Origin of the sequence: Aequorivita antarctica (genome assembly GCF_007997155.1) — a bacterium.
Taxonomy (GTDB): domain Bacteria; phylum Bacteroidota; class Bacteroidia; order Flavobacteriales; family Flavobacteriaceae; genus Aequorivita; species Aequorivita antarctica.
Genome location: NZ_VORT01000006.1, coordinates 57,672 through 233,299, shown reverse-complemented (window position 1 = coordinate 233,299; position 175,628 = coordinate 57,672). Strand labels below are relative to the sequence as shown.

At 38.2% G+C, this 175,628-nt stretch carries 158 protein-coding genes, 1 tRNA gene, 1 pseudogene, 1 CRISPR repeat array and 2 riboswitches (1 of these 163 only partly in view); of the genes and pseudogenes, 36 read left to right on the top strand and 124 right to left on the bottom strand.

The features are described from left to right. Positions 1–2,339 (bottom strand): HYR domain-containing protein (locus ESU54_RS10470; protein ID WP_146848117.1); only part of this gene is annotated, 2,339 nt, incomplete at its 3' end. 182 nt (positions 2,340–2,521) lie between these two features. Between ESU54_RS10470 and ESU54_RS10465 the strand changes: the two genes are divergently transcribed. Next, the gene (locus ESU54_RS10465; RefSeq protein ID WP_111845774.1) at positions 2,522–5,812 is read left to right on the top strand and encodes a VCBS repeat-containing protein; all 3,291 of its coding nucleotides are present in this window, start codon (positions 2,522–2,524) and stop codon (positions 5,810–5,812) included. Positions 5,813–5,814: 2 nt separating this feature from the next. Here ESU54_RS10465 and ESU54_RS10460 read toward each other — a convergent pair whose 3' ends face one another. The 3 genes from ESU54_RS10460 to ESU54_RS10450 form a co-directional block, all read right to left on the bottom strand. Next, positions 5,815–6,474: a uracil-DNA glycosylase family protein gene (locus ESU54_RS10460; protein ID WP_111845773.1), complete on the bottom strand. Its 660-nt coding sequence runs from the start codon at positions 6,472–6,474 to the stop codon at positions 5,815–5,817. Between the two features lie 72 nt (positions 6,475–6,546). After that, complete coding sequence (gene yaaA / locus ESU54_RS10455; protein ID WP_111845772.1) at positions 6,547–7,308, bottom strand: peroxide stress protein YaaA; 762 nt, start codon at positions 7,306–7,308, stop codon at positions 6,547–6,549. 247 nt (positions 7,309–7,555) lie between these two features. Further along, a complete protein-coding gene (locus ESU54_RS10450; RefSeq protein ID WP_170253272.1) occupies positions 7,556–8,137 on the bottom strand; it encodes a DUF3124 domain-containing protein in 582 nt (193 codons plus the stop codon). Between the two features lie 189 nt (positions 8,138–8,326). Here ESU54_RS10450 and ESU54_RS10445 point away from each other — a divergent pair, with 189 nt between their 5' ends. Beyond that, a complete protein-coding gene (locus ESU54_RS10445; RefSeq protein WP_111845771.1) occupies positions 8,327–9,181 on the top strand; it encodes a hypothetical protein in 855 nt (284 codons plus the stop codon). Here the strand turns inward: ESU54_RS10445 and ESU54_RS10440 are convergent. After that, complete coding sequence (locus ESU54_RS10440; protein WP_111845788.1) at positions 9,170–10,648, bottom strand: potassium/proton antiporter; 1,479 nt, start codon at positions 10,646–10,648, stop codon at positions 9,170–9,172. The genes ESU54_RS10445 and ESU54_RS10440 overlap by 12 nt on opposite strands. Before the next feature lie 143 nt (positions 10,649–10,791). Here ESU54_RS10440 and ESU54_RS10435 point away from each other — a divergent pair, with 143 nt between their 5' ends. Beyond that, positions 10,792–11,589: a HipA family kinase gene (locus tag ESU54_RS10435; RefSeq protein WP_111845770.1), complete on the top strand. Its 798-nt coding sequence runs from the start codon at positions 10,792–10,794 to the stop codon at positions 11,587–11,589. Continuing rightward, entirely contained in the window at positions 11,567–11,950 is a 384-nt protein-coding gene (locus ESU54_RS10430; protein ID WP_111845769.1) for a DUF3037 domain-containing protein, read from the top strand. Before ESU54_RS10435 ends, ESU54_RS10430 begins: the two co-directional genes overlap by 23 nt. A 191-nt stretch (positions 11,951–12,141) precedes the next feature. On the opposite strand, the gene ESU54_RS10425 is transcribed toward ESU54_RS10430, so the two are convergent. From ESU54_RS10425 to ESU54_RS10395, 7 genes are all read right to left on the bottom strand, one after another. Continuing rightward, a complete protein-coding gene (locus ESU54_RS10425; RefSeq protein WP_111845768.1) occupies positions 12,142–14,865 on the bottom strand; it encodes a galactose-binding domain-containing protein in 2,724 nt (907 codons plus the stop codon). 421 nt (positions 14,866–15,286) lie between these two features. Next, complete coding sequence (locus ESU54_RS10420) at positions 15,287–15,778, bottom strand: DUF4251 domain-containing protein (RefSeq protein WP_111845767.1); 492 nt, start codon at positions 15,776–15,778, stop codon at positions 15,287–15,289. 54 nt (positions 15,779–15,832) lie between these two features. Next, positions 15,833–16,585, bottom strand: a complete 753-nt coding sequence (locus ESU54_RS10415; RefSeq protein WP_111845766.1) for a DJ-1/PfpI family protein — start codon at positions 16,583–16,585, stop codon at positions 15,833–15,835. A 19-nt stretch (positions 16,586–16,604) separates the two neighbouring features. After that, positions 16,605–17,315 (bottom strand): flavodoxin family protein, encoded by a 711-nt coding sequence (locus tag ESU54_RS10410; protein WP_111845765.1) that lies wholly within the window; start codon positions 17,313–17,315, stop codon positions 16,605–16,607. Positions 17,316–17,410: 95 nt separating this feature from the next. Next, positions 17,411–17,815 (bottom strand): DUF6789 family protein, encoded by a 405-nt coding sequence (locus ESU54_RS10405; protein WP_111845764.1) that lies wholly within the window; start codon positions 17,813–17,815, stop codon positions 17,411–17,413. 6 nt (positions 17,816–17,821) lie between these two features. Beyond that, positions 17,822–18,424 (bottom strand): YceI family protein, encoded by a 603-nt coding sequence (locus tag ESU54_RS10400; protein WP_111845763.1) that lies wholly within the window; start codon positions 18,422–18,424, stop codon positions 17,822–17,824. A gap of 61 nt (positions 18,425–18,485) precedes the next feature. Continuing rightward, the gene (locus ESU54_RS10395) at positions 18,486–19,040 is read right to left on the bottom strand and encodes an RNA polymerase sigma factor (RefSeq protein ID WP_111845762.1); all 555 of its coding nucleotides are present in this window, start codon (positions 19,038–19,040) and stop codon (positions 18,486–18,488) included. A 566-nt stretch (positions 19,041–19,606) separates the two neighbouring features. On the opposite strand from ESU54_RS10395, the gene cas9 reads away from it, so the two are divergent. Genes cas9 through cas2 form a run of 3 tightly spaced genes read left to right on the top strand, consistent with a single transcriptional unit; the run spans position 19,607 to position 25,027 of the window. Further along, positions 19,607–23,731 (top strand): type II CRISPR RNA-guided endonuclease Cas9, encoded by a 4,125-nt coding sequence (gene cas9, locus ESU54_RS10390; RefSeq protein ID WP_111845761.1) that lies wholly within the window; start codon positions 19,607–19,609, stop codon positions 23,729–23,731. 10 nt (positions 23,732–23,741) lie between these two features. Continuing rightward, entirely contained in the window at positions 23,742–24,641 is a 900-nt protein-coding gene (gene cas1 / locus ESU54_RS10385) for a type II CRISPR-associated endonuclease Cas1 (protein WP_111845760.1), read from the top strand. Positions 24,642–24,679: 38 nt separating this feature from the next. Continuing rightward, a complete protein-coding gene (cas2, locus tag ESU54_RS10380) occupies positions 24,680–25,027 on the top strand; it encodes a CRISPR-associated endonuclease Cas2 (protein WP_111845759.1) in 348 nt (115 codons plus the stop codon). Positions 25,028–25,135: 108 nt separating this feature from the next. Then, positions 25,136–27,225: a CRISPR direct-repeat array (repeat unit 46 nt; unit sequence CCTGTGATTAATCATTAAAAATACAATTCTGAAAGCAAATCACAAC). Positions 27,226–27,368: 143 nt separating this feature from the next. On the opposite strand, the gene ESU54_RS10370 is transcribed toward cas2, so the two are convergent. Then, positions 27,369–29,006, bottom strand: coding sequence for an ABC-F family ATP-binding cassette domain-containing protein (locus tag ESU54_RS10370; protein WP_111844171.1), 1,638 nt, complete (start codon positions 29,004–29,006; stop codon positions 27,369–27,371). A 247-nt stretch (positions 29,007–29,253) separates the two neighbouring features. On the opposite strand from ESU54_RS10370, the gene ESU54_RS10365 reads away from it, so the two are divergent. Next, on the top strand, positions 29,254–29,562 hold the full coding sequence (locus tag ESU54_RS10365) for an STAS domain-containing protein (RefSeq protein WP_111844172.1): 309 nt from the start codon (positions 29,254–29,256) through the stop codon (positions 29,560–29,562). A gap of 698 nt (positions 29,563–30,260) precedes the next feature. On the opposite strand, the gene ESU54_RS10360 is transcribed toward ESU54_RS10365, so the two are convergent. The 6 genes from ESU54_RS10360 to ESU54_RS10335 form a co-directional block, all read right to left on the bottom strand. Then, a complete protein-coding gene (locus ESU54_RS10360) occupies positions 30,261–32,666 on the bottom strand; it encodes a TonB-dependent receptor (RefSeq protein ID WP_111844174.1) in 2,406 nt (801 codons plus the stop codon). A 235-nt stretch (positions 32,667–32,901) separates the two neighbouring features. Beyond that, positions 32,902–33,441, bottom strand: coding sequence for a hypothetical protein (locus ESU54_RS10355; RefSeq protein WP_146743984.1), 540 nt, complete (start codon positions 33,439–33,441; stop codon positions 32,902–32,904). 147 nt (positions 33,442–33,588) lie between these two features. After that, complete coding sequence (locus ESU54_RS10350) at positions 33,589–34,524, bottom strand: hypothetical protein (RefSeq protein WP_111844176.1); 936 nt, start codon at positions 34,522–34,524, stop codon at positions 33,589–33,591. A gap of 12 nt (positions 34,525–34,536) precedes the next feature. Further along, positions 34,537–35,493 carry a DUF6175 family protein gene (locus ESU54_RS10345; RefSeq protein ID WP_111844177.1) on the bottom strand — a complete coding sequence of 319 codons (957 nt, stop codon included), beginning with the start codon at positions 35,491–35,493 and terminating at the stop codon, positions 34,537–34,539. 12 nt (positions 35,494–35,505) lie between these two features. Then, entirely contained in the window at positions 35,506–36,030 is a 525-nt protein-coding gene (locus tag ESU54_RS10340; protein WP_111844178.1) for a hypothetical protein, read from the bottom strand. A gap of 14 nt (positions 36,031–36,044) precedes the next feature. After that, entirely contained in the window at positions 36,045–37,265 is a 1,221-nt protein-coding gene (locus tag ESU54_RS10335) for a hypothetical protein (protein ID WP_146743985.1), read from the bottom strand. A gap of 384 nt (positions 37,266–37,649) precedes the next feature. Here ESU54_RS10335 and ESU54_RS10330 point away from each other — a divergent pair, with 384 nt between their 5' ends. The 5 genes from ESU54_RS10330 (at position 37,650) to ESU54_RS10310 (ending at position 44,370) form a co-directional block, all read left to right on the top strand. Then, positions 37,650–39,209 carry a T9SS type A sorting domain-containing protein gene (locus tag ESU54_RS10330; RefSeq protein ID WP_111844180.1) on the top strand — a complete coding sequence of 520 codons (1,560 nt, stop codon included), beginning with the start codon at positions 37,650–37,652 and terminating at the stop codon, positions 39,207–39,209. Between the two features lie 191 nt (positions 39,210–39,400). Continuing rightward, on the top strand, positions 39,401–40,966 hold the full coding sequence (locus ESU54_RS10325; protein ID WP_111844181.1) for a T9SS type A sorting domain-containing protein: 1,566 nt from the start codon (positions 39,401–39,403) through the stop codon (positions 40,964–40,966). A gap of 109 nt (positions 40,967–41,075) precedes the next feature. Then, positions 41,076–41,765, top strand: coding sequence for a histidine kinase (locus ESU54_RS10320; protein ID WP_111844182.1), 690 nt, complete (start codon positions 41,076–41,078; stop codon positions 41,763–41,765). Continuing rightward, complete coding sequence (locus ESU54_RS10315) at positions 41,762–43,606, top strand: sensor histidine kinase (protein ID WP_111844183.1); 1,845 nt, start codon at positions 41,762–41,764, stop codon at positions 43,604–43,606. The genes ESU54_RS10320 and ESU54_RS10315 overlap by 4 nt, the downstream gene beginning before the upstream one ends. An 11-nt stretch (positions 43,607–43,617) precedes the next feature. Continuing rightward, a complete protein-coding gene (locus ESU54_RS10310; RefSeq protein WP_111844184.1) occupies positions 43,618–44,370 on the top strand; it encodes a LytR/AlgR family response regulator transcription factor in 753 nt (250 codons plus the stop codon). Between the two features lie 21 nt (positions 44,371–44,391). On the opposite strand, the gene ESU54_RS10305 is transcribed toward ESU54_RS10310, so the two are convergent. The 4 genes from ESU54_RS10305 to ESU54_RS10290 all read right to left on the bottom strand — a co-directional run bounded on the left by ESU54_RS10305 (position 44,392) and on the right by ESU54_RS10290 (position 50,566). Further along, complete coding sequence (locus ESU54_RS10305; RefSeq protein ID WP_111844185.1) at positions 44,392–45,270, bottom strand: DUF808 domain-containing protein; 879 nt, start codon at positions 45,268–45,270, stop codon at positions 44,392–44,394. A gap of 147 nt (positions 45,271–45,417) precedes the next feature. Further along, complete coding sequence (locus ESU54_RS10300; protein WP_111844186.1) at positions 45,418–46,389, bottom strand: alpha/beta fold hydrolase; 972 nt, start codon at positions 46,387–46,389, stop codon at positions 45,418–45,420. Positions 46,390–46,593: 204 nt separating this feature from the next. Then, positions 46,594–48,204 carry a hypothetical protein gene (locus ESU54_RS10295; RefSeq protein ID WP_111844187.1) on the bottom strand — a complete coding sequence of 537 codons (1,611 nt, stop codon included), beginning with the start codon at positions 48,202–48,204 and terminating at the stop codon, positions 46,594–46,596. Between the two features lie 220 nt (positions 48,205–48,424). After that, positions 48,425–50,566 (bottom strand): S46 family peptidase, encoded by a 2,142-nt coding sequence (locus ESU54_RS10290; protein ID WP_111844188.1) that lies wholly within the window; start codon positions 50,564–50,566, stop codon positions 48,425–48,427. 332 nt (positions 50,567–50,898) lie between these two features. Between ESU54_RS10290 and ESU54_RS10285 the strand changes: the two genes are divergently transcribed. Beyond that, positions 50,899–52,656 carry a T9SS type A sorting domain-containing protein gene (locus ESU54_RS10285; protein WP_111844189.1) on the top strand — a complete coding sequence of 586 codons (1,758 nt, stop codon included), beginning with the start codon at positions 50,899–50,901 and terminating at the stop codon, positions 52,654–52,656. 52 nt (positions 52,657–52,708) lie between these two features. Here ESU54_RS10285 and ESU54_RS10280 read toward each other — a convergent pair whose 3' ends face one another. Beyond that, entirely contained in the window at positions 52,709–53,755 is a 1,047-nt protein-coding gene (locus ESU54_RS10280) for an RluA family pseudouridine synthase (RefSeq protein WP_111844314.1), read from the bottom strand. Then, positions 53,742–54,374 (bottom strand): PASTA domain-containing protein, encoded by a 633-nt coding sequence (locus ESU54_RS10275; RefSeq protein WP_111844190.1) that lies wholly within the window; start codon positions 54,372–54,374, stop codon positions 53,742–53,744. Before ESU54_RS10275 ends, ESU54_RS10280 begins: the two co-directional genes overlap by 14 nt. 200 nt (positions 54,375–54,574) lie before the next feature. Between ESU54_RS10275 and ESU54_RS10270 the strand changes: the two genes are divergently transcribed. The 4 genes from ESU54_RS10270 to ESU54_RS10255 all read left to right on the top strand — a co-directional run bounded on the left by ESU54_RS10270 (position 54,575) and on the right by ESU54_RS10255 (position 59,602). After that, positions 54,575–55,552, top strand: a complete 978-nt coding sequence (locus ESU54_RS10270) for a D-alanine--D-alanine ligase (protein ID WP_111844191.1) — start codon at positions 54,575–54,577, stop codon at positions 55,550–55,552. Positions 55,553–55,634: 82 nt separating this feature from the next. Next, complete coding sequence (gene lpxB / locus ESU54_RS10265; RefSeq protein ID WP_111844192.1) at positions 55,635–56,750, top strand: lipid-A-disaccharide synthase; 1,116 nt, start codon at positions 55,635–55,637, stop codon at positions 56,748–56,750. A 45-nt stretch (positions 56,751–56,795) separates the two neighbouring features. After that, positions 56,796–57,383, top strand: coding sequence for a C40 family peptidase (locus tag ESU54_RS10260; protein WP_111844193.1), 588 nt, complete (start codon positions 56,796–56,798; stop codon positions 57,381–57,383). A gap of 194 nt (positions 57,384–57,577) precedes the next feature. After that, complete coding sequence (locus tag ESU54_RS10255; RefSeq protein WP_111844194.1) at positions 57,578–59,602, top strand: ComEC/Rec2 family competence protein; 2,025 nt, start codon at positions 57,578–57,580, stop codon at positions 59,600–59,602. Positions 59,603–59,629: 27 nt separating this feature from the next. Here ESU54_RS10255 and ESU54_RS10250 read toward each other — a convergent pair whose 3' ends face one another. The 42 genes from ESU54_RS10250 to rpsL all read right to left on the bottom strand — a co-directional run bounded on the left by ESU54_RS10250 (position 59,630) and on the right by rpsL (position 90,258). After that, positions 59,630–60,163: a thioredoxin family protein gene (locus tag ESU54_RS10250; RefSeq protein ID WP_111844195.1), complete on the bottom strand. Its 534-nt coding sequence runs from the start codon at positions 60,161–60,163 to the stop codon at positions 59,630–59,632. 84 nt (positions 60,164–60,247) lie between these two features. Next, the gene (locus ESU54_RS10245; RefSeq protein ID WP_111844196.1) at positions 60,248–62,035 is read right to left on the bottom strand and encodes a peptide MFS transporter; all 1,788 of its coding nucleotides are present in this window, start codon (positions 62,033–62,035) and stop codon (positions 60,248–60,250) included. A gap of 33 nt (positions 62,036–62,068) precedes the next feature. Continuing rightward, a complete protein-coding gene (locus tag ESU54_RS10240; protein WP_111844197.1) occupies positions 62,069–63,475 on the bottom strand; it encodes a peptide MFS transporter in 1,407 nt (468 codons plus the stop codon). Between the two features lie 32 nt (positions 63,476–63,507). After that, the gene (locus tag ESU54_RS10235; protein WP_111844198.1) at positions 63,508–65,688 is read right to left on the bottom strand and encodes a S9 family peptidase; all 2,181 of its coding nucleotides are present in this window, start codon (positions 65,686–65,688) and stop codon (positions 63,508–63,510) included. Positions 65,689–65,805: 117 nt separating this feature from the next. Beyond that, positions 65,806–66,606, bottom strand: coding sequence for a transporter (locus tag ESU54_RS10230; protein WP_111844199.1), 801 nt, complete (start codon positions 66,604–66,606; stop codon positions 65,806–65,808). A gap of 80 nt (positions 66,607–66,686) precedes the next feature. Next, positions 66,687–67,601: a dimethylarginine dimethylaminohydrolase family protein gene (locus ESU54_RS10225; RefSeq protein WP_111844200.1), complete on the bottom strand. Its 915-nt coding sequence runs from the start codon at positions 67,599–67,601 to the stop codon at positions 66,687–66,689. A gap of 62 nt (positions 67,602–67,663) precedes the next feature. Further along, the gene (locus tag ESU54_RS10220; RefSeq protein WP_111844201.1) at positions 67,664–68,950 is read right to left on the bottom strand and encodes a citrate synthase; all 1,287 of its coding nucleotides are present in this window, start codon (positions 68,948–68,950) and stop codon (positions 67,664–67,666) included. A gap of 179 nt (positions 68,951–69,129) precedes the next feature. Beyond that, positions 69,130–70,416 carry a phosphopyruvate hydratase gene (eno, locus tag ESU54_RS10215; protein WP_111844202.1) on the bottom strand — a complete coding sequence of 429 codons (1,287 nt, stop codon included), beginning with the start codon at positions 70,414–70,416 and terminating at the stop codon, positions 69,130–69,132. Between the two features lie 89 nt (positions 70,417–70,505). Continuing rightward, positions 70,506–71,627, bottom strand: coding sequence for a glutamine-hydrolyzing carbamoyl-phosphate synthase small subunit (gene carA, locus ESU54_RS10210; RefSeq protein ID WP_111844203.1), 1,122 nt, complete (start codon positions 71,625–71,627; stop codon positions 70,506–70,508). 160 nt (positions 71,628–71,787) lie between these two features. Beyond that, complete coding sequence (locus ESU54_RS10205) at positions 71,788–72,762, bottom strand: T9SS type A sorting domain-containing protein (protein ID WP_111844204.1); 975 nt, start codon at positions 72,760–72,762, stop codon at positions 71,788–71,790. Positions 72,763–72,933: 171 nt separating this feature from the next. Next, positions 72,934–73,440: a 50S ribosomal protein L17 gene (rplQ, locus tag ESU54_RS10200; RefSeq protein WP_111844205.1), complete on the bottom strand. Its 507-nt coding sequence runs from the start codon at positions 73,438–73,440 to the stop codon at positions 72,934–72,936. A gap of 147 nt (positions 73,441–73,587) precedes the next feature. After that, entirely contained in the window at positions 73,588–74,580 is a 993-nt protein-coding gene (locus ESU54_RS10195) for a DNA-directed RNA polymerase subunit alpha (RefSeq protein WP_111844206.1), read from the bottom strand. Between the two features lie 21 nt (positions 74,581–74,601). Continuing rightward, on the bottom strand, positions 74,602–75,207 hold the full coding sequence (gene rpsD, locus ESU54_RS10190) for a 30S ribosomal protein S4 (protein WP_111844207.1): 606 nt from the start codon (positions 75,205–75,207) through the stop codon (positions 74,602–74,604). 89 nt (positions 75,208–75,296) lie between these two features. Then, on the bottom strand, positions 75,297–75,698 hold the full coding sequence (gene rpsK, locus ESU54_RS10185) for a 30S ribosomal protein S11 (protein WP_111844208.1): 402 nt from the start codon (positions 75,696–75,698) through the stop codon (positions 75,297–75,299). Between the two features lie 11 nt (positions 75,699–75,709). After that, on the bottom strand, positions 75,710–76,084 hold the full coding sequence (rpsM, locus tag ESU54_RS10180; RefSeq protein WP_111844209.1) for a 30S ribosomal protein S13: 375 nt from the start codon (positions 76,082–76,084) through the stop codon (positions 75,710–75,712). Positions 76,085–76,087: 3 nt separating this feature from the next. Then, on the bottom strand, positions 76,088–76,204 hold the full coding sequence (gene ykgO, locus ESU54_RS10175) for a type B 50S ribosomal protein L36 (RefSeq protein ID WP_009779203.1): 117 nt from the start codon (positions 76,202–76,204) through the stop codon (positions 76,088–76,090). A 47-nt stretch (positions 76,205–76,251) separates the two neighbouring features. Then, positions 76,252–76,467 (bottom strand): translation initiation factor IF-1, encoded by a 216-nt coding sequence (infA, locus tag ESU54_RS10170; protein WP_111844210.1) that lies wholly within the window; start codon positions 76,465–76,467, stop codon positions 76,252–76,254. Between the two features lie 2 nt (positions 76,468–76,469). Continuing rightward, complete coding sequence (gene secY / locus ESU54_RS10165; RefSeq protein WP_111844211.1) at positions 76,470–77,813, bottom strand: preprotein translocase subunit SecY; 1,344 nt, start codon at positions 77,811–77,813, stop codon at positions 76,470–76,472. 12 nt (positions 77,814–77,825) lie between these two features. Further along, positions 77,826–78,278 carry a 50S ribosomal protein L15 gene (gene rplO / locus ESU54_RS10160; RefSeq protein ID WP_111844212.1) on the bottom strand — a complete coding sequence of 151 codons (453 nt, stop codon included), beginning with the start codon at positions 78,276–78,278 and terminating at the stop codon, positions 77,826–77,828. 14 nt (positions 78,279–78,292) lie between these two features. Continuing rightward, positions 78,293–78,472, bottom strand: coding sequence for a 50S ribosomal protein L30 (gene rpmD / locus ESU54_RS10155; protein WP_111844213.1), 180 nt, complete (start codon positions 78,470–78,472; stop codon positions 78,293–78,295). An 11-nt stretch (positions 78,473–78,483) separates the two neighbouring features. Continuing rightward, positions 78,484–79,008 (bottom strand): 30S ribosomal protein S5, encoded by a 525-nt coding sequence (gene rpsE, locus ESU54_RS10150; protein WP_111844214.1) that lies wholly within the window; start codon positions 79,006–79,008, stop codon positions 78,484–78,486. Positions 79,009–79,016: 8 nt separating this feature from the next. After that, positions 79,017–79,373 (bottom strand): 50S ribosomal protein L18, encoded by a 357-nt coding sequence (gene rplR, locus ESU54_RS10145; protein WP_111844215.1) that lies wholly within the window; start codon positions 79,371–79,373, stop codon positions 79,017–79,019. A gap of 11 nt (positions 79,374–79,384) precedes the next feature. Continuing rightward, positions 79,385–79,927 (bottom strand): 50S ribosomal protein L6, encoded by a 543-nt coding sequence (gene rplF / locus ESU54_RS10140; RefSeq protein WP_111844216.1) that lies wholly within the window; start codon positions 79,925–79,927, stop codon positions 79,385–79,387. 15 nt (positions 79,928–79,942) lie between these two features. Beyond that, positions 79,943–80,344 (bottom strand): 30S ribosomal protein S8, encoded by a 402-nt coding sequence (rpsH, locus tag ESU54_RS10135; RefSeq protein ID WP_111844217.1) that lies wholly within the window; start codon positions 80,342–80,344, stop codon positions 79,943–79,945. An 87-nt stretch (positions 80,345–80,431) separates the two neighbouring features. Beyond that, a complete protein-coding gene (rpsN, locus tag ESU54_RS10130) occupies positions 80,432–80,701 on the bottom strand; it encodes a 30S ribosomal protein S14 (RefSeq protein WP_111844218.1) in 270 nt (89 codons plus the stop codon). Between the two features lie 3 nt (positions 80,702–80,704). Beyond that, entirely contained in the window at positions 80,705–81,256 is a 552-nt protein-coding gene (rplE, locus tag ESU54_RS10125) for a 50S ribosomal protein L5 (protein ID WP_111844219.1), read from the bottom strand. Between the two features lie 2 nt (positions 81,257–81,258). After that, the gene (rplX, locus tag ESU54_RS10120) at positions 81,259–81,573 is read right to left on the bottom strand and encodes a 50S ribosomal protein L24 (protein ID WP_111844315.1); all 315 of its coding nucleotides are present in this window, start codon (positions 81,571–81,573) and stop codon (positions 81,259–81,261) included. Positions 81,574–81,586: 13 nt separating this feature from the next. Then, positions 81,587–81,955 carry a 50S ribosomal protein L14 gene (gene rplN / locus ESU54_RS10115; RefSeq protein ID WP_045079247.1) on the bottom strand — a complete coding sequence of 123 codons (369 nt, stop codon included), beginning with the start codon at positions 81,953–81,955 and terminating at the stop codon, positions 81,587–81,589. Positions 81,956–81,957: 2 nt separating this feature from the next. Further along, the gene (gene rpsQ / locus ESU54_RS10110; RefSeq protein WP_111844220.1) at positions 81,958–82,221 is read right to left on the bottom strand and encodes a 30S ribosomal protein S17; all 264 of its coding nucleotides are present in this window, start codon (positions 82,219–82,221) and stop codon (positions 81,958–81,960) included. A gap of 15 nt (positions 82,222–82,236) precedes the next feature. Then, complete coding sequence (gene rpmC / locus ESU54_RS10105; protein WP_111844221.1) at positions 82,237–82,428, bottom strand: 50S ribosomal protein L29; 192 nt, start codon at positions 82,426–82,428, stop codon at positions 82,237–82,239. A gap of 12 nt (positions 82,429–82,440) precedes the next feature. Next, positions 82,441–82,860: a 50S ribosomal protein L16 gene (gene rplP / locus ESU54_RS10100; protein ID WP_014782642.1), complete on the bottom strand. Its 420-nt coding sequence runs from the start codon at positions 82,858–82,860 to the stop codon at positions 82,441–82,443. An 18-nt stretch (positions 82,861–82,878) separates the two neighbouring features. After that, complete coding sequence (gene rpsC / locus ESU54_RS10095) at positions 82,879–83,607, bottom strand: 30S ribosomal protein S3 (protein WP_111844222.1); 729 nt, start codon at positions 83,605–83,607, stop codon at positions 82,879–82,881. A 4-nt stretch (positions 83,608–83,611) separates the two neighbouring features. Further along, the gene (rplV, locus tag ESU54_RS10090; protein ID WP_146848116.1) at positions 83,612–84,022 is read right to left on the bottom strand and encodes a 50S ribosomal protein L22; all 411 of its coding nucleotides are present in this window, start codon (positions 84,020–84,022) and stop codon (positions 83,612–83,614) included. Between the two features lie 6 nt (positions 84,023–84,028). After that, complete coding sequence (rpsS, locus tag ESU54_RS10085; protein ID WP_062622473.1) at positions 84,029–84,307, bottom strand: 30S ribosomal protein S19; 279 nt, start codon at positions 84,305–84,307, stop codon at positions 84,029–84,031. Positions 84,308–84,310: 3 nt separating this feature from the next. Beyond that, positions 84,311–85,135: a 50S ribosomal protein L2 gene (gene rplB / locus ESU54_RS10080; protein WP_111844224.1), complete on the bottom strand. Its 825-nt coding sequence runs from the start codon at positions 85,133–85,135 to the stop codon at positions 84,311–84,313. A gap of 26 nt (positions 85,136–85,161) precedes the next feature. Beyond that, on the bottom strand, positions 85,162–85,452 hold the full coding sequence (gene rplW / locus ESU54_RS10075; protein WP_111844225.1) for a 50S ribosomal protein L23: 291 nt from the start codon (positions 85,450–85,452) through the stop codon (positions 85,162–85,164). A 7-nt stretch (positions 85,453–85,459) separates the two neighbouring features. Continuing rightward, on the bottom strand, positions 85,460–86,089 hold the full coding sequence (gene rplD / locus ESU54_RS10070) for a 50S ribosomal protein L4 (RefSeq protein ID WP_111844226.1): 630 nt from the start codon (positions 86,087–86,089) through the stop codon (positions 85,460–85,462). Continuing rightward, the gene (gene rplC, locus ESU54_RS10065) at positions 86,089–86,700 is read right to left on the bottom strand and encodes a 50S ribosomal protein L3 (protein ID WP_111844227.1); all 612 of its coding nucleotides are present in this window, start codon (positions 86,698–86,700) and stop codon (positions 86,089–86,091) included. Before rplC ends, rplD begins: the two co-directional genes overlap by 1 nt. Before the next feature lie 177 nt (positions 86,701–86,877). Then, on the bottom strand, positions 86,878–87,183 hold the full coding sequence (gene rpsJ, locus ESU54_RS10060) for a 30S ribosomal protein S10 (protein WP_010181931.1): 306 nt from the start codon (positions 87,181–87,183) through the stop codon (positions 86,878–86,880). 8 nt (positions 87,184–87,191) lie between these two features. Further along, positions 87,192–89,327, bottom strand: a complete 2,136-nt coding sequence (gene fusA, locus ESU54_RS10055) for an elongation factor G (RefSeq protein WP_111844228.1) — start codon at positions 89,325–89,327, stop codon at positions 87,192–87,194. Positions 89,328–89,330: 3 nt separating this feature from the next. Beyond that, positions 89,331–89,807 carry a 30S ribosomal protein S7 gene (rpsG, locus tag ESU54_RS10050; protein ID WP_111844229.1) on the bottom strand — a complete coding sequence of 159 codons (477 nt, stop codon included), beginning with the start codon at positions 89,805–89,807 and terminating at the stop codon, positions 89,331–89,333. A 76-nt stretch (positions 89,808–89,883) separates the two neighbouring features. After that, positions 89,884–90,258, bottom strand: coding sequence for a 30S ribosomal protein S12 (rpsL, locus tag ESU54_RS10045; protein WP_014782632.1), 375 nt, complete (start codon positions 90,256–90,258; stop codon positions 89,884–89,886). Positions 90,259–90,444: 186 nt separating this feature from the next. Between rpsL and ESU54_RS10040 the strand changes: the two genes are divergently transcribed. The 5 genes from ESU54_RS10040 (at position 90,445) to rlmB (ending at position 98,166) form a co-directional block, all read left to right on the top strand. Continuing rightward, the gene (locus tag ESU54_RS10040; RefSeq protein WP_160113268.1) at positions 90,445–92,142 is read left to right on the top strand and encodes a POTRA domain-containing protein; all 1,698 of its coding nucleotides are present in this window, start codon (positions 90,445–90,447) and stop codon (positions 92,140–92,142) included. A gap of 120 nt (positions 92,143–92,262) precedes the next feature. Continuing rightward, entirely contained in the window at positions 92,263–95,334 is a 3,072-nt protein-coding gene (locus ESU54_RS10035; protein ID WP_111844231.1) for a SusC/RagA family TonB-linked outer membrane protein, read from the top strand. 20 nt (positions 95,335–95,354) lie between these two features. Then, a complete protein-coding gene (locus ESU54_RS10030; protein ID WP_111844232.1) occupies positions 95,355–96,788 on the top strand; it encodes a RagB/SusD family nutrient uptake outer membrane protein in 1,434 nt (477 codons plus the stop codon). Between the two features lie 20 nt (positions 96,789–96,808). Next, positions 96,809–97,270 (top strand): hypothetical protein, encoded by a 462-nt coding sequence (locus ESU54_RS10025; RefSeq protein WP_111844233.1) that lies wholly within the window; start codon positions 96,809–96,811, stop codon positions 97,268–97,270. Positions 97,271–97,428: 158 nt separating this feature from the next. Next, a complete protein-coding gene (gene rlmB, locus ESU54_RS10020) occupies positions 97,429–98,166 on the top strand; it encodes a 23S rRNA (guanosine(2251)-2'-O)-methyltransferase RlmB (protein WP_111844234.1) in 738 nt (245 codons plus the stop codon). Between the two features lie 3 nt (positions 98,167–98,169). Here rlmB and ESU54_RS10015 read toward each other — a convergent pair whose 3' ends face one another. Beyond that, positions 98,170–98,937: a rhomboid family intramembrane serine protease gene (locus ESU54_RS10015; protein WP_111844235.1), complete on the bottom strand. Its 768-nt coding sequence runs from the start codon at positions 98,935–98,937 to the stop codon at positions 98,170–98,172. A 90-nt stretch (positions 98,938–99,027) separates the two neighbouring features. Here ESU54_RS10015 and ESU54_RS10010 point away from each other — a divergent pair, with 90 nt between their 5' ends. Next, positions 99,028–100,305: a replication-associated recombination protein A gene (locus ESU54_RS10010; RefSeq protein ID WP_111844236.1), complete on the top strand. Its 1,278-nt coding sequence runs from the start codon at positions 99,028–99,030 to the stop codon at positions 100,303–100,305. On the opposite strand, the gene ESU54_RS10005 is transcribed toward ESU54_RS10010, so the two are convergent. From ESU54_RS10005 to radC, 6 genes are read right to left on the bottom strand one after another with little or no spacing between them, the layout of a single operon-like run. Then, positions 100,302–101,099, bottom strand: coding sequence for a hypothetical protein (locus ESU54_RS10005; protein ID WP_111844237.1), 798 nt, complete (start codon positions 101,097–101,099; stop codon positions 100,302–100,304). The two genes, ESU54_RS10010 and ESU54_RS10005, sit on opposite strands and share 4 nt — an antisense overlap. Further along, positions 101,096–102,511 carry a DUF5723 family protein gene (locus ESU54_RS10000; RefSeq protein ID WP_111844238.1) on the bottom strand — a complete coding sequence of 472 codons (1,416 nt, stop codon included), beginning with the start codon at positions 102,509–102,511 and terminating at the stop codon, positions 101,096–101,098. The genes ESU54_RS10005 and ESU54_RS10000 overlap by 4 nt, the downstream gene beginning before the upstream one ends. Positions 102,512–102,515: 4 nt before the next feature. Next, positions 102,516–103,061 (bottom strand): hypothetical protein, encoded by a 546-nt coding sequence (locus tag ESU54_RS09995; protein WP_146743986.1) that lies wholly within the window; start codon positions 103,059–103,061, stop codon positions 102,516–102,518. Positions 103,062–103,110: 49 nt separating this feature from the next. Continuing rightward, positions 103,111–103,800 (bottom strand): YjjG family noncanonical pyrimidine nucleotidase, encoded by a 690-nt coding sequence (locus ESU54_RS09990; RefSeq protein WP_111844240.1) that lies wholly within the window; start codon positions 103,798–103,800, stop codon positions 103,111–103,113. Further along, a complete protein-coding gene (locus ESU54_RS09985; protein WP_111844241.1) occupies positions 103,790–105,085 on the bottom strand; it encodes a DUF7033 domain-containing protein in 1,296 nt (431 codons plus the stop codon). The genes ESU54_RS09990 and ESU54_RS09985 overlap by 11 nt, the downstream gene beginning before the upstream one ends. A 6-nt stretch (positions 105,086–105,091) precedes the next feature. Next, complete coding sequence (radC, locus tag ESU54_RS09980; RefSeq protein WP_111844242.1) at positions 105,092–105,787, bottom strand: RadC family protein; 696 nt, start codon at positions 105,785–105,787, stop codon at positions 105,092–105,094. A gap of 131 nt (positions 105,788–105,918) precedes the next feature. Between radC and ESU54_RS09975 the strand changes: the two genes are divergently transcribed. Continuing rightward, the gene (locus ESU54_RS09975; protein ID WP_111844243.1) at positions 105,919–106,359 is read left to right on the top strand and encodes a DUF1569 domain-containing protein; all 441 of its coding nucleotides are present in this window, start codon (positions 105,919–105,921) and stop codon (positions 106,357–106,359) included. A 276-nt stretch (positions 106,360–106,635) separates the two neighbouring features. Here the strand turns inward: ESU54_RS09975 and ESU54_RS09970 are convergent. The 15 genes from ESU54_RS09970 to mraZ all read right to left on the bottom strand — a co-directional run bounded on the left by ESU54_RS09970 (position 106,636) and on the right by mraZ (position 122,846). Further along, a tRNA-Arg gene (locus tag ESU54_RS09970) sits at positions 106,636–106,709 on the bottom strand. A gap of 12 nt (positions 106,710–106,721) precedes the next feature. Further along, a complete protein-coding gene (locus tag ESU54_RS09965) occupies positions 106,722–107,171 on the bottom strand; it encodes a GatB/YqeY domain-containing protein (RefSeq protein WP_111844244.1) in 450 nt (149 codons plus the stop codon). Between the two features lie 149 nt (positions 107,172–107,320). Next, positions 107,321–109,291, bottom strand: coding sequence for a cell division protein FtsZ (gene ftsZ, locus ESU54_RS09960; protein ID WP_111844245.1), 1,971 nt, complete (start codon positions 109,289–109,291; stop codon positions 107,321–107,323). A 41-nt stretch (positions 109,292–109,332) separates the two neighbouring features. Further along, on the bottom strand, positions 109,333–110,697 hold the full coding sequence (gene ftsA, locus ESU54_RS09955; RefSeq protein WP_111844246.1) for a cell division protein FtsA: 1,365 nt from the start codon (positions 110,695–110,697) through the stop codon (positions 109,333–109,335). Positions 110,698–110,701: 4 nt separating this feature from the next. Further along, complete coding sequence (locus ESU54_RS09950) at positions 110,702–111,418, bottom strand: cell division protein FtsQ/DivIB (protein WP_111844247.1); 717 nt, start codon at positions 111,416–111,418, stop codon at positions 110,702–110,704. Beyond that, a complete protein-coding gene (gene murC / locus ESU54_RS09945; RefSeq protein WP_111844248.1) occupies positions 111,408–112,763 on the bottom strand; it encodes a UDP-N-acetylmuramate--L-alanine ligase in 1,356 nt (451 codons plus the stop codon). Before murC ends, ESU54_RS09950 begins: the two co-directional genes overlap by 11 nt. Next, positions 112,760–113,854: an undecaprenyldiphospho-muramoylpentapeptide beta-N-acetylglucosaminyltransferase gene (gene murG / locus ESU54_RS09940; RefSeq protein WP_111844249.1), complete on the bottom strand. Its 1,095-nt coding sequence runs from the start codon at positions 113,852–113,854 to the stop codon at positions 112,760–112,762. Before murG ends, murC begins: the two co-directional genes overlap by 4 nt. After that, positions 113,851–115,041, bottom strand: a complete 1,191-nt coding sequence (locus tag ESU54_RS09935) for an FtsW/RodA/SpoVE family cell cycle protein (RefSeq protein ID WP_111844250.1) — start codon at positions 115,039–115,041, stop codon at positions 113,851–113,853. Before ESU54_RS09935 ends, murG begins: the two co-directional genes overlap by 4 nt. Before the next feature lie 47 nt (positions 115,042–115,088). Then, complete coding sequence (gene murD, locus ESU54_RS09930; RefSeq protein ID WP_111844251.1) at positions 115,089–116,426, bottom strand: UDP-N-acetylmuramoyl-L-alanine--D-glutamate ligase; 1,338 nt, start codon at positions 116,424–116,426, stop codon at positions 115,089–115,091. Position 116,427: 1 nt separating this feature from the next. Continuing rightward, on the bottom strand, positions 116,428–117,660 hold the full coding sequence (gene mraY / locus ESU54_RS09925) for a phospho-N-acetylmuramoyl-pentapeptide-transferase (protein ID WP_111844252.1): 1,233 nt from the start codon (positions 117,658–117,660) through the stop codon (positions 116,428–116,430). A gap of 4 nt (positions 117,661–117,664) precedes the next feature. Then, a complete protein-coding gene (locus ESU54_RS09920) occupies positions 117,665–119,128 on the bottom strand; it encodes a UDP-N-acetylmuramoyl-L-alanyl-D-glutamate--2,6-diaminopimelate ligase (protein WP_111844253.1) in 1,464 nt (487 codons plus the stop codon). After that, a complete protein-coding gene (locus ESU54_RS09915; RefSeq protein WP_111844254.1) occupies positions 119,125–121,125 on the bottom strand; it encodes a penicillin-binding protein in 2,001 nt (666 codons plus the stop codon). Before ESU54_RS09915 ends, ESU54_RS09920 begins: the two co-directional genes overlap by 4 nt. A 42-nt stretch (positions 121,126–121,167) precedes the next feature. Further along, positions 121,168–121,488, bottom strand: coding sequence for an FtsL-like putative cell division protein (locus ESU54_RS09910; RefSeq protein WP_111844255.1), 321 nt, complete (start codon positions 121,486–121,488; stop codon positions 121,168–121,170). Position 121,489: 1 nt separating this feature from the next. After that, positions 121,490–122,386 carry a 16S rRNA (cytosine(1402)-N(4))-methyltransferase RsmH gene (gene rsmH, locus ESU54_RS09905; RefSeq protein ID WP_111844316.1) on the bottom strand — a complete coding sequence of 299 codons (897 nt, stop codon included), beginning with the start codon at positions 122,384–122,386 and terminating at the stop codon, positions 121,490–121,492. Beyond that, positions 122,373–122,846, bottom strand: coding sequence for a division/cell wall cluster transcriptional repressor MraZ (mraZ, locus tag ESU54_RS09900; protein WP_111844256.1), 474 nt, complete (start codon positions 122,844–122,846; stop codon positions 122,373–122,375). The genes rsmH and mraZ overlap by 14 nt, the downstream gene beginning before the upstream one ends. A 204-nt stretch (positions 122,847–123,050) precedes the next feature. On the opposite strand from mraZ, the gene ESU54_RS09895 reads away from it, so the two are divergent. Together ESU54_RS09895 and yihA are read left to right on the top strand one after the other, a co-directional pair. Beyond that, positions 123,051–123,815: an alpha/beta fold hydrolase gene (locus ESU54_RS09895; RefSeq protein WP_111844257.1), complete on the top strand. Its 765-nt coding sequence runs from the start codon at positions 123,051–123,053 to the stop codon at positions 123,813–123,815. 61 nt (positions 123,816–123,876) lie between these two features. Continuing rightward, complete coding sequence (gene yihA, locus ESU54_RS09890; protein WP_111844258.1) at positions 123,877–124,488, top strand: ribosome biogenesis GTP-binding protein YihA/YsxC; 612 nt, start codon at positions 123,877–123,879, stop codon at positions 124,486–124,488. Positions 124,489–124,494: 6 nt separating this feature from the next. Here yihA and gldC read toward each other — a convergent pair whose 3' ends face one another. Together gldC and gldB are read right to left on the bottom strand one after the other, a co-directional pair. Further along, positions 124,495–124,833 (bottom strand): gliding motility protein GldC, encoded by a 339-nt coding sequence (gene gldC / locus ESU54_RS09885; RefSeq protein ID WP_111844259.1) that lies wholly within the window; start codon positions 124,831–124,833, stop codon positions 124,495–124,497. Beyond that, positions 124,833–125,789 carry a gliding motility lipoprotein GldB gene (gene gldB / locus ESU54_RS09880; protein WP_235004567.1) on the bottom strand — a complete coding sequence of 319 codons (957 nt, stop codon included), beginning with the start codon at positions 125,787–125,789 and terminating at the stop codon, positions 124,833–124,835. The genes gldC and gldB overlap by 1 nt, the downstream gene beginning before the upstream one ends. Before the next feature lie 108 nt (positions 125,790–125,897). Between gldB and nadE the strand changes: the two genes are divergently transcribed. Together nadE and ESU54_RS09870 are read left to right on the top strand one after the other, a co-directional pair. Further along, complete coding sequence (gene nadE / locus ESU54_RS09875) at positions 125,898–126,686, top strand: NAD(+) synthase (RefSeq protein WP_111844317.1); 789 nt, start codon at positions 125,898–125,900, stop codon at positions 126,684–126,686. Between the two features lie 164 nt (positions 126,687–126,850). Then, on the top strand, positions 126,851–127,483 hold the full coding sequence (locus tag ESU54_RS09870; RefSeq protein WP_111844261.1) for a response regulator: 633 nt from the start codon (positions 126,851–126,853) through the stop codon (positions 127,481–127,483). Between the two features lies 1 nt (position 127,484). Here the strand turns inward: ESU54_RS09870 and dnaG are convergent, their stop codons facing one another. From dnaG to ESU54_RS09845, 5 genes are all read right to left on the bottom strand, one after another. Further along, on the bottom strand, positions 127,485–129,443 hold the full coding sequence (dnaG, locus tag ESU54_RS09865; RefSeq protein WP_111844262.1) for a DNA primase: 1,959 nt from the start codon (positions 129,441–129,443) through the stop codon (positions 127,485–127,487). Between the two features lie 131 nt (positions 129,444–129,574). Beyond that, on the bottom strand, positions 129,575–130,645 hold the full coding sequence (locus tag ESU54_RS09860) for a porin family protein (RefSeq protein ID WP_111844263.1): 1,071 nt from the start codon (positions 130,643–130,645) through the stop codon (positions 129,575–129,577). A gap of 57 nt (positions 130,646–130,702) precedes the next feature. After that, a complete protein-coding gene (locus ESU54_RS09855; protein WP_111844264.1) occupies positions 130,703–131,494 on the bottom strand; it encodes a hypothetical protein in 792 nt (263 codons plus the stop codon). Next, positions 131,481–132,047 (bottom strand): RNA polymerase sigma factor, encoded by a 567-nt coding sequence (locus ESU54_RS09850; RefSeq protein ID WP_111844265.1) that lies wholly within the window; start codon positions 132,045–132,047, stop codon positions 131,481–131,483. The genes ESU54_RS09855 and ESU54_RS09850 overlap by 14 nt, the downstream gene beginning before the upstream one ends. 138 nt (positions 132,048–132,185) lie before the next feature. Further along, the gene (locus ESU54_RS09845; RefSeq protein ID WP_111844266.1) at positions 132,186–133,163 is read right to left on the bottom strand and encodes a polyprenyl synthetase family protein; all 978 of its coding nucleotides are present in this window, start codon (positions 133,161–133,163) and stop codon (positions 132,186–132,188) included. Positions 133,164–133,486: 323 nt separating this feature from the next. Between ESU54_RS09845 and ESU54_RS09840 the strand changes: the two genes are divergently transcribed. Further along, positions 133,487–134,371, top strand: coding sequence for a T9SS-dependent choice-of-anchor J family protein (locus ESU54_RS09840; protein WP_111844267.1), 885 nt, complete (start codon positions 133,487–133,489; stop codon positions 134,369–134,371). 50 nt (positions 134,372–134,421) lie between these two features. Here ESU54_RS09840 and rlmN read toward each other — a convergent pair whose 3' ends face one another. The 12 genes from rlmN to ESU54_RS09780 form a co-directional block, all read right to left on the bottom strand. Beyond that, complete coding sequence (gene rlmN, locus ESU54_RS09835; protein ID WP_111844268.1) at positions 134,422–135,462, bottom strand: 23S rRNA (adenine(2503)-C(2))-methyltransferase RlmN; 1,041 nt, start codon at positions 135,460–135,462, stop codon at positions 134,422–134,424. 82 nt (positions 135,463–135,544) lie between these two features. Then, positions 135,545–137,203, bottom strand: coding sequence for a T9SS type A sorting domain-containing protein (locus ESU54_RS09830; RefSeq protein ID WP_111844269.1), 1,659 nt, complete (start codon positions 137,201–137,203; stop codon positions 135,545–135,547). Positions 137,204–137,333: 130 nt separating this feature from the next. Beyond that, positions 137,334–138,383 carry a tRNA preQ1(34) S-adenosylmethionine ribosyltransferase-isomerase QueA gene (gene queA / locus ESU54_RS09825; RefSeq protein ID WP_111844318.1) on the bottom strand — a complete coding sequence of 350 codons (1,050 nt, stop codon included), beginning with the start codon at positions 138,381–138,383 and terminating at the stop codon, positions 137,334–137,336. A 151-nt stretch (positions 138,384–138,534) separates the two neighbouring features. Then, complete coding sequence (locus ESU54_RS09820; protein ID WP_111844270.1) at positions 138,535–139,779, bottom strand: 3-phosphoshikimate 1-carboxyvinyltransferase; 1,245 nt, start codon at positions 139,777–139,779, stop codon at positions 138,535–138,537. Next, positions 139,776–140,018, bottom strand: a complete 243-nt coding sequence (locus ESU54_RS09815; RefSeq protein ID WP_111844271.1) for a hypothetical protein — start codon at positions 140,016–140,018, stop codon at positions 139,776–139,778. Before ESU54_RS09815 ends, ESU54_RS09820 begins: the two co-directional genes overlap by 4 nt. Further along, positions 140,019–140,345, bottom strand: a complete 327-nt coding sequence (locus ESU54_RS09810) for a nucleotide pyrophosphohydrolase (protein WP_111844272.1) — start codon at positions 140,343–140,345, stop codon at positions 140,019–140,021. Further along, positions 140,345–142,363: a transglutaminase domain-containing protein gene (locus ESU54_RS09805; RefSeq protein WP_111844273.1), complete on the bottom strand. Its 2,019-nt coding sequence runs from the start codon at positions 142,361–142,363 to the stop codon at positions 140,345–140,347. Before ESU54_RS09805 ends, ESU54_RS09810 begins: the two co-directional genes overlap by 1 nt. A 13-nt stretch (positions 142,364–142,376) precedes the next feature. Further along, positions 142,377–144,278, bottom strand: a complete 1,902-nt coding sequence (locus ESU54_RS09800; RefSeq protein ID WP_111844274.1) for a DUF3857 domain-containing protein — start codon at positions 144,276–144,278, stop codon at positions 142,377–142,379. Positions 144,279–144,341: 63 nt separating this feature from the next. Further along, positions 144,342–144,794: a D-aminoacyl-tRNA deacylase gene (gene dtd, locus ESU54_RS09795; RefSeq protein WP_111844275.1), complete on the bottom strand. Its 453-nt coding sequence runs from the start codon at positions 144,792–144,794 to the stop codon at positions 144,342–144,344. A 5-nt stretch (positions 144,795–144,799) separates the two neighbouring features. After that, complete coding sequence (gene rsgA / locus ESU54_RS09790) at positions 144,800–145,750, bottom strand: ribosome small subunit-dependent GTPase A (RefSeq protein ID WP_111844276.1); 951 nt, start codon at positions 145,748–145,750, stop codon at positions 144,800–144,802. A gap of 21 nt (positions 145,751–145,771) precedes the next feature. Further along, on the bottom strand, positions 145,772–146,854 hold the full coding sequence (locus ESU54_RS09785; RefSeq protein WP_111844277.1) for a bifunctional 3-deoxy-7-phosphoheptulonate synthase/chorismate mutase type II: 1,083 nt from the start codon (positions 146,852–146,854) through the stop codon (positions 145,772–145,774). Then, the gene (locus tag ESU54_RS09780; RefSeq protein WP_146848115.1) at positions 146,844–147,716 is read right to left on the bottom strand and encodes a prephenate dehydratase; all 873 of its coding nucleotides are present in this window, start codon (positions 147,714–147,716) and stop codon (positions 146,844–146,846) included. The genes ESU54_RS09785 and ESU54_RS09780 overlap by 11 nt, the downstream gene beginning before the upstream one ends. Positions 147,717–147,958: 242 nt before the next feature. Here ESU54_RS09780 and gldA point away from each other — a divergent pair, with 242 nt between their 5' ends. Continuing rightward, complete coding sequence (gene gldA, locus ESU54_RS09775; RefSeq protein ID WP_111844279.1) at positions 147,959–148,858, top strand: gliding motility-associated ABC transporter ATP-binding subunit GldA; 900 nt, start codon at positions 147,959–147,961, stop codon at positions 148,856–148,858. On the opposite strand, the gene ESU54_RS09770 is transcribed toward gldA, so the two are convergent. The 9 genes and pseudogenes from ESU54_RS09770 to ESU54_RS09730 all read right to left on the bottom strand — a co-directional run bounded on the left by ESU54_RS09770 (position 148,845) and on the right by ESU54_RS09730 (position 159,656). Beyond that, complete coding sequence (locus ESU54_RS09770; RefSeq protein WP_111844280.1) at positions 148,845–149,657, bottom strand: head GIN domain-containing protein; 813 nt, start codon at positions 149,655–149,657, stop codon at positions 148,845–148,847. The genes gldA and ESU54_RS09770 overlap by 14 nt on opposite strands. An 18-nt stretch (positions 149,658–149,675) precedes the next feature. Beyond that, positions 149,676–150,785, bottom strand: a complete 1,110-nt coding sequence (locus tag ESU54_RS09765; RefSeq protein ID WP_111844281.1) for an acyloxyacyl hydrolase — start codon at positions 150,783–150,785, stop codon at positions 149,676–149,678. A gap of 70 nt (positions 150,786–150,855) precedes the next feature. Then, positions 150,856–151,812, bottom strand: a complete 957-nt coding sequence (metF, locus tag ESU54_RS09760) for a methylenetetrahydrofolate reductase [NAD(P)H] (protein WP_111844282.1) — start codon at positions 151,810–151,812, stop codon at positions 150,856–150,858. Continuing rightward, positions 151,813–154,515 carry a methionine synthase gene (gene metH / locus ESU54_RS09755; RefSeq protein ID WP_111844283.1) on the bottom strand — a complete coding sequence of 901 codons (2,703 nt, stop codon included), beginning with the start codon at positions 154,513–154,515 and terminating at the stop codon, positions 151,813–151,815. After that, complete coding sequence (locus ESU54_RS09750; RefSeq protein ID WP_111844284.1) at positions 154,516–155,457, bottom strand: threonine ammonia-lyase; 942 nt, start codon at positions 155,455–155,457, stop codon at positions 154,516–154,518. Then, on the bottom strand, positions 155,454–156,467 hold the full coding sequence (locus ESU54_RS09745) for a homocysteine S-methyltransferase family protein (protein WP_111844285.1): 1,014 nt from the start codon (positions 156,465–156,467) through the stop codon (positions 155,454–155,456). The genes ESU54_RS09750 and ESU54_RS09745 overlap by 4 nt, the downstream gene beginning before the upstream one ends. A 193-nt stretch (positions 156,468–156,660) precedes the next feature. Next, a riboswitch (SAM riboswitch) is annotated at positions 156,661–156,772 on the bottom strand. 56 nt (positions 156,773–156,828) lie between these two features. After that, entirely contained in the window at positions 156,829–157,248 is a 420-nt protein-coding gene (locus tag ESU54_RS09740) for an OsmC family protein (protein WP_111844286.1), read from the bottom strand. A 79-nt stretch (positions 157,249–157,327) separates the two neighbouring features. Then, a pseudogene (locus tag ESU54_RS09735) lies at positions 157,328–158,413 on the bottom strand (aspartate kinase); the annotation flags it as partial. Positions 158,414–158,486: 73 nt separating this feature from the next. Continuing rightward, on the bottom strand, positions 158,487–159,656 hold the full coding sequence (locus ESU54_RS09730; protein WP_111844288.1) for a trans-sulfuration enzyme family protein: 1,170 nt from the start codon (positions 159,654–159,656) through the stop codon (positions 158,487–158,489). Between the two features lie 121 nt (positions 159,657–159,777). Further along, a riboswitch (SAM riboswitch) is annotated at positions 159,778–159,896 on the bottom strand. A 283-nt stretch (positions 159,897–160,179) separates the two neighbouring features. Between ESU54_RS09730 and ESU54_RS09725 the strand changes: the two genes are divergently transcribed. The 5 genes from ESU54_RS09725 to ESU54_RS09705 all read left to right on the top strand — a co-directional run bounded on the left by ESU54_RS09725 (position 160,180) and on the right by ESU54_RS09705 (position 168,624). Beyond that, entirely contained in the window at positions 160,180–164,634 is a 4,455-nt protein-coding gene (locus ESU54_RS09725; protein ID WP_111844289.1) for a CheR family methyltransferase, read from the top strand. Further along, on the top strand, positions 164,631–164,996 hold the full coding sequence (locus ESU54_RS09720; protein ID WP_111844290.1) for a response regulator transcription factor: 366 nt from the start codon (positions 164,631–164,633) through the stop codon (positions 164,994–164,996). The genes ESU54_RS09725 and ESU54_RS09720 overlap by 4 nt, the downstream gene beginning before the upstream one ends. 35 nt (positions 164,997–165,031) lie before the next feature. Next, positions 165,032–165,406, top strand: a complete 375-nt coding sequence (locus tag ESU54_RS09715; protein ID WP_111844291.1) for a response regulator — start codon at positions 165,032–165,034, stop codon at positions 165,404–165,406. Between the two features lie 242 nt (positions 165,407–165,648). Beyond that, positions 165,649–166,902 carry a methionine adenosyltransferase gene (metK, locus tag ESU54_RS09710; protein ID WP_111844292.1) on the top strand — a complete coding sequence of 418 codons (1,254 nt, stop codon included), beginning with the start codon at positions 165,649–165,651 and terminating at the stop codon, positions 166,900–166,902. A gap of 81 nt (positions 166,903–166,983) precedes the next feature. Further along, positions 166,984–168,624: an amidase family protein gene (locus ESU54_RS09705; protein WP_111844319.1), complete on the top strand. Its 1,641-nt coding sequence runs from the start codon at positions 166,984–166,986 to the stop codon at positions 168,622–168,624. Here ESU54_RS09705 and ESU54_RS09700 read toward each other — a convergent pair whose 3' ends face one another. From ESU54_RS09700 to alaS, 7 genes are all read right to left on the bottom strand, one after another. Continuing rightward, complete coding sequence (locus ESU54_RS09700; RefSeq protein WP_111844293.1) at positions 168,625–170,175, bottom strand: M20/M25/M40 family metallo-hydrolase; 1,551 nt, start codon at positions 170,173–170,175, stop codon at positions 168,625–168,627. It abuts the gene before it with no gap. A gap of 76 nt (positions 170,176–170,251) precedes the next feature. Next, positions 170,252–170,899, bottom strand: coding sequence for a response regulator (locus tag ESU54_RS09695; RefSeq protein WP_111844294.1), 648 nt, complete (start codon positions 170,897–170,899; stop codon positions 170,252–170,254). 77 nt (positions 170,900–170,976) lie between these two features. After that, complete coding sequence (locus tag ESU54_RS09690) at positions 170,977–172,770, bottom strand: tetratricopeptide repeat-containing sensor histidine kinase (RefSeq protein ID WP_235004568.1); 1,794 nt, start codon at positions 172,768–172,770, stop codon at positions 170,977–170,979. Between the two features lie 713 nt (positions 172,771–173,483). Next, positions 173,484–174,008 carry a DUF6252 family protein gene (locus ESU54_RS09685; RefSeq protein WP_111844297.1) on the bottom strand — a complete coding sequence of 175 codons (525 nt, stop codon included), beginning with the start codon at positions 174,006–174,008 and terminating at the stop codon, positions 173,484–173,486. 135 nt (positions 174,009–174,143) lie between these two features. Beyond that, positions 174,144–175,106: a GSCFA domain-containing protein gene (locus ESU54_RS09680; RefSeq protein ID WP_111844298.1), complete on the bottom strand. Its 963-nt coding sequence runs from the start codon at positions 175,104–175,106 to the stop codon at positions 174,144–174,146. A gap of 37 nt (positions 175,107–175,143) precedes the next feature. Then, positions 175,144–175,539, bottom strand: a complete 396-nt coding sequence (locus ESU54_RS09675) for a GxxExxY protein (protein WP_111844299.1) — start codon at positions 175,537–175,539, stop codon at positions 175,144–175,146. A 23-nt stretch (positions 175,540–175,562) separates the two neighbouring features. Then, positions 175,563–175,628, bottom strand: partial view of an alanine--tRNA ligase gene (gene alaS / locus ESU54_RS09670; protein ID WP_111844300.1) — the final stretch only. The gene runs 2,583 nt beyond the window's last position; 66 of the gene's 2,649 nt are visible here — the last part of the coding sequence; the start codon falls outside the window, past its right edge; the stop codon is at positions 175,563–175,565.

Sequence of the window (175,628 nt, the reverse complement as noted above, 5' to 3'; positions counted from 1 at the left end):
GGAGCATCAAGAACAACATTACTAGGTAAATCTGTACCAGCACCGGTTCCAGAACCAGTAGCGGCAACAGCACCCCAAGCAGCTGCGTTGGTTTCGTTACCTACATAAGTTCCTGTAAGAACATATAGGTCTAAATCAAACGCCGTTGTACTCGTGCTATTAATGTCTAGTTCAGTTACTTCAATATCAGCTGGGCCTACAGTTACGTCGTACATTACTGTCCAACCTGAGGCACCACCATTTGTTCCTATAAACATAGTGCTTAAAGAACCTGTGGTTCCTCCACCAACACCGCCAGCGGTAACAGTGTATCCACAAGCTTCGTTAACACTTACTAAAAGATCGTTAGGATCTACACTAGCCATTCCGTTTGCATCAAGGAAAACATCAAGACCTCCGCCAGAAGCAGCTTCATAGCTTAACAAGAAGTTGTCAACACCTGGTCCCCAGCCCCATCCGCCAAGGTCATCATAAGTGTAACGTACTTGGAATGCTGCGTTCACATAAGCAGAAACATCGATTGATTCAGTCTGAATAGTGGCCAAGTTTGCATCATAAAGAGCAATCTGTTGCCAAGCTGCACCGTCAAATACCTCAACGGTAAAGATTTGGTCACCAAATTCCTGGAAGGCCACATCATAGTCAACGGTTACGTTGGAAGCTCCGGTAAGGTCATATACTGGAGATAGCAATCTTACGAGGTTGGTCTGTCCATTACCCGCAGCATCATCATTGAAAATTGCGGCGTTTGTTGGAAAATCAGGACCTATAGGCATATCTCCTGAACCAAATTCCCAATCAGCAGCACCAGCTTCTACAATTGTTGACCAACCTGCAGGCACAGAAGCGCCTTCAAAGTCCTCAGACTCGGTAAAGATTCCAAATCCTCCTACACAGAATATCTCTGGTGCAGTAACGTCCTGAACGGTAACGGTAGAGGTACAAGTTGAAGAGTTGCCTGAGTTGTCGGTAACTGTAAGTATTACAGTGTTCGCACCTGTCATAGAGCAATCGAACGAAGAAACGTCCAAGCTCATAGAGGCGATGCCACAGTTGTCATTCGAGCCATTGTCAACATCGGCAGCAGTAATAGTAGCCATTCCTGTTACAGGATCAAGGTCCACTGTTATATCTTGGCAAACAGCAACTGGAAGTTCGTTGTCCAATACAGTAACATTAAAGTTACAGGTAGAGGTATTTCCATCACTATCGGTAACTGAAAGTATTACGTTAGTAACACCAACAGCGAAAGTGCTTCCGCTTGCAGGAGTGGCCACGATAGAAGAGGAGATGTTCCCGTCTTCAACATCAAAGGCAACACCGGCAAAGTTTGCTACCGCACCACAGGTACCTACGGCATTGTTTATTGTAATGTCTGCTGGACAAGCGATAGTTGGTGGATTGCCAACTACGGTTATCAAAGACATATTAATACAGAAAGAGTTTAAAGATCCGCCATCACCGAAAGGACCATTGTCCACGATGCTTAAAGTCCAAGTTCCATTAACTGGTTCCCCAGCAAAAAAAGTATTTAATAAACCACCTTCTGCTTGATAATCAGGTAATGTGGGTGCACTCGTCCAAGCAGTAATATCATTTGTTGAGCTATCTTTAAAAGTTAGGGTCTGGGCAGGGGTCAAACCTCCTATACCTCCGTTACCCGAACTAAGCACCAATGATGCACTTGATGGAGCTATCAAGACAATTTCTAGGTCACTAGCCCATCCACTTGCAGCGTTCAGGATTACATCATCAAAATGATAATCGCCATTAGCGACACCAATTACACCTGTTTCAGTAACGGTCAAAGTAGAAGTTACAGATGCTGGTGGGTCTATAGGCAAAGGAAGGCCTACAGCACATTCGCTGATATCGCCAACTGGAGGTGGAGCCACTGGAAATCCTGTAGTAGTAAGGGTAAATGCTCCTGTGCCGGAACCAAAACCATAGACAAGAACATGATACGTTGAAGAACCATCACTTGTAAAAGTAGCTTGGCTCTGAAGGCCACAAAAATCGTCGTTGTAGGCAATGCATCCAAATGCGCCACAGGTTCCTGAGAACACAGCAATTTTTGTATCATATGCACTACCACACAAACTTAATGTAACTGAAGATCCTGGTACACCAGAAGCATCGGTAAGAGTGTACCAAACCCCAGGAGCCACACTTCCAGTAATACAGGCAGGAACGGCATCAACGGTAGCGCCAACGGTAGTGGCATTAATAACGCCATCGCCCGTAATGGCTATGGCGTTCGCACATAAATCATTTGCGGGTTGGGCGAGCCCAACTGCACAAATGAAAAACGTTAAGATTAAAAAGGTAATTTTTTTCATAAAATTGATAATTTAAAATTAATAGTTAAAATGTCGTTAAAAATACCTTAATTTATCCTAAATGACAAATAATTCCCTGAACTAAAATTTTATACATTTAAGGATTATTTACAACTAACCAAGGAAAAAAATAAATTTGTATTTTTAAATATCTGTATAAAAGGCAGTTAACCCCATTTACTATGAAAAAACAATTCCTAACCTTTGTTTTATCGCTGTTTTTATTTTCTTGCTCACAAACTTCAAAAAAGGAAAGTGATGCAGAATTTACCGACAATGCGACTACATTGTATTCAAAAATCACTTCTGAAACTTCGCAATTAAATTTCACGAACAAGATAAAAGAAGATGTAGATTTCAACTTTTTAAATTATACATATATCTATGTTGGCGGTGGCGTGGCCGTGGGCGATATTGACAATGATGGACTGCAGGATCTTTATTTTATTTCCACCATGGGACCCAATAAATTATATAAAAACAAAGGTAATTTCGTTTTTGAAGATATTACAACACCTTCAAAAGCAGAAGACTACAAAGGTTTTTCAACCGGGGCTAGTATGCTGGACATCAATAACGATGGCTGGCTGGATATTTATGTTTGCAAAGCAGGCTCAGTAAAGGACGATAACGGCAGAAGAAATCTGCTATTCGTTAACCAAAAGGACGGTACTTTTAAAGAAGAAGCTAAAAAATGGGGTCTGGACGATCCTGGCTACTCTACACAAGCGTACCAGTTAGACTATGACAAAGATGGCGATCTGGATATTTACATAGTTAATTACCGCTACGATTTCAAAAACAACACTACCATAAGTGCCGAAATACAAAACCAAATTGAAGAGATTACCAGTGACCAATTGTACAGAAATGACGGCACTACTTTCACAAAAGTAACTGGCGAAGCTAGGCTATACAACAAAGCTTGGGGCTTGGCTGCGGCCGTGGGTGATTTTAATGACGATGGCTGGGACGATATTTATGTTTCCAACGATTTTCTAGAGCCAGACCAATTGTACATAAACCAAAAAAACGGCACCTTCAAAAACGAAATAAACAGTCGCATAGACCATATATCGTTCTATAGTATGGGATCTGATTATGCAGACCTAAACAACGATCTTCTTCCAGACCTTATAACTGTTGATATGACTGCTGAAAGCTATCAGCGCAGCAAGCAGAATATGGCATCCATGAATACAGAAAATTTCTACAAAATGGTTGCTATTGGTTACAACCATCCTTATATGACCAACATGCTACATTATAACAAAGGCAATGGAAAATTCAACGAAACTGCACTCCTAAGCGGCGTAGCAAAAAGCGACTGGAGCTGGGCACCACTTATCGCCGATTTTGACAATGATGGAATGAAGGATATCTTTATTACAAACGGAGTTATCAAGGATTACACCAACCAAGATTTCAGAACGGAGATGAAGAAAAAAATAGCCAACAATGAACAGATGACGTTGGAAGAAGTGCAAAAAATGCTGCCCTCTCAGAAACTGAACAATTATATCTACAAAAACAATGGCGACCTTACTTTTTCTAAAAGGATGAAGGAATGGGGAATGGAAGACCCAACTTTTTCAAACGGAGCAGCTTATGCCGACCTTGACAATGACGGTGATTTGGATCTTATAATAAACAACATAGACGACGAGGTAGGGCTTTACCGAAACAATGCCAACAACAATTATCTTCAAGTAAAACTGAAAGGTCCAAGCAATAATTCCTTGGGAATTGGAGCGAAAGTCTATGTGAAAAAGGCAGATACTATTCAATTTCAGCAGTTGTATCTTGCCCGTGGTTTTGAATCTTCTGTGACAGATATACTTCATTTTGGACTAGGCAAGAACGATAAAGTGGACGAAGTGGTCGTGCAATGGCCCGATGGAAAAATTTCAAAACTGAACAACCCTAAAAGCAACAAAATGTATAATGTGGATTATAACACCGCAGTTGTGGGAGCAGTTACTTATCAAAATCCCGTTTCCAAAAAATCAAGTATAGATCCTGCAAGTATAGGAATTGACTATATGCAGAAAGAGAACGATTTTGACGATTTTTCACTTCAACTTCTCATTCCCCAAAAACAATCCACTAAAGGCAGTGGTCTTGCCGTGGCCGACGTTAATGGGGATGGACTAGACGACTTTTTTGCAGGTAATGCCGCAGGAGCCGAAGCCGCTTTATACATTCAAAAAGCAGATGGAAATTTCACAAAAACAAACGAAGCGCTTTGGAAAAACAATGCAAAATATGAAGATGCAAATGCACTCTTTTTTGATGCTGATGGCGATGGCGACCAAGACCTTTATGTGGCAAGCGCTGGCTATGAACTGGATGAAAATAGCCCGCTTTTACAGGACAGACTGTTTATGAATGATGGCAAAGGCAATTTTACCTACAAAAAACAAGCTTTACCAACCATGTTGGTTTCTGGAAAAAGTGTTGTGGCTGCAGATTATGACGCTGATGGCGACCTAGATTTATTTGTTGGCGGAAATGTAGTTCCAAAAAAATACCCGCTTTCCCCACGCTCCTATCTTCTTAAAAACGAAAACGGAATATTTAAAGATGCAACTGGAGAAAACCCTTCACTTAAAGAAATAGGAATGGTTTCCGAAGCTGTCTTTACAGATTATGACAACGATAAAGACCTTGACCTTTTGGTAACCGGAGAGTGGATGGCTCCAACCATTTTCACCAACAATAAAGGAAGTTTCACCAAAAACGAAAATACAACAGGACTTGAAAACACCGAAGGTTGGTGGTTTACAGTCAGTGCCGCAGATTTTGATGGTGACGGCGATGAAGATTATGTTTTTGGAAACATTGGTGGGAACAATAAATTTCATCCTTCCGAAGAAAAACCGCTGTTTATTTATGCCAAAGATTTTGACAATAACGGCAGCTTTGATGTAGCGATGAGCAAAATCAACGACGGAAGACTTGTCCCAGTGCGTGGAAAAGAATGTAGCAGCCAACAAAACCCATTCTTGCTCGATAAGATAAAAAGCTATAAGGAATTTTCAACATTGGATATGAACGGTATTTACGGCGAAGAAGAGCTTAAAGACGCTTTTAAACTAACTTGCCATGATTTTGAAAGTATGTACGCAGAAAACTTGGGTGGCGGAAAGTTTAAAGTGAAAAGATTACCAAACGAAGCACAGTTGGGTCCTACCCTTTCTTTTATTTCCCGCGATTTCAACAACGATGGAAATATGGATATTATGGGTGTTGGCGCCATTTATGATGCCGAAGTGGAAACCATTCGTTATGACAGCAATTACGGTTATGTATTGTTGGGTGATGGCAAAGGCAGTTTTAACTATTCCAGAGAATATGTTCCATTTATAGCCAGCGATTCAAAGAACATGAAATCTATCAAGATTAACGGTAACGAAATGTTTATAGTTGTTAGCAATAATGGGCCACTACAGATTTTTAACTTTAAATCGTAAGTTTAGAAAAAAGGACGGTATTGGGCTACCCGAAAATCGATAGTTGTTTTTTCGGGAAATTTGTCCTTCATTTTTTTGTAATCCAAAAGGGTGCCTACAGCTCTATTTGCTGCTCCCGAAGGGGCAATCAAGGAAACGGTTTTAACAATTCGACCGTTATCTGGCAGTTGAAGTGTATGAATTCGGGGCACTTTGTTTGAAACCAATTTCAACGAAATATTGTATTCTTTCAGTTTTCTTCGGAAGAAATATTCTGGACCATTTTTACTGTTTCCACCTGTAAAAAGCAGCGTATCTATTTTATGATTTTGCTGAAGCACGGCAACCAAATCTCGCAGCTCTACTTCAAGCATCCCAATATCTGAAGCATCCACTTTTTCACGTCTTGCAGATGCAACCATATCGCAAATGCCAATACCTCTTTTTATAAGGAAGTGCTCGCGTTGTTCAATTGCCTCAGCAGTGGTTTCAAATTTTAAATCTAAGCCGAATATCATGTCTAAAATGGGCCACAACTGTCCGTCGCGACTTCCATAACAGAAATCTACATCACCTTCCTTCAACTCGCCAGTTGTGAAACGCGGCGGCGGCAAGGTACCAACAATCAGTTTAGTGGCAGATTCTGGAATGAAAGGTGGGTATGGGTGAATGTGGTGGAACAAATTGATTAACGATTTTAGATTTATGATTGTCGATTAAACCCAACTTGAAACTTGAAACTTTCAGCTTTGAGCTTACCGTATAAAAACAGGCTCATTCTCCTTCTCTGTATATTCTTCACTATAGCCATAACCATCATAATCAAACCCCTTTAATTCATCCAAGGTCGTTACATTTTTATCGATAACAAAACGCACCATACTACCGCGCGCTTTTTTTGCGAAGAAAGAGATTATCTTCAATTCCCCGTTTTTGAAATCTTTAAAAACAGGAGAAATTACAGGCACCTTAAGTTTCTTTTCGTCTATAGCGTTAAAATATTCTACACTTGCAAGATTTAAGAAAAGTTCATCATCTTCCAACTCTTCGTTTAAGGTTTCTGTAAGTGTATTTTTCCAAAAGGAATACAAATCTTTTTTATGGTTTACGGGAAGTTTCGTTCCCATTTCCAAACGATAAGGCTGCATTAAATCCAAAGGGCGCAACAAACCGTACATTCCAGAAAGTATGCGGAGTGAATTTTGTAACAGATCAAGCTTTTCTGAAGGGATGGTGTATGCATCCAAACCCGTATAAACGTCACCTGCAAAAGCGTAAACCGCAGGGCGGGCATTTTCTTTTGTGAAAGGAGTATTAAATTCTTTATATCGTTGGTAATTGAGCTCCGCCAGTTTATCGCTGATATACATCAGCTTGCCAATTGCTTTTTTGCTTTTGCGCTCCAACTTGCTATTTATCATTTCAGCAGCTTCCAAAAATTTGGGTTGCGTAGCGCGGGTGGTGGGGAGTTTGGATTCAAGATCTAGCGTTTTGGCTGGGGAAATTACTATTTTCATCTACTTAGCTTTTTCTTCAAAAATAACGAAAACAATTGGAATTTCTGATTCGTTAATTCGGGATGAATTCATTCGGAATTTGGAATTTCAAAACCTAGCACTTCGTCCCTCGCTTTTATTTCGTAGCTCGTCGCTAGCATTTCGTATTTTAAATTTACCTCTTCGCTCTTCGCTCGTATTTCGTATTTCGTATTTCAAATTTCGCTCGTCGCTCGTCGTTCGTCGCTCGGACTTCGTATTTCAAGTTTCAATCAATTCTTCTTCCAATGGTAGTAAAACTCAATCCCTGCGAACCACGAAGCGAAGTCATAATTGCCTCAAAAAGCGGTTCGGGAGTTGTGTATTTTGTAGTCCATTCAAAAATAAAATTGGCGCCACTGCCGCCGTGGTTGTCTATTTCGTCAATCACTATCTCCACAGTTTCCAAAGGTTTTAAATAGATAGGTTTTTTGAAATAATGGCGTATTAATAGTCCTTCAGTATCGTAATAATCTGCTTTTGAAATGTAGATAGTGTCCGTATCGCTCACATTCCGAAGACTAACCATAGCGGTTAAGCTCTGCGATTTTTCCAACGAAAAACTGTAAATGTGCGAGTAGATGCTCAAATAGGTCTTCCCTTTTTGGAGCGAATCCCCTTTCTGCCCCGAAATTTCAGGATCAACATAATGGTCTTCCCAATGATTAGATTGATAGGAGCTAATACCCTTGGGTTCTTCACAGGCCACAAATATTCCAATAAGCAATAATAAGGTTGTGATTTGTGATATTTTATAAAAGTTTTTTATAATGTGATATTCACCTGTATATAATATTTTGAGAAAAGACATTTTATAAAACTAATGAATAGAAAACATCTTAATATTTGCTTACCCATAACCACAATAGTTCAATTAGTTGTGTAAATGGTATTCATTATTTTCAAAGTTAAAGGAAAAATAGTAATTCTCCTTTTAATATTTTGCTCCTTTTAAATCACATTTTGTAGCTTCATACCCTATTATTTTAAATATTTCAATTTGAAAAAACTTTATTTCCCCATTTATACGCAAGTAAGTGAAAAGCCCATTGTTATCACCGAAAAATTACCGTCGAAAGTTTTTGATTATCCTTTTTTTAATGATGCTGTTCCTTTGGTTCGCTCAATGAATTCTAACCGAAAAAAAATTGACTTAAGCGCTGAATCAAATTCAGTTAATGTAGGATCATTAAAACTAAAAGGCTTTATTTTCCATACTTCCCACTGCGGTTCCACCCTGCTGGCAAACATGCTTGGTGCTTCAAAAAAGACACGCATAGTTTCCGAAACAGAAGCCATCAACGGGCTCTTAATTTCTAAAGTGTTCTATAATCTCGAGGAAACAATGCTGTTAAAAAGCCTCAAAACCATAATTGACGCTTATTTACAGTCATTGGGCGAGGCAGAGCAGCTAATTTTCAAACTTAGTTCGTGGAATGTGTTTTTTATCAATCTTTTTCAAAAAGCATATCCAGAAGTACCGTGGATATTCATAGACAGAAAAACTGAGGAAGTTGTTCAAAGTCTTTCAAAATCTGGTCTTGGTTTTGTGGAATGGTTTTACCATCCAACACCTATACTTCAGAAATACTTTTTGGGCGAAAATGTACAGACCGAATCTTTTGAAGATTATCTTTCAGCCATGGTTGAAGCACATAAAAATGGTGCTGAAAAAGCTCGCTCCGGAAAAAAACTTGTTGTGAGTTATCCGTCTTTTTTAAATGAATTTGAAAACAAAATTCTCCCTCATTTCAGTTTGAAATATTCTAAAATAGAATTACTTGCTGCCCAAGAAATAAAAAAATACGACGCCAAAAGTATTTCTAAAACCCGTTATTCAAATTTAAGCAGCTGAAAATTCTTGAATGTTTAAAGCTTTGAAAACCTTTTTGATACCCTTTTTATTTTCAGAAAGAACAATGAGCACATCATCTTCCATAATTACAGTACCACCGTTGGGGGTAATGTATTTTTCATCCCTTTTTATCATTGCGATAATTGCGGTTTTGGGGAATTCAATATCCACAATTTTTTTACCCACCACCTTGTTTCCATTTGCAATACCTATCTCCCGCATTTCTGTTTTGGGATGTTCCTCAAGGAATTTTTCTGAGGGAGTTATTTTTTTCTCCTCGCTGGGAATACTCACCTTTAACCATTTTGCAACTACTGAAAGGGTCGTTCCTTGAATCAAAATAGAGGTGAGTGAAATGAAAAACACAATATTAAACATCATATTGGCCTTGTCAATGCCAGCTAATAAAGGGTAGGTTGCGAATACAATTGGCACGGCTCCGCGTAATCCAACCCAAGAAATATAAAACCGTCTTCGCAATTTCATTTTAAAGGGAATCAAACTTATAAAAACCGCCGCAGGACGCGCCACAAAAATTAAAAACAAAGATATTATAAGTCCGATGCCAATTACGGGAACAATCTGTGATGGAAACACTAAAAGACCCAAGGTTAAGAAAAGCACAATCTGCATCAACCACGCCAAGCCATCATACATTTTAAGAATGGTTTTCTTATGGATTAAGTATTGGTTCCCCAAGAAGACAGCACAAATATAAATAGCTAAAAAGCCGTTACCTCCCACAAAATCGGTTACGGAAAAAGTAATAAACATCAATGCAATTACAAGCACTGGATATAAGCCTTCAAAATCTAGGTTGATTTTATTGATTATAATCTTGCTTAACTTTCCAAAACCAAATCCAGCTATGGTTCCAATAATCATTTGTTGAAAAAACAACGGAATCATGGAGGCCAATCCTTTATCCTGATTGATTACCAAACCCAGAAAAGCAATGGTCAACACATAGGCCATAGGGTCGTTACTCCCACTTTCCATCTCGAGGGTGGGACGCAAGTTAGCACGGAGCGCTAGGTTTTTAGATCGTAAAATGGAAAATACGGCAGCCGCATCTGTTGAGGAAACTATACTTCCCAAGAGCAAACTTTCATAAATGGTGAAATCTGTTACGTAATAAACAAAAGTTCCCAGGCCAACAGCTGTCAATAAAACCCCAAGAGTTGAAAGCACAAAACCTTCTTTCACTATAGGCTTTACAGCTTTCCAGTCGGTATCAAGACCCCCTGAAAAAAGAATGAAATTTAATGAAATTATGCCTATCAATTGTGCGAGTTGCGGATCATCAAAGCTGATGCCACCAATGCCATCCTCACCCGCTAGCATCCCAATTCCCAAGAAAAGAACTAAGGTGGGAACACCAAATTTATAAGAAGTTTTACCCGCTATAATACTTATAAAAAGCAATAACGAACCAACAAGTAAAATGTTTTCAATGGTTAAATCCAATAACTTTCGGTTTAATGTTTCACATTTTAGCAAAATACGAATTTAAACTTTCAAAAATAACTGGAATCTATTTTTAGCACGAACAAAAACATCTCCACAGAATTCTAGTTCCATATTCACAAATAACCCTAATTTTGCAAGCAATGGCAACTAACAAAATAGAACTCCGCACCGTAAACGTTACGCGTTATATAACTCCGCTAAGAGAAGGAGGTTCTTTACCTGCTTTGGCCGAAGCGGACGACGATTTTAAATACGTGCTAAAATTTCGCGGCGCAGGCCATGGTGTAAAAGCCTTGATTGCAGAATTGTTGGGCGGTGAAATTGCTCGAACATTAGGCCTGAGAGTACCCGAGCTAGTTTTCGCTAAGCTCGATGAAGCCTTTGGACGCAGCGAAGGCGACGAGGAAATTCAAGATTTATTAAAGGGCAGCCAAGGACTCAACTTGGCTTTGCACTTTCTCTCGGGCGCCTTAACCTTTGATCCCGTCGTAATAACTGTGGATGAAAATTTGGCTTCTAAAATTGTGTGGCTAGATGCCTTTATAACCAATATAGACCGAACGGTAAAAAACACCAATATGCTCATTTGGCATAAGGAACTTTGGCTGATTGATCACGGTGCTACTTTTTATTTTCAACATGCTTGGGGCGACTGGGAAAAAGCAGCTGTAAGTCCGTTTCCTTATATAAAAGATCACGTTCTTTTGTCTCAGGCTACCACGGTCGAAGAAATACATAGTGAAATGATAGCACTGCTTCCCGATGAAAAACTACAGGAAATAACAAACCTCATCCCTTTAGATTGGTTAAATTGGGAAGGCGCAGAAATGAATGCCGCAGAAATTAGAGAAGTGTACTATCAGTTTTTAGTACTTAGAAGAAACAATGCTAACAACTTTGTAAAACAAATTCAGGATGCCCGGGAAACACTTGTATGAATATGCGGTAATACGTTTGGTGCCCCGTGTAGAACGCGAGGAATTCCTGAATGTGGGTATCATTCTTTTCAGTAAAGGTGCCAAATACCTAAATTGTAAATATCGCATTGACACCGAAAAACTAAAACTTTTTTCCTGTGAACTGGAAGTAGAGGATTTTGAGAAGAACCTCAACGCTTTCGAAAAAATCTGCTCAGGATCAAAGGAAGGAGGCCCTGTGGCACAATGGGAATTCCCTGATAGGTTTCGATGGCTTACAGCACAACGCAGTTCTTCGCTTCAAACCTCACGCCCGCACAATGGGTTTAGCAATGATTTGGATGCTACTCTGGAAAGGCTTTTTGGGGAATTGGTGCTTTAAAAAGTTGAGGCATCGAGCAGTTTAGAATTGCTCGATAATCCTTTATTCTGCCTTACTTCCGGTTAATTATTCAGTACTGCGAAAACCTTCCCCGTATAAAAAATATTCCCGTGATTATTACTTCTTATTACAAGCATTACATAACCTGAATTGCCAGCGGGTATTGAAATAGAAAAAGCACCAACTTCAACTTATTCGAGGAAAATCTTTTTGGTTATTATCTCGCCTTGAATATCCACTTTAACAATGAGCATTCCCACTGAAAAATAGTTAGTAGGTATTTCAACTTCGTTAAACCCTTTTTTAAGGTCGAAGTCTTTGTTTGCGATTTTTTTTCCATTGACATCAAAGATTTCTACTGAAGCGCGCTGATCTTTTGGTAGCTGAAGGCCTACTTTTATGGGATTTCCATACTTGCTTGGATTGGGATAAACCGATAAAGAATACTTTTCCGAGTTTTCATTTGATATTTTTTCTGATGAACTTGTTTGATCGGGAAAGTTTCTTCCAAAACTTCCGGTCAGCGCACCATAGGCTTCAAATTCAATGATATGCACTCCAACGTTGAATGAATTATAATTCATATTTATCCGTATATAGCGTGCTGTAGGGTTGCTAAGATTAAAGGTATTCCCTTGGCTAGTTGCCGGAGTTGTGTTTGCATTGTAATCGGCCAAAGTTGTCCAATTTGTCCCATTCACTGAACCTTGAATATCGTATTGATAATATCTTACACCATCATAATACGTAAAAACCACTAATTTGCTAAGATCGTATTCAGCTCCCAAATCTACACTCCACCACTGAGAGAAAGGACTGGCTCCCCACCAATTATCTATTGTATAGATACCATCAACCGCTTTTGAACTCGGTCTTTCGGTACCACTGGATGAGGTTGTTGTTTTGTTTAAAGCAATATTTCCAACAGGCGGTGGATTGTCGTTACTTATAATATTTACTGTGGCATTCGAAGGTGAACCCACCGTATAACCAGTACCCGAGGAAAGTGTAAGCACTACCGTTTCTAACGGTTCTATCTCTGTATCATCAATAGGGATTATTGTTAAGCTCCCACTCTGCTGCCCATTGGGGATAGTTATCGACCCCGAAAGTGCGGTATAATCGGAACCTGGAGTAGCTGTGCCTCCAACGGTGTAATTAACCGTAAGTGGACCGTTGTTATTTATTGCACCGAGGCTTACCGTAAAGGTTCCGCTATCCAACGGATTCTCGGCAGCAGATGCATCTGTTGCATTTATTATTACTTGAGGATTATTACCCGACATGGTTCCATAAGCTTCAAATTCCATGATATGAACCCCTTGGTTCGCTGAATTATAATTCATATTTACCCTTAAATAACGGGCTTTCGGATTACTGAGGTTGAAAGTATTTCCTTGACTCGTCGCAGGGGTCGTATTTGCGTTAAAATCAACTACAGTTGTCCAATTGCTTCCATCTGTAGAGGCCTGGATGTCATATTGATAATAGCGATTATTGCCATAATATGTTGTCAATACTATTTTGCTAATGTCAAAATTGTTTCCAAGATCCACTTGCCACCATTGTGGATATGGAATCCCCTGCCAATAGTTGTTTCTGTTATAGATGCCATCAACAGCCCTATCCTTTGTAGAAGCTCCGTTAGATACTGTTGTTGGTTTTAAAAGCGCAAGGTTTGTTCCAGGAGGAATAACATCGTCACTGGAAATGTTAACCGTTGCAGTTACAGGGGCAATTATATTATAACCAGTACCCTCCGACAATGTGATGATGACGGTTTCAGATGGTTCCACCTCCGTGTCGTCAGTTGGAGTAACCGTAATAGTTTCGCTTTGCTGCCCATTGGGTATAGTCACCGTTCCCGAAAGTGAAGTATAATCAGATCCAGGTGTTGCAGACCCACTTATTGTATAATTTATTGTAATCGGACTGCCAGTATTTACCGAATTTAAATTTACAGAAAAGGTACCCAAATCCAATGGATTCTCTCCTGCACTAGCATCAAGAGCAACCACCGTAGCGACAGGGTTGTTATTTGCGGGAACTGTTCTGAAATATTGTTTCCCTAACCAAACATTGTGAGTATTATCCCAAGAACTATAATAGGAGCTGTCAGAAAGACCAGAAGCTGTTGCTGCCCAAGTACCAGCACTCACCAAATAATCATCGTTAAATACATTTTGAGCTTTGGAAGCAGTGAAATACTCTGTATATAAATTTAAAGCAACTCCTCCAATATTGTTGGCAACATCTTGCATAATTAGCGAAGCATAAATATGGTCAGAATGGTCGTCTGGGTTTATACCCAAATCATCATCCGCCACGTTGAATGTAACATTGGAGGAGGGAATCATTTCAGAAGTAACTATTGCTTGAAGTGTGGCCTCCAAATTGGCTAAAGAACTATATGTAGCGGTTCCATCAATTGCCGAAATGCTTGCTATGGAACCATTATATAATTTTTGCAAGCTTTTATTGTTATTCAAAGGATAACCATTTCCACTGTAATCTCCATCAGGTAATCTTAAAAAATAGGCTACTGCATTTCGGTATGAAAATTTTAAAAGCTGGTGCCCGTTTACCGTTACAGTGGTTTGGTTCATGTTATTGCCAAGAGCACCTACATTGGTAAAGGTATTGGACATAAACCGTATGGCTCTTAAACTTCCCTCTTCCCTTGCCAGATAATAACTACTGCTTGAACCTCCACCACCATCTCCAGCAGTTACATGCAGGAAAATAACTTTTTCGTTGGCACCTTTAACACTGTGGTATGCATTTGGGTTCATGAATAGTTGCCAATCATCGGGATGGGCAATCACATATACACTAGTAGTTTGTGCTGTTAAATTTGAGAAACCGAAAAAGACAATCAGTCCAATTATAAATACAAATTTGCTTTTAGTTTTCATGATCAATTAATTTTATTTCCAGTTTAAAATTTTTCATATTGAAAAAATTAAAAATTTATTTGATTAGCGTTCTTAGGGTCTAATAAAAATCCCCATTACACCCTTTTTTAAAAAAGGGTGTAATGGGGATAGGCCGTAAAGATAATAAAAATTATCTTATCCTATTGAGGGTTATCTTTTATAATTATTTTGTTTTTAACGTATTTAAAAGATTGACAATAAGCGATATAAGTTCCATTTATTTTCAACAAGAGTTACCTAATCTTCCTTAAAGGTAAAATTTTCTTTGGTATGATATATTACTTCGGTTGTTTCTTGAAATTGTATGCAAAGTATTGAACCTTCAACCCAATCGGGTTGAGTATTACTCTGGATTAATGTTGGGGGTCAAATCAAAACTAAAACCACCTATTGCGATTAACTACTTAACTTCTCCTTGATAACTGATAGTACCACGGTCATTACTGCTTATAGTAAGTGAAGCATACCCTGAATCATTTACTGACAATGCTATTAAATACGTATTCCCTTCATCATTTACAGTAGTGTTTACTTTGTATTCCTTATTTTTTTCAATAGTAAAGTTTTTAGGTTTTCCTTGAAAACGCATCCCTTTGTCACGACCCAAAGCCATTCCACCATAAGCTCTTCCGTAAAAAGGGAGGTTACTGACAATTTTCTCTGGGGAAAAGGTTACGGAATAACCACTTCCCACTAAATTTTTTGGGGTTCCACTTATGGGAAATGCTGTGTTGGCAACAAACTCAAAGGTTTTGGAATTCAACAAGTTTTCAATGTTGCTAGTATTTTCTGTTTCTTGGGATGTGCTTGCTTTTATATCCTTTTCTTGCGCTAATGCACTTACAAGAATAAAATAAAATAGCACTGCAAACAATAGGTTAGATGTTTTCATAATCCTTCTTTTTGTGTTTAAGTAATAGTAACTAAGACAGGCTACTGCAACTTTTTATTGCTTCCAATCTTGCAATTGTTTCAAATAGATATACGACTCCACAAAATCAACCTGCTCCTGCCCTGCCATCTTTTTCAATACGTTCAATGCGGAAACATAGCTGATTAAATTTCCGTTGGAAGAAATAAACTTGCCGTCTTCCATATATCTCACAACACTATCATTTTGCACTTTCAGATTGGGATATAACTTTTGAAGCTCTGCTCCCCCGCCAATCCAAGTCACAATTTTTTTGCCATCTGCAATTCCAGATTCGCCAATTAAATGAGCGCCGGCACAATTGCTCACGGTATATTTTGTGTTTTTGTTCTGCTCTTTTATAAAGCTTACAATTTTTGGATTGTGAACTTGGGTGTACATATCATAAGCGCTGGGAACAAAAAGCACGTCCAGTTTTGGACAGTTTTCAAAAGTGTAATCCGGAACTATTTTTAAACCTTCCTCACTTACAATTGGATCCGAAGTTTCAGCGATTGTGATTACATTAAACAGTTGCTTCCCAGCCTCAGTATGTTTTGTAAAAACATCGGCCGTGGCGGTAACTTCTGTAGTCAAAACGCCGTTGTACATCAACAGGCCAATTATTGGCAAACTGTCGTTTATTGGCTTTAATAATTGTTGTTCAGCTGCGGCCACAACTTCGGGATCTGTTGGGCCGCTTTCTGGATTGGTGGACTTATCTGTGCCGAAATTACAGCCAATCAACGATAGGGATAAAACAATAAATAGAATGTTTAGTTTTTTCATTGTAATAAAGGTTTGTGTTTTAGCGATATTCTGGATTTTCAAAACTCCAATGCGTACCGTCATCCCAATCTCTTCGGGAGTTTCCGTATTTGGGATAACCACCTTGCGCTTTCATCATATTTGCTAAATGGAGCAAATTATAAGTCATAAAGGTAGTATTCCTATTGGTGAAATCATTGTGCTTTGCACCACTTTCTTTGTCCATATAACTTGGTCCGGGACCAGCTTCCCCAATCCAACCACAATCTGCTTGGGGCGGAATACTGTAGCCCACATGCTGCAAAGCATAGAGAATACCCATTGCACAGTGTTTTATACCATCTTCATTACCCGTAATAATACAACCACCCACTTTTCCGTAAAAATAATATTGCCCCTTTTCATTTTGCAAACTACTCATTGCGTAAAGCCGTTCAATTAATTTTGTAGCAACAGATGATTTTTCTCCCAACCAAATTGGAGTGCCTACAATTAGAATATCTGCTGCGTCCACTTTTTTCCATATCTCTGGCCATGCATCTTCTTTCGCGCCATGCTCTGTCATATCTGGATATACGCCGTAGGCAACGGGATGATCCACAAGGCGAATGTTTTCAAAAGAAACCCCTTCGGCTTCCAGAATATTTTGCGAAACGTCCATCAATCCTTGTGTATGGCTCATTTGCGGAGATTGCTTTAAGGTACAGTTAATATAAAGTGCTTTTAGTTTTGAAAAATCTGGTTTTTGCATAATATGTTGTTTTTGAAAACAAAACTGTCAAAAGCATTCAAAGTTATTATGAATCAACTGAACTTTTGACAATTTTGTTTCGTAGTTATAATTAATTATTTTCGAGCTGTAAACGCCACTCCCAGTCCAAATACAAGGTGACCAATTAATGTTGCCATTAATAACATTACCATAGACCCTTCGCCTGGCGCCATGCCCATAATTGTCATCATAATTTTAGCAAAGACAAATGCCAAAAAGCCAAAAAGTAACCCAGACAATAATGTATTTGCAATTTTTACTTTAGGATCAAAAAGATACACATAAACAAAGGCATATGCAATTCCTATCATAAAGTGCATAATCCAGCCCACTATCAAAGGCATTCCCAACATTCCAGCTACCATTGCGGGAGGCGACATTTTTGGCATCCCCATATAGGGAGCCATTAAAATTACCAACGACATTACTATTGTACCCACAATACCTGCTGCAATTGATTTACTTACATTAGCTTTCATAGTATTCTATTTTTTTTGATTTAATTCCATTGGGATATTAATTTGTACCTCATCGCCTACAACCATTGTTGTAGACCAACTACCTGTGCCTACATTATAATGTGTTCTATTTAAGCTAGTGTTAAGGAGCAATCCTAAAATCATAGTATCTTTCATCATAGGGTGTTCCATTTCTCCTGTGATTTTAAAAGGCAAAGACACTTTTTTGGTCACACCCCGCATTGTTAGATTTCCATGCGCAAGGAATTCATTTTTTGAAGTCGGCTCCAGCTTTGTTGAAACAAAAGTTATTTCTGGATAGGTTTTAGCATCAAAAAAATCTGGAGATTGTAAATGAGAATCTCTTTTTGCATTTTCAGTATTAATACTTTTTACCTTAACGGTAAAACTGATTTTTCCACTAGCCGGGTTTTGGGGATCTAGCTGAAAACTGCCATCAAAATCGGTAAAATTACCTTTAACCTCAGAAAAGAAGTGATTGATTGAAAAATTGACAGAAGTGTGGTCTTTATCCAGCATCCACGTGCCGGAATCTTGTGCTTGTGCGGTAAAAGAAAAAAGGAATGCCACAAAAAAAGCGAATAAAAGGGTTTTCATTTTTGAAATCATCTGTTTTGTTTTTATTGGTTTATACTTATTAATACCAATAACTTCAAAATATCACCCGTTGCTATAAATTATTTTTTTGCTTTTCTTCTTGCTCCTTGATTTTTCGTATTTGGCTAATGCACTTATGCTTCTGATTAACAGCATTATGCCTAGTGGTATAACCGTATTGGGTTTGTATTTCGGCAAGCTCCTTGCCTTTGTAAAAAAGATCGTTGATTAACCTACTGCAATGGTCAGTAATCTTCAACATATAACCTTTCATTTTATCCGCATAAGTTTTTTCACGTTCGATATCTATATTGATTTCTTCGTAAAAATTGCTTTCGTGCATATTTTCGAACGCTATTTCGCGGCCGGCATTTCTCAATTTCTTGAACCAGATGTTCTTACTTATTGCTACAATGTAGGTTTTTATGGAAGCCGTTAATACAAAATTATCCATCCGCATTTTTTCAACCAAAACAAGCATGGTATCCTGAAAAACATCATCTGCATCATCTGTACTGCCATTGTTTTTTAAAACGAAATATTTGACCGTATCAAAGTGGTTTTGATAGAGTGTTCCAAAAGCAAAATTGTTTTCGCCCTTCAAGTCATCTAATAACGAATCTTTCATTGTTGAAATGTAGCATGCATTCCTATAAAATTACATCAAATCCAGTAATTTTTTCAAAATGCTTATAAGAAAGGCTTCAGGTTTTAATTAACCTTTAAATCTATCTCCTTTAAATTCTCAATTCTATTGCGCTGAAGGAAATCGTAGTAGCAATTTTATACTTGTTGTAATTTAATTAAAAATCTTACTGCTAAAAGATTGAATAGCGTTTGTCCTATTTCGCTGAAAAAATATCTGTTTTCTGAGTTTTTAAATCTTCCGAAAGTAATCGGTCTGCGTGTTCCATTAATGCTTTGGCAATAGCTACAGTAAATGCGGTCTATATGTTTTAGCTCAGAGCCTAAAAAAATTTGAACAATAATGTTCGAGCAACATTCAACAAAAAAAAGGTGATACTTTTTAGAGTACCACCTTGAATGTTTTCACAACGGAATAATCCTTATTGTGATTTGCTTCAGAATTGTGAAGTAAATATAAACAAATATTTTTAAGTGCACTTACGGTTTTCCGCAATTTTGTTTCAATAAAATTATATAATTTGTAGGTCTATTAAAAAAATCATATTTATGAAACGAATTTTAGGATTGGATTTGGGGACTACCTCTATTGGGTGGGCTTATGTTAATGAAGCTGAAAGAGAGGATGAATTATCCTCAATTATTAATGCAGGTGTAAGAGTTGTGCCATTATCTACTGATGAACAAAATGACTTTAAACGTGGCAGAAGTATTACTATAAATGCCGACCGTACGTTAAAACGTGGAGCACGTAGAAATCTACAACGTTATAAATTGAGACGTAAAGTCTTAATTAAAATTTTAAATGAAATTGGATTTATCAATGATTCCACAAAACTTGCTGAAGACTCAAAAGATTCTACCCATAGCACATATGATTTTAGAGCAAAAGCCACTTCACAAAAACTTACTAAAGAAGAATTTGCACGTGTCCTTTTAATGATTAATAAAAAACGCGGGTATAAAAGTAGCCGCAAGGCTAATAATGAAGAGGAAGGGCAATTAATTGATGGAATGGCGATTGCAAAAAGGTTGGAAAATGAAAATCTGACTCCAGGACAACTTTCATTTCAGCTATTAAAAGAAGGTAAAAGAATGCTGCCTGATTATTATCGTTCAGATTTACAGGCAGAGTTTGATCTAATTTGGAATTTTCAAAAACAATTTTATCCTGCTTCATTGATGCCACATCACAAAGAGGCGTTAGAAGGTTTAGGTCAACAAGCTTCAGGTAAATATTTTGAAAAAACAATAGGCACAGAAAGAGCTGAAAATAAAGGTGCCGAAAAAAAACTACGTTTATATGAATGGCGTGCAAAAGCTATTTCAGAAAAAATGGACTTGAAAGAAGTTGCCTATGTGCTGACCGAAGTGAATAATAAAATAAACCAGTCTAGTGGTTATTTAGGAGCCATTAGCGATAGAAGCAAAGAATTATATTTTGACAATTTAACAGTTGGTCAATTTTTATACAATCAACTTAAAGAAAACCCGAATACCTCTTTAAAAAACCAAGTTTTCTACCGTCAAGACTATATGAATGAATTTGATGCCATTTGGACTGAGCAAAGCAAACACTATCCAGAGCTTACTGAAAAAATAAAAGATGATATTAGAAATATAACCATATTTTACCAACGACCTCTAAAGTCACAAAAAGGGCTTATAAATATCTGCGAGCTTGAAGGTACTGAAAGAGAAGTTTTGATTGATGGAGTTAAAAAAACCAAAGAAATTGGTCCAAAAGTAATTCCAAAATCTTCACCTCTATTTCAGCACTTCAAGATTTGGCAAAATATAAATTCAATTCAGGTTTCGGCAAAAGATAAAACTTTAGAAGTGTACCACATTGAAGAAGACACCAAAAAAGATCTTTTTGAAAAATTGAATTGTGTTGAAAGTGTTTCAGATAAAGATTTCTTGGAGTGGTTATTTGAAAATTCAGAGGAAAAGGCCGAAAATTTTAAGGTCAATTTCAAAAAACTAGAAGGCAACAGAACGCAAAGTGCTTTGCTTAAAATATATGAGAAAATTGTTGATTTAGAAGGGCATCCTATTGAATTTAAAGAGATGAACGGCCTAGAGTTGGTCGACGCTTTAAAATCAATTTTTCATACCGTTGGGATAACTTATGAAATACTAGAATTTAATCCTACTTTACAAGGTAACGGTTTTGCTAAACAGCCTAGCTACGAACTTTGGCATTTGCTATATTCCTATACAGATGATACTTCAGAAACTGGGATAAAATCACTTATTGAGAAATTACAGAACAAATTTGGCTTTAAGGAGCAACACGCACGATTGTTGGTTAACGTTACTTTTCAGCAAGATTATGGCAGTTTGAGTGCTCGTGCTATAAAGAAAATATATCCTTATCTCGAAGACGGAAAACGTTATGACGAAGCTTGTGCGCTTGCTGGCTATAATCATTCCAACTCCATAACCAAGGAAGACAAAAAAAACTGGAAATCCCAAGAACTTAAAATATTACAAAAAAATAGTTTACGAAATCCTGTTGTTGAGAAAATTCTAAACCAAATGATACACGTTGTCAACGGCATTATTGAAAGTCCAGAAATGGGAAGGCCCGAGGAAATAAGAGTAGAATTGGCAAGAGAGCTAAAAAAGACAGCCGAGCAACGTGGCGAAATGACCAAAGCCATAGAACGGGCTACAAAAGACCATGATAATTTACGTGAAAAAATAAAAAAGGAATTTGGAATTCCTTACGTGAGCAGAAAGGACTTGATTAAATATAAATTATACAGAGAATTAAAAGTAACCGGGTACAAAACGCTGTATTCTGGCACTTACATAAAACCCGAAGATTTATTCACTAATAAATTTGATGTAGAGCATATTATACCACAATCTGTATTATTTGATGATTCATTTTCTAACAAAACATTGGAATTAAGGGACAATAATCTTGAAAAAGGAAACGAAACAGCACTTGATTATTGTGAAAGAAAAGGATGGCTTTCAGATTTTAAAGACCGTGTGGAAGAAGTCTTTAAAGACAACGATGGCATTGGGTATATGAAACGGAAGAAACTGTTGATGACCAAAGAAGAGATTCCTGAAGGTTTTTTGAATCGCGATTTGGGCAATTCAGCTTACATCGCAAAAAAAGCCATTCAATTATTACAGGTGGTTTCGAAAGATATTGTTTCAACCTCTGGAACGATTACAGCAAAATTGAGAAGTGATTGGGAGTTAATCAACGTACTCCAAGAATTGAATTGGGAAAAGTATGAAGCGTTGGGGTTAACGTATTACCAAACTAACAAAAACGGTAAAAAACTACCACGCATACAAGATTGGACCAAACGCAATGATCACAGACATCACGCAATGGATGCGATTGCGGTAGCTTTTACAAAAAGGGCTTTTATTCAGTACTTAAATAATGACAGCGGAAAAAGCAGTAAAGGCTTTACAATTGAAAAGATTAAAGAAAAATATACTTTTAGAGATAAAGAAGGTGGTAGAAAATTTATAAAGCCATTCCCAACTATTCGTGAAGAGAGTAAAAAACATTTGGAACGTATCCTAATTTCACATAAAGCAAAAAATAAGGTTGTAACCAATAATAAAAACAAGATTAAAGTTGAAGGTGGTCACCTATTAAAAAAAGAACTAACTCCTCGTGGACAATTGCACAAAGAAACTATTTATGGAAAATCTATTGAATATAAAACCAAACTTGAGAAAATAGGTGGTGCTTTTGACGAGGAAAAAATTGCAACAGTTGCAAAGAAAAAATATCGAGAGTTACTTTTAAAACGCTTACAAGAATTTGATGGAGATGCGAAAAAAGCATTTACAGGGAAAAACAGTCTCTCTAAAAATCCAATTCTTTTAAATGAAAATGGAGCTGTGTTAACAGATAAAGTTAAAACCGTAGTTTTTGAAGATAGGTTTACGATAAGAAAAGAAATAACTCCAGACTTAAAGATTGACAAAGTAGTTGATGTTGGATTACGCAAAATTCTCCAAAAACGCTTGGATGATTTTAACGGGAAACCTAAAGAAGCATTTGTAAATTTAGACGAAAATCCTATTTGGTTAAACGAAGAAAAAGGCATTAAGTTTAAACGAATTACGATTACAGGTGTAAGCAATGCTGAGCCATTACACTTATCGAAAGACCATCTTGGCAATGAACTAAAAGACAGCTATGGCAATGAAATACCTGTTGATTATATCAGTACTGGCAACAATCATCATGTTTCAATTTATAGAGATGAAAATGGAAATTTAAATGAGGAGGTTGTTTCGTTTTACGAGGCAGTTATCAGAAAAAATTTGGGACAACCAATCATAAATAAAAATCACGAAAATGGTTGGGAATTTCTTTTCACAATGAAGCAAAACGAGATGTTTTTATTTCCAAACGATGATTTTAATCCTTCGGAAATAGATTTGAAAGATTTAAATAACAGAAAAATTATTAGTAGCAACCTGTTTAGGGTCCAAAAATTATCAACAAAAAATTATGTTTTCAATCATCATTTAGAAACAGAAGCAGTTGGAGCAGACACATTCAAAAATAAGAAAGAGCTTTCGGAAATAACATATAAATTTTACCAAAGTGAAAAGTATTTAGAAGGCATTATTAAAGTGAGGCTAAACCATCTAGGAACTATTGTGCAAATTGGAGAATATTAAATATTAAACAATGATAAAACGCACCCTCTTTTTCGGCAATCCAGCATACCTAAGCACAAAGAACGAGCAATTGGTAGTAAACTTTCCTGAGGAAGGAAAAGCAGAAGTAAACATCCCGATTGAAGATTTGGGCTATGTAGTACTTGAAAATCTGCAAATTACCATTACCAATGGGTTGTTAATGAAATTGGTGCAAAACAAAACCGCCGTAATAACGTGTGATAAGCAACACCTGCCCTGCTCTCTGTTACAACCATTGGTAGGGCACACAGAGCAAACAGAACGTATGCGGCATCAACTAAACGCCAGCCTACCCTTAAAGAAAAACCTGTGGCAACAAACTATTGAAGCTAAGATTGAAAACCAAGCCAACCATTTATTAAAAAGGGAAAAAAATGCCCTAAAATTAAAACGCTGGGCAAAAGAAGTAAAAAGTGGCGATACCGGCAATCACGAAGCAATTGCGGCAGCGCATTACTTTCAGTCACTTTTTGAGAACGTAGAAAATTTTAGCCGAAACCAAAAAGGAATTCCGCCCAATAACCTACTCAATTATGGGTACGCCATTTTAAGAGCCGTTACCGCAAGGGCTTTAATTAGTAGTGGTATGTTACCATCGGTAGGTATTTTTCATAAAAATAAATACAATGCCTTTTGCTTGGCAGATGATATTATGGAGCCTTACCGTATATATGTTGATTCCTTGGTTTATGATTTGGTAGAAACCGGAGGAAATATTAGCGATTTAACAACAAACCTAAAAACTGAATTACTTAGCGTACCTGCAATGGACGTGCTGCTAGATGGTAAATGGAGCCCGTTAATGACAGCAATGAGCCGAACAACAAACAGTCTTTATGAATGTTTTTCGGGCGAAAGCAGAAAGATTTTATATCCTGAATTTAATTAATAACATCCTCCTAGCCTCTTTCCAAAGTGGAGTAATTTATGAACGAAAATAATTTTACAAGGCTAAACCAATACAGAACTATGTGGGTACTCGTATTTTTTGATCTACCAACAGAAACACGGCTTGAACGAAAAGCCGCAGCTCGCTTTAGGAAAAACTTGTTAGATGATGGTTTTGCCATGTTCCAATTTAGTATTTACATGCGGTTTTGTGCAAGCCGTGAGAACGCTACCGTCCATATAAAAAGAACGCAAAACGCATTACCAAAAAAAGGAAAAGTAGGAATAATGCAGATTACCGACAAACAATTTGGGATGATCGAGCTTTTCAACGGGCAAATGGAAGTACGAGCCGAAGCACCCTCGCAACAACTCGAACTTTTTTAAAACCTAAAAAGTACGGTCAATCTCAGTTGACATATCAACTTTTATGCTGAATTTTATTTTTCACAAACACCCTTAAAAATCAGGATACCAGCTTTTTAGGGCTGGTATCCTGTGATTAATCATTAAAAATACAATTCTGAAAGCAAATCACAACTTACAATTCGCAATTATGGATTGTATAATTCCTGTGATTAATCATTAAAAATACAATTCTGAAAGCAAATCACAACGATTAGATGCTATAATTGTGAATGTGCTTTCCTGTGATTAATCATTAAAAATACAATTCTGAAAGCAAATCACAACTACTATTAATTGAATAGCAATAAACTTATACCTGTGATTAATCATTAAAAATACAATTCTGAAAGCAAATCACAACTTAATGCTATTAATATTATTAATACTAATACCTGTGATTAATCATTAAAAATACAATTCTGAAAGCAAATCACAACTCACGAATTGAAGTAAAATTTTTTAGTGTCCTGTGATTAATCATTAAAAATACAATTCTGAAAGCAAATCACAACTCAAGGCCATAATTGCCAAAATTGTTATCACCTGTGATTAATCATTAAAAATACAATTCTGAAAGCAAATCACAACCGGAGATTTCTTTGAAAATGACAGCTTCAACCTGTGATTAATCATTAAAAATACAATTCTGAAAGCAAATCACAACTTTCATAACTAAACCGCTTTAACCATTTCACCTGTGATTAATCATTAAAAATACAATTCTGAAAGCAAATCACAACCATTTTAATTTCAGCAATTCGGTTACATCGCCTGTGATTAATCATTAAAAATACAATTCTGAAAGCAAATCACAACTCTAAATGGTTTTTTAAAATCCTGTAAGAACCTGTGATTAATCATTAAAAATACAATTCTGAAAGCAAATCACAACCCTACGCAAAACACTACGCGACAAAGATTTCCTGTGATTAATCATTAAAAATACAATTCTGAAAGCAAATCACAACCTACGATACAGAATTTCAAATTGTAACTGCCTGTGATTAATCATTAAAAATACAATTCTGAAAGCAAATCACAACTAACAAATCCTTTTGTACTTACCGACTGACCTGTGATTAATCATTAAAAATACAATTCTGAAAGCAAATCACAACGCGCCCTGCTGTCTTAAATGTTCAAATTGCCTGTGATTAATCATTAAAAATACAATTCTGAAAGCAAATCACAACAGAACCGGAACGCTAAGTTATAATGGTCCGCCTGTGATTAATCATTAAAAATACAATTCTGAAAGCAAATCACAACCTGTTCTATACTGGCCGCTTGTTGTAAATGCCTGTGATTAATCATTAAAAATACAATTCTGAAAGCAAATCACAACACACCTCATTGGAAGTGCTGATGCTACGGCCTGTGATTAATCATTAAAAATACAATTCTGAAAGCAAATCACAACCAGGCTCAGATAATAGAGTTCGTTTTTTTACCTGTGATTAATCATTAAAAATACAATTCTGAAAGCAAATCACAACCAGGCTCAGATAATAGAGTTCGTTTTTTTACCTGTGATTAATCATTAAAAATACAATTCTGAAAGCAAATCACAACACAGATGGCTCAGTCTACCCCATAAGCGGCCCTGTGATTAATCATTAAAAATACAATTCTGAAAGCAAATCACAACACAGATGGCTCAGTCTACCCCATAAGCGGCCCTGTGATTAATCATTAAAAATACAATTCTGAAAGCAAATCACAACTGGTACTTCCCACTTGGTCTATTTCAACTGCCTGTGATTAATCATTAAAAATACAATTCTGAAAGCAAATCACAACGAGTAGGTAACGGGATTCTATTGTATAGACCTGTGATTAATCATTAAAAATACAATTCTGAAAGCAAATCACAACGGCTTTTTCAATAAGCCGATTGAGCAGGGGCCTGTGATTAATCATTAAAAATACAATTCTGAAAGCAAATCACAACAAGTACGGGAGCCGTTATAAAGGCAATGACCTGTGATTAATCATTAAAAATACAATTCTGAAAGCAAATCACAACTTAGAATACTATTTCAATACTATTCCACTCCTGTGATTAATCATTAAAAATACAATTCTGAAAGCAAATCACAACAGCGCCATTAATGGAAGATAATTCAAACCACCTGTGATTAATCATTAAAAATACAATTCTGAAAGCAAATCACAACTATAAAATAAAAACGTATGCAGACGTTGACACACTTAATTGAGCACTCCCAACTTATAAACCAATAAACCCATAAACTCATAAACTCCTAAACCCATAAACTCATAAACCCATAAACTTTTAAACTTTTAAACATTTAAACTTTTAAACCTTCAAATCAATCTCCTTTAAATTCTCAATTCTATTGCGCTGCAAGAAATCGTCTATGCTTTCAAAATGTTCAATTACACGTTTGTCCTTAAATTCAAATACTTTTTCAGAAAGACCTTGCAAGAAATCGCGGTCGTGGGAAACCAAAATCAATGTGCCATCAAACTGAAGCAAGGCTTCTTTTAGCACATCTTTCGATTTTAAATCCAAATGGTTTGTAGGTTCATCGAGAATCAAAACGTTTACTGGCTCCAACAATAGTTTTACCATCGCCAATCGCGTTTTTTCACCTCCGGAAAGCAATCCCACTTTTTTATCAATATCATCACCGCTAAACATAAAGCGGCCAAGAATATTTTTTATCTGCGTGCGGATGTCGCCTTTGGCAACTTCATCCACGGTTTGGAAAACTGTGAGTTCCTTATCTAAAAGTGCGGCTTGGTTTTGGGCAAAATAGCCCACTTTGGTGTTGTGGCCCAACGCACAGCTTCCCTCAAAATCTATTTCGCCCATAATGGCTTTGATCATGGTGGATTTTCCTTCGCCGTTTCTACCTACAAAACTCACTTTTTGGCCACGGGAAATACTCATATTGGCGTCTTTAAAAACCACAAGATCACCGTATTTTTTTGTGAGACCTTCCACTACAACCGGATAATCGCCACTACGTTGTGCAGGTGGAAAACGAAGCGCCAAAGCGGAAGTGTCAATTTCATCAATTTCAATTACCTGCAACTTTTCAAGCATCTTTTCTCGAGAGTTTACTTGATTGGTTTTGGAGTAAGTACCTTTAAATCGATCAATAAACTGTTGGGTCTCTGCAATAAATTTTTGCTGCTCTTCGTAAGCTTTTATTTGATGCGATCTTCTATCGGCACGCAATTGCAAATAATGGCTATAGTTGGCTTTGTAGTCGTAAATCCTTCCCATTGTAACTTCAATGGTGCGGTTTGTGATGTTGTCAATAAACTTTCTATCGTGCGAAATAACTATTACCGCTTTAGCTTTGTTAAGCAAAAAATCTTCCAGCCAAATCACAGATTCAATATCAACGTGATTGGTAGGCTCATCTAGTAGAATCAAATCCGGCTTTTGAAGTAACAGTTTTGCAAGTTCAATCCGCATACGCCATCCACCGCTGAATTCACTTGTTTGACGGTGCAAATCGCTTCTTTTAAAACCAAGACCTCGCAAGGCTTTTTCTACTTCAGCCTCATAGTTTATTTCTTCCAAAGCATAATATTTCTCACCAACTTCCGCTACCTTGGTAATGATGTTCATATATTCATCACTTTCGTAATCGGTTCGGATTTCCAGTTCTTTGTTGAGGCGGTCCATTTCGTCCCGCATTTCAAAAATTTGCTTGAAAGCTTTGGAAGCTTCCTCAAACACTGTTGCGGTATCATCAGTCAACAAATGTTGGGGTAAGTAAGCAATAACGGCATCTTTTGGCGCACGTACATTTCCTCGGGTAGCTTTTTGTACGCCAGCTATTATTTTCATCATAGTGCTTTTCCCCGCGCCGTTTTTCCCCATTAGAGCTATTTTGTCGTTCTCATTAACCACAAAGGAAACATCGCTGAAAAGTGTATCGCCACTAAACTCAACCGCTAAACCATCTATTGAAATCATATCAAATTTTTAAGGCTGCAAAACTATTAAAAAGAAGTGGATTAGTAGTTACTGTCGCACAACTTGTTCTCTGTAACACTTCAACTTGGAAAACGTAATGAGGTAGCTATCTTCTCACAGGTTTTACTGTTTTAAATTCACATTAATATTGTAATTTCACACCTCAATAAATTTCCTCTCCCCATTCCAATTGCCCTTAAATTCCTACAAAAAACCTATGTGATCTTAAATTTTCAATCACATCAGTATGCCATTACATCATTTTTTAAACGATCGCTTTTTGCGCTTAGAGGGAAGGCTTTACAGTGGAAACTTATCTGAAGTTCAATTCAAAATAGAAGCTGCATTAGACAAGACCCAAACCTTAATTGTCGATTTGGACCCCTTGGAAAAATTCGATGCCGCAGGGGCTTATATGCTTTATATTGCTTCAGAAAAAGCACGGGAAAACAACAAACAAATCATCCTGTTTTGTAGGGAAAATGAAATTGTGAAACTTGTTTTTTCATTTGTGGGCATCCATTATTCCAGCAAACTCCCAACACCTAGTTTTTAAAGCTTTTTATTTACTTTTCAATTAATAATTGGATATGTTTACCAAGCAATCAAAACTTCCGCTATGCTTGGTTTTAATTCATTTAGTAAGAGCAATTGTAACCAAATCGAGTTACGGAAATTTTTGGTTGCATTCTTTAAACTGAAAATCATCTTCCCGAATTAAGGCGCACCTACGAGTGTGCCGTAACTGTTTCCTTTTTTAAACATACATCCAACTCTAAACACCGAAACTTTTGGTGTTGCCAACTCGTTTTATAATTTATTCTGAAAAGGAAACTGGGATGTTAATTTTCTATATTTTAAAGAATGGTATCATGGCAAAAGGAAGAAACCTAAGAACCTCCTCAAAAGATGCAAAAGCATTGAAACAGGAAAAAATAATGAAAAAACTGGAAGAAAAAAAGATGAAAAAACGCAAATCGCGTGTATAAATTTTGTTTTTGAATTGTTGGTTTGATGATGATAAAGGGCCAGTGTCAATGACAAATTTTTGGCCGGCCCTTTTTCTATTTAATTCAAAAAAGAATAAAACTCCTCTGAAACATCATTTAAAAAAAATCAAAAACCCGCACTCATAAAGTACGGGTTTTATCAAATTAAGTGGGGAGAAATAAGCCTGTGGCTTAGTTCAAATATAATAAAAAAATGAATTAATAACCACTTGCTCAAAACTCAGTGCATTGTACATATTAACTCCTAAAAATGTGCCGTCAGCGCAAGAATAAAATTCCTGCCAGCGCCCGAAATTCCCGAACTGTATGGACGGTAACGCTGGTCTGTCAGATTCTCAATGCCGCCGCTCACATCAAAGGTATCTGTCATTTTGTATAACGCCTTAAAATTAAGTGTGTACCAAGCTGGCGAATAGGGATTGCCGTTTTCGTCTAATGCATAGATTTCCGTTTTCCCCTTTTCCTCATCGGGAAGATCGTCAAAATCCTTTTTTCCTTGGTAATTAACGTTCAACTCCATACTCAGTTTATTCGCTTTGTAGTTTAAGCGCGATACACCAAAAAATGGGGAAGCATGGCGCGATGGGCTAGTATCGCCATTGTCAAGTTCCTCTTCGCCTTTTTGGAAATTCACATCTGTGGAAAAGCCAAAGCCTTTTGGCAATTTCACCTCAACACCGGCTTGCAATCCATAAACGTGGGCAACGGCTGCATTTTGAATGGCTTGTACCTGACTTAATTCGCCTTGATACATAATGCTGTCCTGCCCATTCAGTTTATAATCCCTACGCACCAAGGCATCTTTTAAGGAGGTGTAATACCCCGTGATATCAACTTTTAAAACATCTCCAAAAACCTTGGCAATTCCCAAATCTGCATTATAGGCATATTCAGGTTTCAGGTCTGGGTTTGGCACCACAACACTTCCTGGTTCAGAGTCGAACACTTTTCCCACATCGTCTACATTGGGAGCTCTAAAAGCACTGCCCAAGTTTGTACTTATCACCCAAGAATCAGCGGGGCGATAAACACCACCCAAACTTCCAGTAAGCGCTCCATTGCTCAAACTTGCTTCGGTAAAAGGAAAAGGATAAAAAGCAGTATCAAATTCGGCATCCAACAAAACATGGTTATAACGCGCACCGGCACTTAATGTGAAATTGTCGACTACCTTAAATTCATCGGTAACATAAACTGCCAAAGATTGCCATTTGGATTGTGGATAGCGAGCAGGACCTACTTCAGAAATACCTGTTGAAATATCGGTCAATTCCCCTTTAGAATTTATGTCGTTCAACACGTATTCCAAACCGTAGAAAAAAGTGTTTTTCTCAGCTGTTGCCTTTATAAAATCAAGGTTTACCGAATAGGCACCCACTTCTTCACTCTGTGTATTGCGTTCAGTTTTGTTGAAAGCCCTGTCTATTCTGCTCTCCTCAAACCACTGATGCGCCAAGCGAAGGCTCATTTGATCAAAAACTGAATTGTTTGCAGTATAGTTAATGTTCAAATTATTCATCATCCAAATCTGCGGGCCATAGTCCCATTCAGCATAACGAGGCAATCCATTGCGAACTCTTTGGTTCCTATCATATCTGCCGTAGGGCGAGGTTTCAGAAAAGTGAAATCCGTATTGAAAGTCCCAACGTTCATTAGGTTGAAAGCGAATTTTCTGCATTGTATTTATTTGCGAAAATGCCGAAGGAATCTGCAACAATTTGTCTTCCTGAGTTATCACAACGTCGGTGCTGTCCTGTCTTTGCACGTAATAATCCTTAATGTAATCATCGGGCCCGTGGCTTCCTTGGCGTAGATTATCATAATCCCACGAACTAATACTCGTAACGAATGCCCACTTTTTAAAACCCAAATTCACATTAAAATGCCCCGTTTTTTCCTTATTGGCGGAAGAATAGCGAGCAAGGGCTTTTCCCGTAATCAAAGGTTTTTCTGTTAAGGAAAGCTGTGGTGTTAATGTTTGAAAACTCATCACTCCTCCAATGGCATCACTTCCGTAGATTACTGAACCGGGACCAAAAAGCACCTCGGTATTTTCTATGGCGAAAGGATCTAAATTGATAACATTTTGAAGGTTCCCGGAACGAAATATAGCAGTGTTCATACGCACTCCGTCCACAGAATACAACAACCTGTTTGTCGCAAAGCCACGAATCATTGGGCTACCTCCACCCTGCTGGCTTTTTTGAACAAACACTTTCCCTGAAGCACTTAAAAGATCCGCAGCAGTCTGTGGGTTTTGCAATGCCACCTCTTTTGCCGAAATAGAAATAATTTTTGAAGGCACGTCATCACTGCTTTGCCTCCAACGCGAGCCAGAGATTACTACTTCGTCTAAACTGAAATTGGAGGTTTCAAGTAAAATTTTAAAACCCTCCGATGCCAATTTTAAATAACTTTTTATAACTGTTTTATAGCCCAAACTCCGTATTTCAATCTTTTCCAAATCTTTAAAAGCCGAAATATCAGCCTGTCCTTTAGAATTAGTCGTAGCGTAGTGATTAGTCTTTGCATTTGAAAGCGTTACCAACTCTATAGCTTCATTGGTTTGCTGATCTTTAATGGTTATTGTTTGTCCATAGGAGCTTCCCACATACCCCAACAATAACCACATTATGAATATTTTTTTCATTTTATGGTTTGATTTAAGTTAACTAAAGTCCAAAAAGTAGCTTTCAATGTCCGTTCGAGCGCAGTCGAGAACTACACTGGATGAATGAACAATTTATGTCTCCACTGTGGCTTACGCTGAGCGAAGTCGAAGTGCTCGACCAGACAGTCTTTAAGTAATCTACTTTTCAAACATTCTAAAAAATTGCTAATTCCAAAATGGAAGAGCAACTACATAAGTTTGATCTATTTATATGTTAACTATACTTCGGAGGAGGCGTAGGTGGCGTTAAGCGAATGGAATTAAAAATATTGGGATGCATACTGTCTTGAAATACAAGCTGTGCATTTTGTGAAGCTGTGGCTTGCCAATTAAAAGGGGCTGTACAGAAAAAGGACCACAGGTAGGTATAAAACCCTTCTTGGGCTTCGCGGTGGTCCTCGTCTTGGTCAAAGGCGATTGCCACCATTTTCTTTAGTTTTTTATTTAGATCGGTTTCTTCGTAATCCAACCAACATCGGTAGAAAATTGAATCGCCTTTTATTTCTGAGGAAACAATATCATACATCTTGTCATTGTATTCAAACTCTTTTGAATGTTCCCAACGCAATTTTGTTTCTGCTTCTTTTTTTGAAAACTTTAGAAGTATCAATTCCTCCTGATCCATTCCGGCAATCAGCTTCCATTTTATTTCACGCTGAATAGCCGATTTTTCAAACTGCAGATATAGATACACCGTTACAACGGGTGCAAACAATATAAACAATAGCGATATGGAGATTATTTTTTCTTTCAATGGAAAAATCAACGATTGCCCAAATGTCGGAAAACTGAAAGTATTTGCGCGTCCATTTTTATTTTTTATTCTTCTGGTAAAAAATTAATAAAAAAACCACCCTTATTACAGAATGGTCCTTTGTTATAAATTTTAAACCTTCAAAAATCAGTACCAGCCGTGTATATTGTACATAACTGTACTGGGTTGGTTTTTGGCATAGGCCATCAGCACCTGCTGCGCACCTTTGGCAATGGCAATATTGGCATCCAATACTTTCAGTTTATATTCCCAAGGACGGTCGCTGAGCGTCTTCACCCTACTTTCAATTTTTGAAAAAAGTGATTTTACATTTGGATAACAGGATGAGGAAGGTTCAATGCTAGCCAAAATAGCCCCTGCCTCGTTGGCAGCGTCCAAGTCTTGGTTCGCGTTCCAAATGGCCGTTGCCTCTGCCAATTTTAACTGGCAATCACGGTCAATGGTTTTTTGGTACATTGTCTTCAAACTTTTTCCAACCTTATCATAACACGTACTATTAACAGGTACGTTTACCAATAGACCCAAAGCTTCCTCAAATCGATTTTGGTTAGCCAATGTATTTGCTTCCTTTTGAATCAATTCGCAATTGTTGTTAAAGAAATCAATTATTTTTTGTTTTCCTTCCGTAACAAACATTTGAACATCTTCGCCATTGGTTCTCATGTTTTTAATTGCAGCGATATAGGCCTTGGTCTCGTTAGACCCTACACCTTTTACATTAAAACTTTTACTGGTGTAAAGTGTACCGTTTACACCATCGCCAATATAAAGCGTAATATCAAGGTTAAGTACAATTTTTGGGGGTGCCGATCCTATTACGTCCTTGCTCATTACCGATACGTTTGGCGTGATGATAAAACGTGAATTATAGGAAATATCACTGATACCGTTTTTGGTAACCATTTGCCCCAATTTAGTTTCCAGAATTTGTCTGGCCGCTGCTGGCACCTCAGCCATTTCATAGGGAATATATGTTCCCAATGCAATATTGGAATCGCTGTTCTGCGCCGTTCCTATAACGACTGCAAACAATAAACAGATTGTAAGAAATAATTTTTTCATAATTTGATATTTTTATTTTCCTCCTAAAATAATTGTTGCTCTTCCTAGCCCCTTCATAACCAGTTTGTTCGGTATATTGTACGGGGCGCTGCTTAAGAACTTACTCAAATCCCTTACATATCTTCGCGCATCGATGGCGTTGCCGCTTTCGTTGTAAAGTGGAATACGTACCTGTTCAAAAAGCGCCATATTCTCCGTCATATCAGTAGTGTTGAAACGACCTTTCACTGTGTTTTTTTGAAGCCAATCCTCAATCACGAAACCAAGCTCATCTCCACCACCATATTCGGTTTCGAGGTCCCCGTCCCAATCATCCCATTTTTGGATGCGAACTATAATCTCACGTCCATTTTCGAACATATCATCAAAATGCGACTGTAAAGAGGACGTAAAATTGTCCATATGCGAAAGAACCGCTTCTGAAAGTAGTACAGGGGTTTCTGCAGAAAACGAAGGAGCTCCCGTGCCCGTGGCAGTGGCTATCTGTTTATCTGTATACGAATCCAACCCCTGAAGGTTAAAATTGATGGATTTTTTTGGCCCGGTTTTGTTTACTGTCCAAGTAAGTTGAATGATTATATCAGCTTTTGCAGCTTTTTTAAATTCATCAATCGGACTTTCCGAAATATCAGATCCAGATTCCTTAGACTGTCTCAAATTGTCCTCGGCACTATTCGATGATATGGTTTTTATAACAGATTCCATATTTTTAAGAGGAAAACCGCGATCTGCCATCATCCCATTTATTTGGCTTATAACCTGCAAAACTTCAGGATTTTCCTGAAAAGCGCGTTTATAATCAGCAATCTTTTCAGTAGAACCTTGGTTCTCAAAAGTCATTGAATAACCATTTTGTATGCACCAAGCATCACTTGGCACTACCATTAAAGTCGGTTTTTTGGCCTGTCCGAAGGCAATAGTAATGCTAAAAATTGCTAACAGGCAAAGTATTAATTTTGGTTGTTTCATTTCTATAGATTTTTAAAACCCACTGCTTAGGGATTTGATAATATTTTCTTTTTCGAGTCTTTTTCGAAGCTGATCGCTCATCACAGTAACTACGGCTGCTATTTTATATTCGCGCTTACTAACCTTCAACCGGTCTCCTGGGGCAATACTGCCATCGGTTGCGGCGGAAACATATTTTAAGTACTCGCCCCCTTCTGCAAAAAAAGCATCAAAAAACTCTTTGTGTTCCTCTTCAACGGAAGGGTCTTTTACCAATGGCTGAAAAGATGTACATCCCTGACCACCCCCAGCATAGCCTTTAAAAATAATTCCATGAACTGCATTGCGCATTGCACTTGAAATGGCATGTTTTGGGTTTTTTGAATAAGACCATACTTTTACCAGTTTGGCGCCTTGTTTTGCAATGCCCTCGCACTCTATGTCGTAACGCCAGATTTTAGTATCCTCCTTGGTCTTTTCTTTTTTCCATTGGGCCTGTGCGCTAAAGTTGGCAACTAGTACAAAGAAGATAGTTGTAAATAAATAAGATAGTTTCATAAATGTTGGTTGTTTTAGTTTATTTGTCTAATCAGCATTCCTGCATAATATTTACTATTTGAACCACTGAAAGTGGTATACTCAATTTCAGATGGATTTTCTTCGTCTGCCATATAACGGTTGTCCCAAATCATATTTTTCTCAACTTTGATGACTCCTACTTTTTTATATTCTGTTTTGCCCTCTTTGTTTATTACCTGTTCTAAAACTTCATATTTATCGCCTTTTTCCAAACCTTCTTTCAGTCCTATTTTCGCAGAAAGTGGATCTCCGCTCAACAAAGGGGTCTTGGTCCGGAAAACCTCATAGGCTCTTTGCAGCTTGGCAATAACAGCATCCCCAGCATTTTTAGTGGCAATGGTTATCAATTCGTCATCCGTTTTTTTAGTAAACGCAGTACTCTGCATATCGGCCCAAGCAGTCTCAGTTCCAATATATTCAAGTTTAAAGATACTAGAATTTTCAAATGCGGCAACTTTTTCCGGATTTAGGTCTGCATCTTCGGTCCAATAATCATTGTAGAAAATAGCAGCAGTTTCTTCATCCCAAACAAGCCTGTATAAATGGGCGTCTGTCTTAATAACATATCCCTTCCCTGCAACACCAACTCCAATACTTGTGGCATCAGCGGCCAAACTGATACCGCTCGCACCAGCTGCAGAAGCTGCAGACGAAACAGCCGACAAAAAGCCACTTGCTTTTTTGGCAACTTCCTCCTTGTTGGTGTATTTAAAATTGTTGACAACTACAAACGTATTTTTTAGTAGTTCTTCGCCAGCATCGGCTACCATGGCCAAACCACGTTCGCTCTGTCTGGCAATTTTTATATCGATATCGGAAGCGTTATAAGAGCCCCTCGCTGCAATCAAATCCATATTAAAGCCTCCACTCTCGCTTCGGTTAAACCATTTGGCCACCATAAGCTTTGCTATGGCATTGTTAGAAAGGAATTGGGTAATGGAATCTTTTTGAAGTTCATCAATCTCCTTTTTTGACAAACTTTCATCCACCAATTTGGGTAGTGTCCGCAACTCGCTGTTGTGATCATTAAATTTATCTGGAATTGGGTAATTTACAAAGGCATCCTGTATTGTTTGGCTGTGATCTTGCTGTAGGTCTGAAACCATAAAGGTGTACAGGGAACTTCGTTTATAGTTGTTTAAATTGGGCTCCTCTTGACTGAAAGCACTAAAATTAAAACATAAAAGTAAGCTCATGGAAAGTAATTTCCTCATAATAAATAATTTGGTTAGTATTAATTTTCAATAATACGGAAATTTTCAATTTTAACTTTACGGAAAACCGTAAAGAAGATGAATAAATCGCAATTAATTTAAAACCTTCTTGATCTTTAGAGGGTTAAAAAACCATTCCTTGGAGAATTTCCCTGAAAGTATACTACCAAAAAAAAAACCCCTTCGAGAGGTTTACAATGTCTCATAAAAAACATCCAAAACTTAGAAAATCATACCGCTTATATTAATTAAATCTTCAAAATAAAGTTTGTTTTAATCTTATTAGTTTCCATCCATCAATCGAAACATACCATCTGTCAATCCACTCCAAATCAAGGGAGTGAACTAAACTAGTTTTGACCCATAAATCATAAAAAATTAATCATGAAAACACAATTTACAATGCCTTATTTATTAGTAATGTTGTTCTTAACTGTAACTTCAGTTTTTGCAACAAACCCAATTATCGCTCCACCGAGCAACGACTTAATTGCAAACGCCATTGATATTGACCAGGGACCATTCCCCTATTCAGAATTGGGTGTAAACTTTCCAGAAGCAACCAACACCAATGATACCCCTGGAGGAGCTTGCAGTGTTACAGCTGCCGCGGTTTGGTATAAATTTACTGCTAACAGCAGTGCTTCTGTAAGTGCCGTAATGGTAAATCCACAAAGCTCCATAGTTATATTCTTTTCGGCACCAAATGAAAATGTAACTCTTGCCACCCAGTTAACGTATATTGACCAAGGCAGTAATCCATGCGGAAATGGAAACTCTTCCACTATTAATACCACTGCCGGCACAACCTATTATGTATTTATGAAGAATAACATCATTTCAGATGTTCTTATAAATATTAATGATGCAATGGTTCCTGGCAATGACCTTATTGCAAACGCTTTTAACCTAAATTGGGGACCTGACTCTCCTTATAACGAAACAGAAGTTAACTTTCCAGAAGCCACAAACACAAATGACCATACACCACCGAATGAATGCGAATTATCTGCTCCTGGAATTTGGTATAAATTTACACCTACAAAAAATGGAAATGTGGCAGCTGGAATCCTGAATCCAAACGGAGCCGTAGTTATTTTTTATGAGGGTCCATCCAATGCCAATAATGGCATGCAATTGACCTATGTTGACCAAAATAACAATCCATGCGATTCAAACCCTTTGGCTAACATAAATGTTACAGAAGGCCTTACCTATTATATCTATATGCGTAACCTCATAGTTTCAGATGTTGCTATTAATACTACTGGCGCCTTTAAGGCACCTGCAAATGACTTAATTGTGAATGCAACTGATATAGCCCTGGTTTCACAGCCTTTATTTGATGAAACAATACATTTTTTAATGGCCACAGCTACAGATGATGGAGGACAATCAGGCTGCCCAACTGGTGGTTTTGATGGGGTTTGGTATAAAATAACCCCAGAAATAACGGGAACAATTGATGCTTTTATGGAAGGGAGCTTACCAGATGAAAGCGCTATGGTTTTTTATTCCGCTCCAAATGCAAACGCTTCTTCGGGCTCCGAACTTACTTGGGTGGACCAGCCAACTAACCTTTGTGGTTTATTCACAACTGCCAGTATAGAAGCAGAAGCGGGTGAAACCTACTATCTTTATGCATTTTCTGTTCGAGCCGCTGCTAATGTAACCATTAATGCTAGTGCTGTTTTGGGTGTTTCGCAAAATGTGTTGGAAGGTTTTAAATTCTATCCTAATCCTGTAAGCAACGAACTAAACCTAAGTGCAAAAACCAATATAGAACAAGTATCAATTTACAATCTATTAGGACAACAAGTATTCTCAGAAAAAATGAATACTCCCAACAAAACGATAAACATTTCAAACCTAAGCAAAGGTTTGTATGTTATGACTGTTACTTCAGAAGGAAATACCGCAAGCTTTAAAATTCTAAAGGAATAGGTTTTTAGGTAATCATTTAATCTATTTCACAAGGCCGTTTCTCTGTAAAGAGAAACGGTTTTTTTATTGTAATCATTTAATAATCAACAACTGTGCAATCTATCAATCCAAAACTACCATTCGTCAATTGGTCAAAATAATATGTTAAAACCAACCGTATTTTTGAACTGTAAAATCCTAAAAACTTAATAATGAAAACAACAATCACAAAAATCCTTTTATCGCTTACGCTACTGTTTATTATAAATACTGTAGCCAATGCAAGCACTAATCATTCTATGCTAGTACCTCCAAGCAATGACTTGATAGAAAATGCTATAGATATTGATCTAGGCCCATTCCCTTATTCGGAATTAGCAGTAAACTTTCCCGACGCTACCAGTACCAATGACACTCCTGGTGGTGCCTGTGGTGTAGCTGCTGCCGCAGTGTGGTATAAATTTACCGCAGTAAGCAGTGCTTCCGTAGCTGCTGTAATGGTGAGCCCACAAAGCTCCATAGTCATCTTTTTTTCGGCACCAAATGAAAATGTAACTCTCGCCACACAGCTAACTTATGTTGAGCAAGGCAGTAATCCTTGCGGAAATGGAAACTCCTCAACTATTGAAACCACTGCAGGTACCACCTATTATGTATTGATGAAGAATAACATCATTTCAGATGTTCTTATAAATATTAATGCTGCATTGGTTCCTGGCAATGACCTGATTGAAAATGCCATAAACGTTGCTGACGGTCCATATCCATACACTGAGTCAAGTGTACAGTTTAACCACGCCACTTTTACTAATGATGCCACAGACGGCGATTGTAGCGTAGCTAACGCAGGGATTTGGTACAAATTTACCGCTAGAGCCGCTGGTAACGTTGAAGCAACTATTTTAAATAATACAGCAGTGCCTTATGTCGTATTTTTTTCTGCCCCTAACGAGAACGTCACAAACGGCTTAGAACTCACTTTTGAAAACCAATCAGGCAATGATTGCTCCTTAGGCCCTGTATCTTCTATTGATGTTACAGCGGGAACTACCTACTATATCTATATGAAAAACGGGTTGGCTGCTAATGTCTTAATCAACATAAATCCAGCTTTGGTTCCAAACAACGATCTTATTGAAAACGCAACTAATCTTAACGGGATTGAAGAGTACCAAGATTTAGATGTAATATTTGCTGCCGCCACAACTACAAATGATGGAGGGCAAACAGGCTGTAATACCGATCCTGCCAGAGCGGTTTGGTATAAATTTACTGCTGCGGTAGATGGACAAGTGCAGGCAGAAATTGGATTTATCCCAGGTGCTGGTGGCGTTATTTTTTATACTGCTGCAGATGAAAATGTAACCACTGCAAGTGAACTTACCTGGGTTGACCAACCAGAGAATATTTGTGGCCCCAACACTTTTTCCAGCATTAATGCAACTGCTGGAACTACTTACTATCTTTTTGCCGCACTGGTTGATGGTTTTGAAAGAGCAAATGTTTCAGTGGATCTTTCTGGAATATTAAGTATCGATGAAAATACCTTCCAAGATTTCACCTATTACCCAAACCCTGTTACAAATGAATTAAACCTAAGCGCCAAGACCAATATTGATGAAGTTTCAATCTTCAATTTGATGGGACAAAAAGTATTCAGCCAAAAAATAAATGCAACAAAAAAAAGCATAAACCTTTCACATTTACAAACCGGAATCTATGTTATGAAAGTGAATGCGGAAGGAAGCTCTGCAACCTATAAAATTGTAAAACAATAAATTTCCCAGTTTAGTAGTGTGGTGAAAAAGGCTGTTCTTAAAAATTAAGGCAGCCTTTTTAAACATAACCTTATTCTTTAAAAGTATCATAGCTAACTCCCTTTTTAATATGCTTCCCAAAAATAAAGATGCCGAAAATACCTCCGATGAAATAGCCGCTAACCTTTCCGAGGAAATTGCCCAACTGCAACTGAAAGCTTTTAGCACACAAATGAACCCACACTTTGTGTTCAATGCCCTCGCTGCTGTTCAATATTTTATTACCTCAGGCGACAAAAAAGCATCTTTGTTCTATTTGTCAGTTTTCAGTAAACTCATCCGTTACTATCTAAAACAAATTGATAAAAATTCTGTGCTGTTGATAGAGGAAATTGGAATGATCAATGCCTATCTTACCCTTCAAAAATTGCGCTACAAAAACCAATTTGATTACCACATTCACCCTAACTTAGAAATAGCAAAAAACGCTTCTATACCACCTTTTATTCTTCAAAACCTGTTTGAAAATATCATTGAGCACGCCATTCACAACCAATACAAAAACTACAGAATGGAGGTAACATTTGAAACCTCCCCGAAAAAAGTAATAGCCCTGATAAATTTTAGCTACGAAGAAGGCTCGGGAAAAACCATAAACTATATTCCCGATTACCGAAAACAATTGATAAAATGGCAGGAACAAATTCGGCAACACAACAGTTGTAAAAACTATAGCATAAAAAAAAAGATTACATTTAATAAAAATTACGACGGGAAAGGAGGGAAAATATCATTGAGTCTGCCAAACCTATCAAAATGAAACGCTGCTTCAAAATTTTTCTTTTTTGCTTTTTACTTTTTCAGTGCACTGCGCTGCTTCACGCACAGCAGAATATTGACTCTCTAAACATTACGGTCCCTTATACAGTCTTCAGGTCCATAGGCGATTCGCTTTCCATTGAAGCCTTGATTTCTAAAAACGAACTTTTTCAAACCCCAAACATCACTTCCGCAAAAAATAACCGCAAAGATGCTTATTGGGTCCGTGCCGATTTTTCTTCCCTAGCGCCCCTTTTAAGCAAAGACAGCCTGTGGTACCTTCAAACAGGTGGTTTTTACAATATAACTTGCTATTTTCAAAATCGAGAAAGCATTGACATTAGACAATACGGGCCACTAAACTCTGATGAAAAATACAGCTTTTATAAACCGCGGGACGGTGTTTATTTTGGACAAAAAAATTTAATAAATGGTAGATTCCTGTTTTTTAAAATAAAACTTTACTCCTCAAAAGAAGATTTCAGCAACCTGCATCTAAAATTGCGTTCTGCCCAACAAAAAAATATAGAAAGTCACTATTATCGATGGGAAGATGTGGTGGAGAGTTCCAGAGATTATCTTTTTGCAGGTGCTTTTATTGTGATTTTCTTCTTCACTTTTGTCACCTACTTTATGTCCAGAAAATTGGACTTTCTTTTTTATTCGCTTTACACCCTTTGTCTTCTTCTCTATTTGGGCAGAAGTGCATATAATATTGTCGTCTTTGTAGCTGTCGATTACCCCATAATAGCCAATTGGAGCCATACCTCCCTTCAAATATTGATCAACCTATTTTATATAGCATTTGCAAAAAAATATATGGAAACCGCTATATATTATCCCAAACTCGACAAAGCTATACGCTGGACCCTAGTGTTTTTGATAGTCTTGATTCTGGTAAACACCTATTTCTCCCTAACATTTCAATTGGACGAACAACAGATATTGATGAACCTTCACAGGCTTATCATGTCGCTTTTTGCCCTTGCTGCAATAATCTATTTATTGCGCTATGGAAAAAGAGGCTTGTATTATTTTATAGTGGTCGGTTCACTCATTTTCACAGCAGGATCATTAATAATGCTCTTTACCGGAGATAGACATTATATGATGTTAGGCAGCGTGCTAGAGGTTCTGATTTTTGGAATGGGACTTAATTTTAAGATGCGCAAAATGAGTAAGGACAGAATCCAATTACGGCAGGCGGCCCACGAACATCAAATAAGCGCATTACGAGCACAGATGAACCCCCACTTTATATTTAACTCCTTAAGCTCTATTCAGCATCTAATAACCTCGGGTAATAAAGAATCCGCTATTAAATATCTTAACAAATTCAGCCTTTTGATGCGAAACCTTTTGGAAAGTTCCATTGAATCGAAAATTGTGTTGAGTGAAGAAATTTCCCTGTTAAAAAAATACCTAGAACTTGAAGCCTTGCGCTTTAACAATTCTTTTAAATTCAGTATTTCAGTAGCTGAAAATTTGGATGCCGAAGCCATTGAGGTCCCTGCCCTATTAGTACAACCTTTTGTGGAAAATGCAATCCTACACGGACTTCTCAATAAACCAGGCAATGATAAATTGCTTAAAGTTCGCTTCAGAAAAGAAGATACATTCGTTATCTGTGAAATTGAAGACAACGGTATTGGTAGAAAAGCCTCCGCAGAAAAAAAATCGCCCCTAAAAGCCTCAAAAAAATCAAGAGGTATAGAACTGACTGAAAAAAGACTCGAACTCCTAAATCAGTCCCAAAAAAACAGTATCGATATTATCGACAAAACCAACGAAGAAGGAGAGGCTGAAGGCACTTTGGTTATCCTTAAAATCACAATCGAATAAATCCCATAAACATGAACCTTAGAGCCATAATTGTCGACGACGAAAAACACAGCCGCGAAACACTAAATAACCTAGTAATCGAATTTTGTGAAGATGTAGAGGTCTTGACAACTGTTAGTAATATTGAAGATGCCGTTTTAGCGATAAAAACCCTAAAACCTGATCTCCTATTCCTAGACATTGAACTGCAAACTGGCACAGGCTTCGACATTTTAGAACAATTGAATGAGGTAAATTTTGAGGTTATTTTCACAACCGCTTTTGAACAATATGCCCTAAAAGCAGTAAAGTTCAGCTCCTTGGACTATTTACTAAAACCTATTGATTTGGACGAACTGCAGAAGGCAGTAGAAAAAGCAAAAAAAATAAAGGATAGGAACATCTACAGCAAACAACTGGAAACCCTTATCCACAACCTAAAGCAACAACAGCCCATTAACAATAAAATATGCCTGGCTACTGCAGATGGCTATGAATTTATAAACGTTGAAGAAATTATGTACTGCAAAGCAGAAGGTAGCTATACTTCTTTCAAACTTATAAGCGGAATAAACCTTTTGGTCAGCAAGCATTTAAAAGAATACGAAAACCTGCTTACCGACCAGTATTTTATGCGCGTACACAACAGTTATTTGATTAACCTAAACGAAGTGAAAAAATACGTAAAAGCAGACGGAGGATACATTCTAATGAATAACGGCGAGCCAGTTAGTATTTCCCGAAGCAAAAAGGAAGATTTTTTTAAAATTATGAATCTTTCGTAATAAAGGAATATTATTATTTAACTACGTCCCTTTTACAATGCTCCACAACTTCTTAACCATTACCACAATTACCAAACAAACAAACCCAACCAACAAGCCCACAATAAATTCAAGAATAAAGGAAGGCAGTTGCGGTAAAAAATGATGAAAGAAATCAACGTTGTGAACAAAAATTCCCCCAGAAACCAAAATCAAGGCAATGGTACCAATAACACTCAGACTCTTTATTACTTTTGGAAGGGCCTGTACCAATAGTTTGCCCAAAGTTTTTGAAAAACTTTTCTCTTTCTTGCTATATTTTATCAATTTATACCCCGCTTCATCCATCCGTACTATGAGTGCAACAATGCCGTAAACCCCTATCGTAGCCAAAATAGCTATAACGCTTACCACCATAATTTGTGTGCCAATAGGCTCCTTAACCACACTCCCTAAAGCAATTATCACAATTTCCAGTGAAAGGATAAAATCGGTTACAATGGCAGATTTTACACGTTCTTTTTCAATTGCCAATATTTCACTTTCAGTAAGCCCTTCCGCTACAAATGATTCGTTTGAGTGTGCGTGTGGGAAAAAGAATTCATATATTTTCTCGGCACCCTCATAGGCCAAATACAAACCTCCCAACACTAAAATTATAGTTACTGCCCAAGGTAAAAAAGCACTCAGTAAAAACGCAATTGGCAGAATAATCAACTTATTTAAAAATGAACCTTTGGTGATTGCCCACAGTACTGGAATTTCACGAGAAGAAGCAAACCCGGAAGCTTTTTCAGCATTCACTGCCAAGTCATCCCCCAAAATACCCGCCGTTTTTTTGGCGGCCACCTTGCTCATCATCGCCACATCGTCAAGTAGTGCAGCTATATCATCCAATATTGCAAAAATCCCCGATGCCATATATTTTATTCTATTTTATATTTTAGTAAAAAAGCCCTTTTGTCAGTTCGAGCGCAGTCGAGAACTACACCCTATAAATTTCTAATATAGACCTTGTTACCAAATACACAAAAAGTAACTTTGGCAAGAAGACTATCTTATATTTCCTCAATCACCTGTTTCTGCACTTTTCATAAAATCAATCATCTTTTTATCTACAATTTCAGCCTGATCTACAGACAGGAAATGGCCAGAGTTGGAAATAACCTCACCCCTGCCTTTCGGTAAGTATTTTTCGGTTAGTTTAATAGTGTGTTTTGTATTAAACATATCGTCATCTCCAATTAAAACAAGGACAGGCATTTTTAAGGTGCTCAATTCGTTATTCGGGAATGGCTTCATCTGCGGCAGGAATTTTTCGACTGTATCATTTTTAAGGCCAAGGCGATACTGGGCCAAATAAGTTTCATCAATTTTACTTGGGTTTTTTGACAGGGTTTCCATAGTGCGCCACACCCCATCTTCCTTTGAATAAAATACATTGAATATATTTTTCAGCAAGTCCGTACTCGGTGGAATCCACATAAAAGTCTGTACTGGACTCAACAGAATCAAACTTTTTATATTCCTTTTACTATGAAGCGCTATATCCGTAGCAATCCAGCCGCCACGAGATGTTCCTATCAAATGAAATGATTCTAATTTCAATGCCCAGAATACCTCTTCATACCAAGCAGTAATTTCTTCAATATTTTTAAAATTAGCAGTTTTATATGACTTTCCGGGTTCAATAATTAGATCGATTGCAAAAATACGGTGTTGCTCAGCCAAAGCTTTGGCATTCGGATACCACATTGTGGAACTCGCACTCATTCCGTGCAGCAAAATTACTGGTGTGCCATCTTTTGGTCCACTCACCAACACATGGGCAATTCCTTTTGAAGTTGTTATATAAAGATCTTCATAAGCTACGCCCCATTTTTGAAGGGTTTTATCATAAGCTTCATAATATGCTTTATGTGTTCGATCCGGATGTGCAATATATTCCGGCACTTTTTTAAACTCTTTATATTCGTCCTTTTTGCACCCAACAAAAAGGATAAACACAAGTAAAAATAGTAGTGCTTTAAAATACTTCATTTATAAAATTTAATGGCCAAATTTACATGATTAATATTCATTAAAAACCATTATCATAATATTGGTTTTAATAGATAACACAATTTTGTTTTCTGAAAAAGAAAGAATAAAAGATCCGGCCTTCTTTGAAATAAGAACACCCTACATTTTTCAATGCGGGGTGTTTTTATTTTACAAAGTGTATTTGGTGTTAACTATTAAATCTTATTTAGTTCCGCCATTTCCACCATCATCATTCTGTGAACCCGGACGTCCAAACAATATATAATGCACATCTTGAAATTGCCCACCGGGTGGAGGGTTGTTTTGGGTGGTATAGCCCGCGGCATCAAACATTCTTCCATTGGGGCTATATCTCCTTATACTGGTGTAATCGCCATATCTGCCAACTGAACTTGTACTCAATCTTGGATAATAAACCACAAAGTCTCCCATAAAACCTGCTGCGTGATGGGCTTCCGTAGTATCGCCGCCCCAACCCAGTGAGATGCCAACTTCCCCATCGCTGTTGGTCGAAAAACAAGGATATGCAAAGGCATAGTCATCATTCCAAATCTGCATTTGTTCAATAACAGACCAATCAGATCTACGAACTTTCACTACCTGTATCTGGGCATTTGAAAATCCTCCCCCTGCGCCCGCATTCCATGCATACCAAACTTCACCACTCCTTCGTGTGAGGCCAATAACTGCATTTCCAGGGAAACCAAATGACAGCCAGTTTATTCCCGAAGGAGTATTGGAGCTGTAAGCCTGTGTCCAGGAATTGACATTCCTATCTCTCCAGTAATAAGTATTTTCCGATTCCTTCCAAGAGAACAACCGCATTTTACTATTACTAACATGGCCCGCCCAAAAAATTTCGTTTCCTGTATTTTGGCTAACGTGGCCTCCGTAAGCATTGCCGCCATCAGTAGCTTGGGTAAACCAAAAGGTAAATCCAGAACCCACACTGATTTCACGTAACGGCAGACGCATCACAATCAACCCAGTACCAACCGCATCACTGCTAATATAAATTGAATTATCGCCGACAGATACATCAGGATAATCTAATGCCCCTGTGGTTGCACCCACTTGTGTGCTGGTAATGTCCCAATAGGTCCAAGCAGTGGCATTGGAGTTGATCACGTCTGCGGTGCTAGCCGCAGCAACCCTTATTATATTGGTACCCCCCAAACAGTTGGCTCCGTTGCCACAAAACTGCATAAACCAAATAAACCGGTCAATAGACGGGACGTATTGTATAATCTGGTCGCAACAAAACCCATTACTTATGTTTGTCCCTGAAGCATCGTTCACGGGGCCGCTGGGGAAAATGGTGGTTGGGTCAATGGTCGTAAAGGTGTTACCGCTGTCCAAGGAAAGCCGCACTTTTGAATTATAAGAATACAATACCACATTGGAATTTGCCGCCGCATTTACATCAGGGGTCATATTTACGCCATTTCCGGTGCCTTCGTTGTCAAATTGATAAAAATCAACAGCAGCCCCAGGTGGGTTTGTTGGGTTACCAAGGCTATCCAAAGCAATTTCTTTTAGATCGATTTTCTGAAAATGAGGTTTTAAATCCCCGCGAATAGGTCCATTGGGTACTTCATAAGCCTTATCGTCATTTTTGTCTTCCTCCATAGGCGTAAAAGGAGGATATTGTGCCCCACTTACTTTATGGGCCTCCACCGTACTGCTTTTAGCACGTCGGGTTTCCAGAGTGGGATCATTAGGATCAGTTTGGTTATTACACTTCCATAACCATAAAATTAAGAGGATTATCAATATTAAAAAGATAATCCAGAAGAAGGTATTTCTTTTCATGATAAATGAGTTTAATTTATTAGTTTAAGCAAATACTAAGGTAAGCAATTTTAAAGCACAACTAATTAAATGATAGCGATAATTAACTTAAAACCAGTGCGATAGAAAACTTAATCCAAAAAACAACTTTACGTAAGGAATAAAGAAACCCCCACATATCCTTAGTTATTGGATTTGTGGGGGTTTTAAAGAAATGCAACTTCTAGGTTGCCTTAAAAAATTATTTCGCCAATGTCAGCTCATCAATAATATGACTTGCCCCTGCGTATTTATCAATCAAAAATAATACATAACGAATATCAACATTGATGGTGCGCTGCAGTTGATCATCAAAAATAACATCTCCAGCCATGGCTTCAATGTTTCCGTCAAAAGCCAAACCTATCAACTCCCCTTTTCCGTTCAATACCGGAGAACCAGAGTTTCCACCGGTAATATCATTATCGGTCAAAAAGTTTACGGGTAAATAGCAATCTTTGTCAGCATACTGCCCGAAATCCTTTTTCTCATAAAGATCGATCAACTTCTTGGGCATATCAAATTCATCATCCCCTGGTTGATATTTTGCAACCGTGCCTTTTAAGGTGGTATAGTAATTTTTATTGGCATCGTTCCGTTTATCCTCAGGCAAGGAAATTACCTTTCCATAAGTAAGGCGTAATGTACTGTTGGCATCGGGATAATATTTCCCATCAGGATTTTGTAATCGTATTCCCTCCACCATCAATCTGTAAGCGTGTTCAAAATCATTGTCCAACTGTTTTTCTTCTTCAGATTTATAGCGGTAGCGCGTCATCAAATCAGTTGAAAGCTGAAAGAGTGGATCGTCCTTTAAAATGGCAGCATTTGGCGCTGCCATAAAAGCTTGTACCTTTTCCTTTGTTTCAAAAATGCTGTTTTTAAAAGCAGTGTCTATATAGTTTTTCCAACCTGCCTCAGTTTTGTTGTTTGCCGAAGCAGCTTGAGCCACCATCGGTGCAATATCCTTAGCTTTTGTGGAATAAAGTTTAAGCTGTGCCGCCAATACGTCTTTCTCTAAAGGAAGATAAAGCCCTTCATAAAAATCATCGATCTCTGCATCCAATTTAGGTTTCATTTCCGCCTGCTTTGCTTCGTTCTGTTGCAAATAATAGTTTATATCATTGCCCAAACGGTATGGAATGCTCGCCATTCTGGTTCTTAACAACAGACCTATATAATTGTTATGCCTGCTGTTCTCGTTGGTTTTACTGTAATAATTATTGATAACAGACATTACATCTGCATACTTTTTGTTTTCTTTTTTGGAAGCCCATTTCTGAAAAGCCTGTTCGTCCTTGCGTTTGCTTTCTGCAGTTTTATGCTGCGTAAGTGCATCAATCATTCCTTGGCGGTTTTTCCAATAATTGGCAGTGGAGGCATAACTTGAGGCATAGTCAAGTTTTACCTGCTGATCCTTGTCCATATACTTCTTCATCACATCCATAGACGTTTTTGAAGCCTCTACCCAAGCGGGATATGCGTATTTTACGTTTTGCTCAATTCCTCCCGAAGGCATCCAGCGGTTGGTTCTTCCCGGATAACCCATAATCATGGCGAAATCATTTTCCTCAAAACCTTTAATGCTTGTGGTCAAGTGATATTTAGGCTTAAGCGGTACGTTGTCTTTTGAATATTCCGCAGGATTACCGTCCTTATCGGCATATACTCTAAAAAGTGAAAAATCGCCAGTATGTCTCGGCCATTCCCAGTTGTCGGTATCGCCACCAAATTTTCCTATGCTCGCAGGTGGAGTTCCAACCAAACGCACATCGTTATAATCTTGATATACGAAATAGTAAAACTCATTCCCTTGATAAAAAGATTTCACTGAAACAGTAAATTTTCCACCTTCGTTATTTTCTTGCTCAATCTTGGCAATCTCACGATTTATGGTTGCTTCGCGTTCGGCTTCGGTCATAGTATCATTCACCAAGTTCAAAATGCGCTTTGAAACATCGTCCATTCTCACAAAAAAGCGAACGGAAAGCTTTTTCGGCTTTAATTCCTCCCCCTGATTCCCTGCCCAAAAACCATTGGTCAAGTAATCATTTTCAGCGGTAGAAAGCTCGGCAATAGAGCTATAACCACAGTGATGGTTGGTCAGCACCAATCCGCTGTCCGAAATAATCTCGGCAGTACAGCCACGGTTAAACTGTACTATGGCATCCTTAAGACTGGCATGGTTGATACTGTAAATTTCTTCGGGCGTAAGTTGAAGGCCCATTTTTTGCATATCGCGATAGTTCAACCGCTCAATGTGCATTAAAAACCACATGCCTTCATTGGCCTGCATAGGCAAAACAAAAGCAGCAAGGAGAAAGGAAATAATTAATTTTTTCATTAGAAAGAGGGATTTTTATATTAACAAATACGATAAATAACCACCAAAAAGCACTGAAATTTATCGGTCGGTAAATATAAACGGATTCCCCATTTTTCCTTCTTTTGCCTTTCTAAAAAGAGCAAGAATTAAGGAACTTTAACATTTTGTTAAGAGAAGTTTTTCCAAGCAAATTCATTCCCATTTTCAAATAAACTTCAATTTGAATCTAATTTTCTGTACTGAAGTATAGAATTATATGCAGAGCATTTTTCGATAATCAATACTCGAAGGTTTTTAAAACCCTACATTTATCATTAACTTTATAGATAAGAATTTCAAAAACCAATCTCATGAAAAAAACAATTACCTTCTTGTCTTTACTTTTTCTCGGAATAGTAACTATTGCCACCGCTCAACAACAAGGCAAAATGGCCAGCTTAAACGAAGATGGCACCATTTCGGTTGAAACCGTTACCCTACCTGAAAACTATTACAACCAAGAACAAACCCAAGTATTTGACCAGCTATGGCGTTTTGGCGAACCAGCACACCCCAACATCAAAAACAGCCGCGGTACAACTTTAGCAGATATAGACAATGACGGTGTAGACGAAATACTCTACGGAATATGGAATACCCTCTACGCTTTAGAAGGCGACGGCTCTATTCTCTGGGAAAAACCCGTAAGCGGTACTATCCTGCTCCCACCTACTGTTGTGGATTTAGATGGTGACGGTACCTTAGAAATTATCCTAAACACAGGTGGAGTCCCCAATGCAGGCCGAGTCTATCTCTTAGACCCTTTGGGCAACGACCTGCCTGGTTGGCCTTTAAATTTTGATGACCACTGGATGATAAACGCCCCAACCGCCGCAGATGTAGATGGCGATGGCATTTTAGACATCGTAACCGGGGAACGCGTAACTGGTGTTCAAGGTTTTGTGCACGTCATCAAAATGGACGGCACACCTCTCAACGCCAATTGGCCCGTAGAAGTAGGTGCTACGCCCGCTTTCACTCCCTCCATAGGCGATGTTGACAACGACGGAAACAATGACGTAGTAATAGCCGCTTCATCTGCAGGCATGTACATTTTTGATAACCAAGGGCAAGTATTTCCTGGTTTCCCAGTGTTTGACCCAACGGTAAACTATTCATACCAGTCCCCTATCCTTGCAGACCTAGACGGCGACGGCGATTTGGAAATAATAGGAAGCAACCACGGCGATGCTGCCGGTTTCTATGTTATGGAACACGACGGTAGCTACAAAGCAGGCTGGCCTATTGCGCTTGGCGGTTGGACCTATTCCCCCGCAACGGTATTGGATGTGGACAATGACGGTATTTTTGAAATCTTTATGTCAGACAGAAACACAAGTAGCACAGTAGGCGACCCATTACCCACAATCTATGGCCTAGACCCAGGGGGTAACAACTTACCTAACTTCCCCATAGAAAAATACGGCGGCACCGAAGGGGTACTCTCTATTGCAGATGTTAATGGCGATGACATTTTAGATATTGTATTCCCAAGCGTTATCACAGATGCCGCAGGTGAAGGTTTTATCCATGCCTACTCCCTAGATGGTAGCGGTGAAGTTGCTGGTTTTCCATTAAGACCACACGGTTATACTTTTTTAAATGGAGCCGTTTTAGGCGATGTGGACAATGATGGCATGTTAGATCTTACTGCAAACAGTTACACCCTAACCTTTGGCGCTGGTGTTGATTCCACCTTCGTGAATGTTTACAACCTGAACGTACCCTACAATCCAAACACCATTAAGCGAAACGGCTATAAAGGCGACAATACCCGCGACGGTCTTGTGGAACTTGAAATCCCTATTGGAATTGCAGAGTTTAGCACTGCTCCAGTGATAAGTATATTCCCTAACCCTTCGGAAGGCATCCTGACATTTACAATTCCTTCAGCAATGCAAAACGCAAAAGTGAAGATTTACAGCATAGATGGAAAGCTAGTTTTTTCTGAAGAAAGAAATCTGGAAACAACCTCCACTTTTAATCTGAAACATTTAAACAGCGGTCTGTATTTCGTAACTATTTCTGATGGAAAGCATACTTCTACCGCGAAGTGGGTGAAGAATTAAAATAATTAATTGTCCGGTCGAGCGCAGTCGAGACCTCTGCTCGACTTGGCAATTACTCTTTAAAGTTCTGCGAATAATTCCGCCACTTCTCTAAACATGCTTCTATATCTTCGGGAATGGGACATTCAAAACGCATAAATTCATTAGTAACGGGATGAACAAATCCAAGTGTTCTGGCGTGTAAAGCTTGCCGTGGCAATACCTTAAAACAATTATCCACAAACTGCTTGTATTTAGTGAAAGTTGTTCCTTTCAATATCTTTTCGCCCCCGTAACGTTCGTCATTGAAAAGCGTATGGCCTATGTATTTCATATGCACACGGATTTGGTGGGTGCGGCCAGTCTCCAAACGGCAAGAAACAAAGGTTACATAGCCCAAACGTTCCAAAACTTTATAGTGCGTAACAGCTGGCTTTCCTTTTTCTTCGTCATCGTTCTCGTAAACTGTGTTCTGCAAACGGTTTTTCGGGTGACGGCCAATGTTGCCTTCAATAGTCCCTTCATCTTCCTCAACATTTCCCCAAACCAGCGCCACGTATTCACGCTCCGTGCTTTTATCAAAAAACTGTTTGGCAAGATGCGTCATCGCTTCCTCCGTTTTTGCAACTACTAATAATCCGCTAGTGTCTTTGTCTATTCTGTGGACAAGTCCGGGGCGATTACTGGAATTATTTGGAAGGTTTTCGAAATGATAAGTCAACGCATTTATCAGCGTTCCGCTATAATTGCCATGCCCTGGATGCACAACCATTCCTGGTTGTTTATTCACTACAAGTACGGTATCGTCTTCGTAAACTATATCTATCGGAAGGTTTTCGGGCACTAAAAGAAATTCATACGGCGGATGCTCAAAAAGCACCGTCACCACATCATTGCCTTTTACTTTGTAGTTTGATTTTACGGGAAGGCCGTTAACGTGAATATTTCCAGCCGTTGCAGCCTTTTGTATTTTGTTTCGGGTGGCTTTCTCAATCAAGTTCATCAGATATTTATCAACCCTGAGTGCGCCCTGCCCTTTATCTGCTTTAAAACGGAAATGCTCATAAAGATCATCGCTACCGTCAGTTTCTTCTATTTCTTCTTCCTTAAAATTCGCCATTGTTCTTTTCTTCATTTTCAACGGGAGCCTCTTCATCGCCACTCGTTGATTCTTCATTAGATTGAATTCTGTTAAGCGATTCATCACCCACGATCAAATCTATTATCGATGTCTTTTGAAGCGGGGTGCCCGGGACGAGCTTTTCGCCTTTATAGCGCATTTCCAAAACATTGTCGCTAATATGTGGGCTAAAACTTATTTTTCCTATTTTAAAGCCCATAGCTAACAAGGTTGGCTCGGCTTGGCGACGGGTGCGGCCCAAAACATCGGGCACCTCAATCTTTCTAAATCCTGATGGGTTTAGCGTTAAATAAAGTTTACGGTTTTCCTTTACAAATTTTCCAGATTTTGGAATCTGCTCTATCACAGAATACTTTGGATATTCTGGATTATAATTTGCCGAATCCAAAATTTCATACCGAAGATCCATTTCATCCAACACTTCCTCTACTTTGTCCAATGACATTTTGGCGAGGTTAGGCACTTCTATCGTTTCATTGTGGTTTGTACTAAAACGTAACCACCATAAAATCAAAAATGCCAAAACTAGAAGTGCAACAATAGCCAAGAGCAACTGCTTCAAAAATGTCTTGGAAAACACGAACTGGAAAAAAGTCATACGTTTGTTTGTTAATGCGCAAAAATTTAAAGCCCAAAGGTAGTATCTTTTGTTGAAATTGAAATCGAAATCGAGATTGAATCCATTGTCAACAGATAACTGATAACTGATAACGGACAACTCCAACTTTTTAATACTTTTGTAAACGCAGGTTTTCCTAATTTATTAAAAAGTTTTCGGAAAACACGTAATCAATTGTTATGGGTAAAAAACATATTGCCGTTGCCATGGGCGGCTATTCCAGCGAGTTTGAAATCTCGATAAACAGTGGCGGAGTGGTTTGCAACGCCCTCGATAAAAGCAAATATGAAGTGTATCCGATCCATATTTTGGAAGAAGGCTGGTACTTCGTTGCCAAAAACGGCACAAAACATCCGGTAAACAAAGCTGATTTCAGTTTTAATAATGGCACCGAAACTATTCACCCCGATGCTGTTTTCAACACCATTCACGGCACTCCAGGCGAAGATGGTTATTTACAGGCCTATTGGGAATTGCTGGGAATTCCGCACACCAGTACGGATTATTATCAAGCTGCACTAAGTTTCAACAAACGTGATTGTCTTTCTGTTTTAAAAAACTTCGGCGTTCGCGCTGCAAATTCATATTATGTGAACGAAGGCACCGAAATCAATCTGGATGAAGTTATACTAAAAACGGGCCTACCTTGTTTCGTAAAACCAAATCGTTCCGGTTCTAGTTTTGGCATTAGTAAAGTGAACAATATGAATGAAATAATGCCTGCAATTGAAAAGGCATTTACAGAAGATACTGAAATAATCATTGAAACGGCTATAGTGGGAATTGAGGTTTCCGTAGGCGTTTATAATAATGGGAAAGAAATAATTGCGCTACCAGTGACCGAAATTGTTTCAGAAAACGAATTCTTCGATTACGAAGCCAAATACCTTGGGAAGTCACAGGAAATAACCCCTGCCAGAATTTCAGAAGAAGAAACAGAAATGGTCAAGAAAGAAGCTATTCGTATCTATAAATTACTGAATATGAAAGGCATCACCCGCAGTGAATTCATCATAGAGAAAGGAAAGCCCTATTTCTTGGAAATAAACACCAACCCAGGGCTTTCAACAGAAAGTATTATTCCAAAACAAGCCCGCGAAGCAGGAATGACGTTGACAGAATTTTTTGATATATTGATTCAGAATGTACTAAAGTAGTTTCAGCTTACAAGTTGGTAGTTGCAAGTTTTATTGCAGCACAACCTTTAACTTGCAACCTGCAACCCTCTAACCAAAACCAATGAAATACTACCTCATAGCAGGCGAAGCATCCGGGGATTTACACGGAGCCAATTTAATGAAAGCCCTAAAAAAGGAAGACACTGAAGCTGACTTCCGTTTTTGGGGTGGCGATTTGATGAAGGCTGCTGGCGGGATTGAGGTAAAACATTACCGTGATTTAGCATTTATGGGCTTCGCCGAAGTGGTGATAAATCTTGGCACCATTCTGAAGAATATTAAATTCTGCAAAAAAGACATCGAAGCCTTCAACCCTGATGTAATTATTTTTATAGACTATCCAGGCTTTAACCTTCGCATCGCTAAATGGGCGCGACAGAAAGGCTATAAAACACATTATTACATTTCCCCACAAATCTGGGCTTGGAAAGAAGGCCGCATCAAAGAAATAAAACGCGATGTGGACGAAATGTATGTAATCCTCCCTTTTGAAAAGGATTTTTATGAAGAAAAACACAACTTCCCCGTACATTTTGTGGGTCATCCGTTGATTGACGCTATCTACAACCAAAAGCAAGTTGACCCAGAAACTTTCAAAAAAGAAAACGCACTAGACGAACGTCCCATTATAGCATTGCTTCCCGGAAGCCGAAAGCAGGAAATAAAAAAAATGTTGGAAATAATGATTTCTGTTGCTAAAGATTTCAAGGAATATCAATTTGTTATTGCAGGTGCGCCAAGCCAAGAGAAATCGTTTTATGAAACATTTCTAAGCACCAAAAACGTACATTTTGTTACCAATAAAACTTATGACCTTTTGAGTATTTCTCATGCAGCGCTGGTTACTTCAGGAACCGCCACCTTGGAAACCGCACTGTTTAAAGTGCCACAAGTAGTTTGTTATAAAGGCAGTCGGGTTTCGTATGAAATTGCAAAACGCGTTATTAAATTGGACTATATTTCATTGGTGAATTTAATTCTCAATAAAATGGTTGTAACTGAACTTATTCAAACCGACTTCAACAAAAAAAGGCTGAAAGGGGAATTGACCAATATTCTGGATCCCTACAAACGCGCCACAATGTTTTTGGATTACTACGATCTCGAAAATGCACTCGGTGGGCGTGGTGCAAGTGAAAACACAGCCAAACTAATCCATTCAACAATCAAGAAGTAAATAAAATTTCATATTTTTAAACATTAATTTACTATTCTTCCATTGATGAAAAAACTACTGCTCCTTTCTTTTTTCGCATTATTCCTTATTTCCTGCGGAAGCACGAAGAACACGGGCAAAGTTCCTGAAGCGATTATTGGCAAAAATGAAACGAAAACAGTGCGGAAAGTGAATCCGCATAAAAACGATAAGGTTTCCGTACGAAAAAATGAAGAAGAAAGCGAAGGCACAAACAATGAGGAAAGCCCGAAGACAATAAAGAAAGGAATAATTGATTACGCCAAAACCTTTCAAGGCACAAAATATAAATTTGGCGGCACCACAGATGCAGGAATGGATTGCTCCGGATTAGTATATACAGCTTTCCAGAAAGAAAATATTACATTGCCCCGAATATCGCGGGACATGGCCACCAAAGGGATTCTTATTTCCTTTAAAGATATTGAGGAGGGCGATTTAGTCTTTTTCAAAACGAGTCGCAAAAACACCATAACCCACGTGGGTTTGGTAGTAGAAGCAAAACGTGGCGAAGTAAAATTTATCCACTCCACAACGCAAGCCGGTGTTATTATTTCATCACTCGATGAAGATTACTGGAAAAAAGCTTTTGTAGAGGTTAGACGGGTTATTTAGCATAGCAATCTTCCTTTTAGCAATTTTTGCTTTTCTGAGAAATATTTTCTACTTTTAAGTTTATTCTCTCCAATTGATTTAAGGTTTTACTTAAGTCTTGGGGTATTAAATGAGCAATTCCCAAATATGTTTTCTATAACATAATTAATATTGGCGAATTCCATCTGACCTCTATAAACTAAAAAAGGTTTCAGATGAAATTCATAAACTTCGCAGTCGTAAAGTTTTCAGTTTTTCTGGTTTTGGGAATTCTCACTTCGCATTTTTTCCCTACTTCAACTTTTCTATTGAAATATCTTTTGGCACTTCTTTTTGGAGTAGCAGTGCTATGGCTATGGGCCCGAAGGCAATTGATTCAAAACGTTTACTTCGGAATTGTTACCTATTTATGCTTTTTTGCCAGTGGTTATTTCAGTTATCAAATAAGATTACCACAGTTTCAACAATATCATTATTCGCATTATGCAGCTGAAAATAAAGCGGAATTGTTACAGTTGAAAATCACTCAAAACCTAAAACCTGATAAATTCAATTTGAAATATTTTGCGGAGGTAAACGCAATAAATGGCATAGCTACACAAGGAAAATTACTGCTGAATGTTTCCAAAGATTCTTTAAAAAAATCATTTTCAGCCGATGAAATTTTATTGGTCTACACCACCATTTCCGAAATCTCAAAACCGCTGAATCCACATCAATTTGATTATTCAAAATATATGAAATCGCTTGGGGTTTACGGTCAATTACGCATTGCTGAAAAAGAAATTTTAAAAACAGCGCAAGGAACCCCAACCTTAATGGGAGCGGCTCAAAACCTTCGTGCTGGGATTGTAGAAAAACTTCAAAAAACAAACCTGAAAACCGATGAACGCGCTATAATTCAAGCACTGGTTTTGGGTGAAAAGAAAGACATTGACAAAAATTTGTATAACGAATATGCAGCTGCTGGAGCTGTGCATATTTTGGCCGTTTCTGGGCTGCATGTGGGGATACTGTATGTAATACTCGCATTTGTTTTCAAACCATTGTCCAAAGGAAAATATGGTGTGTTTTTTAAATCTGTTTTGATTGTTCTACTTCTTTGGGGTTTTGCCTTGCTTTCTGGCCTCTCACCTTCAGTTACACGAGCGGTAACTATGTTTAGCTTTTTTGCATTTGCCAAACTTTTCGATCGTGAAACAAATTCGATAAATACATTGTTCCTTTCGTTTTTGGCTCTTTTAATCATTAACCCACTTTGGTTGTTTCAGCTTGGGTTTCAGTTGAGTTATTTGGCTGTATTTTTTATTGTTTGGCTGCTTCCTCTTTTCTATAAAGCTGGTTATTCAAAATACTGGATTGTCCGTAAAATATGGACAATATTGGCCGTTACCGTATGTGCGCAAATTGGCGTCCTGCCATTAAGCCTGTATTATTTTCATCAATTTCCCGGTTTGTTTTTAGTGACCAATATTGTAGTATTGCCCTTTTTGACAATTTTGATGTGCGGTGGAATTCTTATAGTACTAATGGCTACGTTAGAAATCCTACCAGACTGGCTAGCTTCAAGCTATAACTTTTTGATTGAGGGACTCAACGGCTTTATACATTGGGTTGCGTTGCAAGATGAATTTCTATTCAAAAATATTCACTTTTCATCCCTAAAAGTTGTTGGAGCGTATGTATTGATTATTCTTTTGTCAATGTTTTTAATGAAAATGAAGTACCGCAGATTGGTGGCTTCTTTATTGGCAATTTCAGCATTTATAACAATTTATATTTATGATGAATTAATAACTTCATCGAACCAATTAGTCATTTTTCAGAAAAGCAAGCAGACGCTTCTAGGCTATAAAAACGGGAAGGATCTTTTACTTTTTCGAAATGATTCAACTAAAAACAATGCTGAAAACTATCCTATAAAATCATTTAAAACCGCAATTAATATTGAAACATATTCTGAAGAAAAACTTCCCCAATTATTTCAATTTAATAACAAAAACATACTGGTATTGGATAGTCTGGGCGTCTTTCCAAAGCAAAAAAAAATCCACACACTTTTGCTCACCCATAGTCCAAAAGTAAACCTCAACAGACTGATAGATAGCTTAAAACCAAAACAGATTATTGCTGATGGGAGCAACTATTATACGTATGTAAAACGCTGGGAAAAAACCTGCAAATTAAAAAAGCTCCCATTCAGCCATACTGCCAAACAAGGAGCTTTCCCAATAGAATAGCCCGAATATGAAACCGAAAATGCTATCCTAAAATGTGTATTTAAAATCTTTTTGATAATCCTCCCAAGCCTCCGTTGTGGTAATTTTCAAATAATCATCGCTGTGGATCATTTTTAGAAAAATCTCCAGTTGCTGAGGTGTTCTATACCCAGGTACTGCCTGAATAAGATCACCGTTTTCCTTAAAGAAAACAACAGTTGGGTATGCATTTACTTTTAATGCGTGCGCAAACAAATGTTGTGAATTCCTTCCTTTTCTTTCTGCCTGATAGTTTGGGTTTGTATAGACAAAATCCTGATAATCCACTTTCTCAGTACCTTCGGCATTAAACTTTACTGCGTAATAGTTTTTGTTAACGTACTCAATAACTTCTTTATCGCTAAAAGTATTTTTATCGAGCATTTTGCACGGACCGCACCATGTGGTGTAAACATCCATAAAAATCTTTTTGGGTTCCTTTTTTTGCGCCGCAATGGCCTCATTCATTGTCAGCCAGTTAATTTCCTGAGAATTAACCGAACCAATGGTCAATAAAAAAACAAACAGTAAAATATTTTTCATCTAAATCTTTTTAAAAATTCCAAAATAATAAAACAAAAAGCGTTCCACAAAAAGGAACGCTTTTATTGTATAAAGTATTGTGTTTTAACGAATGCCGTGCATTAATTTTTTCAACACAGGGTTTAAAAGCATGGAAATTATTCCTACTGCAATTGGAATTAAGGTAAATATCAAAAAGAATGTTCCCATGGAATATTCTGCCGAAATTTTATCAATCATTCCCCCCATAGTATTTGCAGCTTTTTGGCCAACTGCTATAGCAAGATACCAAACGCCAAACATAAACCCAATCATACGCGCTGGCACCAATTTACTTAAATAGGACAGTCCTAATGGAGAAAGACAGAGCTCGCCCATAGTGTGCATCAAATAAGCTAAAATAAGGAAAATCATACTCACTTTGGCGGTCATTGCTCCCGGAGGAATGTCTGAAGCACCGTAAGAAAGAATTGCAAAGCCCAATCCCAATAGAATTAAACCAATTCCATATTTTACAGCAGCACTTGGGTTGTATTTGCTTTCCCACCATTTTGAAAATATAGGCGCCAATGTAATGATGAAGAATGAGTTTAAAATCCCAAACCAAGTGGCATCTACTTCCAACTCAGTTTGACTGAACTTATCGTACAATCTAAATATTACTAGCCCCCAAATACCTATAAATGCTAGCACAAGTGCAACGTTAGATATAAGTATTCTATTATGGGTCTTTTTAACAAGCAAGTAGATTACCCAAGAAATAATAATTAAGGGGACAGTAGTTAAAAGAGCATCCACAATTTTGAAAATAATGGCAGAATTCCCTGAAAGTTCCCTATTGGTATAATCCTGTGCAAAAAGGGTCATGGAACCCAAAGATTGTTCAAAAAATGCAAAAAAGAATACGGTGAATAGACCAAAGATAGAAACGGCAATTAATCTATCTCTTACTATTGGTAAATAACGCGCTATTCGGGTAACCAATAATATTAAGAACATTGCCAAAGCTGCAAGCACCACAATATTGGTCCCATTCATTCCACCTATTTCAAAAGGCACTAATGATGTGTCATAAATTTTTTCCAATGGATCGTTGAAAAGATATAACAAACCACCAACCGAAGACAGCACAATCAGCACATAATCAAACATTGTGAAAGGGTTCAACTTGATTGCAATTTCTTCTTCCTCTTTGCGCAGTTCAGGTCTTTCTTCATTTATATTTTGAGGTATTTCCACCTCGTGTACCTTGGAAGGTTTCGCACCAATATCACCAAATATTTTATGCGCCATTAAAAATTGAAGCATTCCAAAGAACATAAAGATACCTGCAAGACCAAAGCCCCAAGCCCAACCGTAATTTTCGGCCAAATAACCACAAAGCATCATTCCGAAGAATGCCCCTGCATTTACGCCCATATAGAAAATGGTATAAGCACCGTCTTTTTTGGACTCTTTGCCTTTGTACATTTCAGAGATGATGGAAGTAATATTCGGTTTAAAGAAACCTGTACCAATAACCAAAAGCGCAAGACCTAAATAAAATGAAGCCGTTGTCTCCATAGCCATAGAAGCGTGGCCCAAAGTCATTATTACACAACCAATAACCACTGCCATTCTGTAACCAGTTATTTTATCTGCAATCCAACCACCAATGATTGGGGTTAAATACAGTAGCGAAGCATAAGTGCCAATAAGTGCCAATGCGTGTTCCCGTGGCCAATCCCATCCAGGATTATCGGTAAGTAGCGGTGCCGTCAAAAACAGCACTAAAAGGATTCTCATTCCGTAGAAGGAAAAACGCTCCCACATTTCGGTAAAGAAAAGTATAAAAAGTCCCGCGGGATGTCCTAAAACTTTGTCTTTAAACAGATTTTCTATATCGGTATTCATCAGCTTATGCTTTGGTTAATTTACTTCAAAAAATTAATTGCCTTTGTTGAAATCTGGATCTGCCAATTCATATGGCTCGTTATCGTCATTAATTTCACGTTCGTTGTCTTCTGCTCCATGGGTCAGTTTTTCCAATTTCTTTCTAACTAACATTACCAAAAACCCGAAGACTACGCAGAAAATTGCAATTCCAGTAAATACTGTATATTCTCCCAAATCTGAGGCTGATTCACCCAAAAGTCCGGCAACTTTATTTCCAAAACCTGTCATTGCAAAATAAACCCCCATCATAAGTGAGGCATATTTCAACGGAGCTAATTTGGTAATATATGAAAGTGCAACCGGAGATAAACATAGCTCTCCAACTGTATGGAATAAATATGCCGCAACTAACCAATACATAGCTGATGATCCATCGGCGTTATATTGAGCCGCTGCTCCTGTCATAAAAAAGAAACCGGTACCCATTATTATTAATCCGAGACACATTTTAAAAAGGGAAGTTGAAATTTTTCCTTTCAACTTTCTATGAGCCCAATAGGCAGCAACACTTGTACCTAAAATAATAATGAAAAGTGCATTTAAAGATTGGAACCAAGAAGCAGGTACCTCCCAACCCATCAACATTCGGTTGGTTTTTTCGGAAGCATAAATATTCATTAAACCTCCAGCTTGTTCAAAGGCACCCCAGAATACAATCACCAAAATGAAAGAAATGAACAATACAATCATTCTATCTTTTTCAATTTTGTTTAGCGGTCTCTTCATTGCTGCTTTCTCCTCTTCATTTTGAGAGTTATTAGTGTTGTTTCCAACATATTTAAGATGCTTTTGTCCAGCCATATATTGAATCAACCCCAAGAGCATTCCTATTGCGGCAAGCCCAAAACCGTAATGCCATCCATAAACTTCACCTACATAACCAACAATTAGACTTGAAAGAAAAGCACCTACGTTTATACCGATATAAAATATGGTGAAACCTTTGTCTCTTCTAATATCGCCAGCCTTATAAAGACCACCAACCATTGTTGAAATATTTGGTTTTAACATCCCTACCCCAGCGATAATAAGTCCTAAACCAGTATAAAATGCCCACATTTCTTCTACAGAAAGAATACCGTGGCCCAAAACCAGTAAAATTCCACCAATCAGCACAGACTGTTTTTGTCCTAAAAATTTATCGGCAATCCAACCTCCAGGAATGGAAGCTACATAAACCAACATCGTGTATGTTCCGTAAAGTGAAAGTGCATCTCCATTGGTCCAGCCTAAACCAGGGTTGCCACTACTTGCTTCTGCAACCAAGTAAAGAACCAAAATGGCACGCATTCCGTAATAGGAAAAACGTTCCCACATTTCGGTAAAAAACAGGATATAAAGACCTACTGGATGTCCAAATAATTCCTTTTGCTTTTGATATTGAAGTGCTTCTGACATAAAATTATGTATTAGTTAGAGTTAGTTGATTTTTATAAATTTTTCTTGATGAACTCGGTCATTAAAGTGTAAAGATGCAAACGAGTATTGCCACCGTAAATACTGTGATTTTTATCTGGGTAAATACGCCAGTCGAATGGCTTGTTGGCTTGCACTAATGCTTCTATTAAGCGCATACTGTTCTGAACATGCACGTTATCATCAGCGCTTCCGTGAACCAATAGGAATTTTCCTTTCAATTTATCCACATGTGAAAGTGGTGAATTGTTATCGTAACCCGAAGGATTTTCCTGAGGAGTCTGCATATATCTTTCAGTATAAATACTGTCATAAAACCTCCAACTTGTTACTGGAGCAACAGCAATGGCCATTTCAAAAGTATCTGCACCTTGAAAAAGACAGTTCGAAGACATAAAACCACCGTAGCTCCAGCCCCAAATTCCAGTTCGGGATGCATCAATATAGGGTAGTTCACTTAGTTTTTTTGCAACAGCTATTTGGTCTTCCACTTCATATTTACCCAATTCCTTTTGGGTCATCTTTTTAAAATCTCTTCCTTTAAAACCTGTTCCACGTCCGTCTACACAAGCAATGATTATGTCTTGTTCGTTAGCAAGCATTTGGTGCCAATAGTCATTGGTGCCATTCCAACTGTTTGAAACGTTCTGCGAGCCTGGTCCAGAATACTGATACAGAAACAACGGATATTGTTTTGTTTCATCAAAATCCAAAGGCTTTATCATATACATATTTAAATCTTCGCCGTTGATGTTTATGGTTGAAAACTCTTTGGGTGAGATTTTATAAGAAGCCAAGCCGTTCTTTAAATCGTTGTTGTTTTTTATTTCGCGAAGCACTTTTCCTGTTTTGGCTTCATTAAGTGTGAAAACATAAGGGGTATTTGCATCTGAAAAAGAACCAATAAAATAGGTGTAGTCTGAACTGAAATCTGCTGCATTGGTTCCTGTTTGCTGTGTTAATCGCACTTTGTTTTTTCCGGAAGGCAATATGGAATATACATCGCGGTTGATGTTTCCGTTTTCGGTACTTTGGTAGTAAACACGACCCGTATTTTGGTCAAAACCGTAATAAGAAGTCACTTCCCATGGGCCTTTGGTTACTTGATTGAGCAACTTTCCATTTTTATCGTACTGATAAATGTGGTTCCAGCCATCTTTTTCACTGGTCCAGAAAAAGCTGTTGTTGTTCAAAAAAGTTAGATTGTCTGTAACATCTACATAGGCAGCGTCCTTTTCCTCTAAAATTAATTTCGACGAATTGTTTGAAGCATCTACAAAAACCAAGTCGAGGATGTTTTGATGACGATTGGTAAGCTGAACGCTCAAAAAATTATTGTCTTCCGTCCAAAGCAACCGTGGAATGTAATAACTGTTGTATTTTGAAAGATCCACCGTAGAAGTTTTTCCATTGCCTAGGTTATAAAGTTGCAAAGAAACTTTAGAATTGTTCTCGCCCGCTTTTGGATATTTAAAGGTGTCTGCAGATGGGTAAAGATTGTTGCCATAAATATCCATGGTGTATTCGGGAGCATTGGTCTCATCAAATTTTATATAGGCAAGTTTGTCGCCATCAGTGCTCCATTCAAAAGCACGGACAAAGGCGAATTCCTCTTCATAAACCCAATCTGTAATACCGTTGATAATACTATTCTTTTTGCCGTCAGTGGTTATTTGCGAAGTTTCACCTGAATTCAAATCTTTTATGTAAAGATTGTTTTCAAAACCATAAGCAATTTTACTGCCGTCATTGCTGAAAGTAGGTTCCTGAATTTTATTGGTTGAAACGAGACTGAAGTCTTTTGTTTTTATATTGTAAACGTAATAAGTACCCAAAGAAGAGCGACGGTAAATCTGTTGCAGTTCAGTCGTGAAAAGAATTTTTGATTCGTCTTTATTGAATTCATAGGAAATAACGAAATCAATTCCTTTTAAATCTTTACTGTTTAAAAGAGTGCGTGCCTTTTCACCGCTTTTATAATCGTAAACATCTACCGTTGAAATCTTGTTTTGCCTGTCATAATTTAAAACGGCATATTCCTTTCCATTATTCATGGAATGTAGCACATCAAGTCCTTGGGTGCGGAAAGCGCCACTCCAAATTTCTTCAAGAGTTATGTCTTTTTGTTGTGCAGTAAGGGTGGAAAAGGCTGTTAAAAACAGCAATAATGAAATTAGGGAGAATCGATTTTTCAAAGTGTTAAAATTTTGCTACGCCAAGTTTACTAATTTTTTGTGAAAGTGCGGGCGGTTTTTTTGTTAAATAACCCCTTGGAGTTGTATTAAATGTGAATTACAATTAGTTACAACGCCTTACAAATTGTACACTATTGACAAACCGTAAGCTGGACCTTGAAAGGTGTTTCGCCCACTCAAAATATACGAAAGATTTAATGCGGCCCCAAAGTTTTCAGAAAGAGTTCTATACAGCGTTCCCCCTACTTTATGATAATCAACGCCAAGCTCTTTGAAGTTTTGCGGACGGGGTGTTCCTCGATAATCAATCCCGCCAAAGGAATGTTGGTAATCGAAAAAAGCATCGTAATACCAATTGCCGGCTGCCTTTCCAGTTTTGAAGGTTACCGGAAGGCTGTTAGGGGTTTCTTCAAATTTAAAAGAAAAACCTGTTTGCAGCGTTGCAAACCAACCAGAAGTCCATTTGTAATGGGCCATGGCGCGGGTTTCAATAATTGTGGCTTGTTGGCCAATATCATTCAATCCGCCAACATTATAATCTGAAACAGGTGTTGAGAAACCTGTGCCTAAGCTAAATTCAAGATTTCCGATTTCAGTAGCAGATTGAAAAAAACGATATTTCAGCATCATTAAAATATCCTGAAAATCACTTTCATCATTACTGCTTAAGTACGGCAATGAAAGGTTTACATCAAGATTATCGATTATTCCGTAAGCAGCATATAGGTTTATGTAATAAAGATTTCGACTTAAATTAATTTTCTCAGTACCTGCGAAGTAGCTTTTTGGGTCCTCAAAACCAAAACCCAAAACCAGGGAACCCCTGTTTTTTCCTTTATAAAATCCATCAATTTTTCCCTGTGAAAAACTACTCGAAAAAATAAATAGCGAAAAAATAAGTGTGGTAATGATTTTCATCGGAAGCTTTTAAAAGAATTAATTACAATTATATACGTAAATAATAGCTTTTTGGTCGTCCGTGGAGAAAAGAAACTACATTAATCCCTAATAAGAGGCATCGTTGTACAACGAAGCAACCCTTCCTGTTTGGAAATTTCGGAATAAGGCACTTCTTCCACAGTAAAACCTTGTTCACGGAGCCAGGTATTCAATCTGGTGAAGTTTTTTTCTGAAATGACAACCTCTGGTGAAATAGAGAATACATTGCTGTTCATATTGTACATCTCGTTTTTAGTAATATGAAAACAGTTCTCTTTTCCGAAGAAATTAATGAGCCATTCATATTCTTCTTCAACCAAGAAACCTTCTTTGTGAATGATTGCCTTTCCTTTGCCAAGTGGTTGAAAACAGCAGTCTAAATGCAGCGCATTGTCTTCAGCGACCGTGTTGCTTTTGCGAAGGTTGAAAGATTTCACCTTTTTATGAGGAAACAGCTTTTGAAGGTGTTTCACAGCATTCATATTTGTGCGGGCGGTAATAAAACTGGGATAGTCTTCCCCATAATAAGTTCCCACAAAAATATAGTCGCCCCAGGGCATAACATCTCCACCTTCAATATGGGCATTTTCGGGAAATTCTATAATTTTTGAGGGATCAATTTGGGTTATTACATGCTCAATGGCCTCTATTTCCATAGAACGGTCGTCAAGAATATTTGCGATTATGAATTTGTCTTCAATAACAAAAGCGATGTCGCGAGAGAATATCTGGTTGTAATCTTTTATGGAATGCGGCCTGTAAACTTTTACATCATATTTTTTAAAAACAGCTGCAACCGCCTCCATTTCTTCAACCATATCTTCATCAGTTGGATAAGTCCCTGCTTTTATGTGCTCAGCAGATTTTGGATCGTAGGCATTTTCCAGTTTTGGAACCGGACCATTGCTATCTGCACGACCTAATATTACCGCTCGCAATCTTGAAATTTCGTCGTTGATGTTTAAATTGATCATATAGCAAATATAAAAAAAGCACCTCGATACCGAAGTGCTTTTAAAAATATTAAAATTTAGTCTTATCTTTTTTCTACAGGTACAAAGCCCCTAAGATTCTCACCTGTGTAAATTTGTCGTGGTCGACCTATTGGTTCTTTGTTTAAACGCATCTCTCTCCATTGTGCAATCCAACCTGGTAAACGGCCCAAAGCAAACATTGGGGTAAACATTTCAACAGGAATTCCTAATGCGCGGTAAATAATACCTGAGTAAAAATCAACGTTAGGGTATAATTTTCTTTCTACGAAGTAAGGATCTTCCAATGCTTCTTTTTCCAAAGCTTTAGCAATATCCAGAATATCATCCTCAATTCCTAAATTATCCAAAAGATCATCCGCTGCTTTTTTTATGATTTTTGCACGTGGATCAAAGTTTTTGTATACTCTATGACCAAAGCCCATCAAACGGAAAGGATCATCCTTATCCTTTGCCTTTGCCATAAATTTCTTGGTATCGCCACCATCTTCCTTAATTGCTTCAAGCATTTCTATTACTGCCTGGTTAGCTCCTCCGTGAAGCGGGCCCCAAAGCGCTGCAATTCCCGCAGAAATTGAAACAAATAGACCAGCATGTGATGAACCAACAATACGCACGGTTGAAGTAGAACAGTTCTGTTCGTGGTCTGCGTGAAGGATTAATAATTTATCCAAAGCCTCCAAGACGGTTTCATTAGTAGTATATTCTCCACTTGGCTTTTTGAACATCATTTTCAAGAAATTGTCCACATAACCCAACGAATCTCCGCCATAATCCAACGGAAGTCCCATTCGTTTTCTATAGGTCCAAGCCGTCAACACTGGAAATTTACCCAGAATTTTCACAATGGCTTTATACATATCTTCTTCACTGTCCACATTTACCGAAGAAGGGTTAAACGCCACCAAAGCAGAGGTCAAAGAAGATAGAACTCCCATAGGGTGAGCGGCTTTTGGAAAACCGTCCAAAATTCGTTTTACATCTTCATCAACATGTGATTGTGCTTTTATATCTGTGTGGAATTTACTGAGCTGTTGCTCGGTTGGCAGTTCACCAAAAATAAGAAGGTAGCATACTTCTAAGAAATGTGCTTTTTCGGCAAGCTCTTCAATGGCATATCCGCGGTATCTCAAGATTCCTTTTTCCCCATCCAAAAAAGTAATTGCACTTTCGCAAGCACCCGTATTTTTATATCCTGGATCTAAAGTAACAACACCGCCAGTCGCAGCACGAAGACTCTTTATGTCTATTCCTAATTCATTTTCAGTTCCTTCCACAATGGGAAACTCATATTTTTTACCATCTATCTCGAGGGTTGCCATCTTTGTCATAAAATATAGTGTATTTTTTTAATTTATTCGGAAATGCTAAATTACAAAATCTCAAGCGATTTTTTTAACATTCACGGCTATTCTTAGGTTAAATAATCCTTAAATCGTCAGTTTTACCGTGATTTATGGAATAAAAAAACCTCGTCTTTTAACGAGGTTTTCAATTCATTCATATAAAGCTATATTTTGAAAGCATTTCTTTGCGGAAAATAGGCAACTTCACCCAATTGTTCCTCTATTCTGAGCAATTGATTATACTTCGCCATTCTATCACTTCTTGAAGCAGAGCCAGTTTTAATCTGTCCGCAATTAAGCGCCACCGCCAAATCTGCAATAGTATTATCTTCAGTTTCACCACTTCTGTGACTCATTACAGAAGTATAACCAGCATTGTGAGCCATGTTTACAGCAGCGATAGTTTCTGTTAGGGTTCCAATCTGGTTTACTTTTATAAGAATTGAATTGGCTATTTTTTCAGAAATACCTCTTGAAAGTCTTTCAACATTTGTAACAAACAAATCGTCACCAACCAATTGTACTTTATTGCCTAACTTTTCAGTCAGATATTTCCAACCTTCCCAATCGTTTTCGTCCATACCATCTTCTATTGAAATGATTGGATATTTTTCACACAATTCAGCTAAATAATCAGCCTGTTCTTTTGAAGTGCGCACTTTTCCCTTTTCACCTTCAAACTTGGTATAATCGTATTTTTTCTTCACATAAAATTCCGCAGCGGCGCAATCCAATGCAATCATAACATCATCGCCTAATTTGTAGCCGGCTTTTTTTGTTGCTTTTGCAATGGTATCCAAAGCATCTTCGGTTCCATCCAAGGTTGGTGCAAAACCTCCTTCATCTCCAACAGCCGTGCTTAAGCCACGGTCGTGCAATACCTTTTTAAGGTTGTGAAAAATTTCGGAACCCATTTGCATGGCATGCGTAAAGTTCTTTGCTTTTATAGGCATGACCATAAATTCCTGAAACGCAATGGGAGCGTCACTGTGCGAGCCGCCATTGATAATGTTCATCATTGGCACAGGAAGTGTTTTGGCGCTCACACCACCCACGTAGCGATACAACGGCATTCCCAATTCGTTGGCAGCAGCTTTTGCACATGCCAAGGAAACACCCAAAATAGCATTGGCGCCGAGTTTCGATTTGTTTTTGGTGCCGTCCAAATCGATCATTATTTTATCAATAAGTTCCTGCTCGAAAACCGAAACGCCCAAAAGTGTGCCTGCAATTTTGCCATTTACATTTTCAACAGCCTTCAACACACCTTTACCCATATATGCTTTTCCGCCATCGCGAAGTTCAACAGCTTCGTGCTCTCCAGTAGAGGCGCCAGAAGGAACTGCAGCGCGGCCCATAAAACCGTTTTCGGTAATTACGTCAACCTCAATTGTTGGGTTTCCTCTAGAGTCAAAGATTTGTCGGGCATTGATGTCTATAATGATGCTCATTTGTATAAAAATTTATTGATTATTCTTTTTTGCTTACAGTTTAATTAAAAAAACCTGACAGGTTTTGGAGACCTGTCAGGTTTGATATTTTATGTAGTTTGAAATTTATGTTTTTCAATACTTTCTATGAATTGATCAAAAAGATAGGAAGCATCGTGTGGTCCTGGACTGGCTTCGGGATGGTACTGCACTGAAAAAGCAGGTTTGTTTTTCAGACGTATTCCCGCTGCAGTATGATCGTTAAGATGCTCGTGGGTTATTTCTATATTCGGATTTGCTTCGGCTTCTTCCCTATTGATAGCGAAACCGTGGTTTTGTGAAGTGATTTCGCCTTTGCCGCTTATCAGATTCATCACGGGATGATTAATTCCACGATGACCATTGTGCATTTTATAAGTTGAAATGCCATTTGATAAGGCTAGTACTTGATGCCCCAAACAGATACCGAACATTGGAAGTTCTTTTTCCAAAATAGTTTTTACAACTTCTATAGCGCTATGAAGCGGTTCTGGATCGCCTGGACCATTGGAAATAAAATAACCATCCGGATTAAAAGCTTCCATTTCTGTAAAACGAGCGTTGTAGGGAAATACTTTTATGTAACAGTCCCTTTCCGCCAAATTTCGAAGAATATTCTTCTTTATTCCTAAATCCAAAGCTGAAACTTTATACTTCGCGTTTTCGTTGCCGAAGAAATAAGGTTCTTTTGTAGAAACCTTTGAAGCGAGCTCCAAACCATTCATATCTGGCACGGCCGCCAACTGCTTCTTCAAACCTTCAATATTGTCAACTTCAGTAGAAATAACGGCATTCATTGCGCCATTGTCGCGAATGTAGCTTACCAAAGCGCGCGTATCAACATCACTAATTGCAAGTAAATTATTTCTGTTTAAAAATTCTTCTAAGGAATCATCAGCCGCGGGACGGGAATAGTGGTAGCTAAAATTGCGCACCACCAAACCTGCGATTTTTATGCCTTCAGATTCTACCTCTTCTTTATTTGTTCCATAATTCCCAATGTGGGCATTTGTGGCAACCATAATTTGACCGAAATAAGATGGATCTGTGAAAATTTCTTGGTAGCCGGTCATTCCAGTGTTAAAACAAACTTCGCCGAAGGCTGAACCTTCTTTGTTCCCAACTGCTTTTCCGTAGAAAATGGTTCCGTCTGCTAGTAAAATAAGTGCTTTTTTTCGTGTTTGGTATTTCATTCTTTGAAGGGTTTCAGCCCTTCGACAAGCTCAGGGTGACAATTATTCATTTTTTCAAAATCTTTTGCAAAAATAGTATAAAAAAAAAGGATAAACGAAAATGCTTATCCCTTTGTGCGGTTGTTTTTAATTTTAAAATTTCTAATCAATACCTTGGCGGTTATTGTTTTATAAATTTCTGAATTGCTATTCGCTCAGAAGTTTCAAGCTGCAGAAAATAAACTCCGTTTTGTAATTCTGAAACATCTAAAGAACCGGCAACATTAGTAACTTGCTTAATCAATTGCCCAACGCTATTGAATATTGAAACCTGATTTTGTTCTTCTGTAGTTTTAAAATTCAAAGTATGGGTCGCTGGATTAGGATATGCTAAAAATTGAACATCATCAAAATTGGGAACTGACAATGGCTGTTGTAAAAACCGATATACAGAACCACTAGGCATCATTCCATCTAGAGCTGATAACATAACTTGATTTCCTGCCGGCAAGATAATTATGGTAGGATCTATAGGATCTTCAGAAAGAAAATAACCGTTATCTTCTAATATGTCCGTAGAACTGTTATAAGAAGTACCCATACTTATAAGCGGTCCGGTTTCGTCTTCAAAAGACTCTAGTGGATTGTTTATCGAACTGGCACCATAGTGGTACTCTATCGTATTACTTCCCTCATACAACCAAAGTTGTAAATTCATAAAATCATCACTTGTTGAATCGCCAAAAAAACCGACATTGTTCCATTCCAACTTTAAAATTCTACTTCCCGCTGCTCCTTCAGTTTTATATGAAATATTCGATTCAGAAATTCCTGAGTCAAATCCCAAATCTATTATATCTTGTGCTATCGGGTTAAAAATAGGGATAATATCTCCGTCAACAGGATTACTGGAGACTAAGCCACCTGTACTCCATCCAAGTATATATATAGTATCAAAAGTATAAGTAGCTATATTAAAACTAAAACCGAGTGGAATAGTATATTCCGGATCATCCCAAACAACCCCATTGTTTAGAGAGGTACTGCCCGTTAAATTTTGATATGGAATATTCTCAGCTTCAAAATTGTAAACACTTTGTGCATTGATAAAAAGTGTATAAAATACAAATGCTATAAGGAGTTTAATTTTTTTCATATTTGCTAATTTAAATGGTTAACTAATAGTCACTTAAATGTAATATAAAAATCAATCAAAAAATAAAGTAATAAATCTTTTTTTCAAATTAAACTTCTCGCACATTCTAAATAAAAAAGGGATAAACAACTATGTTTATCCCTTTTTGAGTATTTCTGAAATAAAATATATTTATTCCTCTTCTTTCTTCGCTTCTTTTTCAGCTTTTGCTGGAGCGGCTTTTGCAGCAGGTGCAGCAGCAGCTTCAGTTCCGGCAGAACTTCCACGACGACTTCTACGTGTAGTTTTCTTCTTGGTAGCTTTACCAGCGTTGTAAATTTCGTTGAAATCTACAAGCTCAATCATTGCCATATCGGCATTATCACCTAGACGGTTACCCAACTTAATGATACGGGTGTAACCTCCTGGACGGTCACCAACTTTTGGCGCAACAGTTCTGAAAAGCTCAGCAACAGCATCTTTTTGACGCAATTTTGCCATAACCAAACGACGGTTGTGTGTGGTGTCTTCCTTAGACTTAGTTACCAATGGCTCTACAAACTGCTTCAATGCTTTCGCTTTTGCAACAGTAGTATTGATTCTTTTGTGTTCAATTAAAGAACTCGCCATGTTTGCCAACATTGAGTGTCTGTGGGCGGTTTTTCTTCCTAAGTGATTTATTTTTTTTCCGTGTCTCATGACATTTTTGTTTTCATCATCTTGCTACAAAATCCGTTCATCGGAGAGCAAATTATGATGGGTTAATTTTATTAAAGTTTGTTGATAGTTGATTTCAGATTTACAACTTCAACAATATGAAATCATAAATCTGAAATCGTTAATCTACTAGTCTTTATCTAATTTATATTTTGCAAGATCCATCCCGAAGTTTAGTCCTTTCACGTTTACAAGCTCTTCGAGCTCTGTAAGCGATTTTTTACCAAAGTTACGGAACTTCATCAAGTCGTTTTTGTTGAAGGACACAAGGTCTCCCAAGGTATCAACTTCTGCAGCTTTCAAACAGTTTAGTGCACGAACCGAAAGATCCATATCTACCAATTTTGTTTTAAGCAACTGACGCATATGAAGGGATTCTTCATCATAAGTTTCAGTTTGTGCAATCTCATCAGCCTCCAAGGTAATGCGCTCATCGCTGAACAACATAAAGTGGTGAATCAATGTTTTTGCAGCTTCAGTTAAAGCATCTTTTGGGTGAATAGATCCGTCTGTAACGATTTCGAAAACCAATTTTTCATAATCGGTTTTTTGCTCTACACGGAAGTTTTCAATGCTGTACTTCACATTTTTTATCGGAGTATAGATAGAATCTGTAAAGATGGTTCCCAAAGGAGCGTTCGCCTTTTTGTTCTCTTCAGCAGGAACATAACCGCGACCTTTTTCGATAGTTAATTCGAAATTAAGGTTCACTTTCTTCTCCATATTGCATATAACCAATTCTGGATTCAATACTTGGAAACCTGAAATGAATTTTTGGAAATCACCAGCTTTCAACTGCTCGTTTCCAGAAACAGAAATAGTAACGGTTTCGTTGTCTATTTCGTCAATCTGTCTTTTGAAACGAACTTGTTTAAGGTTCAAAATAATTTCGGTAACATCTTCCACTACTCCAGCAATGGTAGAAAATTCGTGGTCCACACCTTCAATACGAATTGAAGTGATGGCGAATCCTTCCAAAGAGGAAAGTAGTACGCGTCTTAATGCGTTACCAACGGTAAGTCCGTAACCTGGTTCCAAAGGACGAAATTCAAATTTTCCTTCGAAATCGGTGGAGTTCACCATTATAACTTTATCAGGCTTCTGAAAACTAAATACTGCCATAATTGACTTTCTGTGTTTTTATTATTTAGAATATAATTCGACGATAAACTGCTCGTTGATGTTTTCTGGGATTTGGATACGCTCAGGAACAGAAACAAAAGTTCCTTGTTTTGTTTCGCCATTCCAAGTAATCCACTCATAAACATGACTTGCATTTGCCAACGAATCGTTGATTGCGCTAAGAGATTTTGATTTCTCTCTAACGGCCACTACATCTCCAGGTTTCAATTGGTAAGATGGAATGTTTACTTTTTCACCATTAACGGTGATATGACGGTGAGAAACCAATTGTCTAGCACCAGAGCGACTTGGGGAAATCCCCATACGAAATACTACATTGTCAAGACGTGACTCACACAATTGAAGCAAAACCTGACCTGTAATTCCAGGAGCAGCAGTTGCTTTTTTGAACATGTTTCTGAATTGACGCTCCAAGATACCATAGGTATATTTTGCTTTTTGCTTCTCCATCAACTGGATTGCATATTCAGATTTTTTACCACGGCGACGTGTGTTACCGTGTTGCCCTGGAGGGTAGTTTCTCTTTTCGAAAGATTTGTCGTCTCCGAAGATTGCTTCCCCGAACTTACGGGCGATTTTAGTTTTTGGACCAGTATATCTTGCCATTTCTAATTTTAGGTTATGAAGGAAAACTAAATTAAGGTCTTACGTTAATCCTTTAGTTTTTTATCCTTCAGATTGATATTTATTATTAATTAAACTCTTCTTCTTTTAGGAGGACGACATCCGTTGTGCGGCATTGGGGTAACGTCGATAATCTCGGTTACTTCAATTCCTGCATTGTGGATAGAACGTATTGCAGATTCTCTACCGTTTCCTGGCCCTTTTACATAAACTTTTACTTTACGTAAACCAGCATCGTGTGCAACTTTTGCACAATCTTCTGATGCCAACTGAGCTGCATAAGGAGTGTTTTTCTTAGATCCACGGAAACCCATTTTACCGGCTGAGGACCAAGAGATAACATCTCCGTTCTTATTTGTTAACGACACGATAATGTTGTTGAAGGAAGCAGTAATATGCGCTTCACCAACAGATTCAACATTAACCTTGCGTTTTTTAACTGTTTTTGTAGTCTTAGACGATGTCTTTGCCATAACTCTAGGTTTTATTTAGTTGCTTTTTTCTTGTTAGCAACAGTTTTACGTTTTCCTTTTCTTGTACGAGAGTTATTCTTAGTACGTTGTCCTCTTAATGGAAGACCCGATCTGTGACGAATACCTCTGTAACAACCAATATCCATTAAGCGTTTAATACTTAATTGAACTTCACTACGTAATTCACCTTCGATTTTGAAAGACGATACAGCGTCACGAATAGCACCGATTTCATCATCGTTCCATTCATTTACTTTTTTGTCTTCGTTAACCTCGGCTTTTTTCAGTATGTCTTCAGCTCGGCTCTTACCGATTCCGAAGATATACGTTAACGCGATTACACCCCTTTTGTGCTTCGGGATATCTACACCTGCGATTCTTGCCATAACTTATCCTTGTCTTTGTTTGAACTTTGGGTTCTTTTTGTTAATTACATATAATCTGCCTTTTCTGCGAACAATCTTGCAGTCGGCACTTCTTTTCTTTACGGATGCTCTAACTTTCATCTGTCTCTTGTTTATTTAGTGTTCAATGAACCGTGAGGTTCGTTGTATTAATATCTGTATGTTATTCTTGCCTTACTTAAATCGTAAGGGCTCATTTCCAATTTCACTTTATCTCCGGGTAACAATTTAATATAGTGCATTCGCATTTTACCAGAAATGTGTGCGGTTACTACGTGGCCATTTTCCAATTCTACACGGAACATTGCGTTTGATAGTGCTTCCACTATACTTCCATCCTGTTCTATTGCGCTTTGTTTTGCCATAATTATGCTACTGCCTTTCTATTTTTGCCGCTTTTCATCAAACCATCATAATGACGGTTCAATAAATACGAGTTTACTTGTTGCATTGTATCGATAGCCACACCAACCATAATCAATAGTGATGTACCTCCGTAAAACAATGCCCAACCTTGCTGGATTCCCAACAACTTCACCGCAAATGCTGGAGCAATAGCAATTAGTGCTAAGAACACAGATCCCGGAAGTGTAATTTGAGACATTATTCGATCCAAATATTCGCCGGTTTGCGATCCTGGCTTAATACCTGGAATGAAACCACCGCTACGTTTAAGATCATCAGCCATTTTATTGGTTGGAACCGTAATAGCAGTATAGAAATATGTGAATATTATAATCAATATTGCAAATACTACATTATACCACAGTCCAAAAATATCGCTAAAAGTAGCCCGAATTCCTTGTGCGAAATCGCTTTCAGAAAGACTTGCAACGGCTGATGGTACAAACATAATTGCCTGCGCAAAAATGATTGGCATTACCCCAGAAGCGTTCAGCTTTAATGGAATGAACTGGCGTGCCCCAAAAATATTCTTTTCATAACCACCGCTTGCTGTTCTTCTTGCATATTGCACAGGTATCTTTCGCACCGCCATTACCAACATAATTGACAATAGGATAATTACAAACCAGATAACCAATTCAATAAGAATCATAATCAAACCACCGTTTGATTCCATTACTCTTGAAACAAATTCTTGTGCAAATGATTGTGGCATACGTGCAATGATACCAACCATAATAAGTATGGAAATACCGTTACCAATACCTTTATCGGTGATTTTTTCACCCAACCACATTGCGAATATTGTTCCTGTTACAAGTATAATTACTGAAGAAACATAGAACATAACACTCTGTCCCATTACAAAAGCTTCTGCTGGAACTCCCATTGCGGGAAGACCTGCAAGGTAGCTTGGTGCTTGTACCAAACAGATACCAATGGTTAACCAACGGGTAATCTGATTGATTTTCTTACGGCCACTTTCGCCTTCTTTCTGTAATTTTTGAAGGTAAGGCACAGCAATTTGCATTAACTGTACAACGATGGAAGCAGAAATATATGGCATAATACCCAATGCAAAGACAGAAGCGTTGGCGAAAGCCCCTCCTGTAAATGCGTTCAGCAATCCACCAATACCACCGGCATCAAATTTACCTGCAAATTGGGCTAGCATATCTGCATCAATCCCCGGAAGTACTACTTGTGCTCCAAAACGGTACACCAATAGCATTCCTAAGGTTAGAATAATGCGGTTACGCAGCTCTTCTATTTTCCAAACATTTTTTAAGGTTTCGATAAATTTCATCCTTATCTCTTGTTACAATGTTACTACTTCACCTCCGGCAGCTTCAATAGCTTCTTTTGCCGAGGCAGTAAACTTGTGCGCAGATACTTTTAGTTTTGCCTTTATTTCTCCTCTTCCTAATATCTTAACCATTTCGTTCTTTCCAGCAAGACCCAAACCAAATAAGGTTTCAAAGTCAACGGTATCTTTTACTTTTTTGTCGTCAACCAGTTGCTGTAGGGTATCTATGTTGATACCTTTATACTCCTTACGGTTGATGTTTGTAAATCCAAACTTAGGAACACGACGTTGTATGGGCATTTGTCCACCTTCAAATCCAACTTTCTTGGAATATCCTGAACGTGATTTTGCTCCTTTGTGTCCGCGGGTGGCTGTACCACCTTTACCGGAACCTTGTCCGCGACCTACTCGCTTGCCTTGATTTTTCACCGATCCTGCGGCGGGTTGTAAGTTACTTAAATCCATTATTTTGTGTGTCCTTATTTAGTTTCAACAGAAACTAAGTGATTAACTTTATTGATCATACCAAGAATGTTTGGCGTATCTTCATGTTCAACAGTTTGGTTCATCTTGCGAAGACCCAATGATTCCATGATTCTCTTTTGGTTTTTTGGGCGTTTTATAACGCTTCTTACCTTTGTTACTTTAATTTTTGCCATCGCTCTGATATTTATCCTTTAAATACTTTTTCAAGTGAAATTCCACGTTGGTTAGCCACCGTTTGTGCACTTCGCATTTGCAAAAGAGCATCAAAGGTTGCTTTCACCACGTTGTGTGGGTTGGAAGATCCTTGAGATTTTGACAATACATCGTGTACTCCTACTGCTTCCAAAACGGCACGTACAGCACCACCTGCAATAACTCCTGTACCAGGTGCAGCTGGAAGAAGGTTTACACGGGCTCCACCATATTTTCCTTTTTGTTCGTGCGGAAGAGTTACTTTGTTAAGCGGGATACGAACCAAGTTTTTCTTGGCATCCTCAATAGCTTTTGCTATTGCACTGGCAACATCCTTGGATTTACCAAGTCCTTGTCCAACCACTCCTTTTTCGTCTCCAACAACTACTATAGCTGAAAATCCGAAGGCACGACCACCTTTGGTCACCTTGGTTACACGTTGTACACCTACCAAACGGTCTTTCAATTCAAGACCTCCTGGTTTTACTAATTCTACGTTTTTATAATCTCGATACATAATATGACTTAGAATTTAAGGCCACCTTCGCGTGCACCTTCAGCTAATGATTTTACTCTTCCGTGGTATAAGTAACCGCCTCTGTCAAAAGCAATGGTGTCTACACCAGCTTTAACAGCTTTTTCTGCGATTGCTTTTCCCACCAATTTTGCAGCTTCAACTTTGTTTACTTTTGAAGCGTCAATGTCTTTATCTCTTGAAGATGCAGCGGTAATGGTTTTTCCATTTACATCGTCAATAATCTGAGCGTATATTTCTTTGTTGCTGCGGAAAACAGCTAAACGTGGGCGACTTTCAGTCCCCTCAACCGTTTTTCTGATTCGCATGCGCAAGCGCTCTCTTCTTTCGTACTTTGATAATGCCATAACTCTATTTGTTATGCAGATTTACCTGCTTTTCTTCTTAATTGTTCACCTACAAACTTAATACCTTTTCCTTTGTATGGTTCTGGTCTACGGAAGGCGCGGATTTTTGCCGCAACTTGCCCAACCAATTGTTTGTCGTGAGAAGTTAATTTTATGATTGGGTTTTTACCTTTGTCAGATACTGTCTCCAATTTCACTTCTGGAGCGATGTCCAAAACGATATTGTGCGAAAATCCTAAAGCTAAATCCAAACGCTGTCCTTGGTTGCTGGCGCGGTAACCCACACCTACCAATTCTAATTGCTTAGACCATCCGTTGCTTACGCCTTCAACCATATTGTTGATTAAAGATCTGTAAAGACCGTGCTTTGCAGTATGGTCTTTAGAGTCTGAAGGGCGTTCAACCAATACTTGTCCATCTTCTACTTTCACGGTTACATCAGAAAATTCCTGAGTTAACTCGCCTAATTTTCCTTTTACGGTAATTACGTTGTCTTTTACTTCAACCGTAACTCCTTGTGGGATTGCTACCGGGTTTTTACCTATTCTTGACATTTCTTTGTCTATTTTTTAGTAAACGTAACACAATACTTCACCACCTACATTTTGAGCTTTGGCCTGTTTGCCAGTCATTACTCCTGAAGAAGTAGATATAATGGCAATACCCAAACCGTTCAAAATACGAGGAAGCTCTGTTGAACTTGCGTATTTACGTAAACCTGGTTTACTAATTCTTTGTATTTTCTTGATCACTGATTCTTTAGAAATCTTGTCATATTTTAAAGCAATTTTGATGATACCTTGTGGGGTACTTTCATCATCAAATTTGTAGCTTAAAATGTAACCTTGATCAAAAAGGATTTTTGTAATCTCCTTTTTAAGATTTGAAGCTGGAATCTCTACTACGCGATGTCCGGCTTTTGCAGCATTTCTAACTCGCGTTAGATAATCTGAAATTGGATCTGTATTCATTTATTTGAATTTGCGGAAGTGGTTTTTGGATTATTCCAAACCTACAACCAATTTATACTTTTTTCTTTTGAACAGAAAAATCTGTTCTTACCAAGACGCTTTACGCACTCCTGGAATTAACCCTGAATTTGCCATTTCACGAAACATTACACGTGAAACTCCAAAAGTTCTCATATACCCTCTTGGTCTTCCGGTTAATTTGCAACGGTTGTGCAAACGTACAGGCGAGGCATTTTTTGGTAATTTTTGCAAACCTTCCCAATCGCCGGCTTCTTTCAAAGCTTTGCGTTTGGCAGCATACTTCAATACCGTTTTTTGTCTCTTAACCTCGCGGGCCTTCATTGATTCTTTAGCCATCTCTTAGTTCTTTTTAAAGGGTAATCCCAATTCCTGTAATAATGATTTCGCTTCTTTATCGGTTTTTGCCGAAGTGATGAAAGTAATGTTCATTCCTTCAATTTTCTTCACTTTATCGATATCGATTTCGGGGAAGATAATTTGCTCAGTAATTCCCAAAGAGTAATTTCCTCTTCCGTCAAAACCGGTAGCTTTAATTCCGTTAAAGTCACGTACCCTTGGCAAAGCCGAAGTAACCAACCTGTCTAAAAATTCGTACATACGCTCTCCACGCAACGTAACTTTCACACCAATTGGCATGCCTTTACGAAGTTTGAAGTTTGCAACGTCTTTTTTAGAATTTGTCGGAACTGCTTTTTGCCCAGTTATCTTTGAAAACTCATCAACTGAATAGTCTATAAGTTTCTTGTCAGCTACTGCTGCACCCACACCGCGGGAAACAACAATACGCTCCAATTTTGGTACTTGCATGACGTTTTTGTAACCAAATTCGTCAGTGAGTGTATTAACCACTCTGCTTTTGTACTCTTCTTTAAGTCTTGGTGAATATGCCATAACTATATTGCTTGATTCGATTGTTTTGAAAACCGTACTTTTTTACCATTTTCAGTTTTATAACCTACACGTGTTGCTTTTCCAGATTTTGGATCAACCAATGAAAGGTTTGAAATATGGATAGGAGCTTCTTTTTTTACGATTCCACCTTGTGGGTTCTTCGCGCTTGGCTTCTCATGTTTCGAAACCATGTTAACTCCCTCTACGATTGCTTTGTTTTTGTCAAGGAGTATTTTCATCACTTTACCTTCAGAACCTTTGTGGTCTCCGGCAGTAACTACTACTGTATCGCCTGATTTTATTTTAAGCTTTGTCATCTTAGTTTTCATATTAAAGCACCTCTGGTGCCAATGATACTATTTTCATAAATTGCTTGTCGCGAAGCTCTCTTGCTACCGGGCCGAAAACACGTGTTCCTCTCATTTCCCCTTGTGGGTTTAAAAGCACACAGGCGTTGTCGTCAAAACGGATGTAAGAACCATCAGGTCTTCTTATTTCCTTCACAGTACGTACTACCACTGCTGTAGAAACGGCACCTTTCTTAATGTTCCCGTTTGGTGTAGCTTCTTTTACAGAAACTACAATTTTATCACCAATAGAAGCATACCTTCTTTTTGTACCGCCCAATACACGGATGCAAAGAACTTCTTTAGCACCGGTATTATCTGCGACTTTGAGTCTTGATTCTTGTTGTAACATAATTACTTCGCTCTTTCAATTATTTCTACTAATCTCCAACATTTGGTTTTACTTAAAGGACGTGTTTCCATGATCCTTACCGTATCGCCTTCATTGCAGTTGTTTGTTTCGTCGTGCGCAACGTACTTTTTAGTTTTCGTTACGTACTTTCCGTACATAGGGTGTTTTACTTTTTTCACCTCTGCAACTACGATGGATTTGTCCATTTTGTTACTGGTTACTATCCCTATACGTTCTTTTCTTAAGTTTCTTTTAATTTCTTCCATCTTTCAGCTGTACAATTATTGCACTTCTCTATTAGTTAGTTCGGTCGCTATTCTTGCTATGACCCTTCTTTGAGATCTTAGTTGAACTGGATTTTCCAACGGTGAAATGGTATGTGCCATTTTAAGGTCTGAATAAGCCTTTCTTGATTCAGCGAATGCTTCATTAAGTTCAGCCGTTGTTGCTTTTTTAATTTCTGATTGTTTCATCGTTCAAAAAAATTATGCTTGGAAATCCCGAGACATTACAAATTTAGTTTTAACCGGAAGCTTCTGTGCTGCAAGGCGCAGTGCTTCTTTTGCTGTTTCAAGTGTAACACCAGATACTTCGAAAAGCATTCTTCCTGGCTTCACTACAGCAGCGTAATACTCTACAGCACCTTTACCTTTACCCATACGTACTTCAAGAGGTTTTTTGGTGATTGGCTTATCTGGAAAAATCATAATCCAGATAGAACCCTCTCTCTTCATAAAACGGGTAGCAGCGATACGTGCAGCTTCAATTTGTCTTGCTGTAAGAAATTCTGATTCCAACGATTTTATACCGAAGGTTCCGTATGCTAGCTGGTTACCACGACCGGCATCGCCTTTCATACGGCCTTTCATTTGCTTACGGTACTTTGTTCTTTTAGGTTGTAACATTTTCTTTTATTTAAAAAATTACTTTCTGCGACGTGCTTTGTTGCCACCGCGTCCTGCTGGAGCTCCTTTACCACCACTCTTTTTGCCTGTTGACAGGCCAACTAGTGGAGAAAGCTCTCTCTTTCCATATACTTCGCCTTTCATAATCCATACTTTAACACCCAATCTACCATAGGTAGTGTGTGCCTCAACTAAAGCGTAGTCAATATCGGCTCTAAAAGTTGATAAAGGAATACGACCTTCTTTGTAAGATTCTGAACGTGCCATTTCAGCACCATTCAAACGTCCTGAGATTTGAACCTTAATACCTTCAGCATTCATACGTATTGTTGCTGCAATCGCCATTTTTATTGCACGACGGTACGAAATACGGCTTTCAATTTGGCGTGCGATGCTCGCAGCTACCAAAAATGCATCAAGCTCAGGTCTTTTAATCTCGTGGATGTTGATCTGTACATCTTTATCTGTAATTTTCTTAAGCTCTTCTTTTAGCTTGTCTACTTCCTGGCCACCTTTACCGATAATGATACCGGGACGGGCAGTGGTTATAGTAACGGTTACAAGCTTAAGCGTACGCTCAATAATTACTCTACTCACACTAGCTTTACTTAAACGAGCATGGATATATTTCCTGATCTTATCGTCTTCGGCTAGTTTGTCGCCGTAGTCGTTGCCTCCGTACCAGTTGGATTCCCAACCTCTAATGATACCTAAGCGATTTCCGATTGGATTTGTCTTCTGTCCCATTTAATTACTTGCTTTGTGTGTTATCGTTAGCTGCCAATACCAGTGTTACGTGGTTGGAGCGCTTTCTAATTCTGTGTGCGCGGCCTTGCGGTGCTGGGCGAAGTCTTTTCAACATTGTTCCACCATCCACACGGATTTCCTTAACAAAAAGATCTGCATCTTCTACTGAAGCGTCTTCGTTCTTTTGTTGCCAGTTATTGATGGCAGACAAAAGTAGTTTCTCCAATTTGCGTGAAGATTCTTTTGAACTAAACTTCAAAATATTAAGTGCTTTGTCTATTTTCTCACCACGTACCAAGTCTGCCATTAAACGCATTTTTCTTGGTGAAGTGGGGCAATTATTCAATTTGGCAAAGTACATTATCTTCTTTGCTTCCTTGATTCCTTCTGCTCTTTCTCTTTTACGAACTCCCATGGCCTATTATTTTTTACCTTTGTTTTTAGCACCTGCGTGACCACGGAATGATCTGGTAGGTGAAAATTCTCCTAGTTTATGCCCAACCATGTTTTCTGTTACATACACAGGAACAAATTGGCGTCCGTTGTGTACTGCGATGGTTTGGCCAACAAAATCTGGAGTAATCATAGAAGCTCGCGACCAAGTTTTGATTACGGTCTTCTTGTTATCCTCAACGTTTTGTTGAACTTTCTTGTCTAGTTTGTAATGAACGAACGGTCCTTTTTTTAACGATCTTGCCATAACTTATTTCTTTCTTCGTTCTAAGATATATTTATTACTCGCTTTCGTTTTAGAACGGGTTCTGTAACCTTTTGCAGGAATACCTTTTCTAGAACGTGGGTGACCTCCCGAAGATTTACCTTCACCACCACCCATTGGGTGATCCACAGGGTTCATCACTACCGGTCTTGTACGTGGTCTTCTACCCAACCATCTGCTTCTACCAGCTTTACCAGATACTAATAATTGGTGGTCACTGTTTGATACAGCACCAATGGTAGCCATACAGTTTACCAAAATAAATCGGGTTTCACCTGAAGGAAGTTTAACGGTAGCATATTTTCCATCACGGGCCATCAATTGTGCAAAAGCACCAGCGCTACGCGCCATAATGGCTCCTTGACCGGGACGAAGCTCGATGCAGGAAATAATAGTACCTAATGGAATAGCTGAAAGGGGCATTGAGTTTCCAATTTCGGGAGCTACCGCTTCACCGGAAAGGATGTTTTGCCCAACTTGTAGTCCGTTCTGTGCAATTACATATCGCTTTTCACCATCTTGATAGTTCAAAAGTGCGATAAACGCAGTACGGTTTGGATCGTATTGAATACTAGCAACGGTTGCAGGAATTCCCGCTTTGTCGCGTTTAAAATCAATAATTCGATATTTCTTCTTGTGACCACCACCTATGTAGCGCATGGTCATTTTTCCTTGACTGTTTCTACCACCAGATCTCTTGTTCGGAGCAAGTAAAGACTTCTCCGGCTTATCGGTTGTAATGGCGTCAAAACCATTTACAACCCTAAAACGCTGACCCGGGGTGATTGGTTTTAATTTTCTTACTGACATTTGTGTCTAATTAGATCTAAGTTACCTTAGATGTTACTGTAAAAATCTATTGTATCACCTTCCGCCACCTGTACGATTGCTTTTTTATAAGCGTTCGTTTTACCAGTTTGGACACCTGTTTTTGTAAAACGGGTCTTCCTATCAGGGCGGACATTCATTGTGCGAACTTTTTCAACAGAAACTCCGTAAGCAGCTTCCACCGCTTTCTTGATTTCTACCTTATTCGCCTTTGGGTTTACTACAAAGCCAAAAACATTTTTGTCTTCAGCAGCCTTGGTAGCTTTTTCCGTAATTATAGGTTTAATTAAGATGTTCATCTTGTTTCTATTTACTTAAGTTTGTTTCAATTCCTTCCAAAGAACCTTCAAACAGCACTAAACTGTTTGCATTCATAATTTTATAAGTACTTAATTGTGAGTTAGTTATAACTTCAGTACCTTTCAAATTGCGAGAGGACAAATATACATTATTATTTAAGTCTCCCAACACAAATAAAGATTTTTTGTCATTAAGTCCTAAACTGTTCAAAACCGCAGTAAAACTCTTGGTTTTTGGAGCGTCAAAATTAAGGTCTTCTAATACAAAAATAGCTTTATCGTTCGCCTTCATCGATAGGGCAGATTTACGTGCCAAACGTTTAAGGTTTTTGTTCAATTTAAAAGAGTAGCTACGCGGACGTGGTCCAAACATTCTACCACCACCTTTAAATACACCAGACTTGATGCTACCCGCACGGGCAGTACCAGTTCCTTTTTGTTTCTTTATCTTTCTGGTAGATCCTGAGATCTCAGCACGTTCTTTTGCTTTGTGAGTTCCTTGTCTTTGATTGGCAAGATATTGTTTCACATCAAGGTAAACAGCGTGATTGTTAGGTTCTATTCCGAACACATCTGCAGAAAGTTCAACTTTCCGACCTGTGTCTTTTCCGTTTATGTCTAATACAGCTACCTTCATTATTTCTCGATCATTACATAAGCATTTTTATGGCCAGGAACAGCTCCCTTTACCACAAGTAGATTCTTTTCAGGAACTACTTTCAAAATCCTTAAATTTTCAACTTTTACTCTCTCATTCCCCATTTGGCCTGCCATTCTCATTCCTTTGAATACTCTCGCAGGATATGATGCAGCTCCAATGGAACCTGGTGCACGCAAACGGTTGTGCTGACCGTGTGTGGCTTGACCAACACCAGCAAAACCATGACGTTTTACAACCCCTTGAAAACCTTTACCTTTTGATGTACCCGCGATATCCACGAACTCACCTTCGATAAAATGCTCCACAGTAATTGTGTCACCTAATTTGTAATTTTCTTCAAATCCCTTGAATTCAACAACTTTGCGTTTTGCAACGGTTCCTGCTTTTTTAGCGTGCCCTTCGGCAGCTTTAGTTACAGTCTTCTTGTCATCGAAACCAAGTTGAAGAGCATTGTACCCGTCAACCTCTATGGTTCTGACTTGGGTGACAACACAGGGTCCTGCTTCAATAACGGTACACGGAATGTTCTTTCCGTTCTCGTCAAAGATGCTGGTCATCCCTATCTTTCTTCCAATTAACCCAGACATATTTAATTATTTATTGATTATTACTACTATTTATTTGATATGCGAAAAATCGCAATATTCATTTCAAAACAAACGGGATCAAAATAAATTCGATCCCGAATGTTACTTTGTTTTCCGTTTTTCCTCCGCACGCAGCTCGGGACATGTAACCTGAAACTATTTATTTCAGTTAGAGCACTATACCTTTATCTCTACTTCTACTCCACTTGGCAACTCTAATTTCATTAGAGCGTCAATCGTTTTTGAAGAAGAACTGTAGATATCCAAAAGTCTTTTATAAGAACTTAGTTGGAATTGCTCTCTACTTTTCTTGTTCACGTGAGGAGAACGTAATACTGTAAATATCTTTTTGTGTGTTGGTAAAGGAATTGGTCCCGTTACAACAGCACCTGTACTCTTCACGGTCTTTACGATTTTTTCAGCAGATTTGTCCACCAAATTGTGATCGTAAGATTTTAGTTTAATTCTTATTTTTTGACTCATTGCTGAAATTAATTTACGTTAGCGGTTCCTCTTGCTGCTGCGATTACACTTTCTGAAATGTTAGAAGGTGTTTCTGCATAATGTGAAAATTCCATAGTTGAAGTTGCACGACCTGATGACAATGTTCTTAATGTAGTTACATAACCAAACATTTCAGAAAGCGGCACTTCAGCCTTGATAACTTTTGCTCCGGCGCGGTCACTCATATTAGTGATTGTACCACGGCGACGGTTAAGGTCACCAACAATATCACCCATATACTCTTCTGGCGTAAGCGCCTCAAGTTTCATAATAGGCTCAAGGATTACAGCCCCTGCTTTTTTGGCAACTTCTTTGAAACCAATTTTTGCAGCAAGCTCAAAAGATAGCGCATCAGAATCCACAGGGTGGAACGATCCGTCTTTTAAAGTAACCTTCATACTGTCAACTTCAAAACCTGCAAGCGGCCCATTGGCCATTGCTTGTTTGAAACCTTTTTCAACAGAAGGGATAAATTCTTTTGGTACGTTTCCACCTTTTACAGCATTTACGAATTCCAAACCAATTTTTCCTTCTTCAGATGGTTCAAGTGTAAATACGATATCAGCAAATTTACCACGACCACCAGATTGTTTCTTATAAACCTCTCTGTGATCTGCAACTTTTGTGATAGCTTCTTTATACTCAACTTGTGGTTGTCCTTGGTTTACTTCAACTTTGAATTCGCGACGCAAACGGTCCACGATAATATCTAAGTGAAGTTCGCCCATTCCAGAAATAATTGTTTGTCCAGAAGCTTCGTCTGTACGTACTTGGAATGTTGGATCTTCTTCGGCAAGTTTTGACAAAGCCATACCCAATTTATCAACATCCACCTTTGTTTTAGGCTCTACCGCGATACCAATTACTGGATCAGGGAAGTTCATACTTTCTAAAACAATTGGGTGTTTTTCATCAGACATGGTGTCACCAGTCTTAATGTCTTTAAATCCAACTGCCGCTCCAATATCTCCAGCTTCGATAAAATCGATAGCATTTTGCTTATTGGAATGCATTTGGTAGATACGAGAAATACGTTCTTTTTTACCCGAACGATTGTTCAAAATATAAGAACCTGCATCCAAACGACCAGAATACACACGAAAGAATGCCAAACGACCAACAAAAGGATCTGTAGCAATCTTAAATGCCAAAGCCGCAAAAGGAGCAGTAACATCCGGCTTGCGGATTTCTTCTTTTTCAGTATCTGGATTAATACCTATAATACCTTCTTTATCCATTGGAGAAGGCAAGTAACGACACACAGCATCTAAAAGAAACTGAACGCCTTTATTTTTAAATGAAGAACCACATACCATAGGGATGATACTCATATCCATAACAGCAGCACGAAGCGCAGCGTGGATTTCATCCTCGGTAATGGAATTTTCATCTTCCATATATTTTTCAAGCAAATTTTCATCGTAAGCGGCAACTTCTTCAATAAGTTTACCTCTTAGCATTTTCGCTTCCGCTTTTAATTCTTCAGGAATTTCAATAACGTCAAAAGTAGCACCAAATGAATCATCGTGAAAAATAACGGCACGGTTTTTTATCAAATCAACGATTCCCTTGAAATTCTCCTCATCACCGATATTCAAAACAATTGGCACCGCATTGGAACCCAACATATCTTTTACTTGTTGGCAAACTTCCATAAAATTAGCTCCTGAACGGTCCATTTTGTTAACGAAACCAATACGAGGCACTTTATAGTTGTCAGCAAGTCTCCAGTTAGTTTCAGATTGTGGCTCAACACCATCTACTGCGCTAAAAAGGAACACCAAGCCATCAAGAACACGCAACGAGCGGTTTACCTCTACGGTAAAATCCACGTGGCCGGGAGTATCTATAATGTTAAAGTTGTATTCTTTTGTTTCAGGAAGTATCTCGGCGTTCTCCATTGGGAACTTCCATTTACAAGTGGTAGCAGCCGAAGTAATGGTAATACCACGCTCCTGTTCTTGCTCCATCCAGTCCATGGTTGCAGCACCATCGTGAACCTCACCAATTTTATGACTTACCCCTGTGTAAAAAAGGATACGCTCCGTTGTTGTGGTTTTACCGGCATCAATGTGCGCGGCAATCCCAATATTTCTTGTGTATTTTAAATCTCTTTGTGCCATTTTTTAGAATCTGAAATGTGAGAATGCTTTGTTAGCTTCTGCCATTTTGTGGGTATCCATACGCTTCTTAACAGCAGCACCTTCTTCTTTGGCAGCTGCAAGAATCTCACCTGCAAGTTTTGCAGCCATGGATTTCTCGTTTCTTTTTCTTGAATAGGTAATCAACCATTTCATTGCGGTTGCAATTTTACGGTCTGGACGTATTTGATTTGGAATTTGGAAGGTTGCCCCACCAACTCTACGACTACGCACCTCTACGTGAGGCATAATATTGGAAAGTGCATCTTTCCAAAGCTCCAACGCGGTTTTTTCTTCGTCTTGTTTTTTTTCATCTACAATGTCAATAGCATCATAGAAAACTTTGAAAGCCACACTCTTTTTTCCGTCCCACATCATGTTGTTCACGAAACGCGTAACCAACTGGTCATTAAACCGTGGATCTGGTAAAAGGGGTCTTTTTTTGGCCTGTCTTTTTCTCATTTGTTGTTTTGTTAATGGTTAAACGCTAATTGTTAGTTGTTCTACAAACATATTAACTATTAACCCGTTTTCATTTTTACTTCTTTGGGCGTTTTGCCCCGTACTTAGATCTACGTTGTGTGCGGCCTGCAACACCTGCGGTGTCTAAAGCTCCACGTACAATGTGATACCTAACTCCTGGCAAATCCTTTACCCTTCCACCTCTAACCAATACTATCGAGTGCTCTTGGAGATTGTGACCTTCGCCTGGGATGTATGCGTTTACTTCCTTACCGTTTGTAAGCCTTACCCTTGCTACTTTACGCATAGCAGAGTTTGGTTTCTTAGGTGTAGTAGTATATACACGCGTACAAACACCACGACGTTGTGGGCACGAATCCAAAGCAACCGATTTACTCTTCTTGGTTATTTTGGTCCTTCCTTTACGTACTAATTGTGAAATTGTTGGCATATAAAATATGTATTATTAATGTTTAAAAATAAAACACCCCTATTTTTAGGGGATGCAAATGTAGAATTTTTTTTTCATTAATCAAACCATACCGAATTAATTTTCAGCATCCTTTCGTTATTTTTTTAGTTTACATATGAAATGGAAAGTAGAAGCGTTAGTTTTACAAAGCAAATTTCGCCCTTTTTGAAAAAACTCCTATACATTTCTATATACCTTTATATATATACCTGTTTTTTCTTCGGAATGAACGCGCAGGAACTCACGCTATCCATAAAGGCAGAAAAACCTATTTCGCAAGGGATGAAAGACTCCCTGCGAATGAATACTTCTTTTGAAGATTTTACTGCATTGAAAAAAGAAACCGACACCGTCTATTTAAAGCTGCAGCGGATGGGATATATAGAAAGCGAAATGCTTCAACTCCAAAAAGAAAACGATAGTAGTTATACCGCAAATTTCTACTTCGGAAAAAAATATAACGAACTAAAGGTTTTTTATTCCGAAGAAAATTTCAACAAAAAAGAAATTCAACGAGTTTCTACTGAAATTACCGATACTTATTTCATCCTTCCTTTTGAAACAATTCCAAATTCCTTAAGAAAACTAACCGCACTCCGAAACCAAAAGGGAAATGCCTTTGCGCGTTTACGACTGACCGAATTTGAAAAAGATGATAATAACAAATTATCCGCCGCGCTATTTGTGGACAACGGAAACATTAGGACCGTAGATTCCATTGCCATAAAAGGATACGAAAAATTTCCTCGTTCTTTTTTGAAATATTACGCAGGGGTGAAAAAAGGAAAGCTATTCAACCAAAAGAAACTAGTGGAACAAAGCGAGAATCTAAACAGCTTGGGTTTTGTCTCGGCCATTAAACCACCAGAAGCACTTTTCAGAAAAGATTCCACCACGGTTTATTTTTATCTCGAAAAACAAAACAACAATCTTTTTGACGGAATACTCGGTTTTGCAACAGACGAAGAAACACAAAAACTCACCTTTAACGGCTATCTCAATCTTGAATTGAACAACAACCTCAATTATGGAGAACAATTATTGCTAAACTATAAAGCAGACGGCAAAGAACAAGTGAACTTTAGGGTAAAAGCAACTTTGCCATATTTGCTCAAAACTCCATTTGGGCTAAGCGGCGAACTTAAAATCTTTAAACGAGACAGTACATTTATCACAACGGAACAACAAGTGCGTGCAACCTATCAAATAAATCCAAAATCAACTACATATATTGGCTATAAAGGCTACGACTCAAGCAATCTTCTGGACATTGCTGTGGCAGGAACACCTGTTGAAGATTTTAAGTCTAAGTTTTTTATAGCCGGGGCCTCATATATTAAACCCCAAAACAAAAAGCTCTTCCCCATAAAAACAATCATTAGTCTCGATGGAGGCCTTGGAGCTCGTGATAAAGAAGGCAACAGTGATGACCAAATACGTATTGAAACATTGCTCAATAATATTTTCAACCTTAACTATCAAAACTCCATTTTCGTGCAAAATTTAACGAGCGTACTTTTCAGCGACAGTTATTTAGTTAATGAATTGTTCCGTTTTGGCGGCATTAACAGTATGCGAGGCTTCAATGAGAACAGTATTGATGCGTCGCTTTATTCAGTAATAAATACGGAGTACAGATACCAATTTAATGATGGGGTGTATGTTCATAGCATAATAGATGTTGGGTATTTCGAAAACGAAACCCTATTACTTAAACAAAACCTATACAGCTTTGGGTTGGGGCTTGGACTCAATACCAAAGCAGGACTATTTAAGTTCAATGTTGCTAATGGGAACACAAAAAACCAAGATTTCAGTTTTTCAAATACCAAGATACACATCAGCATTTCTTCAAAATTTTAGGATATTCCAATTAATCCCTCCATCATTACCGAATAAAACTTAAAAATTGGGAGCAAATACTTGTGTAATTAACTTTTTATTATGATTTTTGCCGTTGGCTAATTCAAATAATTTATAAAAATGAGAACAAAGTTTAGTGGAATTTTAACGCTTATATTAGCGTTAGTTGTGCAGCTTACCTTCGCACAGCAAAAAACTATTACAGGTACGGTGACGGACGACACAGGTCTGCCATTGCCTGGTGCAAACGTTATTGTTAAAGGCACAAGTTCTGGCACACAATCGGATTTTGATGGTAATTATACCGTCTCAGCCAATGTGGGACAGACCCTTGTCTTTAGTTATGTAGGTTTTGTTGCCAAGGAAGTAAAAGTAGGAGCTCAGAATAAGATCGACGTTTCTTTATTACCAGATGCTGCGGCTCTGGAAGAAGTTGTTGTAACAGGCTATTCTACACGAAACCAAACGGTACAAACATCAGCTGTTGTATCAATTTCCGCTTCGGAATTATCGCAAATGGCACCAACCACCAGTATAGACAATATGCTACAAGGTAAGGCGGCCGGTGTGCAGGTAACTTCTGCAAACGGTAAACCGGGACAAGGAGCTTTCGTTCGTATTCGTGGAACAGGGTCTCTTGTTGCAGGTGCGTCTTCACCACTATATATTGTGGATGGAGCCCCTATTAGGGAGGAAGACCTTGCAAATGTTCCTAACGAAGATATTGAGAACATTACCATCTTGAAAGATGCTGCAACTACAGCGCGTTACGGTTCCCGTGGAGCAAACGGTGTAGTGGTAATCACAACAAAAAATGGTAATAGAAATAAAGATGCGGTAATCCGCTACAGTTCGCGTTATGGAACAACCTCGAGAATTGAACCAAACTTCACCATGATGAATGCTGAACAAAAACTTCAATATGAAGCAGAGATATACGCGTTAGGTGGGCCTGCTGGATCATTACCTGGAGTTCAAACAACACCTGGGTCGCCAGAGCGCGCAGAGTTGTTGTCTAGAGAAACAAATTGGGCAGACCTTATGTTAAAAGATGGTGTTATACAAAACAACAACATATCTATTTCAGGAGGTAGTGAAAAAGTTGATTATTACTTCTCTGTAAGCCATGATAAAAACACTGGTATTATTGACAAAATTGATGGTTTCGAAAGACTAGGAACCCGTTTGAACGTTAATTTTGACGCTAAAAAATGGTTGACAATGGGTGTTAATGTTGGTTATTCACGTTCAACAAGTGATGAGCCAAGAGATAGAAACAATACTCAAAACCCTTTTCAATCAGTATATGTCATGAATCAATATGAAACTGAGTTTCTATACGATGATGAAGGCAACATAAAATTGGATGATAATGGCAACCCACAATATAACCCAACTCATCGAAATTTTGCAACAAGAGGGGCTTTGGAGACAGAACCATCTACAGATGTTGACCAAGTTACACTTGCCAGTGTTGATGCATTGGTAAAGTTGTCCAAGAATTGGACTTATGGTTTCACTACTTCTATCAACCATGGCTTAATAAGAAGAGAAAGTTATTCTAAACCAGGAGGTATTTTGGATATCATTCTGAATAATGCAGCTGTTGGTAATAAATTTGATGATCAACAAGACAGGTTGGATTTAACCATCAGTAACCGCTTGAACTATACTTTGAATTCAAACAACCACCATTTAAATGTGTTGGGACTTTATGAATATAACCTTAATGAGTTCTACCGTACATTTGTACGTAGTACAGGTTTCCCATCTCCATTGTTGAGCACACAAACCAGTGCTGCAGACTTGAACAATGGATTTACCAATAGATCTCGATTGACTTTGGTATCTTACGGTGTATTTGCTGACTACGATTACAAAGAGAAATATCTTGCTTCAGCATCTGTACGTCGCGATGGTTCTTCTAACTTTGGTAAAGATTATCAATTCGGTACTTTCTGGAGTGGTAGTTTAGGTTGGAACATTGCCAAGGAAGACTTCTTCGGTGTTGATGCAATCAATGACCTTAAATTAAGAGCTGCTTACGGTTCTGTGGGTAATAGAAACGGTATTAAGCGTTATGATTCTCAAGCTACTAACGCTTTTGGATCTTATCCAGGAGGTTCAAGTTCATATCCTGCTACTGTTGCTAACCCAGATCTTAAGTGGGAGACAACTACTACCGCAAACGTTGGTTTAGAATTTAACCTCTTCAACAAACGTGTTCGAGGTGTTACTGATTACTTTGTAAGAAATACCACCGACCTTCTATTCAATATCCCTACTGCATGGGAAGCAGGAATTATTGATCCTGATGGCAGAAGAGGTGTTCCTGGAAACCTAGGAGAAATCCAAAACAAAGGTCTTGAAATATCCTTGCAAGGTGATATTGTTCGTACGAGCAATTTTACTTGGACTCTTGGAGGAAACATTATCTTCTTAGATACTGAGATAATTGAGCTTCCTGATGGAGAAGATGTGACTCCTGCTGACGCCTATAATATTCGCTTTAGTGAAGGTAGAAAAATTAATGAGCACTATTTGGTACGTTATGCTGGAGTTGATGCTGGCACAGGAAAATCTTTATTCTTAGGAGCAGATGGCAATACTTACTTTGCTGAGGATCTTCCTGAAGGTGAAAATCGCGTGTTCCAAGGGAAATCTGCTCTTGCAGATAAAGAAGGAGGTTTCTTTACCAATCTAAGCTACAAAGGTTTTGGTCTTCGTGCTGATTTCGTATTTAAAGCAGGAAACTGGATAAACAACTTTGTAAGATCTAACGCAGAATCTGATGGGCAGGCAATTGACGACAACCAAGCTGTTACTGCATTCAATTACTGGCAGCAACCTGGCGATACTAACGTAATGCCAAGTCCAATTTACGCAGCTGTTGATCAGACTGTGAATTCAGATAGATTCTTGGAAAAAGGAGATTACATCCGTATGCGTAATGTTACATTATCATACAATTTCCCAAGCGAGTATTTGGAAAAAACACCATTACAAAGTTTAAGAATATATGCACAAGGACAAAACCTAATGACCTTTACCAAGTTCTGGGGAGATCCAGAAGTAGGACTTTCTTCCGGCGAGACCGTCGCATTTGGTGATGCAGTTGCTCCCGGTGAAGCTACACTTTACAGCTATCCAAACGTTAAGTCATTCCAATTTGGTTTGGACGTTAGTTTCTAATTTTAAAAAAAATTGATAAAATGAAAAAAATAATTTATAAAATCGCAGTTTTAACTCTTGTCATAGGAGGTTTTACTTCCTGTGATAGTGAACTAGATCAAATACCGTTTGATGCGCTTGCAACTTCACAATCTTACATTACTGTTGCCGATTATGAAAATGCCGCCAGAGGTATCTATTCAAGTTTAACTAATGGCTCCCTTTATGGTGGGAGTGATGCAGGTGGAATGCTTGATGCTCCAGACGTATTGTCAGACAACGTAACTTTTGCCACAAAAGGTAGAGGAAGTAGAAGAAATTTGCACAACTGGCAATATTCCGCCTCTAGCGAACCTATGAGCGGATTATATGAACGTACGTATCAAATGATCTTTCGAGCAAACACGTTATTAGAACAAAGTGCTACTTTTGAAGGTTCAAACAAAGAAAAAGTAGTTGCTGAAGCAAAGGCATTAAGAGCTTTAGGACATATGAACATCGCTTCATTCTTTGCTAAAATACCAACACAATCAGCAGATGCCAATGGTAGTCTGGGAGTTGCTTACGTAACCTCAGCAGATTTTTCTATAGAACCTGCAAGATTAACAGTTGGTGCAACTTATGACTTGATAGTACAAGATCTTAAAGATGCATTGGAAGGTATTCCAGCCACTAATGAAGCAGGTCGTTTGAATAAAGATGGTGTAAACCTCTTATTATCACGCGCATACCTATATATGGGTCAATGGCAAAATTCCATTGATGCAGCCAATGCAGTTACCACGGCTGTTGCACCTCGTAATGCAATTGTAGGAGTATGGGAAGACGTATCTAAAAGCGGTGTTATTTTCTGGATTGATGTAGATCCTCCTGGATTAGATATCTCTCCTGGTGTAACCTGGAGCCAATTTGGCGTAAATACTTTAGTTCCTGAATACGTGGTTTCTTATCCATTTTTTCAACTTTTTGCAGATGATGATATAAGAAAAGATGCCTATACTTTCCAAGGAAAAAATGGTGCCTTAAAGTTTAATGCAATTAAAAAATTGTTCGCAAGAGAGGATGGCCAATTTGCTGGTCGCGTTGATCTAAAAATTCTTCGTGCGGCAGAAGCAAAACTAAACATTGCAGAAGCTGAATATAACTTAGGAAATGAAGGGGCAGCTCGCATTGCTTTGGATGCCGTAAGAACAAAAAGATATACAAACCCTCCAAGTGGCGAAACCGGTACTGCACTTCGTGATGCAATACGTCTTGAAAGAAGATTGGAATTCGCATTTGAATCTCAACGTTTCTTTGACTTAAAAAGATGGTCTCTTCCTATTGTGCGCGGTAGTTTTGGTGACTTGAATGACGGAAGCGGAGTTCCATCTGCTGCACAGAATTTGCAATTAGGGAATGAAAAATTCCAATTGCCAATTCCACAAACTGCAACAGATCTAAATCCTAATTTGCAACAAAACCCTGGGTATTAATAATCTTAAAAATTATCATAATGAAAAAAATCAATATAATAATTACATTCATCATTTTAGGCCTCTTCGTGGTTTCTTGTGAAACTTACGATGACTTTAATGCAGACCGTAAAACAGTGGTTGGATTCACAAAGCCAATTGACAATAATATTAATAATATTCCTGAAGGTGGCGAAAGAACCAGAACCTTTGATAATGTATTATTTGCTTCCGACCTGGCTGATGTAGATAGACAATTTAAAGTTATAGTCATTCCTACTATCTTGGAAATAGCAGATCCACCACTAGTAGCAACCAATCCAGAAAATTATACTTTTGAAGCAATGGTAACCATTCCTGCAAACTCGCAGCGCGGTGGAATTACTATTACAGGAATAGACAACTCCATTGAAGATGAAAGAGGGGAATATTTCACAGTTGCCATTGAAGGTGGTGGAAATGTTGTATCTGGAGGTAGATTTACAGTTAGACTTAGACAATAATAAATTTTCTAAACTTAATTTTTAATTCATCTTAAACACCCCTTAAAAAAATTAAGGGGTGTTTTTTTATATCTAAAATTTTATAACACAACCCAAGCTAAATCTATTTACCTTTGAACAAAATTAAAAGCTTTATAAAGCTTTACGATTAAAAACCTATGAGCGATATAACAAACACCATTTTCGGAATTTACCCTATCAAAGAAGCATTGGCTTCACAAATTTTTTTTGACAAAGTGTTTGTGCAAAAAGGAATAGATAGTGACAAGATTGAAAATCTTATAAAAGATCTTGAAAAGGCAAACGTTGCTGTAAGCATAGTCCCCTTTGAAAAACTCAATAGACTTACAAGGGGAAACCACCAAGGTATTGTAGCAGTAACCTCTCCAGTGGCGTTCCATACTTTGGAAGATGTTGTTGAAAAAGCACTCGAAAGCGATAAAGCCCCACTTTTCCTTATTCTAGATCAAATTACAGATGTCCGAAATTTTGGAGCCATTCTTCGTACTGCCGAATGTACTGGTGTTAATGCGGTAATTATCCAAAAAACTGGTGGTGCTCCTGTTTCCGGTGATACTGTAAAAACTTCGGCTGGCGCCATTTTTAAAATCCCAATCTGTAAAGTGGAACATATTAAAGACGCCATCTTTTATTTACAAGGCTCTGGAATTACAACAATTGCAGCAACCGAAAAAACAAATTCCGAGATTTATTCCTTGGATTTAAAAACTCCGCTTGCTATCATTATGGGCTCGGAAGGAAAAGGTGTTTCAAAGTCGGTTCTAAGTTTAGTAGATCAACGCGCTTCCTTACCCCTGCTAGGTGAAATCAATTCATTAAATGTCTCTGTGGCTTGCGGGGCATTTCTTTATGAAGTAGTGCGTCAGCGTAGATAAGATTTATTCAGTTTCTTCTGAATTTTTCTTATAACTGTATATTACTCTTATCTGGGTAGGTTTTGGTTCAATAGTTTCTATCGTGGGTCCTTCTTCAGGTAATTCTTTTGGAAGTTCCACAAAATTTCCATTTTCATCAAACTGTTTTAAAAAAGGATCTTTGTCAGGATTATAATCATCACGCTCCCAATCATATTTTTTATTCTGAACTGGATTGCTTTTAAAATAGAAAGCAAATAACAAGCCCATAACAAACCCGGAAAGATGTCCTTCCCAAGAAATTTCTGGGTTTACTGGAAACACATACCAAAGCATTCCTCCATAAAGAAATACAACAGCCAAAGCCAAGGCAGTAAGCTGAAACTGTTTTGAAAAAACCCCCTTAAAAAATAAAAATGCAGCAAGCATATAAACCACGCCACTTGCTCCAATATGTAGCGAAGATCTACCAATTAACCACGTTGCAATACCAGTCAATAAAAGCCCAAATATTAAAACTTTCCACCGAATATTTCGGTAGAAATAGAACAATGCAGAGGATAGTACAAATAATGGAATTGAATTATTAAAAAGATGTTTCAAGCTTCCGTGAATGAAGGGACTAAAAAGAATTCCGCGCAAACCTTTTAATTCTCTTGGGTAAATTCCGTAAGAATTGAAATTCAACCCAAAACGAGATTCAACCCAAAATACAATCCAAAGCATCATCACAAATAGTAATGGATAGCCAAACACTTCGGGTGTAAATTTTAATTGGTTTGAATTCGACATATTTTATTAATTACAAAAAGCAATCCTCAAATCAAATTTATGATAAATTGTCAGTGAAACCGATTTATTAAAATTGTAATTTTACAAACTATGAACGCACCTCTCGCCGAACGGATCCGGCCGAACACTCTCGAAGGTTATTTAAGCCAGCAGCATTTGGTTGGCCCCAAAGGTTCACTCACTTCCCAATTAAGCACAGGAATGATTCCCTCAATGATTTTTTGGGGACCACCAGGAACAGGAAAAACTACACTTGCAAATATTATTTCGAATAAAAGCGGTAGACCGTTCTATGCCTTAAGCGCTGTAGATAGTGGTGTTGCCGCTGTTCGGGAAGTAATTGAAAAAGCAAAGAAAAGCGACACTTTATTTTCAACTAAAAACCCTATTCTGTTTATTGATGAAATTCACCGTTTCAGCAAATCGCAGCAAGATTCGCTTTTGGGCGCTGTCGAAAAAGGCTGGATTACCTTGATAGGAGCTACAACAGAAAATCCAAGTTTTGAGGTAATTCCCGCATTATTGTCCCGCTGTCAGGTCTATGTATTGGAATCTTTCAGTCGTGAGGATATGGAAGCTTTGCTGAAAAGAGCTTTAAAAGAAGATGAAATCTTATCAAAGAAAAAAGTAGTCTTAAAAGAAACCGAAGCAATTATCAGGCTTTCCGGCGGTGATGCACGTAAGCTTCTAAACATTTTGGAATTGGTGGTCCTTTCGGAAAAAAGCGAAAAAATCACAATTACCAATGAACTGGTGATGCAAAAAGCGCAAAAAAACACAGTGCTTTATGACAAGACTGGCGAGCAACATTACGACATCATTTCAGCATTCATAAAATCCATTCGCGGAAGCGATCCAAACGCCGCCGTATATTGGTTAGCCAGAATGATCGAAGGTGGTGAGGATATAAAATTCATCGCGAGAAGAATGGTCATCCTCTCCTCCGAAGATATTGGTAATGCAAACCCAAATGCGCTGTTACTTGCCAATAGTACATTTCAGGCAGTAAATACAATAGGTTATCCAGAAGCAAGAATTATTTTAAGCCAATGTGCAATTTATTTGGCAACTTCACCTAAAAGCAATGCCTCATACAAAGCCATTGGCGAAGCGCAACAGCTTGTTCGTCAAACGGGAGACCTATCAGTGCCGTTATCTATCAGAAACGCGCCAACGAAGCTTATGAAGCAATTGGGTTACGGAAAGGAATATGAATATGCCCACAATTATGAAGGAAACTTCGTGCAGCACGAATTTTTGCCCGAGGAAATAAAAGGGACTACATTTTATAGACCGGGAAACAACCCAAAGGAAAATGCGCTAAAAAGCTACCTAAAACAACTTTGGAAAGACAAATACGATTTTTAGTCTTCAGACATGTAAACCGTTGAAGCACCATTTTCCTTAATTATAAGATTTCCTGAAGCATCAAAAATAGCATCAGCAACGTTTCCAGCGGTGTCCATATATTTTATCACTTTATCCATTACTATTATTTTCCCCTTCAAAAGAAGCCCATCTGCCGCGTTGGCAGATTCTTCATATAAGGAATAACCTTCTGCTGTTTTCCGAAGCAGGTAAGTTTTTCCCGAATTTGAATAATTTGAAAATTTGGCATCCGGTAGTAAATTCCCTGAAACTCTTGAAACTTTTGGCTTTGTAAGCTCAACCATTTCAGTATTTGGTTTTGTTTCTTTAGAAACTATTGAATTGTTGGTGTTATTGGTTAAAAGAACCACATCTTTTTGTTTTATGTGTAAATTTTTTAAACTGACGAATGACTTCCTAAGTGCGTCCTGATAAGATTTGTCAAATTCCTTATACTTGCTTTTCCCTTCTTGTCCCCTATAAACCTCATTTTCGTTACAGTCTTTCAAAACTACTTGAAGCTTGGTTCCGAAAATGGTGCTCAATTGCTCCACGCTGGCGTAAAGGCCATCGCAACGGTTGGCATTGGGTGCAGAGTCTGCCAAATAAGCATTGAAACCATTTTTTTCCAAATAAAATTGGGTCATGGAATTAATCTGAAATTGATCACGACCTTTTAGAAAATCAAATTGTTCGGGTACGACAACATAGCTGTAATCGCTCAAATTTGTATTCTGTGAAATGGCATTCGAAGCCAGCAATAAAGTAATGGAAAGCAGTAAATAACGTGTCATTCTTCGTCAATTATAATGTTAAAACCTAATTGTAAAGATACACTTTTTGCCTTTGCCAAATTGCTATATTTAATGAGGTTGTCCGCAAGAATGTAAAAATTTATTTTACCAATATCTGCTGAAACACCCAACCCGACATTTGAAAAAGAATAGGAATCAACTGTGTAGGTTGCTTTCGCAGAAAGATATTCCGTAAGCCTTCTATGGTAAAAAAACGTTCCTGCCATTTGCGGCCCTTTGGGTCTAAAAATAGAATAGAACTGAAGCCCAATATTTTGCTTGTGAAGGTTTTCTCCGCCCACGTTCAAACAATCACATGCTCCGGTTGCATTAAACCTTCCAAAACCATAACTCAGCCCTGCATTGAATTTTATAGGGCGAAACTGGGTATAGCCGTTATGAAGAGTATCTATCGGTATTTCCCGCTCTACTTCATCCTCAAGATTGCCATAGTATGGAAAGGTTGATTCTCCATCGCTCAAAGGTGGAAAAATTAGGTTTATCCCATCTAAAGTGTAGGTTCCGTGTGCGCGATAATTTTCAACATCTTTTGAATGAAAAATGGCACCAACATCTAACGCACTAGCGGAGAGGGTCCAAGCTTTATTAATTTCATAAGTAAAACCAAGGTCCACTCCTACTCCAATGTTACCTCCAAAAAAGGCCCGGCCCAAGATTTCACTTGTAACCTGCCCTGCTCCATCCAATTCTCGCAAAGAGGCATAGCCTGAGGTTTCCACAGTGACATCGGCATTTTGGACGGTGTGCTCATATATATTTTCCGAATTTTCATCGCCCAAGCGGGTCACGAAGGTTCCGGAATTGTTCACGCTTCGGTAACTGAACATACTTGAATACAGTTTCAACCGCGCACCTACTGTCAATTTTTCACTTATCTGCTTGTTCAAACCAAAATGATAGACCGTCAAAAGATCGCCAGTGGTGCTTATTTCACCCAAATCAAATTCATAATTCAAATAGTCCCGGTTTCCTTCCCAAGCCAAAATGGCCAGATCTCTTGGGAAGTAGGCTATAAAATCAAACTCTTGATAAATACCTCCCGAAAAATAAATTTCATTTTTTGCGCGCCAACCAAAGTTAATGAGCTCCAACTGTTGTGTAGCAGTGAAGAAATCAGTATTCTTCATTTCAAAAATCTTTTTGGTGATGCGATCATTGATGTTATCGTTCCCATCCTTAAAAATATCGTACACTGACACGCCAGAGGAACCGACATTAAAGTGAATTTGTGACAAAAAAGGAATTCCATAGTGTTTTTTCTGAAGTACTTTGCTTCCGGGATTCAGCATCAAGGATTGGGGAATATCATCAAACCCATAGAGTATCTGCTTATTTTGGGAAATGGCAAATACTCCCACAAGGGATAATATAATAGTTAATAAATTTCGCATTGTATTAGTATTCCAAAAAGTAGGTGGTTTTGGATTTTAAGTTCAATGTGCCCTCCAAGTTTTCATTGGAAGAAGGAATGGTTACCGATACCACAACTTTATTCGCTTGTGTTAGGAGCAAAATATCATCACCCTCAACATTTTCTGTAAATTCGGTAATTACTGGAGTTACAAGTGTTCCTTGTAATACAGAGGTTTCAGCCACATAAGTTGTATCATTCAATTCACTTAAAAACTGAAAATCTACTTGAAAGCTACGCGGAATACTGTTGGTAAACTTGAAATAGAACTCCGCACGTTTCAGGCTTTCCTGAATGGTGCTATCATCCAAAAATCTAATTTCAGTAGTATCACGAACAGTAAGGATTGGAGTGGAATTTATGGTATCAAAAAAACGATTTGCCTCTAGATTGAAGTATATCAAATCCAATTCAACAACAGGGGTAAGCGCAATATCCTCGGCTTGATCAAAATCGGTGTCCTGTATACAAGCCGAAAAAAATAGGCATGCACATACCATAAAAATGGACAGGGATAAGGTTTTATTCATAAGTGGGGATAGTTTACCAGTAGTTAACGCCGTTTATTTCGGATTATTACTAAAGGTAATTTTTAATCTCCAAAAGCTCAGTGATTGCGAAATATTTAGGGGCCACTTCCTCGTTTTTATAATTAAAAAACAAAGTGTGCATTCCTGCATTTTCCGCCCCAACAATGTCCGCTTCAAAACTATCACCAACCATTATACTTTTATGGGGTAATGCTGAAGCTTTGGTTAAAGCTGTTTGGAAAACCGATGGATGTGGCTTTTTTAAACCAACTTCTTCGGAAGTGGTAACAGTGCTAAAATATTTTTTGATGCCGCTGTTGTTTAATTTTAAATACTGCACTTCCTCAAAACCATTGGTTATTATGTGAAGATTATATTTTTCCGAAAGATATTCCAAGATTTCAAAAGCACCCATGAAAAGATGGTTGTCCACAGGAAGTTCCTCAATGTAACAAACCGCAAGAGCATCAATGGTTTCAATGGGAAATTTTAGTTTGAAAATATCAAAAGTTTCAGTCAATCTGCCTCTGCGGAGTTCTTCTTTAGAAACGCGCTCTTCGCGGTATTTCTTCCAATATATCAAATTAATGGGTTCGTATTCTCTTAAAAAATCGGTCAGAGGTAAGGCTATTTTATGTCTCTGGAACACTCTTTCAAAAGCCAAACCCGAATTTCGGTCAAAATCCCAAAGCGTGTGATCCAAGTCAAAAAAAACATCCGTTATTTCTCTATTGTGCATATTCCTGTAGTTTTTCTGAAAAAATATTTCGCCATACTTTATTGCTTTCTGTAGAAGAAAAATCTTTATTGGAAAAGATCATTGTAAAAGTTCCATTTACTTTTTCTACAGCAGCAATAGTATTATTAACGGTTTTTTCAATATCTGAAGCGTATTTTTTTTGAAACGCCAAAGTTGTCATCGCCGAAGGGTGGATAATCAAAGGGGTTTTTATTTCATAATCCAAATCATAAAAAAGAAATGGCGTACAGGTGCCGGCACGGAACCCAACTGTGTCGCGAAATACCATCGTAAAATCACGCTTCACTTCAAGTTCTACCAAATGGCGGTATATGTCGGGAAGGTTTACCAAAAACTCAGAATTCATAGAGCTGTCAAGGGAGCGATTGGTTATTTCCTGCATCCGGCGCTTTTCGCTTTTCAGCAATTCATAATCGCTCAATGAATTGAATGAAAAGATTAGCCCTACGTCTTTGTAGTCCGAAACAAATTTTATCAGCATTTTGAATTTCTGCCGATGGGTGTTCATGCTTTCGTTAAACGACAGCGCATTACCCAAAAGAAAGAAAACCGTAAGTTTGAAATTGCTCCGTGTAGCCTTGTTCACAATCCATTTGAAAGTATCCAACGGATCGCGCTTTATACCCAAAACTACTTGGATGCGCTCAATAATATTTCGAAATTTTCCTTGAAATAGACTATTTACAAACCCCACAAAGGATCTAAATATTCCTTTCTGCTTATACGCATATGGCTGAGCTGCTTCAATTACAGGATGGACTATAAGTTTTTTATGAGGAAAAATTAATTCAGGAAACGCCTCCAAAAGTTTATCCTTAAATAGATACGCCCAAATGTCCACAATAGGTTGATGAAGAAACCCTTCTTTATACGCCAAACTTTCCGAAGCCATAAAGCGTCCCACTTCATCTTTTACGTGTGGAAGATATTCTTCATAACGCGTAAGCATATAAAAACTGGCAGAAAATATATCAAAAGGCAGTCCGCTGCTATTTGAAACCGAAAAAAAACCGAAGGTATCACCCCATTTTTTTACTGTAAAGTCAGTCGCCTCCAAGCCCTGCTGTTCTAAAAGGCCATAACTTTGAAAGAAAAGTTCATTGCCCAATGGTTTTTTTCCATAGGAAATTTTTGGACCAACGTGAGCTATAAATTCTTCAATTCCCGAAGTAAATGCAACTTCAATCCCCAAAATTCGCAGGCAAATATGCTTAAAAATATAGGAAATACGGGGGGTTAGTTTTTGGGTATAAATTAACAGCATAGCGGGTTACAGCATATTTTCATCGGCAAAGCTAAAGTACGCTTTTTCAGTAATTATAAGGTGATCTAGGACTTTTATGTCCAAGCTATCACCTGCGACTTTCAGTTTTTTGGTAAGCTGTATGTCTGCTTGACTGGGCTTCAGTGTCCCCGAGGGATGGTTATGTGCCAAAATAATACCCACGGCTCCAAGTTGTAGTGCTTCTTTAAACGCTAACCTTACATCCACAACCGTTCCAGTTATACCACCTTTGCTGAGCTGCGAACTTTTAATAATTTTGTTTGAATTGTTTAAATAGAGTATCCAAAATTCTTCGTGTGGCAATTCACCAATAATAGGTTGCACATATTCAAAAACAGAGTTGCTGGAGTTGATTTTTTTTCGTTCCAACGCTTCACCCGTTCTTCTTCTTCGGCCGAGTTCCATTGCGGCGGCTATGCTTATTGCTTTTGCTTCGCCTATTCCTTTAAACTCCATCAATTCGGGAATGGAAAGTCTTCCCAATTCACTCAGGTTGTTATCAGCCGAAGCCAAAATACGTTGACTCAAAGAAACGGCGCTTTCGTTTCGACTGCCAGAACCTATTAATATGGCAATTAGTTCTGCATCGCTTAGAGCCGTTCGACCTTTCAATAGCAATTTTTCACGCGGGCGATCGTCTTCATTCCAGTTTTTTATGGAAAAAGAAGTATTTTCTTCCATATTTAAAGCTTTTCATTAAAGATAGCAATGAATGTTTAAACAACATAGCTTTTTTTATGAAAACAAACTTTTGATAAGATGATTTCTAAATTTTATTGAATAAATTTATTCACTCTATTAAATATTAAAATATGAAATCACTTTTTGATGACCAAGCATATTCTGAAATTAAGAAAAGACTCAACGCGCTAAATGTAGAAAGCAAACGAAAATGGGGAAGGATGGATGTTGGGCAGATGCTCTACCATTGCCAGCAACCATTGAATATTTCTCTGGGCAAAAGCAATATTAAAAAGCAGTTTTTCCCGTTAGCGTTTCTTTTCAAAAAATCACTTTACAATGACAAACCTTGGCGACAGAATCTGCCTACCGCAAAGACATTTAAAATTACGGAAACGAAAGATTTTGACCCAGAAAAGATCGCGCTTGAAAAATTAATAGATGAATTTCAAAGAAAGAAAAACGAAACCCAGTGGGAGCCACATCCTCTTTTTGGGAAATTCACACCACAGCAATGGGGGCAGATGCAGTATAAACATTTAGACCATCACTTAAAACAATTTGGCGCTTAGAGAAAAGGGAGTTGAAAATGAAAAGGGAGAAAAAAGTTCCTTGAGCTTGCTCAAAACTGGGGTAATTCACAAATGGGATTACCTACGGTGATCCCTCAAAGCTCCGCTTTGAAAATGAAAAGGGAGAAAAAAGTTCCTTGAGCTTGCTCAAAACTGGGGTAATTCACAAATGGGATTACCTACGGTGATCCCTCAAAGCTCCGCTTTGAAAATGAAAAGGGAGAAAAAAGTTCCTTGAGCTTGCTCAAAACTTTTTTCTCCCTTTTCATTTATTCGTGACCGCGAAGGGATTCAAACCCCCAACCCTCAGAGCCGAAATCTGATGCGCTATTCAGTTGCGCCACGCGGCCGTTAAATTTATTTTAAGCCAATCTAGATTTTACTACCGTTGAAATGGTTTTACCATCAGCTTTTCCTGCAAGTTTTGCACTTGCCAACCCCATTATCTTCCCCATATCAGCCATTGAGGATGCTCCAGTTTCGGTTATTATATCATCTACAATTTTAGTTACTTCTTCTTCACTTAGCTGTTGTGGCAAAAACTGTTCTATTACCAGTGCTTGCGCCAATTCTGGTTCAGCAAGGTCTAAACGGTTTTGCTCCTTGTAAATGGCTGCACTGTCCTTGCGCTGTTTTACTTGCTTTTGTAACAATTTTATTTCTTCTTCTTCAGTCAAATCTGTCTTTGAACCTGTTTCGGTCTGTGCCAAAAGCAGTGCAGATTTAATGGAGCGCAATGCCTCCAAAGACTGTGTATCCTTGGCTTTCATAGCTGTTTTCATTGCGTCCATCACCTTATCTTGTAAGCTCATTTTTTATTTTTTATAGAATGCGAAGATACTTAATAAACCGGAAACGCGAAACAGTAAAATTTAGATTTATCCCATCCGAAATATATCGATAAAAAAGCCCGAACTCATTTCTGAAATTCGGGCCCCTGCTTTAAGTGAATAAATATCACTTAGTCAACATTATCGTGTAAAAAAGAATTGTTTTTGCGTAATTCAATCTCGTCATTATCTGTATTTACAGAAGTTCTTGAAATGTTAAACTCGTCCTTTGTATCGTTAAGATCAATACCCATACGCTTGTAAGCAGGCTGTTTTTCAATTTCATCGATACGTGAAGGACTGTTTTTGAATTTATAATTAAACTCCTTCATCTTGCGTTTACGCTCTTCGGTACGATCGCTTAATATTTTTGATATTGGTGCATTTAGTGGATCTTGGTCTTCTTGAGTTTCTGTTTCCTTAATACTTGGCTCAGAAAGGGTTCTTTTTTCAAAAACAATTTCTTCATCTTCTATTTCTTCTGCAACTACTTTTGAAGGCTTTGCGCTGTTTAGGCGATCTTCCACTTCTTGGTAATCGTCTAAGCTATATCGCTTTATTCCATCACCTGAAACTTCGGTTATGGGAACTATTTCAATATGATCCCTAACCTCTATTTCGTCTAAATCAAAGAAAATCGTTTCTTCCTTTTTATTTTTTTCAGTGATTTTTTTTATAGAAGAATTTATGGGAAGATCGAACATTAATATTTGCTCATCGCCATCTTCAGAAGTAGTTTCGGGTCTGATTAATTCTTCTTCTTTTTTGGGTGCTTCAAGAATTACAAATTCATTTACGTTTATTTTGTTTACCGCTACTTGATTGAATTCCTCCATGTCTTCAACAACAACTTCGTCATACGAGACTTTTAGATTTTTCAATAAATCCGAAGTTTTGATGTAACCATCAAACGGAAGTTTTTCTTCAACTTCAGCATCATCAAAAAGAGTATGCTTTACCACTTTTGCTTCAGCTTTTGGCTGTGAGGGCAATGGTTCTTCAGGCAGTCTTACGGGAGTAGCAGTCGCTTTTGGAGTAAGGTGATGTTCCGCTTTTTGCTCGTCTTCCAAAGTGTGGATTATCTTTTTTGTTTCAGTGTTTACTATTTCGTTTTGTTGTTCAACATTAAAACCCGTTGCAATAACAGTAATAGAAATTGACCCTTCCAGACTTTCCTCATCGCCCACCCCCATAATGATATTTGCACTGTGCCCAGCCTCATCTTGAATATGGTCACTGATTTCGCCAATTTCATCAATGGTGATTTCATCAGAGCCGGAAACGATAAGCAGCAATACGTTTTTGGCTCCTTTTATTTTATTGTCGTTTAGCAATGGTGAATCCAACGCTCTACCGATAGCTTCTTTTGCTCTATTTGCCCCAGAAGCGGTTGCGCTTCCCATAATGGCAGTGCCACTGTTGGCAAGCACGGTTTTAGCATCGCGAAGGTCAATGTTTTGGGTGTAATGATGTGTGATTACTTCGGCAATGCCACGAGCAGCGGTAGCCAACACTTCATCAGCTTTTGAAAATCCAGCTTTAAAACCAAGGTTTCCATAAACTTCACGTAATTTATTATTGTTGATAACCACCAACGAATCCACATTTTGACGTAGTTTTTCTACCCCAATATGAGCTTGGTCGTTTCTGGTTTTTCCTTCAAATTGAAATGGAATAGTGACGATACCAACAGTCAGAATATCCATATCCTTTGCCATTTTTGCAATAATTGGCGCTGCACCAGTTCCGGTACCACCACCCATTCCGGCAGTGATGAAAATCATTTTAGTATTGGTGGTAAGCATATTCCGAATCTCTTCCATGCTCTCCACGGCAGATTGTTCACCAACTTTAGGGTTTGCACCAGCGCCCAAACCTTCGGTCAGGGAAACACCTAACTGGATTTTGACTGGTACTGGACTGTTTTCCAAAGCTTGTGCGTCTGTGTTGCATATTACAAAGTCAACTCCCTTTATGCCCTGGCTGAACATATGGTTAATGGCGTTACTCCCTCCACCGCCTACTCCAATCACCTTAATCACATTGGATTGGTTCTTTGGCAGGTCGAATGAAATGTTGTCAAATTCTGTTTTGCTGCTCATATCTTTTCTATTTGTTGTCCTTTTCTTTTTTCAATTTTTTATTATTCGGCGTTGTCCAAAAACTCCTTAAACTTCTCGGCCCATTTGTCAAAAAACCGTTTTGAGGTTTTTGTATCTTTTTCTTTAATTTTTCTTTCCTTTTTTCCAGTTTCCGTTTCAGTTTCAGTTTCTGTCGAGTCTGATTCCCCTTCTATCACTTGCTCTGTTTCCGGATGAGGGAAACGTTTCATCAATGAAGATTTTTCTTTGCTTTCCAAACTATTTAACACCAAGCCAACTGCGGTTGCATACATTGGGCTAGTGGTTTCGGAATCGCTATCACCCGCCAAATGCTCATTGGGATAACCAATGCGAGTGTCCATTCCCGTGATGTATTCAACTAGCTGTTTTATATGTTGAAGCTGCGCTCCACCTCCAGTAAGTACAATTCCTGCAATAAGCTTCTTTTTTGGATCTTCGTGTCCGTAATTTTTTATTTCCATATACGCCTGCTCGATGATTTCAATAACACGTGCATGGATAATTTTTGAAAGGTTTTTTAAACTAATTTCCTTCGGCTCTCTTCCTCTTAAGCCTGGAATGGAGACAATTTCATTGTCTTTGTTCTCACCGGGCCAAGCGGAGCCAAATTTTATTTTTAGAAGTTCTGCTTGCTTTTCAATGATGGAACAGCCTTCTTTTATGTCTTCAGTAATCACATTTCCACCGAAAGGAATTACAGCGGTATGACGAATGATGCCATCTTTAAAAATTGCCAAATCTGTAGTACCACCTCCTATGTCAATCAAGGCTACACCTGCTTCTTTTTCCTCTTGGCTCAAAACCGCTTTTGCTGATGCTAAAGGTTCTAAAGTGATTGCAGAAAGTTCAAGTCCTGCACTTTTTATACACCTACCCACATTTCTGATAGAAGAAACCTGCCCAACAACAACGTGAAAATTAGCTTCCAAACGAGCGCCATACATTCCGATAGGCTCTTTTATTTCGGCCTGACCATCAACTTTAAAATCCTGTGGTAAAACGTGCAATATTTCTTCCCCGGGAAGCATTACCAATTTGTGAACTTGGTTGCAAAGCCTATCAATATCTTCTTCCTTTATAACATCTTCTCCATTGGGACGGGTAATATAATCACTGTGCTGGAGGCTTCGAATGTGCTGGCCAGCAATACCAACAACAACCTCTTTTATCTTCATTCCCGAAGAAGTTTCAGCATCCTGCACCGCTTGCTGAATAGACTGAATGGTTTGGGTAATGTTGTTAACAACACCTCGGTGTACACCAAGGCTCTTCGCTTTTCCTATACCCAATATTTCCATTTTGCCATAATCATTTTTCCTACCAATCATAGCAACTATCTTGGTAGTTCCTATATCCAATCCTACAGCAATATTATCGTTTTCCATGGTCTTACTTTTTTGTGGCAATTACCTGACTTTCAAATTTCAGATTTACCATGTTGTACCCATACAGTGTACTGTCCTGTTTTGTTTTTTTATAAAATGCTTTAAAGTTTTGAAACTTTTTTTCAATATCCTCTGGCATCCCAAAAAGCACTTTAAAATCCATTTTTCGAAGCTCCAATTCTATGTCGCCATCTGCTTTTCGATTTAAACCTACCACGCTGCTTTTCATAAATTCATCTTCATTTATTTTAATCAACAAAGAGGTAACTTCAGTAAAATTATTTTTCGAAGTTCCCGTAATTATGGGCACTCTTGCCGAGTACACATCAGACAACGGCATCTTTTTACCATCTGCATCCAAGTAATAATCTGGCGAAGCAGACACCCTGCCCACTGGTTTGCGTTGTTCAATTTTTGCCCCTAACGTACCGTCAACCGATACATAGACCTGAGCATCACGAACCATAGGGTTTTCAAGCAGTCTTTGCTCCATCTCCTTCAAAACTAAAGTTTCTTTACCTATGCTCGTAACCTTGTCATGATTTTGTATCAACAATTTATTAACTGTATTATAGGTAATAAAAGGGCTGTTTTCATCTACAAACACAACATCTAGTTTCGTGATTTTTCTAGCATCATTTCGCTTTTTTGTAAAGCTGAAAAGGAACGCCATCAAACTAAGCAGAAATATAAATTTTATGATTTCGAGACTACGCTTCATTTTTTAATTTTTGGGTTATTTTATTTACTTCGGCACCAATGTCTCCAGCACCTACCAGTAGTTTTATTCGGCATTTCGATTTCAACAATACTTCTGTTAAAGCAGATTTGAACACCACTCTCTTTTGCCGCGCATCTATCTGATTTAAAAGCCATTCTGATGTAATTCCCTCAATAGGTTCTTCTCTAGCAGGGTAAATATCCAGCAACACCACTTCGTCAAACTGCGAAAGACTTTTAGCAAAGCCTTCTCCAAAATCGCGTGTCCTGCTAAAAAGATGTGGCTGAAAAACAATCTGTTTGTGATCATTCGGGTACATTTCATCTACTGCCTGAAACAGCGCATCAATCTCTGTGGGGTGATGTGCGTAATCGTCTATCAAAACCAATTCCTCAGATTTAATTTTATATGAAAAACGACGTTTCACACCTTTAAAAGATGCCAACGCTTTGGGCAGACAATCGGTTGGGGATCCTGCTAAAATTGCCATGCCCAAAGCCATAATGGCATTTGAAAGATTATGTCGTCCAGGAAGATGGAAAATTAAATTCTCCAAAATTCCATTCGGGGTTTTTAAGTCGAAAAGGTATGCGCCGTCTTTAATTTTCACGTTCTGCGCTTCATAATCGGCTGATTCTTCAATGGCAACGGTCATCCCATCCAAAGGAAGATCCCTTTTTATGAAAACATTTTCCTCTTTTTGAACCAATTGCGCAAACGTTCTAAACGCATTTTCTATTTCCGCTGCATCGCCATAAATGTCTAAATGGTCCGCATCCATAGACGTTATACAGGCAATGTCTGGACGAAGCTGAAGGAACGAACGGTCAAACTCATCTGCTTCCACCACAGTTATTTCACTGCCTTTGTAAATAAAATTTGAATTGTAATTTTCTGCAATTCCACCCAAGAATGCTGTGACGGGCATATTACATTCCGCCAACAAATGACCCAAAATGGCCGAAGTTGTTGTTTTGCCGTGCGTTCCAGCAACCGCAAGACAAAGTGTGTTTTTTGAAACTTCACCTAAAAGTTCAGCGCGTTTCACGATGTGAAAATCTTTCGTAACAAAATAATTTAGAATCTTGTTACCCTTAGGAATAGCAGGCGTGTAAACCACCAAAATATTTTCTTTTGAAATGACTTCTTTTTGAATCTCAGAAATTTCATCAATAAAAGACACCGGAATTCCTTCGGCAATCAATTCATCTGTCAAATCAGTTGGGGTTTTGTCGTAACCAAAAACTGCTTTACCCTGCATTTTGAAATAACGCGCAAGCGCACTCATCCCAATGCCGCCAATGCCGACGAAGTAAAAGGTTTGTATTTGGTTTAAATCTTTCAATTTTTGGTGTTTAATAATTTTTCAATTTCTTCAACTATATCCTTAGTGGCGTTTGGTTTTGCTAGTTTCTTTATGTTTTCTGAAAGTGACTTTTGTTTTTCTTCGGAAGAAATCATTTCTGAAAATTCATTTTCAAAATTTATATCCAAATCACTTTCCTTAATCAGCAATGCGGCATTTTTCTCAGAAATTGCCAACGCGTTTTTGGTTTGGTGGTCTTCAGCCACATTGGGCGATGGAATGAAAACAACAGGTTTTCCAACCAAGCAAAGTTCCGAAACCGAAAGTGCGCCAGCTCTTGATATAATAAAATCAGCTGCTGCATATGCCAAATCCATTCTATTTAAAAAAGTGTGGATTTGAACTGTTTCGCTTCCTTTGTTTTTATAGGTTTCTTCGTAATATTTTCCGCACTGCCAAATAACTTGTAGATTTTGCTTTTCGAAAAACGAAAGTGATTTTTCCATCAATTGATTGATGCGTCTAGCACCTAAACTTCCCCCCAAAACCAACAATGTTTTCTTTTCTTTTTTTAATTTGAAAAAAGAAATGGCTTCTTCCTTTTTTGAGGAGATATCCAGTAAATCTTGCCTAACCGGATTGCCCGTAATTTTTAATTTTTCCTTAGGGAAGAATTTTTCCATCCCTTCATAAGCCACACAAATTTTTTGGACTTTACTGCTCAGCCATTTGTTTGTTATCCCTGCATGACTATTCTGCTCTTGAATTAAACACGGAATATTCCGCAAAGCAGCCATCCGCAACAAGGGTGCGCTGGCATAACCACCCGTACCTATTGCAACATCTGGTTTAAAATCTTTCAGAATTTTTTGAGATTTCCGCAAACTGGAAACAAGTTTTAAGGGAAAGGCCAAATTCTGAAGTGATAAACTTCTTTGCAAACCCGAAATCCAAAGACCTTTAATTTTATAACCTGCTTGTGGCACCTTCTCCATTTCCATTCTATCTTCTGCGCCAACAAATAAAAATTCAGCATCTGGGAAACGGGCTTTTAACTCGTTCGCAATGGCAACCGCAGGGTAAATATGACCCCCAGTTCCGCCGCCTGATATGATGAATTTATATTTCAAATTGCTTCGCTTAAAATATCCAATGGGTTTTCCTCCTTCTCTTCTTTTACAGACACTTCTCGTTTTGCACTCACACTTAAAACCATTCCCAACGCTAAACACGTCATCCAGATTGAAGTTCCTCCACTACTTATCAATGGGAGGTTTTGTCCAGTTACAGGAAACAGCTCCACAGCAACTGCCATATTTATCAACGCCCGAAAAACTATGGGCATACCTACGCCAATGACCAATAATTTTCCAAAAACTGAAGTTGACTTATGTGCCACAATCACTATTCGGAAAAGTAAAAACAGATATAGTACCATTAAAAACAGTCCGCCAATAAGGCCAAATTCCTCTACAATTATGGCATAAATAAAATCTGAGGAAGACTGTGGCAAAAAGTTTTTCTGAACGCTTTTGCCCGGGCCTAAACCAGTTACGCCACCAGAGGCGATGGCTATTTTCGCTTTTTCTATTTGATAGTCAGCCTCCGTGTCTTTATTATCACTGAAATTTTCAACCCTACTAATCCAAGTATCCACACGATTGGGAAATACGCCTGGAAATGCCTTTGCAGCTAACACAAATAGCGTAAGAAATATTAAACCTGCGCCTAGAATTATACCTAAATACCGCAACGGATAGCCACCAACAAAAACCAACATTACAATCATTGAAAAGAAAATAGCAGTCGTAGAAAAGTTGGCTGGCAGAATTAAGGCAAGTACAATAAACACAGGAACCCAAAGTGGCAAAATTGTTTCTTTGAAGGTAACGGTCTTGTCCTTAATTCGTGAAAGGTAACGAGCCACATACGTCATTAAAACCACTCCCGCCAATGTTGAAGTTTGAAAAGTTACTCCCACAAATGGGACACGAATCCAACGACTAGCGTTTGCGCCTTCAATGGTGGTTCCTTCGGCCATTGTTATAATTAAAAGTAGAATTACAACAGGAATCGCAATAATAGAAAGCCCTCTAAAATAATTGTAAGGAATTTTATGTACGCCATACAAAATCGCAAAACCCAATACCAAATGTGCAAAATGCCTAAATAAATATGGAAGTGTGCTTCCATCTCCATACAGATAAGCCAGATTACTGCTTGAGCTGTAAACCGGCAAAAAGGAAAATAGCGCCAAAAGACCTACTATTCCCCAAATTGCTCTATCGCCTTGTATGTAATGGAAGATGTTTCGCACGGTTTATTGTTTGTTGTTTCTAAAATTTAATATTTTCGATTTCGTAATTATAAATTTCTCACCGCTTCTTTAAACTGTCTGCCGCGGTCTTCGTAGTTTTCAAATAAATCGAAACTTGCGCAGGCGGGAGAAAGCAGAACGGTATTATTGCGCTCAGCCAATTTGTATGCAATTTGCACAGCCATTACCATTGAATCTGTTTCAATAATGGTATCTACAATATTTCCGAAGGCATTTATAATTTTTTGGTTGTCAACACCTAGACAGATTATTGCTTTCACTTTTTCATTTACCAAAGGTAAAAGCTCGCTGTAATCATTTCCTTTGTCCACCCCACCAACAATCCAAACAGCTGGGTTTTCCATACTGTCTAAAGCGTAGAAAGTAGCATTCACATTCGTGGCCTTGGAATCATTGATGTACATCACGTTATTGATTTTCAAAACTTTTTCCAATCTGTGTTCCACACCTTGAAACCCTTCTAAACTTTCACGTATGGTCTGTTTCCTAATTCTCAATAATGTGGCTACCATGCTGGCTGCCATTGCGTTCTTTACATTGTGTTCTCCTTGGATTCCTATTGTTGCGATTGGCATATTGAATTCTTTATTATTTATTTTTATTATTATTTGATTGTCTTTTTTGTATGCTCCTTGGTTCAGTTCTTTTTTAACCGAAAAAGGCAGTGGCTGCGATTTTATAGGGTTATGCGATAGCCACTTTATTATTTCTCCATCATCAGCATCGTAAATGAAATAGTCTTGCGAAGTTTGGTTCATTGTTATCCGGAATTTTGAAGCGATATAATTTTCATATTTGTAATCATATCTATCCAAATGGTCCGGACTCAAATTTGTCAAAACTGCAATGTGTGGGGCAAAATTTTCAATTCCATCAAGCTGAAAACTGCTGAGTTCCAATACGAAATTTTCATACTTTTCCTCAGAAACCTGCTCCGCAAAACTCTTTCCTATATTCCCTCCTAAAGCGACGTTCAATCCGCCGTTTTTTAGCAATTCGTGTATCAAGCTCGCGGTGGTAGTCTTTCCGTTACTTCCTGTGATTCCTACGATTGTCGCTTTTGTATATTTTGACGCAAACTCAATTTCAGAAATCACCTTCACTCCTTTCTCGTGCAATTTTTTAACGATTGGCGCCTTATCAGGTATTCCCGGGCTTTTCATTACTATACTTGCAGCAAGAATTTTGTCTTCGGAATGACCATCCTCTTCCCACTCAATTTCATTATTTATAAGAACTTGTTTGTACTTCTCCTTTATTTTTCCGAAGTCTGATACAAAAACTTCAAACCCCTTCTTTTTTCCTAAAATGGCTGCTCCCACTCCGCTTTCGCCTCCTCCTAAAATCACCAGCCGCTGTTTCACTTTATCTAATTTTTAGCGTTACAATCGTGATGATTGCCAAGAATATCCCTACAATCCAAAATCGTGTTACAATCTTGCTTTCGTGAAAACCCTTTATTTGATAATGGTGATGAAGTGGCGCCATTCTGAAAATGCGCCTTCCTTCACCAAATTTCTTTTTTGTGTACTTGAACCAACTTACCTGTAAAACCACAGAAAGATTTTCCATCAAAAAGATTCCACAGAGAATTGGAATCAACAATTCTTTCCGAACGGCAATTGCAATGACAGCTATAATTCCACCAATGGTCAAACTACCCGTATCGCCCATAAATACTTGCGCTGGATAGGTGTTATACCATAAAAACCCAATGAGAGATCCCACAAATGCAGTAATGAAAATGGTCATCTCCCCTGTATTTGGGATGTACATTATGTTCAAATAATCAGCAAAAATAACGTTGCCCGAAACCCATGCAAAGAGCGCCAGCGTAAGTCCAATAATTGCTGAAGTTCCCGCGGCGAGTCCATCAATTCCGTCGGTAAGATTGGCGCCATTTGAAACCGCAGTGATTATAAAAATTACAATTGGAATAAAAATAAGCCACACATAACTTTTATAGTTTTCGCCCGCCCAACTTATGAGTTCTGAATAATTGAATTCGTTTTCTTTTACAAAAGGAATGGTAGTAAGCATCGCTTTATCCTTCACATAAAACTCATTGGTTGGCCCCTTGGCAATTATTTCAGTTTCCGTTCCAGGGTTTTCGATATTACGTTGAACCACAATGTCTGGATGTAAGTACATTGTAACCCCAACGAAAAGTCCCAAACCTATTTGCCCAATTATTTTAAACTTTCCCGGCAAGCCCTGTTTGTCGTTTTTGAATTTCTTGATATAATCATCAATAAAACCGATAGTCCCCATCCATAATGTAGTAACTATCAAAAGAATCACATAAATATTTTCCAGTTTGGCGAAGAGCAGTACGGGAATCAATGTTGCTAAAATTATGATAATACCACCCATTGTTGGCGTTCCTGCTTTTTCGTTTTGACCATCCAAACCGAGGTCGCGGATGGACTCACCTACTTGTTTCTTCTGTAGATATTTGATTATTTTTTTACCATAAACAGTGGCGATAAATAGCGAAAGGATAACTGCCAAAATCGCTCGGAAAGTAATAAAATTGAACAGCCCCGCGCCTGGTACATCGTACGTTTTATCCAAATATTCAAAAAGGTAATAGAGCATTGAGCTATTTGTTTAGGGTTGTTAAAAGTTGGTTCACCGTTTTAAAATCATCAAAATCGAAACGTTCGCCTTTGATTTCTTGATAGGTTTCGTGACCTTTTCCGGCAATTAAAATGATGTCGTTTTCCTTCGCCATTTGGCAAGCGGCTTTAATTGCTTCCTTTCTATTTGTTATCGATATCGTTTTTTTATAATGTTCTGCAGGTACGCCGGCTTCTATTTGTTCAATGATTTTTTCAGGGTTTTCACTTCGCGGATTGTCGCTAGTAAAAACCACCTTCGTGCTCAATGAAGCGGCGATGTTTCCCATCACCGGACGTTTCTGTGCGTCACGGTCGCCACCGCAGCCAACAACTGTTATCACTTCTTCATTACCGGTGCGAATACTATTTATAGTTTCCAATACATTTTTTAAAGCGTCGGGTGTATGTGCATAATCAACAATTGCGGTAATTTTCTTTTCTGATATTAAATACTGAAACCTACCGTCCACACTTTCCAAAGTGCTCATTATTTGAAGGATTTCGAGTTCCTCTAAACCTAGAAGTTGAGCTGTTCCGTAGATTGCCAATAAATTGTAGGCGTTGAAACCTCCAATTAATTTTACCCATAATTCCTGATTATTAATTTTAAGGAGCTGTCCTGTAAATTGACTCTCCAAAACTTGTGCTTTATAATCAGCGTAGGTTTTTAGTGCATATGTATTCTTCTCGGCTTTAGTGTTTTGAAGCATTACCACACCATTCTTGTCATCTACATTTACCAATGCGAAAGCTGTTTTCGGTAATTCATCAAAAAATGATTTTTTTACATCTCTGTATTCTGCAAAATCTTTGTGATAGTCCAAATGGTCATGGGAAAGATTGGTAAAAACACCACCCACAAAACGCAAAGCTTCTGTGCGTTTTTGATGGATTCCATGAGAACTCACTTCCATAAAACAGAATTCCACACCAGTATCTACCATTTCACGTAGATATTTATTGATGGTCAATGAATCCGGTGTTGTGTGCGAAGCCTTATATTCGGCATCACCCACCATTATTTTTACTGTAGAAAGCAAACCTGCTTCCATTCCGGCTTTTTTGAAAAGTTGATACAACAATGAAGAAACTGTTGTTTTTCCGTTGGTTCCGGTTATTCCTACCAGTTTCAATTCTTCAGAAGGATTGCCGTAATAATTGGCCGCCATTATCGCCAATGCCTTATGTGAATCTGAAACTTGAACGTAGGTTATTCCGTTTACGATGTTTTCTGGCAAGGTTTCACATATAATGACCAGAGCACCTTGGTCTGCAGCTTTTTTAATAAATTGGTGTCCATCGGAAACGTTTCCTTTTATGGCCACAAAAACATCGTTCAATGATACATTTCGCGAATCAAACTCAAGATTATTTATAGCCACAGAAGTACTGCCAACAACACTTTCGATGGTAACCTTATACAATATGTCCTTTAAAAGTATCACGATAAATTCAAGATTATTTGTTGACCTTTCTTCAAAATTTCCCCAGATTTTAGGGATTGTTTGGAAACTGTTCCATTCCCAACAACTTGAACTTTAAGCCCAAGATTTTCTAGCAGAGAAACTGCGTCCATACCCGCCATTCCGGTTACATTGGGAATGATTTTGGCAGTTTGCTGCAACTTAGCATAATACTGTTCATAATCCTTTTCAATCACTGGATCGGTTTTTTCAACATCTTCCACAGAATCGATTATTTGAGAATCGGTAAAGATTTTTTGAGCAATTCTTTTAAAAACCGGACCAGAAACATCGGCGCCGTAAAACCCTTTTTTTGTACTTGGTTTATGAATAATCACAATACAGGAATACTTTGGGTTTTCAGCTGGAAAAAACCCCGCAAACGAAGAAATATAACGTCGGTTGCTTTTCCAGTCTGGCATCCAGTATTCAGTCTGTGCTGTTCCAGTTTTTCCCGCCATTGAGAAATCAGGGGAATAGAGTGATTTTCCAGTACCTCGTTTTACAATGTTTTTCATTATTTCCTTGATTTCACTCAAGGTTTTATCTGAACAAATTTTAGGATTTATAACCTTCGTATCATAAGTAGTTACCTTTTCATTCCAAGCCCTTACTTCCTTTATAAAACGAGGTTTTACCATTACTCCATTGTTCGCAATAGCATTATAGAATGTGAGCGTTTGCAAAGGTGTTAACCGTAAATTGTAGCCATAGGCCATGGACGGCAAGGCATTCTTGCTCCATTTTTTGTCACCTGGCTGTGGAATCATAGGTTTTCCTTCTCCTTTAATTTTAACCCCAGTCTTTTCGGTGAGATTCCAGCTTTTTAAGCGGTCGATGAATTTATTTGGGTTTTTAGAATAATTGTCATTGATAATTGTAGCCAAACCGATGTTTGAAGAAACTTCAAGCGCTTTTGCCGCCGAAATTTTTCCGTAACCACCACGATGGGAATCGTAGATTTTTCTTCCGTAAAAAACTTTTACACCATTGCCTGTGTCAATTACTGTACTAGTATCAATCACTTTATCTTCCAAAGCGGCCATCATTGCCATTACTTTAAAAGTAGAGCCCGGCTCATGGGATTCGCCGATAGCGTAATTTAGTTTTTCATAATAAGTCCCGCTTGAAGTTCTACCAAGGTTTGAAACAGCTTTTATCTCTCCAGTGGCAACTTCCATCACTATTACGCTTCCGTGTTCAGCTTCGTAGTACTCCAACTGCTTCAACAACGCGTGATGCGCAATATCTTGGATATTTACATTTATGGTTGAAACAATGTCGTAACCATCTTGGGGTTCAATTTCGTTGTCATCAGAAATTGGTTTCCATTGGCCTTGAGCAATTTTTTGTTTAAGTCGATGCCCCTCTTTCCCAGTCAATAAATCATTAAAGGCACCCTCAAGACCTACGGCGTAATAGCCGGGACGGTCAAAAGCCTCATCGCCTACGGTACGCTGTGCAATTAGCCCAATGGGATGTTCGCGAACTGTGCGTTGTTCCACGATAAGGCCTCCTTTATAAGGTCCTTTTCGGAAAAGGGGCAAATTCTTCACTTTAATATAATTGGAATAGCCCAAATTTTTAACAACCAACTGATAACGGTTTTTATCAGCTCGAGCCTTTCTGAACATTTCCTGATAATAGGATACAGGCTTTCCAAACATCTTGCTTAAGCCTTCGGAAAGTGGCTTTAGGTTTTCATTGAAATCTTCGGAAGTAACCGTAACTGCATCAAAACGGATGTCATATTTTGGAACCGAAGTAGCCAAAAGGCTGCCGTCATCCGCATAAACATTGCCTCGATTTGCTGGAATTATAAAATTTTTGGTAGTATTTTCTTTGGCAAGTTCTCTGTATTGTTCGCCATGCACAAACTGGATATTCATCAACTTGACACTTATGGCAAGGGCGAAGAAAAACATACATCCAGCAACGATGTACAAACGGTTTAATATGTGTTTTTCTTCGAAAGCCATGCGTGGTTATCTATTGTCTGGTGTGTGTCTTTTCTTTTTTCTCTATTCTTTTTTCTCGATAATTCGAATTCTTTTTGGCGGTGTTCCGGAAGGCAGCAAATCGCGGCTTTCCATTGCGGCTATAATTTTGCTTTCCATTCTGGCCTGCATCAAGAGCATCCGAACATCAACGTATTCGCTTTTCAGCTCCTTTACTTGTGCGTTCAGTTTTGATATTTTGTGCACTTTTTTGTCTGCACTGTGTGAACTGCCGATCATTACCAAAGCCAAAAATGAAAGAAAAATGATGAAACGCCAGTTCTTCAACGCGTCATCGCTTACCAAGAATTTTCCTTTTATTATATTGTAAAAACCTTCTTTCATGCTATAATTTCTCTGCTATCCGAAGCTTGGCACTTCGGGCTCGGTTGTTCAATTTTATTTCTTCTTCTGAAGGAATAATAAATTTTCCAATTGCCTTAAAAGGCACTTCAACTCTTCCAAAGACATCCTTTTCCGGTTCGCCCTCAAACATTCCACTGCGGATATATCTTTTCACCAATCTATCCTCCAAAGAGTGGTAACTTATCAAACTGATGCGTCCGCCCGGCTCCAAAACTTCGTTAGTTTGAAGTAAAAATTCCTTCAACGCTTCTAGTTCTTGATTCACTTCAATCCTGATAGCTTGATAAATCTGGGCAAGAATTTTATTTTCTTTGTGCGGCGGAAGAAACCTTCTTAGCACTTTTTTAAGTTGTTCGCTAGTTTTTATTTTTCCACTTTCACGGGCCTCAACAATAATTCGCGCCATTCCGGCCGCGCTGCGTAATTCGCCATAATTCGAAAGAACATTTCGCAATTGGGCTTCTTCATATTTATTGACAACCGTATATGCCGAAAAATTACTGTCACGATTCATTCGCATGTCCAAATCGGCTTCAAAACGGGTTGAAAAACCTCTTTCGGCAACGTCAAACTGATGTGACGAAACTCCGAAATCACCCAAAATACCGTCAACCGTTTTATAACCGTGAAAGCGTAAAAACTTCTTGAGAAGTCGAAAGTTTTGATTGATAAGCAGAAATCGCTCATCGTCAATAGCGTTTTCCAAAGCATCTTTATCTTGGTCAAAAGCTATCAATTTTCCATTTGGCCCCAAACGTTTAAGAATTTCCTGGGAGTGCCCACCGCCGCCGAAAGTAACATCAACATATACACCGTCTGGTTTTATGTTGAGCCCCTCGACAGTTTCATTTAGTAAAACTGGATTATGATACTCCATCACCATCATTGCTTTTGTTTCCCATTACTTCTTCGGCCAAATCAGCAAAGTCGTTTGCGGCGTCATCAATGGCCTGTTCGTATTTGTCTTTATCCCAAATCTCTACAATGTTTATAGCTGAAGAAATCACCAATTCCTTATTGATTCCAGCGAAAGAAAGAAGATCTTTGGGGATTAGTAAACGACCTGTGGCGTCTAGCTCTACGGTTTTTACACCAGCTGTAAACCTTCTAATAAAATCGTTGTTCTTTCTACTGAATCGGTTGAGTTCGCCCATTTTCTGCATTAAGGCGTCCCATTCTTTCATTGGATACATTTCCAAACAGGGCTGAAATACGGCACGCTTAATCACAAACCCCTCTGGCGCTACCGAAGCTAACTGCTTTTTTAAAGGCGCAGGCACCATGACCCGTCCCTTTACGTCTGCTTTACATTCGTATGTGCCTATTAGATTGAGCATTGTGGAAATTCTCTGTTTGCAATTTGTTGTTTCAAATATATATAACTTTTACCACATTTTACCACATTCTACCACTTTGTTGATAAGTTTTACCACTTTGTAGATAAAGTAAAATCAAAACAGTAATCAACAAAGCCGGATTTTAAATAGACCTTATGAAATAATTTTGTTTACTTTTGTCAATCTAAATTGCACGAACCAAGCATGTCGGAAAACTTAAAGAAAGAAGGAAAATTTTCATATTTTGAAATAGGTGAAGGCACTCCAATAATCATCCTTCACGGGCTTATGGGTGGGTTGAGTAATTTTGATGGGGTTGCAGATTTCTTTCCACCGAAAGGCTACAAAATCCTAATTCCTGAGCTACCCATTTATAAAATGACTTTATTACGTACAAACGTGAAAAATTTCGCGAAATACGCAGCACAGTTCATTGATCATTTGGGCTATGAGGAAGTTATTCTTTTGGGAAACTCCCTGGGCGGGCACATTGGCTTGCTCTGTACAAAAATGTATCCTGAGAAAGTTAAAGCTTTGATAATCACAGGAAGTTCAGGTCTTTATGAAAGTGCCATGGGTGAAAGTTATCCAAAACGAGGCGATTACGAATACATAAAACAAAAAGCCGAAAACGTTTTTTACGACCCAGCAATTGCCACCAAAGAAATTGTGGACGATGTTTACGAAACCGTAAACGACCGAAACAAATTGATACGCACACTTGCCATTGCCAAAAGCGCTATTAGGCATAATATGGCGAAAGATTTGCCAATAATGCACACGCCAACTTGTATTATATGGGGGAAAAACGACAATGTTACACCTCCAGAAGTTGCTATAGAGTTTGATGAACTTTTGCCAGATTCTGAGCTTTATTGGATTGATAAATGTGGCCACGCCGCAATGATGGAACATCCCGATGAATTCAACCAATTACTTTACGCTTGGCTAGAGAAGCGTGGGTATTGAAAGGCAGTAGGTTATTCGTTACGCGTCTAACTAAATAAATTTTCTCTTAAAATTTAAAACCATGCATATCAAATCGGCGGAATTTATGATGAGCAACAGCGAAGTTGCCAAATGCCCAAAAGACCGTTTGCCAGAATATGCTTTTATTGGGCGCAGCAACGTGGGGAAATCTTCCCTTATCAATATGCTTATGCTGCGTAAAAGTTTAGCAAAAACTTCGGGTAGACCTGGAAAGACACAGCTTATCAATCATTTTCTTATCAATAAAAATTGGTATTTGGTCGATTTGCCAGGTTACGGCTACGCTCGTGTTTCTAAAAGCAGCAAAAAGGTTTTCCAAAAATTCATTACCAATTATTTTGAAAAACGAGAACAGATGGTGCTCGCCTTTGTTTTGGTAGATTGTCGCCACGAACCGCAACCAATAGATTTGGAATTTATGCAATGGATGGGCGAAAGCGGAATTCCTTTCAATATAATTTTCACCAAAGCGGATAAATTGAAACCAAAAGCTTTGGAACGAAACATTGCTGCTTACACCGAAAAAATGCTAGAAACTTGGGAAGAAATGCCTCCTTATTTCATTACCTCAGCCAGCGATTCAATGGGAAGGGATGAAGTTTTGAAATATATAGATGAGCTTAATGCTTCAATTCCTACTTCTGAATTCTGAATTTAATTATTCCCGCTTTAGCTCTAACTTCTCAGCAAAATAATCACAAAAATCGCGCATAGTATCGCTCATTTTATCATCATTGGTAGCGCGCTGAAATGTATCTGCCATCGCACTTAAGGTTTGGTGAAAGAAAATTTTCATTTCGTCCACGGGCATATCCTTTGTCCATAAATCAATTCGAAGTGACTCCTTACTTTTAGGGTCCCAAACCGAGAGCATAGCCGCTTTGGTTACTTCGTTTGTAATACCGCCGTCTTCGGCAGTCCAATGTATGGTTTCAGGAATTTTGTTTTCGTCAAGACCTACGTTTAGTTTTATTTCAGAAGTATGTTTTACTGCCATTATTTCTTTGGTTTGTATTTTGAATTTTTAAATATTTCATCAGCATCAGCAACCATCAATTGCTGAACGTCTGTGTCGTTGTTTTCCATATAGGCACGTACAATTTTCCAACCTAAATAGCGACCCAACATTCCTGGAGATTCGTTATCTATTTCGAGATAAAATTTTGAAAATGGTGCAGGGCTTATAAACCGCGCGCCAAGCTTTGGGTCTGTGCTATAAAGCAATTCTTTTTCAATAAAATAGCGCCACATATATTCTTCATTCTCCTCGGCCCATTGAAATTCTGCTTCTGTATATCCCATTTTTTCTGCATCAGAAATATTTGGAAGCCATAAATCCTTTAAGTAAAGTTCTTTTCCGTAATATATAATCTGACCTAAAAATAAAGCTTTAGCTGGAGGTCTTATATATTGTCTAGCATAGATTTCGGCCACATCTGGACTAATTTGTGAAGGCTTCATTTCTTTGGTAATATACTTATCAATGCCTTCGTAAAACCGATGGTCGCTTCCCAAGTAATTGTCCAAACCTATCACAAGCATACTATTCGCAAGAATTACTTTATTGCGGTAATCTACATCCGAAGTCGCAGTTACCACCATTGGTGTTATAAATTCTGGGAAATAATATTTTATGTGCTGAAAAAGAGGAACTAATAAATCTTCCAATCCTTCCTCCTTTGGATACGTTTTGAGCACTTCACTTTCCAGTTGGTCCTGAAGCGTATCGGTCAACTTTTCAACCCAAACACTGTCGTTGTATTGCTTCGGAAAAAAGGCTGGGAATTCTGCTTTCAGTTTAGGAAGGTCTGCTGGAGTTGCCGCCGCAAATTCTTTGTCGAAACGAATTATTTCAACATTCATAGGAATTTTTTCAATTTCCTTTTCAACTTTGCTTTCATTGTTGCACGAAAGAAGGAAAACCCCGAAAAGAACCAATACGCAATACTTCATAGCAGAAAAAATGTTATTGTTGGTTAACGCCATTCCTTTTTATTAATTTTATCTTTAACAACTTTTGCAGTGCAAAGGTATTATTATAAAAGATTAAAAACACAGAAAATGCAAACCGAAAAAGTAATAAATCATATTGTAAATTGGTTAAAAACCTATGCAGTAAACGCAAAAATGGACGGCTTTGTAATTGGCATCAGCGGGGGTATTGATTCTGCCGTAACCTCAGCTTTATGCGCAAAAACAGGGCTCGACCTTTTATGTTTAGAAATGCCCATACACCAAGCTCCTTCTCAGGTTAGTCGGGCCTATAACCACATATCTTGGCTAAAAGAAAATTTTCAGAGCGTTAAAAAAATTGACGTAAACCTTACGCCTGTTTTTGACTCCATGATTGATGCTTTGCCAAAAGTTGAAAAAGAAGAAGATCGTTTTATGTCCCTAGCAAACGCCCGCGCTCGTTTGCGTATGACAACACTTTATTATTTTGCTGCCCTCAACAAATATTTGGTGGCAGGGACCGGTAATAAAGTGGAGGATTTTGGAGTGGGCTTTTATACAAAATATGGTGACGGCGGGGTGGATTTAAGCCCGATAGCCGATTTGATGAAAAGTGAAGTTTACCAAATTGCTCGGCATTTAGGAATAAATAAAGAAATAATTGAAGCAGCACCAACCGATGGGTTATGGGGCGATGACCGAACCGATGAAGACCAACTTGGTGCAAGTTATGACGAATTGGAGTGGGCTATGAAAATGACTGAAAAAGGCAAAAGCAGCTCCGATTTTTCTGGAAGACAACAAGTGGTCTTTAATATTTATAACCGACTCAATAAAGCCAACCAACACAAAATGATGCCAATTCCTGTTTGTGAAATTCCTACCGAACTGAAATAGGCTTGTTATTTACCGAATATTTTAACCATTAAACGAAAGGTTTATTATTCTTACTCTTAAGATTATATATATTCAAAATGTAATATTAATATTACGTTGTTAAAACAGAGTTTCTCCCCAGATCTGAAGTTTTTATACATTCAAAAATCTATAAATTCAATAAGATGAAAAAAGTTGTAATTGCAGACCATCACCCCATAACGAGAAAAGGTGCAGAAGTTTTACTCGATAGCACACATGAATATTTAATAGTCGGAAAAGTTTCACGCGGATCAGAATTACTGAAATGTTTAGAAAAGGAGCGCCCCGACATCTTATTATTGGAACTAGACATACCTGAAATCAATGGTTTTCATGCCCTTCGTAGTATTCGGGAAGAATTTCCAAGAACACGGATTGCTATTTTTTCTTCACATCCAGAAGAAATTTATGCATTGCGCTCTATAAAATCAGGTGCTGCCGGGTATATTCCAAAAACATCTTCAGAAATAGTTTTTCTTCAAGCCATTAGACGCATCGCAACAGGCGGCGTGTTTTTGAACGACGAACTTACGGCCGCCTTCAACAACAAGTCTATAAATGACAATACAATTATGGGACGCTATAAAAAGCTTTCTGCAAGGGAGATTGAAGTTTTGAACTTACTTTCCAATGGAAAACGCAACAAAGACATAGCTACGCTCTTAGAAATAAACGAAAAAACCGTGAGCACCTATAAAACGCGTTTGCTAAAAAAATTGAAAGTAACAAGCTTGGCCGAATTAATAAACCAAGCCAGAATGTTTCAATTCAATTAATTTAAAGCACTCTGTTTAATTTATTGGAAAGCACTTTTTTAAGGCTTATATAGTCCACAATTTCTTGTAAACCAGACTCTTTTTCTAGGTTGTCCTCCTGCTTCATTGCTTCAGAAAGCTCATTGATTTTCTGCGAAACCAAATGACGGCGCAGATTGAGGATGGTCTCACTTACTATTTGGGCAATGGTTTGCTCTTTTACCTTCACATATATTTCCATTCGTTCCCAATTACTGAGCGAATATCTTTCTTCTTCCATCAATATGTGGGTAACAGAAGATGCCATTTCTGGATCCAATTCATTAATAAAAGTTTCGGCCTTGGCTTCTGGATTTTGATTGAAACGATTAATTACTTCAAAATATAATCCCTTGAATTCTGGATTCATAAATTCAATTTCGTCTTCCTGTAAATCGAGATATATTTTTTCAAACACACGCGACTTGTGGATTTCGGGTTTCAAAATAATTTCTCCTTTTTCGTCAGCTTCCAATATTAATTCCTCAAAATCTTCCTCAACGTTGCCATACAAAAGCAGCAGTTCAATTATTTTATGTTCCAACTGGAATTGGACATCTACCTTTTCAATCTTTTTTTCTGAAGGGATAACCTGAAATGCTTCTTGCGGAACAACAGCTTTTTTGGAAGCATCTTTCCGTTCCTTTTGAAAAATCTGCGCAAGCGTATTAAAAAGTACTTGTTCTGAAATGTCCATAATCCGCGAACATTCCTTAATATACACTTCACGCTTTATAACATCTGGGATCTTAGCGATGCTGTTGACCATATCGTGAATGGTTTCTGATTTTTTTACAGGATCATTTTTTGCTTCATTGGCAAGTAATGAGGCCTTAAAGGTTATGAAATCTTTGGCGTTTTCCTCTAAATAGAGCGTGAGTTCTTCCAAAGAATTTTTACGCGAAAAACTGTCAGGATCTTCGCCTTCGGGGAAGGTGCAGATTTTTACGTTCATCCCCTGTTCCAAAATCAAGTCGATACCGCGAAGAGAAGCACGAAGTCCCGCTGCATCACCATCAAAAAGAACGGTAATGTTTTTGGTAAGCCGGTTTATTAGGCGAATCTGCTCTGAAGTCAAGGCAGTTCCCGAAGAGGAAACCACGTTGTGAATACCCGTTTGATAAAACTGGATAACATCTGTATATCCTTCCACCAAATAGCAATTATCCTCTTTGGCGATGCTTTGTTTGGCGTTAAAAATACCGTAAAGCACTTTACTTTTGTGGTAAATATCGCTTTCGGGAGAGTTTAAGTATTTCGCTGCTTTTTTATCCGAAGTTAAAATCCGACCACCAAAACCAAGCGTGCGACCACTCATACTCAAGATTGGGAACATTACCCTCCCCTTAAAACGGTCGAATTGTTTTTCTTCTTTTACAATTGACAATCCAGTTTTTTCGAGGAACTCTAATTTGTAGGCTTTTTTGATGGCGTGGCTGGTAAAGGCGTCCCAGGAATCTGGCGAATAACCGAGTTCAAACTTTTTGATGGTTTCATCAGTAAAACCTCTTTCTTTAAAATAGGAAAGCCCGATGGCCTTTCCCTCTTCGGTTTTTAGGAGGGTGCTGTGAAAATAGTCTTTGGCGAACTCGCTTACTAAATAAAGGCTTTCGCGCTCGTTGGCTTGTACTTTGTCTTCAGGGGTTTGTTCGGTTTCTTCTACTTCTATTGCGTATTTCTTCGCCAAATATTTTATGGCTTCGGGGTAGGTGAAGTGTTCGTGCTCCATCAAAAAGGCGACTACGTTGCCTCCTTTACCACTACTGAAATCTTTCCAAATTTGTTTTACGGGACTAACCATAAAACTCGGAGAACGCTCATCGGTAAACGGACTTAGTCCTTTGTAGTTACTTCCCGATTTCTTTAGTTGTACAAAATCGCCAATCACCTCCTCTACTCTGGCGGTTTCAAAAACGTTGTCTATGGTAGTTCTGGAGATCAAGACTTTTAAGTTATCTGTTGTGGGTTGTCAGTTATTTTGTGATGTAAAAATAGGGATATTAAAAAAGAAACCTGCACGGATTTAAAAAATCTATGCAGGTTTAAAACAACGAATAATGAAAGAGTTTATGGCTAATCTATATCAAAACGGAGACCGAGGGAAACGTTACGTTGCTCAATGGGGTTATTCTTGAATATGGTGTTGAGGTCATATTTGGCATAGACAGCGACACCTTGCCAACCTATGTAACCACTAAGCCCATAGATGAAATTGTTTGTATTGTAATCTGACTTTAACTTTAGTTTTTGGTCTTCACCTTCTTCTTCAAATTTTAGTTTTTGGCGTGCGCCGAGGTTGATACCTGCATAACCACCGAGGCCCACTTTTATTTGGTTTTCTGTATTATAACGAAAGTAGCCGTCGTGTTCTTCTTTTTTGGAAGGGCCAAATTCAAAGTGGATTGGCACTACTAGGTTGTCCATTCTGAATTTTGATTTATCTAGGTTTAGTGGATAAGTTTGCAGTTCGGTCTGTTCTCCAGTGTCTACATAAAAGCGGTTGTCTGTTGGTTTTAAACTATTGAACTGAAAGGACACTCCGTACTTAACACGCAACCAGTTTGTGTTTTGGAACACGCGGGTTTTCCAAGCCCAGCCTATTTCTGCAAAGCGGCTTCCGGCTACTTTGAAGTCTGAATCTTGCATTGATTCGCCTTCTGTGATTACGTTGTTGAGGCCGAAGGCTAAAACGAGGTCAGATGTGGTGCGGCGATCGTATTTGCGTTGTTTGTTTTTGGGACCAATGTAGAGTACATTATCGTTTTCATTATCCTTTCCAGAAGAGCCAATGCGAATAACCATTCCATTGTCTTCATCGTCTTCAACGTTTCCATTTCGTTTAAGCAATGCTACTTTATTATCTATTATAGCAAGGCGGTTTTCAATGTTAAGCGCATGTTTTTCTGCGGCGGCTTGTTTTAGGGTTTCGGCTTCGGTTTCGGTAATTGCTTCATTCTCTAAACGGGCATTGATGTTTTCAACACCTCTTTTTAGGGCTTCTTTTTCTTCTTGTATTATTTTTTCTTTTAGCTCAGTGAGCTGCTCTATGGATGTCTGGGTGTCGTGATCAACTTCTTGTGCCTGTGCGTACATTACCGCAAAGAGCCATAAAGAAAGGGCAATTGTGATTGTAATTAATTTCATAACTGTTCGATTTTTGATTAATGAATGATGATTTATTGATGAATTTTTTTTTAATTTTTAGTCATTGCGCTCGGAAACAGCAGTGCGCACTTTTTGAAAACCATCGCCAAGAGCGTCGAAAACTTTGTCTCGGAAACTTTTTTCTACCTCCCACTCTACGTCCTCGAGCAGTGCGGTGGCATCAACTTTTGGACTATTAAGGATTTGCTGGGTCTGGATATCGCTTCGGGCATTGTTCAGTAATGCATCTATGTCTGTTGCATTAACTTCGGTGTTCTTTTCTTGAAGTTTTTTTACGGATGCTACTACTTCGTCTATTTTTTGATTGAAAAGCTTGTTCTCTCCTTTGGGTTTTTGTGTTGTTGCATTTAAAGGCTGTTTCTCTTCTTTATAAGTGACCTTGGCAATAACATCTGTATTATCAACTTTTTTGTCTATTTCAGATTTTTTCTGAGATAGGGGTTTAAGTATTTTTGAATTTTGCTTTTGCTTGCCTTCGCTATTCGATTTTATAGCTTCAACTTTTTCTGAACTGTTTTCTTCAGAAGCAATCTCTTCAACCTCTATATTGTTTGGAATTATCTCAGGTCGACTTTCAGTACTGTTCGGCACTATAGTTTCATCTACTATTTTATGGTTCACTTCAGTATTATTATTGCTAAAAAAAACCGAAGCAAGAATTAAGAAACCAACAAAACTCGCGGCAACATAATACCAAAGAACAGTTTTCTTTTTGGGCTGTTGGGAATCCAATTTTGCTTCGAGTTTTTCCCAAGCCTCTGCAGAAGGATTAAGCTCCCTCATTTCCAGCTTTTCGCGAATATTATCTTCTAGTTTATAGGGTGCCATAGCTAATGTTATTTTGTTGTTTGACCATATTTTGAAGCATTTTGCGTGCTTTAAAAAGTTGTGTTTTTGAAGTGTTTTCACTTATCTGCAATAGTTCTGCAATTTCACCGTGTTTATAACCTTCCACCGCATAGAGCACAAAAACCGTTTTATAACCGTCGGGTAGGCTGTCTATCATTTTTTGAATTTCATTTACTTCTAGCTCCGTTTCAATAAAGGTGGAATGTTCTGCGGTGTTATCTATTTCAGCTTCGGTGATGAAATGCAGTTTCTTGTCTTTACGAAGTTGCGAAATACTTTCGTTCACCATTATTCTGCGTATCCACCCTTCAAAACTGCCTTCATTTTTGAAATCGTTTAAATGCGTAAACATTTTCAGAAAACCTGAAAGCATCACTTCTTCAGCTAAGTCGTTATTTTTTAAATACTGTCTGCACACGCCGAGCATTTTTGGCGAAAACATTTCAAACAATTGATGCTGTGAGCGGCGGTCGGATTTAGACGCTTTTTCAATTAATTTGGAATAGTTTTTATGTAATGGTATAATTTTCAAAATACGCTTCGCTGTTAGATGCTTCTATTTTAATAGACGCAGGTTTCTGAAGAATGGTTGCCTAAGGGTGAAAAAGTTTCAGGTTGCAGAGTTTCATCGGTGTATGTGGCCTTTACTTCAAACTGTTAATGCCTACCGCTACTTCTTCCGGTCAATAACGTAATTCACCATCAACTCCAGCGATTCTTTGAAGGGAGAAGCGGGATAGGTTTCCAAAAGCAGAAGTGCTTCCTGTTGAAACTCCTTCATTTTTGTTACGGCATAATCTAGACCGCCGTTGTCTTTCACAAAAGTGATGACTTCCTTTACGCGCTGTTTGTCTCTGTTGTGGTTTTTAACCGAATTGATCAGCCATTTTTTTTCTGTGGAAGAAGAGTTGTTCAAAGCATATATTAAAGGGAGTGTCATTTTTTGCTCCTTAATATCGATGCCTGTGGGTTTGCCGATGTGTTCATTACCGTAATCAAAAAGGTCGTCCTTTATTTGAAAGGCAGTCCCAATGAGCTCACCGAATTTGCGCATTTTTTCAACTTCTTCATCGGGAGCCATTACGGAGCGAGCTCCCATTGCGCAACAAGCAGCTATGAGGGTGGCAGTTTTTTGGCGGATTATTTCGAAATATATTTCTTCAGTAATATCGAGCTTGCGGGCTTTTTCAATTTGAAGCAGTTCGCCTTCGCTCATTTCGCGCACGGCGACGGAAATTATTTTCAATAAGTCAAAATCATCATTGTCAATAGAAAGCAACAATCCTTTTGAGAGTAGATAATCGCCAACCAGAACGGCAATTTTGTTTTTCCAAAGCGCATTTATGGAGAAAAAACCACGGCGACGGTTGCTGTCGTCTACCACATCGTCATGTACCAAAGTTGCAGTGTGTATAAGCTCTATGACGGAAGCGCCTCGATAGGTTCTTTCATTTACTTCACCATCACCAGTCATTTTTGCGATGAGGAAAACGAACATGGGGCGCATTTGTTTGCCTTTTCTGTTTACTACATAATGTGTAATTCTGTTAAGAAGGGAAACTTTGGAAGACATGGAAGCTGAGAACTTTTTTTCAAAAAGCTCCATTTCCTTTTCAATGGGGAGTTTGATGCGCGAAACTATCTTCATAAAGGCTCAAAGATAGTTAAAATTGAATGACGGTTTTAACCCATTTGACAAGTAGAATAGATTGTTCTTTGAATTACAAAAACTGATTTAACAAAGTTTTATTAAAACCAGTCTTACTCCCTAATACGAGAAAGACAAACAATGAGCTTCTAATAATAGAATTGCTCAAAAAGCCTGTTAATAATAATAGAGATAATCTGCTATTTCGATTATATTATTAGAATCTTCAATAAGGCGTTAAAATCTTCTGTAACGACTGATAATAAAAGGCTAAAACATATTTTTGAGGAAATCATATTTTAATCCCTTAATTAATAATTACAATGAAAAAAATTACATTATTGGCCGCATTATTTGCTGGCTTTGCTATGAATGCACAAACTACTATTTTTGAAGATGACTTTGAAGCTTATGATGATTTCCTTATTGACAATGTAGGAGATTGGACTTTGACTGATCTTGATCTTTTACCAACTTACGGTTTTACTGGTATTACTTTCCTTAATTCAGGTTACACAGGTTCTTTTATCGTTTTTAATTCTACCACAACTGACCCACCATTAGATCCTACTGCTGATTCTAATTGGGCTGCACGTGGTGGTGAAAAAGCAATGACTTCTTTCGCAGCTGTGCCAGATGGAACAACAAATGCTAATAATGATTGGCTTATTTCTCCACAAATAACTTTGGGTATTTCTGGAAACCTTCTTTCTTTTTGGGCTAAAGCAGCAGATGCAACCTATTCTGAAGAAACCTTTAATATCGGTGTTTCAACAACTGATACCGATACAGGTAGTTTTATTCTTTTAGAAACTGGTTTAGTTCCTCAAGCAATTGACTGGGAAGAATTCACAGTTGACCTTGATGCTTATGCTGGACAGGATGTTTACATCGCTATCAATCACGTAGGTGCAGACCAATTTGGGTTCCAAGTAGATGACTATAAAGTTACTGCTGATGTTTTAGGTGTTAATGATTTAGCTTTCAAAGGTTTTAAATACTTTGTTGCTAACAACCAATTGATCCTTTCCGCAAACACTTCAATGGACAAAATTGCGCTTTACAATATGTTAGGCCAGCAAGTAGTTTCACAAAAACTAACTAGCACTAACGAAACTGTTAGCATTTCTGGATTACAATCTGGAATTTACATTGCTACTGTTTCTATTGACGGAGCAAACAAATCCTTCAAAATCGTAAAGAACTAATTTACGATTTATATTGAATTGAAAAGAGCGGCCTTTAGCCGCTCTTTTTTTTATTGCTTATTTGCTAACTGTCCACAAGCAGCATCAATATCTTTCCCTCTGCTGCGGCGAACGGTTACAGGAATTCGGTCGTGTTCCAAGGCTTCAATATAATCATCAACAACCGTTGAAGAAGCTTGCTGAAAGTGGCCATCGTCAATAGGATTGTATTCAATAATATTTACTTTGCATGGCACGTATTTACAGAAAGTAACGAGTGCTTCAATATCTACCCACTTGTCGTTGATGCCTTTCCAAACGATGTATTCGTATGTTATTTTGCGTTTTGTTTTGCTGTACCAATACTCTAACGATTCGCGGAGGTCTTCCAAAGTAAAATTTTTGGCAAAAGGCATAATCTGCTCTCGTGTTTCTTGGATGGCAGAATGTAATGAAACCGCAAGATGGAATTTCACTTCATCATCTGCTAATTTCTTAATCATTTTCGGGACTCCGGAAGTTGAAACCGTAATTCGTTTTGGAGACATTCCTAAACCTTCATCAGAAGTGATTTTCTCTATGGATTCCAATACGTTTTTATAATTCATCAGCGGTTCGCCCATTCCCATAAAAACGATGTTGGAAAGGGGTTTGTCGTGATATAAGCGGCTTTCTCTATCAATGGCAACCACTTGGTCGTAAATTTCATCGGGGTTTAGGTTACGCATTCTTTTCAATCTGGCTGTTGCGCAGAAAGTACAATCCAAGCTGCAACCCACTTGCGAGGAAACGCAAGCTGTGGTTCTTTTCTTGGTAGGAATCAAAACCGATTCCACAATCAAGTCATCGTGAAGTTTTACAGCGTTTTTAATGGTGCCATCATTACTTTTTTGAAGATGGTCAACTTTTATATGGTTTATTACGAAGTTCTCGTTCAGATGTGCCCTGGTTTCTTTGGAAAGATTGGTCATATCGTCAAAACTGTGAATTCCCTTCCCCCAAAGCCATTCATAAACCTGCGTTCCGCGGAAGGCTTTGTCACCAATATTAACAAAAAAACTTCTAAGTTCTTCTTTTGAAAGTGCTCGTATGTCCTTTTTTTCTGAAACCATCGTGCAAAACTACTGTATTTTAAAGTAAAAAAACCCCTTTCCTTTTAAGAATAGAGGCTTAATAAATATATAGAATTATTCGTTATTTTTTAATAATTATCTTTTTGGTGATGGAGTCTTTACTGTCTTCATCCACTAAACGAAGGAAATAAACGCCTTCTGAAAGGTTATCGACAGCAATGGTGTTCATTGTATTGGACAAAGAACCTGAATGAATTCGTTGACCCATCGCATTAGAAAATATGTAAGACAAATGTGGATACCTATTGTTCATCACGGTGATGAGCGTACTTGCTGGGTTTGGATAAATTTTAAGATCACCTATTAGTTGAAAATCGGGTGTGTTCAATAAATTCTGAAGCGTTTCAATTGTCGTGTGCCCTGTATTTGTTGGGTCCAACCAATCTTTCAAACGTGTTTCGGGTGAATTTCCGTTGTTCCAGGAAATGCCCAACCTTCCATAAATATCATAATCTTGATTGTTTTCCAAGCCAGTGCAAGCGGATTGTCCAGCATATAATTGTCCGATGAGCCTTCCGTTTTGGTCAAAAAGAGGAGAGCCAGAAGAACCACTTTCGGTAGTACCTATTTCCCAACCATTTCCAGGGCCGTGCGTACCACCTCCAATCAACCATGCTTGAGTACCATTGGCATCAACTTTCTGCGCTCCGGAATCATCGCGGCATATTTTCATAATATCACCGTTTGGATGATGTATTCCTACTTCAAACTGCGGATTGGTGTCAGAATTATCCCAACCTGCAAAGGCAACATCCCAGGATTCAGGTATGGGGTTTAAAAGTTCAACCAATGCGAAATCGCTCAAACTGTTTTTTGCTCTTAATTCGGCACCACTTACTGTAAAATTTGTCTGTAAATCGCCACTATCCCCGCCCGTAGCACAAACTGGTGTTGGACTTACCCAATTAAAACGCACAGACCAAAGCGCCGGATTGCTATTATCCAAACAATGGTTTGCAGTCAATAAATAGGGTGTTTTATCGTTTAATGTATTATTAATAAGTGAAGCAGAGCACAAATGGCCATTACCCAAATTGAGTAATGCAACCGCTTTCTTTACCAAATCTTTCTTTTGGTCAAAATCATTTCCTATGGGGCAATTAACGTCGTAATTACATTCTCCAGAATCATTCAATCCGCGATTACCATCAATAAGCACATTCACCCTTCCCATTCTGTAACCGTGAATAACGGTTTCAATATTTAACTTCGGTGAACCTTGGACTATTGGCGGCTGGTAATATTCTATCCAAATAATATCGCCTTCTACAAACCAAGTACCCAGTTGGCCTTCATTACTGTTTTGATTGTTTGTAATCGTTGAAATAATATCGGTGTGGTCATCATTATAAAGTTGAAGTCGCGAACCCTTTGGCAAAAAGAAATCATCAAAATTGATACTTAAATTTAATGCGCCAGCTGATTGAATGGTTGCTTGCCAAATTTTTCCGCCATCGGGCAAAACAGTCCAAAGACCGCCGTGCTGCATATTCACACTTACCGGCATTTCAATTCCATAGCGCCAAGGAAGACTCTTATCCAAATCATTGATACTATCTTGAAGTGTTATATTCTCAAAGTCCAAAGTTGGAAGCCGAATAATATTGGGAACTGTTGCTAAATTCAAATCCCAACTTTCGGGCAACTCACCTCCTCCACCTTGTGGAAAGGCAGTAAAAAAGGTGAAGAAGAAAATGAAGAAAATCGTAGTTTTTTTCATTCCAATTGATAGTTAGCTTTTAAAAAGGAAGACTAAGGTAAATTTTTATTTTGACATTTGAAAACCAAACCCTTATAAATTAAAAAATCCCGATTTTCATCAGGATTTTTTAGGGTTTATATGAAATTTATTAGATTATCAACATTGCGTCTCCGTATGTATAAAATCTATATTTTTCTTTAATAGCTTCGGCATAGGCTTCCTTTATAAAATCGTGACCCGCAAAGGCTGAAACCATCATCAACAACGTAGATTTTGGTGTGTGGAAGTTTGTTATCATCGCATTAGCAATACTGAAATCATAAGGAGGAAAAATAAATTTATTTGTCCATCCTGTATAGGCATTCAGTGTATGGTTTGAAGAAACCGAGCTTTCCACAGCGCGCATTGCGGTTGTTCCCACAGCGCAAACGCGTTTTTTACGTTTAATTCCTGTATTTATTATATCTACAGAATCTTGGAGAATACTCATTTCTTCCGAATCCATTTTGTGTTTTGAAAGGTCTTCAACCTCAACAGAGCTAAAGGTCCCCAAACCTACGTGTAGTGTGACCTCAGCAATGTTTATACCTTTAATTTCCAAGCGTTTTAAAAGATGTTTTGAAAAGTGCAAACCAGCAGTTGGCGCAGCAACAGCTCCTTCATTTTTAGCGAAAATAGTCTGGTAACGTTCTGCATCTTCGGGCTCAACTTCTCTTTTTATGTATTTTGGAAGTGGGGTTTCGCCTAATTCTGTCAATTTGTTTCTGAACTCTTCATAAGAACCGTCAAAAAGAAAACGAAGCGTTCTTCCACGGGAGGTTGTGTTGTCTATAACTTCAGCTACAAGTGTTTCGTCATCGCCGAAATACAACTTGTTGCCAATCCTGATTTTTCGAGCAGGATCTACCAAAACATCCCAAAGACGGGTTTCTGGGTTCAATTCTCTTAATAGGAAAACTTCAATACGAGCTCCAGTTTTTTCTTTATTACCGAATAAACGTGCAGGAAAAACCTTGGTATTGTTTGTTATTAGCACATCGTCTTCCTCAAAATAATCAATAATATCCTTGAACATTTTGTGCTCGATGGTTTTATCTTTTCGGTTAAGTACCATTAAGCGGGATTCATCGCGGTTTGGAGCTGGATATTCGGCTAATAATTCCTCTGGAAGATTAAAGCTAAAATTTGAAAGTTTCATTCCCATAATTCGTTGTGTCTTTATATTTTACAAGGGCGCAAATATACAACCTCAAAACAGGCGTTGTCAAGTAAATGGGGGTTTATTATTTGGAAATATTTTATGCTGGATACTGGGTGCGGGATGAAGGATGATTAATGAAGGAAAGTTGCTATTTTGATGAATTGTCCAAAACGCATGTAATTCCAACTTTTTGTATGTCTTTCCAAAAATTGGGATATGATTTTGAAACCACTTCGGCATCGCTTATTGTAAGGTTTGTTTTTAACGAGAGTGGTGCAAAAGCCATAGCCATTCGGTGGTCTTGGTAGGTTTTGATGGTTTTGTTGAAATTGATTTTTGGGGTTTTTTCAAGGTTCAATGAATTGGTATCAACTTGAATTGTAGCGCCCAGTTTTTCCAATTCATTTTTTAAAGCCAAAAGCCTGTCGGTTTCCTTAATTTTTAATGTGTGAAGACCGCTAAGTTTGCAACTTATGCCCAATCCGAAACAAGTTACTGCAATTGTCTGCGCTAAATCTGGAGTGTTCGATAAATCGAGAAGCAAAGAATCTGGCAATTCCATGTTCTTTTTTGAAAGTGAAATAGTGCCTTCGGAAGTATTAAAAACAGTAATCACACCCAAAGAATCATAAATCTGTACTAAGGCGGAATCGCCCTGCAGACTTTCTTCATAAAAACTTCCAAGGGTTATTTCAGAATTTTCAGAAAGTGCTACCAAACTGTAAAAATAAGACGCCGAACTCCAGTCTGATTCAACAACCAACATCTTTTTTTCAATATTCTTCATTGAAGGAACAGTAATTTCATTTTTATTGAAACCTCCCCTTATCCCTATGTTTTTCAGCAATGAAAGCGTCATTTCAATATAAGGGATCGATGTAGTTTTTCCTTCCAAATAAATACTCAAACCCTTTGGAAACATTGGCGCAACTAGCATTAACGCAGAAATGTACTGACTGCTCACATTGGCTTTAATCTTTACTTTATTCTTATGAAGTGCCTTCCCTTTTATTTTTAATGGCGGAAAACCTTCGTTTTTAAGATATTCAATATCTGCACCTAAACTTTTTAGTGCATTCACCAAAATACCAATAGGTCGCTCTTGCATGCGCTGGCTTCCTGTAAGGATTATTTCAGCACCTTTTTTTGCAGCAAAATAAGCCGTTAGAAAACGCATTGCTGTTCCCGCATGATGTACATCGACCGTTCCACTCGAAATTTTTAAGCCATCCTGCAAAACTTTTGTATCATCGCTTTCGGAAAGATTTTCTATTGAAATATTGGGAAACTGTGCTTGAAGAATCAATATTCGGTTCGATTCACTTTTGGAACCGCTGATATAGATTTCTACATTTTTGTTAGGAAAACTTCCGCGTTCGAGAATGGCTTTCATCTTCCAGACTCTTTTTCTTTAAGCTTCGCACGGAACTTTCCGAAGGTTACAAAAAAACCATACACAAAGCCTGCAATCAACAATGTGAGTATAAACATCAAAGGATCTCTTTCAGTAAAATAAGCAATCTCAAAGCCTTCTATCGCCCATTTTATAAACGCGAACAACACTGCAAAAGCCACCGCCAAAGAGATCACTGATTTCCAAAAGCCTTTTGTATTTATTACTTTTTTGAACATTTATTTAAGTTTTTCGTTGCTGTGATGCCTGTCGTGATCGCGTTTGGTTTTAAGCTCCAATTTCTTTTCAAAAGCTTTTTCAAGATCAACACCCGTTTGATTAGCGAGGCACAGCACTACAAAAATAACATCGGCAAGCTCTTCACCCAAATCTTTATTTTTATCGCTTTCCTTTTCGCTCTGCTCGCCATAACGACGTGCGATTATTCGCGCAACTTCGCCCACTTCCTCAGTGAGCTGCGCCATATTTGTTAGCTCATTAAAATAGCGAACACCGTGTTCCTGTATCCAAGCATCAACTGCTTTTTGTGCGTTTTTGATATCCATTATGCCTTTGAAAGTACAACTTTTTCGTTTTCCTTCGCAATTAAAAGTTCATAGAATTTTTTCAAATTGGCATATTCTTCAGCCGCGATGAAAGATTGGTTAATTGCAAACTCCACTGAAAGTTGCAGTTTGTTACCTACTTGCGAAATAAGATAACGATAATTTCCAATTTTTTCACCTAAATTAAAAACTGCATTCTCGGGTAATGATTCCACTTTATAGCCTTCTGGCAGTGCAATGTTCAAGATATACCGATTTTTAAGTGGATATCCATAATCAATAGGATATTGACGGGTTTCAGACTTGAATGGGTTTTCTTGGGTTCCAAAAATAACCATTGGCGAAAAATACAGCTTGCCAGCCACCTCTTCCACTGCATCAAGAGCTTCAAAATCATACTCCAAAGAAACTGGCTGTCCAAGGGTCGTTAAATTTTCAAAGTGCAAATTGGACAGTTCGGCTTGGTTGGTATTTTTCTCTATTTGCTTGCGCTGGGCGTCTTCGTTTAAGTTTTTATATTCAGTTCTGTATTGAAAAGCATAGTTGCCAGTGAAGCGGTTTTGAGCTTTTCCAGTAACTGACATATCCGGTTTGATTTCAACGTTAACCATCGTACTTTTCACAGCAGGCACCATTGAGCTCAAAGAAACCCAACCCGAGGTTCCATCCCTCTTTATTACTCGACCTTGCCAATTTAAAATGTTAGACTTTAAAACACCTATCTCAGCATCTTTATTTGTTGCATCAAGCAATAATGTTCCCTGCGGAAAGTCTACTGCCGCAATCACATAATTGAAGCCGTTACGAGTAGGAAACAGCGGAACTCCATGTTCTTTTGTACTTACCAAAACCGGATTAGCGTCCAGCTTTGCGTGGCGAAGCATTGCTACTAACATCAGGTTTATATCTGCCACATTTCCAGAACCTTTTTTATAAGCTGTTTTAACACCTTCATTAGTATAAAAACCGTTGTAGCCGTTCCAGTTCATTTTATTCAAAACATACGAAAAGATAAGCCCCACTTTTTCTTCAGGTTTGGTTGCACCGTTCAAAAGAGCGTCTATATCATTTTCAAAATAGTTGTTTCGTTCTAGTTCCGTACCAAAATCATCTATGCGGTAAATGCTTTTTGAAACATCTTCCCAAGTAGTTGCATAAGTTTTAATTGGCACTCCTGGAATATCTATGTAGCTCATCTCAAATTGCAGCGCAGTGGTGTAGTTATTCAAATTGCCCACAAAGGCTTCTTCTTGAAGTGCCGGAACATTATCAAGTTCCACAGTGTAGGTGTCTTCCTTAAATTTTATTTCCCTAGTTTCTGTTTGTTGAATCCCTTTTCCAAAAGTTCTTGTGTCCATCTGCTCTGTTTGTCTAAAAGTCATTGTCCGCTCTCTTGATTCCGAATCAACTTTATAGGGAATCCAACCTCTTTGGTGTGTTTTGTAAACAAAATATTCTGGCGTTGTGAAAAGCACTTTCACTTTGTCAACCGGAATAGTTTCTTGAAACCTGAACTCATCTATGTTAAAGATGAAAGGAGAATTAATGGTGTATTTGTATTCTATAACACAACCTTCCCGAGCGTCTGGCATTGTAATTTTTGTTTGCGTAACATACTTGGAGGTCTCTTCCTCAAAAATACCATCGTTTTTAAGTTTCACTTCTTCCACTTTGCCATCTCCCCCTAAATAATAAGTGTATCCTTTCAGTCCAAGAAGTTTGTCTTCACCATCGCCTTTATATAAATTAATGGTTGCATTTGCCTTTTCGAAACCTTCTTTTGTGTAAATTTTTATACGTTCAAAATAATCAGTAACCATATACCATCCTGCATCTTGCGTGTATTGAAATTCGGTTTTGGTTTCACGGTAAAGCACTGCGGCATCTGCTGTAGGGTTAGTTGGATGCTCTTTTTGAAGCAACTCTTCTTGTGAAACTTTTCCGAATTTATAATTTTGAGCAACTGAAATATTCAGAAAACACAAAACTGCAATTGCCGTGATTATAGTTGTTTTCATTGATTGGTGTTATTTATTGTACGTTTTGTTTTAAAAGTATTTTTGTTTTGTCCAGCCTCGCGATGGATCTTAAAAAATCACGATAGTTTTCATATTCCGATGGAGGATATTCGCCTTTGTTGATGAGCAATTTTCGGCTGTAAACCAATTTGTTTTCAGGAGTTTTGCTGAAACCTATTTGGTATTTTCCAAATTTGGTTTCCAAAACGGTTGATTCTGGCAAGACGTCAATCGAGAAGTTTTCAGGAATTTCAACTTCAAGGGTGTCTATATCCACATATCCATGACCTAAATAGAGATTTTGTTTTCTGTTATCAATACGGGGTGGAATGTGCTGACTTTGATTAAAAATATTGGCACAGAAGAGAAAATCATTACCAACGGGATTTGCATAACTGGGAATAGTTACAGATACCTTTTCGGTAAAAACTATATTTTCACGATCATTGTTAAATTCAAAATTGTTCAATGAAAATCCATTAATATAGCTCCATCTGTTTTTGTAATATTCATCCACATCGTCCTGCTTTTTCTTCGGAAGTAAATATTTATTGTCATACTGAAGCCCTTTGGAAATACTTTCAAAAGCTGCCGTAACATCACCTTTAGCATCCACTTTTACTTTTGCAGTAGTGAATTGTGTACTTTCTTCGGTTTCATAAATTTTGGTATGCGCTATTTTTCCACCTTCAGGTGTAATTATTAATACATCACGATCATCCGTAAAATCTCCCATATAGCCATACGGTTTGTCTTGATCTGTACATTCAAGCCATGTAATCTCTTCGTTATTTGGGATTCCCAAAATAATATGATTTCCCTGTAAAGATGTAAAATCTGAAGTAATATCTCTTTCTGAAGTATCTCCGTATATAACTGTGTAATAAGAAGGAACCCCCACGGCATCCAACAATGCTTTTGTATAATTTGTCAAGGCTTTGCAATCGCCATAGCTGAGTTTGTCAACATCTGAAGCGGGCATTGGTTTCCAGCCGCCAATCCCAACACTTATACTTACATAGCGAACTTTGTCTTGCACATATTGATATATTTTTCGCGCCTTTCCTTCATTTGTGATTTCGTTGGCCACGAGACTTTTTACACGCGCCAACGTTCCTTCTGGTAATTCTCTTACATCTGAAAGCAGACTTTTATCCATCCAACTTCCAAATTGTTGCCAGTCCTTGCCAGAGCCTGTAGTACCCTTCAATTTAAAATTGTTAAGAGCTATGGTTACGTTTGGCAATACTTTGTTATAGGAAGGGCTGTGCTCCTCATATCTAATTGCTTTAATATTTAAAGCAGAAAAAATAATTTCCTCTGGTGTTTCAGATATTGAAATATCAAAATCTTTCAGGTTTTGGGGGTTGTATTTTGGTTTGTTGGCGGGATTGAATTTTATTTTAAACACACTTTTTTGAGTGCTTTCGGCATATCCACCCAAAGGGTACCAGGGTTTTATAAATGCAGAATCCCCGCTTTCGGTCTCGCTTTCATAAACAACTATATAAGGGTAAGTGGTAGGCGTATAATTTATACCAAGCATTCGGTCATCGCTATAAATACTTATCCCCGTTCGGCTTACATCTAAAAAATCTTTCTTTTTAAAGTGCTCTATTTCCTTACCGAAGGCGTCATAAATCCAAACTTCAATGTTTTTTACACGGGAATTGTCGTCATAATATTCGCAAAGATGGGTATCGCCGTCACCTATTTTATTTAGCACCGCCAAAGCACGATGTGTTTTGGTTTTCATTTTGTTATTATCGGTGACGTCTATTTCAACCAATTCATCAATCAAAATACTGTTGGAATATTCGGTAAGTTCTTTGTTTACAGAAGCTATGGAATAATCTTTTTGGGAATATATATGAACCGAACAAAGCAGAAGTGTGAGGTAAAAAATATTTTTCATCAATCTGTATTATAAAACGGCAATATATAAAATTCCTGAAAGGTTAAGGAAAGGTTAAAGAGATTATTCTCTTCTTTTTGAATCAATCCAAATTGTAACAGGACCATCATTGACCAAAGCCACATCCATCATGGCTCCGAAACTTCCGGTTTGTACTTTTTTATTTGTTTCTTTTTCAAGCTGAAGTACGAATTTTTCATAAAGCGGAATAGCAATTTCGGGCTTTGCGGCATTTATGAATGAAGGACGGTTTCCTTTTTTAGTATTTGCGTGAAGCGTGAACTGGCTTACAACCAAACAGTCGCCGTTTATATCTTGGACAGAAAGATTCATTGCATCATTTTCATCTGAAAAAATCCTTAAACGAGTAATTTTTCCTGCTAACCAGTCAATGTCTTCTTGAGTATCTTCGGTTTCAATTCCCAATAAAATGAGTAGACCCTGATTTATTTCTGAAAACAATTTTCCATCAATGGTCACGGATGCTTTTTTTACTCTTTGGATTAAAACGCGCACTGAAATTATTTTTCGTTATAAATATCTTTCCTAAAGTGATCTTCCTCGCCTTCTAAAATCTGCAAATAACTTTTGTAGCGGGGCCACGCTATTTCTTCGTTTTCCAATGCTTCTTTAACTGCGCAATGCGGTTCTTCCAAATGAAGACAATTGTTGAACTTGCAGTTTTCCTTCAGCTCAAAAAACTCGGGAAAATAATCACCCAGTTCTTCTTTGTCAATTTCAACCACTCCGAAACCTTTTATTCCGGGTGTGTCTATTATTTGTCCGCCAAAAGAAAGATCAAACATTTCAGCAAAAGTCGTGGTGTGTTGGCCCTGTAAATGCTGATCTGAGATTTTTGAGGTTTTTAAACTCAGACCAGGTTCAATTGCGTTTATCAAAGTAGATTTTCCTACACCGCTATGACCGGAAAACATGGTTACTTTATCCTGCATCAAAGCTTTCACTTTATCGATGTTTTTCCCCGAGATTGCTGAAATCCCAATACACTCGTACCCTATCTTTCTATAAAGAGCAGCGAGAAATTTTATCTCGAGCAGCTCGTCCTCATTGTAGGTGTCAATTTTGTTGAAAAGAAGTACTGCTTTTATGTGATATGCTTCCGCAGTAACCAAAAACCGATCTATAAAAGTTGTGAAAGTGGGTGGATTGTTCAACGTTATCAATAAAAAAGCGATATCAACATTCGCTGCAATAATGTGGGTTTGTTTAGAAAGGTTTACGGATTTCCGGATAATGTAGTTTTCACGTTCATCAATATGTTTAATAACTCCAACTGTTTCATCCCCCTTTTTTTCAACATCAAAATCTACGTGATCACCCACCGCAACAGGATTCGTGCTTTTTATTCCCTCCATACGAAACTTGCCTTTTATACGGCAATCGTAAAAAGTGCCGTTTTCGGCTTTCACGGTGTACCAGCTACCTGTAGATTTATAGACAATGCCTTTCATATCGCAAAGTTGCAAAACTTTTTAATTATTCATAACCTTTTTCTGATGATTGATAGACTCTTGGTGAATAGCTTTAAAAATTCGTAAAATAAATTCCTCGCTCAGCTTGTTTTCCTCCCCTTCCAAAATCATTTTTCCTAAAATTTCGTTCCACCGTTTTGTTTGAAGGATTGCAACGTTGTTCTTGTTTTTCAACATACCAATATCATCGGCAATTTTCATACGTTTCCCCAAAGATTCTATCAATTGGTGGTCCAACACATCAATCTTTGTACGCAACGTATTCAGCTTATTTTTGAACTCTACTTCATCTCCTTCCTGTTTCCTAATCTTTAAATCTACTGTTATTTGATCCAAGGTTTTGGGTGTTATCTGCTGTTCAGCATCGCTCCAAGCGTTGTCAGGATCGAAATGAGTTTCAACCATTAAACCGTCATAATTGAGGTCCAATGCGGTTTGGCAAAGGTCAAAAATAATGTCCCTGCGGCCTGCAATGTGTGAAGGATCCAAAATAAGTGGCAAATCTGGAAATTTGTTTTGAAGATCAATCGGTATTTGCCATTCGGGATTGTTGCGATAGCGCGTTTTTTCATAAGTTGAAAATCCACGGTGGATTACGCCCAGGTTTTTCACATCACTTTCATAAAAACGTTCCACAGCGCCCAACCAAAGTGCCAAATCTGGATTTACTGGATTTTTTATTAAAACAATTTTATCCGTTCCTTTTAAGGCATCGGCGATTTCCTGAACAATAAATGGTGAAACCGTCGTGCGAGCCCCAACCCAAAGAATATCCACATCATGTTTCAATGCCAAATCTACGTGATTGGCATTTGCTACTTCGGTTGCGGTCATCAATCCAGTTTCTTGTTTCGCTTTTTGCAGCCATTTCAATCCCAAAGCGCCCACGCCCTCAAAATTACCAGGACGGGTTCTAGGTTTCCAAATTCCTGCACGTAAGACGGTGGCGTCTGTTTCTTTCAATTGATGGGCAATTTTCAGAACTTGCTCCTCGGTCTCTGCGCTGCAAGGACCGGCAATTACAATCGGGTGGGCTAGTTCCATTTTATTTAGCCAATTGCGAAGATTTTTATTATTTTCCATTTAAAATTGCATTTGAAAATTCAACTTCGGCGTGTGATACATCTTGTTTATATACGCCCAATATATTTAATTCTTTAACCGTTTTTTTTAGCATTTCCATTACTTCAAAAAAGAAATTTTCATCCTCAAAAACCACATCTACAAAAAAAGCATACTGCCAAGGTTTTCCAACAATGGGAAAAGATTGTATTTTGGTCAGGTTTATATTAAATGTTGTCAAAAGATTCAGCACATTCCCCAAACTTCCCACATTGTGTTCGAGTACAAATTTAAGGGAAGCTTTATCGGTCTGTTGAATTGTTTGCTTTTCTTTTTTGCCCAAAAGTACGAAGCGCGTATGGTTTTCCTTTATATCTTGAATATTACTATCCAAAATTTTAAGTCCGAACCTTTCGGCAACCTGCTTTCCAGCAATGGCTGCGACACCCCTTAGATTTTGGTCTTTAATTTTTTTTGCTTCGGAAGCAGTGTCTTTTCCTTCAATAACTTTGAATTGGGGTGGAAATTTTTGTAAATAATCTCTGCATTGAAGCAAGGCCACAGGATGTGAATGTATTTCCTTTATGTCGTGAATGGATTCACTTTCCAACGCCATCACGTACATTTGAATGTCTAAAATTGTTTCGGCCAAGATTTCAAAATTGCCAGTATCTATCAATCCGTAATTGGGCAAAATAGAACCCACAATCGTGTTTTCAATGGCTATTACGCCGTAGTCTGCTATTGCTTTGCTAACAGCATTGGTTACTTTTTCAAACGAATCACACATTAAAAGTGTTATTTCTTCATTCGGAAAAATTTTTTCGACGGCTTGGTGGTGAAACGAACTTTCAATTCCCTGCATTACTACTTTTAAGCTCATATTTTTTAAAATTAGGTTAAAAAAAAAGTCCTGGAAAAATTTCCAGGACTTTAAATGTTTTATGGTTCGATTAACTATACAACAATCCTGGTTCTATTTTTAAAATAGAAAAACCAAAAATTGTTGAAAGTAAAAACTGTGTTCATTGTTCTTTAATAGATTGCTAAAGTAATGAATTCTTAAAAACGGAAAAGACTTTTTTCAGTTTTTTATTTGCTTAACTTTGTTCAACTTTTTAATATATGTCCATACAAGTAGAAAATATCAGTAAAACCTACGGCGAACAAAAAGCGCTTAACAAGGTTTCATTCTCCATTGAAAAAGGTGAAATAGTTGGTTTTTTAGGCCCGAATGGTGCCGGAAAATCTACGATGATGAAGATTTTGACCACTTTTATTCCCGCTTCGCAAGGAGTTGCCATTGTGAATGGTTTTGAAGTGAACAAAGACGATATTGCAGTGAAAAAAAGTGTGGGCTATCTGCCGGAGCACAATCCACTTTATTTAGATATGTATGTTCGGGAGTATTTGCTTTTCAATGCTGGAATATACAATATTCCAAAAAGTGAAGTTGAAAATGTTATTGAAAAAACAGGTTTAATGCCTGAAGCCAACAAGAAAATTGGTCAGCTTTCCAAAGGGTATCGCCAGCGTGTTGGGCTTGCAAATGCTTTGCTTCACAATCCCGAAGTTTTGATTCTCGATGAGCCAACAACTGGTTTAGATCCAAACCAGTTGATTGAAATCCGGCAACTCATTAAAAATGTTGGGAAGGAAAAAACAGTGCTGCTTTCCACTCATATTATGCAAGAAGTTGAAGCCATTTGTGATCGCGTAATTATTATAAATAAAGGCGAAATTGTTCTTGATAAAAAGCTTTCAGAACTAAAAAATAGCAAGCAACAAATTATTGAAGTAGAGTTTGATTATCGTGTTGAAGAAGTGGCGTTGCAAAAACTTCCGAAGATTGAAAAGATTGAAAACTCGGTGGGTTTTGTTTATCAGCTATATTTTGAAACTGAGCAAGATATGCGCGGAAAGGTTTTCGATTTTGCTCACGACAATGGTTTAAAAATACTTCAGTTGCACCAAAAAAATACAACATTAGAAAAGTTGTTTTCTGAATTAACTATTCAAAAATAAGTTTGCCGCGATATAATTCTTCAACCTCAACAACTGGAGGTCTTGTTTTTGAAATTACATTACCTAAGCTCACTATTTTCCCTCGGATTTTTTGTTGTGGATTAACAACAATATCTCCAGTGCTTCTATGGAAAACATATAAATTCTGAACAATTAAATCTTCAGAGTAAATTCTGCAATCACTAGCATACAGACCGAAACTTGCACTATTGACAGTTCCACTTAAATAGAATTTTGAAAGGCCGTTAGCAACAATATTCAAACTTTGAGCTTCCAGTTCCATTTTAAAATCGCCGTCAGTATGGTATTCGTCTTCGTTTAGTTGATCTTCAGACAGAAGCGTTAAGGATGGATACCGAAGCACCCCAATACTTTCAACAGCAAGCCCTGTACTACTCCTAATCTCGGTAATATTCGGAGAAGTTATATACACTTTTGTCAACCCGTAATCCCGAACCAAATTGCATCCATTATTATTGTGAATTTCAAGTTTTCCATCAGTAACAGAAACTTCAATATCGCTCATTAAATTTTCACCAGTTTCCACAACAACTTTTTGTTCTTCACCTTGTTTAACAAAAAGTTTGATACGCTCCCAAACCAGGATTTTTGTAAAAGGCTGCACAGTGAATTCTGTTTCAACAATATTACCAGCCTTTTGTGTACAGTCCCAACCTGAGTCTGAATCGCATCCTGCAAAAAGAAACAAGACCGCTGCGCTGAAAGAACCTAGAACAAAGGTTGTTCGGAACAACTTCAAAGTCCTTTTGCAAAATTCGATATTTATATTGTTACTCATTTTTTCCTTTATTTTGAATCACAATCGATACCCTACACCAAATTCTACGGCTTCTGCCTTGGCCCAATGCGCATGAACGGTTACCGAAGCGAATATTTTATCATCAAAGAAATAACGCTTCAACCCCAAACGATTATAAACGCGGTTTTCAAAATCATAAGGCCAATAAACATAATAGCCAACCTGTGAAACAAACGCTATTCTATTAAAACGCCACTCATGACCTATAAACAGACCAACGCGCTTGTAATCTTCATCGCCAGAAAGACCATCTTCAGGATAGGCAATGGAGCGATAGGTGATTAATTCCTTCAAAAAAGCGGAAAAGAAAACATCTACCCCGGCCGTAAATGTGCTTTTGTAATTAATGCGTTTATCTACAAAAAAAGACAATTCGTAAAATGGCTCTTGACCGAGGCCAACAACATCACTTTCGTTTAAGCCAGTTCTAAAAGCAATGTTGTATTTAAACCTTTCGGCGTGAGTTTTGCTCAGCGAATCTTCTTTATGGATATATTCTGGAAATTCTTTGTAATCCAATTGATAGCTTACGCCAGCATTCAGTAAAAAGGAATTTGTACTGTTGTTTGGTGCTTTAAAATTGGCGTTACTATAATGAATCACTGTAAACCCCGCGTGAACACCAAGTCCCTTCCATATATTTTCACGCACATAATTTCCTTTTAAAAGAGTAGTACTTAAAAGTTGGGTGCCATATGCGTTATTATTATAGTTAGACTCTGTATCAAAAGGGTTTCCTGAATAGGCAATTCCCTGCGCTATCCTAACCATAAGATTTCTGTTTAAAAAATACCAGTTAAAGTGTCCGTAAGCACCTACCACATTTCCTAAATACTCGTTGTGCAAGTTCTGATAAGCAACTGTAAAACCCCAATCGGGATAATTATAACGGCGCTCCCATTCATTAAAACCGTAGGTTTTTCTATTAAATGAAAAAATAAAGCCAGTAGGGTGACCCGATATTAAATGTTCAATATCTGGATTGTGCTCCAAAACACTTCCGTAGAAAAAATCTGCTTCTAGCGAAACGGGCTTCAATTCTTTTTCCTGCGAAAAAAGCGGAAAGCTTAAAAGTATAGCTGTGAATACGGAAAGAAAGTACTTCATATTTTTTTCAACGCCGGCAAAGATAAACTAATCTTTAAATAATGAAGAAATGCAGATATATTCTTTTATGCTAAAATACCTGCGAAGCAATTTCCCTTATATTACTGCTTTTTCCCATAGAATAATAATGAAGAAAAGGCACGCCAGCTTTTACAAGTTCCTGACTTTGCTTAACGCACCAGTCAATCCCAATCTGCCTAACGGCTTTGTTATCCTTCGCTTTCACAATTTCCATTACTAATGCGTCGGGCAAATCCACTTTAAATCTATGCGGAATTAAATTGAGATGAGACTTTACCGCTATTGGTTTCAAACCTGGTATAATGGGAACAGTTATTCCTTCCGCCCTACACTTTTTTTCAAATTGAAAGAATTTATCATTGTCAAAAAACATCTGCGTAACAATGTATTGCGCCCCATTTTTTATTTTCTTTTTCAGAAAATGGATATCGCTTTCGCTGCTCGGAGCTTCCATATGTTTTTCTGAATAGCCAGCAACACCCACACAAAAATCTGTTGGAAATGTATTTTGAAGTTCATCGTCCAAATAAGTTCCTTTGTTCAAAGCATTTATTTGAGAAACGAGGTCGCAAGCGTATTTATGGCCGTTCTTTTCTGGTGTAAAATAGGTTTCGCTTTTCACAGCATCTCCGCGAAGCGCCATCACATTGTCAATTCCTAAAAACTGAAGGTCTATCAAAAAATTCTCGGTTTCTTCCTTTGTAAATCCACCGCAAAGTATATGGGGAACTGCATCCACTTGATAACGGTTTTGAATTGCCGCACAAATACCAACTGTTCCTGGGCGTTTGCGAACGATTTTTTTTTCAATTAAACCATCCTTTAATTCCTTAAAAACATATTCTTCCCTATGATAGGTAACGTTTATGTAAGGTGGCTCAAACTCCATCAAGGGATCAATATTATTGAAAATGGAATGTATGTTTTCCCCCTTCAAAGGCGGTAAAATCTCGAATGAAAACTGGGTCTTTCCGTTTCCGTTTTTTATGTGTTCTGTTACTTTCATCTAATCTGCAAGGTTTGTTTTTAGCCAATTTGTGGCTTCTTCTATATCCATATTTTTCCGCTTTGCGAAATCTTCAATTTGGTCTTCCTTAATTTTTCCGAGCCCAAAATAGCGCGCTTGTGGATTTGCAAAATAATATCCCGAAACAGATGAAGCCGGCCACATTGCTAAACTTTCGGTGAGTTCAACGCCTATGTTTTCTTTCACTTTTAAAATTTCCCAAATTGTAAGTTTTTCCAAGTGATCCGGACAGGCGGGATAGCCAGGCGCTGGACGAATTCCTTTGTATTTTTCTGAAATTAGATCTTCATTGGAAAGTTTTTCTTCGGAAGCATAGCCCCAATATTCTGTCCGCACTTTTTTGTGTAGATATTCCGCAAATGCTTCTGCCAATCGGTCTGAAAGGGCTTTTACCATTATGGAATTATAATCGTCGTGCTCCTTTTCATATTTTGAAGCTAATTGTTGCGTACCAAAACCCGTACTCACGCAGAAACAACCAATATAATCTTGGATTTCGCTTTCTTTTGGTGCTATGAAATCTGCCAATGCTATATTTGGTTTTCCTTCTGCTTTTTTGGATTGTTGGCGGAGGGTTCTAAAAATGGGATTTGGAATTTGGGATTTGGAATTTGGAACCTTCGATAAAATATCGTCATCATTAATTGTATTTGCCTCAAAAATTCCGAAAACAGCTCTCGCATTCAATAGTTTTTCGGAAATTATTTTTTGAAGCATTTTTTTTGCGTCCTCAAATAATTCAGAAGCTTGTTCACCAATAATTTCATCTTTCAAAATATCGGGATATCTTCCGTGAAGTTCCCAACTTCTGAAAAACGGCGTCCAATCTATATAATACACTAATAGATTTAAATCGAAATCCTTTATAACCTGAACTCCAAGTTGTTTCGGTTTAACTATTTCTGAAGTATTCCAATCAATTTGAAACCTGTTCCTCCGTGCTTCAGAAAGAGATAAATAGGTTTTTACACGTTGGCGTTTCAGGAAATCTTTTCTGAAAGTATCGTAATCTCTTTTCAAATTCTCTTTATATGAACCTCCAGTTTCCCTTTTCAGTAAATCGCCAACTACTGTTACCGCGCGGGATGCATCATTTATGTGTACAACAGCACATTCATATTCGGGATCTATTTTTACAGCTGTGTGTGCTTTGCTTGTCGTTGCACCACCAATCAATAATGGAACTTTAAAATTTTGTCGCTGCATTTCTTTCGCCAAAAAGACCATTTCGTCCAAGGACGGTGTTATCAAACCGCTCAAACCAATGGCATCAACATTCTCTTCTTTCGCTACGGCGATTATTTTTTCTGGCGGGACCATCACTCCCAAGTCGATTATTTCATAATTATTGCACGCCAAGACAACACCAACAATATTTTTTCCAATGTCGTGAACATCGCCTTTTACGGTAGCCATTAAAACTTTTCCAGCGTTTTTTGAATCCCCAGCTTGAGGGTTTTTCAATTTTTCTTCCTCAATATACGGAAGTAGATACGCGACCGCTTTTTTCATAACCCGAGCGCTTTTCACAACTTGCGGTAAGAACATTTTTCCACTCCCGAAAAGGTCGCCAACCACGTTCATTCCAATCATTAAATTGCCTTCAATTACTTCAATTGGCTTATCGGCTTTTTGTCGTGCTTCTTCAATATCTTCTAAAATAAATTCATCAATTCCTTTTACTAATGCTCTGGTAATGCGGCTTTGTAAAGGTTCTTCACGCCAAGACAAATCAATTTTACTTTCTTTTGATTTTCCGATGACGGTTTCTGCAAAATCCAGTAATCGCTCCGTAGCATCTTCGCGACGATCGAACATTACATCTTCCACTCGATCCAATAGATCCTTTGGAATATCATCGTACACCTCGAGCATAGCTGGATTTACGATACCCATATTCATTCCTGCCTGAATGGCGTGGTACAAAAACACCGAATGCATTGCTTCGCGAACAGGATCATTCCCTCTAAAACTGAAAGAAACATTGCTAACACCGCCGCTCACACTCACGTGCGGTAAATTTTCACGAACCCATCGCGTAGCTTCTATAAAATCGATTGCATTTTTTCGATGCTCATCCATTCCAGTTGCTACTGGGAAAATATTTAAATCGAAAATGATATCCTCTGGAGCGAATTTTACTTGATTCACCAAAATATCATAAGATCGACTGGCGATTTCTATTCTTCGATCATAATTATCGGCTTGTCCAGTTTCATCAAAAGCCATCACAATTACCGCGGCGCCGTAACGCTTTATTAATTTTGCGTGGTGGATAAATTCTGCTTCGCCTTCTTTTAAACTTATAGAATTCACAACGCATTTCCCTTGAACAACCTGCAATCCAGCTTCAATGATTTCCCATTTACTACTGTCAATCATAATTGGAACGCGGGAAATATCGGGTTCGGCAATCACGAGATTTAAAAATTTCACCATCGCTTCTTTGCCATCAATCAAACCATCGTCCATATTAATATCGATGATCTGTGCGCCGTTTTCAACTTGTTCTCTTGCTACGGTAAGGGCTTCTTCAAATTTCCTATCCTTTATCAACCGTAGAAATTTCTTTGAACCCGCCACATTGGTGCGTTCGCCCACGTTTATGAAATTGCTTTCGGGGGTAATAATAAGGGGTTCGAGACCACTTAGTTTTAGGTATTTTGGTTGGGTCTTTTCCATTTAAAAAGGAAGATTTGAAAGATCCACATTTCCGCCGGAAATAATTATTCCAACTTTTTTATTTTTAAATCGCTCTTTCTCCCGAAGCAAGGCTACAAATGCAACCGCACTGCTCGGTTCCACAATAATTTTCATTCGTTCCCAAATAATTTTCATTGCTGAAATAATTTTGGTTTCTTCAACCCTTATAATTTCTGAAACCAATTCTTTTATGATTGGAAAATTGACATCTCCAAGAAACGTTTTTAATCCGTCAGCAATAGTGTTTGTGGTTTCGTTGAATTCAATTTTTCCAGATTGAAGACTTCTATAAGCATCATCAACTTCAAAAGGTTCTCCGCCGATTGTTTTGCAATCAGTGCCGAAATATTTTACCGAAAGCGATGTGCCAGCAATCAAGCCGCCACCGCCCACGGGAGCAAAAACATACTCCAAATCGGAGTGCGATTGAAGCAATTCTGCAGCGGAAGTTGCATTCCCGAGGATAACATTTCTATCATTTGAAGGATGAATAAAAGTCGCGCCTGTTTCTTTTTGAATTCTTTCTGCTTCAGTTTCACGGGCTATTGGTGTTGATTCCGATTCTGTAATAATTCCGCCGTAACCTTTTACCGCTTCTTTTTTCACTTGCGGTGCATTTTCTGGCATTACGATGTATGCTTTTACACCCAAATTTTTCGCTGCCAAAGAAAGTGCCTGTGCAAAATTTCCAGAGGAATGCGTTACGACACCTGCTTTTCTTTGCTCTTCGGAAAGTTGAAGAATTGCATTGGTTGCGCCCCGCATTTTGAAAGCACCCATCTTTTGGAAATTCTCACATTTAAAGAAAATTTCAGCGCCGGAAAGTTCATTTAAATAGGTAGATTTCAATACTGGCGTATTGTGAACGTATGGTTTTATGCGCTTACACGCTTCTTCAACTTCTTGTTTTGTGGGAATCATACTGTACTATTTTCAGATTGAAAAACAGGTCGTGGTTTGTATTGGGAAGCGATTTCAGCAATTGCTTTGATGTGTTCGGGCGTGGTGCCGCAACAACCGCCGATTATATTTACCAATTGCTTGTCTAAATATTCTTTTACTTGCTCAGCCATTTGTGCGGGGCTTTCGTCATATTCCCCAAAAGCGTTTGGCAATCCGGCATTTGGATAGGCACTCACCGCAAGATTGGTGCGGCTTGCAATCACTTCAAGGTGAGGAGTGAGTTGTTTGGCGCCCAAAGCACAATTGAAACCTACACTTAACAGTGGAATATGCGAAATTGAAATTAAAAAAGCTTCAGCAGTTTGGCCAGAAAGCGTTCTGCCGGAAGCATCGGTTATTGTTCCGCTTATCATTATTGGAATTTCGAGATTTCGTTCTTCCTTTATTTCATCTATTGCAAAAAGTGCAGCTTTTGCGTTCAAAGTGTCAAAAATAGTTTCAACCAAAAGAAGATCTACGCCACCGTCTATCAATGCTTCTGCTTGTTGCTTGTATGCAACTCGCAATTGTTCAAAAGAAATGGCTCGAAATCCAGGATCATTCACATCGGGGCTCATACTTGCCGTTTTGTTTGTCGGGCCTATGGCTCCCGCTACAAAACGTGGCTTATGCGGTTCTTTTGCCGTGAATTCATCAGCAACTTTTTTAGCGATTTTGGCGGATTCGTAATTCAATTCGTAAACCAAATCCTGCATATCGTAATCTGCCATTGCGATTGTGGTGCTGGAAAATGTGTTGGTTTCAACAATATCAGCGCCTGCTGCAAAATATTTTGAATGGATTTCCGCAATTGCTTGTGGCTGGGTGATTGAAAGCAAATCGTTGTTTCCTTTTACCGATTTATGAAAATCCTTAAACCGTTCGGCACGAAAATCTTCTTCCGAAAATTTATAGCGCTGAAGCATCGTGCCCATTGCGCCATCGAGGATCAATATTCGGTTTTGAAGTGCTTGTTGTATTTTATTCATTTCTTGATTTTTGATTAAAGTTCAAATTTGCGTGAGGGATTACAGCGGAAATCCTTTTTAATTTGTCAGCGACCTTTCGACTGCGCTCAAGGTGACAAATTAAAAAGATTGCAGCGGAAAGCCCGACCCGTTTTTCGCGGGGCACGCCATAAAAAAAATTATATCAAGAAAAGGTGAAGGAAAAACCTGTTTTTTGTTATCTATTCCTGAATTTATTTCGGGATAGAATGTAGCACCTTCCCCGAAAGTTCGGGAGGTTGCTAAGGCGTCAAAGGGTCTAGTCCCTCGGCCTTTCTTGATAACTTTTAACTATGAATATGAACTTACACAAAGTAACACTATAAAAGTGTGACTGCAAAATTTACAGCGTTTTTCCGTTGAGAATTATACTGTAAGTAATTTTCACCGAAGCTTCCATGGTAATGGAAACCGAACAATATTTTTCAAAACTAAGTTGCGCCGCACGGATGGCTTTTGCCTCATCAATTTTGCCTTCCAAATACAGTTTTACGTGAATTGCCTCGAAAGGTTTCGCATCACGTACTTCCTTGCGCTGGCCTTCCACTTCCATTTTATAGGAAATGATTTCCTGCCGCTGTTTTTTCAAAATTGAAACCACATCAATTGCGCTGCAACCGCCAACGCCCATCAACAAAAGTTCCATCGGACTTGATCCTTTTGGTTGTTCATCAGTTTTATTATCGATTAAAACGGGCACACCGGAAGCACCTATTGCTTCAAAAAGATAGTTGTCGTTTATTCTGTTGATTTGTACTTTCATAAATTCAATTTTTGGTGAAGCTTAACCCCTCCGCCTTCGGCACCTCCCCTTGAAAAAAGGGGAGGAACTTTATTTATAATTAATTATAGTCTTTGTCGCTTATTCGCAAAATATCTCCAAAAACACCACGGGCAGTAACGGCTGCTCCGGCTCCTGCACCTTGGATAACGATTGGATTATCGCCATAATTTTCAGTATAAATTTCAAAAAGTGAGTCGCTCCCTTTTAAAATTCCTAACATACTATTTTTGGGAACTGACACCAAATTTACATTTAAAATTGCACCCGTTTCTTTTGAAAGATCTCCGTGCAAATCTGCTACGTAGCGTAGCACACAATCGTGCGGCTGATTTTTCTTTTTGATTTGAAACGGAACATCCAATTCCTGCAATCTTTCTAAAAATTCTTCTTTTGATACATTGCGCAAATCCTTTGGAATCAGGTTTTGAATGGAAATATCTGCAAACTCGTTGTGCAAATCCAATTCACGGGCCAAGATAAGTAATTTCCTTCCAACGTCGTTTCCGCAAAGATCTTCACGCGGGTCGGGTTCTGTAAATCCTTTGTCAATTGCCGATCTTAATACAGAACTGAAAGTTCTATCTTCTTCCGAAAAAGTATTGAATATATAACTTAATGATCCTGAAAACACACCACGGATTCTCGTGATATTTTCTCCCGAAAGATGCAAAAGTTTTATGGTATCAATCAATGGTAATCCAGCACCTACATTTGTTTCATATAAATATTGACGCTTTTTTGAGGTTAGTTTTTCGCGAAGTTCTTTATAAAAATTCAAATCCAACGTATTGGCGATTTTGTTCGAAGAAACCAAATGAAATCCATTTTCAACAAAATGTGAATAATTTTGAACAAAGTCGGAATCGGCCGTATTGTCAACCAAAATCAGATTTTGAAGATTATTGTTTTTCGCGAAGGAAATAACTTCTTCGGGTTTATATGATTTTCCAGTTTCTATCTTTTCTTCTAACCAATTTTCACCCAATCCTTTTTGCTGGAGCAAAACGGTTTTTGAATTGGCTATTGCGAAAATATTTAACTCCAAATCACGTCGTCGGGAGATTTCTTCTTTTGATGAAATTATTTGATTCACCAAATGGCGTCCCACATTTCCGTGGCCGAAAATGGCGATGTTTATCTTTTTCTTTTTAATCTTTTCCAGATTTATCAATTGTTCCAAAGGAATTTCTACCGTTGCTGCACTCATCGTTTTCGTTTTAATAGGTTAGGATTTCTTTTGAATTTTCAATGGTTTTGAAAGCTTCGGAAAGATCGTTGATCAAATCTTCGGCGTCTTCAATTCCGCAGGAAAGACGGATTAACGAATCATTGATTCCAGCATTCAGACGGATTTCACGCGGAATGGAAGCGTGCGTCATTTGTGCGGGATGGCACAGTAAACTTTTAACACCCCCAAGACTTTCAGCCAACTTAAAAAATTTAGTATTGGTTACAAATTTTACCGCAGCTTCCTGGGTGTCGTTTTTCAAACTAAAAGAAACAATACCTCCAAACAGCCCGTTTTGTTGCCTTTTGGCGATTTCGTGGTTTTTATGGGTTTTTAGACCGGGATAATGCACTGTTGAAACCGCATCTTGACTTTCCAAGAACAACGCAACTTTTAAAGCATTTTCACATTGCCTTTTATACCGAATGTCAAGAGTTTCAATCCCACGAATAGTCAAGAAACAATCCCACGGACCTAAAATTCCGCCAGAAGCATTTTGGATGAATTTTATTTTTTCTGAAAGTTCCGGCGTTTTTGTAACCACCAAACCAGCAACCAAATCGGAATGGCCGCCGATGTATTTTGTGCCGCTGTGAATAACAATATCAGCGCCCAGTTCGATTGGCTTTTGTGCGATTGGAGAAGCGAAAGTATTATCGACAACCAATAATGCATTTACACTTTTAGCTACTTTCGAAACTGCTTCGATGTCGGAAATTTTTAAGGTTGGATTGGTTGGCGATTCAATCCAAATAAGCTTTGTTTTTTTGGAGACAGCATTTGCCACGTTTTCAACTTCGGTGGCATCAACGTAGTTAACCTTGATTCCCAGTTTTTCGTAAACGTGAGTGAAAAGTCGGTACGCGCCGCCATAAATATCGTCCACTGCGACGATTTCGTCACCAACTGAAAGCAATTTTAAAATTGAATCAATGGCAGCTAAACCGGTTGCAAAGGCAAAGCCTGAATGGCCATTTTCAAGTTGGGCAACTACGTCTTCCAACACTTTGCGGGTGGGATTGTTACTTCGGGCGTAATCAAAACCTTTGTTGACGCCCGGCGCTTCTTGGATAAAGGTTGATGTTTGGTAAACAGGAACGGCAATAGCGCCTGTTAACGGATCACTTGGAATGGAATGGATAATTTTTGTTGCACTCATTTTTCTAATTTTTTTGAGTTAATAAATAGATTAAACCAAAAGATCAATCCGCCGCGGCGGACAATAGAAAAACGTTAAAAAGAATGAAAGCAATTTTTTCGGGAATGAAAAAATTGTCTTGTCGTTATCTATCGTCAATTCTGATTTTTCAGAACTGTTGTAGAATGTAGCACCTTCTTTCCTGAGAAAGGGTTGCTAAGGCGTCATAGGGTCTAATCCCTCGGCCTTTCTTGATAACATTTCAATAAAGTTTTGAACTTTGTGAGCGCAAATATAGCGTTAGAAATATTTAAAAACCAACTATTTTTAAAAAAATTAGGATTGGCATTCAAATATAAAATGGATCTCCTTCAAATTCTACAGTTATTAAAACATTAGTAATTCAATCGCTTCAATGAATTAATTAACATATAATTATTAATAAACCTATATTTATTCACTTATATTTCAAAGTTAATTTGTCCCCCTCCTACCCTAAAAGCCCTAAAAGAGAATTAACAAAAAAACAATCTAAACCAACATTTTGGGCAAACCAATAGAAAAACTCATAAAATCTGCCAACAATTTCCCAGTAGTGGGCATCGGCGCCTCAGCAGGTGGCTTGGCAGCATTTAAAAAATTAGTGGGAGCCATCCCTGAATATTCGGGCATGGCCTACGTACTTGTGCAACACTTGGACCCCAACCACGAAAGTGTATTGTCCGATCTGCTGCAAAAGGTCACAAAAGTCCCGGTGCTGGAAATCGCAGATGATATTAAAGTAGAACCCGATCACATATACATCATCCCCAGCAACAAAATGCTGCTGGCCAATGATGGGGTCTTGAAGCTTAGCCCCCGCCCTGGCCCTGAAAAAAACAAGCTAAACCTGCCCATAGACCTTTTTTTCAGTTCGCTGGCAGCAGTGCACCAAAGCCATTCCCTGGGCGTGGTACTTTCCGGTACGGGTGCTGACGGGACTGCGGGGCTAAAGGCAATTAAAGAAGTGGGCGGCATTACCTTTGCGCAAGACCAACAATCGGCCGAGTGGGACGATATGCCACGGAACGCAGTAGATTCTGGCGCGGTCGATTTTATACTCAAGCCCGAGGAAATACCAGCCAAAATTTTGGAACTGGTAAGCGCCTTGGATAGAAATGGGTTTGAGAAAGAGGATATTTCGCATCAGGAAGAAGAGGTCTTCAGGAAAATCCTTTCGTTGTTGCGCATACGCAAGAGTACAGACTTTACCTATTACAAACAGACCACCATCCGCCGAAGGATACTCCGCAGGATGGCTCTCAATAAAATTAAAAAGACAGCAACCTATCTTACCTATTTAAGGGAAAACAAGGATGAACAGGATTTGTTATACCAAGATTTGCTGATTCCCGTAACAACATTTTTCAGGGATGCTGATGTTTTTGATACGCTATGTGAACGCATAATACCAATGCTACAGCAAAAAAAAAGCAATGAATCCTTACGCCTTTGGTCGGTAGGATGCAGTACCGGCCAAGAAGCATACTCCCTTCTTATTTGCTTGAAGGAATACTTAAATGGAAACCAGGTGCTAACTGGCGACTCCGCAACTAAGACAGGTATTAAAATACAATTATTTGCTACGGATATCAGCGAACCCGCCATAGCAAAGGCGCGAAAAGGGATCTACACAACCAGTGAATTGGAAAATGTAAGCCCAAAGCGGCTGAAGGAATTCTTTACCAAAACCAAAACAGGCTACCAGATTAATAAGGAAATCAGGGAAATGTGCGTATTTGCGTTACATAATTTCCTGAGCGATCCCCCTTTTGGCAATATGGACATAATAAGCTGCAGAAACGTACTCATCTATATGCAGCCATACTTGCAGAAAAAGGCCCTTGCCACGTTTCATTACTCCTTAAATGAAAGTGGGTATCTGTTGCTTGGGAAATCGGAGGCCAATAATAGTTTGCCTGAGCAATATAGCCCAGTAAACAAGAAAGACAAGCTATTTATGCGGAAAAACTCGGCGACTTCCGTTATAAAGTCCTCCACGAGATATAGCGAAAAAAGGTTGCATACCAATGAAGAATCTGAGCCAGAAACCGAAAAAAAGCGCACCGATTTTAAAAAAATAGCGGACGAACTATTGTTAAGCCGTTTTACCCCCGCCAGTGTTGTGGTGAATGAGGCCATGGACATTATCCTTTTTAATGGTAATACCAACAGCTATTTAGGGCAGCAAAGTGGCAAGCCCAGCCATAACCTGTTCAAAATGGCTAAAGGGAGTTTGGCGATTGAACTGCGAAACATCATCCATAAAGTAAAGACAGAGGGCACTTCGGTTACAAAGGAAAATGTCCCTTTTGTTGAAAATGACATCCGGCAGCTAATCTGTTTGGAAGCCGTGCCGCTTCCAAATGTGGTTGAACCGCATTATTTGGTACTATTTCACCGGCAGTTAGCAGCCCAGGAAGATCTTACCCTAAATAAAAAAGATTCCGAAAAAGATGAAAAGGACCTGCGCATCAGGCAATTGGAAAATGAGCTTGAGCAGACCCTTGAAGATATGCGCAGCATCACCGAGGATCAAGAGGCCGCCAATGAAGAATTGCAAAGTGCAAATGAAGAACTGCTGAGCGGAGGCGAGGAACTGCAAAGCCTGAACGAGGAACTGGAAACCAGTAAGGAGGAACTGCAAAGCACTAATGAAGAAATAACAGTAATAAACCACGAGCTCATCAACTTAAACGAGCTGGTAACCGAAGAGCGCAATTATGCCGAAAGCATTGTGGAAACCATCCATGAACCCTTGTTGGTTTTAGACAAGAACCTCAAAGTAAGCGCCGCTAACAATTCTTATTATAAAACCTTCCATACTAAAGAGAAGGAAACTGAAGGCAAGTTGATTTATGAATTGGGCAACAAGCAATGGGACATCCCCGAATTACGGAGGCAGCTTGAAACCATTCTGCCCAAAAAAAATAGCTTTGAAGATTTTGAGGTAGTCCATACTTTTGAACACATTGGGGAACGCAGCATGTGTTTAAATGCCACGGAGATTAAACGCGAGGACCGATCTAAGAATTTGATCCTCTTGGCAATTAAGGATATTACGGTACAAAAGCTTCATTGGAAAAGAAAACAAGAACTTTTAGAGAAATTTAAAAACTTGGTAATGCAGGCCCCCGTGGCCATCATGTTTTTAAAAGGTAAAAATTATAAAGTAGAACTGGCCAACGATCTTTTCTTGCAGTTGGTTGAAAAAGGGAAAAACTTTGTGGGTAAGCCCATTTTTGAAGCCTTGCCCGAACTTAAAGAACACGGTCTCAAAAAACTTCTTTACAACTCACTAAAAAGCGGGGAACCTTACTACGGTAACGAAATGGAAGTGAAGATGGGCAGGGAAAAGAAAGCCGAACCGGGATTTTATAATTTTGTGTGCCAACCCATGCGCGATCAAGACAATATTATTACCGGGATCATGGTAATAGTAAATGAAGTAACCGAGCAAGTACTTGCCCGAAAAATGGTAGAGGAAAGTGCGCACAGGTATAATGAAATGATACATTCTTCGCCTTCCCTTATCGCTATTTTTGTAGGAGAAGATTTAGTGATATCCACGGCCAACGATGCCATTTTGGAAGCGTGGGGCAAAGATAAAAGTGCCATCGGCAAGCCCTTAATGGATGCTATACCGGAACTGGAAGGGCAGGGTTTTGATAAGCATTTGCTGGACGTTCTAAAAACTGGCAAAGCCTATCATGCCCACGAAATGCCCATGAACCTTATTCGCAACGGTAAGATGGAAATGCCTTATTTCGATTTTGTTTACCAAGCCCAACGGGATTTGGATGGAAAAATTGAGGGTGTTGCCGTTATCTCGACCGAAGTTACTATCCAAGCCGAACTGCATAAAAAACTAAAACTAAGCGAAGCTCGGTTCCATCAAATGACCGACTTGGTGCCAGATATGATAATCAATGCAACCGTGGATGGGGAACTATTTTATTTCAACAACGTCTGGACCGATTTTTCGGGATTGACCATGAAAAAAATAAAAAAAGAGGGTTGGGGGAGATTGATGCACCCAGAGGAGTTACCCACAGTCGAACACAACTGGATGAATGCAGTGAAAACCGGGAATGATTTTGAGATGGAATTTAGACTTCTTGACAGAAATGGGGATTTTAAATGGCATATTAGCCGCGCCAATCCCGTTAAAGATGAAACCGGAAAAATCATTATGTGGGTAGGTGCCAGTACCGAAATACAGAAATTAAAGGATGAGGAAAAACGTAAGGAAGATTTCCTTAAAATGGTAAGCCACGAGCTCAAGACACCCATTACCTCAATTAAAGGATATACCCAATTGTTGTTGAGCATGCTGAAAAGTATGGCGCAGGATAACATAGGCACCGTTCCATTGATCCCGAGCTTGGAGCGGATAGACAGCCAAGTATCTCGGCTTACCCGTCTCATTTCAGAAATGCTGGATCTTTCACGTATGGAGGAGAGCAAACTGGAATTGCAACAGGAAACTTTCAGCATAAACGAATTCGTGGAAAACTGTGTTAATGACATCAAATATACCAACGACGAATACAAAATTAAGATAACCCATGAGGATACATTTAGTGTGAATGGCGACAAGGACAGGATTAATCAAGTCTTGATCAACTTCATTACCAATGCCATCAAATATTCTCCAATTGATAAAAACATTCTCGTTCGTATTTACAAAGTAGATGAAGAAAATGGTGCGGTAAGCATAAAGGATAAAGGAATCGGGATCGACAAAAAGGACCATGAGCACCTATTTAAAAAGTTCTATCGTGTCAGCGGAAAAGACGAAACAAATTTTTCCGGTTTTGGAATCGGCCTCTTTTTGGCCAAAGAAATTATAGAGCGTCACAATGGATACGTTGACGTAAAGAGCAAAAAAGGAAAAGGATCCGAATTTATTTTTACCCTTCCCATTATTGCCGAAAATAATCATAAAAAAAAGAAATGAAAAAGATATTGATAGTTGATGATGACCGCATGATAGGCGAAATGTTAAAATATATGTTTAACTTTAGTGGCTATGAGGTATTTGTAACCATACAAGCTGGCGATGCATACCATACCATCCTCAAACACAAGATAGATTTGATAATTTTGGACAAGTTCCTGGCCGGGCTGGACGGCATGGCACTTTGCAACACATTCACAACAAATAAGCATACGGCGCACGTTCCGATAATTATGATGTCTGCATTACCTGAGATAAGAACGGAATGTTTGCGAGCAGGGGCATCTGCATTTATAGCAAAGCCATTTGAAATGAATACGTTGCTTGAAAAGATTGAAATGCTTTTGTGCAAAAAAAATTAAAATATCAAAAAAAGAATTAAACAATCTTAACCAAGATGAACAAAATACTGATAGTAGAGGACGACCACAACCTGGGCATCATGATCCAGGACATGCTGGGTTTTAGTGGCTATGATGTCATGCTCTCAAGAAAACCTAACGATACCAATGAAAATATCATTGAACACAACATAAAATTGGTATTGTTGGACAAATTGATTTTCGGGGTGGACGGTACCGATGTGTGCGCTAAGATCAGGAGGCAAGGATCCATTTCCAGAACCCCCGTGCTGATGATGTCTGCACTTAATAACGCCCGGGAAATCTGCATGAAGGCGGGCGCATCAGATTTTATCTCTAAACCTTTTGATATGAGCGATCTCATTTCTAAGATTGAACATCTTTTACACAAAGATGAGTCACTTCAATGACCCTCCTTTACCGCATTATAGTAAACTGATTCTTGTTACCTTTATTCCAAATACCTAAATTTTTCCCCAAAAGACTTTAAATAAAATTGTGGTTCATTTAATTTTTTTACTTTTGCCCAAGACAAATTAAGAGGAAAGATTTGACTGATTGCAACCTCAATAAAAAATGCTAAAGGCAGTGAAAACTTCCTCGTCGGCATTCGTCAAATCTTCTGAAAAATATAAATTTTTAAAACCATTTTATGGCCTATTTATTTACTTCGGAAAGTGTTTCTGAAGGACACCCAGACAAAGTTGCGGATCAAATTAGCGATGCGCTTTTAGATAACTTTTTAGCTTTCGATCCCGAATCAAAAGTGGCTTGCGAAACGTTGGTTACCACTGGCCAGGTTGTATTGGCGGGTGAAGTTAAAAGCAATACTTACCTCGATGTACAAACTATTGCTCGCGATGTAATCAACAAAATTGGTTATACCAAAGGAGCCTATAAATTTAGTGGTGATTCCTGTGGGGTTATTTCGTTGATTCACGAGCAATCACAAGATATTAACCAAGGTGTTGACCGTGAAAACAAAGAGGAACAAGGCGCCGGTGACCAAGGAATGATGTTTGGTTACGCTACCAATGAAACCGAAAACTATATGCCGTTGGCGTTGGATATTTCGCATAAAATTTTAATTGAATTGGCCGCTTTACGTCGGGAAGAGGATGAAATAAAATATTTGCGCCCAGATTCAAAAAGCCAGGTTACTATTGAATATAGCGACGATAATGTTCCACAGAAAATTGTGGCAATCGTAGTTTCCACGCAACACGATGATTTTGATGCGGATGAACCGATGCTGAAAAAAATCAAAAAAGATATTGTTGAGATTTTAATTCCAAGAGTTAAAAAATTACTTCCGGAATATGTTCAAAAATTATTCAATGACGATATTGTTTATCACATAAACCCAACTGGAAAATTCGTAATCGGTGGACCTCACGGTGATACTGGTTTAACTGGAAGAAAAATAATCGTAGATACTTACGGCGGTAAAGGTGCCCACGGTGGGGGTGCTTTCAGCGGAAAAGATCCGAGTAAAGTTGACAGAAGTGCTGCGTATGCTTCGCGACATATTGCGAAAAACCTAGTTGCAGCAGGTGTTGCAGATGAAGTTTTAGTGCAGGTTTCTTATGCGATCGGTGTTGTGGAACCAACTTCAATTTTGGTAAATACTTACAATTCCAAAAACATAAAACTTTCTGATGGCGACATCGCTAAAAAGGTTTCAGAAATATTCAATATGCGCCCAGCAGCAATTGAAAAAAGGTTGAAATTGAGAAACCCTATTTATTCTGAAACTGCTTCTTATGGGCATATGGGACGCGAACCGAAAACAGTAACAAAAACTTTTGAAAGCCCCTACAACGGAAGAATAGAAAAAGAAGTTGAGCTTTTCACTTGGGAAAAGTTGGATCATGTTGATGCCGTGAAAAAAGCTTTCGGTCTATAAAGTACCGTTCCATTTAAAATGAAATTGAAAACCATCCTGATATTTCAGGATGGTTTTTTACATTTAGGAAAATTTCCTCGTATGAAAAATATCGCAATTCTTTTTGCTTTTACTACCATAGTAACCTTTCAATCGTATTCGCAGGAAACGCTTTGGAAGCCACAGGATGAAACCGAAACAATTCAAAAACAACAAAACCATCCTATTGAAAGGATGCGATACAAATTGATAGCTTCTAAATATTTAGATAAAAATCAAGTTTTTCAACCCCTATATTCTGAAGTGCAGGTTTTTTCTGAAAAACGTTATAATGCATTGTTGCCGCTGATTTTGGATAAAGATATTCCAACGTTACAGAGCGAAATTTCCAAAGGAAAATTTTCTTATGAAGAACTTACGTTGTTTTTCCTAAAACGTATTTACAAATATGAATTGGATCCGGAAAAGACGTTAAATACAATTATTGCGCTAAATCCAAATGTACTAAAAGAAGCTCGCGAGTGCGACAAAAATAAAAGTTCAAAGAACAATCCAATCTTCGGAATGCCAATTCTATTGAAGGACAATATTGACACAAAAGAGATAAAAACCACTGCGGGTGCTGCTGCGCTAATTGACAATACTCCTTCAGAAGATGCATTTATAGTACAGCGATTGAAAGAAAACGGAGCTTTGATTATAGGAAAGGCAAACCTGAGTGAATGGGCTTATTTTTTCTGTGATGGCTGTCCGGTTGGTTACAGCGCGGTGGGCGGACAAACACTTAATCCATACGGTAGAATGATTTTTGAAACTGGCGGAAGTAGTGCAGGCAGCGGAACGGGAGTGGCGGCAAACTACGCCGTGGCTGCAGTAGGAACCGAAACTGCGGGCTCCATTATCTCGCCTTCCAGCCAAAACTCTTTGGTGGGGCTAAAACCTACTGTGGGCGTTTTGAGCCGTTCGGGGATTGTGCCAATTTCGCACACACTTGACACTCCGGGCCCAATGACCAAAAACGTGATTGATAATGCAATCCTTCTAAATGCTATGAAAGGCAAGGATAATGGAGATGCGGCTTCCATTGCTGTATCTACAAATTATGTTGAGGAAATAAAAAATGCCACTTTAAAAGGAAAACGTTTGGGCGTTATGAAGTCATTACTCTCTGATTCTATTTATGCAGCCACAGTAAAAAAATTGCAAAAAGAAGGAGCTATTATTATTGAATATACTCCCGAAGAAATAGACCTGCCCAGTTTTTTGACGTTGCTAAATCTCGATATGAAAGAAGACCTGCCGGTTTATCTGAAAATGAATGCTTCAGAAAATATAAAATTCAAAAATCTTGAAGAAATCATGACCTTCAACGCCAAGGATAGCCTAAATAGAATGCCTTATAATCAAGAGCTTTTTGATGGAATTATTGCAGACGAAACTTCCGAAGAAGATTTTCAGAAAATCAAAGAAACGTTGAAAATAAACGGCACGGAATTCTTTCAAAAACCGATGAAAGAACACAAGCTTGATGCGGTTTTATCCATAAACAATTATCACTCGGCCTATGCAGCGGTTGCTTTATACCCTTGCTTAACGATACCTATGGGCTATAATTCTTCTGGCGAACCGTTTGGACTTACGTTTATTGGAGCGCCTTTTCAAGAAGCAAAATTGCTACAATTGGCACGTGCCTTCGAAATAAAAAACCCAGTTAGAAAAAGTCCTTCGGAATATAAAGAATAACTATTGACCGCCTTTTCTTTCAGGAACCCTTGGCGTAGGCCAAGTTTGGGGCTCTCCGGTTTTATCGTCGATTGGCAAAATAACTTGCTCCCGTGAGGTTTTAGAATCATCTTCCGAAGCCATATAAGCTAAAATTGCAGTAAGAATTACATTGCTTTGCACATCGTCAAAAACTATTTTATCATAGGTATCGCGGTTGGTGTGCCAAGTATAATTCCAGTAATCCCAGCTCAAAGAACTTAGGCTGAAAGCGGGTGCTCCAGCTGCTACAAATGAAGCATTGTCCGAGCCACCACGCGCTGGTCCACCCGGAAAAGTGGTTTCAATATTTTTTCTGATTGTATCTGGCACTGCTCTTAACCATCTTGACATATAATCATACGATTGCAGAAAGCCCGCACCATTGATGCTAGTAACTCTTCCTGTTCCATTATCTTGATTGAAAACTGCTTGAATATTGCTGACAATTTCGGGATGGTCTGCAACAAACGAAGATGATCCGTTCAAACCTTGCTCTTCGCTTCCCCAATGGCCTACTAAAATAGTACGTTTTGGATTAGGATATACTTTTTTCAGAATTCGCATGGCTTCCATCATAACTAAAGTTCCAGTGCCGTTATCAGTGGCACCCGTTCCGCCGTCCCAAGAATCAAAATGGGCTGAAAGTATTACATATTCCTCGGGTTTTTCAGTTCCTTTTATTTCTGCTATTGTATTAAAAGTTGGCACTCTTCCCAAATCTTTCGATTCCGCCACTACGTGGATTTTCGGCTTGTCACCGTGTTCTACCATTCTGTAAAGCATCGTGTAATCTTCCAATTCAAGATCTACCGTTGGAATTTTCTTGGTACGGGCACTGAAAATTTTGTTCACACCAAAACCTTTTGACCAATAAGAATCAACAATCCCAACTGCGCCAGCTTCTTCCAAAGCGGGAATTATACTTCTTCTGTCGTAACCGCTTCGTTTTATATTTTCGTTCCAAGTTTCAGTCTGTTCATCCCTTTCCTTCTTCATTTTTTCAAAAGATTCGGGTGTGGCAAATTCCTTCCAATTCTCGTCAGGTCTTCCGGTGGGTTGATTCATCGCGATCATCACAATTTTACCTTTTACATTCGGCAACCAATTTTTAAAAGAAATAGAATCTTTTATTTCGGGAATAACAATCAATTCAGCAGTTACTCCTTTTGAAGACGTGCCAGGATTCCAAGCTAATTGGGTTCCATCCAAAGTTTGCACTCTGGGCGAAACCATATCAATATGCGTAATGCCTCGCTCCCAGCCTTTCCACTCGCCCCATTGCTGGTTTTCTGCGGAAATACCCCAAGTTTTATATTTGGCTACGGCCCAATCATGAGCCTGTTGCATTTGTGGCGTTCCCACCAATCGGGGGCCAATATCATCAAGTAATTCGTGACCTAGGATTTCAAGTTGTGAATTTTCATAAGCTTCTTTTTGAATGTTTTCAATTACAGGATTTTTTTCCTGTGAAAACATTGAAAGCGATGAAAATAAAAGAAATAAAAGTGTAAAGGAGAGTAGTTTTTTCATAGGGATAGTTTAATCTTTTGAAGATTTTTTTTGAAACAAACCCTAAAACTACAACTATTTTTATAAAAGATAAACCTTAAATAATATTGTGGTTTCGCGCTTTTTGAACCGCTTCAATTTTGCTGTGCACTTGAAGTTTTTTGTAGATATTTTCAATGTGTTTTCTAACGGTACTCGGGGAAAGAAATAGATGATCTGCAATCACAGTATAACTCAACCCTTTGCTGAGCTGTTCCAAAACTTCAACTTCGCGGGTGGAAAGTGAAATTTCCTCTTGGTCTCGAGGGTTTTGAATATCGATTGGATTCCGAAGCAATTTCAATGTTTTCATTGCTATGGAAGGATTCATCGCTGCACCGCCATTTAAGGTTTCAACGATTCCTTCGTATAAATCTTTTGGATTGATTTCTTTTAGCAAATAACCATCAGCGCCAGCTTTTATGGCATTAAAAATATGTTCGTCGTTATCAAACGCAGTGAGCATAATTATTTTGATGTGCGGGTATTTCTGTTTTACTATCTGCGTGGTTTCAATGCCATTAAGAACGGGCATCTCAATATCCATCAAAATTAAATCGAGATTGTGCTTTTCCTCAAGTTTGGTAAGAAGATCGCTGCCATTTAGTGAAGTATGCTTTACGGTAACGTCGTCAAAAAAGGAAAGTTTTTCCTTTATCGCATTTATGAGGAATGTGTTATCGTCAACTATTGCAATTTTAAGCATCTTCGGTTGGTTAGTTGTTTATAAAGATACTAAAAATACATATTAAGAATTACAGAGAAAATAGGGCAATTGACGTATTAATTAATTTTTTCTGAAGTGAATTTTGGCGCTTTTAGCGATATGGAAGTTCCCTTTTTTGAAGACTTTATTTGAAGTGTACCCTTAATTTCACGAGCGCGTTTTTTCATATTGTTCAAACCATTGCCTGGGTCAATGTTATCTTGGTCAAAACCTTTACCGTTATCTGCGATTTCAATATGATAGTGGTTTTCTTTTTCAGAAATATTCACCTCAATTTCATCTGCCGAGGAATACTTCAAGGAATTGTTTACAGCCTCTTGAATAATGCGGTAAATGTTCATGCCTTCCACTGAAGAAAAAACATGTGTTTCATCAACGTTTTCATCTATATTAAAAGAAAAATCAATTCTATCGGAAGCATTCTTGGCGTGCTCTATAAAGTTGGCTATGCGCGCCTGCAGGTCTTCGAACGTTATATTTTCCTTGTTCATCGCCCAAATAGTGTCGCGTAATTCATAAATGGTCTGCGAGGTGAAATTGCTAATATTGCTAAGTTTATTGCCCAGTTTTTCACTGATGTCTGTAAACCCAAATTTCAGATTGTCAATGCTGGAAATGATGAAGGTAAGCTGCGCCCCAATGTTGTCGTGCAGATCGCGTGAAATTCGCAAACGCTGTTCCTGCAATTTGTTTTGAGTTTCTATTCGTGCCAAAGCTGTTTTTAGTTCACCTTCTTTTTTAAGTTGGCGATTTTTCAGTTTTTGTTGGTTATAAAGCAAATAACCCAATAATCCTAAGACCAAAGCAAGACCCAAACTACCAAAAATAAAGGTGTTTTTACGGCGAACTTCCAAATCCTTTACTGCTAATTGAGCGCGTTGTTGCAGGATTTCATTCTGCTTCTTTTCGGTTTCAAATTCAATATTAAGAGCAGCGATGCTTTCCTGGACTTTTATACTATGCACACTATCTTTTACCGTTGAATATTGCTCAAAATAATACAAAGCCGAATCTGCGTTATTCAGTTTTTTGTATATATCTGAAAGCATTTTATAGTTGTACTGCGTAAGGTTTTGGTATTGTTTTTTCAGCGAAATAGGCAATGATTTATGCATTAATGGAATTGCGTCGTTCCATTTCTTTTCTGCCATAAAAACCTCACCCAACTGGGTATAATTTTCTGCAATTCCCAACGAATCTGCCCAAACCAATCTTTGCTGAAGTGATTTATTGAAATATTCCCTAGACTTTGAATAATTTTCCTGCAAACCATAAACTCCAGCTATATTGCTCCAACTATACGGAATGCCAATGGTATCATTAATCTTTAGTTTAATTTCTAAACCTCGATTATAATAATAAAGTGCGCTGTCCAACTCTTGGTTAATTTCTTTTAAGACCCCGTAATTGTTATAAATATCTTTTAATTCTTTCTCAAAATTATTTGCTTCTGCAACGGCTTTTCCCTTTTGCATATAATAAAGCGCTTGCTTTAAATCGCGGTATTTCATGCTGTAACCCATTTCAGCGTAGTAATCTGCTACCCTGTCCAATTTGTTCAATCTTTCATAGATTTTTATTCCTTCAATTGAACTTTTAGCACTTTCCTCATATTTCCCTTGATAGCCATAAACCAAGCTGAGTTGAGAATAGGCGTCGGCCATGCCAAGCTCGTATGAGATTTTTTCGGCGTCTTTTAAATTTTTCTGAAATAAAGAAACTATGGAATCCTGCGGAATATTAAGTCCTTGAACATAGAGTTTGTTTATGGAATCAATGTTGTGTTTGTCTTGCGAAAAGGAAGCCGTGATACTGAAAAAAACGAAAAGCTGTAGAAGAAATCGCTTCATAACTTATAGTTGGATTTCCTTTTGGATTATCAATGCTTCACCTAAATTAAATTTTAAGAAATCATAATTTTTAAGGTTTGTATTTCTAAAATTTATTTGACAACGATTACTGGAAATAGCATTTTCCAAGGCCATAAGATTTTGATTGTGAGAGTGTACAATGAACCATCTTTCCTTAAAAAACCAAACCATAAGACCAATAATTGAGCTTATTAAAATCAATATGAAAGCAAGTTGAAGAAACATATTTTGAAATTGGTTTTAAAACCTAAAGATAACTGATTTTCATTTTTAACCACATAGGGCAATTGCCTTATTTAATTTTACCATTTTACCGTGGTTATTTTTAGCTTTTCTAAGGTTTAAAAAAGTTAGAAAATAAACCCCATAGTTGAATATGGGGTTTCAAAACTACAAACGTCCCTCAATCGGTTGCAGTTTGGGAAATAATCTGGTTAGTAGATCATTTTAAATTTCTTAAACAAAGATGCTTGTAAAAAAAAAGGCAATCAATAAGGCATTTGACGTATTCTTAGTAGTCAGTGTTCAGTGTTCAGTTTACAGTGCTCAGTTTTCAGTGCTCAGTTTTCAGTGTAATCTTAAAATTTCTAAACTTTTAAACTTTCTAAAAAAAACCGGAGAAAAAACTTGCGTTTATCCCCCGGCCCACGTAAAAACCTCAACATAGAGATTTTCTTTAGTGCATTTAACTTTTAAAAATTAAGGTTGAAAGATCCGTCGGTGATGTTCTTTAAAGAATTGTCACCATTTACATTCTTACCTGTAAAATTGAACGTTCCTTTAATGCTTGTATCTGTTTTTTCAGAAATTTTAACCTGGCCTATTACGCCGCTACCATTGTAAGGAGCAGTCCAAGTTTGAGAATTCTGTGGGTTACTTATATTGGTTTCAACGTAAGTAGCCACCAAAAACACATTTGAATCAGAAAATTCATAAGTACCTACGCCGTCAAAATTATTCATTGTAATGAATATACCCTTTCCAGAAGCATCTGAACCTTGAAGGATAATAGTTGTTGATCCTCCGCCTGTTGATTGTGTCGCTCTTGACGCAACTTCCATAGAGGTAAAACTAGAGCCGTTTACTTTGGCCGCTATTGTGCCAGAGCCAGCTTGACCACCACCTCCATCGCCGCCGTCATCGTCTTTTTTACAAGAAGTGAAACTAATGGCTACTACAGCCAATAATACTAAAATTGTTTTGTTGAATGTTTTCATTTTGCTTGGGTTTAAAGTTCCGCCGCGACGGATACGTGATTATTAGTTGAAGCAAAATTGGCGCAAACGGGAAGGTCTCACAATAGGGCAATTGACGTATTCTTTAATTATGAATGCAGAATTAAGAATTTGGAATTAGAATTTGATGTGGGGGAATTTATTTTGAATTGATACAATTTTCTTTTGAAGCTTTTCTGAAAACTGAAGATGTTCCTCGCTTTTCGGGTTGAAAGGCTTGTGATTTAAACCTGTTTGAATTGAAGCAATTTCCTTTTGAAGCGCTTCTGCTTTTAATGAAATCCACACTTTGGAAAACTTTTCCCAAATAATTTCGATTGCGGTGCTGTTGGGGTGAAGCATATCTTCCGTGTAAAATCTGTAATCGCGCAACTCGTCCATCATAATTTCGAAAGAAGGAAAGTAAAAGGATTTTTGATTAACGATTCTTGATTGTTGATTGTTGAAGTGGTGAATTGCCGAAATAAGGTGTGCTTTACTCAAGGTATTTTCCGTAAAACCGTCTTTAATATGACGCACTGGCGAAACCGTATTTATAATTGTTGCATTAGGGTTTATTTCTGAAATTCGATCAAAAATATTTTGAATACTTTTTGAAATTGTTTCTATTGAAAGTAGCTCTTTCGTAAAATTTTGCTGCGGAAGTTTATGGCAATTAGCAACTATTTCACCACTTTCCAAATGTCTGTAAACCCATGAAGTGCCATAAGTGAAAATGATATGTGTTGAAGAAAAAAGCGCTTCCCGAAGATTTTTTAAAGCCGAATTCAGATTGTTTAAAAATTCGGTTTTATCCAAAGTCGCAAGTTCGGAATGAGCCTCAAAACATTTCCAAATTTCGTTGTGTTGAAAAATATCTTCATCCGAAAAAGCTGTGTTTTCAATCGCCCTAACGATAAGCTTTTCAATAGAAATAGGATTAAAAATTACCCCGAACGAATTCTGTAGATTCCGAAATTTAAAATAGTCAAACTTTTCACCAATATTTTTCGAAAAACAACTTCCCAACAAAAGTATTTTTGAAGAATAATCTATTTGATTTTCTTCGGGTTTTAGTGGTATTTCGGTTTGAAGTTTCATTTATTTTTTCTCGCAAAGACGCAAAGACGCAAAGTATTTAAAGATTATTTACAATTCTTGTAATTCCAGATTTAATTAGCGGGCTATTGAAGTTTATTAAATGTCCTAATTTCAATCCCGTTAGTCGCAAATAGGTTAAAACTTGTTTTGGGTGCACGGGATGAATCTCTTCTAAAGATTTGATTTCAACAATAACTTTATTGTTAACTATTAAATCTGTTCGAAATCCTAAATTCAATTTTAGATTCTTCCAAATAACGGGCAAAGGTTTTTGTTTTTCTACAGTTAAATTTTTAGAAGTAAGTTCATGAAATAATACCTCCTCATAAACAGACTCCAACAAACCTGGCCCCAGTTCAATATGAATATGATAACAGCAATCAACAATTATCGAAGCAATCTGGTTTTCCGTTAAATTATTATTTTGCTCCATAATTTCTTTGCGCCTTTGCGAGCCTATATTATGTACTGCTTTGATGCTAAAAGCGCCTCATCGATTCCCGCAGGATTTTTACCGCCTGC

Coding starts and splice junctions, on each gene's coding strand:
- ESU54_RS10465 (WP_111845774.1), top strand. CDS start 2,522: ATGAAAAAACAATTCCTAACCTTTGTTTTATCGCTGTTTTTATTTTCT.
- yaaA (WP_111845772.1), bottom strand. CDS start 7,308: ATGAAAATAGTAATTTCCCCAGCCAAAACGCTAGATCTTGAATCCAAA.
- ESU54_RS10450 (WP_170253272.1), bottom strand. CDS start 8,137: ATGTCTTTTCTCAAAATATTATATACAGGTGAATATCACATTATAAAA.
- ESU54_RS10435 (WP_111845770.1), top strand. CDS start 10,792: ATGGCAACTAACAAAATAGAACTCCGCACCGTAAACGTTACGCGTTAT.
- ESU54_RS10430 (WP_111845769.1), top strand. CDS start 11,567: ATGCCCGGGAAACACTTGTATGAATATGCGGTAATACGTTTGGTGCCC.
- ESU54_RS10425 (WP_111845768.1), bottom strand. CDS start 14,865: ATGAAAACTAAAAGCAAATTTGTATTTATAATTGGACTGATTGTCTTT.
- ESU54_RS10420 (WP_111845767.1), bottom strand. CDS start 15,778: ATGAAAACATCTAACCTATTGTTTGCAGTGCTATTTTATTTTATTCTT.
- ESU54_RS10415 (WP_111845766.1), bottom strand. CDS start 16,585: ATGAAAAAACTAAACATTCTATTTATTGTTTTATCCCTATCGTTGATT.
- ESU54_RS10410 (WP_111845765.1), bottom strand. CDS start 17,315: ATGCAAAAACCAGATTTTTCAAAACTAAAAGCACTTTATATTAACTGT.
- ESU54_RS10405 (WP_111845764.1), bottom strand. CDS start 17,815: ATGAAAGCTAATGTAAGTAAATCAATTGCAGCAGGTATTGTGGGTACA.
- ESU54_RS10400 (WP_111845763.1), bottom strand. CDS start 18,424: ATGATTTCAAAAATGAAAACCCTTTTATTCGCTTTTTTTGTGGCATTC.
- ESU54_RS10395 (WP_111845762.1), bottom strand. CDS start 19,040: ATGAAAGATTCGTTATTAGATGACTTGAAGGGCGAAAACAATTTTGCT.
- cas9 (WP_111845761.1), top strand. CDS start 19,607: ATGAAACGAATTTTAGGATTGGATTTGGGGACTACCTCTATTGGGTGG.
- cas1 (WP_111845760.1), top strand. CDS start 23,742: ATGATAAAACGCACCCTCTTTTTCGGCAATCCAGCATACCTAAGCACA.
- cas2 (WP_111845759.1), top strand. CDS start 24,680: ATGAACGAAAATAATTTTACAAGGCTAAACCAATACAGAACTATGTGG.
- ESU54_RS10370 (WP_111844171.1), bottom strand. CDS start 29,006: ATGATTTCAATAGATGGTTTAGCGGTTGAGTTTAGTGGCGATACACTT.
- ESU54_RS10365 (WP_111844172.1), top strand. CDS start 29,254: ATGCCATTACATCATTTTTTAAACGATCGCTTTTTGCGCTTAGAGGGA.
- ESU54_RS10360 (WP_111844174.1), bottom strand. CDS start 32,666: ATGAAAAAAATATTCATAATGTGGTTATTGTTGGGGTATGTGGGAAGC.
- ESU54_RS10350 (WP_111844176.1), bottom strand. CDS start 34,524: ATGAAAAAATTATTTCTTACAATCTGTTTATTGTTTGCAGTCGTTATA.
- ESU54_RS10345 (WP_111844177.1), bottom strand. CDS start 35,493: ATGAAACAACCAAAATTAATACTTTGCCTGTTAGCAATTTTTAGCATT.
- ESU54_RS10340 (WP_111844178.1), bottom strand. CDS start 36,030: ATGAAACTATCTTATTTATTTACAACTATCTTCTTTGTACTAGTTGCC.
- ESU54_RS10335 (WP_146743985.1), bottom strand. CDS start 37,265: ATGAGGAAATTACTTTCCATGAGCTTACTTTTATGTTTTAATTTTAGT.
- ESU54_RS10330 (WP_111844180.1), top strand. CDS start 37,650: ATGAAAACACAATTTACAATGCCTTATTTATTAGTAATGTTGTTCTTA.
- ESU54_RS10325 (WP_111844181.1), top strand. CDS start 39,401: ATGAAAACAACAATCACAAAAATCCTTTTATCGCTTACGCTACTGTTT.
- ESU54_RS10320 (WP_111844182.1), top strand. CDS start 41,076: ATGCTTCCCAAAAATAAAGATGCCGAAAATACCTCCGATGAAATAGCC.
- ESU54_RS10315 (WP_111844183.1), top strand. CDS start 41,762: ATGAAACGCTGCTTCAAAATTTTTCTTTTTTGCTTTTTACTTTTTCAG.
- ESU54_RS10310 (WP_111844184.1), top strand. CDS start 43,618: ATGAACCTTAGAGCCATAATTGTCGACGACGAAAAACACAGCCGCGAA.
- ESU54_RS10305 (WP_111844185.1), bottom strand. CDS start 45,270: ATGGCATCGGGGATTTTTGCAATATTGGATGATATAGCTGCACTACTT.
- ESU54_RS10300 (WP_111844186.1), bottom strand. CDS start 46,389: ATGAAGTATTTTAAAGCACTACTATTTTTACTTGTGTTTATCCTTTTT.
- ESU54_RS10295 (WP_111844187.1), bottom strand. CDS start 48,204: ATGAAAAGAAATACCTTCTTCTGGATTATCTTTTTAATATTGATAATC.
- ESU54_RS10290 (WP_111844188.1), bottom strand. CDS start 50,566: ATGAAAAAATTAATTATTTCCTTTCTCCTTGCTGCTTTTGTTTTGCCT.
- ESU54_RS10285 (WP_111844189.1), top strand. CDS start 50,899: ATGAAAAAAACAATTACCTTCTTGTCTTTACTTTTTCTCGGAATAGTA.
- ESU54_RS10280 (WP_111844314.1), bottom strand. CDS start 53,755: ATGGCGAATTTTAAGGAAGAAGAAATAGAAGAAACTGACGGTAGCGAT.
- ESU54_RS10275 (WP_111844190.1), bottom strand. CDS start 54,374: ATGACTTTTTTCCAGTTCGTGTTTTCCAAGACATTTTTGAAGCAGTTG.
- ESU54_RS10270 (WP_111844191.1), top strand. CDS start 54,575: ATGGGTAAAAAACATATTGCCGTTGCCATGGGCGGCTATTCCAGCGAG.
- lpxB (WP_111844192.1), top strand. CDS start 55,635: ATGAAATACTACCTCATAGCAGGCGAAGCATCCGGGGATTTACACGGA.
- ESU54_RS10260 (WP_111844193.1), top strand. CDS start 56,796: ATGAAAAAACTACTGCTCCTTTCTTTTTTCGCATTATTCCTTATTTCC.
- ESU54_RS10255 (WP_111844194.1), top strand. CDS start 57,578: ATGAAATTCATAAACTTCGCAGTCGTAAAGTTTTCAGTTTTTCTGGTT.
- ESU54_RS10250 (WP_111844195.1), bottom strand. CDS start 60,163: ATGAAAAATATTTTACTGTTTGTTTTTTTATTGACCATTGGTTCGGTT.
- ESU54_RS10245 (WP_111844196.1), bottom strand. CDS start 62,035: ATGAATACCGATATAGAAAATCTGTTTAAAGACAAAGTTTTAGGACAT.
- ESU54_RS10240 (WP_111844197.1), bottom strand. CDS start 63,475: ATGTCAGAAGCACTTCAATATCAAAAGCAAAAGGAATTATTTGGACAT.
- ESU54_RS10230 (WP_111844199.1), bottom strand. CDS start 66,606: ATGAAAATCATTACCACACTTATTTTTTCGCTATTTATTTTTTCGAGT.
- ESU54_RS10225 (WP_111844200.1), bottom strand. CDS start 67,601: ATGATCAATTTAAACATCAACGACGAAATTTCAAGATTGCGAGCGGTA.
- ESU54_RS10220 (WP_111844201.1), bottom strand. CDS start 68,950: ATGACAAAGATGGCAACCCTCGAGATAGATGGTAAAAAATATGAGTTT.
- eno (WP_111844202.1), bottom strand. CDS start 70,416: ATGAGCATCATTATAGACATCAATGCCCGACAAATCTTTGACTCTAGA.
- carA (WP_111844203.1), bottom strand. CDS start 71,627: ATGAAATACCAAACACGAAAAAAAGCACTTATTTTACTAGCAGACGGA.
- ESU54_RS10205 (WP_111844204.1), bottom strand. CDS start 72,762: ATGAAAAAAATTAAACTCCTTATAGCATTTGTATTTTATACACTTTTT.
- rplQ (WP_111844205.1), bottom strand. CDS start 73,440: ATGAGACACGGAAAAAAAATAAATCACTTAGGAAGAAAAACCGCCCAC.
- ESU54_RS10195 (WP_111844206.1), bottom strand. CDS start 74,580: ATGGCAGTATTTAGTTTTCAGAAGCCTGATAAAGTTATAATGGTGAAC.
- rpsD (WP_111844207.1), bottom strand. CDS start 75,207: ATGGCAAGATATACTGGTCCAAAAACTAAAATCGCCCGTAAGTTCGGG.
- rpsK (WP_111844208.1), bottom strand. CDS start 75,698: ATGGCAAAGACATCGTCTAAGACTACAAAAACAGTTAAAAAACGCAAG.
- rpsM (WP_111844209.1), bottom strand. CDS start 76,084: ATGGCAAGAATCGCAGGTGTAGATATCCCGAAGCACAAAAGGGGTGTA.
- ykgO (WP_009779203.1), bottom strand. CDS start 76,204: ATGAAAGTTAGAGCATCCGTAAAGAAAAGAAGTGCCGACTGCAAGATT.
- infA (WP_111844210.1), bottom strand. CDS start 76,467: ATGGCAAAACAAAGCGCAATAGAACAGGATGGAAGTATAGTGGAAGCA.
- secY (WP_111844211.1), bottom strand. CDS start 77,813: ATGAAATTTATCGAAACCTTAAAAAATGTTTGGAAAATAGAAGAGCTG.
- rplO (WP_111844212.1), bottom strand. CDS start 78,278: ATGGATTTAAGTAACTTACAACCCGCCGCAGGATCGGTGAAAAATCAA.
- rpmD (WP_111844213.1), bottom strand. CDS start 78,472: ATGGCAAAAATTAAAGTAACAAAGGTAAGAAGCGTTATAAAACGCCCA.
- rpsE (WP_111844214.1), bottom strand. CDS start 79,008: ATGTATCGAGATTATAAAAACGTAGAATTAGTAAAACCAGGAGGTCTT.
- rplR (WP_111844215.1), bottom strand. CDS start 79,373: ATGGCATTATCAAAGTACGAAAGAAGAGAGCGCTTGCGCATGCGAATC.
- rplF (WP_111844216.1), bottom strand. CDS start 79,927: ATGTCAAGAATAGGTAAAAACCCGGTAGCAATCCCACAAGGAGTTACG.
- rpsH (WP_111844217.1), bottom strand. CDS start 80,344: ATGAATACAGATCCAATTTCAGATTATCTAACGCGAGTTAGAAATGCT.
- rpsN (WP_111844218.1), bottom strand. CDS start 80,701: ATGGCTAAAGAATCAATGAAGGCCCGCGAGGTTAAGAGACAAAAAACG.
- rplE (WP_111844219.1), bottom strand. CDS start 81,256: ATGGCATATTCACCAAGACTTAAAGAAGAGTACAAAAGCAGAGTGGTT.
- rplX (WP_111844315.1), bottom strand. CDS start 81,573: ATGACAAAGCTTAAAATAAAATCAGGCGATACAGTAGTAGTTACTGCC.
- rplN (WP_045079247.1), bottom strand. CDS start 81,955: ATGTTACAACAAGAATCAAGACTCAAAGTCGCAGATAATACCGGTGCT.
- rpsQ (WP_111844220.1), bottom strand. CDS start 82,221: ATGGAAGAAATTAAAAGAAACTTAAGAAAAGAACGTATAGGGATAGTA.
- rpmC (WP_111844221.1), bottom strand. CDS start 82,428: ATGAAACAATCAGAAATTAAAAAAGCAACAACGGCTGAACTTAATGAA.
- rplP (WP_014782642.1), bottom strand. CDS start 82,860: ATGTTACAACCTAAAAGAACAAAGTACCGTAAGCAAATGAAAGGCCGT.
- rpsC (WP_111844222.1), bottom strand. CDS start 83,607: ATGGGACAGAAGACAAATCCAATCGGAAATCGCTTAGGTATCATTAGA.
- rplV (WP_146848116.1), bottom strand. CDS start 84,022: ATGGGAGTTCGTAAAAGAGAAAGAGCAGAAGGAATCAAGGAAGCAAAG.
- rpsS (WP_062622473.1), bottom strand. CDS start 84,307: ATGGCAAGATCGTTAAAAAAAGGACCGTTCGTTCATTACAAACTAGAC.
- rplB (WP_111844224.1), bottom strand. CDS start 85,135: ATGTCAGTAAGAAAATTAAAACCAATCACCCCGGGTCAGCGTTTTAGG.
- rplW (WP_111844225.1), bottom strand. CDS start 85,452: ATGAACATCTTAATTAAACCTATAATTACGGAAAAAGCTACCAAGGCT.
- rplD (WP_111844226.1), bottom strand. CDS start 86,089: ATGAAGGTAGCTGTATTAGACATAAACGGAAAAGACACAGGTCGGAAA.
- rplC (WP_111844227.1), bottom strand. CDS start 86,700: ATGTCTGGGTTAATTGGAAGAAAGATAGGGATGACCAGCATCTTTGAC.
- rpsJ (WP_010181931.1), bottom strand. CDS start 87,183: ATGAGTCAAAAAATAAGAATTAAACTAAAATCTTACGATCACAATTTG.
- fusA (WP_111844228.1), bottom strand. CDS start 89,327: ATGGCACAAAGAGATTTAAAATACACAAGAAATATTGGGATTGCCGCG.
- rpsG (WP_111844229.1), bottom strand. CDS start 89,807: ATGAGAAAAAGACAGGCCAAAAAAAGACCCCTTTTACCAGATCCACGG.
- rpsL (WP_014782632.1), bottom strand. CDS start 90,258: ATGCCAACAATTTCACAATTAGTACGTAAAGGAAGGACCAAAATAACC.
- ESU54_RS10035 (WP_111844231.1), top strand. CDS start 92,263: ATGAGAACAAAGTTTAGTGGAATTTTAACGCTTATATTAGCGTTAGTT.
- ESU54_RS10030 (WP_111844232.1), top strand. CDS start 95,355: ATGAAAAAAATAATTTATAAAATCGCAGTTTTAACTCTTGTCATAGGA.
- ESU54_RS10025 (WP_111844233.1), top strand. CDS start 96,809: ATGAAAAAAATCAATATAATAATTACATTCATCATTTTAGGCCTCTTC.
- rlmB (WP_111844234.1), top strand. CDS start 97,429: ATGAGCGATATAACAAACACCATTTTCGGAATTTACCCTATCAAAGAA.
- ESU54_RS10015 (WP_111844235.1), bottom strand. CDS start 98,937: ATGTCGAATTCAAACCAATTAAAATTTACACCCGAAGTGTTTGGCTAT.
- ESU54_RS10010 (WP_111844236.1), top strand. CDS start 99,028: ATGAACGCACCTCTCGCCGAACGGATCCGGCCGAACACTCTCGAAGGT.
- ESU54_RS10005 (WP_111844237.1), bottom strand. CDS start 101,099: ATGACACGTTATTTACTGCTTTCCATTACTTTATTGCTGGCTTCGAAT.
- ESU54_RS10000 (WP_111844238.1), bottom strand. CDS start 102,511: ATGCGAAATTTATTAACTATTATATTATCCCTTGTGGGAGTATTTGCC.
- ESU54_RS09995 (WP_146743986.1), bottom strand. CDS start 103,061: ATGAATAAAACCTTATCCCTGTCCATTTTTATGGTATGTGCATGCCTA.
- ESU54_RS09990 (WP_111844240.1), bottom strand. CDS start 103,800: ATGCACAATAGAGAAATAACGGATGTTTTTTTTGACTTGGATCACACG.
- ESU54_RS09985 (WP_111844241.1), bottom strand. CDS start 105,085: ATGCTGTTAATTTATACCCAAAAACTAACCCCCCGTATTTCCTATATT.
- radC (WP_111844242.1), bottom strand. CDS start 105,787: ATGGAAGAAAATACTTCTTTTTCCATAAAAAACTGGAATGAAGACGAT.
- ESU54_RS09975 (WP_111844243.1), top strand. CDS start 105,919: ATGAAATCACTTTTTGATGACCAAGCATATTCTGAAATTAAGAAAAGA.
- ESU54_RS09965 (WP_111844244.1), bottom strand. CDS start 107,171: ATGAGCTTACAAGATAAGGTGATGGACGCAATGAAAACAGCTATGAAA.
- ftsZ (WP_111844245.1), bottom strand. CDS start 109,291: ATGAGCAGCAAAACAGAATTTGACAACATTTCATTCGACCTGCCAAAG.
- ftsA (WP_111844246.1), bottom strand. CDS start 110,697: ATGGAAAACGATAATATTGCTGTAGGATTGGATATAGGAACTACCAAG.
- ESU54_RS09950 (WP_111844247.1), bottom strand. CDS start 111,418: ATGAAGCGTAGTCTCGAAATCATAAAATTTATATTTCTGCTTAGTTTG.
- mraY (WP_111844252.1), bottom strand. CDS start 117,660: ATGCTCTATTACCTTTTTGAATATTTGGATAAAACGTACGATGTACCA.
- ESU54_RS09915 (WP_111844254.1), bottom strand. CDS start 121,125: ATGGCTTTCGAAGAAAAACACATATTAAACCGTTTGTACATCGTTGCT.
- ESU54_RS09910 (WP_111844255.1), bottom strand. CDS start 121,488: ATGAAAGAAGGTTTTTACAATATAATAAAAGGAAAATTCTTGGTAAGC.
- rsmH (WP_111844316.1), bottom strand. CDS start 122,386: ATGGAGTATCATAATCCAGTTTTACTAAATGAAACTGTCGAGGGGCTC.
- mraZ (WP_111844256.1), bottom strand. CDS start 122,846: ATGCTCAATCTAATAGGCACATACGAATGTAAAGCAGACGTAAAGGGA.
- ESU54_RS09895 (WP_111844257.1), top strand. CDS start 123,051: ATGTCGGAAAACTTAAAGAAAGAAGGAAAATTTTCATATTTTGAAATA.
- yihA (WP_111844258.1), top strand. CDS start 123,877: ATGCATATCAAATCGGCGGAATTTATGATGAGCAACAGCGAAGTTGCC.
- gldC (WP_111844259.1), bottom strand. CDS start 124,833: ATGGCAGTAAAACATACTTCTGAAATAAAACTAAACGTAGGTCTTGAC.
- gldB (WP_235004567.1), bottom strand. CDS start 125,789: ATGAAGTATTGCGTATTGGTTCTTTTCGGGGTTTTCCTTCTTTCGTGC.
- nadE (WP_111844317.1), top strand. CDS start 125,898: ATGCAAACCGAAAAAGTAATAAATCATATTGTAAATTGGTTAAAAACC.
- ESU54_RS09870 (WP_111844261.1), top strand. CDS start 126,851: ATGAAAAAAGTTGTAATTGCAGACCATCACCCCATAACGAGAAAAGGT.
- ESU54_RS09860 (WP_111844263.1), bottom strand. CDS start 130,645: ATGAAATTAATTACAATCACAATTGCCCTTTCTTTATGGCTCTTTGCG.
- ESU54_RS09855 (WP_111844264.1), bottom strand. CDS start 131,494: ATGGCACCCTATAAACTAGAAGATAATATTCGCGAAAAGCTGGAAATG.
- ESU54_RS09845 (WP_111844266.1), bottom strand. CDS start 133,163: ATGAAGATAGTTTCGCGCATCAAACTCCCCATTGAAAAGGAAATGGAG.
- ESU54_RS09840 (WP_111844267.1), top strand. CDS start 133,487: ATGAAAAAAATTACATTATTGGCCGCATTATTTGCTGGCTTTGCTATG.
- rlmN (WP_111844268.1), bottom strand. CDS start 135,462: ATGGTTTCAGAAAAAAAGGACATACGAGCACTTTCAAAAGAAGAACTT.
- ESU54_RS09830 (WP_111844269.1), bottom strand. CDS start 137,203: ATGAAAAAAACTACGATTTTCTTCATTTTCTTCTTCACCTTTTTTACT.
- queA (WP_111844318.1), bottom strand. CDS start 138,383: ATGAAACTTTCAAATTTTAGCTTTAATCTTCCAGAGGAATTATTAGCC.
- ESU54_RS09820 (WP_111844270.1), bottom strand. CDS start 139,779: ATGAAAGCCATTCTCGAACGCGGAAGTTTTCCTAACAAAAATGTAGAA.
- ESU54_RS09815 (WP_111844271.1), bottom strand. CDS start 140,018: ATGTTCAAAAAAGTAATAAATACAAAAGGCTTTTGGAAATCAGTGATC.
- ESU54_RS09810 (WP_111844272.1), bottom strand. CDS start 140,345: ATGGATATCAAAAACGCACAAAAAGCAGTTGATGCTTGGATACAGGAA.
- ESU54_RS09805 (WP_111844273.1), bottom strand. CDS start 142,363: ATGAAAACAACTATAATCACGGCAATTGCAGTTTTGTGTTTTCTGAAT.
- ESU54_RS09800 (WP_111844274.1), bottom strand. CDS start 144,278: ATGAAAAATATTTTTTACCTCACACTTCTGCTTTGTTCGGTTCATATA.
- rsgA (WP_111844276.1), bottom strand. CDS start 145,750: ATGAAAGGCATTGTCTATAAATCTACAGGTAGCTGGTACACCGTGAAA.
- ESU54_RS09785 (WP_111844277.1), bottom strand. CDS start 146,854: ATGGAAAATAATAAAAATCTTCGCAATTGGCTAAATAAAATGGAACTA.
- ESU54_RS09780 (WP_146848115.1), bottom strand. CDS start 147,716: ATGAGCTTAAAAGTAGTAATGCAGGGAATTGAAAGTTCGTTTCACCAC.
- gldA (WP_111844279.1), top strand. CDS start 147,959: ATGTCCATACAAGTAGAAAATATCAGTAAAACCTACGGCGAACAAAAA.
- ESU54_RS09770 (WP_111844280.1), bottom strand. CDS start 149,657: ATGAGTAACAATATAAATATCGAATTTTGCAAAAGGACTTTGAAGTTG.
- ESU54_RS09765 (WP_111844281.1), bottom strand. CDS start 150,785: ATGAAGTACTTTCTTTCCGTATTCACAGCTATACTTTTAAGCTTTCCG.
- metF (WP_111844282.1), bottom strand. CDS start 151,812: ATGAAAGTAACAGAACACATAAAAAACGGAAACGGAAAGACCCAGTTT.
- metH (WP_111844283.1), bottom strand. CDS start 154,515: ATGGAAAAGACCCAACCAAAATACCTAAAACTAAGTGGTCTCGAACCC.
- ESU54_RS09750 (WP_111844284.1), bottom strand. CDS start 155,457: ATGATTCCCACAAAACAAGAAGTTGAAGAAGCGTGTAAGCGCATAAAA.
- ESU54_RS09745 (WP_111844285.1), bottom strand. CDS start 156,467: ATGAATAAAATACAACAAGCACTTCAAAACCGAATATTGATCCTCGAT.
- ESU54_RS09740 (WP_111844286.1), bottom strand. CDS start 157,248: ATGAAAGTACAAATCAACAGAATAAACGACAACTATCTTTTTGAAGCA.
- ESU54_RS09730 (WP_111844288.1), bottom strand. CDS start 159,656: ATGAGTGCAACAAAAATTATCCATTCCATTCCAAGTGATCCGTTAACA.
- ESU54_RS09720 (WP_111844290.1), top strand. CDS start 164,631: ATGAAAAAGATATTGATAGTTGATGATGACCGCATGATAGGCGAAATG.
- ESU54_RS09715 (WP_111844291.1), top strand. CDS start 165,032: ATGAACAAAATACTGATAGTAGAGGACGACCACAACCTGGGCATCATG.
- metK (WP_111844292.1), top strand. CDS start 165,649: ATGGCCTATTTATTTACTTCGGAAAGTGTTTCTGAAGGACACCCAGAC.
- ESU54_RS09705 (WP_111844319.1), top strand. CDS start 166,984: ATGAAAAATATCGCAATTCTTTTTGCTTTTACTACCATAGTAACCTTT.
- ESU54_RS09700 (WP_111844293.1), bottom strand. CDS start 170,175: ATGAAAAAACTACTCTCCTTTACACTTTTATTTCTTTTATTTTCATCG.
- ESU54_RS09695 (WP_111844294.1), bottom strand. CDS start 170,899: ATGCTTAAAATTGCAATAGTTGACGATAACACATTCCTCATAAATGCG.
- ESU54_RS09690 (WP_235004568.1), bottom strand. CDS start 172,770: ATGAAGCGATTTCTTCTACAGCTTTTCGTTTTTTTCAGTATCACGGCT.
- ESU54_RS09685 (WP_111844297.1), bottom strand. CDS start 174,008: ATGAAAACATTCAACAAAACAATTTTAGTATTATTGGCTGTAGTAGCC.
- ESU54_RS09680 (WP_111844298.1), bottom strand. CDS start 175,106: ATGAAACTTCAAACCGAAATACCACTAAAACCCGAAGAAAATCAAATA.
- ESU54_RS09675 (WP_111844299.1), bottom strand. CDS start 175,539: ATGGAGCAAAATAATAATTTAACGGAAAACCAGATTGCTTCGATAATT.